Source organism: Paenibacillus sp. J31R98, from assembly GCF_056269245.1.
The window spans coordinates 228,578-459,263 of the sequence record NZ_JBWDNO010000005.1; the positions used below are offsets into that span (position 1 = coordinate 228,578).

The following is a 230,686-nucleotide window of genomic DNA, read 5'->3' on the forward strand; positions in this document are numbered from 1 at the left end:
CGTACGCCATGCCCGATCCGCGATGCACCCAGGTTCTTCACCGCTTCATAGACGTTCTGAGCTCCGGCCGCCTCTCCGGCATGAATGGTCACCGGCAGGGAGCGCTTATGCGCCAGCGCGAACACCTCGCGGAACAGCTCCGGCGGGAACGACGCTTCATCGCCAGCCAAATCGGCGGCCACGAGCCCCTTCCCTTCAAACTTCGCAGCCGCTTCAATAACCTCCAGATTCTCCAGCTGTCCATGATGCCGCATGCAGATCGCAATCACGCGGCCGACAATGTCGAACTCCTGCTCGGCCCGCTTCATCCCCGCGATAACATGATGGATGGTCTCATCAAGCTGCAAGCCCCGGCGGCGATGCAGCTGCGGCGCGAAACGCACCTCGATGTACCGGCAGTTATGCGAAGCCGCCTGAGCCAGCGTCTCGTAAGCAACACGCTCGAGTGCTGCGGCAGACTGCATGAACTGGGTCGTAAAATCGAACTTGCTGAGGTATTCCGGCAAGCTGCGGCATTCGTCATCCACCTGCATATACGGAATCAATCCTGCCTCATCGCGGACAGGCAATTCGATGCCCTCAGCTGCGGCAATAGCTATCGCCGTGTCCGGACGCAAGCTCCCATCCAAATGAACATGCAGATCAACCTTCGGCAGCAGATGCCATCTATTCATAACAATCCTCTTCCTTTCGGTTTGGGCTATGTATTTCTATCATAATCGAATCGGACCAGCTCTATGTTGACCCTAATGCAATAATTTATCACTTCCATGGCAGTCAATTATACCGAACTTGGAAGGAATTTGTCGATTTATGCCGAATTGCTTGCTGTACTAGGAATGATTATTAAAGGGGCGATTACATTATGGATACGCTGCTACCCCAGCATGCCCCTCTGCGATATCGGACACCGCGCAGAATTTGGCTCCTTATCTTGCTTCTCACGGTCTTGCTTGGCAGCAGCTTCTACTGGGCGACAGCCGCCTACAGCCAGTGGATGCGCAAGGATCTCGATCATGATGCATCCGTCGAGCTGGCCGCCAATGCCTCCTCGCTCAAACTTGCGCTCGAGCGAAGAATGCTCCTTTCTGACGGGCTAAAGGCGTTTGTCGATACGTCGCTTATGAGCGGCAGTACGCTAAGCCACAGTCAATTCGAATCATTCGCCGCTAATTTTGTCCACAAGATGCAGGGCATCCGCAATTTATCCGTCTACCCCGGCGGCATCGCCGCATATGTCTATCCTCTTGCCAGCAATGAGAGCATCATCGGATTGAACCTCTTCACAGATGCGAATACCGCCATACGCGAGAATGCGCTGCGGACGATGCGAACTCAACAAAAAACGATTCTAGGCCCTTTCGAGCTGACGCAAGGCGGGCTAGGCATCCTGACAAGGCAGTCGGTTCTCGCGCATGACAAGTTCTGGGGCTTCGTCTCCGTTGTGCTTGACGTACCTCCCATTCTCGCTGAAGCCGGCTTGACGAAAGAGAATAAAGGCATTGAAATTGCGGTGCGAGCAAATGGGAACACGATATACGGAGACAACTCGCTGTTCGATCGCTCGCCGCAGCTCACGACCGTGACCCTGACTGAAGGCTCATGGCAGCTGGCAGCCGTGCCGATCGCGGTCAAATCAAACCTCATTGATACGAGAATTCGCATTCTGCGGCTGCTATGCTCGCTCGGCTGCGCTTTGCTCATCTATATTATTTACCTGCAGCTTACCCAGAAGCATAAGCTCCAAGCGATGGTGAAGGAACGGACAAGCAACCTGTTGATCGCAAATACGCAGCTGGCCGCCACCTTCGATAAGCTTAGCGCGGCGGAGGATGAGCTGCGCAAGCAGTACCTTATGCTCGAAGGAAGCGAGCGGAATTTGCGTAAGGTCGCGTTCCACGATACGGTGACAGGACTGCATAACCGGATGTTTTTTCAGGATCGCCTTGACTCCATCGTCATCTCCCATACAACGCGCGACGAGCGGTTCGCGCTGTTCTTCATTGACCTCGACCAATTCAAGCTGATTAATGATACGCTCGGCCATTCCTTTGGCGATCTGCTGCTGCAGGAAGTCGGTCAGCGTCTGAAGCAGCCGTTAATTGAAGGGGAGGCGCTGTCACGGATTGGCGGAGATGAGTTTACGATTATTTTGCCTATGCTAACCGATATGACGCAGGTGCATCAGCTCGCACAGAGGCTGATCAACCTGTTCTATGAACCGTTCGTCCTGCAGCAGGTTGAATATTTCGTCACGGCCAGCATCGGTATTACGATCTTCCCCGACCATAGCCAGGATGCCGATACGCTCATGAAATTCGCAGATGCGGCGATGTATCAGGCGAAGGAAGAAGGCAAGAACACCTATCGGATCTACGACGATACGCTGGGTGCCGATTTGCAGCAAAAGATCTACATCAAGAACAGTCTGCGACGTGCACTCGACCATCAGGAGTTCGAGGTGCATTATCAGCCGCAGATTGAGCTTGCCTCTGGGCGAATCGCGGGCCTTGAAGCGCTGCTGCGCTGGAATCACCCGAAGATCGGCCCTATCTCTCCGGCCGTCTTCATTCCGATCGCCGAAGAATCAGGGCTTATGATTCCGATCGGCGAATGGGTGCTGCGCACCGCCTGCGCGCAGAACAAAGCCTGGCAGGATGCGGGCTTGCCGCCAGTCACTATCGCGGTTAATCTGTCGGCGCGGCAGTTCTCGCCACGCTACGATCTGGCGGCGACAGTGAAAGCGATCCTCTCCGATACTGGGCTCGATCCCTCGTATCTGGAGCTAGAAATCACCGAGAACATGGCGATGCACGACAACAACGCCACCGTCTTGCAGGAACTGCGGAGCGATAATGTTCGCGTGTCCATCGATGACTTCGGCACGCATTATTCGTCGCTGAGCTACTTGAAACGTCTGCCCGTCGACAAGATCAAGATCGACCGTTCCTTCGTCATTGGGATTGGCAAGGAGCCGAAGGACGAGGCTATCATACTGGCGATGCTGCTGCTAGCCAAACATATGGAGCTGACGATCATCGCCGAAGGCGTCGAAACTAGCGAGCAGCTCGCCTTCTTGCAGAAAGGCGAGTGCCACGAGATTCAAGGCTATTACTATTATTCGCCGAAGTCGGCCGATAACGCGCGGCACATTCTTCGCAGTCATACAGAAGGGCTGACCAGCTAATGGTCAGCCCTTCTGTATTTCAACTCAATTTCATCTCTATTCCTCTACGACACGCTGACTGCACTGCCCGCCGATTCGATTCGGTTACGCCCTAGATGCTTCGCACGGTACAACGCCTCATCCGCACTGCGGAACAGCGCCTCGGCATCATGTGCCGAATCCGGGTATCTCGCCAAGCCGATGGACAGCGTGACCGGCCTGCCAACCGGGCTGTTCGTCTCCGCCATGAAGCGGCGCAGCTTATTCGCGCGGTGAACCGCCTCATCCTCATTCGTCTCCGGCAGCAGCACGACGAACTCTTCACCGCCATAGCGGCAGCAAATATGATTTTCCTCGAACAGCTCCCTCATGCTCGAAGCGAGAAACTTCAGCACCTCGTCGCCCTTCTCGTGACCATAATTGTCATTGACTTGCTTGAAATGATCCAGATCGAGCAGCAGGATCGTGAACGGGATTTCCCTTGCGAGCCAAGTCCCGATATACTTGTCCATCGTCCGGCGGTTGTTCAGTCCGGTTAGCGCATCGGTCTGCGCTTCCAGCGACAGGTGATCGAGCTGCATGCGAATCCGGCTGACTGCCATCACGAAGGCTCGATGCAGCGCGTTCGCCTCGCTGTTCCACGAGTGAATGCGAGGCACGTCCGCCCGCAGCGACTTCGTCGTTGAGAGCAGCGCAGCATATTGTGCGAGCTTCGCAAACGGCTGCGACATCTTGCCAATTAGCCAATAGATCGCGATCAAGATAACGAGCATGATGGATACGACGTAAGTTGCGATATGCATCATGGGACGCCTAGCTGCCTCAAGGACCACAGAGGTCGGAGTCTGAGAGACGATACCCCAGCCCGTTTCTTTGATATAGGTATAGCTGGCCAACATGTCGATGCCTTCACTATTCGTAATTCGTTTCGTGCCGCTGCGGCCTGCAGCCAGCTCGGAGAAGATCGGGTTGCTCAGAACATGCTCGCCAATCCTGCTCTTCTTTGGATGATAGAGCAGAGCTCCGGTTGAACTGACAACATAGGAATAGGAGCCGCTGCCTGCAGACGCATTCTCCTGCTCGCTAAGAATGGCATTGAGCAAATTCGATTCATGCAACCGAATCGTTCCGCCGATAAAGCCCAAATACTGACCGTTTGCGTCATAGACCGGATGGCTGATCATCACAATGAGTGAATTTGCCGCACTGATATAAGGCTCGGATAGGAGTGGCTTACGCTCCCTCAGCGCTTGCAGCGTACCTTGCGTATTTATCTTCTTACCCAACAGAGAAGGCGACATCGCTGGCGACATGCTTCGCAAGATACCGTTCTTAGTGATAATGACAATCGTATTAAACATCGGATTCGTGCGCTGGATATATGCAGCCTGCTCGTCCAAATCCGCCATATTCCAATGCTTGCTGATCTGCTCCGCATACACCTTCAAGCTGGCGTTCTGGGCGGTGAACAGTTCATTGACGGTAGCTGCGATTTTGCTCGTATACATGGCGTTCATCTGATAACTCATCGTAATGAGTGACTTCTTCTCGCTGCGATAGCTTGTTATAAGACTAATCACAACTGTAATGAAAACAGATAATACGACGATTCCGCTGACCATGAAGCGAGTTGATAAACCTTTTGTACGGATCATACTACCTGCCCCCTTCGAGCCGATAGTCATTTATTCGACAAAATCTGTCGGAATTCCTTCTTTTCTTCTACAGTTGGAATGTAAATTAAAGTAAAATCTCAATCTAGGAGAGATACTAGTTGGCTTCTTTGCGCTCATATGGAGCTGGGCAGCTCACTATAATGCACCTCACACTTTCAAGCCGTTTCGTGCATCCCATTACGTACTTTAGTACGTAATATGGTATACTGTTGCATAGATATAACAAAAGGAGTCGCGCTGTTGGAGCAGCACGACTCCCTGTACAACAGCCGCTTTTAAGGGCGGTCGGCAATTAAGGTGTTAACGGACAGAAATAGACCGCGACCTTTGGCGAGGGCGGTCTATTTCTTTTGGTTCTGGAGAAGTGCGTAGATCATCACAATCAGCGAAATAAGTGCGATAAGCATCGAACCGAATCCGATCATGAGGGTCAAAACGTCCTTAGTCTCCACAAGCATCACCTCCCTTCCGGGAGATTAGCCGACCGCCCTTGCAAGCCATTCTGTTGTCTGCCAATTATATCATATTTTTATAGAATAATTGATTCACAGAGACAAACCAAATAATAAGGGACCGCCTCCCTAGCAGCCCCCGTAATAACTGTCTCTCACCTATTTTAATGTGCCGGCTTGTCTTGGTGGACAAATCACCCACGCTTTCTCTCTCTTGTTTACATAAACTATTGTGTGCATGAATCTCTTTTCGGACCTTCTATAGAAGGTCTCTTTTTTTTGGGGATAGGAGCATAAATACAGCGTTCATCCCCATAGCCTCCTGCATTGCCTACTTCGGTCTAACCATCGACTTCACATGCACGATATTGAGCAGTGTGCTGTTGCCGTCTGCATCGACAACGTCAATGATGCCACCGGTTACTCGCTTGATGACGCCGATCCTCTCGGATGCGCCGCTCAGATTAATGACTGCCACTTTGCCTTCCTCTTTTTTCAGCGTATCCTCGAACGTCTTGGCGAGATTCTGCTGTGCCTGCCCCATCGTTGCAGTGCTTGTACTCCTTGAATAAGGAACATGCGACATTGGATAAGGTATTAACCACTTCATATGGTTCAGAGCTACATAGACCGTACCGTATATAGGCGAGTAGAGTGTAAAATAATCGTTCATGACACCGTTTAAATAACCGTGTATTGACTTGCTTCCGCTGATGTAAATCTCGACGAATAGCCCTTTGGCTTCCTGCAATATTTTCGCAACAGTCAACTCTTCCACTTGCAGTCCGATCGATGGCGCGCCAGACTGGTCGCCGCTCTCACTTCCTTCCCCAGACAAGCCGTCTGCCTTCAGATTGTGTACATGCATAAACGGAATGTAGAGATACCGCTGCTGATGCAGCAAGACAACGATGTCGGAACCGACGTCGATTAACTTTCCAGACAGCCGACGCTTACCTGAAACCTCGATAACCACCTTCTCACCCACTAACAACTTGAACTCGTTCAAATCAACACCTCCCCTCCATTGTTAAATAATTAAAATAACCAGATCACCCAGTAGTTCAACAGCACGAGCGTAAACAGCACCGTAATCGGAATAACCAATATCGTTACTTTCAAATATTGGCCCCAGGTAAACTTGATGCCGCCTTTCTTAATAATGTGCATCCACATAATGGTAGCCAGTGTGCCAATCGGCAGAAGGAGCGAGCCGACGTCGCTTCCGATTACGCTTGCAAGATAGGAGATCTTCAGCGTGAGCGGGTCAAGTCCCATATTCGTTAAGGTGAGCGTTCCGACCATTAACGCCGGATGATTATTAAACATATTGGACATTACACTGAGCAGTCCGCCCATCAATACGCTCGCATGCAGCATGCTTCCGGAAACAAGCGGCTGCAGGAAGTGGATGAGCCATTCGGTCAAGCCGATATTTTTCAATCCATAGATGATGACATACATACCGAAAGCGAAGATCAGAATATACCACGGCGTCTTCTTCAGCATATCGCCTGGCGACACTTTGAAGTAAATCCAGCGCCAGGTGAGCAGGAAAGCAGAGCCAATGACAGCCATTAGGGATACTGGAAAATGCAAGTACGAAGCGACAAACAAGCTAACTCGAACACAGAAAACAAAGATAAGAATGTTACGCATGAGTTTCGGACGGTTCTCTTGTATCCGCGGTGCCTCCCCTTTAAGCGGGTGGCCTCCGGGCGTTAGCTTCCATGCAGGTATTTCAGGTAGCTTCTTCGGCAAGGTGCGGTAAAAGATGGCGAATAGCAGAAAGGCGAGCAGCAGCAGCCCGAGCGATGCCGGAATGAACATCATAGCCGCTTGCATATAGAGGCTCATGTGGACGATCTTGAGCGCGATGAGGTTAACGATGTTGCTGACGCCGATTGGTGCGCTGGATGCGGTGGCGATTAATGCGCCTGAGAGCAGATAAGGAATTTTTTGATGATTTTTGAGACCCATGTTCTTCAGAATCATGAGCAGAATCGGTGTGGTGATGAGGATGCTGCCGTCGTTGTTGACGAAGAGTGTCATCAGAAAACAAAACAGGTTCGTCAGCCAAAACAAGCGAATGCCGGAGCCCCGCGCCTGGCGGGTCAGAATCTCAGCCGACCAGTGAAAGAAGCCGAAGCTTTCCAGGACGATCGCCATGACGATGGTCGCCATAATGGTGATGGCGGCACCGCCGATGGTCTCTGTAATGGCCCCGAGGTCGGAGAGCGATACGGTGCCGGTCAGAAGCACCAGCGCGGCGCCTACGGTAGCTGGTATCGCCTCATTGATATTCGGTTTCCAGAAAATGAAGCCGATGGTCAGGAAGAATATGCATATGGTCAGAATCTCCATGATGTCGTGCATGTTTTACCCTCTTTTCAAGTTTCTCTACTTTTCTATTCTCCTTTCGGAACCTTCTTGATAACGCCCACCTCGGCTGTTTATTTTCATAGATTCCCTCCCCTCGCATGCCTGCTACGGCAGTTATGTACTGTATATATATGTGCATGGCAGATGGCTCGTACTGGTCAATATCCTAAACTCTATGAAAACCATCTCCTATCAATTATTGATGTATATCTCTGATTGATAGTTGTCCGGTGCAGACAAACGCCTGGCGCCTATTTGGTGTGTGGGGGGATGGGTAGAGAGTAGCGAGTAAACTCTGTGCGATTGGGGCGAGATGGCGGGTGCGAAGCAGCTGTGCGATAGGGCACGGCGAGGGGAGACGCGAGGCAGTTGTGTAATAGGGCATGGTGAGGTGATGGGGACGAGTGCAGCTGTGCGAGGGCACGGCGAGGGATAGGGACGAATGGAGTTGGCCGGTGGCTCACACGATTCTGACGCAAAGAGAGGCTTTTCACTCTCTTTGCGGGGTTTTTACGATTTTGGACCGCTGAGAGAGGATTTTCACTCTCTCGAGGCAGAGTGCCTCTCTTCCACAGCCGTTTTGGCTCTTGAGAGAGACTTTTTCCTCTCTTTGTGGGGGTTTTTACGCTTTTGACTCTCTGAGAGAGGTTTTTCCCTCTCTCGGGACTGGCTACCTCCCTTCAGAACTTTGATTAGTTTGTTAGGCTCCGGCAGCGAGAGAACGTATTTGTGCTCTCAGCCAACTTTCCGCGCTTTTTGGTTGCTGAGAGCACGTATGTGTTCTCTCAGCTTCAGAAGGTTGGTTAGTTTGCTCAATTCCGGCGGTGAGAGCACATATATGTGCTCTCGGCCAACTTTCCGCGCTTTTTGGTTGCTGAGAGCACGTATGTGTTCTCTCAGCATCAGAAGGTTGATTAGTTTGCTCAATTCCGGCAGTGAGAGAACGTATTTGTGCTCTCACCCAACTTTCGAAGCGTTTTGGTTGCTGAGAACACGTATGTGTTCTCCCAGCCAGCCTGGACTCCAGCGTGCCATACAGCACAAAAAAACGGAAGAGCTCCTGCTCTACCGCCGCTTGCTACTCACTGATAGGCGCGTGAGACTAATCGCCCCGTTCACCAGTCCATCAGCCTGGATAGAAATTGCCTCGTCCGCTCCTGTGTTGGACTGCCGAACAGCTGATCAGGTCGGCCTTCCTCTACGATGACGCCTTCATCAATAAGAATAATCCGGTCCGCCACCTCGCGGGCGAACTTCATCTCATGCGTGACGATCATCATCGTCCGCCCCTCCTTGGCGAGCTCGCGGATGACCTTCAGCACCTCCCGCACAAGCTCGGGATCAAGAGCCGAGGTCGGCTCGTCAAACAAGAGCAGCTGCGGGTCAATTGACATGGCCCGCGCAATGCCCACCCGCTGCTGCTGCCCACCGGATAATTGATGCGGGTAGGAGTCTGCTTTTTCCCGAAGCCCAACCTTCGTGAGCAGCGCCATCGCCCGCTCTCTCGCATCCGCCTTCGACCGACGCAGCGTCGTCACTTGACCTTCCATCACATTCTGCACCGCTGTCAGATGAGGAAAGAGGTGATAAGCTTGGAACACCATCCCCGACTGCCGCCGCAGCGTAAGCAGATCGGCCTGCTTCATCTTAACGCCTCTCGCGAACGAGATGTTCGCATCGCCGATCGCAATTGTTCCTGCACAGGGCGTCTCCAGCACATTCAGGCAGCGCAGCAGCGTCGACTTGCCAGAGCCGGACGGGCCGATAATGACGAGCACACTCCCCCGCTCAAGCGTCAAATCGATGCCTTTCAGCACAGTCTGCTCACCGAAAGCTTTGGTCAGGCCGCGTACCTCTATCATCGCCATTGCTTACCACCACCCGCTCCCTTTTACCGCGTCTCGAACCGTTCATAATATCGCTCAAGCCTGCGCTGCAGCACAGACAGCACCGTACAGAGCATGAGATAGATGAGCGCGACCTCACAATAAATAAGCAACGGCTCGTACACCGCCGCCGTAATTTGTTGCCCCTTCCCGAATAGCTCGATGAATGTCACCGTTGTCGCCAGTGAGGTATCCTTCACCAAACTAATGAACGAATTCGATAGCGGCGGCACCGACACCCGAGCAGCCTGCGGCAAAATGATTCGGCGCAAAGCCTGCACCCTTGTCTGCCCTAGCGAGAACGCTGCTTCCCACTGCCCTGGCGAAATCGAAATAATCGCCGCACGAATGATTTCCGAGCCATACGCGCCGACACTCAGCGTGAAGCCGATAATCGCTGCCGGGAACGGATCAATAACAATGCCTAAGCTCGGTAGTCCGTAGAAAATAATAAACAACTGCACCAGCAGCGGCGTACAACGAATAATCCACACATAGAAGCGCGCGATCGCAGTCAGCACGGGAATATCGGATATGCGTACCAGCGCAGTCACCAGCGCAAGCAGCAGGCCGAGCGCGAACGAAATTAATGTCAATGGTACGGTATAAGCAACCGCCGCATGCAGAAGAGGCAGAAACGAATCGACGAAGATATGCCATAGCCGCTCTCGATCACCCATAAAGACTAACCGCCTTCATTATTTCGATACATCCTCGCCAAAATATTTTGACGATATCTCTAGGTACTTCCCGTCCGCCTTCATATCCGACAACGCTTTGTTCACCGCACTCACAAGCTCCGGATTACCCTTATGGAACAACAGCCCGCTCTGAGAAGCATTGTTCGTCTCATCGACCACTTTGATCGGCACATCCGGCTTCTGCTTCTTCAGATCGAGGAAGCTCAGCTTATCGTTAATTGTCGCGTCAATCCGTCCCGATACTAGAAGGTCAATCGCTTGGTTAAAGCCGTCGATCGGCACGATTTCGGCACCGTTGCCCTTGGCAATATCGCCGAGGTCGCTCGTAAGCGACTGCCCCGATTTCTTGCCCTTCAAATCAGCCAGCTTCTTAATATCCGTGTTGCTGTCCTTCACAATGAGGACGGCCTTCGAAACGATATACGGGTCGGAGAAATCATACTTCTCCTGACGGTCCTCCCGAATCGTCACCTCATTAGCAACCATATCGAACCGCTTCGCATCAAGCCCCGCCAGCATGCCGTCCCATTTGGTCTCGATAAAATTCGGCTTAACGCCGATCCGCTTCGCCACTTCCTCCGCAATTTCAACATCGAAGCCGGTCAGCTTCCCGTCCTTATCATGAAACGTAAAGGGCGCATAGGTCCCTTCCGTCCCGATCTTGATCTCGCCGCTCCCCTTAATGGACTCGAGCAGATTCTTGCCAGGAGCTTCCGCTACATTGTTGCCCGACTCATTATTCTTGCCGCAAGCCGTGAATGACAGCAGCAAGACTGCCGCGAGCCCTGTATTGCGCATAGATCGCCAATGCCAATTGATCATAACAATGCCTCCCTTTGCTAATCAGGGATAGTATGCCAGCTTCCCACTTGGTTCATTCCTCCTGTGCTCCCAACGTTTCCACACCTATTCACTACCGCCTCCATGCATTCGTTGACAGCCTCTAGGGGCAGTTCTATAATGGTCTTCGTCCTGTAATCGGCCTGCCCGCAAGGGTATTACTCCACACAAGTAAAGAAAGGAATTATTCGTTCTATGATAAACGATCAACCGACCGGCTTATCCGCTGCCATGCCCCGCTCCCGGCGGCTATGGACCGCAGCGGTGCTTGGCTCGCTCAGCGCATTCGGCCCGCTCTCGCTCGATATGTACTTGCCTGCGCTGCCGAAGCTCGCTGACGATCTGCATACGAGCACCTCGCTCGCGCAGCTCAGCTTAACGGCCTGTCTCATCGGACTTGCAATCGGCCAGCTCTTCGCCGGCCCGATCAGCGATGTGCGCGGCAGAAGAGGCCCGCTGCTGACCGGCCTCATCCTATACGCCGTGTCCTCGCTGCTTTGCGCCATTGCGCCGTCGATTGGCACTTTCATCGTGCTGCGCTTCATTCAAGGGCTCGCCGGCTCGGCGGGTATTGTCATCGCACGCGCAATCGTGCGCGACTTGTACGCCGGTCCCGAGCTGACCAAATTCTTCTCGCTGCTCATGCTCGTTAACGGCATTGCGCCGATCGCCGCGCCGATTGTTGGCGGGCAGCTGCTGCACTTCACGACCTGGCAGGGCGTGTTCATCGTGCTTGCCGCCATCGGGCTTGTCATGTTCCTCGCCGTGCTGCTCGGCTTGCCGGAGACGCTGCCGCGCGAACGCCGGGCGAAGGGCGGCATCTGGAACACGGTCATTACGTTCCGCCGCTTGCTGACCGACCGCGTGTTCATGGGCTACGCGCTTGCGCAGGGCTTCGTCATGGCGGCCATGTTCGCTTACATCTCCGGCTCGCCGTTCGTGCTGCAGGATATTTACGGCATATCGCCGCAAATGTTCAGCGTCTGCTTCGCCATCAACGGGCTCGGCATTATTCTCGCCAGCCAAGTGGCTGGTCGACTCGCAGGCCGCTTCAATGAAGCGAAACTGCTCGTCAGTGGCCTTGGCATCGCTGCAATCGGCGGCGTCGCCCTGCTCGCGATGCTGCTCGCTCATGCCAGCCTCGTGCTCGTGCTTATCCCGCTCTTCTTCGTCGTTGCAAGCGTCGGGTTGGTCACGACGATGGGCTTCTCGCTTGCGATGCGGAATCAAGGGCAAGCAGCCGGCAGCGCATCAGCGCTCCAAGGACTCATGTCCTTCATGTTCGGCTCAATCGTTGCTCCATTCGTCGGCATCGCCGGCAGCGGGACGGCAATCCCGATGGGACTGATCATTGCCGCGCTGGATGTTAGCGCGCTCTTGCTCTACTTCCTGCTCGTAAGAAGAGCTCAGCCAAGAGCGGCTTAACTTCATACACCACCGCACCCGAATCGTACCTGAATCTCTTCTCTATGAAGGGATTTTTTTATATCTGACACATTTCCCTCGCTCCCACTCCAGATCTGTCATCTCCAGCAAACAGATTCTATACAGCTAATCCCGTTATGCGTTACAGTAGATAGGACATCGTACTCGGAGGTGAACCGCGTTTGCTTAGGGACTTAATACTTAATTTCGCTATTTTGTCGGTCTATATATTCTTCGTCTCCCCCTTCCTCATTCGCGATGAACGCAGTCCGAAACCAACATGGAAATATAAGCTGACCGCAGGCGCAGTGTTCGGCGTTCTGGGCATCATCTTGCTGTTCTTCAGCATCACCTTTAACAGTGGAACGCCGCTTAACATGAGAGGTATCGCCTTGATGATGGCCGCGTACTTCGGCGGACCGCTTGGAGCGGTTGCAGAGCTTATCGTCGTTTATATCGGACGCTTTTTGAAGGAAGGGTCTATTAACCCGCTGCTGCTGACACTTGGTTTCTCGGCTGCTCTCGGCACCGGCTATCTATTCCAACGCTTCAAGAATTACTGGGTAAAATGGGTCATCGGTGCTTTATTCCTTCTCAACTACTACTACTTTGCGTTATGGCTAATGAAACAGATTACCTTAGAGGACTTCTTGACCTACATCATCAGCCAAACCTGCTACACCCTCTTTATTGCAGCCTTTCTTTATTACTTAATCCACAACCACCACAACAAGAGACGTATCGCACAAGTGGAGCAAGATATGATCAGCATGCTGCGTATGCAGCCCGGGCTTACATTCCGTTTCCAGCGCAAGCACGGCACCTACTATTACAATCTTGCGGAAGGGCAGCTGCTGAAGCATCTCGGTCTCCTTCCTTCCATGCTGTTCAATAAATCTTTTGCCGAGACGAGCCTATTCCAGGATGACTTCGCTAATTTTCTAGACAGGAACTATGACAGGTTCTCCAATAACGAGACCATCTCGTATGAAACGACAATGGCCGGAATCTCCGTACACGTCACCTTGCAGCCAGTCATTCAGAACGGGCAGCTAATCGACATCATCGGAAACGCCGTTGACATTACCGATCTGCAGAAACGGAAGGTAGCCGATGCATCCAACCGCGCCAAAAGCCAGTTTCTCGCGCAGATGAGCCATGAAATCCGTACACCAATTAACGCAATCGTCGGTTTGAATTATATTTTGCAGCAGTCCCGGCTCGACAGTCAGCAGCGCAGCTACATTGACAAGATCATTACAGCAGCGAAGAGCTTGCTCGCCATCGTCAACGACATTCTGGATTTCTCCAAGATCGAAGCAGGCAAAGTCGTTCTGGAGAAGGTCGAATTCGACCTGTACGAGGTGCTGCATAACGTATCGAATATGATCAGCTTCAAAGCGAATGAGAAAGGGCTGCGATTCCACTTTTTCGTGCATCCCGATGTGCCCCAGATGCTCGTAGGCGATCCTTTCCGCGTGCTGCAAATCGTGCTGAATCTGGCTAATAATGCGGTCAAGTTTACTTCGCAGGGGCAGATTACGATCTCCGTCAATCGAATTCTGGAGAGAGATCAGATGGCGGTTATCTCCTTTACCATTCGCGACACCGGCATTGGAATGAACGAAGAGCAGCTTGGCAGCTTATTTAAAGAGTTTACACAGGCGGATATGACAACGACACGCAAATTCGGAGGAACCGGACTCGGACTAATCATTAGCAAAAATCTCGCGGAGCTGATGGGGGGGAAGATTGAGGTAGAGAGCAAGGTTGGTATTGGGAGCAGCTTCACGTTTAAGGCACCATTCACAATAGCTTCAGCTCCCGCTATGGCAGCACAAGAACTCAGTCCGCAGCTGACGTTTCTGCGCGTCCTTATTATCTGTGATGACTGCCAGATGCAGAAAGTCCTGCGGAGTCAGCTCGAGCAGTTCCAGTTCATCGTCAGTACGATGGAAAGCGTGGAAGAAGCTTTGCAGAACATTGCACGCGGAGCAATGTACGATCTAATCTTCCTCGATTGGAGGCTGGATGGCGCAAATGTGCTCGAGCTAGCCGATACGATCCATGAGACGTTCACATCGCCGAGCCAATCAATCGTCTTAATTAGCGCCTATCACGAGTCCGAGCTGCAGATGGCGGCACGGTCCGAATCTGTTGCCAAGGCGCTGCTTCATCCGATTAGCCAGTCCCAGCTCTATAACGAGATTATCACACTGTTCCGGCCGCACTTCTCCACGAAGCGATCGACTTCCGATTATTCGATCCAGTTCGCATCGCTGAAGGATGCCACCTTGCTGCTCGTCGAGGACAACGAGATTAATCAGCTCGTTGCCAAAGAACTGCTGCGCGAAGTCGGCATTGGGGTCGACGTTGCGAGCAATGGAGAAATTGCTGTTCGCTATGCGGCAGAGAAGCGGTATGACGCGATACTGATGGATTTGCAAATGCCGGTCATGGATGGCTACGAAGCGACCAAGGCGATTCGCCAATCACCTCAGGGTAAAACAATTCCGATTATCGCGATGACCGCGGATGCCATGAAAGGCGTGGAGGAACAAGTATTATCAGTGGGGATGGACGGTTATTTAACCAAGCCGTTCGACCCGATCGACCTGTACAGCATGCTCCAGCGCCTCTTGAAGCGAACGCGGGAGCAGGAGCTGGCAGCCGGGGCGGCAGAAGCGGCTGCTGCGGCTGCCAAGATAGGGCCTCATCTTGACCAAGCCACTGCAGTCGCACGGCTTGGCGGCAACAGCGCCTTGTACAGCCAGATTATTGGGCTGTTCGTGAACAAGCACGCGTTCAGCCTGCACGAGGCGCGCGAAGCTTTCGTGGCAGGCGACTTGAAGTCGGCGGTGCTGAAAGTGCATACGCTGAAGGGCGTCGCCTCCAACATCGGAGCCGATCAGCTCAGCGCATTAATGGGCCAGCTGCAAGCCGCGCTGCAGGCTGACGAGCGCGCGGAAACGAGCGCTCTCCTGCTGGAAGCAGAACTGGAGCTGCAAGCGGTGCTGCTTGAGGCTAGCTTGATAGATTGAATAAAAAGGCGGTCCCTGATTAGATCGGGGACCGACTTTTTTATTACCTTCTTTCTACTAACCGCCAAACACACGCTTAACCGCCTCTAAATAAGCCATGCCATGCTTCGTATCCGGCTCCAAGTAGCTGCCTTCGGTCCACTCATTCCAAGCGTTAATCGTGAATGCCTTGAAGCCATTGATGTCACGGTCCAGAAAAGCTCTCATCTGCTGGAGCGACTGTTGGAACCGCTCCGGCGTGTTGCCTGACAACATGGCCATATGCGGATAGCCGAGATTCTCATAGACGTCGGACTGTATCGTGCGCGGCGAGGAATCCCAGCCCATCGTTACATTCGGGAGGTACGGCACGCCGTAGGCAGCGCTGAATTTCTCCCAGTCGCCCGCCGACTTCTCTGCAATCTCGGCATAAGGCGTCTCAGGAAATACTGGCAGCTCCTGATGGTGAATCCAGACGTACGAGGATACGCTGTCAATGCCGAGCGCCGTAATCATCTCGGCCGGATTCGAGATCCGCTCCTCGCCGGGAAGAATTTGCACGCCCCATACGACTGCGTTCAGATGGAGTTCGCCAAGACCTGCTGCGCGCACGCGATCGCGGAAATCATCCAGCGCTTCCTTCGTCTTATCGATGCCGTCAAGCCCTTTGACGAGGCTCATCATTTCATACACCGAGAAGTACAGCTTGCCGTCCACGCGCCAGTAGTTCGAGCGGCCGAAATACGTCCGAATCATATGATCCGTCGCCTGCGTGAACGCCGCCCTGCTAACAATGCCTTCAGCCAGCACATTAAGCGGCTTGCTCCGCTGTGCCGGATGAATGTCAATCCAATCATGGTTCGCCCACATGAGCGAGAACTTCAAGCGATCACTGTTCGATGCCTCAAGAAACCCCTTCTCAAGCGCGCGATCCAAATACGGACCATCCTCATACCAATACCAGTCAAATATGAAAGCGTCGATGCCGTGGTCAGCGGCTGCATCTATTTTGCGAGCCATAACAGCAGGATCAGCTTCATCCTCATAGCCCCATAACGGCACCTTTGGCTGCTCATGTCCCTCGAACCGCGGCGTTGCAAGCTTCGTCAGCTCCCACTCCGTCCATGCTTTGCCGTGCCAAGCTTCGTTCCTCGGATCAACGTGATAATTCGGAAAATAATAAACCGCCGCTTCATACCTCTTGCTCATCGGCTGATAACCTCCCAGCGAATTGTCGTTTCGTTCCACTAGGTTCATCCTACATCAGGCAGGCTGGCGGTGTATTTGGAGCATAGGCGCATCTTTTTGCACAAATGGCGAAAAGATCTACAGCGGAGTGCCGCGCAGCGAGTCGCCGTAAGCCCTCGGTGGCATCCCCTCAAGCTTCTTGAAGAGGCGGCTGAAGTAGTGGAGGTCGTCATAACCGCACTCGGCGGCCACCTCGGCGATAGACAATCCGCCAAGGCGCAGCAGCTCCTTCGCCCGCTCCATCCGAAGCGTTGCCTGATAACGTGCCAAAGACAGCCCCGTCGCTTGTTTAAACAGCGTCCGTGCATACTTGGTCGTCATGCCATAGCTGCGGGCGATGCCTTCGATATCAATCTCGGCGGTTTGGTCACCGTCTACACCACCGCCACCGCCACCGCTACCGCTGCCTCCACCGTGCCGCATGAGCCCGATCATCTCCGCAATCATCGCTTTATGAGGGCTATCCTGTTTGATCCCTTCTGCCGTATGCGTCTCTTCGAGCAGCAGACCGATAATATCGAGCAGGCAGGCGCGCATTCTCGCCTGGTAGCCGAACGGCCTCTCACTGAACAGGGCGAGCAAGTCAGCGAATCGCCCAGCAACACGATGCGCCGCGCTGCAATGTACGTATGGCGGCAGCTCGAAGTCGGTGAAGCGCAGCACCGGCCGCTCCAGCAGTTCTTCCTGCACCGGCACTTCGGGTAGGTTCGCGTAGTCGACGCCGACATAGATTTCGTCGGAGAAATCCTGCTCCTCGCCCATATAGAGCGGATCGAAGTGGCAGGCGTAATAGGAGAATGAGCCACCCTGCGGCACCCGGCATGCATTCACTGTGAACGGAGGGATAACATGCAGATCGCCTGCCCGCAGCAGAAACTCCTCATCGCCAAGCGTGAAGAGCGCACTGCCGCGAGTGATATATATAAATTCATAGTCATAAATCACTCGGCGCGGTACGCGGTAGTGCTCGTAGCCCTCGTTGTAGTGCACATAGCGCACATACGGCGCCAATTGCAGCAAGCTTACACCGATTGTAGAAGCCATGAAGCGCAAGCCTCCTGTCACAAGAGAAATAGATAAGGTCTACCCCAAGTCAGCTATGTAATAATCATGCGGCAAGCAAAGAAGAGCAGTGCGACGCACATGATCCGCACGAGGAGCACGCTGCCGATCCTTCGCGAAATAATCGCGCCGAGCCAGCCGCCCGCGAGCGCGCCGGGTGCTAGCGACAGGACGAGCATCCAGTCCCACTCTCCGCGGTACAGATGGACGGCGCTGCCAAGCAGTGCCGAGATGAAGATCACCGCCATCGAGGTCGCTGTCGCAATATGCGGCGGGAAGCTGAATAGCAGCAGCATTGCTGGAATGAGCAGCACGCCTCCTCCGATGCCGAGCAAGCCGGCAACGAGGCCGACCACGCCGCCAATCAGCAGCGCAGGCAGTGCGTTATAGCCGTAATGCTGAGTCGCCCCGCTCGCGTCTGTGTAAGTGCGGATATAGCGCCATTGCCCCCGATACGGCTTGATCCGGCTACGCAGCAGCAGAAGTACGACCATCAGCAGCATAAATACGCCGAATGCCCTGCGGAAGGTGTCTGGATTGAAGAGCGACGTCAAGCTCGCCCCCACCATCGACATTGGCCCGCTAGAGATGGCGAAGAACAGCGCACTGCGCAGGTCCGTCTTGCCCTCTCGCATGAAGGTCAGCGTTGACGACAATGACGTGAACACAAGCACGCCAAGGGAGACGCCGACCGCGAGCGTCGTATCGACGTCCATACCAAGCATGGACGGACCGAGAAGCAGCAGCGCCGGGACAATAATAACGCCGCCGCCAAGTCCGACGATTGCGCCGAAGGTGGATGCGACTAAGCCAAGCGCGAACAGGACGAGCATCGTGGGCAAGTCCCATATGAAGGAGTCTGGATGCACGGAGAGTGAACCTCTTTTCTATTAGGCAAGTTCAAGTTCATGTTTGATTTCAAGTTCAATTTCAAGTGAACAGCTACTTGTATTATACCTTAACTGCAGCCGGATCAACTGCTCGAAGCTGCATGTTTGCCGCTAGCAGGGGCACACTAACAAGCGCTAATAGCGAAGGAGGGACAGCCGCTTGGATCAAACGAGTGATTTTGTAAACAAGCTGAATGAGACGCAGTCGAAGGCAGAGCATAATAAGAAAGCCAAAGCCCCGGCGAAACAGCTCTCGAATAAGCAGCACAGTACGAACAAATAGAAAAAGAAGGCGTCAGCACGATCTTAAGAAGATCGGCTGGCGCCTTTTATAATCCGCTCCGCAGCCTGCTCGCCGCTCTCGACCGCTCCGTTCATATACCCCTGATAGACCACCGACGTATGCTCTCCGGCAAAATGGCAATTCCCTCTCTGGCCCTCGGACTCCCCTTCGATGCCGGCGAATTTCGTAAACTGTCCGATCTTGCGATACGAATAGGAACCGAGCGAGAACGGATTATGCACCCAATAATCGCGTGTTGCCTTCCCGTTCCACTGTGCGGTAATGCCCGGCAGCAAGGGCTCGAGCTGCTGAAGAAACCGCTGCGCCCGCTCCATCGGCGAGCCCAGATTCGTCCCTTCCGCAATATGACCTCCCGTATATTGGACAAGAATGCCCGAATTGCCAAGCTGGCCCCTTGTCACATCGAATGTATTTTGATATCCGGTATCCGAAATTGTATCCCCATTATTGCCGAGCTTTTCCCAATACCGCTCCTTGAATTGCAGATGCAGCTTGCTGTTTGCCCCCATGCCAAGCTCTTCAATCGCAGCCGTCTTCAATAGTCGAAAGCCCGCCTTGCTATAGTCAACCGAGCTGCGCAGAATAGAGAACGGCAGTGTCAGTACGACCTCATCCGCCTCGATTGCATACGCTCCTCCCCGATCTTGAAAGGTAAGCTGATAGGTCCCATTCGGCTGCTCCGCAATCGCGATTAGCCGAGTGCCTCTGCGGATATTGCCGGGTGCAAGCCTGTCCACCAGCCGGTGCACAATCTGGTCATTCCCGCCTTTGACCTGATACCGCTCATCCGATATGCCGAAGATCGAGAATTTATCGTCCTCGCCCATTTGCTCGTGCAAGTATATGAAGTTCAGCGCGCTCTGCTCTTCAGACTCGGCTCCATATTCCGTGTTGCAGGCAATATCAATCAGCTTCCCAAGCTTCGACTTCATGCCGCCAGGGACACTTTCTTCAATCCAGTCAATAACGGACATCCGGTCCAGCTCAAGCGCCCGCTGCGTATACTGGCTGTACATGGCCGGGAAGCCTGCTTGCTGCACATCCGCATTCAGCTTGGGAATAACTAGTTTGAAATCAGCGGCAGCTTCAGCTAGCGTATAAGGCTGTCCATCAAAATAATAAAAAGGCTCGGTGCCAGCCAACTCCGACGCAATGAGATCCGTAGTCTTCAAGCCGAGCTCATCAATTAGGTTACGCAGCGCGTAATGGCCCGTGTCGATCAGCATGCCGCCGCGTTCAATCACTTGCCCCTCGTCGAAGGCTCCTCTTCTCGAATCGCAGCGTCCGCTAATCCGCCGATGATCCGCTTCAAAGACCGTCGAGGCAATCCCCGCCTGTTTCAGCCGGTACGCGCAGGTGAGTCCTGCAAGACCTGCCCCGACGATGGCGATTCGCGGCGCATTGGATGCAGCGATGTTTGATGCAGGGTCCTCCCCGGATTGAGGTGCTGGTGCTCCTGGTCTCGAAGGCCGCGACGCAAGCGGATGCGGAGCCCGCCAGTGCCAATCCTCCCCACCTGCCGATTGCGCGGTAACGGCTTCTTTATATATCTCTTTGAACCATGTGGCTAACGCTGTATGCGGCATATTCAACACGTTCCTCCTCTAGCTTCTACGCTACGCTTCTCTAGCAATCTACTACTTCATGTATGTGCTTGCTGAGCGTTAAGAGGAACGGCATCCGTGCAACAGCGCGTAAAAAAAGAAGCTGCTCTTCGGCCTTCGAAGAGACATGCTTCTTTATGGTGTTCGAGCTATTAATCCGTGCTATTAATCCTCGTAGCCTGCGATACCCTTGTCCATCAGGTAATCCATCTCCGCATCGAGAATTCCCTCGACGGTCGGCTCGTCCAGCTTGAGGCCCGGACGGCTAAGGATGTAGTCGACGAGCTCGTCGCTGTCGATGCTCACTTCGCCGTTCTTATCTTCCGGCGCGTTGTTGATAAATGTCTGCTCATGCTTCAGCACTTGCTCGATGCTGGCCGGAGCAGCCTTCGTCTTGTCTGCGATGAACGCGACAAGCTCTTGCATGTTGATCTGTTCGCTCATTAAAACTCAACTCCAATGTACGTTTTGTAGGTTTTATTGTAGCACACTTACGGAATTAGCAAAATTTTGCCTGTGCTCGCCCGGCTCTCCAAGTAACGATGCGCCTCCGCCCCGCCCGCAAGCGGGAAAGTCTTAGGATTAGACAGCTTCAAACGACCCCCTTGCATGTCTGCAAAAAGCGAACCGGCGCGACGGCTCCGTTCCTCGGCGGTCGTCACATGGTTCCACAGATCGCCGCCGGTCAGCGTCTTGCTCGTATCCATCAGCATGCGAGGATCGACAGGCTGCGGATCACCGCCCGCCATGCCGAAGAAGACGACCGTGCCGCGGATGCGCACCGCCTTGAAGCTGTCCATCAGCGTTGAGCCTACGGAATCGTAGGCGACATCGACGCCTCCAGCCTGCTGCGACCATGCCAGGACGCTGCTCACCCAGTCGCTCTCGTAGAGGAACACTTCGTCGGCACCGACAGCCAGTGCCGCATCGCGCTTCGCCGGGCTTGATGTCAAGCCGATGACTCGAGCACCTTTGGCCTTGCACAGCTGAATGAGCAGCTGGCCTACGCCGCCCGCGGCGGCATGAACAAGCACCGTATCTCCTGCTTGCACCTTATAGCTATCGTTCACTAAGTAGTGCGCGGTTAAGCCTTGCAGCAGCACGGAAGCGGCAGCCTCATAGCTGATGCCCTCCGGCAGCTTAATGGCGCGGTCCGCCGGCACAATGACGAACTCGGCATTGGCATGCGGCACATCCGCGAAGCCGATCCGGTCGCCGACTTGGAAGTCCGATACATCTGGCGCAACCTCGACGATTTCGCCTGCGCCTTCGTATCCGAGTATGTATGGCGGCTGTCCTACCAGATGGTAATTGCCGCGGCGGCGGTAAATATCCGCGTAGTTCAGGCCGACTGCCCGAGTTCGCACCTTCACTGTGCCTGGCGCGAGCGGCGGATCTGGGATCTCTTGCAGAGCCAGCACCTCTGGACCGCCAAATGTATGGAAAACTAAAGCTTTCATTCTGTCACCTCATCATTATCATTACCCTCCTAGCTTACTCCTATGGGCGGCTCGGCTCAAGCGCGAGAGCCTTCATTTGAACTTGATAGGGGAGGGGAGTACAATAAAAGTAATTGTTTATGCTGGATTCGTTTGGACAAAGGAGGACAAGCAAGTGAGTGAGATAGAAACGCAAGAAGCAGCCGTGAATGGACGCGTGCTGATTGTGACCGCTGTCGATGCGGAGCGGGACGCCGTGCTGCGCGGCCTGCGAGGCGACGACCTGTTCGACGTCGTCGCCGCTGGCGTAGGCCCGGCGGCTGCCGCAGCGGGTACTGCGGCGAAGCTTGCTGCCGCGGCTGGAACTGGAACTGGACCGTATCGCCTCGTAATCAGCGCCGGCATCGCGGGCGGCTTCCCTGGTCGCGCGCCCATCGGGTCGCTCGTCGTCGCGACCGACATCATTGCCGCCGATCTCGGGGTCGAGACCCCGGATGGCTTTGCCAGCGTGGATGAGCTCGGCTTCGGCTCATCCCGGATTGCGGCCGACGGCCGCCTCGCGAGCGCGCTAGCGGCGAAGCTCGGCGGCGCAACCGGCCTGACCGTGAGCACGGGTCCTGTGCTCACGGTTACAACGGCGACGGGCACCGCCGCTACCGCCGCAGAGCATGAGCGGCGCGTGCCCGGCGCGACCGCCGAAGCGATGGAAGGCTTCGGCGTCGCCACAGCGGCGCAGCACGCGGGGCTTCCCGTGCTGGAGCTGCGCGCGATCTCGAACGCGGTCGGCCCGCGTGACCGCGACGCGTGGCGCATCGGCGATGCGCTGCGCGCACTCGAACAAGCTAGTACATTATTGACGGAGGTGCTCTCATCATGAATATTGCGTTCTCGCCTTGCCCGAATGATACATTCGTCTTCCACGCCCTGGTTCATGGGCTTATTCCAGGTGCGCCGGAGTTTGACGTCACCTATGCAGATATCGACATCACCAACAATCTCGCTGCGAACCGGACAGGCCCGGAAGTCATGAAGATTTCCTACGCCGCGCTCCCGTGGGTGCTCGACGATTACGCTCTGCTGCCATGCGGCGGCGCTCTCGGACGCGGCTGCGGTCCGCTCGTCTTAACGAAGGACGGAGCAGCTTCGGCCGCTTCTCTTGCTGGCAAACGCGTCGCTGTTCCAAGCGAGCGCTCGACTGCTTACCTGCTGTTCCGCCTCTGGGCGGCGCAGCAAGTGCCTGGCGGTCAGATGGAAATCATCGTCATGCCGTTCCACGAAATTATGCCTGCGGTCAAGGAAGGCTCCATTGACGCCGGACTTGTTATTCACGAGGCACGTTTCACCTACCAGAATTACGGCCTGACCATGCTCGCCGACCTCGGCAGCTGGTGGGAATCCGATACCGGCCTGCCGATTCCGCTCGGCGCCATCATCGCCCGCCGCTCGCTGGACATTGAGTCGCTCACGACCTGGATTCGCGAATCTGTCGAATACGCGTGGGAGCATCCTGAAGTGTCCAAAGGTTATGTCATGGATCACGCTCAAGAGATGTCGCCAGACGTGCAGAAGCAGCATATTGCGCTCTACGTGAACGAGTTCTCCGCGAACCTCGGCGAGAGCGGCTATGCAGCCGTCGAAGCGCTGCTCGGACGCGCCGCGAAGGAAGGGCTCGTCCCCGAATTCGACCTCGCCAAGCTGCGCCGATAAGAATATATAAAAAGCACAACCGACGCTGGACTCCAGTCCAATCGCGGTTGTGCTTTTTATATTAGTATCACCTATATACATGCCCATCCGGCTAACGGAACGTAAACACCTTATAGGGCCATATTTATCATTTTAAAAACTGTAACGGACTCCAGAAGCGTTATTCGCAACTTTTGCAGCCGGAAAGAGGTTGATTTCGTCGGAATAGCGCTACTGAGTACCGTTACACTCAAGAAATGAGCCATTTGAGCCAAATAAGGCATCTGTATTCCGTTAAAAGCATCCGCACGCGGCTCGCGAGAGTTGAGAGTTGAGAGCTACAAACCCTCTAAGCAGACTGTCCGTTCATCACCAGTATCGTAATCGTCACCACTACCGCGACCCAGAACAGTACAAACAACGTAATCTTCCACGGGCTTCGCGGCACGCGTCCAATGACTTCTCCGCTCTCTCCGTTCACCATATACCGATACGACTTGCCCTTGTACATATAGTTCGCATTCCACAGCGGCAGCAGAATATGCTTGTAAGTTTGGTTGGAATACGTCGTATCCACACTCAGATTGCGGACTTCGTCCCCGTGAATCTGACCTCGAATCTCGCCTCGCAACGCCGCCGACATCGCCTCATCCGCCTGCTCCCAGCCTTCTTTCAAGGAGACCGTGTACCTCTCCGCAATAAACCCGCTAAGATATTCCGGCTTATACGGCAGCAAATCACCGAGCTGAAAATCATTCATTTTCCGCAGAAGCTTGCTATCATACTGCCCCGAGGCAGGAATGAGCACATCATCGAATGCCTTGCTGTAATCGCCGCTGCTCCAGTGCCATACCGTGTACCGCACCTGCTCCGTGTACGTCTCCGTCTTGCCGTTCACCGTTCTTGTACGCGTCTCTGTCCGGTAGTGATGAGTGCCGATCTCTACCGTATAAGTGGAATAGGTATCTGAATCAAACGTCCAGTACGGCACATAGACCCCGCTCAGGTTCGAGCTCAAGGACGCCTTCTTGAATGCGCCAGGAATGAACCATCGCTTCTTCCGCCAGACGTTGAAAGCATCCTCTGCAACATCCTTCGTAATTTGAAAAGGAATAACCGACTCCGGACGGATACTGCCTTGCTCCCCTTGTGCCAGCACCTTAGGCGATCCGCAGAAAGCGCAGATGGCTGCCGTCTGATTGGCAGGCAGCAGCATTTCGCCGCTGCAATTGCCGCACTTAATAAGCTGCTGCTCCATGCCCCAATCCATCAAGGAGCGATTCTGCTCATCGTTGAAATCGAGAACATACTCAGCCGGCTCCTGCTGCGCATCACTGTTTATTTGCGCTTCACTGCCGCAATATACGCATTTTAACGATTGGCTGTCCACATCGAACTTCATCTGACCGCCGCACGAAGCGCATGGAAAGGTCGTCGATTGGTCATCTGCCTTCAAGGACTCATTGGTGGCCATGATCGAATCACCCTTTACATTTTAGTGCCGCAGCTGGTGCAGAACTTCGAGCCAGCCCGCTGAGCGGTGCCGCATTCCGAACAGAAGCTGCGCTCCGGACGAGCAGTGCCGCAGTCGGAGCAGAATTTGTCCTTCTCCCCCAGCGGATGGCCGCAACCTCCGCATGGCTCAGTTGGCTCAGTTGGCGCAGAACCTCCGCCTTGCTCCTGACCAGCAGGAACCGCTTCTTTTGCCGTATTTGCCGTTTGTGCCGCTTTTGCCGCCTGCTCCGTTGCTTTCGCTTCCGCTTCGCCGCCCGGCTGTGTCCCGCCAGCAATTGACTGGCTGAACAGCTGCCCCATCGCTAGCCCCGCTCCGAGTCCGACTCCCGCGCCAGCCAATCCGTCGCCTCCGTGCTGCGCAGCTTCACGAATCGCCTCGGCAGATTGAAACTTCACATATTGATCCAGATTGCCCGCAATGTTCATCGACGATCTGCGGTCAATCATCGTCTCTACTTCCGGAGGAAGCGAGATATTCTCGATGACGAGCGCTGTCAGCTCTAACCCGATCGCCGTGAAATTCGGCTGCAGCTTGGCAGCCGCTTGCGCGCTTAGCTCATCGTACTGTGCAGCCAGGTCAATAACGGACACGGATGATTCCGCTAGCAGATCGCTCACGCCCGATACGATCATCGTCTTGAAGAAGCCGCCGATTTGCTCCGGATGGAACTCCTGCTTCGCTCCGAAGATGCCTTTCATGAATACAGCAGGGTCCGTCACCCGGAACGAATAGTTGCCGAAGCCGCGGGCGCGAATAACGCCAATCTCTTTATCACGCATGATGATGGGGTTCGTCGTTCCCCATTTCTGATCGGTAATCGTCGTCGTATTCACAAAGTACACATCCGCTTTGAACGGAGAATTGAAGGCATGCTTCCATGCTTTGAGAGCCGTCAGTACGGGCATATTTTGCGTGCTCAGCTCGTATCTGCCCGGCCCGAACACGTCGCAAATTGTACCCTCATTCAAGAAGATGGCGGCCTGACCTTCGCGCACCGTCAGCTGTGCCCCCATCTTAATCGCGTTGTCGTAGGCAGGGAAACGATAAACAATCGAATCCGTATCTTCCACCCATTCAATAACTTCAATAAACTGGCCTTTCAAGAAGGAAAACAGTCCCACTCTTCCCGCCTCCTATCGCAATTCGCATATGGAAATATTGGTTAATTTTTTCAACTAAGATTATACGGTAAAAAATACGAGGGGGATAGCTCGTTGGTTTCGGCATGCAATAAAAAAGGTTGAGCAGAAGAGAAACCCTTCTACTCAACCTCTAAATCAACCAGCAATTAGTGACCCATCATCATAGCTGGATCGACTGACTCTGCACCCGGAGTTTCCTTCTGCGGCTTCGGCTTGCGAAGGAACAGACTGAACAGGATACCGAACAGAACCAGACTGAACGATAGCAAGAACGTGTCGCTGTACGCACTAACTGCAGCATCCAGCGGATTGCCGTTCGCGCCCAGCGTCGTCATATGATCAGCCGTACGTGTTGTCATGTAGCCAGTCAAGCCAGCTACTGCGAACGAAGTAACAACTTGCTGTGCCGCAGTCGTAAGCGGCGTAACGCGTGTCACAAGGTGACGCGGCGCTGAGTTCAATACGTGCGTATTCAAGGACATCATCGATAGACCCATACCACAGCCGATCATGAAGAGTGGGATAAGGATCATGATTAGCTTCGTATCCAAGCTGATGTTATGCAATAGGAACATTGCTCCGCCAACGAGCACCAAGCCGACAAGAGCCAGCGGACGCGCGCCGATCTTATCAAACAGGCGACCGCCGATAGGCATGAAGATCATCGATCCAATCGCTTGCGGAAGCATGATTATGCCTGTTTCCAGCGGCGTGTAGTGACGGATGCTTTGCAGGAAGACCGGCATCAGAATCATTGCGCCGAACAGGGCGATTTGAACGATCCATACAAGCAGCGTACCGCGTGTAAAGTCAGACGAACGGAATACGCGCAGCTCAAGCAGCGGTTGCTTGTGGCGCATCTCGACGATGATGAAGAGCAACAGCGCGATGCCGCCGCCAATTAGGGCCCACAGCGTGTTCGATTCTCCCCAGCCTACACGGCCGCCTTCGCTTACGCCGTAAGCGAGGGATGCGAATGCGATTGGCGCCAGGATCATCCCGATGATGTCCAGAGCAGGCGCTTTATTGGACTCCCAGTTTGGCAGATACTTCGAGCCTACGATTAGACCAACAATACCGATAGGAAGGTTGATCAAGAAAATCCAGTGCCATGATACGGCTTCAATAAGCCAGCCCGACAGAATCGGACCAAGCGCTGGTGCAAGCAGCATCGGTATGCCTAGCATACCCATAATTGAGCCACGCTTCTCCATAGGAGCAAGACGGAAAATAATTGCCATACCGATTGGCATAACCATACCGCCGCCAAGACCTTGGATGACGCGGAAGATAATAAGCTGTTCAACCGATTGTGCCGCTCCGCAAAGAACGGAACCGATCGTGAATAGCGCGATTGTAATAAGGAATATCCGTTTGGACCCGAACTTATCGGTCATCCAACCGGCCAGTGGGATTACCGCCGATAATGCGAGCGTGTAGCCTGTGAACGTCCATTGCACCGTGTTGATCGTCGCGTCGAACTCCGTTTGGAATTTCGCCAGCGCTACGTTAACGACTGTGCTGTCTAGAATAACCATAATCATACCGACAATAACGGCCAAGAGCGGAGCAATGATGCTCTTGATCGAGAACTCGGATGATGATGTCGCTGCTGCTTGTTGAGACATCTTTCTACCTTCTCTCCATGAAAATTCTTCTCTTTATTTCCATGACCGAAGGTTTTTATTGAAAACTCATCAGTCATGACATACAATATTCTCATCAAAAGATAGTCGGTTGTCAATCATTTTTTTGAAGAGGGGAACTACCATGAGCTTGCTCAAAGAGAAAATCATCGGATCGGCCATGCACATCTTCTCGCAAAAAGGCTACGCGGCCACTTCCATCCAAGATATCGCGAACGACTGTGGCATTGCCAAAGGGTCATTATATAAATTTTTTACTTCTAAAGAGGAATTGCTCGTTGAAGTGTATCGTCATCGCACGCAGGCGATGTTCGAGGAGTCTGAGCGGATAAGGTCGAATCCGACATTGTCGCCGAGAGAGAGATTCGTGCTGCAGACGCATCGGCAATTTGAATTTTTCCTGGAATTTAAGTACAGCATAAAAGACTTTTATGAACTGCCCATGAACGAGGATGGCGACTTCTCCAAATTTCTTCAACAGATGCGCTCGCAAATGCTCGTTAATTTTGCAGAGCTGATGATGACTGTATACGGACCGGAGATCGAGAAGAACAAGTGGGATCTCATCGCGCTGTACACCGGCATTCTCAAGGAATATATGATTATGACCACGCTCATCAGCAGCCCGTTCGATTATGACCGGATGGCGAATTTCGTCGTCGACCGCATGGACGAGATGGTCGCAGGCATTAGAAAGTCGGAGCACGTGCCGATTCTGGATGAAGAAATCATGTCGCAGTTCGTCGCAAGCGGCATGCGTGGCTGTCGTGTGCCGGCCGGCGAGCAGCTGCATGCGACGCTGACCAAGCTTATGACCAGCATTCAGGAGCTCCAAGTGACGAACGCCCGCAGAGCCGAGCTGCATGAAGCTGCCCATCTGCTGCAAGAGGAAGCTGCCGACGAGCGGCCGCGGATGGTTCTCGTCCGTGCCTTGATCGGCCTGCTGCAATCGCAGCATGAATTGGCCGCCATTGCCTCGCAGCTTGAGAGACTCTACGAGTCCAAACGCACGAAATTGCTTACATGACGCTATGCTCATCAAACAGCAGCAAGCCCAGGCTCGGGTCAGCCTGGGCTTGCTTGTTCCACTGACGATTAGGCATTCGTGTCATGCGCCAATGCCTCCTCGGTAATTCGCTTAATATCAATTGGCGACGTAATCTCATCGTTGATCATATCCGGCAGGATGCTGGTCAAGAAATAGTCGACGCAGTGCAGTTTGATATGTTTGATTTTGATCAGCGCATCGCGGTACATCTTCACAAACTCTTTCTCTGTGTTTCCCCGCTGAAGCTCGGCGAACGCCTCGTAAACTTGATCCATCTTATCAGCGACTTCAAGAATTAGACCCTCAATGGAATCATCCTTGCCCTCGCGCAGTTGATTGTGGAAGATCTGCTTGTATTCATCCGGGATATGCTCCTCAATAAACTTGTGAACCATCCCTTCCTCCACCTGCTGGATCAGCAGACGAAGCTGCGGCGAAGCGTGCTTGACCGGCGTCTTGATATCCCCAATGAAGATTTCGCCATAATCGTGGCTGCTCGTAATCTCGTATAGCTTCTTCCAATTGATGATTGCGCCGTTCTTCTCTTCAATATCCGCAAGCGTCTTCGCGTATTGGACAACCTTCCAAGAATGTGCGGCAACGCTATGTTCTTCAAACTTGAATTTGCCCGGGCAGCGAATGATTCGTTCCAGTTCGTTCAGTGATCGAAAATACATATGAATGCCCATGTTATTGCCTCCTCTAGTTGGATTCGTACGGCACATCTTTAGTGTACGGGCAACCTGTGAAGGCAGGATTAACTGTAATGCTGTGTTTCGTAAAAAGTGAAATGATAGTGAGCATATGAGAGAGGGTTTTTCCTCTCTCGGCACCAAAGTCATCCTAGCCCAGCACAAAACCAAGCTTCTTCGACTGTCCATCCGTCATCCACTCCCGGCTGCGGCCTTTGTCATAGTCCGACTTCATCTCGGCAATGAGCTGCTCGAGGTTCACCTCGTTCTCGTAATGCATCTGCAGAGCTGCGGAAGCATACAGCTCGCTCAGCTGGGCGAGCGTGAAGCCCTCCGTCCGGCGTGCCGTCTGCTCCAGCCCATCCTCTCCGATGAGGCGACCCATTCCTTTGTGCAGCATGTAATCAAGTCGCATCTGTTCGTTCGGCGACTTCACTTCATACGCACGGTCGAAGCGGCCGGCTCGGTTCATGAGTGCGGGGTCGATTTTGTCCGGATAGTTCGTCGTACCGATGAGGTAGATGCCTTCCTTCGACGTTGCCCCGTCGAGCGTGTTCAGGAAGTACGATCGGCATGATTCCGGCATGGAGTCGATATCCTCGATAACGAGCACCATCGGAGCCATCTGAACGGCAGCTGCGAATACCTCCTGAATGGAGCCGCTGCTCGTATACTCGGTAATTTGCCAGTATGCCACCGGAGCGCTTGTCGTCGACGAGATCGATTTGACCAGCGTCGTCTTGCCGTTGCCGGGCTTACCGTAGAGGAGAATGCCCCTTTTGTACGGAATGCCATACGTCTGGAAGAACGAGCGATCCTTGGAGAAGAACTCATCGACAGAGCGGTAAATCTGCGTCTTCAGCTCCTCCTCCATGAATACATCGCTCCGGCTGACAGACTTCGTGATGGACTCGCGCTCCTGCTCCAGCCCCTCCCTCGTATCGGTGAATATGGTCACCTTCGGATCGGACAGCTGCCTCTCCCGCATCTCCTGCAGGAAGGCGATCAGCCCCTCATCCGTCTGGCCAAAAATCAAATCCTCATATCCAAGCCCATGCTGCACCACCCGAGGCACTCTCGCGAACGCCACACGGTGCTTCGTATAGATGAACAAGTTGTTGCGAACGGCCGGTCTGATTGTATAGCCGCTCTTCTTCGGATCATTGTCCGCGCTATACTCGAACACGTTCGTTTCCACAAGGTCGAACAAGCATGCCGCATGCTCGACGCCTTCATAGCCGCGGCGCAGATCCTCCTCCAGTCCGTTCCACGCTTCATTGCCGTCATCCTGGTAATAGAGCCGTGCCTCGCTGCCGAAGCGTTCCGTGAGAAACGAAGTAATCGCGCGAATGACAGCAATATAGTTAAAATACTCATCTACCGCAAGCGCTCCTCCACCACTTACGATGAATGGCGGATCTGCTTTTTTTACTCTCATTATGGTCATCTTTACACCCCTTTGACTGCCGCTAATGGACGGCACTTCGCGACAACAGAAGCGAGCCGCGCCTCCACGACGCTATCGATAATTTGGTCTACATCCTTGTAAGCCTGCGGCGATTCGTCGATTAGCGACTCCAGCCCACGGTGGTTGAGCACCACCTCATCCTCCTGCCCAATACGCATGGAAGAGGCAAACTCGTCGACTGTGACGAGCTGCTTCGTCGCGTTCCGCGAACGGACTCGGCCAGCGCCGTGGCAGATGGAATGGTAATTGCGCGCTCCTTCCGGCGCACCGACCATGAGATACGATGCTGTCCCCATCGAGCCGGGAATAAGCGCCGGATGGCCTGTCGCTTGGTAAGGTGCCGGATTGTCAGGATGACCGGCGGGCAGCGCGCGCGTTGTTCCTTTGCGATGAATGAACAGCGCCTCTTCTTCTTCGCCGAATCTCTCTTCGCAGGCATAGTTGTGCATCAGGTCATACAGCGTGCTCATCTCTGCCACTGAGCCGAACGTTTCTTTGAACGCATCGCGTACGGCAAAAGCCATCAGATGCCTGTTCACCGTTGCATAGTTGAGCGCCGAGTACATCAAGTTCATGTACGACTGGCCTGCCTCGCTGCCGAGCGGTGCGTAGACCAGCTTCGGGTCAGCGGTTCCGAGCTTCAGCTTACTCATCGTCTTCGCCACTTGGGACGCGCAGTACTGGTTGACCGACCCGCCCCATGAGCGGGAGCCGGAGTGAATCATCACCGCCACTTGCCCGTCACGGATACCCCATTGGTCGGCGATGTGCCGATTATCCTCATGGATTTTCAAAGCTTGAATTTCAATAAAATGATTGCCGTTCCCAAGTGTGCCCAGCTGCCGATGAGCGCGATGAAAGACTTGCTCCGGCAGACGACCAAGCTCGCTCTCGTCGAAGCGGAAGCGGCTGCATTCCACGTGGGTGAGCGAGGTTGCCTTCTTCGGCGTGTACGAATCCGGCACATATTTGCCGGGGAGGCCGTGAAGCCCTTTGCGCACGACATCCTCGAGACGAATGTCGGAGAAGTAGCCTCGCGCGTGATTCTCGACCGGGATACGTTTCTCGATCGCCTTCACGAGCTTGCGGCGCAGCTTCACATCCCGGAGGTCCTCTTCCTGCAGGTTCGTCAGATGCACCCGCATGCCGCAGCCGATATCGCTGCCGACGATCGAAGGCGACACGAATCCGTCCTCCATGCCCCACACAGCCGTCGTGCCGATACAAGTGCCTACACCGACATGTGCGTCGGGAGTATAGCTCATATAGCGGATGTTCGGGATTTGCAGGTTGTTGTTCGCCATCTCGAGCACTTTGGCTCCCATGGCGTGAAATAAGTCATCATGGGCGAATACGTGCAGATCTCCCGCAGGCAGATCGATTCGCCGGTAATAAGAATGATTGTGATTGGTACTCATATAAGTGTTCGTTCTCCTTAAGTTAAAATGGATAATTTTTGAAATAAATGAAAACACAAAAAGACCGTAAGCCCATTCGCTTACGGTCTTCATGCAACGGTGAAAAATGAGGTTCCGCCCGTGCTTCCTGCTGCAGGCAGCCGGGATACATAATACGTGCGGTTATCCTTGTCTTTCCTTTGCTTGGGCCCGTAGAGGCCGATGGACAATGAACAGCTTATGAAGTTGGGACGCTTGAGTAATGTTATGGACCGTCATGTCGATTCGGCCTCCTTCCTGTTTAAGATAGTGTTTACTATAAGGGCTCCAGGGAATGAATGTCAATACAAAAAATAGAAAAAAGTTATCGCGTGGATTAAGGATAGTTATCACATGTGGCAGTGGCAACAATTAAAGACTACTCGCTGCCCTTCAGCTCACGCTCGAATAGCGTCTGGTTGCCGCGGTGGAACTTGCGCATATTGCGCGGGAATTTGCAGCCCTCGATCAATCCGTCAATTACTGCTTGATCATCCGCTAGGACCGCCGCGCGCATCGCCGCGATATAGGCAAAATCCGCCTGTTGTCTGCGTTTCATCTCGCCCTGGTCGGTAGTCGAATTGCCATGTCCCGGAATTAGACGCGTAATGGCGTGCTTCGCCAGTATCGTATCCAGCTTGCTGATGCTCGCCTCATAATGGGTGCTGCTGAAGTAGATGTATGGGAACTCGAGGTCCGACCAGTAGTCCCCGGCAAAAAGCAACCCGAGAGGTTCAATGATGGTATAGATGCCATCGTCGTTGTGTCCCGGAGAAAGGTAGAACGTCAGGCGCGTTCCCCCGCCGCCGCTGCCCCCTAGCTCCAGAACTTGCCCGTCCGCTTCCGCGAGGTGAGTGACAGCTGGATAGGCAATCTCATAGCCCCGCTCCAAGTAATACGCGTGCTCGAAGTCGCGAATTTGCTCAAGAATCGCCTCTTTGTCAGCCTCCGGCTTGTTCGCCAAGGCAGCCGAAGCAATGACTGTCGCGTCCGGAAAAGCCCCGTATCCGATGATGTGATCGTAATCGGAATGGGTGAAAAGCACATATTTCGGCCTTCCTCCAGCGAGTCCATCCGCATACTGCCGAATTTCCTCCACCTCTTGCGGCAACCAGCACGGGTCCACAATAATAACCGCATCAGCTGTCTCCACGACAGCGGACATTGTCTTATACAGCGCGCTCTCGAACAAGGTGAGCGGCCCGTCTTGCAGCTTCATCATATGGTGATTGATACCTCCTAATTCCATCGGATACTATACGTCCACTCGCCTGGCTAACGGAACTCAGCGGCGCTATTCACCGCTTTTCCAGCCCAAAGAGGCTCATATCATCGGAATAACGCATCTGAGTTCCGTTACACTCCAGGAACAAGCCATCTGTGCCAAATAGCGACTCTGGTGCACGTTAGCTCTTGAGCCAAATTCGCCGGATTTACGTCCAATTCTCCGCTTCGGAGACTGATACGCCCCAATATGGAAAATAATAATCCAGATTATTAACTCGACTTCGAGACTTCGACCTCAAAGGAGATTCATCATGCTCATGGACTGCATCATTATCGGCGGCGGCATTGCCGGGCTGCAGGCTGCCATTCAACTCGGACGCTATGCGTCGCATCGGGTACTCGTGATCGATGCAGGCGACGGCCGATCCGCGATATGCCGCAGCTATCGCAATCTGCTCGGCTATCCGGACGGCGTGTCCGGTACCGAGCTGCGCGAAGCCGGCATGCGGCAGCTCGCGGCATACGGCATCGACGTCGTCCGCGACACGATTACAGAAGCGACCCGCACAGCGAACGGGCACTTCCAGCTTCGCGGCGGCAACAGCAACAGCACCGACAACGACAGCCGTAACGCTCCCAGCACGTACACCGCGCGGACGCTGCTGATCGCCACAGGCGTCATGGACCGGTTCACGGACTATCCCGGTCTGCGCCCTTGCCTCGGGCTGACCGTCTACGTCTGCCCCGACTGCGACGGCTACGAAGTGAAAGACCGCCGCACGGTCGTGCTAGGCGCCGGCGATGTCGGCGCAAACATGGCGCTCACGCTGCGAGCATGGACCGAGCAGCTCGTCTACATCGATCAAGCCGATGACGATGCTGATCCCCCTGCCGAAGCGGAAGCCCCGGCCCGCCCGCGTCGGCAGCCCACGAGCGCCCGCCTGCGCGAGCAGCTTGAAGCCGCCGGCATCAGCCGCATCCAGGCGGCTGTCTCCGCCGTATCCGCCGACATCTCCACCGGCGGATTTCAAGGCGTTCAGCTCGCTGACGGCACCGCTATCGAAGCCGAGCGAGCCTTCCTTGCCTACGGCGGCAACGAGGTCCGCTCGCAGCTCGCCCGCCAGCTCGGCGCTAGCCTGCACGAGAACGGTCACATCTGGACCGATCCGCGCAGCAAAATGACGAGCGTGCCCGGCGTATGGGCGGCCGGGGACGTCGCTGTTCACGCCGAGCAGGTGTCCATCGCCATGGGCGAAGGCGCGCAGGCGGCGATCTGGATCCACAAGCTGCTGCTCGATCCGCAGGCGACGATTCCTACTTATTCGCCACATGCACCTTGAGGAGCTTGCCCTTAATCGTCGTCTGCTTCATCGCCCGCAGGACATGCTGCCCTTTGCCGTTCAGAATGTCGACGAAGGTGGCGCTATCTTCGATCGAGATAATGCCGATATCATCGGCGGTAACGCCCTCCAGCCTCGCGATCGTCCCGACGAAGTCCACGGCCCGCAGCTTCTTCTTCTTCCCGCCGCCAAAATACAGCTTCGTGATATCCTGGCTGAGCAAGTCCCGCCGATCCACACGCGGCGCCTCCTCCTTGCTTAGCTTCGCCTCGAACGCACGCTGCGCCTGAGTCTGCTCCTCCGCCGTCGGCATCTCCGCACGCGGCAGCTCAAAGCCGATATAGCGTTCGATTTCCTCGAGATACCGCTCCTCGCCCGGCATTACGGCGAACGTGATCGCTTCGCCGCTCATGCCGGCACGGCCTGTCCGGCCGATGCGGTGCACGAAGTTCTCTTTATCCATCGGCAGGTCATAGTTAACGACATGCGTAATGTTCTCAATATCAATGCCGCGCGCGGCGAGATCCGTCGCTACCAAGTAGCGGAACTCCCGCCTGCGGAATGCATGCATGACACTGAACCGGTCATCCTGCTCCATACCCCCGTGCAGCTTGTCGCACGGGTAGCCCCAGCGCTTCAACTGCCTCGCCACCTGATCGACTGTCTCCTGCATACGACAGAACACAATGCAGCTATCCGGATTGCGCGTAATTGTGACCGCTCGTAGCAGCTCCAGCTTCTCCTGCTCCCGCACGGTATAGAGCGTATGCGTAATCCGCTCGACCGTCACGCCTCCTTCCGCCTCGATCTCGATATCGACAGGGCTGTTCATGTACTCATGGCACAGCCGCTCCACGTCCGGCGGCATCGTAGCCGAGAACAGCAGCGTCAGCCTATCGCTAGGCAATTGCTCCATAATCGCTTCCACCTGCTCGATAAAGCCGCGGCTCAGCATCTCATCCGCTTCGTCGATGACGAGATAACGCAGCTTGTCCACCTGCAGCGTGCCGCGCTGAATATGGTCGAGCACCCGCCCTGGCGTTCCCGCGATGACATGGACCTTCTGCTTCAGCTCGAGCTTCTGCTGCGTGAACGGCTGCTTGCCGTAGATCGCTACCGCTTTTATCCGCTTGAACCGGCCAATATTGATAATATCCTCCTTAACCTGCCCGGCGAGTTCCCGCGTTGGCGTCAGAATAAGCGCTTGCGGCTTATTTTCCTCCCAAGCAACAAGCTCGCAGATCGGAATGCCGAAGGCCGCAGTCTTCCCGCTCCCGGTCTGCGCGCGAACCGTCAGATCCCGCTGCGCGAGCACCTGCGGAATCACCTCGCGCTGCACAGGCGTCGGCTCCGCGAATCCGAGACTGTCAATTGCCCGGACAATCTCCTCGCTTAGCGGATAGGTATGAAAGCTATTCGTGTTCGATGATGACATCTATAAAAACTCCCTTTTTCCCGAAAGTAACATCGTTGATTCCAGTATAGCGGTTCGAAGCCGCGGACAGCAATTTGACGCCGCATATCCACGCACAAATAACCCGTGAGACGAGCCCCCTGCAAAGGGAGCCGCCTTACGAGCTACTTGGCGTGCTATCGCATATACTGGACTATTTTCTAGAACGTTTCTTAACGGATTTCTTAGCGCGTTTGGCACTCGATACCCGAGCTTTGCCTCTGCTTCTAGCCATAACATCCTGCTCGGAGTACGTGTAACAGTGATTGTAAACAGGGCAGCAGTGATGCTGCTTCACAACGTTGACGGCATGAACGACATTGACCAGCTGCGGATGATAAACATCCTCGTACATCGTGACCGGTGGATCGTACATTGTTTGTGTAGGACAGTCTGGACAGAACTCGCCGCCAGTCTGTGCGCCAGCTACGTTGTTGCCAGGTCCCATTCCTGCGCCTGCTAATGCTTGATGGTAATTCACTAAGGAATCACTCCTTCCTCTTGTGGAGTACACCATATTCTATGCGCTACATATAGCGGCGGCCTGTACGCTTGACACGGAAGGCCATCGCCTCTTCTTCGCTGACGGGATTGGCGCTCGGACGAATGCCAGGGAACTGCAAGCGCCTACATACCTCTGCATAGAAAAAGACAGACATCCCGCTCCCTATCTGGAACGTAAGATGCCTGCCTTATTGAATAAGCCGTATTAGAACGCTTTGATTTCGAGCAGCTTGTACACAATGACGCCCATCGGAGCGTTGACGTTGATGGAAACCCCGATTTTTTTGCCGAGCAGCTCTTTGCCAAGCGGGCTTTCGTACGAAATTTTGTTCTCTGCCACGTCAGCTTCAGCCGGAGCGACGATTTGATACTCGATCTTCTCATCGAACTCAACATCGTGCAGAATGACCGTTGAACCTATCTGTACCCTGTCCATGTTCGGATCAGCTTCCACAACGCGCGCCGTTGCGAGCATTTTCTCCAAAATAATAATGCGAGTTTCCATGAACGACTGATCGTTCTTCGCGGAATGATACTCGCTATTCTCCTTCAAGTCGCCGTAGCTGATTGCCAGCTTAATACGAGCCGCGAGCTCCTTACGCTTCACGTATTTGAGGTCGTCGAGCTCCTCCTGCAGTTTATCATATCCGTCCTTGGTCAAGATCATTTCTTCTTTCGCCATCATTCCAGCCCCGTTCCTGTTGATCCTTCTATTTTAACCGATTTTGGTCTCGCTCGCTCACCTTTGTCATTGTTGACAAAAATCTGTTGCCCTATAAGAGGTTACCCAGCACGCTTTACGTCTTATTCCTCCCTTCCGGTATAAAAAAATCCCCTCCGGCCAACCGTGTTGACCATGAGGGGATATGACCTGCTAGAGGGCAGAATCTGCTTCAACTATTTACTTGAGCGGCACGTAAATTTGAAGCTCCGAGTCCGCCCGCCCCTCTTGGAAGTCGGGACCGTAGAACTCAAAATCAAAGCTGTGCGTGCCGTCCATCTCTCGCAGCGCCTCTCCGGAAGCTGGAAGCCACTCGCCATAGATATAACCGAATGTCTCGCCAAGCAGCTCCGTGGAACCGACATGCGTGAACACCGCGTATCTACCGCCCGGGACCGTATAACCGGAGACGCCCTGAGGCAAGGCGGACAGATCGGATACTTGCACGCCTGCCACGTAGGTGAACTGCCCGCTCCTCGCATCTGCTTGCGGCTCATAGAGCTCAAGCCCGTAGCACCGCTCCTCGCTTACTTTGCTTGGAATCTGCGGCCATAGCCGGCTGAGCGCCTTCCATGCCCCTGTAATATGACGGTCCTTCGACGTATCGGTCTGGCACACTACCCCTGCAACATGTGCAGCCGGAAGCACTTCAATCTTCGGCTCTCTCATTGTACACGCTCTCCTTCGGAATAATTGGGGAGGCTCACCGAATCGTTTCAGGAACGAGCGGATGAAGGACTCGTGGCTGCCGTAACCAATGTCGAACCCGATTCGCGTTCCGGATTCGTCCGTGCTTCTTAGCTGCTGCGCTGCATAAGCAAGCCGCCGCTCGCGGATATAATGGGACAGCGTCTCTCCCGTACAGGCGCAGAACAGCCGGTGAAAATGAAACGGAGAGTACCCCGCCAGCCGTGCCAGCTCCTCCAGTTGAAGCTCCTCCTGCAAGTGCTGTTCAATGAATTCAGCCACGCGGATAATGTTCGCGTACCGCTCTTCTTCATTCACCCGGATCACCTCCTCTTATCCTCATTGTAGAGTGGCGCCTCCTGCTGAACCTGACAATCCTTGCGGTCTTGCTTCATAAAAAAAGCGCATCCGAAGGTGAGAATCTCGGATGCGCTTCGTTCGTATGTCACTTTATACCGAAGCTTTGATCTGTTTGCTCCGCAGCTGTCCGCACGCGGCGTCAATATCAGTTCCGTGCTCAAGGCGCACGCTGACGCTGACGTTCTGCTTCTTCAATATATCGTAGAAGTCGCGGATCGAATCCTGCTCGCTGCGCTGGTATTGGCTGTGCTCATCGACCGGATTGTACGGGATCAGGTTCACATTGACCTGCTGGCGACGGTCGCCGACCAACTCGGCGAGCTCCAGCGCATGCTCCTTCTGATCGTTCACATCCCGCAGCAGAATATACTCCAGCGTCACGCGGCGCTTGTTCTTGCTAAGATAATAGTCGATCGATTCCATCAGTTGCTCGATCGGAATCGCCCGGTTGATCTTCATAATGCGCGTGCGCAGCTCATTGTTCGGCGCATGCAGCGATACGGCGAGGTTCACGCCGACATTCCGGTCGGTGAACTCGCGGATTTTGTTCGCGAGTCCGCTCGTCGATACCGTAATATGCCGCGCCCCAATTGCGAGACCCTTGTGGTCCTTAACCACATCGAGAAAATCAATCATATTCTCGAAGTTGTCGAACGGCTCGCCAATGCCCATCACTACGATATGGCTGACGCGCTCTTCATTACCCGCCGCATCAAGATGCAGCTGCACCTTCATAATTTGCCCGACGATCTCGCCCGCCGTCAGGTCGCGGCTCTTCGCGAGCAGACCGCTCGCGCAGAAGCTGCAGCCGATGTTACAGCCGACCTGAGTCGTCACACAGACGGACAAGCCGAACTTGTGGCGCATCAGCACCGTTTCGATCAAGTTGCCGTCCGGCAGCTTCAGCAGAAATTTAATCGTGCCGTCCGCTGATTCCTGCTTCGTATGCTCGCTCAGCGTTTGAATATCATAATGCTCCTCCAGCAGCGCGAGGCAGACCGGATTCACATCCGTCATCTCGCCGAAGCTCGTCACCCGCTTCCGATACAGCCAATCCCACACTTGAAGCGCGCGCGACTTCTTATGTCCGTGCTCCGCCAGCCAGTTCGTCAGCTGATCGAACGTGAATCCATAGATGGATGGTTTATGCATGATAGATCCTCTTTTCAACACCTTAACATAGTCGTCCCGGTGAACATTCTTTGCTTTGTATTGTCCCAAAATTTCAAGGCGAACACAAGCTCTATGCCCTTTACACGAATAAAAGCGTACCGAACTTGCCCGGCATATGGAACTGCACGGCTCCCGTAGGCTGCCATGCTTGATATTCGCGCACACCGTCTACGCTCTCGTCAATGCGGTAGAAGTTCACTTTCCAGCGAAGACCCGCTTCCAGCTGAGTCTCGAAATTGCTTGCCGGAATGCGGATTTCGTACAGCAGTTCGCCATCATCCAATCGGTTGACCGACGTTTGCAGCCCATCGAAATTCCAGCCGAGGTCAATATCGACCGCACGGTTATCAACATTGCCGATTCGCGCGTCAAAGACGACATTCCGCGGGCTCACTTCAAGCTCCAAGTAGCCGGTACCGACACCCCGCTCATCAATAAATACTTCCACGACATCCTGGTTGTACAGCGGTTCGTCCTTCTGCGTGTAGTCAGATACAATATGCGTATCTTCGCAGTGAAATTGTATCAGCAGCGCTTCAGCCGACCAGCCGCACCGCACGCGCGTCCGCTCCGCAGGCGCATTCCCGCTAACCGTATCTGTGAGCTCCACCCACTCATGCGAGTCCCAGCCCTCTTGCTCGCTCCATCCTTTGCATGCATAGACTCCCGCTGTACGATTATCCACTTCCGCCATCGTTCGATCCTCTCCCTTAGACAAAGCATTCTCTGTCTCTATCGTACCAGCTTTCGCACGCCTTGGAAGCAACAAAAAACTCCCTAAGGAGTTTTTTGAAGTTTGTTACATTTACGTAAACGTTAGATTACAATCAAATAAAATACCATTTAGTGCGCTTCCGCCTCATCAACATGTTTCAGATGCTTGCGGTTCAGCCAGATAAGAATGACTGCCAGTATGACGAAGCCGCCGCCAATGTAGAACGGTGCATGGAAGTCGAACCACTCTGCAAATTTGACTGCATAATACGGTGCAAGCGCGCCGCCAATGAAGCGAAGGAAGCTGTAAGCAGCCGATGCTGTCGAACGCTCCACCGGCGCAGCGTTCATCACTGCCGTTGTAATGAGCGTGTTGTTGTTGCCGAGAAAAGCACCAGCAAGGATGACCATCAGAATCAAGACAGTCTCATTCGTTGTCCAGTAGCCCATTGCGAACAACGTTGCTGCGAATAACAGCAGCTGCGTGCACATCGCTGTAATGGTTCCCAGTCTCTTCTGGAGCCTCGGAGCGGTAACGACCGAGGTGAAGGCAAGCATAAGACCCCAGCCCAGGAATACATAACCGAGACCATGTACGTCCAAGTGATGCAAGTGTCCAAGCACAAGCGCTGCGTATACAAGCAGTGTGAAGAAACCGAAGTTGTAGAAGGCAGCGGATAAGCCGAAAATGAATAGTGCACGGAATCTAAGCGCGCGGAACGGATCGAGCAGCGAAGCTTTCTTCTTCGGTGCTTTTGCCACGGCTGCTGTTGCCGTCGTTGGCGCCTTCGGCATCATAAACAAGATGAGACAGAACGCAAGCACCATCAATCCTGCAACGCCGTAGAACGGTGCGCGCCAAGAAACTGCGCCTAGCTCGCCGCCAAGCAGCGGACCTACAGAGATACCAAGACCGACCGCAACTTCGAATAAAATAATCGAAGCGGCGACGCCGACACGGGACAGCGAGACGATCGCGGACAACGCCGTTGCGACGAAGAAAGCATTGCCAAGGCCCCAGCCTGCACGAAGCCAAACGATATCCATGACTTGATCTACGCTTCCGGCAAGAGCGGAGAAGATTGCAATAAGAACGATACCGGTAAGCAGCATCCGCTTAATGCCAAGACGAGATGAGATGACGCCTGTGATGAGCATCGCAATCGCCATGACTGCGTTATAGCTTGTGAACAGCAGCGTGAGCTGGCTGTCCGTCGCGTGCAGCTGATCCTTCATCATCGGCAGAATCGGGTCGACGAGACCGAGTCCCATGAAGGCGATAATGCTGGCGAAGGCGATCGCCCAAACGGCGATTGGTTGGTTGAACATGCTTTGTTTTTGCGCGGGAGCGCCCTGGGTAGGCGCTGCCGCACGAACTTGCTGGCGTGCTGGTGAAGACATAGTGGCATTACTCTCCTTTGTTGTCTGGTGTAAGTTGGTTTAGGCCGTTAGCAACACGCACCTGAAGCTTCTCAATCTCTTTGCGGAACCCCTCGATCTTCTCAAGTTTCATGTCGATCATCGCCATCTGCTTATCGAGCATCTCCCCGACTTCAAGCAGCTTCTGGCGCTTCTGCTCAGCTTCCTCGATTTGATGGTAAGCGTCCCGATGTTGAATGATCTCTTCTCGAATGGATACGAAATCGACCAATTCTTGCAGCGAGAAACCTAGTACGTCACGCGCGTCGACGAGCTGCTTCAGCCGCTCGATATGCATCTGGGTATACAGCCTTGTACCGCCATCCGTCCGCTCAGGGGCAGGCAGCAGTCCGAGCTCCTCGTAATATCGAATCGTCCGTTTCGTTAGGCCGGACGCCTTCGCGACATCGTCAATTTTGAAGCGTTCCATGGAAAGTGGGCCCTCCTTTCTTCAACACACAAGATAATTTGATTTGTCGTTGATTTCATCTTACTCCTGTTATAACGTTAACGTCAACGTTAGATTTTGTGCACAAATAGTTCCATTGCTTAGCCAGCTTTAATTCTAGTGTGACCTAAGTGGGCAAAATGATGCAAAAAGAGCCCCATCCAGCCGATGTCAGCCGTAAACAGGACTCTGTTCTTGTTCGTTGTTCGTTGTTCGTTGCTCGATACCTTACCGTACAACGCGGCCGCTCCAAGCACTAATGCCGCCCTGCAAATGGTTAATATGGCGATAGCCATTGCGGCCCAGCATTCGCGCTGCCGTCTTGCTTCGCATGCCGCTGCGGCAGTACAGCAGAAGCTCGCGCTCCTTCGGAATTTCGCCGATCCGCTGACCAAGCTGCGACAATGGAATGTTCAGCGCGCCGGGAATGGCTCCGCTTGCGAACTCGCCAGGCTCGCGCACGTCAATGAGCATCGCATCCGGTGCCGTCTCAAGCTTGCTGCGGAAGTCGGCATCCTTCAGCGTACGCAGTCCTCTCGTCGGACCGAACCTTGTATAGCCAAACCAAACGATAAGTACGATAAACAATAGATTAATGACAGTTTCCACTCGTTTAGTGCACTCCTTTTCTTAACTAGTCCTGCACAAGCTCGCCTGTCCAGCTCATCAGGCCTCCAGTTAGGTTGATTACCTTATATCCACGCTCGCCCAGCAGCTCACAGGCTAGTCCGCTTCGGCCGCCGCCTTTGCACATGACGATAAGCTCGCGTTCCGAAGGCAGCTCATTCAACCGCTCCAGCAGCTGTCCCACCGGAATATGCACCGCTCCTGCCACATGTCCTGCCGCCCATTCATTCGGCTCGCGAACATCAAGCATGAACGGCTGCTCGCCTTGACTTAACTGCGCAGCCAGCTGCTGAGGCGAAAGTTCTCTTGCAACTTGAAATGCCATTGTGTCGTCCTCCTCTAGTTGTGACGTACAGCGGCCCGTCTCCCTCAATTAACGGCTCTTCACGAGCAGCTCAATTGCTTCCTTCACCAGCTTGTCCGTGTCCCGCCCCGCTGCCTGTTCATCCTTCATGCACCGCTGCAAATTCTCAGCGACGATCTGAGCAATCGCTTTGTCTGCAGCACCACGGACGGCAGACAGCTGGCTAACCACGTCCTTGCACGACTTGCCTTCCTCCATCAAGCGAAGCACGCCTCGTACTTGTCCTTCCATGCGCTTTAAACGCGCCTTCACTTCATCTGTATAGTGATCGTCCATTTGCTGTGGCCGCCTTTCGGAGCTTTTTGCACGCCGTACCTATACCCCTATGGGTATATTATCGAACGGAATAGACCCTGTCAACGCCGATTCGGCTAACAAAATAAGGCTGTCCGCCAGTCCGCGTTGCAACCGCAGACTACATCGGACAGCCTATACCAGTGTTTAAACCACTTCTGCCGGCTCCAGCTGCTTCACTTGGGGAGCAGCAACAGCCGCAATGCGCCTTCTTCCGCTGCCATGCGGAATGCACACCGGCGTTCCGTAGAGCGGGTCAGGGATAATGTCGCATTTCAGACGGAACACCTCTTCAATTAGCGCCTCATCAATGACTTCATCCGGTCGGCCCTGCGACTGGATACGCCCGTCGCGAATGGCGACGATATGATCCGCATAGCGGCATGCGAGGTTAATGTCATGCAGCACCATTACAACGGTCCGCTGCTCCCTGCGGTTCATATCATCGAGCAGATCAAGCACCTCGATCTGGTGCGTTAAGTCGAGATACGTCGTTGGCTCGTCGAGCAGAATAATCGGCGTCTCTTGCGCGATCGTCATCGCAATCCACGCCCGCTGCCGCTGACCGCCAGAGAGCGAGTCAACCGAACGCTCTGCCAGCTCCGTCATGCCTGTTGCTGCAAGCGCGGACTGCACGCTCGCTTCGTCTTCTTGCGACCACTGCTTCAACCACGACTGATACGGATATCTGCCCTGCTTCACGAGCTGCAGGACAGTCAGCCCTTCCGGCGTCGTTGGCCCTTGCGGCAGTATCGCCAGCTTGCGCGCGACCTCCTTCGTGGACATGCCCGCGATATCCGCGCCTTCCAGCACAACTGCTCCCCGCTGCGGCTTCAGGAGCCGCGCCATCGAGCGAAGCAGCGTCGACTTGCCGCAGCCATTGCTGCCAATGAACACGGTTACTTTGCCTTTCGGAATCGACAGATTCAGATCCTCAAATATATAGCTGCCGCCATAGGACAAGCCCAGTCCTCTAGCTTCTAATTGACTCATGGCTATACGCCTCCTTGCCTAGTTGCGGTTCCGGTTTCGATAGAGTAGAAACATAAAGAACGGCGCGCCGATTGCAGCCGTCAATACGCCAGCTGGCACATCGTTCGGCAGAAACGCCGTCCGCGCGATGACGTCCGAGACGAGCAGAATAAGCGCCCCGAGAAGTGCGCTGACCGGCACGACGCTGCCGAAGGACGAGCCGACCAGCTTGCGCGCGATATGCGGCGCCATCAGGCCGATGAAGGAGATCGCGCCGCCAATAGCGACGGCGGCTCCCGCAAGTCCTACGCTAAGCGCGATGAGCACCAGCCGCTGGCGCTGTACCTGTGCGCCGGCGCTGCTCGCGACATCGTCGCCAAGCGACTGGATGTTCACGTTCCTCGCCTGCAGCCACGTAACCGGCAGCAGGATGAGCACCCACGGCAGCAGCGTCATGACATCCTTATCCCAGGATGTCCCGTAAATGCTGCCTGTCATGAAAGTGAGCGACCGCTGGGCGAGTGCCATCGGTCCTGCAATAATGAGCATGTAAGAGACCGACTTGATCGCGGCAGAGACGCCGATGCCAACCAAGACGAGCCGCAGCGGCTGAACGCCGCGCTTCCAAGCGAGCACATACAAGAGCGCGGTCATGAGGAACGCGCCGGTAATCGAGAATAGCGGCAGCCAGTGTACCGATACCGCGCTGCCAAACATGAAGATAAACAGCACGGCGCCGAGCGACGCGCCTTCCGTAATGCCCGCAACATCCGGCGAGGCCAGCGGATTGCGGATAATCCCTTGCAGCACCGCGCCTGCGACCGCGAGCGATGCGCCGACGAGAATGCCGACGACGATGCGCGGCATGCGAAGCTTCTCGACGATGACTTGATCCATCGGCTTGCCGCCGCCGAAGAGCACTTTAATCACGTTCAGCGGCGAGATCGGCTGCCCGCCGATGCCTGCGCTTACAATTGCAGCAACCAAGCAAAGCGCGATCAGGAGCAGCGATATCCAGATCGTTCGTTTCTCGATGAGAAGCGAGACCTTCGAAGTGCGTAATGTTTGGTATTTACCCATGGCGCTGTCTGCCTTTCCTTGCGATATAGACGAAGAACGGAACGCCGATGATCGCCGTCATGACGCCGACGGGAACCTCTTTGGGCATCGCGATGTAGCGCGAGCCAAGATCAGCCGCCACGAGCAAGATTGCCCCGTATACCGCACTGTATGGCAAGATCCAGCGGTAATCGGTTCCGACCATGTAACGGACGATATGCGGGATGATGATGCCGATGAATGCGATTGGTCCCGCAGCGGCGACCGAGCCGCCCGCAAGCAGAATGATTGCAGCCGCGGCGAACACCTTGATGTGCGCCGTGCGCTGTCCAAGCCCTGCGGCGATATCATCGCCCATCGCGAGCACGTTCAAGTGGCTCGGCAGGAAGAGAGCGATGACCATGCCGACCGCCATATAAGGCCATACGGCGGCGAGCTGCGCCATATCGCGTCCTGCAACGGAGCCGACCAGCCACATGAGAATCTGGTCGAACATTTTGCCGTCCGTGAGCATGACGCCTTGCGTGAGCGAAGCGAAGAACGCAGCCATCGCGGCACCGCTCAGCGTGACCTTGACCGGCGTCATGCCATCCCGGCCGATGCTGCCGAGGACGAAGACGATGGTGCCGCTAATAGCCGCTCCGATCAGCGCCACTAGTGTGAAAGCTTGCATCCCGGATACGCCGAGCCATGCGCCCGCCACGATGATAAAGAACGTCGCGCCGGAGTTCACGCCTACCGTGCTCGGCGAGGCGATCGGATTGCGCGTAATGGCTTGCATCAGCGCTCCCGCAACGGCAAGACTTGCGCCAACAGCTCCCGCGATTAGCGCGCGCGGAACCCTTGTCGTGCGGATAATAAGCTGTTCATTGCTCGTGCCGCCGTGGATGATAGAGTCCCAGACGACGCGAAGCGGAATATCGGTAACGCCAAAAGCTATGCTGCAAACGAGTGCAATAACGAGTGCGACAAGTGACAACGACAGGTATAAGGCCAATCTCATAAGTGCGCATTCTTCCTATCTGGGCGAATCTCTTAACGTTAAAAGGCGCCCTTTTGTTCTCGTAAAATTTTAGAGGCATCCCCCCGAATTGTCAATGACACTGATAATCATTATCAAATTTTTGTTGACAATTCTTTTCCAAGAGGCGTATAGTTGGTACCTGTCACTGATAACGTTTCTCAACAAAGCTCGTCGTTTTGTTCAAAACGTATTACGCATTAGGGGGAATTATTCATGTTCGCACCACGCACTACATCCACACGCAAAGGCAGCCGAGCTGTCTTGTGGACCGTCATCACCATTATCCTGACCGTTATCGTCGCAGGCTGCGGGAACAGCTCGGGCAGCAACAACGCCGCCAATTCGAATTCCGGATCCACCAATACGACCAATGAAGCTGCAGCACCTTCTTCCGATACGGAAACACGCACGGTGAAGCACGCTATGGGTGAAACGCCGATTACAGGCACACCGAAGAAAATCGTCGTTCTGACAAACGAAGGTACAGAAGCGCTTCTTGCGCTTGGCATCAAGCCGGTCGGCGCCGTGAAATCTTGGACAGGCGATCCTTGGTACCCGCATATTAAAGACGAGATGGAAGGCGTCACCGTAGTCGGTGAAGAAAGCCAGCCGAACCTTGAGCTTATTGCCGGTCTTGAGCCGGATCTCATCATCGGCAACAAGATGCGCCAGGAGAAAGTATACGAGCAGCTGAAAGCTATTGCGCCTACCGTGATGGCAGAAGACCTGCGCGGCCTGTGGAAAGTAAACTTCAAGCTTTATGCTGAAGCTGTTGGCAAGACGGAAGAAGGCAACAAGCTGATCGCTGACTTCGATGCCCGCATTGAAGACTTCAAGGCGAAGGCTGGCGACAAGCTGAAGCAAACGGTATCCGTCGTTCGCTTCCTGGCTGGCAAAACACGCGTCTATCACACCAACACGTTCTCCGGCATTATTTTCGACCAAATCGGCCTTGCCCGCACGGAAATGACGAAGAACGCGAAGGACACGTTCGTCGATGAAATCACCAAGGAGCGTCTGCCGGAAGCCGATGCGGACCGGATCTTCTACTTCACGTATGAGACGGGCGACGGCAAAGCGAGCGACACCGAGAAGGAATGGACGAACGACCCGCTCTGGAAGAACCTGAAAGCGGTCAAGAATGGTCAAGCCTACAAAGTGGACGATGCGATCTGGAACACAGCCGGCGGTATTAAAGCGGCTAACCTGATGCTGACGGACCTTTACAAAATCTATGGTGTGAGCGAATAGCAGCAGCATGTAAGAGAGCGGCCCTTTGAAGTTGAAGGGTCGCTTTTTTATGTCATTGTGCGAAAGGCGCTGGCGAGTATGATTTCCTCTAGTTGGCAACAATACGCGTGGGTTTCCAATTATTCTTGAGAGGAGCTTAAAGCGCGTGAGCAATAACAAACAAGATGCTGGCGGAAGCGATACGGCGAATCAGACGCTGACGACCCGGCAAGGCCATCCCGTAACGGATAATCAGAACATTCGCACGGTCGGCAATCGCGGTCCGAGCACGCTGGAGAACTATCATTTTATCGAGAAAATCACCCATTTCGACCGGGAGCGCATCCCTGAGCGCGTCGTCCATGCACGTGGCGCAGGCGCCCACGGCGTCTTCGAGGCCTATGGCCAAGTAGGCGATAAGCCTGTAGCCCCATATACGCGGGCAAAGCTGTTCCAGGAGGCTGGGAAGCAGACGCCTGTTTTTGTGCGTTTCTCTACCGTTATCCATGGCGCTCACTCGCCGGAGACGCTGCGCGATCCGCGCGGTTTTGCCGTCAAATTCTATACGGAGGATGGCAACTGGGACCTCGTCGGCAACAATCTGAAGATCTTCTTCATCCGCGATCCACTGAAGTTTCCCGATATGGTGCACGCCTTTAAGCCTGATCCGCTAACGAATGTGCAGGATATGGAACGGTTCTTCGACTTCGTCTCCCTATCGCCGGAAGCGACGCATATGGTGACTTTCCTGCTCTCGCCTTGGGGGATTCCTGCGAACTATCGGCAGATGCAGGGCTCAGGCGTTAATACATATAAATGGGTCAATCAGTCCGGTGAAGCGATGCTCGTAAAGTACCACTGGGAGCCGCTGAAGCAGGGTATTAAGAACCTGCTCCAATCGGAAGCGAACGAGATTCAAGGGCTCAACTTCAACCACGCGACGCTCGATCTCTATCAGGCGATTGAGGCCGGGGACTATCCCGAATGGGAGCTGTGCGTTCAGCTGATGCCTGACGGCGAACACCCTGAACTGGACTTCGACCCGCTCGACCCGACGAAATTGTGGCCGCCAGAGCAGTTCCCCTTCCTCCCTGTCGGCAAAATGACGCTGAACCGCAACCCGGACGACTACTTCACTGAAGTGGAGCAGGCGGCTTTCGGCACAGGCGTGCTTGTAGACGGACTCGACTTCTCCGATGACAAGCTGCTGCAGGGACGCACCTTCTCGTACTCCGATACGCAGCGGCACCGCGTCGGCACGAACTACTTGCAGCTGCCGATAAATGCGCCGCAGACGCATGTGGCGACCAACCAAAGCGGCGGACAGATGCAGTTCCGTCCGGACCGTGCAGCGGGACAGAATCCGCATGTTAACTATGAGCCGTCCTCGATGGGAGGGTTGCAGGAAGCGGCTCGGCAGGGCAGCGACCACGAGCCGCACTATGATGCGAAGCTGACGCGCCAGAAGATCGACCGTACCAACGACTTCAAGCAGGCTGGCGATACGTTCCGCGCCTTCGATCGCGTGGAACAAGACGAGCTTATCAGCAACATGGTCGGCGCGCTGTTGGTGTGTAAGAACGATATCCGCGAGCGGATGATCGGCTACTTCACCGAAGCGGACGCCGAATACGGGCAGCGCGTGTCGGAAGGCCTGCGCCATGCGGACCAGAGCCGCATTGAGAGCGGGCAGTCAAAGCCAGAACAAGCGGTGGAGAAATCGAAGCAGCTCGGTCATGAGAGCGACGGGTATTGAACGCGTAGTCATACAACGAGTAAGGGCGACCCCGATGGGGGATCGCCTTTTTATCGTCTTGTTTTGTCTTGTCTCGTATCGTCTCTTGTCTCGTCGTGTCTTGTATCGTCTTATCTCGTCGTGTCTTGTATCGTCTTATCTCGTTTCGCCCTGTTTCGTCTCGTATCGCAGCGCCTCATCCCATCCCAGCTCACCCCGCCGGCCTCCTAACGAACCCCACAATCGCTATTCCGCGAAAATTCCAGCTTCTCACACGCTAACGAACTCAGGGAACGCTATTGCACCTCATCCTGCCCTATTACGCCGACAAAGTGGCATATAGCGCTGCTGAGGTTCGTTACATTTGCGAAGCAGCCATTATCGCGCCAATAAGCTCTCTACGATTCGTTAGCCGAGGTCGGACCGCCGAGAACAGCAAAAAAGCAGCGACCTCGAGTTCTCAATTCAACTCGGGGTCACTGCTTTCGTTATTTTCAAACCATTATTTCTCCGAACCAGCCGCCACAGGCCGATCTGCCGGATCCTTATCCGGCAGCTGCAACACATAGCTGTCTGACAGATTCAGCAGCTTGAGCGTTCGGTTGTATTGTCCGTTCGTAACGCCTCGTTCGCTGATGCTTCCATTCACCAGCGAATAGTTCGTACCGTCCTCGTATGCGATGCCTGGGAGGAACATATAATCATTCGTAATGAGCGAGCCCGAAGGCAGGAAGTGGCGCATCGGAAGCATATCGTTCGGCTGGTTCAAGAGATCCTGCCCGAAATGAATCTGCCCGTCAAGCGAGACTCCGGTCAAGTTCGCAACCGTCGGCAGAATGTCCACTTGGCCGCCAGTCTGCGAGATGACGTTCGGATACGTCACGCCAGGAGCATGAAGGATAAGCGGGATCTTGAACATATCCGGATAGCTGTATTCATGGCCCAGCATCTCTGCGGCCAGCTCTTTCTCCTTGCGGTCGAGCGAGTAGAGCGACAGCCCTTGATGGTCACCGTAGAACAGAATGACGCTGTCATCCCATAGTCCGCTTTCTTTCAGCCCTGCGATGAACTGGCCGAGCGCGTAATCGGCGTAGTTCTGCGCGCGGATATAGTTGCCTACAAGCGTACCCTCATACCGCTCCGGCAGCTGCATTTTGTACTTCGACTCCGGAATATCGAACGGATGATGCGAGCTCATGGAGATGACTTGCGCGTAGAATGGCTGATCGCTCTCGTCCATCTTCTTCAGTTCCGGGATCGTCTTCGCAAACAGCACCTCATCCGAGGAGCCGAAAGCGACATGATCATCATCGCCGAAGAACGACTGATCGTAATATTTATCCCAGCCGATCGCGCTATACAGCTCGGTCCGGTTCCAGAATTCCACGGCATTCGTATGGAACGTAGCCGTCGCATAGCCGTTCGCACTCATCAGCTTCGGCAAGCTCGGCAGCGCCTTGGCGACGTTCTGATCTGTAGCCGCCTCATGCTTCGGCACGTAGAGCGACGTATTCACCACATATTCGGCATCCGAGGTCGTGCCCTGACCGACCATCGTATAGAAGCGGTTGAAGTGGAAGTTCTCCGCTGCCAGCTTGTTCATGTTTGGCGTAATCTCTTGACCGTCGATCTTGAGGCCAATGAGGAAATCCTGGAACGATTCCATCTGCAGAATGATCACGTTCTTGCCCTTGTCTGCTCCGAAGTACTTCGGCTGCAGCGGTTGCTCCACACCCTTGAGCCTATTGATCTCGTCTTGCGTAATCTGATCCATTGGCACGATATCATCATCTGCCCTCGTATCTGCGAAGATCGTGTATACCTCGTAGTTGAGAATGCCCATCTCTTCCGCCTGCTTGTTCTCGTTCATGCTGGCACGGTTCGGCCAGATGTTCAGCAAGCAGAGCATGAGCGATACCACGAACAGCGCGATAATGCCCCTCTTCTTCGCCAATGGGCGGCTGCTAACCGCCTGCTGATACGAAATGTTCTTCGGCCGCCATAGAATGAACGTAAGCACGACAATATCGACAAAAATAAATAAATAATACGGGTCCAGCAAAGAATACGTACTATTACCGACCTGCGTTACTTTATCGGCTTGTTTGAGCGCATGGTAAGTGACGATAATGCCATAATACTTGTAATACATGAGGACGGTAAAATATAACAGCGTGAATAATAAATTCACGATCATGTAATAGAGCATCTTGCGTTTGCTTGCCAGCCATTCAATCAAGCAGAAGACGACCCAGAAGAACGGAATTTCCGTCACAAGGGTCATCCAGGATGGCCCTTCAGCAAAGACGACCGACCAAGCGAGAACTCCTTTGAACAATAATATTAATGTAAAATATACGAATCTGCGATTAAGCAGCCTTCTTATGAAAGGCACCTCACATCAGCTCCCTCTAGACGTTGTTGCTTTCGCTATGCACTTCCTCCGACGACATGAGCCAGCTCGCACAAATGAAGCTGCGGCGGCTTTGGCAGAACGCCGAGCACCGTAGCCATTATGCCGAGCGGATATCCCTTGGCAAACGAACCGAGCACTTCCCTCTTGCACATGCTCGCCCGAAAATGCCTGTTTGTATGAAACTGTCCAATATTGACTGCAAGCGGCTGATCGACACTCAGAAGCAAGCTTGTTGATACATAACCCGGTTGTTTGCGCATATAGGGGATTGTATGCTCGAAGTGAGCAATCAGTTCTTCCCGCTTCTCCGGAGCAAACTGAACGATATTCACGAAATGAGATAATTTCGACCCCTGTTCAATTGCCGTGTAGCCTTGATCCGACCTGTGATCGCTAATTTCAACCGTATACCGATTCGGCGCCGCCGATTCCTCATCTGTTGCGTTGACATGCGCGAGAGAAATAACATGCTTGCCTCTGGTCGCACGCAAAATAGCGCCGCTCTGCACCGAGCCGTCATGCCAGACCCGGTCAATGGCGCTTATCGCTTGGCGTACCTCGTCCTTCTGTTTGTGCCGATATGGCGCAGGAAGCACCTTCAAGCGGACAAGCTGTCCGACGCCCTGCCTTAATTGCAGTACCGAATTTAATTCGCCTTCCATCTGTAAATCACCCCGCATAGAATCGGTCTTTAGAATAATGCGTTGATTGTCCGCTCAATTAGTTGTAAGATACAACTATCTTTATGATTGTATTATACAAGTTTTCGAGCTGTCAATTACAGTTCAGAAGTTGACAAAAATGTGAATAAGTGGTGAACAAAGATGGATGCAGATAACAACGCCCTTCAGTTGCTTCAGCAAGAGATGGCGATCTTCATACGCCGAGCGGAAGCTGCCCGAATTGCCTATTTGAGCGAGCATGACTGCGATCGCTCTACCTATCTATTGCTACAGCATCTGAAGAAGAATGGGCCTGTCGGCATCAAAGCGCTTTCAACTTCGCTGCAGCTTGATATTTCCACTGCGAGCCGCCAGATTACGGGACTAGAGGCGAAGGGCTTCGTCGAACGCACCTCCGACCCGAAGGATGCGAGAGTGAGCCTTCTTCAATTATCCGAAACCGGCAGCAGCTTCCTGTTGCGCGCGAAGCAGCTCCGTCATCAGTTCTTTACGCATTTGCTGGAGGATTGGTCGCAAGCGGAATGTGAACAATTCGGCCAATTGCTTCAGAAGTTCAACCATACTGTCGAGCAATTTCGACAAAATAAGATATCCCTGTTAAAGGAAAATGAAGAATAATGTCGAATAAATTCATTACCAGAATCGGCCTGCAATAGGCAGAATGGAGTCCTGTGTAATGAATACCATTCGTGATTTAATTATTAATCTTTCCATATTATCCGTATTTATTGTTATCGCTGGACAATTGTTCTACCACAAAGAGGGGCTTACTGCCCGCACTTGGCGTTATAAGCTGGCCGTTGGCGTTGTCCACGGCCTTTTTGGCATTGTGCTAATCCTCTTCGGCGCCTCGCTCGATGACCGTCACGTCATAGATTCCCGATTTCTGGCGATCCTCATGTCTGCTTACTTTGGCGGTCCAATCTCTTCGGTCATTACCGCTAGCATCATTATTATATTCCGAACGCTGCAAGAGCCCTCTCTCTTCTTGACCCTCCTCAGCGCCAGCATGATTATTGCGCTCGGTTGTGGATTCATCTCCATTAAGCTGCGCTCGCATACACGCAAGTGGCTCTATATGCTGCTTTTTTTATCCACCGTGCTTGTTGTCGATTACGTCTTTATCTTCAAGTTCCCGCTTCAGCCTTATCTTGCCGAGCACCTTGCCATTAATCTCATTGGCGGAGCGTCGACAGCGGTGCTCTGGCAGTTCTTCAGGCGTAACCGCGAGCTGACCAGTCAGATGGAGCTGCTGAATAACGAAAACCATGAAGTGCTTCGGCTGCAGCCTGGCCTCATCTATAGAGTGGCGGTGCAGTCAACCCGTTATAAATGTACGATGGTTACCGGACAGCTCATGGAATCGCTTGGACTGAAATCGTCTGATTTCGTCGGATTGTATTGCGATGATATTCAATCGATGCCCAAAGAAATCCTTACGCTGCTGCAGAGCCACTACGACAAGGTACTCCATACCGGAGAGAAGTCCGGGTTCGAAATCAACATCGCAGGAGTTGACTTGCTCGTTGCTATACAGCCGATATACCGAGACGGGCAAGTGAAAGAACTCATCGTCTTCTTCACTGACATTACCGAGCGCCTTAAGCGGATTCTCGCTGATGAAGCGAATCAGGCGAAGAGCCAGTTCCTTGCGACGATGAGCCATGAGATCCGTACGCCGCTCAGCGGCATTATTGGCTTAACGCAGATTCTAATGAATACGTCGCTCTCCAGCGTGCAGCGCGAATATCTCTCCAAGATTAATTCGGCTTCGAACGCCCTGCATTCAATTATTAACGATATTCTGGACTTCTCTAAGATCGAGGCTGGCAAAATCGAGCTTGAGCATGTGCCCATTCCGCTTGACGACTTCTTCGGCAAGCTCTCGGACGTGACCGGGCTGCTGATTGACAATAAGCCGATCGAAGTGTTGTTCGACATCACGGACAACTGCCCGAGCGCCTTCATGGGCGACCCGCTCAGGCTTGAACAGATTCTGCTCAATCTGTGCGGCAATGCGATTAAATTTACGGAAACCGGATCGATACATATTAAATGTGATGTGATCAACGATGCGAATGGACGCATGATTCGCTTCAGCGTGCAAGATACCGGCATTGGCATATCACCAGAGCAATTGAATCATCTGTTCCGCCCGTTCTCGCAAGCCGACAGCTCAACCACGCGCAAATACGGGGGAACCGGGCTTGGCCTCATTATTTGCAAGCACTTAGTTGAAAGGATGGGCGGCACGATAGATGTTGCCAGCGAGAGAGAACAAGGCAGCTTATTCTCCTTCCAGCTGCCGCTCGAGCCCGCGTCTGAATGGCCTGCGACTGCTAAGTTTAAGGAGCTCGCAGGACGCCGCGCGCTGCTGCTTGGAAGTCCATCCCTATCGCTGTCCCATGTACGGCAGCAGCTGCTGTCGATGGGCGTTGAAGTACTCGTCTCCGAAACGTGGCCGATTCAGCAGCCAGACGCGGATGTCGTGCTCATTGATGCCTCGCAGCCTTCGCTCACAACCGGCTTATGGATGGGTTTGACGCAGGAAGCGCGCCGCCGGCGTATACCGAGCGTTACGATGGCAACGGCAAATATTCGCAATGCGCTGCTGCACACCGCAATCGAAGAGCTCTCCAGCTGCATCCTGCTGAAGCCGATCAGCCGTATTCGGCTATACCAGCGGTTGGTGGCATTGCCGGAGCAGTCAGCGATGTTAGCGGAGCCAATCGACAGCAATACGGTTGCCGCGCTAGCTGCAAGCCGCAGCGAGCTGAGGGTCATTCTCGCCGAGGACAACGAGATCAACCAAATTATCGGACTGGAAATTCTGCAAAGCAGCGGGTACTACGTGGAAGTCGCGAACAACGGCTATGAGGTGCTTCAATTACTGGAGCAATCCGAGTGGGATGCTGTACTCATGGATATTCATATGCCGGAGATGGATGGATGCGAGGCGACGAGACGGATTCGCGCCGACAGACGATTCAGCTATTTGCCGATTATCGCTTTGACGGCAGATGCGTTCACGCAGAATCACGACCTCTACTATGAAGCTGGCATTACCGACATCGTCACGAAGCCGATTGAGAAAAGCGATCTGATGCGAATGCTGCACAAGTACTGCGGCGCAGCGGGGGCTGTAGACTAGCTGAAGAAAAGGAAGGCCATCCCCTTAGAGGATGGCCTTCTGTATGTCAATCCAGCGACAGCTGCCAGGTCACGCCGAACTGATCCTGCACCCAGCTGAACCTACGGCTGAACGGATACTCCCCAAGCGGCATCAGCACTGATCCGCCCTTCGACAGCATCTCATGCGCACGGTCAATCTCCGCTTCCGCCTTACATATCACAAAGATGGAGATGGATGGCGTAAACGTAAACGCATGCTTCACAAAACTATCGCTGCACATGAACAATTGCTCACCAAGCTTGAACGACGCCTTCATGACGCTGCCCTCCGGTCCCGGTCCGCCTGCTTCATACTTCTGCATGCTTACAATCTCCGAGTTGTCGAAGACAGAGATGTAATAGTTCATCGCTTCCTCAGCCTTGCCTTCAAACATAAGAAAAGCCATAAATTTCTGTTGCTTGGCTTCCACACTCGCCATCTCCTTTTTTGGGGCAATCTAGGACAAGTATACCTTATTGCACACCATGCTCACAGCGCGATTACAGTCCTTAACATTTCGCATCACACTGCACTTGTAGTACTATTAAAGCTGTACAATAAGAACGGATAGGATGTGTTCATGATGACGAATATTCAAGCGGAATTGGAGCGTCTGCTGAAACAAGAGCAGGATCTGCAATTTACCTCTTTTACGAACGAGACGGCTTTTGAGATTGGTACGCGCATCATTCAGAAGGCTCAGCAGGAGCAGAAGGCGATTGCAGTTACAATCGTGCGTAACGGTGAGCTTCTCTTCCATACGAAGATGAACGGCACAACTGCGGATAACGATCTGTGGATCAAGCGCAAACAAGCTGTTGTGCACCACTTCGGTCACAGCTCTTACTACATGCACGTGAAATTCAAAGCTGAAGGCGGCTCGGTCGAAGGTGCTTGCCTCGATCCGAAGCAATACGCAGCAGAAGGCGGTTCGTTCCCGCTGCTTATTAAGAACGTCGGCGTTGTTGGCACGATCTCTGCTTCCGGACTGCCCGGCGATCAAGACCATCAGATGATCACATCCGTGCTGGAAGAATACCTCGGCACACAATAAGACTTATGGATTGAAGGAGTCAATGCCATCATGAAAACACTTGTCGTACTCGCCCATCCGAAGCTGCATGAATCGCGCGTGAACCGGATGTGGAAAGAGAGATTGCAGCAGGAGCCGTCCATTACGGTGCATGATCTGTATGAGACGTACCCGAACGAAGTGATTGATGTGGAGAAAGAGCAGCAGCTCCTTCTGCAGCACGACCGGATCGTCTTCCAATTCCCTTTCTACTGGTACAGCACCCCCTCCCTTCTGAAAAAGTGGCAGGATGAAGTGTACACGTATGGCTTCGGGTATGGCACAGGCAATCAGCTGAAAGGCAAAGAGTACATGCTAGCCATTTCCGTAGGACGCGCTAAAGACTCGTACCACCCGGACGGCGAAAGCCTCTACACGCTCGATCAGCTGCTTCTGCCGCTGAAAGCGACCGTTCTGCTGACCGAGATGCGGTATGTGGAGCCGTTCGTCGTCTACCACGCGCCGCGTCTGACGGATGAAGAGCTCAAGGCGAGCGCGGATCGACTGGCCGTATATCTAACTTCTCCGGCTGACGCACTTATAGCTAGATCATAAAGAAAGCCCAGTACCTGCGTGAGCGGTACTGGGCTTTAGCTTTCTTGCTTTTTCTTGCTTTTTTTTCTTGCTTTTTCTTGCGCTTGCTTACTCCATTTGCTTCGGCGCCGAGAGCATAATCGTCGTCCCCTCGCCAAGCGTCGAGTGAATAACGAGCTTTCCGCCAATGCCGCGCGCACGCTCCTCCATGCTGAACAGCCCTACGCCTTTGCGCTCCACTTCACGTACGAAGCCTCGCCCGTTGTCAACGATACGCGCGTGGACGAAGTCTCCTTCCTCCCGTAGCTCCACAACAGCTTCGGACGCCTCCGCATACTTGCCGATATTCGTCAGCGCCTCCTGGATAATGCGGTAGAGCGCCGTTTCCACGCGCGGATCGAGCCGCTTGCGAAGCTCGCAATGAAGCAGCACGCGAAGCCCGTAGTGCCGCTTGAAATTGTCGATATACGTGCGGATTGCCGGTACAACGCCAAGATCGTCAAGCACGGACGGGCGCAGATCCCATGCCAGACTGCGCACCTCCTCGACGATGTACGTCACTGTCCCCCGTATCGCAGACAGCTCTGCCTTCTCGCTGCCTCCTTCACCGATCAGCCGATCCAGCTGAATGACAAGCCCGAACAAGCTCTGACCAATACCGTCATGCAGCTCCAGCGAGAATCGCTTGCGCTCCTCCTCCTGAATTTGCATCACCTGCATCATCATCCTCTTCAGCTCTTCCTCTGCCAGCTTCAACTGTGTCACTTCGCTGCGAATCGCCAAATACTGATACGGCTGCCCGGTCTCATCAAGAAACGGCATGATCGTCGTATGCACCCAGTAGTAGGAGCCGTCCTTCGCCCGATTCTTGATCTCGCCGCGCCATACGGAGCCTGCACTGATCGTCGCCCACAGCTTACTGAAGAATGCACTGTCATGATGACCCGAATTAATAATGCGGTGATCCTGCCCAAGGAGCTCGTCGCGGCTGTACTTGGAGATTGCGCAGAACCGGTCGTTCACGTACTGAATAACCCCTTGGCGGTTCGTCACGACAACGATGGATGACTCGTCGAGCGCCAGCTTCACGTCTGTCAGCTGCTGCAGCATATGCTTCAAGTCTTCGCGGAACGCCGAATCATGAATATGGTCATCCAGAGCGTGCAGCAGCGCATTGACCTTATGTCCGATCACTTCCGGATACGCACGCTCGCTATTCAAAGTTCAGCAGCCCCTTCTTCAGCGCATAGCGGACCAGGTCAGGTCTTGTGCGAAGGCCGAGCTTGTCCATGAGATGGCTTTTGTGCGACTCGACGGTCTTGACGCTCAGCATCAGGTTCTCCGCGATTTCCTTGTTGGCATACCCCTTCGCAATCCAGACGAGCACTTCCCGCTCGCGTTCGGACAACGTCTCGTACGAGTCGGTGCTTTCCCCATGCTTCACCTTCTCGAGATAATCGAGCATCAGCCGCTTCGTCGCCGTTGGATAGAGGTAGGCGTCCCCTGCCGCAACCGACTGAATCGCATTAATCAATTCCTCGTGAGGCGCACTCTTCAAAATATAACCGGAAGCGCCCGCATGGATCGCCCGGAATAAATATTCATCATCATCATGCATCGTCAGGATGAGCACATTCGTGCCCGGCAGCAGCTTCTTCAGCTCCTGCGTCGCAGACATGCCATCCCGGCCGTTCGGCATGCTAAGGTCCATCAGCACCACATCAGGCGTTAGCTCCTGAGCCAGCCGAATCGCTTCATTCCCATCTGCGGCGTCGCCGACGATATGTATGCCGTATTTCTCATCAAGCAGCAGCTTCAGACCAGAACGCACAACGGCGTGATCGTCCACGATTAATATACGTATCATTGCATTATCCCCCTAGGGACTACCGACTTCTAAATCAGTGTTTTTTCCCCTATATATTCAGTGAATTCCCTAATATCCCTCTGCGTGCTCTTCAGGTACGATTATAAGAACACCTACAAGAGGAGCGACTGCAAGCCATGATTAATGTAAATGAAACCCGGCGAAAACAGCTGGATTACATAGGAATTACTCCGGATACGCTCGCTTTCCTGAAGTCCCACGAGCAAACGTTCAAGCAAATTACACAGCAGGTCGTGGACGAGCTGTACGAACGTATCCAGAAGCAGCCCGAGCTGGCTGCTTTAATTACCGCGCACAGCACCCTTGAGCGGCTGAAATCGACGCAAATCTGGTATTTCCAAACGATGACCGACGGATTAATTGATGAAGCCTTCATTGAGAAACGCCTCTTCATCGGCACCTTGCACTCGCGCATCGGGCTCACGACGGACTGGTACCTCGGCACCTATATGTTATATCTCGACATCGCGACTCAATATTTGTTGAGCGCTGTGCCGGATCAGTGGCTCCAAATTATACAAGCCTTGTCCAAAATGTTCAATCTCGACTCCCAGCTCGTCCTCGAAGCGTACGAGAAGGAAGAGAAAGCGTATGTCCAGAAGATGGCCGACGATCGCCAGCAGATGATTACGACGATCAGCTCCGCCGTTCAGGAGCTCGCAGCGATGATGGTCGAGCTAACGACCAGCACGCAGACGGTAGCGGAGACTGCGACGCATACTGCGCAGCTACAAGAGGACTCGCACGATAAGGTCGAGCATCTGAGCGCGCAGATGAAGGAAATTCAGCTGATGGGCGGCGTCATTCAGGAAGTTGCCGACCAGACGAATCTCCTCGGCCTCAACGCAGCGATTGAAGCGGCGCGTGCCGGCGAGAGCGGGTACGGCTTCGAGATTGTCGCGCGGGAAATCCGCAAGCTGGCACAGAGCTCCAAGCAATCGTCCAAGACGATTCATGAGAAGCTGCGCGATATGAATGCCATTATCGGCGAAGTGAAGCAGCGCAACGACGAGACCGTGAAGCTTGCTCGTTCGCAAGCCGAGAGCTCGAAGGAGCTCGCGAACTTCGTGAATATGATCGAGATGATAACAGATGAGCTGAGCAAACTAGCTTAGTTGTAACGAAAGAGAGCCTAGCCGCAAGCAGGCTCTCTTGTTCGTTCGTATGTAGCTGTTAAACCAAATGGTGAATCTGCAGGTCCTTCTTGTATTCCCTTAAGTACTCCGCAAGCAGCCTCCGGTGGCACTGATGCGGCTTATGCTCGCTGCACATGAGACAGATCGTCTCGCCTTCCCCGAACAGCTCCTCTATCTTCTTCTCGATCTGGCGCTTTGCGATAAGGTCGATGAATAGCTTCTCGAACTCCTCCCACGACACCTGCTTCTGCTTAATCGCTTCAAGCAACTCCTTCGTAGGGGCAAGATCAAGGTCATGGGTATACCCGATATTGACGAGCTCCAGCACATAGCTGAGGTCGTCCTTCTTGGCATATCCCGCAAGCTGCGATACGTTGTTCAGCCGCGTATCAACCACCTTCGTCACTTGGTGCTCGCGCAGATGGGTGACAAAGGTACGTAATGATTTTTGGGCAAATCCGATCGTGTAGAGCGGCTTACCTTGCATTGTGCAGCGCCTCCAGCGCGGTCTGCTCATCCGGCAGGAAGAAGAACTGCTTGCCTTGATTGCTCTCATAGATGAAATCTTTCAAGCTCTTGCTGCTATATCCGCTAAAGTCGCCGACAATCGCAAGATTCACTTTGTAGTTCGTAAACTTCTGCAAAATATCACCGGCGAGCTTCGTGCTCAGGTCGAAGAATGGCTCGGCTACGGCTGACTTATGAATGAGCAGCTTGTAGCAGCCGTCATAGTTATATTGGATTGAGGCCATCAAATCAAGCGCATCCTGCACGCTGCTGATGACGATCTCTTCACTTTCAATTACGGCTACGCTGGAGCTGCCCTTGTGATTCAATGTAATATTCATTGCATTTACCCTCCCGATTGCATGCTATTGTTCTCTATCCATTATAGCCGTTTGTGATGCCGAAGCGGAATGAGTAAACTAGAGTCTATATGGACTTGCACTTATAAGGAGGATTTACGATGAACGAGGCAACACCTGCAATGGAAATTGGAATCAGTACGTTTCTGGAGACGACGCCAGACACGGCGACGGGCCACACTATGAGCCACGCCGAGCGACTTCGCAACGCGGTGGAGGAAATGGTGCTTGCCGATCAGGTCGGCCTCGATGTATACGGCATCGGAGAGCATCACCGCCCGGACTATGCGGGTACAGCGCCGGCAGTCGTGCTTGCCGCAGGCGCGGCGGTGACGAAACGCATCCGCCTTACAAGCGCCGTAACGGTGCTGTCCTCGGATGATCCGGTGCGCGTCTATCAAGCGTTCTCGACGCTGGACGGCATCTCGAACGGACGCGCGGAAATTATGGCGGGCCGCGGCTCGTTCATTGAATCGTTCCCGCTGTTTGGCTACAGCCTCGACGACTATAACGAGCTGTTCGAAGAGAAGCTCGAGCTGCTGCTTGCCATTCGCGCCTCGGAGAAAGTGAGCTGGCGCGGAGGTCATCGCCCAGCCATTGAGAACCTCGGCGTCTATCCGCGCTCCGTGCAAGACCCGCTCCCGGTCTGGATCGCCAGCGGCGGAAATGCCGAATCAGCCGTTCGCGCAGGAATGCTCGGACTGCCGATCGCATTCGCGATTATCGGCGGCATGCCGGAGCAATTCGCACCGCTGGTCGACCTCTACAAGCGTGCCGCTGTGTCAGCCGGACACGATCCGTCGAAGCTGCAAATCGCGACGCATTCGCACGGCTTCGTCGGCGATGACAATGACCGCACGGCGGATCTGTTCTTCACGCCGACCGCAGCGCAGATGAACGTCATCGGACGCGAGCGCGGCTGGGGCGGGGAGTATACGCGAGCAACGTACGATGCAGCCCGCAGCCTGCGAGGCGCTCTCTATGTCGGCGACCCGGAAACCGTCGCCGAGAAGATCGTGCTGCTGCGCAAGAACCTCGGCGTTACGCGGTTCTTCCTGCACGTGAACGTCGGCACGATGCCGCATAAGGAAGTGCTGCGCGCCATTGAATTGCTCGGCACGAAGGTTGCGCCGCTCGTGCGTCAAGCATTGGGCCAATAAGAGGAGGTTTCACCATGTCCACAGGAATAGCTTCGATCGCTACCTATCGCCCGCATCCCGGCAAAGAAGCGCAGCTATTAGAGATTGTGCGGCGGCACTTGCCGACGCTTCGCGCCGAAGGGTTCATAACGGAGATGACGCCGATTCATCTGCAAGCGGAGGATGGTTCAATCTTGGAAATCTTCGAATGGGCGTCCGCCGAAGCGAAGGACGCCGCCCATCAGTCGCCCGCAGTACGTGAAGTATGGAGCGTCATGATGGAAGTGGCGGAGATGGCATCGCTGGCGAGCCTCGCGGAGGCTGCTCAGCCGTTCTCGAACTTCCGCAGGCTGGAGCTGTAAAGCGGCCTGCGGCCGCTAGAATTCCAGCAGCAGCAGCAAATACACCATAAGCGCCGCCCCCATGAAGGCGGCGAATTTATAGTTCGGCCGCGCCAGCTCGAATACGGTTCGCTTGAACAGCCCGGACAGCAGATTGTTCACTGCCGACGCCGGCGAAACCGTGTTCGAGACGGCCCAGCTGCCGAGCAGCAGCACTGCCATATAGATCGGCGTAGCACCTACGCTGTACGGATCGACGCCGTTCGCGAAGACGCTGACGAGCACGATCGGATGCAGGCCGATGATGGATGTGCCTGCGATCAGCACGATCGCGAGGAGCGAGAACGCGACCGCAATCGGCAGCGGAATATACGCCAGCATCTTCGGCACGAACGCGCCGAAGCCGACTGCGCCAACAGCTCCGCTGAAAAAGCCTGCGGCGAGAAACAGCGTAATCTCTTTTTTCAGCGCAGGAAGCGTCACGGTCAGATGATTGGTCAGCCCTTGGCGATAAGTCGCCATCGCGCCTTTGGCGAAACACCAGATCAGAGGGAAGAAGACAGCGGACATGCATGTAATGATCACCATAGGCACGTCGATGAGCGGCTCCAGCAGCAGAATGACGCCAATAGCGCAGATCAGATAGACCGCAAGCCCGACTGGAAAAGCAGCCTTTTTCTTTTCACCCGGAAGCCCCTTCACACTCTCCGTCTCATCCGTTTGTTCCTCTCCTACTTGCTTCAACTTTGTGTAATCCATAAGGAAACTGACAACAAGCGTAAGCAAGGACAGCACGATCAGATAGGGAAGCAGCGCAGACCAGTTCAGCTTCAGCGCCGTCGTCACAATCGCCATTGCAGCGAAATAAGGAGACCAACAGATCGCCCCCGCAAACCCTCGATTCAGCGCGCCGGCAAGCAGTCCCTCCATCTTCGGACGCGGCTTGACGAAGGCGAGATGGTATACAACCGGGATCGAGCCCACGTTAATGAACGCGCCCATAACCTGCGTCAGCAGCTGCGTGCCGATGAACATGACGCTGCCGCTCCTGAGGCTCGTATCATAGAACTTTCTTAGTGCCTCGACATAAGCCGGAATACGCACCGGAATGCCGAATAGCGGCGCGAAGACGAACAGCGTCACCAGCGTCGCATTAATACCCGCCGATTCAAACCAGACACGGGCGCTCGCCTGTTGGACGATCAAGAGCACCGCGCCGCCCGCGATGAAAGCAGAAGTGAGCCAGAGCGTCATTCCCCGCAGCTGTGGCAGGAGCACAGCCATGGCAATGAAAACAAGCCCGCCTAGTGCCCAGACGAGCCAATCTGCGCCTGTTAGCTGCGAAGCGATGAAGACGGCGGCGAGTGCGAATATGAGTATACGGTCGATTTTGAACATTTTGAACATAATGATCTCAGTCCCTTACTAAAACTCCAATTATTGTCCTATCATAACCCCATCTTAGGGCGCAAGCATAGCAGAAGAAGCCAGCCATGGCGGCCGGCCTCTGCTCATTCCTGTTATAGAGAGCCCCAATACAGCCGAGTCTCGTAATCGAAGTTCACGTAGCCATCTTCATTGCAACGGTCATATAGCGCCTTCAGTGCAGTCATCATCGCATCATAATTCGGATGTCCCGGCACCGGAACGAAGGACGAGGAAGCAAGGCGGCCGCACAGGCCTTCATAATCGAACCGCTGCTGATTCTCAAACTGAACCTCCTGCATATCTCCAGACTGGAAGAAAGCAGTAAGCGCTTCGGGCGTAATATTCTTCTGATTGACGGTCTTGTAGTCTGTGCCATACGTTTGCAGCAAGTGCTCGTATCCTTCCCGAAACGGCGTGCCTTCGGTAAGCGGCGTATTCCAGATCAGTACGACCTTGCCGTCATCCGGGAGGCGCAAGATTCGCTTGAACTCTGCTCCCGCAAGAGCGCGGTCAAACCAATGAAACGATTGAGCGCAGACGATAAAATCAACCGATTGGTCCGCGAGTCCCGTTGCTTCAGCCGAACCATCCACAGCCCGAAAGCCGCTCTCGGCGCCAAGCCGCGCAACTGCTGCCTCACGCATCGGCCCGTTAGGCTCAACGGCAACGACCTTGCTCCCGCGATTCAGCAGAAGCTCGGAGAAAATGCCTGTTCCCGCGCCAACATCGGCAACTAAGCTATGAGGCGTAAAACCAACCGCATCGTACAAATAATCGACTGCATCTTGCGGATAGGTCGGACGATATTTCACATAGGCGTCCACCTTGCCCGAGAACCGATCTTTGCTGTCCATTGCAGCATCACCCTCCTGATATTACGATATTAGTCGAACTGCCAGCAGCTCAGGCTGAGGCTGCCTAACTGATAGCTGCGGTGAAGGAGCGTCGCCTTGCGGTTCGCGTCCCCTGCACCCATCGCGAGGAACAATGGAATGAAATGCTCTGTCGTCGGCACCGAGTCAACTGCGTAAGGCGCCTGCTCGCGGTAGCGGAATAGCGCTTCCGTGTCCCAGCTCGTAAGCTTGCTCTCCAGCCACTGATCGAACTCGACCGCCCAAGCATCTGCCTCTGCCGCCCGCCAGTTCAATCGGCGCAAATTATGAACCGTGCCGCCGCTGCCAATAATAAGAACGTCCTGCTCCCGCAGCGCACCTAATGCTACGCCGATCTGATACTGCTGCTCGTTCGTGAGCATCAGGTTAACGGACAGCGCGATGACCGGAATGTCCGCATCCGGATAAATCAATTTCAACACTGCCCATGCGCCGTGGTCAAGCCCTCTCGTCTCATCAAGCTCGCTTGGAATACCATGCTGCGCGAATAACGATTGAATCTGCTCGCTTAAAGCGCGGTTGCCGCTCGCCGGATACGTTACCTGGTATAGCTCATCCTGGAAGCCTGAGAAATCATAGATCGTGCTGTACGTGCCGACTGCGCTAACCTGCTGAACAGGCCGTTCCCAGTGGGCGGAGAAGAGTACAATCGCCTTGGGGCGTGGTCTTGTGGAAGCGAAATTTTTCAGAAAATCACTGTAAGCATGCTGTTCCAAAACAAGTGAAGGCGCACCGTGCGCGAAGAAATAAGCCGGCATCATCATCGTTTCTCTCCCTTATGTGTGTTTCAATTTATATTAGTATAAACAATTTATTTTCTATATGACTAATATTATTCCTGAAATGCTGGCAAGTCAACTTGTAAATTGTTAATATCAACTTATATTTTGTATGACAAATATTTCAGTTAGGGTGAACATAAGCATGGATATCGGCTCTTCGATTCGAGCGATCCGAAAGCGCAAGCATATAACGATTGCCCAAATTTGCGAGGAAACCGGCTTGTCGCAAGGGTTTCTTAGTCAAGTGGAGACGAATAAGACGTCCCCTTCCATCTCCACGCTGGAGAGCATCGCCAAGGCTCTGAAGGTACCGCTTGCTTACCTGCTGCTGCAAAAGGAAGACCGGATGAAGATCGTGCGCAAGGGTGAGCGGCGCGTTACGTCCAGCAGCAGCGAGCAGTTTAAGGTGGAGCATCTTAGCGCCACGGATAAGGTACGCATCGTCATTGTCGAGCTGCCGCCTGGCGCGTCGACAGGAACGGAGCCGCACGCCCATGAGGGCGAAGAAGTGCATGTGGTCATTAAAGGAAGTATTTACGCAGAGCAAGGCGAAGATGCGGCAGAGTTTCACGAGGGCGATTCGTTCAGCTGGAACGCCTGCATCCCCCATCTCGTTCGCAATATCGGCGAGGAGACGGCAGTCGTACTCATCTCTATCTATACGGAGACGGATTATCAGCCGGATCGGCTATAGTTTCGCGGATTGAAGGCGTGGATTATAGCAAATGCTAAAGTCCTGTAAAGGAACCTCCTAAGCGCTTGCTTACGCATGAAGCAAACGGTATCATTACGAAGTTAGAGCATATTTTTATAGAAAAATGAGGGATTATGGATATGGTACAGCCGAAAATCATTATCGACGCCGATACGGGAATTGACGACGCACTCGCGATTCTATACGGAGTCAAATCCGGTAAGGCGGATATTATAGGCATCACGTCGGTCTTCGGCAACATTCCTGTCGAGCTTGCGACCGAGAACGCGCTCAAGGTGTTGAAGCTTGCCGGATTGGAAGGTCAAATTCCCGTCAGCCAAGGCGCTGCACAGCCGCTCGTCCGCAAGGTAGACATCTTCCCTACATTTGTCCATGGCACGAACGGCATTGGCGATGTAGAAATTCCACGCACCGCACAGCTTCCGGTGGAGGAAGCGGCAGCCGATTTCATTGTTCGCCAAGCGAGTGAACTTCGTGGCGAGCTTGTCATCGTTGCGCTCGGACGCCTTACGAATCTGGCACATGCGCTTCAGAAGGATCCTGAGCTTCCTTCGAAAATCAAACAGGTCTATATTATGGGCGGCGCTGTTCGCGTACCAGGTAACATTACGCCAACCGCCGAAGCGAATATATGGGGCGACCCAGAGGCGGCAAGCTTGGTCATCGAGTCAGGCCTGCCGATTACGCTGATCGGACTTGATGTCACCTTGCAAACGATGCTGCATCAGTCGCATCTCGATGCGCTCAAAGCTTCCTGCAAGCCAGAGAACCGCGACGTAGTCAACTTCTTGAACGATTCGATGCAGTTCTACTTCAACTTCTACCATGAATCGAACGGCTACAATCAATGCGCGCCGATGCATGATCCGCTAACGGTGCTTGCAGCAATCGAGCCTGGCATCGTGCAGACAGAGCAGCTGCTGCTGTCGGTGGAATGTCAGGGCGAGCACAGCCTCGGGATGACGGTCGCCGACTTGCGGCCGAAGCCGCTCGTCGGTGCGCCGGTTAACGTTGGCGTGAAGGTGGACGCTGAACGGGCGGTTGAGCTGCTGCTTGGCGTGTTTTAAAAGAAAGAAGACGGAGCGGCCCGATGTGGGCTGCTCCGTCTTTGTTTGTTTTGTTCGTTAGCCGATATGCTGCCCGTTCACCACGAGCTTCACTTCGATGTTGCCGCGGGTCGCTCGGGAGTATGGGCATACGCCATGCGCCGCCTTGACTAGCTCCTCCGCTATTTGCTGCTCTACGCCATCCACGTTCACATGCAGCTGCGCCGCCAGCTCGAAGCCGCCGTCTCCCGCTTTGCCAATGCTGACATGAGCGGTTACGTCAGTGCCTTCATGCTGCACTTTCTTCATGCGCGCCACCAGGTTCAGAGCGCTATCGAAGCAAGCTGCATAACCCGCCGCGAACAGCTGCTCCGGATTGGTTCCCGTTTCGCCATTGCCGCCAAGCGCCTTCGGCATCCGGACTTGGAGCTCCAGCACCCCGTCTGACGATGTAATAACCCCATTACGTCCGCCTTCTGCTGTTGCGATAGCTGTGTATAATGTGTCCATTTGAATGATCGCTCCTCATTTATATTTTATACAATTTAATTTGATACAATTAAATTAACACGACTAACGCCAGACGTCAATGACAAAAATCAGCAAGGTCTCTTTCGGCGTCTTTGCAAAAGATTAACATGATCTCGTGACGGGCTGTGGTAGGATGTGCATAACTATGCTGCTCCGAGCAGCTCACAAACAGCAGAGGAGAGGATCGCGATCACGATAAATACTAGCCAACCAAGAGGTAAAGCGAGAACGCTCCTCGAATTGTTGCTCGTGTCGACGAAGCTTGGGCTTACCTCGTTCGGCGGTCCAATCGCTCACCTTGGCTATTTCCACAACGAATATATACGCCGCCGCAAGTGGCTGGATGAGCGCAGCTATGCGGATCTTGTCGCCCTCTGCCAGTTCCTCCCCGGACCGGCAAGCAGCCAAGTCGGCATCGGCATTGGATTGATGCGTGCCGGACTGCTCGGCGGTCTCGTGGCGTGGATCGGCTTCACGCTGCCTTCCGTTCTTGCGCTCGTCGCGTTCGCGATTGTGTTGCAGGGCAGCGGTCTTGCGAATGCGGATTGGATTCACGGCTTGAAGATCGTTGCCGTTGCCATCGTCGCCCATGCCATACTCGGCATGGGCCAGAAGCTGGCGCCTGACCGCATTCGCGCTACCATAGCCATTGCAGCCGCAGTCTTCTCGCTCTTATGGCCTTCCGCTTGGAGTCAAGTGCTGCTCATTGTTTGCGCAGGGCTGCTTGGATTGCGGCTCTATCATCACCGCCAGGATGCGTCCGCAGATGCAGCGCCGATGAAAGTGCCGGTAAGCCGCCGGTTCGGAGCGTTCTGCCTCGCGCTCTTCTTGGCATTGCTGATTGCGCTGCCGCTGCTTCGAGAGTGGACTGGCTCTTCCGCTGGAGGTCTCGCTTTATTCGACAGCTTCTACCGCTCAGGCTCGCTCGTCTTCGGTGGCGGTCATGTCGTGCTGCCGCTGCTGGAGCGTGAGGTCGTGCCGACCGGTTGGGTTAGCCCCGAGCAGTTTCTTGCCGGCTATGGGGCTGCGCAAGCGGTGCCCGGTCCGCTGTTCACCTTCGCTTCCTATCTCGGCATGATGGCTGAAGGGGTGATCGGAGCTGTCATTGCGACAGCTGCGATCTTCCTCCCTGCCTTCCTGCTTATCGTCGGTGCACTGCCGTTCTGGAGCTCGCTGCGCACGAGCCCGAAAGTGCAAGGCGCCCTTACCGGCGTGAACGCTGCGGTGGTCGGCATTCTGCTCGCCGCGCTCTATAATCCGCTATGGACGACGGCGATCCTTGTACCAGCGGACTTCGCGCTGGCCGCTATCTTGTTCGGCATGCTTGCCTTCTGGAAGCTGCCACCTTGGATTGTCGTCCTCACCGGAGCAGTCGGCTGCATGCTGCTGGGCAGCTTATAAACAAAACAACCCGCCAAGCGTGAACTTGGCGGGTTGTTTTGTTGCCATGGGCATGGTAGCCAGTCGTTTGGCTAACGGTACGCAGCGACCTTATTGAGTTAAAATTAGCCTATCTGAATATGTAACGGAACTCAGCGTCGCTATTGGCCGATTTTTCGATGTCATGAGACTCTTTTGCTCAGAATAACGCATCCTGGTTCCGTTAGCGCTCACGGCGTGCTCTTTTTCACCGAATAACGATTGTGAGTTCCGTTAGCTCCGCCATGCGGCTGCCTAACTCAGCAACCAACCGGCTCGCACGTGACTAGCTCCACGATCTATGCCTTCTCGCCCAACCCCGCAAGCGCCCCTTGATATCGCTCGAACCAATGCTTCCACTGATCCTTGCGGGATTCTATCGTTCTGCCGTCCAGCAGAGCACCGACTACGTCCAGGCAAACATGCCAACCGGCGAGGTCCCTCGGTGTATGGTCTGTCAGCTTGCTCAGCTTCTCGAGCAGCACCAGTCTGCAACCGTTAGGCTCCGGATACAGCTCGAATCGGACAACATCCTCGCCCCACGTGTACTCGAGAACGGACTGCGGCTTCATCTCCAGAATCGGCATGTCGATCACATCGCCGCCTGGCATATGAAACTTCATGCTGCCCCCTTCTCGCAACTCTGAGACGCGCAGCTCGGAGAACCACGTTGGCAGAAGATCGTTGTCGGTCAAATACGCCCAAACTTGCTGAACCGAATGGTTATATGAGCGCTCGAAACGAGCCGTATACCCCTCATTAACTTGTTCCACGACTGCTAGCATTGATGCACCTTCCTCCCCATCAGCTCTATAACTCCCATTATGACATATTTCCGAGCTGGATTTGACGCTGGAAGCGCTGAATGAACATTTTGGACACCTGCGTCCCTTTATTCGTCTCCGCCCGCGCCCATCCAAGCTGAATGGGAGGCTGCTCGACGCCTTCAATATCTAGCTTGGTAAGCCCGCTGTTCAGCGACACCGATCTGTCGATGAAGGAGAAATCATACCCGATCGTACCAGCCAGATTCTCGCGAAGAACAGTGACGAGGGCGTACGGGTTGTTGCTCGTAAACATGATGGAGAGGGGACCGTGCGCTTGGGTGAACTCTTCCACAAAATCATGCACATGCGGTTCATCATATAGCACATAAGGCAGCTTCTTCATCTCTTCCGGCGTAATTCGCTTCCTCCCTGCAAGCGGCGAGTTATTCCACACGCCGATGACCATCCTCCCTTGCCAGATCGGTTCAAATACAAGCCCCGTCCCGATCGGCGCCGCATTGCCTCTTATGCCGATAAGCCCGATATCGACCTTGTTATGCCTGATTTCATCCAAGATGCGGTCTGATTTCTCTTCCACGATTCGAAAAGCAACATTCGGATAATCCTGCTTGAAGCTCGACACCGTCTTAACCAAGGACGCCATCACACCTGGAATGGCAGCTATCCGCAACTCCGCATGCATCAGCTCTGACATTCGGGACGCACCGTCCTTCATCTCCTGCAGCTTGCTGACCACCTCGAGCGCTTTCTGGATGATGTCGGTTCCTTCCTTCGTCGGCGTCGTGCCTGATCGCGAACGGACAAATATCTGGATATCAAGCTCTGCCTCCAGGCTAGCAATGGATTGACTGATGGCAGATTGCGTCACATGCATATTGCTTGCAGCGAGCGATAAAGATTTGGTCTTCGCCACTTCAATAATGTAATACAGCTGATCCAAGTTCACTGCGCGCAGCCTCCATTTTGCATTAGTTTATCTAATACTAGAATTATAAATGTTAATTATTCTTATTCAAAGCTGCGCGTTATACTGGACTCGTTTGAACAGACAGAAGCAGAAGGAACATCATTCCATTTATGTAGATATCCCATATACAAAGGAGAAATGTCAGATGAGACTACAAGGTAAAACAGCGATTGTCACCGGCGGCGCAAGCGGGATCGGCAAAGCGACGGTAAAGAAATTTCTGCAGCAAGGCGCGAGTGTCGTGTTTACGGATATTCACGAGGGGACCGGCTTGCAAACACTGGAGGAAATGAAGCAGCTATCGGAAAATGTTGTGTTCGTCCAGCATGACGTACAGAAGGAAGAGGATTGGAGCCTCGTTGCCGCTACTGCGCTCGAGAGCTTCGGTCGTATTGATATTTTGTTCAATAATGCCGGTATTTACAGCACGAAGCCGGTAACGGATTATACCGTGGAAGAATGGAATCGTCTGCTCGGCATTAACGTCGTCGGCGTGTTCCTCGGCATGAAGCATGTCGTGCCAGCAATGGTAGAACAGCGCAGCGGCTCAATTATTAATGCCTCTTCAGTTGCCGGTATTAAAGGCGGTCCTAACCTCACGCTATATGGCGCAAGCAAAGGCGCTGTGCGCACGATGTCGAAGGATCTCGCGAAGGAAGTCGCGGCGCATCAGGTTCGCGTCAACTCCATCCACCCCGGCATTATCCAAACATCGATGGGCGATGCGGTCGCTTCAGGTTTTAACGCGACAACCGAGCATATTGCAGCCGGAATCCCGATGAAGCGCTGCGGCACGCCGGAGGAAGTTGCGGATTTGGTCGTCTTCCTTGCTTCGGATGAATCCAGCTTTATTACAGGCACTGAAATGGTTATCGACGGTGGACAAACCGCTTAATCGCGTGACCGATACAAATAAGAAATACTACAGGAGGTAACAATAGATGCGATTTGAGAAAAAAGTAGCTGTCATTACTGGCGGCGGCAGCGGGATCGGCCGGGACGTTTGCATTAAGTTTGCGCGTGAAAGCGCGAAGGTCGTCGTTGCGGATTTCAACGAAGCTACAGGTCACGAAACGGTGGAGCTTATTAAAGCGGAGGGCTTCGAGGCGGCGTTCTTCAAGTGCGATGTTGGCGAATTCGAGCAGGTTGAAGCGCTCGCTCAGTTTGCGGAAGCGACCTATGGCCGGCTTGATGTGATGTTCAACAATGCCGGTATTGCTATCGGTGCGCCTATGCTCGAGCATACCCCTGAGCTGTACCATCGCGTCATTCGCATTAACCAGGATGGCGTCTATTATGGCATTCTCGCTGCCGGCCGTGTCATGCAGAAGCTTGGTAACGGCGGCGTTATCATTAATACGGCGTCCGTTATGGGCTTCCTTGCGCAGCAGAATACGTTCAGCTATAATGCGTCAAAAGCAGCCGTCGTGATGATGTCGCAAGTTGCCGCGCTTGATCTGGCTCCTTACAACATCCGTGTCGTCGGCGTCGCACCAGGCTTCGCGCACACGAATATCATCAATCCGCTCAAAGAGCGCGGATTGGACAATTCGATCGCGAAGAAGCATATGCACGGGGAGCTGCTTCACCCGCACCAAATCACTGAAACCGTCTTGTTCCTCGCATCCGATGCGGCAAGCGGCATTAACGGCACGACCGTTAAAGTCGATGACGGCTATACTGCATTTAAATAATTGTGTAAATAAAAGAAGACGCCTTCCTGAGAAGGCGATCAGCTTGTGGAGAAACCTGCCGTTTTGTATGACACGGCGGGTTTTTCTTTTTAGTATACAGCTCACTATCAGGCTGCCGCAGAAAGTCGGCTGAGATCGGCTCACACCCACTTCACTTCAATGACATCGCCGGCCTCAACTGGCCGCGTGTAGGAAGCCTGCTCGCCGTTATGCGTCATATGCAAGCTACCCTGCCGCTTGCTTCTGTCAAAGTCTACGTAGTCGAACAGGTTCACAAAAGCGAGTCCTCTCGGCAGCGTTAGCGGGGAACCGTTGTACATAATGACGACGGTAGGATCTTCGACAGCACTGGCGCCGAGCTCAGCCGCCGCAATGGTTTCCAGCGGCTCGGCATTCCTGCCCGCTCCTGCACTGCCCGTTTCCTCAGCTGCGCCAAAATCATCGCCACGCTCACCTACTACCTCGACGGCCTCTAGTCCGACAGCAGCTTCACCCCACGCTGGAGCTACTTGACCAACTACCTGAGCAACCACCTCTCTGTCGCCCTCAGCGAATACTTCAACAGCCATTTCCACGGTGATCACATCGTCATGCTCCGCGATCCGATAGCCGTCCTCTGCGACCTCGCCGTTCACGTACACAACAGCATCCGCGTTAATCCCCCGCACCCTGCGCAGGTCCGCAACAGTCTCAAGCTGCTCATATGCAATGACATCCTGATCGGAGAGCAGCAGGTCGCTTTCTGCGGCTTGTCCGTTCACCCGCAAGTTCGTAATCGCACTCACCCACTCGCCGTTGACCTTAACGCCTGCGTGCACATGGACGAGCCTGCCGAGCGTCATCTCCCGCTTCTCACCATGCTTCGCAGGAACAATAACAATCCGGTCCTGCGGCTTAATCGGCGAGCTAATGTTGGACGGCTCCCCGTTCACGTAGATTTCGCCAGCCTCGCCCGCTTCGCCGAACACCGTCTTTCTCCGTCCGTTCACATATACCTCGAACGACTTGCCCGCCTTCGCAATAAGCTGCTGCGGATTGAAGCCCACGATCATGAGCGCATCAATGACTTTCAGCGTCTTCGTATTAATAAGCTTCACGCTATCACCGTTCAAGAATACCTCGACGAAGTCGCGACCCAGGTGCGACACCGCCTTCGCTAGTATTCCAATCGGCGTCACGACCTCTGGTCCGCTCAAATTGAAGTTGCTTACGCTAAGATTCGGAATATTGGACATATCCCGGGTCGCCACCCGCTCCACGGGCATCCCCAAGTTCTGCGCGATCCTCTGATTGAGCCGCGGAATCTGGCTGCCGCCTCCGGTCAAGAACACTGCACTCGGCGCTTTGCCGTTCTTATCGAGCACATTGTCCGCGATGTTCTTCGCAACGAGGTCGATGACCTCAGACAGCTGGTCCAATATGTCCTCGGTCGACTTCTCATACTCGATCCCGATGATATCCTTATACTGCTGCACCGGCTGCTCGCGCAGCTTGCATTTCAGCTCTTCCGCGCTGTCGAAATCCATCAGGTAGGCTTGCGCGAGCGCCTCCGTAATCTCATCTCCAGCGGTTGCGGTCATCGCATATGCCACAACAGTGCCATCCTTCGTAATGGCAATGTCGCTCGTTCCCGCGCCAATGTCGACAAGCGCGATGTTGAGCAATCGAATATTTGCAGGAACGGCTGCTTCGATTGCCGCAATCGGCTCTAATGTCAGGTAGCTGACATCAAGCCCGATCCGACTCACTGCCGCATAGAGGCTGTCCACCACGGTACGCGGCAGGAATGTAGCAATCAAGTCGACTTCAATCGTCCGACCTTTGTGGCCAAGGAGGCTCAGCATTGTTTTCTCATTCAAATAGTAATGAACGACCGTGTGTCCAATGCAGAAATAATCCTGCATTTCCTGCGACTCTTCCAGCAGCTCCGCATATACCTTCTGCAAACCTTCCATCTCAAGCGAGTCGATGACATGCTTCTCAATCGGCTTGGTCTCGTCGATTGGCTGCGACAGCCTCGCTCTTCCCGTAATAAGCGACCGCCCGGCAGCGGCGATTGCGACTTCCGTAAACGTCTGCCCGCTCGCTTCCTCCAGCTTCGCCTTGATGACACGAATCGACTCCGTAACCCCGTCTATATCATGAATTTGCCCGTCGATCATCACACGGTCCTTATGATATTCCACTTCGCCGTATTCGACGACAAGCTTCCCGTTCTCGTAGTAGCCAACAAGGCCGATAACGCTCCTTGTCCCAATATCAACTGCAAATACACGCTGCTTGTAGTGAAATTCTGCTATTTGCGATGACATGTTCAAAACCCCTTTGGATTGGCCATTTATGTTAATAAAGTATAGCATAAGGCACCATAATCCGCCCGTTGTCAGGTAATCTAACATTGCGTTATGATGATTCCATATTCCTATTAACGACTCTAGCTAGCGAAATCGTGTATAATAGTCTAGTTTCTAGCATGTTTGCGCTTACATAATAAACGAGGCGGGTGTATGACGTTGTATAAAGTGATGATCGTCGACGACGAGGCGGTCGTACGAGGAGGCCTCAAGAATACAATTCGCTGGGAAGAACATGGCTTCCAGCTCATTGGCGACTATGCCAATGGCCGCGATGCCTGGCATGAGATCGAACGAGAGCAGCCCGATCTGGTGATTTCCGATATTAGCATGCCGTATATGGACGGGCTTGAGCTCGCAGGCCTTATAACCTCCAATTATCCCGATATAAAAGTCATTATATTAACCGGCTATGACGAGTTCGAATATGCCCAGCAGGCCGTTCGCCTGAAAGTGTCCGATTTCCTGCTCAAGCCGATTACAGCGATGGAAATCCGTACGCTGTTGAATAAAGTGCGTGCCGAGATGGACGAAGAGATGAAGATCCGCGAAGATCTCAGCATGCTGCAAAGCCAGCTGCGCCAAAGCATGCCGCTACTCCGGGAGCGTCTGCTTGAGCGGCTAGTCGTGCTTGGCGTCGGCAAGCCAGAGATTGAAGTACGCTTCGGCTACTTCGACATTCCGAAGCTGACGCCTCCTTACCTCGTCATTGTCGCGGATATTGACGACTTCGGCGACCGTGAACGACTGGAGAGCGTGCATGACGAGGAGTTTCTCCGTTTTGCCGCGTTCAATGTGTTCGAGGAGATTACCGCTCAGAAGAATGCCTTGTCCTTCCGTACACGCGAAGAGCGGATGGCTGCGGTTATCACCGGCGTACCGTCCGAGATAGATATCTACGAACATGCCTACGAGCTTGCGGAAGAGATTCGCCGGCAGGTTGAGCGGTATCTCAAGCTGACCGTGACGGTCGGCGTCGGTCGAAGCTGTAACTCTGCCGATCAATTGCCGCTGTCCTATAAGAGCGCGCTCTCCGCGCTCGATTATCGGTTCCTGCACGGCAAGAATCGAGTACTTAGCATTGTCGATATGGAAGGCGCTCCGGCATCCACAACCGTGCCGACGCCGGATTGGGACCGCAAGCTGGCTACCGTCGTCAAGACCGGGTCCGCTGAGGACGCCAAGCTGCTCATTAAGCAGATTGTGGACGAGCTCAAGGGGTTGCGCCTGCCGATCGAGAGCTGTTATCTGCAGCTTCAGAAGCTGACGCTTTCGCTCATGAATACGATCCAGGAGCTTGGCATTGGGGAGAAGGAGCTCGCCAGCCCGCAGCAGAGCTGGCTGACGGACATTTATGGCTTCAAGACGCTGGATGAGCTGGAGCAATGGCTTCAAGCTATCGTCTCGGATCTCATAACCGCGGTCTCCGCCAATCGGAGCCACTACACCAACACGCAGATGGTTCGGGCAACGGAATATATCGAGGCGCGTTATGCAGATGAGCAGATTTCGCTGCAGGATCTATGCCGCCACGTTCTCATGAGCACGAGCTACTTTAGCCTTGTTTTTAAGCAGTATACCGGTGAGACGTTTATTGAATATTTGACCCGCGTACGCGTAGAGAAAGCGAAGATGTTGTTATCGACGACCTCGCTCAAGCTCTACGAGATTGCCGAGAAGGTCGGCTATGCCGATCCGAACTACTTCAGCCTGCTATTCAAGAAGCATGCTGGTCGAACGCCCAGAGAATATCGCGATACCCGGAGCGGAGGCTGATCGATGACGAACCGCAAGCCTTTCGCGCCTTTGCTGCCATTCAAGAGCATTCAGTCGAGCATCTCTTTCGCCTTCTCCTGCCTCATTCTTGTGACGATTACAATAACGAGCCTTGCCAGTTATCAGCTTGCGGTGTACTCCGTGGAGCGGAACTCCGAAGGATACATCGAAGAAATTATGAAGCAGGTGAACACGAACATTCAGTCCTACGTGGACAACATGGAGAACATCTCGCTGCTCGCGATGACGAGCAAGGACGTTAACTATTACATTTCGAGCAACAACTTTATTGGCAATGAGGACCGCCGTGCGTACGAGAAACGAATCTCTGACCTATTCCAGGCGATTCTCTACACGCGCAAGGACATCGCTTCTCTCATGGTATTCGGCTACAACGGCCGCGTCGTCTCCGATCGGCGCATTACGAGCCTCAACCCGTACGCCGTGCTCTCCGATCAAGCTTGGTACCGAAACGCCAAGACGGCAGGAGGCAAATCCGTCCTATCCGCACCGCACGTTCAGAATATTATTCAGAATGAGTATCGCTGGGTCGTCTCGCTAAGCCGGGAGCTGAAGAACTCCGACGGCATTACGGGGGAAGGAATCTTCCTCGTCGATCTGAACCTGAGCGTCATTACCGATCTGTGCAGCCAGATTAACCTCGGCAAGAAGGGCTATATGTTCATCGTCGATAATGATGGCAACATCGTCTATCATCCGAAGCAGCAGCTCATCTACAGCAACCTGCGCACCGAGCAGATTGACCGGGTGAAGGAAGCAGCAAGCGGTACGGTGTTCGCAGTGAATGACAAGGAAGGCAAGCGGAGCTACACGGTGCAGGACACGAATTTTGGCTGGAAAATCGTCGGGGTCGCTTATGCCAATGACCTGATCAGCAATAAAGGCGATATCCGCAAGACCTTCCTGCTGTACGCGAGCGCCGGACTGATCGTCAGCCTGCTGCTATCCATTGCCATCTCGCACCGGCTGTCTCGTCCGATTCGCACGTTGCAGCGCGATATGAAGGCGGTGGAACGGGGTAACTTTGACACGCAGACAGTAGTACGCGAGCAGAACGAAATCGGCCAGCTTGGATATACGTTCAACATGATGGTCGGGCAGATTAAGCGGCTCATGCAAGAGATCATTCATACGCAGGAGAATAAGCGCAAGAGCGAGCTGCAGCTGCTCCAGTCGCAGATTAATCCGCATTTTCTATACAATACGCTCGATTCCATCGTATGGATGGCCGAACAGAAGCAGCATGAGCAGGTCGTCTTAATGACTTCCGCGCTCGCCAAGCTGTTCCGGGCAAGCATTGCCAAGGATACGGAGCTTGTCTCCATCCGTGTCGATGCCGAGCATATTACGAACTACCTGCTCATTCAGAAGATGCGCTATGAGAGCCAGCTGGAATATCAGATTGATTTTGACCGGGACATCTTACCCTACAAAACGCTCAAGATCCTGCTTCAGCCGTTCGTCGAGAATGCGATTTACCACGGTCTGCGGAATAAACCGGACAAAGGAACGGTCACGGTTCGCGGTTATGAGGCTGGTGGCAGCATCGTCTTCGAGGTCGAGGACGACGGGCTTGGCATGACAGAAGAGCAGCTCGAGCGGATATGGAAGCCTGCGCCTGTTCCAGCCGATGAGATATTGACCATTAGTCCAAAAGGAATTGGCATTCATAATGTCGATGAGCGAATCAAGCTGTATTTTGGGCCCGAGTACGGAATTCGAATTCACAGCGAGCTTGATGTAGGGACATGCGTTACCATTACGATTCCCAAAGTGAAATAAGGAAGGACCTAAGCTTATGCGATTGCACCGTATGACCTTCATTCTCGTTCCGCTGCTCGTTGCGCTGCTTGTTTTTGGCGTGCTGAACTATAAGCTTGGCGATGTGTCTCCTCCGAAGGCACGGTCGATCGCTTTCGTGCTGAAGACGAGCAACGCAAGGAGCGACTTCTGGCAGGCGGTCAGCGCGGGCGCTCAAGCGGCGGCGAAGGAATCGGAAGCCGGACTCACGGTAGAAGGCCCGCTTCAGGACATGGATGCAGACGCCCAGATCCGCATGATTCAAGAGGCCGCTGATCGAGGTCCCGATGCGCTGATTGTTGCGCCCGTCCACGATCCTCGCTTTAACGATATTCTTCACGGCATCCGTGAACGCGGCATTAAGCTCGTTGTGGTCGATACGCCGCTTGCGCTCGATGCGCCGCCGTATTACGTCGCGAACAATCATAAGGAAGCCGGACGCCAGGCTGGCAGAACCGCTGTGGAGGCAACGATAGGCAAGCTGAGCGCCGCCATCATTAGCGACTTCCCGAATTCGGGCGTGCAGAGCGAACGGGAAATCGGTGTAAAAGAAGCGCTAGACGCCCATGCCGATGAGTACGATGAGACCTTCTATGCCGATAATTCCGAGACGAATGCATACGCCTATACGAGATCGCTGCTCCTCCGTAATCCCGGCATCAATACGATCATCGCGCTTAGCGAACCGGCCGTGCTGGGGTCAGCTAAGGCAATGAAGGAGCTGAACCTCGCAGGCAAAGTGAAGCTGATCGGCTTCGACAGCTCCGTCTATGAGATTAAGCTGCTGGAGGAAGGCGTTCTCCATGCCACGATTGTGCAGAAGCCGTTCAATATGGGGTATTTAAGCGTGAAGACGGCACTTGCACTGGTGGAAGGAAAGCGGACGGACCAGACGACGTATATCGATTCCGTTGTCGTGACCAAGTCCAATATGTATACGCCGGAGAATCAGAAGCTGTTGTTCCCGTTCATTCAAAAATAATGCTGTCAGGGGGCGAGATAACGCGATGACCAACACAGGGAAGCGACTACTAACTAGGGCTAGGCCGTTTGCTATAGCCGCAAACGTGCTGCTGCTGGCCACCGGCTGCTCCCCGTCCGAGCCGGCGCCAATTATCGAAACGACGGAGCAGCCCTCCCTTATCCGCTTCGTCGCAGCCGAGTACAGCTCCGAGACGAAGCCGCTGCTGGAGGAGATCGTCCGGCAGTTCGAGATCCAGTATCCGACCATTCAGGTCGAGCTGCAGGTCGCGAACTGGGATATTCTTAGCGGTATCTACACCGCGATGATTAGCAAGAACCAGCCGCCCGATCTGCTGAATATGAACGCGTACGCGCAGTTCGCGAGCGATGGGCTGCTGAACGATATGGGAGACATCATGTCCCCGGAGCTGAAACAGAAGATCTATCCGAATCTGCTGGAGAAGGACCGTATGGGCGGTATTCAGTACGCGGTCCCTTATGTCGCTTCGGTACGCAATATGTACTACAATCAGGATTTGTTCGAGGAAGCAGGCATACACGGCCCTCCGAAGACATGGTCGGAGCTGAAGACGGCCGCCAGCAAGATCGTCAAGACCGGCAAAGCGACCGGCTTCGGCGTCGATCTGACCGATAATGAGACGCAGGCGTATTTGTCCTACTTCTTCTTCGGCTCCGGCGGCGGCTGGATCAAAGACGGCAAATGGACGATCAACTCGCCGGAGAATGTACAAGGGCTCGCGTTCTTGAAGGGGCTCTATGACTCGAAGCTGACCGATCCCGAGCCGACTGTCACAACACGGGATGAGAAGCAGCGAGTGCTTGGCGACGGGAAGCTCGGCATGCTCATCTCCGGCAACTACTTCACATCCGTCGTGCCGCGCGAATTCCCGAATCTGCGCTGGGGCGTCGGCCCGATTCCGGTGAAGGACGGCAAGGCGCCGATATCGTTCGGCGTGCAGGATATGCTCATTTCGTTCAAGAACGAGCATACGGACACGGCGGCGTTATCCAAGTTTCTGGACTTCCTATACGACGATGGACGCTATGAGGAGATTACGAAGCGCGAAGGCTTATTGCCGGTTACGTCTACGGTCGGCCAGAAGCTGGCGACGAACAATCCGGTCATGAAGAGCGAGCTGGCCTCGCTTGAGAAAGCGGAATTCTATCCGATTCAGGAGCCTGCTTGGCAATCGATCATGGACACGGCGCGCAAGCTTGGCGATGCGGTGCTGTTCGGCCGGATGTCGCCGAAAGAGGCTCTTGATGAGCTGCAGCATTTTGCCGAAGCCCACAATACGAAATAAAAGAAAAAGAAAATACTAAAGATTTCACGGAAGATATTCCATAGTGAGTTGCCCCCCTCCCCCTCTATCATAAGGATAGAACTTAGCAAACCAAATTTGGGAGGGTGTGCAACACATGATACTAAAGAAAAAGTTAGCTACTCTAAGCCTTGCAACCGTAATGGCTGTCGTTCCTCTGACAGGCTGCGGTTCCTCTAACGACTCCGGCAACAATTCATCCAACCAAACGACCAATGCACAGGCGGACACATCTACGAATACATCAACGAATACGTCAACCGATGCGACAACGAACAACTCCTCATCTACGGATACGGCGGCTAGCGGCACGAAGCTGACAGGCGACTTCGAGATCCAATACTTCGTCGGTGGTTACGGCGACAAGTGGTGGAAGAAAGTTATCGCCGACTTCAAAGCGGCTAATCCCGATCTCAACATTAAGGAACTCGCTGGCCCGAAAATCAACGAACAAACCAAACCCCGCTGGATCGGCGGCAACCCGCCAGATTTCGTCTACATTGACGGTCCTGGCCTGAATGACCGCCAAATGGTTGATGACGGTCAGCTCGAAGACTTGACTGCCTGGCTGAAAGACGCGAAGAACGTCGATGGCGACCTCATTACGGATCTGCTCGCTCAGCCTGCACAGCAATTCGATGGCAAGACGTACAACATTCCGCTCGTTCTGAACTCCTGGGGCGTGTTCTGGGATAAGGCGCTCTTCAAGGAAAAAGGCTGGACAGAGCCGCAAGACTTCGATCAATTCCTGCAAGTCAGCGACCAAATTAAAACGGCCGGCATTACGCCATTCATCCATACCGGTAAATACCCGTACTACATCAACGGCGCGATCCTGCTGCCAGCGATCGTATCGGAGAACAACAACGATACAAGTATCCTGAAAGATATGGGCGACTCCAAGGTTGAAGCGTTCCAGAAGCCAGCTGTACTTGCCGCGCTGAACAAGATCGTAGCGCTGCGCGATAAAGGCTTCATCGACAAAGCGTCGATTCAAATCAACCATACCGATTCGCAAATGCTCTTCCTGCAGCATAAGGACGCGTTCATCCCGAACGGCCTGTGGCTGCCGAACGAAATGTCCAAAGACATCCCTGGCGGCTTCGACTTCGGCTTCATCCCGTCCGTGACGCAAGGTGCAGGCGGCAAAGTCGTAGCGAACACTTCGACTGCAACCGTTGCAATCGCGAAGAACGCGAAGAACAAAGACGCAGCGAAAGCGTTCATGCAGTTCATCTTCTCGAAAGCTCAAGCATCGCAATGGGCAGAGCTTAGCGGCGCGCCTTCCAACATCAAAGGCGACATCAGCAACTCCAATGCGCCAAGCTTCGTTAAAGACGCAGCGAAGTACCTGACGGATGCGAACACAGTCGTTATCCCGACAATTACGTTCAATGCTGACGTAGACAAAGCGATGCAAGATGCGACAGACGCTCTTACAATCGGCAAAATCACGCCAGAAGAATGGGTGAAGCGCGTCTCCGACGTAGCAGCTAAAGTGAAGAAATAATCGCGGTCTGTTTCGACCCCGCACATAATGAACAACTAACGGGTGATGATCAGGGCTCGCTCCAGAGGCTCTGATCATCATTCACACTTAGACTTTAGGAAGGACGGTGGGCCAAGGTGAATTCGGGCTCGTCCAAGCTGCAGCGTACTATTTTTATCGCCTCATTCATAATTCCGACGTTCGTGTTCTACTGTCTCTTTACCGTTTATCCGGTTATCCAAGGTCTGTACTATTCGATGTTCGATTGGTCCGGCATGTCGCAGAATAAAGAATTTGTTGGCCTGCGCAATTTCAAAGACCTGTTTCACGATCCGATCGTATGGAAAGCGATTGGCAACGACTACTTTCTTGTTGTGGGCAAAGTGATCGGCATTATGGTAATCGCTACTTTCTTCGCGGTCGCGCTGACACGGTTCCGTTTCAAGCTGGCCGGCTTCTTCCGCTCGGTCTTTTTTATCCCGAACATTCTTTCAGTCGTCGTAATTGGTGTCCTCTGGAATTTCATATATAACCCGCAGATCGGCTTCTTGAATGGGTTTCTGTCGCTGTTCACGAAGGAGAAGGTCAGCATTACGTGGCTCGGCTTCACCAACCATACGATCTGGATGCTCCTTCCACCGGCGATTTGGGCGGGTATCGGCTTCTATATGATCCTCCTCATCGCGGCTATTCAGAACATTCCGGACTCCCTCTATGAGGCATCCGAGCTGGAAGGCGCGAATCAGTGGCAGCAGTTCCGCAAAATTACGATTCCGCTCGTCTGGGAGCAGATGAAGGTGTCCATTCTCAACATCATGATGACGACGCTGAACGGCTCCTTCGTTATCGTCTGGATTATGACGCAGGGCGGTCCGGACAATTCCACGCAGGTTATGGGTTCTTATTTGTACCAAATGGCATTCCAGCAATATCACTTCGGTTACGGAGCGTCGATCGGCGTACTGATTCTTGTCTTGTCGCTGATTACGACGGTTGCTCTGCAGCGTCTGCTCCGTCACGAAACCGTGGAATTGGGCTGAGGAGGATAAATCAATGAACGTAGGCATCCGAAACCCTGTGGCGAAAGGCTTCTTCTACATCCTGCTGCTGCTCTGGGCTGTGTCGGTGATTTACCCGTTAATATGGACGTTGCTGGACTCGCTGAAGGATAACGAACAGTTCTTCATTCACGCGCCGTGGTCGCTTCCTAAGTTCCCGCTGCTCTGGTCGAACTTCAGCTATGTGTGGAGCAAATATAATTTCAACACGTATTTCGTCAATTCACTTGTCGTCACGGCTGGCTCCACAGTGCTCGGCCTGCTGCTCTCCGCGATGACCGCTTACGTGCTTGCGCGGTATAAGTTCAGAGGCAGCAACTTCCTCTACCTGCTGTACATCGCTTCGATGATGATTCCATTCATTCTGGCGCTCATCCCGCTGTTCTTCCTAATGAATTCGATGCATCTCGTCAATACGAAGCTCGGCCTTATCCTCGTCTATGCGTCCAGCTTGCTGGCGTTCGGCATCTTCGTGCTCACCGGCTTCTTCAAGTCGCTGCCGAAGGAGCTGGAAGAATCGGCGCATATTGACGGCGCATCGCATTTCGGAACGTTCTTCCGCATTATGCTGCCGCTGTCTCAGCCCGGTCTCATTACGGTCGCGATTATCAACGTGCTGAACATCTGGAACGAGTACGTTGTCGGTACGATTATCGTGAATGACCCAACCCAATACACGCTTCCGATTGAGATCGCGGTTATGCAGCAGGAGATGCAATACCGCACGGAGTGGGGGCCGCTGTTCGCAGCGCTGCTCGTCACCATCGTGCCGGTGCTCATCATGTACATCTTGTTCCAACGCAAAATCGCTAGTGGTATTACGGCTGGTGCCGTGAAGTAAACGAACAGGAACTATGGTACCCCTTGATTGCTACAGCCCCGAGCTGCAACAGTCGAGGGGTTTTTCGTATTGTTCACACTCCGTTCATCGTTGTTCATATTCGGTTCATGACCTCGTGGCAAGATAAGCGCATTGAGAACAAGAACGCATGATATAACACACAAGGAGCTGACTCATATGTTAAACAATACAACGAAGAAACAACCGCGTATTGCGATTATTGGAGGTGGACCAGGGGGACTTACGCTGGCGCTTATTCTGCAAAAGCATGGGCTCGCGTCCACCATCTATGAGCGCGAAGCGGCGGATGCGAACGCGCAGCGGGGCGGTTCGCTGGACATTCATGAGGATTCCGGGCAGTGGGCGCTGAAGGAAGCTGGCCTGCTTGAGCAGTTCCAAGCGCTGGCGCGTTATGAGGGCGAAGACTTCCGGCTGCTTGATAAGCATGGAAAGGTCTATATGGATGATGTCGCAGATACGGAAGCGACCTCGGGCGGCCGCCCGGAGATCGACCGCGGCACGTTATGCGATCTACTGCTCGGTGCGCTGGACCCATCGACGATGCGGTATGGACATAAGCTCGTAGAGGCTGCCCCGCTGGCGAACGGGCGGCATGAGCTGCACTTCGAGAACGGCTTTACCGACACTGTCGATCTGGTCATCGGAGCAGACGGCGCCTTCTCCCGCATTCGACCGCTGCTCAAAGACGCTGCCGCAGCTTATAGCGGGCTCACGATGATTGAGCTGAGCGTCGATACAGTGGAACATCCCGAGCTCGCTGCCTTCAACTCCCGTGGCAAAATGTTCGCTCTCGACGATTACAAGGCCATTCTCGGCCAGCTGAACGGAGACGGCCGTATCAAGGTATATGCTTCTTTCCAAGCGGAACGCGACTGGCTCGATACCTGCGGCATACCGTTCGACCAGCCGGCGGAGGCGAAGCGGCAGCTGCTTGAGCTGTTCCATGATTGGGATGAGCAGCTGAAGGATTACATCCGCTACGCCGGCGATGTTGTGCTGCCAAGGCGCATCTATATGCTGCCTGTCGGGCTGCAATGGGCAAGCAAGCCAGGCGTGACGCTCATTGGCGACGCTGCACATTTGATGTCTCCTTTTGCAGGGGAGGGTGTGAATCTGGCGATGAAGGATGCCGCGACATTGGCGCTCGCGATCGTGCGCAGAGGCAATAGTGGAGATTGTGGCGAGCTAGCTGAAGCAATCCGGGAATATGAGTCCGAAATGTACGCGTACTCGTCCTTCTCCGCGAAGATGTCCGATGATAATCTGAAGCTTATGTTCTCCGAAAATGCCGCGATTAACCTGAAAAACCTGTTTGACCAGTTTCATCTGCAGCTTGCAGAGCAGCAATAAGGATATGAAAACAACCTTAGCCGGCGGACAGAGATTTAGCTATATCCGCACTTGCTAAGGTTGTTCTTTATTTCAGCTTATGAGAGCTTGCTTACGACTTGCTTCAGCGCTTCTTGGATTGGCGTTAGTGGGCGACCAAGCAGCTTCTCGAAGTCATTGCTCTCCACTTCAAGCGAGCCCGCGCGAATGCCTTGCTGAATGCCGACTACAATCGGAATTGCAAAGTCTGGCACGCCTACGTTCTTCATAATGCCTGCATACGTCTCATCATCAACCTGCTGGACAGCGACTTCCTTGCCTAGGGCCGCGCCAAGCGCCGCTGCGAATTCTTCCTGTGTCAACAGTGTGCCGGACAATTCATATGTCTTGTTCTCGTGCCCTTCGCCTGCGAGCACTGCCGCTGCTGCTTGCGCATACTCGTGATGCAGCGCCCAGCCAACCTTGGCGGAGCCTGCGGACGTTATCCAAGGCGCTCCTGCGATAACCCCTTGAATGCTTCCAACCTCATTCTCCAAGTACCAGTTGTTGCGCAGCAAGGCATATGGGACGCCGCTCTCGCGAAGTGCTTGCTCTGCCGCCTGATGCGGCGGTGCGAACAAGATCTTGCTGTCAGTCGCACCTGCCAAGCTCGTGTATGCGATGAATCCGACTTTCGCCCGGGCAGCGGCTTCAATGGCATTCACATGCTGGCGAATCCGCGTCTCTGTGTCGCCGTCGGTCGAAATAATCAAGATGCGGTCAATGCCTTGGAATGCCGCATCGAGCGTCTCCGGACGGTCGAAGTCGCCGTGGCGAACGTCGATTCCTTGTTCACGCAGCCCTTCTGCCTTCTCCGGATTACGTACGCTTACCGCGATCTGGCTTGCCGGCACCGTCTTCAGCAATTCTGCTACCACTTCTGCCCCAAGCTTTCCTGTTGCACCTGTCACTAACAATTTCATCGTTTTCTTCCTCCTTAAGTTTGTTGTATCTAGTATTGTTATAACTATTATAGTTACAACATGTGTATTAAAAAAGGTTCTTAGGCAACAACGAAATTCGCGAATCAAGCCGGCGAATCTGATTGCACCTTTGCAGAAATGGAATGAATGAGTTAATCCATTGCTGCACCAGAACCTTTACTTAAACTTCTCAAGCAGCTGCGCAATCGTTGTCTGCGCGAGCTTCTGCTCCATGAGCGCCTGCGCCTCCGCAAGCTCCTCTTGAAGCACCTGCTCAATATTTCGTCCAACGGAGCATTCGATCTTCGAGTGCTCATGAATGCGAAACAGCTGGTTATTCTCCGTCACGCCCACGGCGCGATACACATCAAACAATGTGATATCGGAAGGGTCTTTCAGCAAGACCGCACCGCCTACACCCGGCCTAACCTCAACCAGACCGGCTTTCTTGAGCATCCCCATGATCCGCCGAATGACGACCGGATTCGTGTTGACGCTGCCTGCGATATAGTCGCCTGTGCTATCTGGCGCAACGGCGATAAGAGAAAGTGTATGAACCGCAATTGAGAAACGCGTACTAATCTGCTTCACTTTAACCACCACCGTTGTAACCATTGTAGTTACTTCTCATCCGACTGTCAATATTACAACAAATAATGATACTATCCGGTCTGCTCTTGCGCCGCCCATTGATTGTGAACGAGACCCGCGTAGAAGCCGTTCATCCGGATCAGCTCCTCATGTGAGCCCGCTTCGATAATTTCCCCGCCGCTCACAACCAGTATGCGATCCGCTTCCCTGATTGTACTGAGCCTATGGGCAATGACGAAGCTCGTTCTTCCTTTCATCAGCGACTTCATTGCCTCTTGAATATGAAGCTCTGTCCGCGTATCGACGCTGCTCGTTGCCTCATCCAGAATAAGAATGGCGGGATTCGCCAGCACTGCGCGCGCGATTGTGAGCAGCTGCTTCTGCCCTTGGCTCAAGTTGCCGCCATCTGCGCTCAATTCCGTATCGTATCCTTGCGAGAGCCTTCGAATGAACGTATCTGCATTCGCGTGTCTAGCAGCTGCCTCCACTTCCTGATCGGTAGCATCAAGGCGTCCATACCGAATATTGTCGCGGATTGTCCCGGAGAATACGTATGCGTCCTGCAGCACAAGCCCGATTTGCTCCCGCAACTCTTGCTTGCTGAAGCGCTGAATATCCTCGCCGTCAATCAAGATACGACCCGACCCGATCTCATAGAAGCGTGTCAGCAGATTGATGACTGTCGTTTTGCCCGCGCCTGTCGGACCGACCAAGGCAATCATCTGGCCAGGCTCAGCATGCAGTGACAGCTGCTTCAGCACGGGCACTTCCGGCTTATAGCCGAAGCTGACGCGATCGAACACAACTTCGCCGCGTATCGGACTCGTGCTCTGGCTCGGGCGTTCACCGCTCCGTGTGCCCTCGCCATCCTCCTGCATCTCAGGCTCCAGATCAAGCACCTCAAACACCCGCTCCGCTCCTGCCACCGCGGATTGGAACAAGTTATATTGATTCGCGAGCTGGTTGATCGGCTGGCTGAATTGCGTGGAGTAATTCAGAAAGCTGACGATAACGCCGATTGTAATCATGCCATGATAAGCAAACAAGCCGCCGCATACGGCAATGATAACGAAGGTCAAATTGCGCATCGTGTTCATCATCGGCCCCATTGAGCCAGAGAGGCTCTGCGCCTTGATGCTGACCTTCCGTAGCTTTTCATTAATGTCCCGGAACTGCTCCGTTGAGGTCTCTTCGCGCCCGAATACTTTGACCACCTTCAGGCCGGAGATCATCTCTTGCACGAAGCCGTTCACCTCGCCAAGATGCTTCTGCTGCTGCGTAAAATAATGCCGCGTATACTTCGTTATTTTCTTCGTTATATAAGCAATCAACGGTACGGTCAGAATCGTAATCAACGTCATCCAGCCGCTTAACACGAACATCATGATGATACTGCCGACGAGCATCAGAACACCTGAAATCAGCTGAACGACTGTTTGATTCAGCGTATTGGAGACGTTGGCGATATCGTTGGTCGCTCGGCTCATTAGCTCGCCATGCGTCTTCTGATCGAAGAACGGAACTGGCAGCCGCTGATAGTGCGCCATTATATCTCCGCGCATGTCGCGAACCGTATTTTGCGATAGACTCGATGCGGAATACTGTTGAAACCACGTAAACGCCGCCCCAAGCAAATAGACGCCTAACAAAAGCATGCCCATTCGTAGAAATCCGTCATAGTCGCGTGGAACAACGTAGTTATCGACCATTTTGCCGATCATATAGGGTCCGAGCAGAGAAAGTCCAGAGGTAATGACCGTCGTCAGCACAACGATGAATAACGCTCCGCGTTGCCGCGCCAAATACCCGCCGATCCGCCGCAGCGTGCCTGCCGTATCCTTCGACCGCACCTTCTGAGGACCGCCGAGCTGCAGCCCAAAGCCTTGACGAAAGCCCATCTGATCGAAATTTGCCGCCGAAGCCGGTGCTTGCGCTTGGTTCGCGTTAGCCGGACGGGATGGATTGGTGCTGTTCGACATATGCCGCTACCTCCTCCTTACCGAATTGGGACCGATAGATATCTTGATACACTTCGCAAGATGCGAGCAGCTCCTCGTGGGTGCCGCTGCCTGCGATCATGCCATCGTCGAGCACAATAATTCGATGCGCCTGAGCAACTGACGTAATGCGCTGCGCGATAATGAACGTAACCGTGTCTCGGGTAATATTCATTAGTGCCCCGCGAAGCTTCCGCTCGGTACCCAGGTCAAGCGCACTCGCGCTGTCATCCATGATGATGATTGGCGGTTTAATGAGCAATGCGCGGGCAATGGAGATCCGCTGTTTCTGGCCACCGGACAAATTAACGCCTTTCTGACCCAGCTTCGTCTCATAGCCATCTGGCAGATTGACGATGAACTCATGCGCTTGCGCAATCCGCGCTGCCGATTCAATATCCGTTTGCGACGCGTCTGGCTTGCCGAAAGCAATGTTGTCTCTAATCGTACCCGTGAACAGGAACGACTCCTGCAGCATCATCCCGATACTGCGCCGAAGCTTGGTAAGCGGCAGCTTCCTAATATCCTCGCCATCGATCTGAATGGAGCCGGATGTGACATCGTACAGACGCGGAATCAGCTGAACAAGCGTTGATTTGCCTGAACCTGTAGCGCCAATAATAGCGATGGTCTCGCCGCGCCTTGCTTCCAGATCAATGTCGCGCAGGACAAGTTCGTTCGAAGAAGTCGATCCGCTATAGGAGAAAGCAACTCCTCTCAGCTTCACATTTTGAACAGGCAGCATGGTGTTATCCTCTTGATGATGCTTCGCACCCTCAATGTTCGGCTTCGTCGCCAACACCTCTTGGATGCGCTTCGCCGATACATTCGCCTGCGAAACGTTCATAAGCAGCCCGCTGACCATCAGTAAGGAAGAGAGCACCTGAATGACATAGTTGATAAAAGCGACAAGCTCCCCCACCTGAATGGACCCTTGCGTAACCAGATTATTGCCGCCATATAGCAGAATCGCTACGAGACAGGCATTCATGATGAAAGTAACGATCGGAGCGTTCAGTGCGATGAAGCGAGCTGCTTGAATGGAGACTTGCGTGTAGTCGCGATTAACCGCCTCGAAGCGCCCGGTTTCGTAACGGGATCTGACGAAGGCTTTGATAACCCGGATGCCTGCGACATTTTCCTGAATGCGCGTATTTACAGCATCGAGCCGCGTCTGAACAGCTGAGAACAGCTTGGATGAGAATCGAATAAGGAGGATAAGGACGAGACTGAGCGCAATCAGCGTTCCTAGCAAAATAAGACCGAGCTGCACATTCATAAGCAGTGCCATTACAACACTGCCAATCAGCAAGCCCGGTGCCCTTACAAGACCCTGCAGCGCCATCTGAACCAAGTTCTGCACCTGCACGACATCGCTGGTCATCCGCGTAATCAGCGAACCGGACTTCAACTGATCCACATTGTCGAAGGAGAACGTCTGCACCTTCTTGAACAGCGCTTCGCGGATATCAGCGCCGAAGTTCTGCGAAGCCCGGCTTGCGAACAGGTTGCAGGCTACGCCCGTGATAAGCGACAGCAACGCCACTACAGCCATGAATATTCCTGTCTTCTGAATGACGGAGAAATCGCGTTCGACGACGCCGAAATTGACAATATGGGCTGCCAGCCGAGGCTGAAGCAGATCGAAAAAGACTTCCAAGAGCATAAAAGCAGGGCCGAGCAGAACGAACTTCCAATACGGCTTAATATAAGCTCTTAACTCCCACATGCGTTAGCTGTCCCCTTCTTTGTTCTCGTCTGTCTCTGGGGCTTCGGCTGGGTCTGAGTCTGCGCCTGATGGTGGTTCTGGGTCCGAAGCTGCGGCTCCGGCTGCATCCGACTCCAGCTCATGAATGTCGAAATGCTGGGTGTATTCGTCAATGATGGCTTCGACCGCTTTCAGCTCGCCGAGCACAGTTGATCTGATGTCCTGAAACTCTGCAGCATCGAGCTGCCGCAGCAAGGTTGCGCGTTTCACTTTGAGCCGCAGCAGAAATTCAAGCGCCCGTCCTCTGCGGAAGGTTTGTGCGCCGTGATGATGGTGGTGATGCTTGCCATGCCCATGACCGTGTCCTCCATGACCATGTCCGTGTCCTTGTCCTTGTCTCATAGGTTCACGTCCTTTCTTGTGTGCATACATTTGTATACACCCTCTTCTACAACTACTGTATACAATTGTATGCGCAGTGTCAATTCAAATAAATTTTGTAGTAACTGTCACAAATCAGGCCGCTTAATTGTCTTAGATATCGAAGTTCGAAAGAAGGGCTATTTTATTCAACTCAACCAATGGAGGTATATTAGAATGAAACTAAGAATGAACCATATGAATGCAAACCGCGCTGGCTTTCAAGCGATGCTGACCCTTGAGGAAGCGTCGAAGAAGATGGGCCTTGACCCTCTCCTGTATGAGCTTATTAAGATTAGAGCTTCCCAAATTAACGGCTGCTCCTTCTGCCTCGACATGCACGTGACGGACACTCGCAAAATGGGCGAATCCGAGCAGCGCCTCGCCTTGATCTCCGTATGGCGGGAAACGCCGTTCTTCACTGAACGTGAGCGTGCGGCGCTTGCGCTGACTGAGGCAGTTACCGTTATTTCCGCTCAAGGTGTGCCGCAAGAGCTGTTCGACGAAGTTCGGGAACTCTACAGCGAGAGCGAAGTTGTAGCGCTAGTCATGGCAATCAACGCAATCAACTGCTGGAATCGCATGGCGATTACGACTGGTATGTTCCCAGGCTGCTACGAAGTATAATGTCCATCAGCATCTAATAAAGCCACCCTGCACTAGGGTGGCTTTATTAGATGCTGATGGATAGAATGATAGTCAAATAGGTCAGAAGCCTGCGAAAGGACGGATCCGCCGTGATGATGAACGATGCTACGCCTCTGGCTCAGCCTGCTCAGATCGAACAGCTTTATCGCGAATACAAGCCTTTGCTTGCATCCGTCGCATACCGGATGCTCGGTTCGATGAGCGAGGCCGAGGATGCGGTGCAGGATGTGTTTGTCGCTGTCAGCAAGCAGGATAGCGGTACCGTGGTGCAGCATCCGAAGGCGTATCTCGTGAAGCTAGTCACGAATCGTGCGCTGAACATGATGAAGGCCGCGCCACGCAAGCGGGAGAGCTATCCAGGACTATGGCTGCCAGAGCCAGTCATTGAGCTGGATGCTGGAGAAGCGCCGCTGGATCGGCTCGTTCGCAACGAGCAGCTCGGCTACGCCTTGCTCGTGCTGCTGCAGACCTGCACGCCGCCGGAACGCGCGGTGTTCGTGCTGCGGGAATCATTCGGCTACGATTACGCCGACATCGCCGCCATGCTGGATAAGACCGAGGCCGCCTGCCGCAAAATCTATAGCCGAGCTGCCGCCAAGCTCGGCCATCGACCGGCGGCAGAAGGCGACACAGCTACCGCGCTCGACGCCTCCATCAAGCGGTTCGTCCAATCGTTCACGCAAGCGATCAACACCGGCAAGCTCGACAGCTTCATTCATCTGCTCACGGAGGACGCCGTCATGCTCAGTGACGGCGGAGGCATTGTCCGCGCGGCAATCAATCCTATCGAGGGCCGACATCGCATTATCGCCTTTTTTGCAGGCATCGCTGGCAAAGGCTCGCTCGAAGGGGAATTCCGCGAGGTCACGATCAGCGGGCAGCGAGGCTTGCTTCTGCTACGCGAGGACCGACCTCCGTTCGCGTTTATTTTCGAGCCCGATGCGGATGGTGGGGCCATTCGGGCGATCTATCTGGTGAGCAATCCAGAGAAGCTTCGGCGAATTACTTAGTTTATCGAGGTTGATCTCTGCTTCTGTTGTGAGGGGTACCTGGTACCCCTCTTTGCGTTTTTTTCTAGCTAATTCCGCTGATGAAGGGTAGCTGCTACCCTGCTTGTGCGATTTTCGCTCGTTTTGCGCCAATGTAGGGTACTGGGTACCCCTCTAGAAATCTAGATTGCCGGATAATCAGCACATTGAGCTAAGGAGTGTGCTCTAGGGTCACACATCAGTGGAAAACCAACTAAACGAACCAATGTGTGTACTCCAGGGTTACACATTTGCGGAAATCCAGCCAAACAAACCAATGTGTGTACTCCAGGGATACACATATGCGAAAAACCAGCATTTTAAGCTAAAGAGTGTACTCTAGGTATCTACACGAGCAGCAAACCAGCATATCTAGCCAATGTGAGTACTCTAGGTATCTACATGAGCTGTAAATCAGCAGATCTAACAATTGTGAGTACTCCTAGTATCTACACGCGAGGAACTCCACTCGAGTTGAGCTAATGTAGCTGGTTTGGTGGACCTCTTTGATACAAATCTGGTGCATTGAGCGAATGTAGCTGGTTTGGTGGACCTATTTGCTGGAATTCCGGCGAATTGAGCTAATGTAGCTGGTCTGGTGGACTTCTTTGACGGAAATCCGGCGCATTGGGCGAATGTAGCTGGTTTGGTGGACCTCTTTGACACAAATCCAACGAAATGAGCCAATGCAGCTGGTCTGATGAGCTTCTTTGCAGGATACCTGGCCCGCCTGTCCGACCACACCTACAACCACGCCCACACGAGCGCCCCTCTCCGCTCCCCGCCACCTAACAAAAAAGGCTCCACCGGGTTGCAGCGTGCAACCGGGGCGCCTTCCTTTTTCATACCCAACAAAACTTTATTTCCAAGCCAGCTCCGGCAGAATCTCCTTCTGCACCTCGCACATTTCGTCGATCATTGCGCACGCTTGGTAGTACGTTGGCGCTTGGGGATCGAGCAGAATCGCTTGCAGCAGCTTCTTCTTCGAGCCTTCCAAGTAGGCTTCAATCAGCAGCTTGTGAATCATCCCTTGAATGTGGATCGTGCCGATAACTGCTGTCGGCAGCTCGATGCTCATCGGCTTCAACTCGATGCCTTGGCCATTAACGATCGCTTGCGTTTCCACGACCATATCGTCTGGAAGGCCTTTGATCGCGCCTTTGTTTGGCAGGTTCGCGGAGTTGATCTCGATCTCGTCGTCGAAGAAGATCGCCTCGATGATTGGAATCGCATACTCCTGGCTCGGACATACCTTGTCCTTGCTGAACTTGTACGCTTCCTCTGCCCAAGCCTCTTGCGTCGTTACGTTGTCGAACAGACCTTTATCGAGGCTATGACCGCCCGCACAGTATACGAACTCAGGCGTTCTGGAGCCTTCCTTCCACAGCTGCTCGCGGATCGGATCGTAACGGTATTGCAGCGTCAATCCTGCGTAGAAGTCGGACGCATACGATACATACTCGCCGCAGTGGTTCGTGCCTGGGTACGGATACATGCCGTAAATTTGGTACATCGTGCGAGACAATCCGATATGATCCCATTCTGCGAGACGGTTCGCTTTGCGCTCTTTCTCATCGAACAGTGGGTACAGGTCTTTGCCTGTCGCCTTCTCCCAAATCTTCGTGAAGAAGCCAAAGTGGTTCAAGCCGCCTGCTTCGAAGCCAATCTCATCTTTCTTCATTTCGAGGAACTGGCTGATTTGGTCAACACCCATGTCGAGACCGTGGCAAAGGCCCACAATCTTAATCGTTGTCAGCTTCGAGATCGCTTCAACCAACTTCGCCTCTGGATTCGTGTAGTTCAGGAACCAAGCGTTCGGACAAACCTTCTCCATCATGCGAGCGATATCCAGCATCGGTCCCAGGTTGCGAAGCGTGTGGAACATGGAGCCCGGTCCACCGTTCTCGCCATAAAGCTGCTTGCTGCCGTAGCGACGCGGAATGTGGAAGTCTTGCGACCAGTAGTGGTAACGGTTCACTTCAATCGCCACAATCGCAAAATCCGCATTCGTGAGCGCTTCTTCCAAATTCGTCGTATGCCAAATTTTCGCTGGATGCTCGAAGGAATCGAACATTTCTCTTGCATATTTATAAGTGCGAGCCACGTTGTCCGCGCTAATATCCATCAGGGCAATATCGAGGTCTACTTGCGACTTGAGACGTTCCGACAATACGATATCATTGAGTGCGCCGAGCGCGAACGAGACGCTGCCCGCTCCGATAAGTGCAACTTTCATTTGCTTTTTCATAGATCATCCAGCTCCTTTTATCTTGATCGTTTCCATGCCGTATATGCAGCGCCGATGACGCCAGCGTCAGAACCAAATACAGGCGCCGCAATACGAATCCGGTCGCGCAAATGGTCAAAAACCTTGCCCTTCGTACTCTCCACGACCAGCTCAATCAACCACGGATTGTGCTCGATAACCGAGCCGCCGATAACGAACATGCCCGGGTCAAGCGTCTGCATCAGAGAGGCAATCCCTCTACTAAAATACTCCACCCATTGCGCGATAACTTCCTCTGCTTGCTTGTCCTTGCTCACGTACTTATCGAACAGAAGCTTCGCCGTTGCATCGCTGCCGTACAGCTTCTTGCTCTCGACCTCCAAGGCGGTTCCGCTGCAAAGCGATTCCAGCGTGCCTGCGTACAGAGAGTCATGCCCGTTGTCCCGATCCGAGACAATCATGCTGCCAATCTCGCCGGCATAGCCGTTGGCGCCGTGAAGAACCTCGCCCCGCACAACAATGCCGCTGCCAATGCCCGTGCTCACTGTGATATACATGGAGATGACACTGCCCTGCGAAGCTCCCCGCTCGCCCTCCAGTAGAGCAATCACGTTCACATCGTTGTCCAAATACAGCTCATGCTCCGGAAAATACGACCTTACTGCATCCACCGGCACGCCCTCCAAGCAAGGAACATTGCCCGCATCGACAATGAACTCGGTCCCTTCTCGCCAAGGCACGGGAACCGCCATGCCGATCTTGCTTGCTCTGTGTTCGCTGTCGACGGTATCAACCAGACGCCGAACGCCTGCAAACAGCTCTTCCACGCTGCCGAAGCTGCCGGTCAGGACCGTTTCTTTGCCCACAACCTCCAGCTGCTCATTTACCAGCCCGACCCGAATGTTCGTACCTCCAATGTCTACCCCGATGACGTACTCGCTCATCCTGCTTGCTCCCCACTGATGTCTAGATACTTCGCTGCCTGCGAATCCAAGAAGAAATCGATATGATCGAAGCCGAGCAGCGCTTGAGCCGGCAGCTTCGCATCCGGATTGCAGAAGATCTCCCGTACGATCTCGGCTTTGCGCTCGCCGGTAATCACCGTGATGACCCGCGCGCTGCGAATCACTTGCCCAAGACCAAGCGTAATCCCCTCCGAGAGAACCGTGCGCTCATGAAAATACTTCTGAGCCACTTCCTTCGTTGTCGCCGACAGATCAACGACACTGCTATAATCGAGCACAGAACTCCCTGGCTCATTAAGCCCGATATGTCCGTTCATGCCCACGCCCATCAAGCTGAACGTAATCGGATGCTGTTCGATGTACCGGTCAATTCGCGAGCACTCCTGCGCCAGATCCGCCGCTGTACCATCGAAGAATTCAATCTGATCACTCTCAAGCGGGATCAGCGAGAACAAGTCTTGGTTCAGCATCTGATAGCAGCTGCCCTCTGAGCTGCGCTCAATCCCGACCCACTCGTCGAGACTGACGATGCGAAGGTCCTTCACTCTGCCGCCGCGATCGATATCGCGCGCGAACAGCGCGTAGCTCTTCTGCGGCGTACTGCCGGAAGCCAGGCAGAATACCGGCTGCTCGCCTTGCAATCGCTGCTGCATCTCATTCGCGATTTCGCGCGCCACCTCTTCTTCACTGTCAAAAATCCGAATCATGCGCCTCGCACTCCCTTCTAAGCTGATAACACCCGTATCATTTCCTGCTGCAAAATGAGGCTCGCTGCGCCGACCGCCGCCTGATGCGCGGCTTCGCTCACCGTAATCGTCGGCGTCCATTCGGTGTACTGTTGCAGGTACGCCGCGGTGCTGCTTTGCACAAGCTCCGGGAACAGCGCCACCGTCTTGCCGCTGATAATGATCCGATCAATGTCCAGGATGCTGATCATATTGGCGATGACAAGAGCGAGATGTCGGGAGACATAATCAGCGCAAGCTTCACGCTCCTGTTCCTTCGTCAAGTCATAGGTGCGAAGCAGCGTCTCAAGCCCCAGCTTGCTCTCGAGCCAGCCGACCGAGGACTTCTTCTTCCGATACTCCGGGTCGAAGCACATATATTCAAGCTCGCCCGCGCTTGCGTTGAACCCGCGGTGCAGCTCTTTGCCAAGGATGATACCCGCACCGACACCATCGCCGGCCGAGATGAGAATGAGGTCGGTCGGCGCTTCTTCCGTGCTTTCCAGCCCGCGAAACTCCGCGATAATCGAGGCATTGACGTCATTCTCCAACAGAATCGGCAGCTGTACACGCTCCTTCAATCTCGCTAGAAGAGGCTCATACTCATAATCCTCTTCGAGATTGTCATGCGTCATAATCCGAATCGTGCGCCTGCGGATATTGATAGCGCCATCGACGCCGATTCCTATGCCGAGAATGACACTGCCCATTGCCTCTGCTTTGCCCCGCATCCGTGACACGATATCAACGAACACGCTCTCAAACTGCTCGCTATAGAACGGTATCGGCGTGTCGATTGCCTGTATATCAATGATCTGTCCGTATAAATTAACGAGCAGCGCCGTCGTCCTCTTACCGATCGTTTGAATACCGATGGTGACGTAGCTGTTGGCGTTGAAGCGATACACGGTACGTTTCCTGCCAAGTCCGCCGGACCCTTCACGGCTCTCGCCTGTTGCTGTTAGCAGGCCGATCTGTTCGAAGAAGCTGACGATCTTGCTGACCGTAACGAAGCTCATCGAGGTTTTCTCCGTAATTTCAACCTTGGCTAGCTCCGGGTGCTGGAGTAGGATATCGAAGATGATTTTGCGGTTCTCATCCTTGATGTTATTGGGTAGAAATGACTTCATCTACGAACCTCCTTTCTTTATTTAAGTTTATTATTTAATAAAGTTTAATAATTATTTAAAATGAATCGGGCACTTTATGGCCCGTTCATTCTAATCATATCCAAAGGCAGCTCATGCTGTCAATGTTATTGTTACTGTGATTGTTACAAGGTGAAACGGCTGTCTCCGTGCTTTGACGGCGCGACGCGTTTCATCCCTCATATAGCGCCCGATCCAGCTGCTGCATATACGGCGCTGCATCTCCTACCGTATACAACCGAAGCCGATGCATCGCACGCGTACAGACGGTATAGAAGAGCTTGCGCTCGCTCTCCCTGCTGTAAGTCTGAGCGGAAGCGTCATAGACCAGCACCGCGTCGAACTCGACGCCCTTCGCGAGATACGCCGGGATGATCGCTACGCCTTTCTCGAAGGTGAGCGTCTCCTTGGTAATGAGCCGCAAGCCTTCGCACCCGGCGCCGTCTAGCGCATCATTCGCAACGCGAGCCTCTGCTGCCGTCTTCGTGATGACGGCGATAGAGTCAAAGCCCTCTGCTCGCAGCTCCGCCAGGTCGCCGGCGATACGCGCCGCCCGCTCCTCGCGGCTAGCGAGCCGCACGAGCTGCGGCTTGCCGCCATATCGCTCGAACGGCACAATGTCCTTGCCGTCCGGCAGCATCGCCTTCGTGAACTCCACGATCTCCTTTGTGGAGCGGTAGCTGCGGACAAGACGAATCAGCCTCGTCTCGTCTGGCCCATAAATACGTGCAAGCGGCGAACTAGCCTCATGCAGAATCGTCGACTGCACGAAGATTGCCTGGCCGAAGTCGCCCAGCACTGTCATACGCGCGCGCGGGAAGAGCCGCTTCAAGAAGGCATACTGGAACGGCGAATAGTCCTGGCCTTCATCGACGAAGACATGCCGAACGTCCGTATTCATCCGTACGCCTTCCACCAGCTCCTTGAGATACAGGTACGGCGTCGCATCTTCATAGAACAACTCGGAGGCGCTTAGCTTTTCTCTCGTCTGCGCGCAGATTTCCGCCCATTTCTCCGGCAGCTCGGCCTCGCCTGTCATCTCCAGATACTGAGCTTCCCTACTGAACAACTGCGCATACAATTGAATAAAATCAATGAACTTATACCGAGCTACATCACGACGCAGCGGCGCGAAGCTCTCCTTCACAATCATCCGGCGGAGAAGGTCCTCTTCCTGATCGGCGAAGTCAAACACATTCCCTTCACCCTGCTCGGTCCCCTGGAAATCTCCATACTGATCGATATACGACTGCGTAAAATCAAACACGGCCTCATCGCGCTCGTACTTCTTCAGCACCGCTTTATGAGCTTCTTCATATTGCTCGATATCGAGGTAATCGAGCTCATCCTTCACCCATTCCGCCGCGCGCTCCTTGCGCTCAATGGTTGCCAGCTGCTGAAGCAGCCACTCCCGCAGCAGCAAAGCGCGATTCGCCAGCCGGATGGAGCTGTCGTAGCTGTAGAACTGCGCGGCCATCTGATCCGCAGTGATCACTTCGCGATCTCTGAACCGGATGCCGCTGAACTGCATGCCCTCCTTGCAGATCCATGCCGCATACTGCTGCAAAGCGCCAAGGAACTTCTCCGACGCTTTATACTGAATGCCCTGTAGTCTCGCTTCATAAGCTGAATCGCTGTCTCCAGCCGCGGTCAACACATATTCAATCTGATCAAACGGATCCTCCAGCTTCATCTGATTACCAAGCCAGTACGCCAGATACTCCTGGAACGTCGTTTGCTGCATATTCTCCTCACCTAGCTCAGGGAGAACCGTCGACACGTAGCTGTTAAACATCGGATTCGGCGAGAACAAGACGATCTGGTCCGCCCGCAGTCGGTCGCGGTGTTTATAGAGCAAGTAAGCCGCCCTCTGCAAAGCTGCAGACGTCTTCCCGCTTCCAGCTGCCCCCTGCACAATAAGCATCTGGTTCTTATCGTCGCGGATAATCGCATTCTGCTCCTTCTGGATCGTCGCGACGATGCTCTTCATCTGCGCATCCGCGCCTTTGCCGAGCGCCTGCTGCAGCAGCTCATCACCGATTGTAACGCTCGTGTCGAAGACGCTGCGCAGCTCGCCGGCCTTAATTTGATACTGCCGCTTCAGCAGCATCGTTCCATCGATCTGTCCGCCAGGCGTCGCATAAGCAGCCGGGCCCGGGGAATGATCGTAATACATGCTCGCGATAGGCGTGCGCCAGTCGTAGACAAGGAACCCTAGCCCATCCTCATCGACAAGTGAGGATACGCCAATATAGATTTGCTCGCTGAGGCCGAGCCCCTTCTCTTCGTAGTCAATACGCCCGAAGTAAGGTGACGGCAGCATGCGCTGCATATTGTTCCATCGCCGCAGCCGCTGCTTGTGGCTCCGTTCCCGCTCATTCAGCAGCGCTTCTTGCTGCCTGATGCTATACAAGGTCTCTTCGAAATCATCAAAGGTGCTGGTGTTGACCGTTACGTCTTCCCAGAACTTTTTGGCAAAGTCCGTCACCTGATTGCGCAGCCCCGACACCTCTGGCGCAAGCTCCGCGATCTTCGTCTGCAGCGTCTCAGTTACCTGCTTTAACCTTGCCTGCTCCTGCTTCCAATCGTTCTCGCTTATCATTCTCGGACACGCTCCTTCGTAAGTGATGACAGCCCTCCGCAATACCTGTTGACAGCGGGCGGACTATCATGGTATTATTAGAGTATAGATAAGATGTTCTTACTCTGTCTTAATAAACAAACTGCATGACAGGTTTTCCTAGCATACCATACGAGAGCTTGATTTGTAAATCCTTTATAAACATAACAAAACCGGCAGATTCTGCCGGTTTTTCTTATTGTTATCACATGCATTGGTTTATGCTTATGCCGTATACACGGGCTCCATGCTACTGTTCTGCTGCCTGCTGAGGATTCTGATTATGCTTCAATTCTGCCAGTGATGTTTCGATCTCTGCCGTCAGCGTTGGATCGAGATACTGCGGCGCGGAGCGCTTCGCCGGCGCTGTGAAGTGCTGCATTGCCTCTAGCTCCGCTTCAATTCTCAGCACTCTCTCCTCCGCGCGAGCGAAGCCTCTGACGATGCCGTCCGTCTGAAACGATACGACGCTCTGGTTCAGCTCCTTCAGGGAGCTTGCTACATTTACCCGGGACTCAAGCAGCAGCCGGCGATGATTGTATTCTTCCGATTGCACCTGAAGCTGGGCGATGCGCTCCTCCAGCACCGTCGTTTGCTCCTGAATCGTCCTGTACTGATCGCGATAGACGGCCAGCTTCTTCTCCTGCAGCAGCTTCTCCTGCAGCGCAAGCTTCGCGATCTGATCCTCACCCTGCGCAACCGCAAGCCTCGCTTGGCGGTCACGTTTCTCTACCGCTGCTTCGGCATCTGCGATCAGCACCGCCTGCCGCTTCTCAATAAAGAGCTGATGCGCTAGCGCACGCTGACCTTTCTCCAGCTCAACATTAAATTCTCGCATATATTGATTCACCATATTGAGCGGCTTCTCGCATTTATCGATTAGCCCGTTCGTCTCGGCTAGAAACACATCTTTGACACGTTTGAAGATACCCATATTACTTCGACTCCTTTGATTGATTTTGCTGAATTTCCCATTGATCTAGGAAGTCCGATGCGCTAGGAATGCCAGCAAGCACATTTGCCCCCTCCACGCTTCCAGGCCGCTTGCCGCGGCGCAGCAGCAGGATGAGCAATCCGGCGATCAGAATCAGTACGCCTATCGTAGCGATTCCCTTGCCGAAACCATGCTCACGATGTGGCAATCCCATGCGCATGCCGCCCTCGCCGAGCTGCACCCTCACAGGACCGTCTTCACCACGGAGCGCTGGCTCAGGAGGCGCTGGCAACGCTGCGTCTACTCCGTCTTTTATTGAAATCTTCATGTCGCCTGCAGGTCTGCCATGAAACTCCTGACTTACTCTCACAACTTTCGTTACATCACGCCCGTGCCCAGCCACCAGACTTAATCCCGCTCCGACAGCTACGATGATGACGGATACTAGCAGCGCTTTTTTCACCCAAGGTCTAATGCGTCTCACGCTTTAATCATCCTTTCATAACAGTGTTCTTGTCTCTACATTACCCACTATATCGAGCAATGGTAAAAGTACGGTAAAGGCAATAAAAAATCCCTTCCTCTTAATCTTCCAAGAGAAAGGGATTCTCGCCAACAGTGCTTCACAGAAATGCTATACAGGAAACTCAATCGAAAATGTACTTCCTTTGCCAGGCGCGCTTTCAAGCACAACCGAGGCAAGGTGGGCGATGGCGATCTGCTTCGCAATTGCGAGCCCAAGCCCCGCGCTGCCTTCCTCACGTGAACGGTGCTTCTCCACCCGGTAGAACCGGTCGAAGATGCGCGGCTGATCCGCTTCGGCAATGCCGATGCCGCTGTCCCGGACAATGATTCGCCACTGCCTCGGATTAGGGTCAAGCCCAACGTCCACCTTGCCCGCCTCGGGCGTGTACTTGATTGCATTATCGAGCAGAATATAAACCAGCTGCTTCAGCCGCTCCGGATCGCCCTTCACGGTCAGCGTCTCCGGCAGCATCGTCCGCAGCGTAATTGCCTTCTTCTGAGCAACACCTTCAAAGGCAAGCACCCACTGACGGAGCTTCGGCACAATGTCGAACATGCCCATCTCGAACTCGTCAGATCCTACATCGGACCGGGCAAGCATCAGCAGATGCTGCACCATGCGGCTCATTCGGCCGATCTCTTCCTTCATATCCGACACAACTTCCTTCGAATATGGCGTTATAGTATCCTCGTTCTCCAGCTCGATAACATCGAGAGACGTGTTCATAATGCTAAGCGGCGTCCTCAGCTCATGAGAAGCATCCGCCAGAAATTGCTGCTGCTGCCTGAACGTTTGCTGTATTGGAATCATCGCTTTTTTGGACATGGAGGAGCTGAGCTTTACGGCTGCAATAATGAAAATAATAAGAATACATAGGAAGACAATGAGCAGGGTGCGGAGAATATCCCAGTAGTAGGTGACATCCTTGGCGACATAGATCGTGGCCGGTCCATTCGTCGTCATAATCGGATGCGCGCCTACGAAGAGCAGCCGATCCGGTGAAATAAGCGTAACCGCGCCGTCCCGCTTATGGATCTCAGGCATCCAGCGCAACCGATATTCATCTTCATCCGGCTGCCAGTGCTTATACTTCTCCAGGTTGAAGCCGCTCAGCTGCGGAAAAGCATCACTTTGCGCAAGCACCTGCCCTTGATTGTCCAGCACATAGAAGAAGTATAGCTCATCGCCACGGCTATTCTCCAAATCCGGCACCACTACGCGGCCGTCATCAGTCGCATTCATGGTCGTTCGGAGCGAATTGCTCTGCTCCCGGTAGGCCATGAAGAGGAAGAAGACCGCAACGATGATCGAGAATAACGCCAGAAACAGAATGATGAGCCATGTATAGGTGATCGTCAGCTTCCTCTGCGTGTATTGGAATAAGTCGCGCTTCTTCCCTCGTTTAAGCGTCCATTTCAAACCGATAGCCTACCCCCCTGATGCTATGTATGACCGGTTCCCCCTCGGAATCGTCCAGCTTGTCCCGGAGCATCTTCACGGTAACATCGACATTCTTGTAGGAGACATCGCTGCCAAGCCCCCAGATCCGATTGAGAATCGCCTCTCTCGTCAGCACATTGCCGGTATTCTGTAGGAAGAAATCAAGCAGCTGATACTCCCTTGGGCTAAGCTGAATCTCGACTCCGTCTCGCGATAATTGATGGGAGGAGCGATTGAGCTTGTACCTCCGCCCAAACGTCACAATATCCGACTGCCTCGGGGCAAAATTACGCCGTGCCAGCACCCGAAGACGAGCGAGCAGCTCATCCATCTCGAAAGGCTTCGTCAGATAGTCGTCGGCTCCTGCATCAAGGCCGAAGATTTTGTCCTGCAGCGAATCCTTGGCCGTCAAGAGGACGATGGCTTGTCCATAATTGTCGCCCCGCAGCCGCTTGCAGACGTCAACCCCATCCATGAGCGGCATCATCCAATCCAGAATGAGCACATCATAAGACGATCCCCTTGCATAATCGAGCGCATCCTCGCCGTTCTCCACCCAATCGACGTGATAGCCGCCCTTCTTCTCCAGCATGTATTTCACAAGCTTGCCGAGCTTCTTATCATCTTCCGCCAGCAAAATGTTCATCTTCACGTTCACCGCCGCGTTCATTCGAAATAATAGGTTAGTATACCAAACAAACGGTAAAAGTACGGTAAAAAAATAACCCTACTCGCTGGATTGGCGAATAGGGGTTGTTAAGCTTATGGGGAATTTACGATTCCAAGGCCGCTTGCTTCGCGCGGCGGCGATTCGTAGTCAGCGCTGCCTGCAACGCGATTAATACGACGAACAGCGCCATACAACCTGCGGAGTATCGGTACATAATCCCGTAATTCGAAGCGGCGGATATTGCGCCGAGAAGGATCGCGCCTATCGCGACGCCGAAATCCGTCGAGTTGTAGAACATGCTGTTCACTGTTCCGTACTGCTCCGGCGTGGAGGAGCGCAGCATCCACGCTTGAATCGTCGGCTGAATGGCACCGAAGCCGAGACCGTATAGCAGCGCCGATACGATCAGCATCGGCATCGCATGGGTGCTGGACAGCAGCAGCATGCTTGCGGTAACGCATAAGCCGGCTGGTATGAGCACCGCCATGTGGCCTTTGCGATCGAAGATACGGCCGGAGAATGGCCGAATCAGGATGATCGTAATCGCATTGAACAGGAAGAACAGGCCGACCTGTTCAATATGCACATAATCGCCGAACAAGGCGAGAAAACTAAGCAAACCGCTGTAAGTGATAGACAGCAGCGTGTTCAGCAGTACCGGGAACAACAGCTTGCGGTTGAAACCGGATCGCGCCGGGACAGCTGTGTTTCGCGCCGTTGGCGCTGCTGTTGCTGTTGCTTGTGGCGCTGCGTCGCTGTGCTTCGAACGTGACAGCCACAACACCGGGAAGATCAGCACCGATGCGATAAGTCCGAGCATCGTGAGCTCCGAGAAGCCCGCGTGCTTCATGACGTTCAGCCCGATCGACGGGCCGATGGACATCGCGAGGCTCGTCGATAAGCCGAAATAGCCGATCCCCTCGCCCATCCGGCGAACCGGGATGATGCGGGAGACGAGCGTCGGCAATATCGTGCTCGCCATGCCGAAGCCTATGCCGTAAGCAATCCGCAGCACGAGCAGCGAGCCGTACGAGCCGGCCGTCGTGTACAGCCCTGTTGCTGCCGCTGCGATGAGCAGCCCGATAAGGAGCAGCGCCGTGCGGGATACGCGGCGCATGAGAGCAGCCGTCGCGAATCGCGCTGCGATGGCGGCGAGCGCGAATACCGAGGTAACGAGGCTGACCTGCACGTTGCCTGCGTCGAACTCTCCCTTCACATAAGCCGGGAAGGAAGAGAGCAGCATTTGCAAACCGAGGAATAGAAGAAAGAAACAGGCCGTGAGCGCGATAAAAGGTCTTGTCCACAGAGCTGCCGGCTGTTCTCGCTCTTGTTGTTGCTCTGTTGTCATAAGTCACCTCTCCTTGTGGTTGTTATTCATGACTGCTGCCGAACTTTGCTGTTATATGATTCTGAACACGCATCAGCAGCTCAAGCAGCGTGCCATATTCTTGATCCGATAAGCAGCTCTTCACGTCTGCCGTTACGGTCTCTTCAATCGGCGTCGTCTCGCGAATAAGCGCTTTGCCCGCTTCCGTGCTGTATACGAGGAACGCTCTGCGGTCCTGCTCGCCCGGCTTCTTATAGATCAGACCCTTCTTCTCCAGGTGGTCGAGAATTCGGGTTGTGGAAGGCTTATCCTTGCTCGTCCGCTCTGCAATTTCTTTCTGGATGAGCCCTTGCGCCCGATCAATCTGATTCAGCGCCGACCATTGCTCGGTCGTAATGCCATAAGGCGCGAGCCGCTGCTGAAACTGCGCCGCAACCTTGCGATAGGTTGTGCCAAGAACAAAGCCAACCGGCAATTGATTAGTTATGTTCTGGTTCTGGTTATCTGTTGTCATCGATAGGAAACCTCTTATCTTTGAATAGTTGTTTAAACAACTATATGACAGACAACTCATTCTGTCAACGATCTGAATATAGCAAAAACCCTGCTCACCACTATGGGAGAGCAGGGTTAACGTGTGGCGTTTTACGCCGATTCCGTATGCGCGACTTCTACCGTTCTCACTTTCACCTTGCGGAAGATGGATGCCAGCTTAACGACCAGACTGCCAGCCGCGATGCACCACAGCAGCGTCATATTGGATGGAGATGAGTCAGGAACATTGACGTAATACATCGAGTTTCTAAGCTCTGCCGCCACGAATCGGAACGGCGTCCAGACATAGAGCCAGTCATGCGTCGTCTTCGGCAGAAACTCCGGCGCCATGTTGACGACAGGCAGCGAGAAGAACATGAGCAGAACGAGGATAGGCATTGCCGGCATGCCAAGCCAGCTAAACAGCGCAGACTGAAGCAGGAAGAACGTTGCTCCTGCGAGCATGAGCGTGAGCCACGTTCCGGATACGTCCACGAGCGACATGCCGTACCATGCTTTGGACATCCATACGAGGAAGCCCGACGCTAATACGACAAATACAAGGCCCGTAACCGCTTGGGTAAGCACCACACCGATGCGACGCCTACCGGATGCCTGCGCTTTCTGCGCAGCGAACATCAGCATGAGGCTGACTACAAGACTACCCAGCCACATAATTTGCGTCAGCATGCCGGGCGCGTTGCCGCTCGCATTGTTAGCGCCGATCGGATGAACCGTCTGCTCCTCGATCTGGAAGGGAACCAGCAGCGCTTTAGCCGATCCCAAGGAGATTACATTGGCATCCGAACGCTGGCTCATCATACCGAGAACCTGCTGCGACAATTCGCTGCTGATTCCTCGTGCAACTTGACCGAGCACCTGCTTCACAGCGGTGGATGCTTGCACGCTCATGCCCTCATTGGCCACAATGCGGACCGTTGCCGGCTTCGGAGAATCCGTCATTAGGGAGACCACTCCAGCGCTCAGATCGGCCGGAAGTACGAATGCGCCGTAATACTTCTGCTCATCAAGTCCTTGCTGTGCCTCCGCCTCAGTGGCAACAACATGCCACGCGATGGGCAGATCAACATTGGCAAGGAGCTTCTCCTGCACCATAGCTCCTACATGAAGCGAGGTTCCATTAGGCAGCGAGACCGCCTTATCCTCTACGACTAGAGCAACGGGCAGATCCTTCGGTTTCGCTCCGAGCACCGACCCCATCATTGCAACTCCAAATACAGCTAATACGATAAAAACGGCGACCAGGCCGATCCATACTGTTTTTTGCTTGAGTAATGCCATATACGTCATTTCCCTTCTTGATGTCATTTTAATGGACATTATGTTGATTATCGTTCACTTCGTTTATTATAATGGGTTCATTGGGGATTACAATCGTCAATGTGCTGCTGAAATGTCAACTAATCAGCAGATGCATAATCAGTTGTTCATTAATGACTGTGAAAATTTGATTCGTATATGGAGGTTGCTAGGCGCGTGACAGACAAAATGGACCGCAGACAAGCGAAGACCAAGCAGGCGCTGCGTAAGGCGCTTATGGAACTCATTGAGGAGAAAGGCATGGAGGGACTGTCTGTTACGAATATTTCCGCGCGGGCGGATGTTAATCGGGGCACCTTCTACCTGCATTATCGGGATGTACAGGACATGGTAAGCCAGATCAAGACCGAAATTCTCGAAGCAGTTGATCAGCTTATGCAACAAGTCGATATCTATGAACTGCGGAAGTGCGCCGTACAGGAAATTCCTTATCCGGGGATGGTAAACATGATTGAGGAATTGGCGCGCAATGGCGATTTTCTGAAGATCATTCTCGGTCCGAAGGGCGATCCCGCATTCCCAATCACCTTGAAAGCGATGATTACCAAGCATATATGGGGTAGGATGATATCCCACCAAGCGATGAAGGAGCTTCTGGTGCCCGCGGAATATTTGCTCGCTTACACCACATCCGCAAATTTCAGCATCTTGACGCACTGGATTGAGTCCGGCATGAAACAAACGCCCACGGAAGTGGCCCACATCTTGATGCGGATCATCTATCATGGGCCCATGCATGCGCTTAATTTGGATTAGTTGGTCTCGCGTACTATGCCAATTGCCTGTGTGTTATACTGAGGGAACCCTATCTACTATTATTCGGAGTGAAACGGCATGAACCATGAACCTTCTCATCCTCAGGATGATCTATCCATCATTGATAGCCTGGCACAGCTATCCCATCTCATCCACGGCATCCTTGGCCAGGTGGGCGCTCAGCATGACCTGTCTATCATCCAAATCCGGCTGCTCGCTATTCTCCGCGACCGGGAGCCAAGCATGCTGCAGCTCGCTCAGCATTTGAACCTCGACAAGTCAAGCATTACCGGCCTCGTTGACCGTGCTGCCAAGCGAGGGCTAGTCGAGCGTATCCCTTCCCCGACCGACAAGCGCGGCTTCCTGGTCCGGGTCACGGACGCTGGGCGGCAGCTCATCGACGAGGGCGGCAGCGAAATCATCAGCCAGCTGAACGCAGCGGTCGCCGCTGCGGGTATCTCCGAGGCCGAGCAGGTTCAGTTCGCTGCACTTGCCACCCGAATCATCCGCGCGAATAGCAGCTTGTAAAGTTTGCACCAAACATGAAGGGCCGCCCACTGCTGGGCGGCCTTTACCTTTTTCCTAGGCCAATACACCGAACCAAGGCCGCGCACATAAACTGCCTATATCAGGCTCAAATACTAACTGGAATGAGGCGAAAGCAGAGAATGTCCGCTTATATCGATTACACGTCACCTTCTGTGCAGTACACATTTGACGTAAATAAGAGCCCTTTGTTCAAGAAGGATGCCAATAATTATATTAACGTGCTCGGCGTTCAGCAGCTGAACTCGCTCGAGAACTCGTCGCTCCTCGACATCTTCCTCAGCTCGGGCAATGTCGTCGAACCGCATTATCATCAGAACGCTGCTGAGCTGGTCTATTGTATTTCCGGTGCTGCAACGGTATCCATTCTGAACCCGTTCACGAAGCAGCTGCTTAACTTCCCCATCACCCCGGGGCAAGTTGCGAATATTCCGCAAGGCTGGTGGCACTATGAAATTGCGACATCGGATCACACGCATCTGCTAGCCATCTTCGACGCTCCTCAGCCGGAAGTCATTCTCGGCTCCGATATTCTGAAATTCACGCCTGCCAACGTCATGTCGCATACCTATTGCATCAATGAGGAGACTTGGAAGAAGGCGGTCGAGCCGGTGAAGCCGTCCACCTATATCGGACCTTACGCCGACTGCAACAGCCCTAAAGTCAACATGGCCGGACAGCATCAAATGCACCATCCATATCCACAGCAACAGCAGCAGGCTGTGCCTTATCAGCAGCCGCACCAGTATCAGCAGTATCCGTACCACCCACAGCACAGAACCTATTGGGGATATTACTAGGTTATTGCGCCGCAAGACTTCAGCAGCAGAGCATCAGAATAACAGAACAAGGGCCATCCTCGTCGGATGGCCCTTGTTCTTGTTACTTATGGAGGATATCGTCCTTCAACGAAGCAACGTGCGTCAAAACATCATCAATATCCGATTCACCTACACCAAAATGCGCAAGCGCATCATGCAGGTGTTTGACGATTGCATTAAAGTGCTCCTCCTGCAAATTCATGCCTGCATGCGCCTTCGCCATGGAATGCCCCGTATATTGATTGGGACCGCCCAAAGCGAAGCTGATGAACTTCGTTTGATGCTTGCGCTGCTTCTCCATGTCCGTGTTCTTGAAGAAATGATTGACCGTATTATCAGCGAGTACGAGCTCATAGAAGTAGTCGACCACTTTGCTAATCGTTTCTTCCCCGCCGAATTTGTCGTAAAGAGATTGGTTCATATGCAGTCCTCCTTCCCATACGCTTCTTCTGCATCGCATGTTAGGTTATCCGGCTACTCAACTTTCCATTCTCTTCCTTGTTAGCTCGCGTCAGTTTGGATGAGCCGCCCGCCACACATCCAGCTGCTTCTGTACTTCTGCTCGCACCTCGTCAAGGCCCGCCTGCCTGAGCTCCTCATTAAACTTCGGAAGCTCGGTATCTACATCCACACTGCCGGTCATCAGGCTCGGAAAATATTTCTCCCATACCATTTGGATGTTCTGTATCAGCCCAGACATCATGTACAAGTCCGGCGTAAAGCCTACGGTGCTAGAGCTAACCGCTTCCTTGTTAGCCTTACGGAACTCGTCCCACTTGTCGAGCGGATCAGGGAACTCACCGCCCAGTGTCTTCAGAATGAACCAGTTCCCTTGGGTATACTGTACGCCGCTATATGTTGGGGACGCATCCGGAATCAGCTTACCATCCTTGTCCTTAGGCGCCTTCGGCACCACCTGACCATTCCGATCCAGCGTATAGTGCACGCCTTCGATGCCGAAGTTGAACAGGTTGCGCACTTCTGGATCGGTGTTGAGCAGATTGAGGAACTCGACGCTCTCGACCGGATGCTTCGAATTCGCGCTCACCGCCATAATCGCGCCGCGAACCGACTCCGTCGTTATGAGAGCCGGAGTGACTGGATAGGCGACCACCTTGTAGCCGCGGTCCTTGCTCCAGCTGCTCTCCGACAGCGGTCCGCCGCCTGCTTCTTTCCAGAAGACGTGCTCGCCCCGCTTCAGTCCTTGGCTATCGCGCAATGCCGCATCCTCATTAATGTAGCCCAGCACATAGTAGCGCCGGAGAATGTCGAGCACCTTACGGGCTTCTTCCGTTTCGAATATGTTCACGACAGGCGACTTGGGATCGAGCGACCGTAACATAAGCGGCAGATACTTGTCCGTCACATACTGATAGCCATCTATTGCGAAGAAGTTCTGGGAGTCCTTATCCAGCTCCATTGGCTGATAAGCAGGCTCCTTCTCCTTGATCATCTTGAGCAGCGGCTCCAGCGAAGCGAGCGTCTTGTACTTCGTGATATCAATGTTGTACTTCTTCACCAGCGCATCCGGGTACATCCACTGATCGCGCACCGCCAGCTCCTTGTTGGTCGGCACCCCATAGATGCCGCCGTCATCCAGCTGCACGCCCTTCCAGAAGATCGGGTCGATAGCGTCATACATGCCCTTGCCGATATTGGGCAAGTAATCGTTCAGCTTCAGCCATGCACCTCGCTGCGCGAAATTGGCGTACTCAGGTGCAAAAGCGATGTCAAACGGGGTTCCCGTCGACACCAACGTATTCAACCGGTCCTCGTACTCCTGCCAGCCCACTTTGATATACGTAATGGTCACGCCGATCTTCTTTGCCAGCACCTCGTTGATCCTGTCGTTGACCATCTTCAGATCCTTGTCAGGATCGCCGATTGTGTAGTAAATCAAATTCACCGTATCGCCGGTCTGGGCAGCCTTCCCACCGTTGCCGGATGAAGAGAAGCAGCCTGTAAGCGTCAGGATGAGCATGACAGCAAGCAAGAGATTGACCTTGAAACGTCTCATTCTCTGCAGCAGCACTAGCCCTAACCCTAGCCGATCCCGAAGCCGTTGTCGTTGTCGCATGGCGAACTATTCCTTTCTCCGCAAATCGGATGGAGACTTGTCGAAGTACGTATGGAAATGAGAGTAGAAGTAGTTCAAGTTCGGATAGCCGACGGAAAGCGCGATGCTGACGATCTTCTCATCGGTCGATTGAATTCGTTCCTTCGCGCGAAGCATCCGGTAAGCCATCAGATACTCCGAGAATTTGATCTGGGTTTCCTTCAGAAACAGCTGACCCAAATAGGTACCGTTCATCCGAAACCGCTCTGCAACCGATTTCAAGTTGATGTTCTGTGCATATTCCGCCTTGACCATCAGCAGAATGCGATTGGTCAGCTTGGACAGGCTATCATAACGCACGCCGAGCACGGGGTCCTTGTCCAAATCATCCAGCTCTGCACCCTCTATCGTTCCGTGCAAATCTTCGACGATGATTTTCTCCACGATATATTGCAGCTTCGAGCGATCTACAGGCTTGAGAAGATAATCCTTGGCGCCGCAGCGAAGCGCCTCCAGCGCATACTGAAATTCGCCATAGCCGCTCATGATAATATAGTTCGATTGAAGGCGAAGCTCGTTCAGCTTGTTAATGGCGTCATAACCGCGCTGCTTGCCAATGCATACGTCGAAGATGGCGAGATCCGGCATAAAATCTACCGCTTTCGCAATCGCTCCTTCGTACGTTTCACTCGTCTCTATACGGTCAAAGCCGTATTTGGCCCAGTCCAGCGTACGCTTCATGCCCTCCAAAATTTGCGGCTCATCATCTACAATTAGCAGCTTATACATCTCAAGCAGCCTCCTTTGGCAGGATTACGGTAATCTTGATGCCAGCTTCTTCGTTATTGCCGATATGCATGGAGAAGCCTTCCCCATAGAAGAAGTGAAGTCGGGTATACACATTTCGCAGCCCGATGCTGCCTGTTGCGGCATCGTCGCCTCTAGCCATATTGTTCCTAACCTCGACCAGACGCTCTTGTGAAATCCAGTTGCCGTTATCCACGATCTCGAGCACGAACCGGCTCTCTTCCTCCCAGCCGTTCACGACCAGCAGATTGAACTCGTTCTCCGGATTAAAGCCATGAACGAAGAAATTCTCCGCCAGCGGCTGCATCCAGAACTTCACAGTAGGCAGTGTAAGCAAAGCCTCGTCTACGTTGTATTGATAGTAGAATCGGTCCGGATATTTAAATTCCATGATCTTCAGATACTTCTGGAGCAAGTCAAGCTCGCTGCCCAGCGAAATAATATTCTCGTATTTTACAATATCGCGGTACAGTGCGCCTAATGTTGCAATCGCATCGGACGTACCTTCATCACGGCTGCCAAGTGCAAACGACCTGATTACTTCAAGCGTATTATACAAAAAATGCGGATTGATCTGGTGCTGAAGCGCCTTCATTTCGGTCTCCTGCTGCTTCAGCTTCAGCAGGTAGTTCGTACGGATGTGCTTGTCCAGCTGATGAATCATATCATCCAGCTCTCTGGCAATCATCCCGTATTCGTTTCTCCGGTAACGAGCCGGACTAATAGGTGTGAAATCCGCGGTCTTCGCGCGACCGATGGAGTTAATGATCCTCCGCAAGAAATTCGCATCCTCGCGCAGATTGTACACGATAAGCAGCAGAACGCTAATCATCGATGCCAGCACAATGAGGAATACGATGAGCAATACGCTTGCTTTCTGACGGACAAGCGCTGCCATATCTATAATACTGACGAACTTATAATCGAGTTGGGTCGATTGAAAAGTGACAAAATAGGCACGATCCAGCAACCCCGTCCTTAGGAAGCCATGGTTGCGTTCATCTGCTGCCGCCCGCCCAATTAGCTCCTCCGTCTTGTCGTTGCTGCCGGCAATCAGATACACCTCGCCCGATGGACTGACGGCACCAGCATCGCTCAGCCGGTAATTCTGCAGCGTCTTGAAGATGCGGTCACTGCTGACCAGAAAGCGAAACTCGCCTAGCTGACGAGAAATTTGGTTCGGATCCGACAGCTTCTTGCGATAGACGAAGCCTTCCCGGATGGTCTCCTCGAAGGTTCTGCTCGAATTAGGCAGATTGAATAGAAACTTCGTATTGCCGTTGCTGTCGAAGCGCACCACATTGCCCTTGAGAGCGGTATGCAGGCTGACCTGCGTAATATCTCCATGCCCGCCGTTGCTGAGGAAGGACTTCATGTCCTCGGGAAAAGAAACTAGCGGCCGGTTATAGTGGCTATCATGAAGCCTGCTTGTCAGGTAACCTTCAGCATTGTTGCCAAGGAAGTAGCGCACATCCGCGATGAGCCCGCTATTCGAATAGACTCGCTGCATGAACGCTTCGATCCGGTCGGCATCGTTCTGGAGGGTGTTCTCCGCGCGGGTGAACGCGCTGCTTGCGTCGTTGCGGGCATTCTGCACCCACTGATCCAGCAGCACCGCACAAGTAATTGCACCGAGAGCAAGACCAATGCATACGACGAATACCGCGTAGGCAATGAATTTACCGCGATAGATTTTGATTTGCAGAAATGAGCGCATGCGGCTTCTCCTTGTCTTGGTATCTTGTGCCCTCGGGCAGGTCACGATCAATCCTGCAATTAGTGTCAGAAAACCCGAACGGTCTACACCGTTCGGGTTCTGTCTACCTATCATATGCTTATTTGAAGTAGTTGTCGATTTGCTCTTGAGCCGCTTTCATGATTGTGTCCATACCAGCAGCTTTCATCTCGGAAATGATCTTCGGAACTGTTTTCTCCGGATCGGAAGCGCCTGTCAACAGCTCATAGCGGTATTTGTCCCATACTGCCTTTGTGTTGGCTACTTCCGTGCCCAGCTTGCTGATGTCGAGAGCAAAGCCAAGGTTTGTGGAAGAAATCGCTTGGTCGTTCAGCTTGCGAACTTGATCCCACTGATCAACCGGTGCGCCTTTGGTAACAGCCATGTCGAAGAATGTACCTTGCGTGTAAGCAGCCAGCGGCCAAGTATCCGTTGTACGCTCAACCACTTTCTCGCCGTCTACATTGTTGAAGTCGACGCCTGGCTCACCGAATGCAAGCATGTTGCGAAGCTTCGGATCTGTGTTAACCAGTTGCAGGTATTTCAAAGCTTCTGTCTTGTACTTCGAGTTCGCCGAGATTGCGTTCAAGGAACCTTGGATTGTGCTTGTTGTGTAGATTGGTCCGAAGATCTGGAACATATCGTACTTCGCTACGCCTTCGTTGATCTGCCAGCTTGCTTCAGCACCTGGGAATGCTTGCGCTGCGAAGAATGGACGTGCTTTGTCCGCTTCTGTCTTCGTAGGTGCATCCGGGTTGATGATGCCGTCTTGGTACCATTTGTGCAGCAGCTTCAGATCGTTCATCACTTCAGGGCTCTCCAGTGTGGATACCACTTTGCGGGAAGCGTCATCCACTTTCACGCCGATTGGAGCCAGACCAAGCGTCATATCATCATAGTTGTTGAAGAAGCCGTTAAAGCCATCGCCTTGTGTAAGGGAAAGCGGATAGAAGCTCTTGCCTTCGCCTGCTTTCATATCATGGAACGGCTTGTCGAGATCTTGCAGCGATTTGATGCTTGCTGTATCAATCTTGTACTTCTGTACGTATTTGTCGTCAAACACCCAGTACTGCGTCAAAGAAGAGTCTTTGTACGTAGGCACGGAATAGATTTTGCCGCCTACTTTCGTACCATCCCATACTTTCTGAGGGATCAGCTTGTACAGATCAGGGGAATCGCTTTGTACCATATCGGTAATGTCGGCGAAAGCGCCCATGTTGACTTGTTGGTTATACTTCCCGTTATTCGTAAACATAATGTCGAATGGTTCGCCTGTGTTCACGATTGTATTGATCTTCGTGTCCCAGTCGCCCCAGCTTGCAACCTTAATGTCTACCTTCACGCCGATTTTCTCGGCTGTGTAGTCATTCATAGCTGCGATGGCTTTATCGAAGTTCGCCGGAACTTGTCCACCGATCGTCCACCATACCAGTGTAGGGATATCGCCCGAGCCAGCTGGCTTATTCGCGTTCGAACCTGCGTTCGCTTGGTTCGACGTTTCGTTCGTTGTTGCCGTGTTATTCGAATTCGAGGAATTCGAACTCGAGCCGCAGCCCGCAAGTGCAGTAGTCAGGAGTGCTGCTGTACTGAGTACAAGCAGGTGTTTCATTGTCTTTTTCATCTGTATGAACCTCCCTATTTCGTGTGTTTATCATAAACCGGGACAATGCCCGGCTTATTTCGTTGTGATAAAGCGAGAGCAGTGGTTACCCTTTAACAGCGCCTACCGTCAGACCAGAGATAAAATATTTCTGGAAGAACGGATAAGCTGTGGCAACCGGCAGAACGATAATGATCGCCACGGCCATACGAGCGGATTCCTTCGGCATTGTCGCGACCAGAGCCGCATAACTGATGCCCATGCTCGAAGCATTCTTCGCCATTGCATCTACGTTGCTCATCAAGCTGTTGAGCAGCGCCTGCAGCGAGTACAGGTTCTGATCATTGATGTAGAGCATCGATTGGAACCAGTCGTTCCAGTACGAGAAGCACAGGAACAGGCCAATTGTTGCGATTAGCGGCAAAGATATCGGAAGAATGATGGAGAAGAAGATCCGCAGCTGGCTCGCGCCGTCAATCTCCGCGGATTCGATCAATCCATCCGGAATGGTGCTTCTGAAGAACGTTTTGCAAATAATAATGTTGAAGGATGACACCGCAAGCGGCAGAATAAGTGCCCAGATCGTATCTTTCAAGCCGAGCAGATTCGAGTTGATGTAGTAGCTGGATACCAACCCGCCGTTGAACACCATCGGGATGAAGACGATCCATGTCAGCAGTCCGTTCAACTTATAACTAGGCCGGGAAATGACATAACCCATAGAAGTTGTAAGCAGGATGCCCAGCACCGTGCCGACGACCGTAACGAATACGGATACGCCGAGGGCTCGCGAGATCATCGTGCCTTGCTGTGCGATGAAATGGTACGACTCGCCCGAAAACGCTGTCGGAATGAGGTGGTACCCGGTTTGACGGATCGAGTCCTCGCTGGAGAACGAGATCGACAGTACCACGACGACAGGCACCAAGCAGACTAGCGCTAACAGGATAAAAACTGTATGGAACAAGATATTGGTGGCATTGCTGACCCGGTTGAACTTATCGAGTCCAGATTCGTATTTCGCTTTTGTTGCCATTTCTTTAAGCTCCCCCTTACATCATCGCGCTGTCCGGATCTACCTTACGGACGACCCAGTTGGCGATCAGAATCGTTACGCATCCGAGTACGGATTGTACGAAAGCGGAAGCGGAGGCCATGCCTACCGTTGCGGTCTTGAGCTGCTTGTAGACGAGCACGTCGACCGTCGTCGTCACATTAAACAGCGAGTTGGAATCCCGCGGTACTTGGAAGAACAGCCCGAAGTCAGTGTAGAAGATGCGGCCGACCGCCAGGATGAACATCATCACGATAACCAGCTTCATGAGCGGCAGCGTGATGTATTTGGTCTGCTGCCATTTCGAAGCGCCGTCAATAACAGCCGCCTCGTAATAGGTGTTGTCGATGCCAGTAATGGTCGCCAGGTAGACTACCATGCCATAGCCGAGGCCTTTCCACAGGTTCATGAATACCAGGAAGTACGGCCAGTATTTCTCTTCCATGTACCAGTTGATCGGATCATGGCCGAGATCAGCCAGAAACTGATTGGCGATCCCTTTATCGAAGCTGAGGAACGCCCAGATTACCGCGGATACGACAACCCACGATAAGAAATAAGGCAGGAACATCATCGTTTGATACACTTTGCCGGCCTTGCGGCTGTGCAGCTGGCCGACCATTAGCGCTAAAGTGACAGGCACCAGAATGCCGAGAAGAATAAAGATAAAGTTGTAGCCCAGCGTGTTGCGGACAACGACCCAGGCATCATTCGACTTGAACAGGAACTCGAAGTTCTTGAAGCCGGACCAGTCGCTGTGAATGACGTTGCTTATGAAGCCTCCGTATATTTTGAAATCCTTGAAGGCTATAATGAGACCGAACATCGGCAAGAAACAGAACAGGATGTACCAGATCGTTGTCGGCAAAGCCAACAGCGTCAACTCGGTATCCTGAGTACGCCAGCGCGTTCGCAAGCGTTTACGCTCGCTCTTTGAATCCATGTGTGCCACTCCTTCCGTGTGTACGCGCTTACAGGTAACGCTTACAATACCTTCTAACAGTAGTAATTGTAATGAAAATAGCGCCCTCCATTCCAGACAACAAACATAAGACCTTAGTCAACAAACGTTAGATTTTGATGAAAAAAGTAAAGTTACCTTCGTTGATAAAGTGCTTCTGCGTGCTAAGCAAGGTTGTCCGCGTGATCTCTCCCGCTTCGCTTTGTTGGCGCTAACGGAACACAGATGCGTTATTCGGGCCAATTCAGCGACTCCGAAAATGTAACGGAACACAGCGGCCTTATTACCAGCAATTGAGCCAATTAAAGCGCAATATAGGGGTAATAAGTTCTCTGTGTTCCGTTAGAGCGACATATACGTGAAAAAACGGCGAATAAGCCCTGTACGATCCGTTAGGTCGGCAGCCAGGGCCAGGATTTCTTCCTGAACGCACAAAACAAGGGCACCCTAATGAAAGGTGCCCTTGCTGACATTTCCGCATATCTCTTATTTCTGCGGAGCCATATTGTTGTAGATGCGATCTGCATGAACCTTACCTGTGCTTACATCTTCCGAAGTGAAGCCAGATACGAAGTTGCCGACTTTATATTCCTTCTGCAGCAGTTCCTCGGATGGTGCAGCAGCGTTAGGGCCGTCGATGCCCAGCTTCGTGTCAGCTGTTACAGTAACCCACAGATCGCCAACCTTGAAGCTTTTGCCGTCTGCGCTTACTTCAGTGATTTCGCCGTTAATGTTGGATGCCATCTTGCCGCCTTTAGTAGGCGCGTTCGTGCCGCTGTCCGCAGCCGGCAGCATATTGTTATAGATAACGTCTGCTGTCACTTTGCCCGTGCTGACATCTTGGGATGTGAATCCCGATACGATGTTGCCGACTTTAAACTCCTTCTGCAGCAATTCCTCGGATGGCGGAGTTGCTGTCGGTTCAGTGCTGCCAAGCTTCGTTTGATCCGTTACCGTTACCCACAGATCGCCCACTTTGAAGCTCTTGCCGTCTGCGCTTACTTCGGAGATGACGCCATCAATATTGACCGCTACTTTACCATGAATTGGCGGTTTCGTTGACTGTTCCGTTGGCGGCGGTGACATCTTAGCTGGAGTCGTCGTATCATTACTATTCATCGCGAAGATACCGATAGACAGTACCGCGCATGCTGCAACACCTGATGCCCATAGAGTTAGTTTTCTTTTATTTGTTTGTGCCATAATTAATCTCTCCTTTGATGGTTGTTGTGATTGTTGTTGAAGCATCTTTCGATACGTATCTTCTTTGAAGTTTTCACTTGTCTTCACATTTGACATTGCCGATTTATAAACAGACTTCTTCATCATCCAGGCCTCCGATCTTCTCTTTTAAGAGCTGGCGTCCTCTGGCAAGCCACGTTCCGACCGTTGCGGGCTTAGCCTGCAAAATAACCGCAATCTCCTGGATCGAGTATCCTTCGTAGTAGTGCAGATGGATCGGAATTCGATATTTCTTATCCAAGGCGAGCACGGTCTGCAGAACCTCGCTCTCTTCCTTGGGGAGGTAGCTCAGGTCTTCGGGAACCGGGTTTCTGCTTCTGAACCATCCGGTTTTCAGCATATTTTTGCTTTTATTAATAGCCGTTCGGATCAGCCACGCTTTCTCATGCTCGCGGTTTTGGAAGACAGGCCGCTTCTGCAAGTAGGTGAGAAACACATCTTGCGCGACTTCTTCCGCATCCGCCGTATTCTTCAAATAGGCAAAAGCGACTTTAATCAAGCTTTGCGAATGTTCATCCAATGCCCGTCGCACGGATTCATTGAGCTCATATGAATCGTACACCCTAGCACCTCCTTTCACTTGTAATACAACTGAGTAGGCTTCTATTTTTCATTGCGGCTAATTTTTTTTGAAAATGAGGCTGTAAATGATTAAGCCCTACATCTCTCTAGACGGGTGGATCCCCTGGAATGACTGCAAATATGCAGCATGTAAATTCGTCCAAATAGACCAACAACAAAAAAGAGGCGAACTCCCTCCCTGCAGAACAGGACCGGAAATATGCCTCTTTCTCATTCGTAAGCTTACGTTTATTCAGCCACAGCGTCCTTCTTCAGCCACTGCACAAAGTCTCGCTGATTCTCCTCCGTGACGGAATGGTCGGTTGGATAAAGCTTGAAGGTCAATTGCGGCGTTAATGGTTCAAAGTATTGGGCTGTCTCATGCCCGATCCGAACCGGGAATACACCATCGAACTGTCCATGTGAAATAAACACGGATACATTCGCGACGCTCTTCAGCGGATACTCGGTCTTCACAAACTCAGGTACGTAGCCATTCAGCGCAACGATTCCCTTCAGTTGATCCCCCATCGTAAGCGCAAGCGTCATCGACAGAATCGCGCCTTGGCTGAAGCCAAGCAAGTACCGCCGAGCCGAATCAATCGGGTATTTCACCGTCGCATATTCAATAAACTGTTGCAATTGCTCGATCGCCTGGTCGAACATCTCCCGAATCGGATTGCCGAGACTGCGAAGCTCATAATATTGGAAACCTGCGCCGAGCGTCAGATTACCTCGAATGCCGATAATAATAAATTCGCTTGCAAGCGGCTCCACCAGACCGAACATATTGCGCTCATTGGACCCTTTGCCATGCAGCGTGAAGATTACCGGGTATCGTTTATTCTCATCCATGTTGGCAGGAAGATGAATGTCATATTCGTAAGCTGGACTTTGCATACGTACACCTCAATCGTTATATTAGTTATAGAGATTATTAATTATTATAGCTAATATAATGCGCACGAGTAACGCTGTCAACAACAAAACAGGACACATCCTCTAGGAGGCGTGCCCTGTCTTCCCTGTCTTCTCGATTTCCCAATATAGCATGCCATTCTCGGTTCCTGTCTGAATCATCCCAAGCTTCTCTAGTACTCGAATGGATGGATAGTTATCTGCAAGGCACTCGGCTGCGATTCGACTCACCTTGCCTGTAGAGAAGGCCCACTTCATAATGGCGTCGACCGCCTCTGTCGCGATTCCTTTGTTATGCATTTCCGGAATAATGCCATACCCTACCTCTACCTTCCCCTTAGGATCAGGCTTGCCTTTGAAACCGATATCGCCGATCACTTGCCCGCTGTCAGCCAGCGTGACATACCAGACGCCCCAGCCCAGTAAATCAGGATCTTCCTTCAGTCTGCCCAAGTAGCCCTCAATATGTTTGCCGATTCGATACGATTCCGCGACCTTCTCGCGATTATTATGGTCAAATGCGGTAATGAGGAGTCTTTCCGTTATAACCTGCAACTGTATAGCCCCCTTCTGAAAAACCAAGTTTTATTATAGCGGTTTTATCCCGTTCAGCTTCCATGATACGGTATTATAATGACACCATGTCTAGTGAAAAGGAAGTGACGGACCATGATTACAATTACTACTGAGCTTGTGCGCCGATTAATAAACGAGCAATTCCCCGAGTGGAAGTACCTGGAGATACGGCCCGTTGACAAGAGCGGTCACGATAATCGTACGTATCACTTGGGCAGCGAGATGACCGTTCGGTTGCCGAGCCATGAGCGATACGCTTCAGCCGTAGAGAAGGAGCTCACTTGGCTGCCTCCGTTCCAATCTAAACTTTCTTTGCCTATTCCGTCACCGATTGCCAAGGGGGAGCCGACGGAAGAATACCCGCTTCCGTGGTCAGTCAACCATTGGATTGCGGGTGAGACAGTTACAGACTCAAATATACGGGATATGAACGAGTTCGCTCAAGATCTGGCGAATTTCCTAAAAGAGCTTGAGGCGATTGATGCAACAGGCGGCGTACCTGCAGGCGTGCAGAACTTCCATCGCGGCGGCGATCTTGCCGTCTATGATGCGGATACAAGGTCCGTCATTGAGCAGGTTTCTGGCTCGGGCGTTTACAGGGCAAGCCTATTAACGGAAATTTGGGAGCGTGCTCTCGCAACCAAGCACGAATCATCTCCGCTCTGGCTTCATGGCGATGTCGCTGTCGGCAACTTGCTCGTTCGGGATGGAAGACTTTCCGGGGTCATTGATTTTGGCACGATGGGTGTGGGCGATCCTTCAAGCGATTTGGTGATGGCGTGGAATTTTTTTGACGCGGCTAGCCGCAGATTCTTTCTCGGCAGCATGAACCTAGGCGATGATACGGTCGACCGTGCACGCGGGTGGGCGCTCTGGAAGGCGCTGATCACCTACCATGGGAACGACAAACAATCGGAAGCAGCCCATTGGTCAACCCGCGCGATTGACCGTATTATCGAAGAATATACGGCTCGCTAGGAGAGAGGCTATTAAGAAGCTGCCCATTTCCGCAGCTTGGCAGAGCTGAGAGTGCAGAATTCGCACTCTCAGCATATAATTCGGCCGTTTGCTCCTCTGAGAGTTCAGTTTCTGTACTCTCAGGCTGCCGATCCTTTCTCAGGCAGCCTGTAAGGCTCACTAAGCATTCACCTGTATCGCTTAGCTTTTATTCAAAAGGCGGGATGGCTTCTTCATACGATTCCCCAGGCTTCCCGCTCGTGTAATCGATTATCCGCTCTTTCATGTTCACTTCGTAGTACTGCACGCCGGCATCCGCCATATCTCGAATGAAATCGGTGAACGGCGTCCGGTGCTGCTGATGGTGCAGAAGTCCGCGTCTGACCGCATCTCCTTGGAACTGTTCAGCCACCTCTAGGCTTGCAGCTGCCGCGCCATTCGGTTCCTCGTACTGATTGTCTTCACCCATGAACACGGTCTGGTTGTTCGCGATACTTGTCCGGTAGGAGACGACTCCCGCAGCGAGCAGCTCCTGGAACGTTCTTGGATAAGGCCATTTCTCAAGCTTCGACACCTTGCTGATTCGTTTCACTTCTTCAATATTCATCCACGATCTCTCCCCTCATTGTTAGGGTTAGTATAACCGTGATTGGATGCGGTTAATTGTACAAATGCGACATCTGCCCCGGCGTTACCCCAGTCCGTTTGCGAAACTCCCTAATCATATGGGATTGATCATAGTAATCCGCATCTATCGCCAGCTGCTCAAGCACGCTTGGGATGACAACATCTGCGGTATGCAAGAGACCGTTAACCCGTTCGAGCATATGCGTTCTGCCGCCTGAGATAAAAGCTTGTATGAACCGCTGCCCGTCCAGCGTTCGAACGGTTGCGCCGGTCTTCTCCATCCGCTCGCGGAAAGCTTCGACACAGAAGTACACGACCTCTTCCCCGCGCGAGATCAGCTCCTGCACGACGCCAATCGTTGGATTGATATGCCCCTCTGAGCCAGCATTGATAAATAGGACACGTGCCATGTTCGCCACTCCTTAAGCACAATTGAATTGGCATTGCTTTCACCATTCTATCATACAGACAACACGAAAAAACCGAACCGCTCTATGGCGATTCGGCTTCCCTGTTCTCGTCTATTCGAATGAACCAGCGTCTCTACTCCCAGCCTATCGCATTTCCTTCGACCTAACGAGCAAGTAGAGAAAATACGGCGCTCCAAGGACAGCCACAACAATCCCTGTCGGAATCTCCACCGGCTGCAAAACCCACCTTGCCAGCATATCTGCTGCAATAACGAGCAGCGCTCCCACAAGCGCAGATACAGGCAGAGCCGCTTGATGGCGCGAGCCCACGAGGCGGCGTGCCAGATGCGGCGCGATCAAGCCGACGAAACCGATGCTGCCGCTAACCGCGACGCATGAACCGGCCAGCCCGACTGCAGCCGCGAGCAGGATCAGCTGCTCTCTCGATACGCGCGCGCCAAGCCCCTTCGCCATCGAGTCGCCGAGATTAAGAACGTTCAGCGTTTGCGATTTATACACGACGTACGGCGCCAGAACGACGATAAACGGCAGCACCGCGCCAACGAATGACCAGTCCTTGCCCCAGATTGATCCCGCCATCCAAGTCGCGACAAACTGGTACTTCTCCGGCGTAATCCGCAGCGTCAGCACAAGCGTCGCAGACGAGATGCCCGCCGCTACCGCGATGCCAGTCAGAAGCAAACGGTTCGGCGACACCCCCGAGTGACGGCGATAAGATAGCGTAAAGACAAGCAGTGCCGTCAGGCCCGCGCCAGCCCATGCGAGCAATGGCAGTAGGAAGACGGGAGCACCGGCTGTCGAAGGGTACAGCGCAACATAAGCCAGAACCGCAAGGCCCGCCCCGGAGTTGATGCCGAGGATGCCTGGATCGGCAAGCGCATTGCGGGATATCCCCTGTATGACCGCGCCGGATAAGGCAAGTCCCGCCCCTATGAGGATGGAAAGCACGATACGAGGCAGACGGAAATCAAACAGAATGAGATGCTGCTGATCCGTTCCTCCTCCGAACAACGTGCTAAAGACATCGAGCGGAGCCAATCGGATGAATCCGGTATTCATACTAAACAGGAAAACAATAAGGATTAACGCCACAAGCGTCATACAGACGAAAAAGCTCTTTTTGCGTCTGCGTTCTTGCTCAGGTGATAGTTGCAAAGTAGTCATCGCTTACAGCTCCCTTCTTTCTTTTTGCGCAAGATACAAGAAGAAGGGAACGCCGATTAGTGCAATCAAGGCGCCGATTGGCGTCTCATACGGGGGATTAACCATCCGCGCCGCAAGATCGGCGAAGACGACGAGCAGTGCGCCAAGCAGCGCCGAGCACGGAATAATCCAGCGGTAATCGACGCCGACCAGCTTGCGCGTTACATGCGGAACAAGAAGGCCGACGAAGCCGACGGCTCCGACTGAGGAGACTGCCGCTCCGGCGAGAATAATAATGACGATCGTTGCCACAAATTTAATAAGACCGGTGCGAAGTCCGAGTCCCCTTGCGACATCTTCTCCAAGGCTGAGCATCGTAATGGACCTCGATAGCACAAAGGCCACCAGCAGGGCAGCAAGTGTCCACGGAAACATAATCTTAAGCTGCTCCCAGCGAAGACCCGCAACGCCGCCCGCGTACCAGAACGCGAGATCTTGCCCGATCCGGTAATAGAGCGCGATCCCTTCGCTGAGCGCCGTCAGCATGGCCGACAGCGTCGCGCCGGCAAGCACGAGCCGAACAGGCGTCAGCCCGCCACGCGCCGCCGCTCCGATGACGAACACAAGCACCGAGCCAAGCGCCGCTCCGACAAACGAGTACAGAATCAAATACATATAAGGCAGCCCCGGGAAGAACGCGAAACATATCGCGAGCGCAAACCCCGCACCAGAATTCAATCCGAGCAGCCCTGAATCGGCCAGCGGATTACGCGTCATCCCCTGCATCATTGCGCCTGCGACTGCGAAGCATGCCCCTACCAGCGCGCCGCCTAGGACGCGCGGCAGCCGAATATCCAGGATGATCTGGTGCTGCGTCAGGCTATCCTTATATTGAAATATAGCCTCCCATACGGTAGCGAACTTAATGTCCGCTGCCCCGAAGGAGACAGAAATGCCGACAGAAACAAGTAGTAGTACAATACCGCCTAGAAGAATAAGCGCGCCTGTCCAAGGCTTTGAGTAAATGCGTCCGAGCGCATCCTCTGCCTGTGACTCTGCCGAATCGGCGCTTGTTACAGCCTTGCTGTACGATAACATAATATTTTCCCCAGTCTCTACGAATGTTAGCCTATCCGCTCTTCAACCTCTATCGATTTCGATTGTAGGTACAGTTCGTTCAGGCGTCAATGATCGAAGCAACATTTATAGCGATAATGCGGTCCATCGCCAAAAGATAGCACGATCGGTTATTCCAAATTTCATATATCCCTATTATACTTTGGGGAGAATGATAATCAATATCAATGATAGGGGTTAAAGAGATGAATTTACTCAAACGTATATCCTGTTTCACGTTAATCATCACGCTTATCGCCGTTCTGGCCGCTTGCGGCAACTCGGCTTCGAACGACAGTGCCAACGATTTCCGGACGCTGACCGATGCTATGGGCCACGAAGTGAAGGTGCCTACCCATCCGAAGCGCATCATTGCTCCATTCCTAGAAGATCCGCTGTCCGCTCTTGGCGTCAAGCCAGTCGCTCAGTGGGGTGCTGGGTGCGTTCCGCAGCATTACTTGCAGGACCAGTTGAAGGATGTTCCGGTGCTAGACATGAACGGCGGCCTGAAGGCGGAAGAGGCGCTGTCCTATAAGCCTGACCTGATTGTGTTCCTCGCTCCTACTTATATTCCGGATGGAAACTATGATCAATTCGCGAAGATCGCGCCGACCTTCGTGCTATCCAAAGACGAGGCCGACTGGAAGGGCAATCTGGAGAAGCTCGGCAAGCTGCTCAATGAAGATGATGCAGCGAAGAAAGCCACTGAGGACTACGACAAGAGCCTTGCCGATGCAAAAGAACAGCTTGGCACGCTTCCTTCGGAGAAGACAGCCGTTGTCCTGCAAGCGGACGAAGAGAAAGGCTTCGCGCTGTTCGGTCCAACCTTCTACGGTGGAGCGACGATCTACGGGGCGCTTGGATTTAAGCAGCCGCCTGTGGTTAAAGGCGAATACGACCAGTTCTCGATCGAAGCGCTCGCACAATTGCAAGACGTCGATTACATCTTCCTCATCTCCGGTGAAGGCAGAGGCAAGCCGCCTGTCAACAACCCGCTCTGGAAAGGACTGTCGGCAGTCAAGGCGGGCCACGTCTACGAGGCGGATTCCGGTCACTGGTTCAACGCCAATCCGATCGCGAACAAGCTGATCATTGCTGACGTCTTGAAGGACGTCCATGAATAATAGGTTCAATCTCGACCCACGGCCGCAGGCCGCGGGTCTTCTGCGTTATCGGCTGCTGGACGTTCAGACGCTTCGCTCGATGCCGCAGACCATGTCGAGGGAGCGGCACTTCCTCGAGCCCCGCGCAGCGCATCGGCTACTCCTCTCCGCCCTGCACGGAGAGCTCGTCATTGATGGGCGGCTGTGCGTGCTGCGCCCCGGATCGTTGTTCGTCTGCGGCCCGGATCAGCTCATCGAGCTGACGAACTTCTCCGGCGACTACTTCGAGGCGCTGTTGCTCGACTTTGAAGTATCCGAGTCGGGAACTGCTGCTGGCGCAGGTGTTGGTGCCCTGCTTCTGCCCGAGTCTGAGCCTATCTCGGCTTCGGAGCCCATGCCCGACGCGGCAGCGCCCTTGTTCCCTTATCTCGGCGAAGCCTACATTCCGTCAACGGCCGTCACCGCCCATCTGTACGATACGGTGCGCTCGAATTGGTTCCGCCCGGGCGGCGTGTCCGCCCATCTGCGCTGCGAGGCTGCACTGCTTGAGCTGCTCAGCCTTGTGTTCGCGCAGCAGGAACAGCAGGCCGAGTTCGCGCTGGAGAGCGCCCGCCTCGAGCTCGAGCGCCGGTACAAGGATGAGGTGTCGGTCGATTCGCTCGCCCGAATCGCAGGGCTCAGCCGGTACCATTTTATGCGTATGTTCAAGGATCGCTATGGCAAGAGCGTGACCGAATACCGGACCGAGCTGCGCCTGACCGAAGCCAAACGGCTCATGATGGCGGAGAAGCCCGATTCCATCGACCGAATCGTCTATGAAGTCGGCTTCAAGAACGAGACCTACTTCGGCCAGCTGTTCAAGAAAGAGACTGGCGTCGCCCCCGCCGTCTATCAGCGCAATCAGCAGCGCAGAGTCGCCGCATACAGCTGGATCAACTTCGGCCAGATCCTCGCGCTGCAGACGATCCCATACGCTGCTCCCATGGATCAATATTGGACGGACGAGTACAGAAGCAAGTTCACGTACGAAGTCAAAGTGCCGCTCAGCCATCGGTATGATTATAACTACGCCGCGTTAGAGCGCGCGAAGCCCGACTTCATCGTCGGCATGGCGGAGCTCATTCCGGCGGAAGAGCAGCTGAAGCTCGCTTCGATTGCGCCAGTTCTATTCCTAAGCTCGGAGGACGACTGGCGGCAGCATTTGAAGCAGACAGCCGCCTTCCTAGGTGAGCCGCAAGAAGCCGGCAAGTGGCTGACCCGTTACGACCGCAAGGCAGAGAAGCTGCGGCAGCAATTGCAGCCCCTCTACGGCGGCGATGCTCTGCTCGTGCTGCTCATCAGCCGCGATGGGCTGCAAGTGTGCGGGCGTCGGACCTGCACCGTCCTGTACGAGGATCTCGGCTTTCCCATCCCCGAAGGCATCGCTGAGCTCGAGTGGCTGGACCCGATCGAGCCGCATGAGCTAGCGGGGTTAGGCGCTGCGCGGATTATGGTCCATGTGGACGATAACGAGCTCGCGCACGCCCGGTGGATGAGCCTCGCGCGCTCGGAACACTGGATTAAACTAGCTTGCGTTCAAGCATCGAGCAAGCAGAGCAAGGTCCACCTCTCCATCGGCGGCTCTTACTTTCGATCGCCGTGGAACGATTACAGCGCCTATGCAATTGACGCTCTGCTGGATGATATTCCAGGCATGTTCGCGCTTGATGCTTCAGCGTCTTCGTAAGCTTCACAGAGTGCTACCGGGGCTGGAGCAAGCCGATCGGCGATTGGGATTAGATTAGATTAGAAAACACAACAATTAAAGGGCACCCCTGCGGAGTGCCCTTTGTAACGGTTGCCATAGCGCTTATTTGCGTAAAAACAGCCTGCTCTAACATTTAGCGGTTGTCAGAGCGCTTAATGGGCTTAAATCGCTTGATTTCGATGCCAATATCGCCAAATAGCCGTTCTGGCAACCGTTAGCTTTTCAAATGGATCATCTGAGGCAAAATAGCGCTCTTGACAACCGTTAGCGTAGCCGAAGAGTTTGGACAGTCTGAGGCACCATCCGGGGTGTTACTGTTGCTGCTCGATCACATCCTTAACATCGGCACGACTCTTCAACGCCTGCTCAACCCGCTTATCCGGTACAAACCAGATCACGGCGACCAGCACGAAGAAGAAGCCGGAAATCCATGCGCTTACGTAAGCAGTCAGAATCGCGATTAAGTACAGGATAGGCGACAGCTTGCCTTTCAAGTCCTTCCCTAGCGCTACAACGAAATGAGATTCACTCGCATGCTGCTTCATAATCGCGCTCTGCAGCAGCCAGTAGGATAACGCCGCCAGCATGAGAATAATGCCGTACAGCGCCGTCGGAGTGCTTGCAAAATGGCTCTCCCCCATCCAAGCTGTCGTGAACGGAACTAGCGATAGCCAGAACAGAAGCAGAAGATTAAGCCACATGAGTCGCCCGCTCATCGTGCGCACCATGTGCAGCAGATGGTGATGATTATTCCAGTAAATGCCGACGTACACGAAGCTGAAGATATAACTGAGGATCTTCGGTCCAAGCTCGACTAATGCATGCCAATCATGCTCCTCCGGCACTTTGAATTCCAGCACCATAATGGTGATGATGATCGCCAGTACGCCGTCACTGAAGGCTTCCATCCGATTCGCTTTCAGTTTGCCCCACCTCCTGGTTGATTCTCTGATTGATTCACTGCATGTTCCGCCCCATATAACGCATCCATATGCTGAGCGTGAGCCGCTCCCCAATCATTCAATGCCTGCAAGACCGTACTTAGACCCTTGCCATACTCGGAGATCGAGTATTCGACCCGCGGCGGAATTTCGTTGTACACCTCTCGGTGCACGATGTCGTGATGCTCCAGCTCTCTTAGCTGCTGGGTAAGCATCCTCTTGTTTATATCCGGAATGGCCTTCTGCAACTCGCTGAACCGCATCGCGCCGCCCGCCATGAGCTGAAGCAGAATAACAGGCTTCCATTTGCCTGTAAGAATGTTCAGCGCCGATTCGAATTTACAGTACTGTTTCATTGTGCCTCCGCCTCCTCTCACTGATAGGTATGGTAACTTTTTATTTACCGAGTCTAGAAAAAGTGCCTACTTCCGTCATACGCATCCTACACCTATTATACCTGTAGAGGATCGTGAAAAAGTAGTCAGGAGGCTTGCAGCAAATATGAATATTACATTGTGGATCGTTCAAGGACTTGCCGCTCTAGCTTTTGCCTATGGGGGCTGGCTGAAGGCCGTGCAGTATGAGAAGGCGCGAGCAGAATGGGGATGGGTAAGCAGCGTTCCCCGGGCATTCGTTGTGTTCATCGGGTTAGCTGAATTACTCGGTGTTATTGGGCTCATTGTTCCGCAAGCGACGGGGATCGCGCCGATATGGACGCCTATTGCCGCAACGGCACTTGCCCTTGTCGTGCTCCTCGGCGCTTTGCTGCACCTCTCACGTAAAGAATACCGGGAGGTCGGCGTGAACGTTGTGTTCATCGTGCTGGCTGTAATCGTAGCGATAGGCCGATTCTGAGCTACCTATGGAAATGGAAAGGGACATCCGCCTTGGATGTCCCTTTATGTTTTCATTATGAATTGCGACTAGCCTGCTCTTCCCATGCTCTTAGAAGTGCCTTCGCATTGCTCTTGCCCGCATCTAAGATGCTGTCGCTCTGAATAGGATCATTGACGGAACGCGCCATCATTATGGTCCCAATCAAAAGACTTAGCAGTGCCGTGCCGTTCGACTTCTCAATATTACCGATCGCACAGATAAAAGCAACGATTCTAGCTACCTCATCCGTAAAATGCTTACGGACCTCATCCGAGAGCCTCGGCATCTCCCCCGTAAACGCTGGCAGAATGCAGCCTAACTCCGTGTTGTCTCGATGCTCCGCACTTAAATAATAATCAATAATTGCGTTAATCTTCGGTTCATGGTTTCCCTCATCTAATGCCTTCTGCAGCAGCTGAAGCGTATCTTCTACCGCATAACTGCAAGCCTCACAGACAAGCTGATCCTTGTTCTCAAAGTGCGAATAGAAGCCTCCGTGCGTTAAGCCGGCCCCTTTCATAATGACCGGAACGCTGATGTCGCGAATACCGCTCGAACGAAAAGCTTTGGCCGCACTTTCTATGATACGCCCGCGGACTTTTAATTTATGACCTGCCGGATAAGGCATAGCACTCATTCCTTCATGTAGATTCCTCTGCTTTCAAAATATTTTAAGCATCATATTATATCTTGTCAATTTGTATGAATGGAAAACAGCAGCGATTGACAAACTACAATATGATGACCATAATATATTACAGGCATCATATTTTGAACCATAAAGGAGACATTCATCATGAATATATCGAATCAAGTTGCACTTGTTACAGGCGCTAACCGCGGTTTTGGAAAGAACTTGGCTGCCGAGCTGCTGGCAAGAGGGGCTAAAGTCTACGCTGCGGCACGTAATATAAATTCCATCGATTTGCCTGGCGCAATTCCGCTTCAGCTCGATATTACGGACCCGGCGTCTGTAGCTGCTGCCGCAGAGACTGCAAGTGATGTCACCTTGTTGATCAACAATGCTGGCGTTTCGACAGGCGCTTCTCTTCTTACCGGAGCTATGGAAGATATTCATCTGGAGTTCAATACGCATGTTTTCGGTACCTTGGCTATGGCACGTGCCTTCGCCCCGGTCATCGAGAAGAATAACGGCGGCACCATTCTGAATATCCTCTCTGTCCTTTCCTGGCTCAGCGTGGATTCCTTGGGCGCGTATTCTGCAGCTAAGTCCGCAGCATGGGGCATGACTAACTCATTACGTCTCAGCCTTGCTCCGCATCATGTGAGAGTAGCCGGTCTGCACGTTGGCTATATGGATACAGACATGACAGAGGGCGTAACCGCACCGAAATCCGATCCTAAGGACATTGCTCGCATTGCGATTGATGGCATTGAAGCGGACCTGTATGAGATTGTTGCCGATGATCTTAGCCGCAACGTCCAACAAGGTCTCTCCGGCGGAGTAGCAGCCCTTTACCCTAATTTGTCCGTAAAATAAGGATCTTAACAATAAAGAAAGCTCCCTTCGGAATTCGAAGGGAGCTTATTTTATTACCTCACTTGGTCACGCCAGACGCCACCTTGTGGCCTCGCACGCCTTAATAATCCACCGTAATACTTCGTAATGCTTTGCATCACTTGGCGTTACTAAGTAATACCGAGTGTTACCAAGTATTCCGTCGTGTTACTAAGCATTACCGTGTCATGCTAACTCCAAGATTCAATATCTTCGTCGTCTACTTCGTCCATCATGGGCGCTTCGTGGGCGGCTAACTCATCCTCTTGGGCGACAGCTTCTGCCGTTTCCTCGGCCGCAGCAGCAGCCGTTGACTCTCGTCCAATCCCAGCTAAGATGGCCTCGTAGTCACTCCCTTGCTTAGGCTGCATCGAGCCCTGAACACCTGTACCTGCCCGTTCCACAGGTACGAACATCTGCAAATTGCGGACGCCATGCTGCATAATTTCGTTCTCCACCAAATAACGCAGAGAATCCATCAGGTTCGTCTGCGCGTTCAGCCACGCCATGACAAGCGGATCCTCCGTCTTCCTCGTCTTCAGGCTAATATTATCGCCAGCTAGCTTGGTCTTCTTCACCCTCGATCACCTGCCTACTCCGCTCTCATTATGCGGGCTGCTCCGCTTTATTTTTCAGCGCCTCATAAATTTTGCCGCGTACGAAAGCATCCAGTCCAGTCGCGTTCAGCTCGACCGCGTATTCGGACGGAATATAGAACAGCTTGATTTCGCGGATATCGCAAAGCTCCTTCAAGTACGGATACAGAATTGTCCGCATGAGAATGCTGCCTCCGCCATATACGCAGATCAGGTCGATCTCATTACGCGCTTTCGTCAGCTGCTTCTTCACGTGCTGCACGATCTGCTTGACCTGGCTTTCCAGCGGTCGACGCAGAGTCTTGAGCGCTCTCGCATGGTACTTATGCTTCGGATTCTTAAGCACGTCGCTGAAGAACTGCCTTGGGCTGTCCGGCAGATGAATCAGACGGTTGAACTCCTGCAGCGCTTCCTCGATGGCATAGCCCGCCCCGTGATGGCTGCCATGCACGAACTGCCTCAAGAATCGATTCCCCTCCGTGATCGGATACTCCGTCGAGCCGTCGCCGATATCGACATGGAGAATTCGCTTATCCTTGAAGAAGCTGCCGTTGAACTTCTTCTCCATCCCGTACGATGCGGCAAAATCCGTAAAGATCTCGCCCTCCCGCCAATTGCCCGCAGCATCCTTCTGCAAGGTGAAGATGACCGGCGTCGCCTCCGGCACGACTTTCACGAAAGGAAAAACAATGTTGACCGACACTCGGAGAGTCCCCAAGTGAACCGTCACATGATGCCTGCCCGACATGAAGCGCTTCTCGAACTTCGCGGATGTCTCGTCCGTATGCTGCGTAACCGGCAGCGCTGTCGCCATATCGACTTCGATGTCGAGCTGTGGCGGAATTCTCTTCTCTTCTTCATAGGCCTTCTGTACCGCGACTGCGGCGATTTGCGACAATGTGTTAATGATAGGCAAATCCATCTCGCTCTTGGAATCAATGCCGATCTGAATATTGTCGATAATTTCGCCACTCTCGAGCGCAAACTTCCCGATATAGTACATCCCCGGCAGCGCCGAGGGCGAATCGATGGTAACGACTAACTGATCCTGCAAATGCTTAATGAAGCTCTCCGGTACTTGCTCCTCCCGCCATGGAAGCTCGTCCACTCTGCAATTGACGTTAGGTTGCTGAACTAATCGACCGTCAATCATCAAATCATGCTCGCTGTTCCCATTATCGTTACCGACAAAGAAGTGAAAGTTCATCCCTACATCCTCCTATCGTTATCGTAAGGTTTACATGCCTTAGTAATACTTTGCCATACCAAGTGTTAGCAAGCATCATGCCAGAGTCCCACGATACATTAGGTTTCTCTCATTGGAATTTGTCGAACGCACAGCGCCGAATGATACAAAAAAAGATGCGCCGATTACGACGCATCTTAAACAAGATTATTGACTAATACGGCAACCGAATCGTAAACCGCGTCCCCTGATTAAGACGGCTCTCCACCTCAATTGTGCCCTGGTGGGAAAGGACGAATTGTTTAGCGATCGCAAGACCTAAGCCAGTTCCCCCACCGTCTCTTGTCCGCGCTTCATCGGCGCGATAGAAACGGTCGAAAAGATGCGGAAGATGCTCCGGCGCGATACCCAAACCTGAATCTTGCACGACAATCCTGAGCGTATGCGAGACATCATCGTACCGCAGCTGTATCTGGATCGTCCCATGATTTGGCGTGTAATGAATGGCGTTCGTGAGCAAATTAAACAAAACTTGTTTCATTCGGTTAGCATCTACTGCAATGATCGCCGGGTCAGCGCTCACTTCGCAGCGAATGGAAATCTCCTTCTCATCCGCGAGTGGTTCTATGGCTAAACGAACTTGATTGACCAGCTCCGCGATGTCGGTTTCTACTTTGTTTAACAGCAACTTACCCGCCTCTGCTAAAGACAACGTTCGTAAATCTTCGACTAATCGGTTCAACCGGATAAGCTCGTCCTGAATCGGCAGCAGCGTCTCCGGCGGGATCGGCTGTCCCTGCTGCTGCAGAACATCCAGCCTGCCTCCCACAATAGTTAGAGGGGTTCTTAGTTCATGTGCGATATCTGCGGTTAGGTTTCGACGTACTTCCTCCGCCTTCTTCAATTCCGAGGACATCTGATTAAACGCTTTTGCTATTTCGCCGTATTCATCCTTCACACTAACTTCAGCTTCCACGCCGAGTTCTCCTCGTCCTAACCGTTCAATCGGTGCAAGGAGCATCTTAAGCGGTGCAGCAAGCCATTTCGACAACTGATACGCGATAATCAAAGCAATTAAGATAAGAATTACGCCGCTTCCAATCAAAGCAATGAGGACCGATATCGGAATACCGATCAGAATCTTATTGTAACTCGCGACCTCAGGGTCGTAATAATAGTAATGCCCTACCGTTATTTGATTCACGATGATATCGTTCTTAACACCCAAGCGGGTGATTAACTTTAAAGGCGCGTCCCCTTGCTTAAAGATCTCTTGTTTGTCGTTGTCCCTAACAAGAATGCTCGGTTTTTCCCGATCAATACCCTTTAAGAGATCGATGGATTGAACGGCATTCCATGACTGATGATGGGCAATATAATAGTCACTCAGCTCGGATGTAATTAATGAAGCCTCTTTTTTTCTCGCTTCGTTGATGCCCGCCTCAATAGAGCTTTTCACAATAAAATGGGTAAGCGTCGTAAAAACCATGCTGATTCCGATAATCGTCAATGCCAGCGTTAAGAACAGCTTTCGATGAAACCTCACGATTGCCCCCCGAAGCGGTAACCAAACCCATACACGGTTTGAATATATTTTGGCACCGATATATCATCCTCAATTTTTTTGCGCAAGCGACTAATGTGGGCGTCTACCGTACGCTCAACGTTCAGGAAGTCATCATCAAGCGCAGCTTTCAGCAGCTGAAGACGGCTATAGACAATTCCCGGCTTAATGGCAAGCGTGTATAGAAGCTTGAATTCTGTCGGTGTCATGCTGATCTCTACCCCTTGCCTCCAGACGCGGCACTGCGAGCTCGAGATGACTAGATCGTCTCGAACCAGTTGGTCCTCCTCCGCAGCCGGATTTGCTTGCAATCTTCGGAGTACGGACCGAATGCGAGCTAACAATTCCCTTAACGAGAACGGCTTCGTAATGTAGTCGTCAGCTCCGACTTCTAGCCCGATAATCTTATCCATCTCGTCCGATTTGGCCGTGACCATAATAATCCCTATATTGCTCTTCTTCCGTAATTCGCGGCAAACATCGAGCCCATTCATGTTCGGCATCATCCAGTCCAGAACCACTAACGCCGGACTGAAGGTTTCCACTTGTGCGAGAGCGTCCCTCCCTGTCACGGCCATAGCAACCTGAAAGCCTTCGTCTATTAGAAAGGCACTCATAAATTCAAGTACCTTCTCTTCATCATCCACCAACAATATACGTTCGGGCATGAAGGCAACCTCTCCTTTGAACATTCTGCTGTCATTATATCCGAAAATTGCACCGTTTTTTTAATCGTACAACAATCGCAAAGTATCGTCATAAGTTCACAACATTTGTTTGTTAAAGTAAGTCCTAGCTCGCAATGATTACAAATTTGGAGGGTTATACAATGGCTTATAGACTTAGTCTGCAGAAAAAACAATTCCTAATCAGCTTACATGTCATTTCCGTTGCTTCGTGGATTGGCGGGACAATTGGGATGATTCTATTAGCTGTCTATTTGAAAAGCGCAGCGAATGGAGAACAGCTCGCTTATACGTTGTCCAGCATGGAGGTAATCGACGAGAACCTGCTGAAATATCCGGCACTGCTGACATTACTGACCGGCGTCCTGTTGTCTATTTGGACCCAATGGGGGCTGGTTAAGCATTATTGGGTGACGATTAAATTTGTTCTTACCTTAGTTACAATTCTGATGGGCATCTTCTTTCTGGATAATTGGACAGCATCCCTCGCGGACATGATTGGGAATATGGGGTTCGGGGCGCTGCAGAACCAGCAATTCAGGGCGACATGGTCGTCTATCATCGTTATGGCAAGCTTTAATCTGGCTTGTCTACTGCTCATGGTTTTCATTACTTACTTTAAACCGTTCGGGAAGATAAAGAAGAGAAGGGGAGAATAACACGAAATGGGTACAAAACAGATTGTAAAAGAACATCTACCACTTATTCTGGGGCTAGGCGCATTAGCGTTGATTAGGCCCGTTATGAAGATGACCGGAGCCATGGACTTAATTGGCCACCCATTCGGAAGCATTCTAATGACGATTCTTATTTCCTTGGCTTGGCTCATTATCGTGCTGGTGAAAAAGCTCCCACGGCCGGTTGTCGTTCTTGTTTACGCTGGACTGAGTTACGCCTTATTCGCAATCATCCTCAGCGGCCTTGCATCTCCGATTCTCGACGGGAAGCTGCAAGGCCCTTTAACGAATCCACTTGCGGTCGTGAGTGTCTTCGCAACAAACGCAATCTGGGGTCTCATTGTTGGCGCGGTAGCGACCGTGCTAAGGCGCAAATAATATAGAAAAGGTGCGCCAAAAACGGCGCACCTTTTCTAGTCCTGCTATTCCTCTGCCTCTGACTGCTTACCCCGTCACGCTAGACTGCGACTTCCCCGATTCCTTGCGCTGCGACGGCAGCAAGCCGACAACGAGCACGACCGCGATCGATATCGCAAAAATAGTTGTAAAGACGATATGCATGCCATGAGCAACCTGCTTCACATCGAGCCCTGCGGCCGCGTTATTGAATAACGTGCCGAACAACGCTACGCCAACGGTCTGCCCAAGCGCGTTCATGAGCGAGTTCGTCGAGGTCGCTACTCCCCGCTCGGTCCAATCGACGGCGTTCTGGATCAAGACCAGAATCGGCGTCGTCAATAAGCCCATTCCGAAGCCGATAACGATCAGGATGCCGACCAAGTATGCGTATGGCGAGTCGGAATTAATCAGCATGAGCCATAGGCTGCCTGCTGCAACGATGACTGCACCTGAAACAATGAAGATCCGTGGTCCGTATTTGAACATCAGCCTCCCCGTCATTGTCGCCGCGAAAGGCCAAGCCAGGCACATCGGCATCAACGTAAACCCGGAACTCGTCGCGCTGTGCCCAAGGACAACTTGAATCCATTGAGGCGCATACACCATCACGCCAGCCGTGATCGCAAAGCCTAGAAAGCTAAGCAGGTAGATGACGCGAATCTCTCTTGTTTTGAACAGTCCTAGTGGTATCATCGGCTCCTTCACCCGCGCCTCGACGAACAGGAACAGTGAGATGAAGACGGCAGCGATGCACAGCAGGCCAATTATCAGAGCGGAATCCCATGCATACCTCTCGCCGCCATTCAGCAGCGCGTACAGAAGCGCTGTTAGACCAATCGTGAATAGGCTGGCGCCAACGAAGTCGATCTTCTTCGCTTTCCTCTCGAACTTCTCATGCAGAAACATGACGACGAGGATGAAGGCAATCACGAACACAGGCACATTCATGTAAAAGATCCAGCGCCAAGAGATATAGTCGACGAATGTCCCTCCGACAAGTGGACCCAATAAGCCTGCCACCGACCATACAGATGCGAAAATCCCTTGAACCTTCGCCCGTTGCTCGCCTGGGTATAAGTCACCGACGATCGTGAACGTGACCGGCGTAAGCGCGCCCGCTCCAAGTCCTTGTATAGCACGAAACCAGATCAAGGCGGTCATGCTCGTCGCCGCTCCGCATAGGATCGACCCGAGCGCGAAGATAAGCAGACCCGCAGTAAATACCGATCTTCTTCCGTACAAGTCCGCCAGCTTGCCGAAGATAGGCGTCGCGACGCACATCGTCAGCGTATAAATCGAGAATACCCAACTGATTAAGCTGAACCCGCTTAATTCCTTCGTAATATGCGGCATCGCTGTACTTACGACTGTTGCATCTAACGCACCGATGAACAATGCAGCCAGCAGGCCGATCGTTACGACTTTTCGATTCGTCGTTTGCTGTACCAACTCTGCATGCGCCTCCCAGATTTTACTTTTTAATCAGATATCCTCAAATCTATTCGTCTTCGCCGAAACAATTCCTCTAGCTCCCTCTCTGGCATTCACATATATTGACAATTGATGTATCGTGCGGTAATATATCGTCATAAGATATATCGTTAATCGATATAATTGAAGGAGGGATAAGGATGCGGGATCCGAAGGAGATGCTGCCGCTGACGGAAGCTTTTTACTATATATTGATTGCGCTGCATGCCGAGCCAACACATGGATACGGCATCATGCAGGATGCGGAGCGCATGAGCAGCGGACGGGTAAAGATCGGCGCGGGCACCTTGTATACGGCGCTGAACACGTTACTTACTAAGGGACTTATCGAGCAGTATCCTGGCCCGGAAGGAACGGACAGCAGGCGCAAAATGTATGCCATCACCCCATATGGGCAAGCCGTCACGACGGCGGAGATCAACAGGCTGGAAGAGCTTCTGCAGGCGGGTCATCGAGTTCTTAATATAGGGAAGGAGTGAGGGCGAATGACAATACTGATGGAGAAAAGATATCGGCTGTCGATGAGCTGGAACTATGAGAAGGACGAAGCATGGCTGTCGGAGCTGTCCAGACAAGGGCTGCAGCTTAAGAAGGTGGGCATATTCAGTTATACCTTCACGCGCGATGAATCGATGCGTTATGCGTATGCGCTTGATTTTCAGAATGGGCTAGGACGAGGAAAGAAGCTTGATGCCTATCTGGAGTTGTATCGCGATGCGGGCTGGGAGCATGTCAGCTCCTACGGAGGAATGTGGCACTACTTCCGCAGAGAATGGCAGGCTGAAGAGATTCCTCGGCTGTATACGGACCGCGAGTCGCTTGTGACGCATTATCAGAAGATCAAGGGCGTCCTGCGCGTCTTGCTGTTTGCAAACCTCGCGATTATGATCATCAACATGGTTAATCTGTTAGCACGGTATGACGACCGGCCTTGGGGCATTATTGTGCCGGTGCTCGCTATCTACGCTTGCATATTTATAATGCTGGGGTATGGCATGTCCGCCTTTGGGAAGAAGATTCAGAAGCTTCAACAATAACAGCTTTGATAAGTTTCAAAGGCCAGGAGCTCGCCTTGAGAGCGGTGTCCTGGCCTTTCTGTTCCTAATCGCTTCAGCTTCAGTCAAGGTTACTCTTTGCGTGCGGTCACAATTGGCTGGTAATAGCCTGAGTTCTCGGGGAGATGCCACTCGATATCCGTGAATCCCGCCTTGCTCAATAGCTGGTTCATCTCTTCCCGCAGCAGCGCCCTGTACTCCGTCCAATAATGCTTTGTTGTCCATTCTTCATTCATTTCCTGCAAAATAAACTGGTTTACCGTGTACGTCCTTCCGTCCTTCGCCCAATCCCAAACCTGAAAAACAATCCTCCTGCCCCCATCAAATATGCGAGGTTGCGTAGATGGCAGCTTCTCAATCATTAACTCGTCGTAATCCCTTATGGTGATAACTAACAGGCCATTCCGGTTAAGCTTTGTATGAAAATGTGCAAAAGTGATGTCTAAATCTTCGTCTGTCAGCAGATGCGGAATCGCATTATCCGCCGACAGCACAATATCGAAGCTTCCTGATACGTCTTGATCCAGCGTACGGAAATCTGCTACGCCAAAGTTGATTTTCACACCATGAGCTACAGCTTCTTCTTCAGCTCTCTTAACGGAGGCCGAGCTGATATCTGTCGCGGTTACGGTATACCCTTGCTTCGCCAATCCGATTGCTTGCGTACCGATGCCGCACGAACAATCCAGGAGTGCAGTGCCTGCCGTGATAGGTAATTTCGATTGGATGACTCTGCTCAGAATCTCACCTTGTCGCGAGATGGCCTCCGTCCAATCGTGAAAGATGAGGTGGTAGTCTTCTGCAAAGTCATCATAGAACTTTAGAACGGAATCGCTCATTACCTATCACTCCAGTCCAATCGGTATAGGGTTCTACTCTCTCGACTTAAAATAATGAATCGGACGAATCTCAATGCCCCATCCAAACTGCTCGCCCGCACCGATCTGTACCGCAGGATGCAAGGAAGCAATCCGAATCGCCTCATCCATGTCCTCTGCTTCAATAAGGAATGCGCTGCCGATCATCTCTTTCGTCTCGATAAAAGGTCCATCCACAACCTTTACTTTCCCATTCTCCCGTCGCAAGCATTTCGATTCGGAAGCGAGTCCTGCATCGACAATCACTTGCCCGCTACTGTAGAAATTCTGCAGGTGAGGCGGGCATTCACTCATCACAGCCTCAATCTCATCCTTTGGGCGTGCGTCCATCTTAGCTGCTTCCAGGTAACCCAAACATAGGAATTGCATATTCATGTCTCCTTCTGACGTTAGATTGAAGCACATCTGCTTGCCTCTACTTCATCAACGAACGGCAGGCAACGAAATCGACATCCACTCGAAAAAGAATTTTCGGTTAAGCATCAGTTGCCCTCCGAGCATTCGGCAGCCCGCCTTAACAGCAGCTCTTGCTCACGGGTGTTGCCGGCAAGCGTTGCAGCGCGCGTGAACTCCAGCCTGGCTTCCTCGAGCCGTCCTAATTTCATCAAGAAATCGCCACGGACACTCGGCAATAAATGATAGCTTCTCAGCGCTGGCTCAGACTGCAGCTTATCCACGAGCTCGAGTCCCGCTTCCGGTCCGTATGCCATCGATAAGGCTACCGCACGATTCAGCTCAATAACAGGCGACGGCGTCAATTGATAGAGCTCATTATAAAGTTCGGATATCCGTATCCAATCGGTCTCCGTAGCGGTTCGAGCCCGCGCGTGACACGCAGCAATCGCCGCTTGAAGTGTATATGAGCCAAGCTCGCCCGCGCCGAGTTGCTCAGCGCGATCAAGCATAGCGAGCCCGCTTCTAATTAGAGTGTCATCCCAGAGCGTCCGATCCTGATCCAGCAGCAGAATGGGCTCACCCGCCTGATCGACCCGCGCTTTAAACCTCGCCGCTTGGAATTGCATAAGCGCAACAAGCCCGAAGACTTCAGGCTCGTTATCTATCATTTCGATCAGTATGCGACCTAGCCGCAGAGCTTCTTCGCAAAGTACAGGCCGCAGCCACTCATCGCCGGAAGACGCGGAGTATCCCTCGTTAAATATGAGATAGATGACTTGGAGAACCGAAGACAGCCTCGCGGTGAGTCCCTCTTTCGGCGGAAGCTCGAACAGAACACGCTGCTCCGAGAACATTCGCTTAGCCCGCGTTATTCTCGCCGCAACCGTCGGTTCCGGAATGAGATAGGCTTTGGCAATCTCCTCGGTCGTCAGTCCGCCAAGCAGCCGCAGCGTAAGTGCTGCTCGTGCCTCTGCCGACAGCATCGGATGGCAGGTCATGAATATGAGGCGGAGCAGATCATCTCCAACGTGATCATCGAGAGCAGCATCAAGGTCCGGCTCTTCCTGCGTGTTCAGCTCATAGCCGATCTCCTCGTATTTGCGGTCCCTGAGTTTATTTCTACGCAGCAGATCTAACGCCCGGCGCTTGGCGGTTGTCATCAGCCATGCACCAGGATTAGCAGGAATGCCTGCCTGCGGCCAGCGCTCGAGGGCGATAAGGAGCGCATCCTGCGCAAGGTCTTCGGCAAGCCCGACATCTCGCATGATCCGCGTGAGGACGGCTATAATCTTCGCCGACTCGCTGCGCCATATTGCATCAATGGAACGATTGATATCTATGTCCGTCAAGGGCAGTCCCTCCCTGATACGCAAATTGCATAAGAACAATCACTGCTACTTTTCGTGATGGATGGGTTAATTCCTTTTTCGCAAAGAAAAAGAGCATCAATCCCCTCCTCTACAGGAAGTTTGATGCCCTTGTTCCGTATATTAATCTTGGTAACTAGTCAGTACTCCATCGTCGAAATAGAGATATGTTGCACCGTCTAACACGTCGCCATATACCCATTGTGAAAAGGTTCCGGTCCGGGTAGTCGTATTGTTCTTCCGATCTGGGCTACCCCAAGCCAATAACACCTGTGTATCCGTCATACCGATAAAGACTTGTTCATTCTTGATTGCATTCCAAACTTTCGTACTCCATTTGAACGTTTTTTGAGGATCAGCATCAAAATAGTTATTGTAGACTAAGTTATTTGATGCTTTATGATGAACGCCTTTATAGATAACGTCGATTGTGTACGGATCAATTTGGTTAACGACTTTTATTTGCGAGAATCTCGGGTAGACAGTACCGTCCTTCTCCACTATCTTTTGATTGATCCAAACGGTTCTGCCTACTGACTTCCCTACAATAGTTGAATCTTGTAGAGAAATGAACTGCAAATCGATGTCTTGACCAATGTTAGAACGAAGAAAGTCATCGAAGTTACCGATGTAAAAGGAGCGTTTCCCCTTAGAACGGGCTGCTTGGTACACGTCTTGCAAATGTTTGCTTGAAACGGCGGCGCTTTTACCTATTACAGAGATTTTTCCGTTTGCAGCAGTTACCGCATAGCCAAGCTGTGCAGCCATCCATTTAAGAGACACATAATAAACGCCACCCTGGTTTGTCAGAGGTATTCCCATATTTACATATTTGGCTCCGAATTTATAATCCGCAACATTCTCAGAATACTCGGTATGGTAATACTGATAGTTTGCAGAAGTGATATCGATTATTCCTGTCAGCTTACTTTCCGGCATTAAAATGAGGTATTTCGAGTAGGAATTAATGCGGAAACCTTTGTACTCTTGATTCCAGATGACTTCTGCGCCGAGGCGCGTCGCCAAGTCTTTGAGCGGAACTGCAGTAGTTCCGTTAATTGTTTTAATTGGTCCGGCAGCCTTGAATTTCTCCCCGTTAATCCAGACCGTTGTAGTCGCGCTTTTGATTTCTGGTGCGGCAGCCGCGATACTTGATAGGTTAAGACATAACAGGAAAGCAATAAGAGTAAGTAGAACTTTTTTCAATTTTAACCCATCCCCTTTTTTATTTGTGCTGCGCTGGTATAATCACAGCAATCTATCAATTGTACCATATTTTATAAGATTTACAGGCGATTCGCCCCAAACTACAAGAAAGAGGACACCTGTTTGGGTGTCCTCGTCTTTAATTCTACTTTGCTCCATCCGGACCACCGGGGAACCCGCCGCCGCCCGGTCCGCCTTTGCCGTCTCCCATGCCGCCCTGAGTGCCGAGCGCCTTCATGTCTACAGACGAAGCGTCAATAAGCTTGCTGGAGTCAGCTTTCTGAGCTTCCGTCGTCGATGGGATCGTGCCGTCGAGCTGACCTTGAATGCTCTTCGAGCGAAGTGCTCCCAGCTCCTTCAGCTCCACGATTGCTGCTTGGAATTTATCGTAGTCGTAGAACGCCGATGGATCGTTCTTCACATAATCGGAAATCATAGTGCTTAATTTATCAACCGTCTGCTCGAATTTACCATCTGCAAAATAACCGTTAACGATGTCTTGCAAATACTCATGATACTTCTCTTTGTATTCGGGTACTTCAAGCAGCTTGCCTAGCAGCGGACGTTCTTCCAAGGTCACGCCTGAGACAGGCGTATCGATTGGGAAGTTCACGACATCCGAAGCGCTGCCCGACTGGAAGCCGCCAAACGCAAGGTTGTAATCCCAAGGAAGAATGCTAAGCTGCCCTTCGTTCTCATACAGGTAGTAGTTGTGCCCCATATTGGAGACATAGTTGTCGAGATTGACGACCACAGCATTGGCTGCGAAGTATCTGAGCACGGCGTCGACATCAACTGTCTTCTCCAGATCTTTGCCTTCGCTGAGGTTCTTCAAAGCTTCAACGACGCGCTTCTCATCTGCTTCATCTGTTTTGGTTGCTGCGTTGTCGAAGATGGCAGAGTAGCTGCTGATCTTATCATCGGTATATTGAAGAGATACACCGTTATTGGCCATGCCCTTCATTCCTCCGCCGCGGCCCTGCATCCCTTGACGAGGGTTCTGCCCTTGCTTCGTCTTACTCTCATCCGTAGTCGTTGCTGCCGCTACTTCAGCTGTATCTTCAGTTGCTGCTGCATCCTTAGGAGGCGCGGTTTGCTGTCCATCTTTTGCACCGTTAGCACCATTAGCACCGCCAGCTCCACCAGGAAACCCTCCGCCGCCCATGCCCATTTCCGTTTCAGGCTTATATAGCTCGCCCTCATCGTCATGCGTACGCTCAAGATAGCTGCTATCGATATCTTCGACAGCTAGATAGAAGCCCCACTTCTGGCCGTTAAGCGAAATATCTGCAAAAGAGTACAGAGGTGCATCGACGCCAACGTAAGACATAATGTCATACGACAGGTATTCCTTCAGGCTTGTTGCATCGGAGAAGTTGTTGTTAAGGACGAGTTTGTCCAACCCCTCCCACGTTTGCCCTTCGACATACTCGTCAAACTTGATCTTGAAGCTGTAGCGGTCTGTATCCTCGTCCCGGACAATTGCAGAGAGACTAGAGTTACCCTTCGGGCGGATACCGACATTCTTGATTGTTGTGCCGTTAATCGTTACGTCTGCCGAAATGTATTCTTCATCAGCCGCATTGTCCAGCATCTCCTGCCATTTGGCTTGATCTACCGTGATTGCAAACGTCATAATCTTGTTCTTATCCATCTCATTCGCATATTCAAGCGATGCCGTCTTCGCTGCTTCGCTCTGCGTATTCGTACTCGCACTCGCACTCGTATTGGACCCAGAATTGGACGATGTAGCCGCCTCACAACCCGTCAGAGCAGTAATCGCTATCGCTAATGATAAACCTATTACAAGTGTATTTTTTCTAAACACTATTCTCAGCACCTTTCATTCGTTCTTTATTGGGGATTGCCTCGCCAGCACCTTCGCTTTACGGTTCCTATCTTAGGCCGCGAACCTTTAATGGATCTTAAATGAATCAGGAAAAAAAAAAAGAAGCGGCAATTGTACATTGCCGCTTCTTGCTTATCTCTTAGCCTATATCGAGCTTGTGATGGGGTAACTCATAATAATCCATCGTCGAGGTCTCTGCGAAGCCGCAGGATTGATACAGCCGGAGTGCATTCGCGTTCTCTACGGCCACTTGCAGCATAATGTCTCTCGCGTTCGCTTCCTTAAGCTTCTCGATTGCCTTCAAGAGAGTTGCTCTACCATATCCCTTGCCGCGATACTCAGGCAGAACACCTAGGCCATATATGCCCCCAACTCCGCTAGACAGCTGGATATGGACCTTCCCGACGACCTGCAGATCAGCTTCTGCGAGGTAAATAGTCATGCCTCTCTTCTCTTCTTCCTCAGGCAGAATCATCCGTACCTTCGAATCCTCTGCCCCCTCTTCCACTAATTCATCGTCAAAATATATCGTGTTCTGCCGCTGAATCTCCCGCGCATCAGCATTCGTCGCCTTCCGAAATGTAATGCTTTCCGAGTTGTTATTTTCCCCCGCCCAGCCTTCTTGAAGATACATCTCATGCTCCGTATGATGATACTTCGCTCCGGTTCCTTCGATGAACGCTAGTCCCGCTTCCGACTTCCGATCGCTTAGGAGCAGCATGCTTCTAGAAGCTCTGCGCCCCCACTCTGCCATAACCAGCTTGCACAATGTCGCAAAAATACCTTGCCGCCTGTATTCCGGATGCACCATGCCGTTCACTTCAAAAGGTGTACCTGCCCCGCCGAAGTCGCTAATTCCCATATAGCCAATTAACTCATGTCCATCGAAGTACATGAATTCATTGATTTCACAGATCCCGCCTCTGTCTGTGCTTGTATGAACGCCGAGTTTGTAGTCCAGTTCAAGCTTTAACGATGTCTGATCTGAGCGGATGCAGCTCTCCTGCAGTCTGTTGATCAAATCATAATCCTCTTTGCCCATTCCTTCTCTGAGCTTTAACCACGGGTTGTGGATCGTCTTCATGCAACACCTCTTTATATTGTAGGTCCTGTTCTAGCATCCTGCCCCATCAACGGTGAGCGCTCCAGCAACTTCTTGATAATCCAGCCGTCGTCGTAACTGCCTTCCTTCAAGTGCTTGCAAGCAAGCTCAATGAGTCCCGCCCACCACACTGGCGTTAATAGCTCCCACTCCTCGGGCTCCAGAGGCGATACTTCATCATAGCCGTAAACCACCTCGTCGTACTTCCCCCGCCACGAGAGAGCAAATTCCCCGACTCGATGATCCCAATGGGCTAACTCAAAGTCGAGAATGCCGGAGAGCTTGCCTTCTTGGAATCGTAAATTCCATGTAGCAAAATCCCCATGAACCACAGTACCAGGGCGGGAGTGAAGCTTCAGCCCCTCCACCCGCTTCCGAGCTCGATCCAGATGCCAACGAAGGATTCGTATTTCCTCCGGCCTGTTCTTTTCATTAAGAGAGAGCAATACGTCAATCTCCTCGTCTTGGAGAATTTCTTCGCATCGCCGCCAATCCTTGCGTTGTCCAATTCCGCTCAGCTTCCTAAGATCTGCGTGGAACTGAGCCATCAGGCGTCCCCTGGCACGCTGTTCGGCTGCCGGATTCTCCACGGAAGGCGGTTCACCCGGAAGATAAGGGAACAACCCCCACACCTGATCCCCAATCTCAATCGGTTCATCAATGACAGCTGCAACCGGCCATCCAAGTGCTGCAACGCTTCGAAGCAGATTAACTTCATACTGGATATTCTCTTTGTGCGTTGCAATCGACCAGAGGCGTAACACAAGGCGTTCGTTCTTAGAACTCACCATCCAATGCTGATTGAGTCTCCCTCCCAGCGGGGCGACCGCATTGATTTGCAGCCTATCTAGAATTTCGTTGCTGGGGAGCATCGCATCTGAACTATTTTGCACCATTCATCCCCCTCTCCCTCGCGCATCTATATTTGACTTATTCGAATTGAGCACTCACCCTGAACCGCAGGGGCAATGGATCTCAGCCCAATCCGATACAAGTGATCACCCCATGCGTCCTGCATGATTTCGTCCTCTAGTGAAATTTGCTCTGAAGTGACTGCATACAGCTCATTGTTATACTGGATTCTTACCCTATTGCCATGCTTGTCCTGCAAAATCATACTTCCGCCCTCTTCAAGCTGAGGCTCGTGTGGTGTCATTACGTGCCATGCAATCTCATCTGTGGCTTGCTCTAGGTGGTATTCATCCTTGATTGCGATAAAAGCAGATGCATCACGGACAAGCTGTACGGTCCTCATCCAGCTTCTAATCTGGGCGGACTCCGGATAGGCTTCCGCAATATTCATGGATAACGATGCAGCTCGATCATCGAATTGATACTTCACATCAGTCGCTCTATACTCTCTGCCATTCATTTGGCCAATTCCATTGACAGCTGGAACATTGTGATAGGCGGATTGCATCGCCCAGATTGTATAACGTTCAGAGAAGAATGACTTGGACGTATAGGTCAATACGCCAGGGTCAATAATCATCGGGGAGCCGTTGCAATATACGATGAATTGCCCAATATCATTGTGATTATGGCTTTCATCGTTATGTCCACCTTTGGCTGCAAGATATAACCCTCTGCTGGAGTCCTGCTGCTCTCTTGCTACCATCAGCTGAATTCCGTCCAGCCATGCGTCTCTGATGTAAGGAGACTCCCCCGTATACTGCTCGATTTCCGCATAATGAAACAAAGCCGGAAGCACGCGGAACATAGCAGGAAACTCGAACTGAGTTGTTTCCTCGCGCCGTTTCTTCAGCTCCAATGCACCTATTTCGGATAACCGGTCATCTCGGGTACGGCGCCCGAAGCGGTACGCCAGCTCCGCGGGGATTTGTACCTTCGGCGTACTGTCTGCAAAATTGACATAATAGGACTCGTCAATAAAAGCCCGATAAATATACTGGCCAATCTGCTCAATCTTAGGCTCATCGTATAGATTAATCTTCCCGTCCGAGGCGCTGTAGAGCAGTTCAAGACAGTCGAATAGCGTTCCGCCGCCGTAGATCCAATACTTCGGTCCTTCCTCGCAGCCGCCATCTGAATGAAGTCTGTCGAGATAATGATCCAAGCTTCGCATCGCCTTGATGACCGCTGCTTCTCTGCGTTCAGGGTCATCCTCCAAGAGCAAGAATACCGATAAACAATTCGAATTACACCACGGCGTCCAATTGTTGAGCATTCGTTCCTGATTGAACCCGAGCCACCAGAAGTCGTTGCGGTTCAGGAATGGATCCAGGATTCTCTTCCTCACTTCAAGCTGTATGCGCTCGCCGACCATCACACTAATGGTATTCAACTTGGTTTGGAGTAGATAGTACGTCCAGGCAAGCAGCGACGCTGTCTCCGCCGAGAACAATTCAATGACTTGATCGGTTACATCCGGCAGCGGGTCCTGCCTCTTCATCATGTAGTTATGACCCGGGATGCCCCAAAAGGTTTCTTCGCATATGCACCAAACCCCGTTGACGATATCATCCATAAACCGTCCTTGGTTCTCGATACATTCTGCGATGACGAGCGATGCCAGAGCCCGTCTTCTCGCCCACGATGCATTGTCGTACTTATTACGATTGCCTGTTCGGCTATATTCCATATAGGCAGTGGCAGTCAGAGCTCCCCAGGAGTGATTGAGTTCTTGAACGCCTTTACTGACCCAGAATTCTCTCAAATTGGGCGGAAGCTCATCCCATGGTCCGCGCTCTTCAATTGTCGGATATGGCTTGTAATGATCCCGAGATTGCAAGATATCTCTGAGGGTTCCATTCGCATATTTCTCTGCTAACATTGGAGTATCGACCTCTTATCCGCGTGTAGTGTGGTTCACGTCCTCGATTATATTTCGCTTTATTTCCAGTAAAATCCTTCCTTGGTTGACATATTAGAGAGCACCAAGCACCGTCAAATGCAAAAAAACGCTCATCCGATAACCGGACGAGCGTTCGTTAACATCCTACTTCTCCTGCTCCTTAATCACCTGCTCGATTCCCAGCAGGATCAGCTTCAAACCGAACTCGAACGATCCATCGGTCCCCATCACCTCGAACATCCCGCTCTTGAACATCCTACGGAACAGTCCCGCATCCGTCTCGCTCATGGACTCCAGAAGGCGAAGCATCTCCCCGCTCGGAAGCTCTCCCTGCTCCTTAAGGATCGCAGCTACATTGCGCTGATGCTCGTAATCGTCCAGAACAAAGTAGAAGACATAGTTCGTAAGCGTGAGAACCGCTTGTAATTGATGCTCTTGCTCAAGCGGCGTCGATTCCATGCAGAGCAGCATCCTGTTGGTAAACCGAATGATGTCTGCCTCATGAGGAAGCGTCAGCATCATGAGCTGCGTGGAACACGGATGACGGCGGAGAACATCCCGCACTGTAACCGCAAAGCTCGATAGCTGCTCCTTCCAGTCCCCCTCGGAGTGGAACTCCTCCAGAACGATCTTCGCTACCTGGTTGGCCAAGCGCTGGTAAAGCTCTTGCTTGCTCTTGAAGTACCAATACAGCGAGGGAGCTTGAATCCCAAGCCGGTCGGCCAATCGTCTCATGCTGAATTTCTCGATGCCCTCTTGCCCTAGAAGTTCCCATGAGACCTCCAGAATCCTATCCTCCGAAATCTGAGGCTGCTCTTTTTTCATCGATATCCGCCCTTTTTATCTAACAGTGTAAGTTTGTTGTTTACAGGTTCTTAGGTTCATGATATCATCTAACACTGTAAGGTTCAATCTAACACTGTTAGTCAAACAAAATAAAGAAAGAAGTGATCCGCATGGATGCACAAAACCTCCATTACTTTGAGAAAGCACCGGTTGCTAAAGCCGTCGCTCACTTTGCTGTTCCGATGATGCTCGGCACGTCAATGAGTGTCATCTATTCCATCTTGAATGCCTATTTCCTAGGGACGCTAGGCAATACGTCCATGTTAACCGCGCTCGCGCTAACGCTGCCGTTGTTCGCAATCATTATGGCGCTAGGCAACTTGATTGGCATGGGCAGCGGTACATTCATCTCTCGTTTGCTGGGAGAGAAACAATATGATGCGGTCAAGCACGTCTCCTCATTCGCCTTTTACAGCAGTTTAGTTCTCGGTCTTATCGTGATGGCCGTGGGTATCCCGTTGATCGATTCCATCGTACATGGCCTAGGTGCAACGCCTGATTCCTTCGGATTCACCAAGGACTATGTCACGGTTATGCTTATCGGGTCACCATTCGTCGTCTTATTCTTCACGATGGAGAATATTGTACGCTCTGAAGGTGCGGCAATTACGTCGATGACCGGTATGATTCTAAGTGTTGTCGTTAATATTATTCTCGATGCGCTCGTCATCTTCGTCTTCCACTGGGGCGTGATCGGCGTTGCGTCTGCTACGGTTATTTCCAACTTGGTTGCAAGTGCATTTTACGCGTTCCATATCGGAGCTAAGAGTCAATTCTTAACCATCTCTGCAAAATGGTTCAAGGCTAACAAGGACATTCTGAGCAATGTATTCAAAATTGGCGTGCCCGTCTTTGTCATGAGCATCTTCCTCGGTGCAATGTCGCTTATCTTGAACCATTACCTTGTGGAATATGGGGATCAGGCTGCAGCGGCTTTCGGTATATCATCGCGTTTATTGCAATTTCCTGAGTTTATTCTGATGGGGTTGTGCGAGGGCGTCGTTCCCCTTATTGCGTTCTCTTTCACTGCAAACAAATTACGCATGAAGCAAACCATTGGATTCACGATCAAAGCGATCGTAGCCATGGCTGCCGTGTTCGGCGTCATTGTCTATCTGATATCTGACCACTTGATCGGCTTATTCACGAATGACCCGCAATTAATTGAAATGGGCAGCTACATTCTGCACGTGACGTTCTTATCCTTGTTCATTACAGGCATGACCACGTTGTTCACGGGGATCTTTCAAGCAACCGCGCAAGGAACCGCCGCTTTTATTATGTCAATTATTCAAGGCATTACTCTGATTCCTGTTCTCTATATCGCCAATCGACTGAATGGCTTCCATGGTGTGGTCTGGTCACTCGTCATGGCGGATGCCGTCGCGTTCCTTGTCGGCGCCACGATGCTGTATGTACTGCGAAACAAATTGCAGCCGGATTTGGAGAGCTTGGCGCAGTAAGTATAAAAGGCCACCTTTGCGGGTGGCCTTTGACTGTCGATAAACCCTCTATCAGCGGATTGGCGAAGCTGAGAGTGTATTTTTCGAACTCTCAGATACCCCTCGTTTCGACCTCAATCATAGATGTACTTGTATTATTAAGACAATGATGTACGGATCGGGATCTTTTATTGTGCTGTTCGGCGGACCATCAATTCCCGTCGTACGAAGTCGTACTTCTCATAAAGCCCATGCGCGTCTCGAGTACCGAGATAAATAGGTGTATGGCGAATGCGAGGATGATCGACCAGAACAGCCATCATCCATTTGCCAATTCCTTTACCGCGATGATCAGTCTCTACAATTACGTCGCATAGCCAGGAAAAGGTCGCTCCATCCGTTACAACCCGCATAAAACCTACTTGTTTCCCGGCAGTGCTATAAACACCGAGACAAAGTGATTCCCTCCAGCTATTCCTAATCGTTACTTCCGACCGTTCCGCAGCCCAATAACTACCCTTCAATAATGCAAGGATGACATCCGACTGCAGCGCTTCAACACTGTCACTAATCTTGTAAGGCAGGCAATCATGAATCCACTCCATCTGTATACCTCCTATTGTTCATGTACGTTAATGTGTTTATTATAGTGGTGACAGATGGAAGAGAATAATAATTTATAAAGCAACTATACCCATACAGATGGGGGTGAAAACCATGAAATACGAGAGTGTGAAGGACAATCTGAAACAACAGATTAACACTGGGGCGATCAAGCCCGGTGGTAAATTACCGTCTATCCGAGAGCTTAGTATACAGTGGAAGTGCAGCAAAAACACCGTGATCCGCGCCATCGATGAATTAGAGAAAGAACACCTGATTTACTCGGTGCCTAAGAGTGGCTACTATGTGATTGTTCGTTCATCCAAGTCTGACGATCCGCCGGAAGGACAGATTGATTTTGCCATGGCTTCTCCGGACCCTGGCATTATCCCCTATGAAGAAATTGAGCATGGATTAAACCGGGCTGTACAGCTATACGGCGATCGTCTCTTTATATATGGAGATCCACTCGGATTTCCATCTCTACGCGAGGCCATATCCCGGCACTTGGCAGTCTCGCAAATTTTCGCTGAACCGAAACGAATCTGCATCGTCTCTGGCTCCCAACAAGCCCTTCACTTGCTTGCCTCCATGCCGTTCCCAAATGGAAAATCGACGATCTTGGTCGAACAGCCCTGCTACTCCGGAATGTTGAGAATAATCAACCTCCTCGGGGTGACCTCCATTGGAATTGCTCGAACGGAATCAGGACTTGACCTTGATGAACTGGAACGGCATTTTCGGAACAATGCCATTAAGTTTTTTTATACGGTCCCAAGGTACCACAATCCGCTCGGAAGCAGCTTGTCACGTCAGGAGAAAGAAGCCATTGCATTACTGGCAGAGAAGTATGATGTGTATATCGTGGAGGACGACTATCTCGCAGACTTGGAGACGGACAGCAAAGCTGATCCAATCTGCAGCTATGATTATGCGGGACGCGTCATCTACATTCGAAGCTTCTCCAAAATCATGCTGCCCGGCCTGCGCCTAGGTGCCGCTGTACTTCCGGAGTCACTAATCACCTTATTCCGAATGTACAAATCTTCGAGCGATTTAAGCACTTCCGCCCTTTCACAAGCTGCCTTGGAGATTCATCTGGGCAGCGGATTGTTCCAACGCCATGCCGCCAAAATGAGGGAACGTTATGGCATTCGAATGAAGGCGCTACAGGAGGCATGCAGCCAGTATCTAAACGATGGTTTTCATTTAAGCAAATCAGCCGGCGGTATATTCGCTGAGCTCCGGCTGCCTAACCATCTGGAGGCAGAGGAACTGGCCGCAGCCCTTCGTCAGAAGGAGGTCTATGTGTTTCCTACGAATCAATGCTACCTTCCTAGCGTGGAAAGCGCGAACAGCTGGCGCCTCAGCATTATTCGCACGAATGAACAAGAGATTGAGGACGGCATCCGAAAGATTCGTCAGACGGCCGACGAGCTCATGAACCAACGAAGCGCAAACAAATTCACCCGATCAGCCATTACATGGATTTAGAAGCGGTAGCTAAAGAGGAACCAACACAAATAACTTGAGGAGCAACTAACAATGAAATTTGCCATGATGTACAGCTGCGGTAAGGACAGTAGCTTGGCGCTTTACCGAATGATTCACGAGGGTCATACGCCAGTGGCCTTAGTTACGACATTCAATGAAGAGCAAGGCCGCTCGTGGTTTCACGGAGTCACGGAGGAGCTTTTAACTGCAGTGTCAGAAAGCTTGGAGATTCCTCTTATCATCTGTCGCTCCACACCTGAAACGTATAGCGAAGCCGTTGAAGACGGCCTACGAAAAGCCCTTCAACTCGGCGCGGAGAGCTGTGCCTTTGGCGATATTGATATCGAAGGTCATCGAGAGTGGAATGAGCAGCGCTGCCGGAATGCCGGCTTGAGCTGTGTGCTTCCGTTATGGCAAGAAGACAGAAAGGCTTTGACGGAAGAGATCATTGACCTTGGATTCAAGGCGGCTATCAAGATCGTCCAAAGCGATATATTGGATGCTAGCTTTCTCGGGCAAACGCTAACAACAGATCTCGTGGAGAAAATAACAGCGGCAGGTTCTGACCCATGCGGAGAGAACGGCGAGTATCATACCTTCGTGTACGATGGACCCCTATTCCGCAATCCGATACCCATTGAATTCGGTAGGACGGTAGATTTTAAGACACATGTGGCGATTGATATTAGATGCGAGAAATAACCACTCCCGATAATGGAGTGGTTACTTATTTAAGCTAGCGGACGTGAGTTGGCTGCGGGCTAACTAGCGCGGTTTCTAAAGTTGTTCTATGCTGTGGGGTTCATGCTTAACAAACTATTTATGGAAAAACGGGAAGCTTTGCTCCATTGTTTGCTGTACATCCTTGAACAGATCCGATACTTCTTGATCGGTTGCCTTAGTTGCATCGAAGTCAGTCAGTTGGTCCTTAAGCTGACCAAACGTAGATGAATTGTTGCTATCATCGTTGTCATTTGAGCTAAACGAATCATCTGAATCCGAATCCAAACGGCTTTGAATATTGGCCAGGATGTTTTTCATCTGATCCGTTGTCAGCGTATTTTCAAAATCAGCATCGGTATCCGACAAGTCGCTGCCGCTCTGCTGAGATTCGCTTGAATCGTTGATGTTCCAAGCGAACGGAGGCATGATTCCGCCCATGGCTTTCATCATCGGAGGCACACCTTCTCCTGCGACTGTTCGCCGTAAATTGCCGCCCGAACGAGAGCTTTCCAGTGTCTTTGTAACTTCGTCGAATAGATCCGAGACCTGCTGATCCGTCGACGTAGACGAGTCGAAACCGGACAATTCATCCTTAATTGTACTTAGAACCGTTGCCCTTTTGCCAGCCGTATCATTAGCCGCTTGTGACAGGTCAACGGAATTAAGCCTTGATTGCATGTCTGCCAAGACCGTCTTCTTCTGATCTACCGACATCGGATAATCACTGGAGTCGGAGCCATAGTTGCCGGTCGAGACTGGAGCCTGGTTTTGGCTTCCAGCCAAAAACTGCATGAGTTCTGGACTCATTTGTACGGAATCACTAGATTTCCCTTGATTTTTGGCGGAACTATCTCCTGAAGCACGATGATGATGATGATGTGAATGTTGTCTGGTGACCGTATTCGAGCTATCGGATTGTGTCTTCGAATAGGCAGAAGTATTGCTGTTGGCATTGATTGCAATAGACAAAGTTGTGTCTCCTCCCAGTTATAACCGCTTAGCAGTAAGCCCGCATTGAATGTATCGACATCAAGTATGAAGACAAACTGAGTATAGGCTGAAAGGAAGGTTAAATTTACCTGGTAAATTGCATCATTCATTAATACCCTTCATCAATATTGCATAGGTTATGGGAGCATAATGAGGGGGGATTTTCCATGCCACAACGCCTACAAAATCTTGATCGTCTCATTCGCGCAGCGGTAGATCATAAACAGATCTTCGGGGCAGTTCTGCAAGTGGAATCAGGAGATAGGCAACTTTCTTGGAGTGGTGCAGCCGGTAATATGAACGCTGACAGCCGGTTCTTTATTGCGAGCACAACGAAGCTATACATAACCGCTATCTTATTGAAACTATTCGCTCTGAACAAACTCAAGTGGGCCGATAAGGTCGCTCTCTATCTGGATCAGAGCATTCTCTCTGGCCTTCATTATTACCAAGGCACGGAATACGCCAGCGATATTACAATTGAGCAATTAATGGCGCACACTTCTGGCCTCCCGGATTACTTCCAGCAGAAGAGAAAGAGCGGCAGAAGTCTCGTCGATGAAATCATGTCCGGGCAAGACCAAGCATGGTCGCTCGACAACGTAATCGCTGATGTGAAACTTATGAAGCCGCACTTTGCTCCAGGAACGAAGGGTAAAGCTTTATATTCAGATACCAACTATCAGCTGCTTGGAAGAATCATCGAGACCGTGACGAATCAAACGTTGAATGCCGTATTTACGCAATATATCTACGAGCCATTGTCTTTGTCGGGCACATACCTGTATACGAATCCTCAAGACCACACGCCTAGTCCTCTTTATTATAAGAGGTCCCCCCTACACATTCCCCATGCCATGGCTTCCTTCGGTCCCGACGGGGGCATCGTGTCAACAGCAGAGGACTTAATGCGGTTTCTAAGAGCTTTCTTTGGTGGAACTCTGTTCCCCAAGCCGTATTTAAGCGAGCTATATGCTTGGAACAGAATCTTCTTCCCGCTGCAGTACGGCAAAGGCATCGCAAAATTCAAGCTCCCACGAGTGTTCTCACCGTTCAAGCCGCTTCCGGAATTGATCGGACATTCCGGTTTATCCGGTGCCTTTGCCTATTATTCGCCTGCGAAGGATGTGTACCTATGCGGTACCGTCAACCAAATCTCCCCGCCAAGTTTGTCTTATAAGCTGATGCTTCGAATCTTGAATACACTTTAAGGATTGATTGCCCAGGTTAGTCCTTTTTGTACTTTTCCTTCAGAATGCCGGTACCAATCCCACCAGCAAGCATTAGAGTTAACGGGGCAATGTTCCAGAACAAATTTCTTCTAAATCCTGTAATCTCAAGCGAAGTGAAGTTATTCAGAAGAATGACGCCTATCTTGATCACGAACAGGATGAAACCGATGACGAATAAGACATCAAACATAAATTTTAATTTCGGGTAAGCGAGCTGTTTGCTTTCTTTGATCACCTGCTTGGTCAACTCTTCATCACTCCTTAATAACTCATCAATGGTTACACCAAGCAAATCACTTATTTTAATAATAATTTCAATGCTCGGGTAGTTCTGACCATTCTCCCATTTGGAAACAGACTGACGACTAACGTACAGCTTCTCGGCTAGTTCTTCTTGTGTCCAGCCTTGCTTGCTTCTCTCCGATTTCAACTTCTCGCCAAAGACCATAAGCGGCACAACCCTCCTGCAATATATAAGTCCATATTAGTTATACGTTATGGAATTGAAAAGAACGCATTCGTTACATCGCTCCGCAACCCCAGGTTGCGCCTGACTTTAGGCGTGGAATCAGCTCTTACAGCATGTTAAAAAGGCCATCCATTGCGGATGGCCTTCTCCAGCTTTCACATCTCGAATTGTCGAATCAATTCCAATGCTTCTTTATGATCAGGCTCAAGCTTAATTAATTCTCTCGTGTAATCCAATGCCTCTTCGATGAGATTCATCTCAAAACAACAGATAGCCAGACAGTAAAATACCGTAGGCACGATCTCATCTTCATCTTGATGGATCGATATTTCTAGATACCGCTTGGAGTCTTCGTACATCTCCATCTCGAACAGCAACAACCCTGCATCCAGCGCGAGGTCATACCGCTGCTCCATCACATAGTACGAAGACCACATTATTGCTATGCCCCTCAGAATATCCTGCATTTCTTCGTCAGTTGCATCTTGTAACAGCTGAGAAATCTGCTTCGCGCTCTGAATGAAGAACTCCGCGTCATGCCCTCCCAGACGCCAGAAGCTTAATATCTGCTGAAGCTCCATGTGATCTAGATTGCGATCGACCCATAGCTTCATGCTGTAGAATTCATCTGGACCGAAGCGTTCAATGAATCGCCGATAGGCTAATCTTGTCTGAAAGTAATCCATCGGCATATCCGTATGGATCATACAACCGACATTTATATTCGAATAATGTTGAGGTGGAAATAACGCGACGGCCCCTTTGTGTTCCCAAGCATGCCGAATCGCATGGTAGTTTGCCGTAAAAGAGAAATTTCCATTTCCATGCACAACCAACTCCGGTGGCTCTTCATATTGCAAGTTGTCGAGCAGATGCTCACCTTTGTCTGCCGTTATTAGCAGCGCTCCCGCCTGGGACAACTGATTCAATCGAGTTAAACAATCTAATCCGATGGCTGGAAATAATAGATAGGCATCTTCCACTTGGTCCTGATAAAGGGCTATGACTTCTTTGTAAGGATACGTTTCCTCTTCATACTCTGCCGCCCGCCGATGCTCGTAGTGCAAAGAGATTTGCTTCAATACGTCCGATGGATTAAGGGTTTCCATATGATCGGGATATTCAATGAAGACATCCGCTTCATGAATTTGACCTTTATCAATGTAAAGCAGTTCTTGCGGAATACTATCGAAGAAGTAGTTCGCTACGATGACTAGTGGTTGCTTTAAATCCCCTTTAGCAATCGTTTGTCCCGACACGATCAGATTCAGAGCCGTATCATGAACAGCATCGAATCGTGCAAAATCAAGCACGCCCTCTGCAATAAATGATTGTAGAGCGGGGTGCTCCTTCCATGCCAAAACACTGCTCATCGCCAAATCCGTCATAATATAGCGAAACGGAGGTAAATTACCACCCGCAAACGCTCTCAGCTGGCATAGCTCGTACAACAAATGGTAAGCAAGTCGTCCCGCTCCTGCTCCAAGCTCTACAATGTATACAGGCTCCGGACTAACATCCTTATTCGCACGATCTTGAAGAAACCCGAAGATCATTTCTGCATATGCCGTACCGATCATCGGATTGCTCGTAATATATTGAGGAGTTTGATCATTGGTCCAAGCCTTTAATCCTCTATCTTCATAATATTTCCGCTGAATATCCCATACAGGTGCTTCACTAAAGCGGTAACGTTGTTTTTTATTATCCATATGTTCAACTTATCCTGCTCTCTGGAAGTTATTCAACCTCTAAACCGCATCTTACTTCTCCGGATACAACGCCTGCACGTAAGCCATCGAATGCTGAATCAAAGCCCGAAGTACATCCTCGTCGATGTCCTCCAGTTTGTTCACGTACACGCATGACTTGGCTTCTGTATGCTTACCGAGCTTTGCGAGCAGCGACGCCCGCTCCGGATCATCAGGTGCGAAGTAAAGGCTGATCTTGGCCTTGCGCGGGGAAAATGCTGCAAGCGGAGCATCCCCTTCGTGCCCCGACGCGTACTTGTAATGATAGGACCCGAAACCGATGATGCTTGGCCCCCACATTCTCGCCGGATATCCCGTCGTCTCCGTAAACACATCCAGCAACCGGTACGCATCCATGCGCTTTTTGACATTGTCCATCAGCTCGATGAACTCAAATACGCTGTTGTCGGTTTGTTTCGTTTTCTGCTCGTACATCATGACTTCCCCCTCATCCACTATATTACCTTACCTATCACCATTAAGACGAAAGTTCATTCACTCGGGGCGCTAGATGGACAGAAACACTTACTTTACGACTTGTGGAATCATACATTAACCATACAGCATGAATGACTTGGAAGGGAATGGTGAGATGTTAGATTGCACAAGAACTTCTGCCGTTACGATACTAGGAAGCAGCGGAGGTGTTGCAAGAGCAGTTTTAGCCATTCTAAATCAATCCGTTCAGGATAAGAATGACCCTATACATCTCATTATAAGCCATTCACAACTTCACCTCATTGATATCAACCAAAAGGATAGAGCCTATTATGACCGACTATTCCCCCACCTTTCTCATCAAATCATGCTCCACCAGCTGGATCTTAAGAATCTAAGCGATTTTCGTGATCACCTTATTAAGACAAAAACAAAAGTCGTTATTGATGTATCATGGGCCGATACCATTGAGATGCTGCATTGCTGCAACGAATTAGGCGTATCGTACGTGAATTCAGCCCTTGAGAATACGGCGGTCGATGAGGACGAGAGTCTATACGGTTACCCCCTTGCAGAGCGATATATGAGATATGAAGCGATTAAGAGCGAATTCACGCATACAACGGCTATTATAGGCTCGGGGATGAATCCGGGCGTCGTGCAGTGGATGGCTCTGAAACTATTGCAAGAACATCCTGATCAACAACCATTAGCCTGCTACATTGTCGAGCATGATACTTCCTTTTATAAAGACAAGGCTTTAATTGAACCTCATACGATCTATACTTCTTGGTCGGTAGAATGCTTCTTGGATGAAGCTATCCTAAGCTATCCGATGTTTGTCCATCATCATTTGCCGCATTATTTCTATGAAGAAGTCTATGCTATGGAATATAAAGTAAGGTTAGGAGATAAGCAATTTTACGGTTGTCTGATGCCTCATGAAGAAGTGCTTTCACTAGGTAAGCTGTTCGATATACAGCTCGGTTTTATCTATCGCGTCAGTGAATATACAACGGAATTAATCCGAAGCCACTTAGCTCATGTAAGCGATCTATGGGATTGGAATCAGCGCTTAATTGATCCGGAAGTAGACGAGGTTGAAGGCGAAGACCTTGTTGGGGTTCTCTTGGTTTACGAAGATATGGAAAGATATATGTGCAATTCGATGAAAAGCAGTGTCACTTATCCAAAGTACAAAACAAGCGCCACATACTTTCAAGTCGCATGCGGCATTTATGCAGGCTTGGCCAGTCTAGTCCTCGATGATATCCCTAAAGGTACTTATTATGTGGATGAGCTTCTGCTCAAATCTGAGAGCAAGTACGGAGAATATCTAACGTACCATATGACTGACTTTATCACGGGCGAAAATAAAGAATCTGATGGGTTACTGCATCGAAGATTGAGATGGACGAAATAAAGGCAGCCCCTAAAGTTACTTCCGATGACTTTAGGGGCTGCCTTTATTTATTTATGCTTGGTCATCACGACCCATCTACGAATAGAGTAAGAATGGATGGTAACGGTAGATGACCCGCGGCTACTGCTTTTACTTGTTCTGCATATTCCTCTTTGATTAAATATTTCAGCGGTTGTTCCACACTATTGAAAGACTGAAACGCATCCCTCGCCATATCGTCCCACTCCTGAGAGAAGTACAAATAATCATCGGCTCTCACTCTTGTTCGGTTCGTTCCTTCCTCAGGCACGCATTCAAAATCCTCGTCGTCTCCAACAATTCCATAATCGCATGTCAGTTGTTCCCCAGGATGTATATCTCTAACAGCTAAATTAAATTCAAATACCGTATCGATACAGGTTGGGTGGAAGCTATGATTCATGTATCTTGCGTGGTCCCAATGCAAAATATGAGAATCACCATCGTCACTTAAATAAGCGTACTTATCCACCACTCTCCGCCGAGCTTCATCAAGCGATTCAATAAAATCATTCTTTAATGTCATATCTAAATGATCCGAAATCCAAACAATGGTTCCTTTAGGGATTAATTTCGTGGCAACAACGCCTACACCTATCACATCGTTGATAAAGCGGAGTTCTGTATCCGGATGCATCATGATTGTGAGTTTAACCTCCTCTTCAAGACTGAAATATCATATTCAATCTTTATTTGGAGGGTCTTGGCGAAGTGAAATATGGACGTATTTGAAACCACGAGGCAGGAGGCTTCCTGTCTTCTTGTTGTTATCCTTTCGTATCCTTGCTTTTAATCTGCTGTACCGCTGTCCTCAAATCTCGGGTCACTGTTTCCAAATTCTCAGCTTCTGCGCGCAATCGATGGAATTTCTCAGACGTTTGTTTTGCATTGTCCACGATAGCAACCGTGAATTCAGCATTATTGCTAGCGATCGAGTTCGTCTCAATCATGCTGGCGGAGATTTCCTCTGATCCAGCCAATAGCTGCTCCGATGCCGCACTGATTTCCTCGATCTGTCCGGATACCCGCCTAACTCCCCCGACAATGGCAAAGAACATTTTATTGGCTTCGCTAGTATAGATCCCTCCTGCTTGAACCTGTGCACTAACGCTGTCCATCGCTTCAACGGCCGAGGTAACTGAAGCTTGAATGCTGTGAATCAAATCGACGATCAGCTGGACCGAATCAGCAGTCTGCCCGGAAAGCTTACGAATCTCGCCCGCCACGACGGAAAACCCTCTTCCATGCTCGCCTGCCCTTGCTGCTTCTATAGAAGCGTTTAACGCAAGAAGATTGACCTGACCTGATATCCCGCTGATCGTTTGAACAATCTGATTGATCTGAGTCATTGAATCATTCAACGTTGTGACCGCCGCTGTCGACTGCTCTGTCGATGCTTCGATCTGGTTCATCTGGTTCGTCATGCTGCTCATGGCCGAAATGCCCGTCTCCGCTGTTCGCGAAGATTGCTCAGTAATCCCGAGAATCTCCGACGAGAAATCCGATATGCGCTGAATGCTTTGCACCATCTCTTGAACGGAAAGAGACGTTTTCTGCGTACTGAGCATTTGCCTTTCTGCCCCGCCGGACACTTCAGATAGATGCTCAATCGTCGTTTCACTTGATTTCAAGGATTCTTCAAAGGCTTGCTTAAAGCCCTCGGCCGTTAGCATCAGATTGTTGGTTACATGACCAACGTTGATATTAATTTGTTCCAACAGGCTCAGCAGATTCGATCTCATCTGATCAAAGGAACGGCCCAGTTGACCAACTTCATCCCTTCGATTCTTGATCCGATCCGGCACGCCTGCTTGCAGACTCGTATTCTCCGATTCATGAATGAAATGGGTCAGCCTTACTATAGGTCTAATGACACCAAAATGAATCTGCATAATATAAACAATTAACATAAGAAGCATAACGCCGATAATGATCAATATAAATTTTTGCAGACTGACTTTTACACTATTGTTATCAGTAACGTCCTGATCCAGCATGAGGACCGCGGCCGCTTTCCCCTGAATGTCATTTAGCTCTGAGTAGAAATAGGAACGATTCTCCTTCTTGTCTGTCTCGAATACCTGAAGTGGAGCGCTGTCTTTCCCCAGCTTACCGGCGACTGGCTTGAATTTCGCCGCATCCCATTTATCATCGGACGAGATCACGTTGCCGCTCAAGTCCTGAAGTCCAACCTTAACTTGAAAGATCTGGCTTATTTGCTGTAGAATGCTTCCCTTTACATAAGTACCGAAAACCAGATATCCGACTGACGATTGTACGGGCATGTCGCTGGTCTTCAGAATATTGACGGCAGCGAACAGAACCACTCCCTTCGCAGTAAACATGATTCCGTCGATACCTGTCTTTTCTTTGAGCTCAGCGGATATGTACGGCGACTGAAATTCCGGATGCTCTTCCGTAGAGGAGACGAGCTCTCCCGCAGCATCATAGAGCAGAGTAAACTGAACGTTATCTCCGAGATCCTTAACCGTGTTCACATTTTCTTCAACGAACGTTTTGTCTTTATGGCCGACAGCTGTATAGAGGGATTCCCAGATTGCGTACGACTTTGTGAAATTAAGCATTTGATTGGACTTCTCTTCCAAATACTTGTCTATCGACCTTTTGGTATCCAGCATATGCTGCCGCTCAATCTCATCAATTTGTCCTGAAGTTTGATGGAATGATACGTACTGCGCCAACAAGATCGGTATTGCAAGACAAATCACAGACAACAAGGCGATTCTTTTCATAAGCGACCACCGCAACCATATCTGCAAACTATTTTTCACCAGTCTTCAGTCCACCTTTCTACTTGCTTGGAATCATCATAATTGGTGGAAAATGTTGTGTCCAGTCATATTTTGTCGAATGGAGGAAGCGTGGTGCGCACCTCATTCAACATGTCCATATATAGACAAAAACAAGAAATCCCAGCAGCGGCTATAGCTCGTTGCGTGGGTTTCTGGTTTACATCGAGTATTCTCAGATTAAAGACCTACCCTGGAGGGGTAGGTCTTCTTCTTTAATATATGTGTAGGTTGTTAGGCTTAATAAGGACCGAATCCCGGGTAGTAGTAGATGGTATCATCATACTGATCGTAATCGTACACCCTGCCACCCCAGGCGATGACGAGGATTTTGTCCCTGTCCATCTCTGCTTCAAGAGACTCGGCATATTCTTTGGAAATCCCGAGAGACCTCATCTTGGCACGAAGCTCATCACCGGTCGAGCGGAACACATTGGCAATCGCCGTGCCGACACCTTCAATGAATACGTCAATCTGCTCGGCATCCGTGTTCTTGGCGATTCTCTCCGTCCTGTCCTTATCATGGGTCAGTACGAAGATGTTGTTCGAATCGTAGCCTTCGCTGCGGAAGCGATTAACTTCTCGTTGAACCTCGTTCAAGTTGCCCACCGTGTGCACCTTCGTCGTCATCGTTTGGATTGTCATTGTAATTCCTCCTCTTTTCTAATAAATGTTTAGCATTCGTTGAAGCTTGAAACGAACAGCTTGTACCTATACTCGTCGTCTTCCGAATACCAATGAAAGCAAGAACATAACCAGGAAGACGACGAATAAGATCTTCGCGATGCCGGCTAACGTGGATGCGATACCCAGAAAGCCGAATATGCCAGCGATGATTGCGAAGATGAAAAACATCAGTGCCCATCCTAACATATGAATCACCTCTTCTTCCAAAGTAACTTGTTTGCCTTGCTTGAAATTGGATTAACCCCGATTGACTAGGGTTGAAACAACAGAATCTGGAAATCCCTCTCCATTTCACGTGTTCTACTCAGCTATTAATGAAGGGTTATTTCGGGCAAGTTTCTCATCAAAATGAGCCTGTTTCATATCTGCCCAAGCTGCGTTAAGAATGCACACGGTTGCAACACAATTCGAGAAGGTGGTGTTGTTCGATGAATAAACATAGGGTTCATGTTAACGGCATCGACATGGTATATGAAGAGTGCGGTCACAACAACGATAGAACGATCGTACTGCTACATGACTTCTGCGGCTCTTCTCTTTATTGGCATAAGGTTTGTCCACAGCTCAGCAAGCATTATCGGGTCATCATGCCGAATCTAAGGGGCCACGGAGGAACCGAGGTTCCGGACGGAATCTATACGATGGAGACGATGGCTAACGACATTCACGGCTTGATCGATCTATTGGGTCTGGAGAAAACGGTGATCTTCGGTCACTCGATGGGCGGCTATGTCACCCTCGCCTTCGCGGACAAGTATTCGCATCGGTTGTCGGGCTTCGGCTTGATCCACTCCACGGCGCTTCCCGATTCCGACGAAGTGAAGACCAAGCGTCTTCAAGATATCGAGGCCATCAGACGGGATGGGATCCATGAATACGTGGAGAAGATGACCGAGCAGTTATTCGCCCAATCCGCACATGAGGAAATTCCGGATGAGGTTCATCGAATTAAATCCGTGGGGAAGGTCATGAATCCGAAAGGCGCCATTCACGCGCTTGAGGGGATGCGAGTACGCAAGGACCGCAGCGCGGTGCTCTACGAGGCAAACTTCCCGGTGCTGCTCGTCGCCGGTGCGGAGGATGACGTCATTTCTCCGGATGAGGCCTTCGGCGTGAATGAAGGAACAGCACCCAGGTCGACCTACAGCTACCCTCATATTTCCGAGAATACGTTCGAGGGCGTCGCCCACATGAGTCTCGTCGAGGTGCCGGAGCAGCTTGCCCTCATGATGGCGAACTATTTGAGAACCCTCTACGAGAGGGAGACTTTGCGAAGTATATAATCTCTATAGAGCAAAAATAAACGGGGGCCGCATTGGCCCCCGTTTAAGTTTATACTTTTGGATAAGAAGAGTTCAAAACCTCAATTCCCGCCGGAAGCCTTCGTTGCTGCTTCTTATGCATAACCGATATACCTACAAAGATAAAACAGGAAATAAGAGCTAATACTGCGCCTGTTGTATATAACACATTGAAGTCATAATGATCGAGAATCCAGCCGCCGCTACTGCTAGCAATAAGGCTCGCCAGACTGCCAGCAATAATGGCAAAGATGGTTTGGCCTGTTGCTTTTAAGCCCCCAGGGCTCGTTTCATAAATAAAATTGACCGCCGCTGCTGTGTACAAACCGAAAGTAATTCCATGCAGCATCTGGCTCATGAACAATAGCTGAAACGTCGGCTCTGAGGAAAGCACGAACCACCGAAGGGTTGCAGCGCCCGCACAAAAAGCCAGTACATTGAAATAACCGAACCGTCGCAGCAAGTACGCAGAAAAGATAAACAGAGGTAACTCACTTAACGCTGAAACCGTGCTGAGCACACCGAGCTCCTGCGCTACTTCTCCGCCTAATTTATTGACCAGTAACGGGAAGAACACCATATTGAAGCCATTAGCAAGCCCGATCAGAAAAGCTGACAGTAGAAATACGACAAAATAGCGATTGGTTGCTAACTGACGAAATCCGTCAGCCATGGCATTTGTTTTTGATTTCTTTCCCTCAGAAGACGTTTTTACCTGCAACAACGCTAAGAGTGCAACTAAACTCGTAACGAGATACGTTACAAATATCATATTAATGCCGAAATGATTGTACATAATGCCAAGCGGAGTCACTGTGAGCGCAAAGCTAATTGAACCTAATACACGGATGCCCCCATAGCTTTGATTATTTGCCCTGGCATGGCTGACCGTAATTTCTTCCATATTCGGCCTCACGGCCAAAGACAGAAAGAAGTATACCGCAGACACAATGATATACATGTAAAACCGCTCTTTCCCTAGCAAGTATCCGAAAGTAACGACCGGCGTCAATATTAAGCTCACCATTAACAATCGCTTTCCAATTCCATAACGATCGCTAAGATAACCCCAGACACTCTGGGCTGCGAGTCCGATTAACGGTCCCAGTGAGTATAGAAAACCGATCTGTTGGTTGCTTAGCCCATTCTGGGAGAACCAGTAACTTAAGAATGGAACGAACGAAGCATTCGATATGTAGAACACAAACATAAACACATGCATCGAATATTTGTTGATTGATGGGTTCATAAACTCTGCTCGCTCACTCCCGTTACCGGATCGAAGGTCAGCATCTTAGTTCCAATCTTATCAATGAAGAAGCGATCATGGCTTACCGTAATGACAGCGCCGGGGAAGTGGATCAGAGCTTGCTCCATGACCTGAATGCTCATGAGATCCAGATGATTGGTCGGCTCGTCCAAGATGATAACCGCCGCACCGGATAGAAGACACTTGGCTAGCGCCACACGAGCCTTCTGGCCGCCGGACAGATGGCTAATCATCTTGCTGAGATCCGCCTCCGAGAATTGCAGCATGGATAGAAACTTATTCACCTTTTTGCGTGGAGCATCCAGTCCCAATCCGTACGTATTCACCGCATGGCTGACGGTATCCTTCGGATTAAGCTCCTCCCACATTCGGTTGAAATAAGCGTAACTAACGCCCTTCTCCCAGATCACCTCTCCGGACTCCGGGTTCTCCTGCCCGGTAAGCGCCTTAATGAGCGTTGATTTCCCGCTTCCGTTCGGTCCCACGATGACCAAGCGGTCTTCCTTCTGAATATCGAAGCTCACGTTCTCGAAGATCTGTCGCCCCTCGTAGGTTTGCCCGATCTGCTTCACTTCGCATAGCTTGTCCGGGAAGCGCAGCTTCTCGTAGATATCGGTAATCAGCACGTTAACGGGATGAGGCTCGATCCGCTTCTTATTATCTGCCAGCTTGCGCGAGAGACGGTCCTTGGAACCGGACTTCCTGCTCGCACGGTCGTCGATCGCCTCGGATTCCATAAGAAGCAGTTCTTCTTCCCACTCGAACTGGCGATCCAGCTCCTTCTTGCGCATTTTCTTCTTACGGATGTAGTCGGTGTAGTTGCCATCGTATTCTTGAAAATGATAGTTCTCAATCTCGATCGTGCGCGTGACAACTTTGTCGATAAATTGCCGGTCATGCGACACCAGAATCATGGCTCCCTTGAATCGGTACAGCCACTGCTCCAGCCACGCGATTCCTTCCATATCTAAGTAATTCGTCGGCTCGTCGAGCAGAACGACATCGGGCAGCTCGATTAACATCTTCGCGAGCGCCGCGCGGTTACGCCATCCTCCGGACAACTCATCGATCGGCTGATTACGAGACCGGTCGTTAAACCCAAGCTTCGTCAGCACCGTATTAATCTCGACGGACACGTTCCATCCATCAAGATGATCCATTTGCTCGAATAGCTCCGCCTGCCTCGCCAGCAGCCCGTCCATTTCACTATCGTCCGTAACCATCCCCAGCTTGTCCCCGACCTCTTGCAGCTCACGTTCAATAAGGGACACCTGCTCGAAGCAGGCCTCCAGTTCTTGCTGCACGGACAGGGTTCCTGTCAGCTCCGAGAACTGCGAGAAATACCCGAGCTTCACGTTCGGATCGATCTCCACCTTGCCGGACGTCGGCTCTTCTTGGCCCAAGATAAGCTTAAATACCGTCGACTTGCCTGCACCATTCCGCCCAATCAGGCCGATGCGTTCCCCTTGGATAACGCGAAAATAAATATCTCGAAAGATCATGGACTCTTCATACTTCTTCGTAACGTTCTCCAAACGTATTACACTCACGGCAATCACCCCTCTGGTCTCAACGCTCTAGCGTGATTATACCATCCCCGCCTTACGAATTCTTCTCGAGTAAGATCTCCATTATAGAACTTGCACTTTAGACCGAACTGCTGTAGTATTAGAGACCTGAGCAAGACTCAGACCAATATGCTTCGTTTTTCTATCGCGGGGTGGAGCAGCTCGGTAGCTCGTCGGGCTCATAACCCGAAGGCCGCAGGTTCAAATCCTGCCCCCGCAACCAATTTACAATCAACTCGTTCTTATATAGAAATGCCTTTAATCCGCTGAATAAGGATTAAAGGCATTTTTCTTCGTTAAACGTTAAAGTAGCTTAATCAGCCCTTCTAGCTCATCGATCATTCCTCTTGCACGTTCAAAATCTTCATCTTTTAAAGCCAATTCTATTTTGGTTTCAACTGCTTTTTTCTTTTGTTCCGTTTCTAGATAGTCTTTATCAAAATGTCTAGCATAAATCATCTGCTTGAATTTTTTCAAAGTCATTTTTCTAATCGACTTACCGTCAATAATTAATACATAATCCATACCGTTTACAACCGAATAGAAATCATGAGAAATCATGAGAATGGCACCTTTAAATTCTTCAATGGCTTTCTCCAGTGCTATTTGCGTGTAGGTATCCAAATGGCTTGTCGGTTCATCAAGAAGTAATACGTCTGCTTTACTGGCAGCTACTTTAGCCAATTGAAGGATGTTTTTTTCTCCACCGGATAATGATTCTATCTTTTGACTAACGATTTCTCCTTCAAAGCCATAGTTAGCAAGATGCAATCTGGCCTCATCATAAGTCGTAAACCCGGCATCGATGAATTCTTCTAGTATCGTATTAGAGTCCTTTAGCATTTCGCCTTGAAGCTGAGATAGATAAGCCACTTTAACATCAGGATTTATTTCAATGGAAGCATGATTATTTTTAAAGATATCTCGGAGTAAGGTCGTTTTCCCTGTACCGTTTGCACCGATAATGGCTACTTTATCCGATGATTTTATCTCAAAGTTAACATTGTCTAGGAGCAGTTCATCGAAGGCAACACTATAATTATTGACCTTTACAACAGTAGTGTCTTCATTTTCAATTTCGTGATCCATACCAAAACTGATATTCGGCTGCTTAATAGCAACGAAAGGCGCTTTAATTCTACGCGCTTCCAATCTTTCTTGAAATCTAACTCTGGCTTTTAACGCTCTGCCTCTTGATGCTTCTGAATTATAAGTTGCGATAACTCTAAGATTATTGATGATGTTCTCGTTTCTCTCAATTTCTTCATGCTCAGCGACTGCGATTTCTTGCAACTCGATCTTTGTCTGAAGCAATGAGAAGTTATACTCCATATATCGCCCATCAAACTCTTGGAGCTCCATGTTCTCAAGGTGGATGATTTTGTTGAAGCAATGGTTCAAGAGATATCGGTTGTGCGTAACAACGAGCAGCATGCCTTTGTAACCATTAATAAGCTTTTTGAGCGCATTGAGGTTTTCGAAGTCTAGAAACACATCCGGTTCGTCCATAATCATCAAGTCGGGGCGATTAAGCATTTCCTTCATCACTTGAATAAGTTTGAATTCCCCACCGCTCAGATCGGCTACCTTAGTATCTCTTCGCTTCATAAGGTCTGCTAAATTGAGCTGCTTATGAATGTTACTTTCAAAATCCTCCCCACCTATTGCATCAAATGCGTCTAAAGCGAATTGATACTTTTCCAGTAACGGTTCTATATCTAATGAAGTTTCCATTTCCGTGCAAATCGATTCAATTTCGTTTTGAATCTTAATAAATTGTTCTCCGATGTATTCAAAGACGGTTGTTTCTTTCGTGTTGTCTAGTTCTGAGAACTGACTTACGAATCCAATCGTGCAATCGGGGTCCATCTCTAATTTGCCATCGTATAGATATCTTTCTGGGTCCATCAGTATATCTATTAATGTACTTTTCCCACTGCCACTTGTTCCGATAAAAGCGCAATGTTGTGCTTCTTCTAACGTAAATGAGATGTTGTTATATAGTTCTTTTTGCGGAAATGAGAAGGATAACTGTTCAACTTTTATCATCGTATTACCTTTCTTTATAACTAAATTGTGTTCATTACTAGATGCATTTGGAAAAGTTAGATTTTATGTTTACCGTTGTTAGAGTAACACTGTTTACAACCAACTACAATCCATTTGTATCCCCTCTAATTATGGAATTTCCCTGCCCATAAATTCGCGTCATCTGTTATTATTTTTCAATCAGACGACCGTTATCCAAATAAAGCACACGATCACACAGCGGCAGAACCCGTTCGTCGTGTGTAACCATAATTGTGCTCTTGCCCCGTTCCTTCGCCTCCCCGGCAATCATCCGTACGACGTCCATTCCTCTTGCAGCATCTAGACTCGCCGTCGGCTCGTCCGCGAGCAGCACAGCTGGATCGTTCATGAGTGCTCTTGCGATTGCGACACGCTGACGCTCACCACCTGACAACTTGTCGGGATAAGCACTTCTGCGGTGGTCCAAGCCTAGCTTATGAAGCAGCTTTCCGATGCGTTCATTCGCCTTCCCTTTGTTCATATCCCCCAACTTTGCGATCAGCATCAACTGTTCTTCCACCTTCAAGTATGGAATCAAGTTGGCACTTTGAAAAATAAATCCGATCTTGTTCAGCCGCATGTCGGGCAAAGAATGCTTCTGTTTACCGGTGATCGATTCTCCGTCCAGCAATACTCCGCCGCTCGTAGGCTCAAGGAGCGCACCAGCAATCGATAAGAACGTGCTCTTGCCGGATCCAGAAGGCCCCATAACGGCGACAAATTCCCCTTCCGACACTTGCAAGCTTAGGTGATCGAGCACCGTTCGCTGCATGCCGCCATCCTCGAAGGTATGCGTAATATTGTCCAAGATAAGTCTGTGTCTCATGCTGCACTCCTCCCTATTGCATCCAAGGCATCTATTCTGGTTACTTTCCAAACGGAAAGCATCGATCCGACAAGCGACATCAGAATAAAAGCACCGCTCGTATAGGCCAGTGTGGAGAAATGAAGCAGAAACGGCATTCCGTCAGGCAATACGGCTTCAATTACTTGGATAAGCAGCATGCTGGTAATAAGACTCCCTGTCGATAAGAGCAGCACTTGAAGGGTGACGCTTCGTACAAGGTAAGCCGTTCGTGTGCCAATTGCCTTCAAAATACCAAATTGACTGCTCTTCTGGATCGTGATGACATAGAAGAACACGGCTAGGACAAAGGAAGAAATGATAAACAAGAAAATGATCATCATCCATAATGATCCTTGCTCCTCCTTGTAGCCCGGGATTGCCGAAACAGCATCTGATTTAGTAACGATCTCTGCGTCCGGGAAGACTGCAACAAGCTGCTCCACTTGGTGCTTATCCGCCTTTACGGCAACTGCATTATAGGCCTTGCCGTCTTGTGCACTTCCTGTTCCCGGTCGCGCAACTGTATCTGAGTGGATCTTCTTCCAGTCATTCTCATTCAGAAATACCGCCGGCGAATGGCTGTACGATTCATGACTGACAAAACCGTTAACTACTAATTTCAAGCCTGATGCCTGATCGACCATTATCGTACCGAGGTCAATCCCCGCATCCTTCAGCTTACGATCTACAAGTATTCGTCCAGACCCATTGGATGTGATCGATTCACCTTCGGACACCTTGGGCATCAACCAGCCCTCCGGATTCATTCCAAGAAGCGTCACGTCCAGCTTATTCGTTGTTCCCTCTGCTGTCATGGTGGTCATCTTGATGCCAAGCGGCTGCACGTTCTCTTGTCCAGCGATTGAACTTGCTTGTTTCAATACTTGTTCGCTGAGTTGCGAACGGGTGAAGCGATGATTCGAATCCTTCTCCATAATAAAATGCGTAGCGTCCATGTTCTGAATCGATGCCGCATTATCATAGGCGAGCCCATTCGCAAGCCCGGTAACGAACATAACCAGGAAAGCGATAAGCAGCATAATAATTGCAATGAGCGAGTAACGGACTTTAGCGAACCTCATTTCTCGAATAGCCAGATACATTTAGCGAACCTCCTCTTGGATGTCTCCAGTTTAGGCAGCGAATATAAATGGCGCATAAATAACACATTACAATTTGGGAATCGTCACCGTCATACAGGTGCCTACCCCTTGCGTGCTGCTCACTTCGATAGTTCCCTCGTGCAGCTGCATAATCTTCTTCACGATGGCCAGTCCCAATCCCGTTCGGCCCGTAGCACGTTCCCGTGCGCGATCGACACGATAGAAACGATCGAATAGAAAAGGCAAATGCTCGGGAGCAATCCCTTCCCCAGTATCCGAAATCATAATGCGGGTGTGAAGCTGCATGTCCTCTGCCCGTATGTCGATGCTTCGGCCCGATGGAATATGATTTGCCGCATTGCTCAGCAAATTTGTCCATACTTGTATCAGAAGCACTTCATCGCCATAAACGGAAATGGATTCTGGAACGGATAGTTTTAGTAAAAGATCCTTCTCATCCAGCTGCCATTGCAGTACTTGCACGGCTTGACGAATATGACCCCGTAAGGAAAAGTGCTTCTTGTTCAGCGCCTCTTCTCCTTGTTCTAGCGTAGAGAGCAGCAACAATTGTTTGCTCAGCATGGAGAGATGGCGACTTTCAGCTTCAACAATCGAGGCATATTGCAAGCGATCTTCTTGCGGCAAATCTCCTTGCGCTAATACTTTAGCAAATCCTTGGATGGAGGTAAGTGGCGACCCAATTTCATGCGATACATTCGATACAAATTGCTGGCGTGCCAGATCGACTCGCTCCAGCTCCCGGCTCATCGTCATAAAATGCTCGGCTAGCTGACCGATTTCATCACTTCTCCCCGTCACTAGGCGAAGATTATAGTTCCCTTGTGCGAGGCGTTTGGTCGCTTCGGATAACCTCGTAATTGGCTTGACTATATAGCGAGTGCTCACCAAGAAGAATAAAATGCTGATGAGGATGGTCAACAATCCGATCAATGCAAAGAAGGTTCGAAGCTCCCCGAACTGCAGCAATACATCCGGGCGCATGAACAAGGCGTACGTCTTTCCAGATGCTTGGATGGGTACACCTACCGTATTGCTTAATCGGTTCTCGAAGAATCCTGTGATGAAAGCCTTATTTGGAAACTGCGCCACACCGTGGTAGGTGCCTCCTCCAAGAACGATTCTGACTTCTTGCTCGTCTAGATCCTGCTCACGGAAGCTCCTCCCATAGAAGTGCGATTCTTCATGCCCATCCGTCACATAGATTTCGTACCCTAAAGCAGCCGCATTGCCTAGATATCGCTCCATATCCGCGGGATCAAATTCAATGAATTTCTTCATATTCTCCGCAATCGATACAAGCTTCTCATCGTTGACCGGTTTGAGCTTCATATGGTAATAACTATTAGAAGCGAGGAACCCCAGCACACTGCTGGCGAAGATGACGGCTAAGGTGATTAGTATCACACGATAGTACAGACTTTTCATTTTTCCCTCACTACCATTTTGTAGCCGATGCCTCGAACGGTCTGAATAACAAAGTCATCCGCATAATCGACAAAGCGCTGGCGCAGTCTGTTGATATGTACATTAACTGTATTGTCGTCTCCTTCATAATCTTGCCCCCAAACGAGACGGATCAACTCGTCGCGGGAAAATAGACGCCCTGGGTACTGTGCCAGCTGGGCTAGCAACTCAAATTCCTTCATTGGCAGTAAAATAATAGATTGGCCGTCGTTCACTTCAACGTTTTTGCGATCAATGGTCATATGATGAATCCGAATGATGTCATTCGCCGCCCGGTTATAGCGGCGGAACAGCGCTTTGACCCGGAAGAGCAGCTCTTCCGGCTCGAAAGGCTTGGTCACATAGTCATCCGTTCCTTTTAGATAGCCTTGTTCCTTATCGGACAGCTGATCCTTGGCCGTGAGCAATATAATCGGGATGTCGTAATGCTGCCGAATATGCTCACACAATTCAAACCCGTCCATATGCGGCATCATCACATCAATGATAGCGATATCTATCGACGACCGTTCCATAACCTTTACCGCCTCGGCCCCGTCGCGAGCTTCATGCACGCTATACCCTTCACGGGTCATAACATAACGCACCAGCGCTCTAATATTGGGATCATCGTCTGCCAGTAGCAGATGGTTCAGCTTAAAAACCCCCAGTCTCTGTCTATGTCGACTACGCATTTGTATCCAACATTGCTGGAATGTTTATTTCTTTTACACAAGAGGCTCTAGAGAGGTTCATTACGCATTTAACTAAAGAAACAATATCTTGAAGCGGAATCTGTGTGCCCTTGTATGCGGACAAGACTTTCTCAATTCCATCTTCCAATGGAATCTGGGTTGCAATTTCACCAGGATTGATAACAGTCACACCGATCCCATACTTCTTTACATGCTCCCTTATCGAATTTCCAATACCACGCAACCCGAACTTAGAAGCTGCGAAAGTAACTTGCGTGAAATCATTATTTTCAAGGCCTGCCGTGGAGCCGATTAAGAAAATTTTGGCGTTAGCTGACTGTTTCAGACTCGGTAGAAGCTTCTGTATGCAGGTAATAGCAGAAGTAACATTGATGTTAATGATGCCCGCGATCTCAGCTGGATCATCTTGCTCAAAATCATAGTCATCTCTGAACCCCTTGCTCTCCCATATCCCGACATTATATATTAATACGTCTATCGTAACGTCCTTTAATGTATTCGCAATTAGATTGCTTGCATCGGATTTCGCCAAATTAGCCTCAATCCAATATTTCTGGACACCATCTTCAAGCTCTACGCTGTTAGGATAAGTTCTGGAAACCACCCAAACACGATCACCTTGCTCTGGCAATCCTTTGACGAATGCCTCGCCCAATCCTTTACTTGCTCCGAAGATAATAAAATTTTTCATGAAGCATCCTCATATATATTGAATTTTTAAGTTTGCGGCAACCATATGATGAAGGTTGTCCCTTTTCCATGCTCGCTTTCTGCTTTTATTCTTCCTTTATGCAATTCAATCATACGATAGCTCATCGATAATCCTAGGCCTAGTCCGTATTTTTTCGTTGAATGGAAAGGAGTAGAGAGCTTCTCTAACGTATCTTTATCCATGCCACATCCATCATCACTGATCACGATTTCAGTCCCATTATTAAGCTCGCTCTGCCGGATAACGACAGATATGTGCCCATCTAAGTCGATTGCATCAAAGGCATTTTGCAACATATTTAGAATGACTTGTTTGATTTTGTCCTTATCTATATAAATCTTGTCTGTAAATAAGGGTTGATAATGAACCTTAATATTTTTACTATGAAAGTCATTCTCCATTAACGCTAAGATATCTTCAATAAGTTCATGTAAGCCTACTCTAGTTATTACGATTTCTTTTTGATCTGGCTTAGCCATCATTACTAATTGCTGAACAAGCGCTTTAATTCGTTCTAATTCACTGAAGATAATTCTAAAATAATCCTTTTGCTTATGGTCAGCTGTTTTGAAATGTTCTTTGAGGAGCGCTAATAATCCTATGATTGACGTAAGCGGATTTCGAATCTCATGCGCAAGTCCAGCACCAATTTTACCTATAGCCGACAATTTCTCGCTTAGCATGAGTTGTCTTTCTAGTACAAGTCTCTCTGTAATATCTCTAAACTGACCAAATACGCCGATAATTTGGCCCAATTCATCATAGATTGGGAATGAGTCGAATAAAAACGTTTTATTCGATATCGATATCTCTATATCCTCATACTTTTTGCCGCCGCTCAGAACACAGCCCATGTATTCTCCGATAACCGCTACTTCCGTAATAGGACGGTTGCGTAGTTCACCTTTATTGCTAGATAAAACTTTCTCCGCATAAGGATTGATTTCAACTACCTGCCCGTCCTCATCGGTCAAAATAACCCCGTTTCGACTGTTTTCCATGAGCACTTGATTCAAGACTAATAATTTCTTATTCTGCTTCTTTCCAATTACCTCTCGTTCTATTGAATCTACAGCAGACTGGAGCAAGCCCACATGGTATGGACTTATATGATGAGCGGCCATCATCATCGAGATGGTTCCGCCTATCTTGCCTGAAGAACGAAATGGTACAGAGATACAAGCACTTTCATGTAAACAACGGAAGAAATGGTCTGATCCAATAAGCTTGGCGGGTTGTTCCATTCTTAATGCCATTTCAATACTATTCGTTCCAACCTTCTCTTCCTCTAATCGGATTCCGGGGGTTAAACCTAATGATTCAATCTGCCACTTAATCATTTCATCGCCGTACAATTCTAGGATGTACCCTTCATGATCAGTGATACAGATCAAAACAGCCGTCCCGTCTAAATCAGATATTAACCTCGTCATAAATTGCCTTGCTACAGAGATGGTATCATCAAGTACCCTCTTCTTGTGCTCCAACACACTATCCGGCAATTTCTCTTTAGGAGCTGGCAGATCATCAGGATTTAATTTATTATCCAAACACTTTTCGTGTGAGTTAGATATATATGTAGCTCTTGATTCTATCTTCATAATAGTCACCAACCTTATCGATTCTGCAGAATCTTTATCGCCAGTCCCTCTGTCAGAACATCAAGACCGAACTTGAACTCCTTCGCCCAATCGGAATTTGTCGTGTACGACGCCAAACGGATTACCGTAGGGAACTCCCCTGAAGGTAGTTGACTATAATATTGGTTATAGCGTTCACTTAGCTCCATATTCGAGATGGAACCCTGCTCAGTATTCAATCGCAGCCTTACCTCTTCTCCTACAAATCCAAGCACATAATTTTTCAAAATCGAAGCTACCCAAGGCACCTGCTCGTCCGGGAAACCGACAGATGACAATAACGCGTATAGCTTCTCTACCTGCTTAAGACGATCATAGCCTATGGCTATACTGGAATTGAACAGTTCCACCGTATCCCGGTGCGAGAGAAGGATCTTACGGAAAGCTTCCCCCCAGAGCCCAAGTTGCTCCCTCCAAGGAAGAGATGAATCCGGCCACTCCATGGTACTGCTTATTCGATCGGCCAGCAGTCCCATGAGCTCACCCTTGTCTTGGATATGATAATATAGCGACGCAGTCTTCACCTGTAGCCTGTTCGCGATTTTGTTCATGCTCAATTCCTTAAGACCGATTTCTTCCAGCAATTGCAACGCTGTCTGAATAATTCTGGTCTGGTCCAGCGGAGTATTGGTTGTACGAGTTTTCCTAGCCAACGGGTTCACCCTTTCACTTGACAAGTATAGCATAGAAGAAATATTCTAATACCATTAGATTAATCTAAAGGCATTAGAATAGTAAAGGAGCAATAGAAATGAAGCTAAACCACCTCAATTTGTGCGTACACAATATGTCGGAAGCAGTTATCTTTTTCGCTGATATATTCGGTTTTGAGCTTACGGATCGGAAAGGTGATGCCATTGTAGTTATGAAAGACGAGGCGGGGTTTACGCTCGTCTTAAGTCGATTGGTAGAAGGCGAGATTCCGACTTACCCCGATGGCTTCCATGTCGGATTCTACGTGGACACGAAAGAAGAGGTAGATCAATTCTGCCTTAGGCTTATAGCTGCGGGGCTGACTAGCAAGGAAAGTAGTCCGAAGTCGATGCGTGGCGGTTACACGCTTTACTTCAAGGCTCTTGATGGCATTCTGTTCGAGGTTACCTCGTTTGCTATCTAAACAAGAGCTTTAAGAGCAAGTTTAAAGGCCATCCTTTGCGGGATGGCCTTTACTACTAATTAACGACGAGATTCGGCGAAATAGCCGTCCCATTCGTCACAACATAGGAATCCGTGATGGAATGCATTTGACCATTTGAATCGTTGTAAGTCACTGAATAAGTACCGTCAGGAAGGATGATTGCATACTTTCCATTGCTAAAATCAACAGTTGCAATACCCGCAGTGGCATGATTAGGGTCGCTGTTTAAGGAGAAAAACAATATTCCTCCTTTCATTGGCGCCCCTTCACTAGATTGAAGGACGCCTTGGACCTTACTGCCGAGAATGTCGCTGACAACAGTCATGGATGCCTTAGTGTCCGTGACTTCAAACTTCTTGCTAACCTGAACATGCAGGTTCGAGCCATAGGTCCAATAATCAATCCACTCATAAGACCCTTGCGGCAAATACAGAGCAACTTCTCCATTCACCAGTTTGTAGTCGTATAGGCCATTCCCAGCAGACTGTGGGTCGCTCAGCATGATAGAGCCTTCCATTTTCAGAGAAACGCCGTTCTGCTTTACCTGCAACCGCACATTCACTGGATGAACGGTAACGTCCACTATAGCATGTCCTAGTTCCGGATCAGCTTCATAAATGGCATATACGTCCCATTGCTGGTTATTTACATGATCGATTGTGATGCTATCGAAGAAGAGCTGCTCCTTTTCCTCTACGTAGTAGTCCGCTTGGCCTTGATAAATTGAAACCTTTGCTTCTCCACCGTTCGTATGCACCGCGAGAGTACCCGATTCTACTTTCTTCCCATCCTCATAGTGTACGTTTATCGTCAAATCTGGCTGAGGCTGTGATACCCGCAGAAATACGCGTTTCTCTTTTTTGACAGTAACGGTGTAGCCCGAAAGATTGACTGTCAAAGCGGGCGCATTGTCCTTTTGCAGTACCTCTGCTGAATATGTACCTTCAGGTACGCCGACACGATAGTAACCATTTGTAATCTTGGCTGTATATCTGGTAGACGAGGCATCTTGGCTCAAGAACGTAATAGATCCTTGCTGCACAGGCTGCCCATTCTTATCATCTGCGTATCCATATATAATTGCTTCTTTGAACTTAGTTGTAAGGATAATTCTCTTATCTGCTGCGTGGTATACAGCATTGATTCCGAACACACTGCCGATTGCTTTGAATGGCAAGTAGAGCTTGCCTTTAATCGTTATAGGCACCTGAGGCAGGAGAATTCCATCCCCGTTAATCGTAGCCTTCTTGGAACCAATCGTCAGGGTAACGATCGTCTCGCCCCATTGCACACTCGTCTTTCCATTCGCACCCTTCACTTTACCGCCAAGTGCTGTTGCAATCGGAGCTACAGGTACCCATGTTGTCCCATTGATTTCATATGACAGTTCCATCGTAAGTCGATTATCGACAACTAGCTTCAATGCTGTTGTCGCATTGTTGCCGCTATTTCCTTTAGGAGCGGCCTGCGCCTGCGTACTGCCTTCGAACACTAGAACTAGCAGCAGTACTACCACTCCAATAAACAATCGTTGTAGCTTCATATAATCAGTCCCCCAAGTCAGCTGTCTTCGTTCATCCACCCAAACTAATCCATATTTTTCTGTATTATATAACATTACAGGTTGATTATTATATAGTTTTTGGTAATGAAACATAAAAAAGAATAGGATATTTCCTAATTTCACTCCTGGTACTATCCGTTATGGTAGACTGTGAAAAGACTCGCATGAATATTACTAAATCTGCTATGGAGGTGCTCGCTAGTTGATCTCTATTATTCGTTTATTCTTTATTGTATCGCTGGCGATTGTCGTGCTCATCGGCTGTAAAGAAACACCATCACCACATGCCCAGCATTCCACTCCTATGCAATCGGAGAATTATGTGGTTGAGGATAATCCTCCTGCCACGAATGTACGATGGACAGTCAACGACATTCAATGGGTTACCATGTCACCACCAACGCCGTCCCCGAAAGTCAGTCAGCCTTTATTTCCGGATACGGATAAAGATCGAATAGATCAGTTGCTGCAATGGATCAATCAGGCGACTCCTGAATTGAATTCCAAGCTTAGTGAACCGAAAATGAGTTTTGCTCTTCATGTCAGCTTGAAATCAGGTAGAGAGATACAGATATCTCCTGCGTGGGTATGTGATCAACTGAATGGATATTCCAGAAATAGTTGCGCACCGGAGAAAGATAAAGTATCCATCCATATGTCCGAAGGCAATCATAGCAACAATTATTTTGCTCATTCTCCAGCATTGTTTGAATTTCTTATTGATAGGCATAAAGAATGGATGCCAGAACGCTCTTTGTTAAACTATCCGGAGATGATTGAACTAGGAAAACCGTTCGAAGTGTCAGGTAATGGCTGGGTAGGTGATTACGTTACACTGGAAATCCAGGATAACAGCAAGATCATTTGGACAAAAAAAGTTGCAACCGATCATGGCTCATTTCGTTTACAGCAAATCTTGCTTGAACCCGATACTGTTTCGGGAAAAGACCTTATGCTGAATATTAACAACACTACAGGCGGTACTTTTATTGTTTCGATAAAAATAAAACCTTAAAGTACGATCAGTGAACCGTACCACTCATCTTATTATCCTGTGCTACTTGCAGTCGTAAACCGATCGGTCTATACTATAACAAATGGAAATGAAGGTGAGGAGATTTAAATGAGTATTCTCGTTCCCCCATTCACACGCGAATCCGCAATTAATAAAGTCCGGATGGCTGAAGATAGTTGGAACAGTCGAGACCCGCATCGGGTCTCACTTGTCTATACAGAGGACGGCCGTTGGAGGAACCGCACTGAATTTCCGGTCGGTCGAACAGAAATTGTCTCGTTACTCGCAAGAAAATGGGCTAAGGAGCTGGACTACCGGCTCATAAAGGAGCTTTGGTCATTCACCGATGACCGGATCGCAGTGCGCTTTGCATACGAGTGGCATGACGATAGCGGAAATTGGTTCCGATCATACGGGAACGAGAACTGGGAGTTTGCTGCCGATGGCTTGATGAAGCGCAGGTTTGCATCGATTAATGATATGCCGATTAGTGAATCCGAACGAAAATTTCATTGGCCACTCGGACGGCGCCCCGATGACCATCCCGGTTTAACCGATCTAGGCCTATGACCCGTACCGTATTCGAAAAGGCAGATGTCATTCCGATGGTTGCTGAGGTTTTTCGCGAGCTCGGTTACGAAGGTGCATCCTTGAGCAAGATCACGGCCCGTACACGACTTTCCAAAGGAAGTCTTTACTATTTCTTCCCTGGAGGGAAAGAGGAAATGGCCGCCGAGATTCTCGCACACATAGATAAATGGTTCATAAGTAACGTATTTGAGCCGCTCGAACGGGACGAACCCCTTGCGGCTATTCAAACCATGTGGCGCGAAGTCGATTCGTATTTTCAATCGGGTCAACGGATATGTCTTGTCGGTGCTTTTGCTCTTGACGAGACGCGGGATCGGTTCGCTTCGATGATTCGACAGTATTTTAAAAGGTGGATCGATGCATTATGTGCCGCACTTGTTCGAGCAGGAGCATCCATTGAAACCGCTGCTGAAATTTCAGAGGAGGCGGTTGCCGGGATTCAGGGAGGATTAATTCTCAGTAGAGCGCTCAATGATGAGACCACTTTCGAACGTACCCTGGCAAGTCTCGCCGAGCGAGTGACGAAATCCCTCAGGGCGGCTCCACATTAGGGAATTTCCCACTCTGAGATGGCTGATGCTAGGCATGGAGCTTGCCCATCCGCTACCAAAAAAACTTGCCGTTATTTAGGGTACGGCAATAAAAATAAAGCTGCCGAGAATCGGCAGCTTTATTAATAAACGAGCTAATTAATTCATAGGAGGACTCATTGAATTAGTATGGATAAGCTCATTCTGATTAAAGAGCTGCTCCTCGACAAGTACTCCGAATTCATCAAGACAGTAACAGCCAATAATACATCAGGCGAAAATAAGTCTCTTCTACTCTGAGAGATTTAAGTTCTATCCAAGTCTTCGCGTTTCACTGGAGTGACGCGGCCGATCCAGTTATCCCTATTCATTAATTTCACTGTATTTATGCGAGATGAAATATTGTCCTTTGTTAGCCCGGATGGCTCTACTCCCGAGCTCCCTGTGGTATTACCACTCGGATTATCAGGGCTCTTATTTTCTTTACGAGGAGGTAGGCCTCTACCGTTGTGTTTACCTCTGTTCCATACTTTACCTTTACTCATTTCACATCTCCATCTATTTTAGGATACATTGTTTATTAAGTTGTCTAACAAGTATACGTCATCCGCCCAATTTGCGGTATCTCGCGGTTAATATCATTACTAAATAAAAATAGCATTGGGATATGTGTGGAAAATAGGCAATGAACCGCTTAACTTGATTTTACATCGCAAAAAACCTGATATTAAGGTTAGTGTGATACAAGGTGCTTGGTATATGGTTCTAGCAAATACATAAGTTGCTCAACAGCTTCCTCCACATTGCAGGGCATGGAGTTATTGATCCACCATTCCAATACCCCAATAAACCCGGAAGTCAAAAAATGAGTGGTCATTTCATTTGAAAATGCGCTGTTTTCTGACTTTATACCGACAACCTCGGTTACTGTTTGCGCAATGATGGCATATAAGCGGTTGCGGAAAAATCCAACTCCCTCATTGCTAAGAAGCAACTTGTATATTGTAAAATTTTTCTCCAAATATTCAAATACGCTTTGAAATGCGCTTGCGCTTAGATTGGTGTCAGCACTATTGGCACAGTGATGTAACAGCAACTCAACATATGTTTCAATGCACTTGTCAAGCAAGTCGAATTTATCTACGTAATGTAGATAAACAGTCCCTCGGTTTATGTTTGCACGCTCGGCAATGTCATTAATGGTTATTTTCTCAAACCCTTTTTCAGCCAAAAGGTCGATGAAAGTATTCATAATCGAGTGCCTTGTTTTTTGTATTCTTCTATCCACAAAACTCTCCTCCAACTATTCAACAAATTAGCGCAATGTGTTGAGTTCTCAACAGTTGAAACAAATGCAACTATTGAATCTCCCTCCACAAATCAATATGCTAAAAATATCAAACATTTGTTGAAAATTCAACAAATGTTTAGTGGGGGGGGAAGATTTATGAAAATACTATTTTTCGGTCGCGGTGCTGTAGGAACACAGTACGCTTGGGCGTTTGAAAATGCAGGCCATACCGTTGAGTTTTATGTTCGCGAAGGTCGGAAGGCGGACTATGGCCCACATGTAAACTTAGAAATATGGGATGCAAGGCGGAGTAAAAAAGAACGGCTAGTCAAAGAAAAATGGCCTATTGTAACACATGAAGAAATAAAGGAATATCACGATTATGACCTTATTTTCATGAGTGTCAACCCCGAGCAAGTATCAAGTGCGGTGAAGTACCTTGCGCCACGAGTTGGAAATGCAACCGTTCTGTTTTTCAATAACTTTTGGCAGGATCCTCAATCCGCTGTTCAGCCGATTCCGCTCAGTCAAATTGTTTTCGGCTTCCCCGGCGGCGGCGGTGGATTTGAAGGAAACACTCTCTACGGCGGTGTTTACAAGACAGTTCAGTTTGGAACATTTGAATCCGAGCCTACTCAAAGAGATTTAGAGGTTCGCAAGCTTTTTGCTGAGACAGGCTTCAAGATAATGGTTCAAAAGGATCCTCGAAGCTGGTTCTGGAACCACTTCGCATTCAACGTTGCAATGGAAGTCGAAGTATTAAAGAGCGGCAGTTTTAAAAACGTAGTTTCTTCACCCGAAGCGCTCGTTGGAATTGGTCGTAATATGAAAGAAATGATCCCTGTTTTGAAGGCAAAAGGCTCAAAACCTGATGTTATGACAAGAGTGGTAGGCGCCCTACCACCAAGAGTTGTTGGATTTCTTTTGAGAGTTATTTTTTCACCTAAAGGCATGGCCTATGCACTTGTCGGGCATAACCACTTTAAGGTTGGTTACGCCGTACAGGAAGTTATATCGGAAGCTCGAAAGCACGGCATAAAGGCACCGCGACTTTACGCTGTAGAACACCTAATTACAAAATAGGGATACCCGTGGTATAGGTAGAATGAAGCCCAGCTTCAAGGATTATTCGCCTTACTTGTGATACGGTTCCCCCCGGTTAATCTTCACCGCCCGGTACACCTGCTCCAGCAGCACCAGCCGCATAAGCTGATGCGGCAAGGTCATGCGCCCGAAGCTCAGCTTCTGCTGGGCGCGCTTCATGACGGCGGGCGCGAGGCCGTTGCTCCCGCCAATGACAAAAGCCACGTGGCTCCGCCCATACGTGGCTAAATGATCGAGCTGCCCGGCGAGGTCCTCGCTCGACCACAGCTCACCGTCCAGCGCCAGCGCGACGACATGCGCGTCCGGCTTTATCGTCGCGAGCAGCCGCTCACCCTCGCGCTCGCGAACAATGGCTTCCTCGGCGGCGCTCATCGTCTCGGGCGCACGCTCGTCCGGTACCTCCGTGAGCGTAAGCTTCACGTACGGGCCAAGACGCTTCGCGTATTCGGCGATGCCGAGCACGAGATATTTCTCCTTCAGCTTCCCAACTGCTGCTATCTGAATATGCATCGCCTACACCACCAAATACTCGGCTATGCTCTGACACATGTCGCAAGTGGCCGGTGCTTCCCATTCCGTGAATTTCGTCTTCACCAGATCGACGATATCCGGCGCATCCTCATACTCGTCCACAAACTTATCAATCGCTAGCTCCACATGCTCTTTGCATACACAATACATCTGTCTAAATCCCCCAGCTCTCTTCGATTCATTTCATTTCATTTCGTTTCCATCCACGCAAAGAGATCAGCCCGTCATACGCAGGCCCTAATCAGGAACTGCACGAGCTGATCCGCTTCTTCATGACTATACCGCTAGTCTTCCGTCTTCTCCTCAAGCTTAAACGTCGTTGTCTGCTTCTCGCCGTCTCTGTAGTAAGTAACCTTGATCTCGTCCCCAATGGACTTCTCGCCGTACAGATACTTGCGCAGATCCATCGTGCTGCTAATCGGGTGATTGTCCAGCTTCACAATAACATCGCTGTACTTCAGACCCGCTTTCTCAGCTGGACCAACAGCTTGCAGCACGATAACGCCATCATGGACAGTATCCGGCAGCTTTAGCTCCTCTTGAGGCGCGATCACACCGTCACTGCCATCGCCCGGTGCAAAGCCGCCTTCATCACCAGCACCTGCATCGCCATCCGAGCCATCTGCATTAGCGGAGCCATCCACGCCAGCAGAGCCGTCCGGACCCGCTTCCTCTCCTTGAACGCTACCGTCATCTTGCGCTCCCTGCGCAGCCGCAGCTGCTGCCGCTTGCTGCTCCAAGTACCGCGACAGATCCATCGTGTACACGCCTAGGTATGGACGCAGTACCTTGCCATGCTCCAGCAAGCTCTGTACGATCGGTAGCGCAGAATGCGAAGGAATCGCAAAGCCTACGCCCTCAACGCCATAATCGGCGATCTTCATGCTGTTGATGCCGACCACATGTCCGTCCAAGTCGATGAGCGGACCGCCGCTGTTGCCTTGGTTGATAGACGCGTCAATCTGAATGACTTCCTGCTCCCAGTCATAGTTGCCGTCCTGGCTGAGCGACACCGGAATAATCCGTTTCGTCTTGCTCACAATGCCCATCGACAGCGAATCGCTAAGACCGAGCGGATTGCCGATCGCCATCACCCATTGACCCGCGCGCAGATCCTCGGACTCGCCGAACTGCGCTACCGTATCAATGCCCTTCGCGTCAATCTCCAGCACAGCTAGATCTGTAATCTCGTCCCTGCCGATAATCTTCGCATCACGTGTCTCGCCATCGTTCAGCACCGCTTTTACAGCGACTGCATCCTCAATAACGTGATTGTTCGTAATGATATGCGCCTTGCCGTCCACCTTTTCAAAAATAAACCCAGAACCAAGTGCAGCCTGCTGCAGATGATCCTTTGAACCGTCACCAGACGCCTCGCCGCTGCCATCCGCACCAGAGCCCGATCCAACTCCGCCCTGACCAGCCGGCATCGCCTGCTCATTAATGATGCTCACGACAGCCGGACGTACCTTCGCCGCCGCCGAGATCGTCTTCTCCAGCGGATCGTTCATCGACACATTCGTAATGCCCGCTACCGCTTTAACCGCTTCACTCCCCCGGTCAAACCCGGTATACAATCCGAATATGAGAGCCACCGCCGCTGCGCTAATCAGCGAAGAGGTCAGCGCAATACGCATTGCCGAACGGCCGCCGCTGCGACGCGTGCCAGCTGCGCGGTTCTTCTCCCAAAGCGTACGCCGAGACACGCGCGTCGAATAGAAATCATCATCGAATAAGCTCATCTATAATCGCTCCTCTCGATGCCTAACTCTCGTATGTACGAACGAGCGGCAATCAGAGATTATTATTTTTCGAATCTAGGAATGATATCGGTAGAATAGACTACAATAATAATATGAACTTCCTAATTTATCCCAAGCCGCCGCCAGCAAAGGCGATCAAAGGAGCGAATCCATATGCCGCGCAAAGCTTTGCCAGCCACTTCCTCGTCCGCAGCATCAGCACTCGATCATCTGAATCTCGTAGCCAAGCTCGCTGATCTCAAAGAGGATCACTATCGCACCCTCCTCACGCTCAGTGCCGTAACCGAGCTGCTCATCGACAAAGGATTGATCTCCCCGGAGGAGCTGGAACGCAGAATCAACACGCTCGACACGGAATTGGACGAGCTTATCGTCGCCTCACTTCATCCCATGCCGTAGGGCGGTCGTGATACGTCTCCCGCAGCGGATGCTCATCTCTTTTGAAGAAGAAGCCGTTGTTCTCGAGAATTTCGTTCACCGTCATTCGTGCAAGGTCCATCATGTTATGATCGAGACTCAGATGCGCCAGATAGACCCGCTTCGTGCGGTCCGTCATCAGCTGACATAAAGCTTCACCAGCCGCCTCATTCGACAAATGCCCGATATCGCTCAAGATACGCCGCTTAATATTCCACGGGTAACGCCCCATCCGCAGCATATTAACGTCATGATTCGACTCTAGCACAAGCACATCCGAATCCTCAATCATACGCCTTACTTTATCGCTTACATAGCCAAGGTCTGTCGCCAGACTCAGCTTTACATTGTCATCCTCAAACACATAACCGACCGGCTCAGCCGCATCATGCGAGATCGCATATGACGTCGTTCGCATCGAACCGAAGTTCGCTGTCTCGCCTGTCTCCATAATGACCCGCTGCTCCGGCGTTATCTGTCCCACATGCCGCTCCAGCGCACCCCAAGTCGCCTCGTTCGCGTAGATTGGCACATTATGCTTCCTTGCGAAAGCACCAAGTCCTTTAATATGATCGGAATGCTCATGGGTCACAAGAATCGCATTAATCTCGTGCCCCGCCACGCCCTGCATCCGCATAAGCTCATCCAAACGTTTCGCACTCAAGCCGGCATCGATGAGCACTGTCGAATCCTCACACTGCACAATCGTTGCATTACCGGTCGAGCCGCTCCCAAGTACCGTAAACCGAATTCCCATCCCCTGTTCGAACCTGCCCTTTCCCCAAAAACACCTTTATTCCGTCACAACTTCCCCGCTGATCGCATTCATGTAGTACTGCCCGCCATCTTCCAGCAGCACGCGCCACGTCGGCGCCGATACCTGCGTATCCGAGTTGAAGATTTGCCCGTGATAGCCGAGCTTAATCTCCTCAATGACCGCGCCGTTCTTCAGCTGGTTCTCAATCAGGCTCGTCAATACTTTCGTCGCAGACAGCACCGTCTGCGCTTGCGCCTTCTCCGAAGGAAGCAGCTCGATCAAATCCTGCTTATAGGCGGTAATCTTCTGGTTGCTGTAGAACAGCTCCAGCTTCACATCGTACATTGGACGACCCTCTGCCATCCGGTAGAGAATGAATTCATTCTCTAAGCGTGGACCGAGCGTATATTCATCAAGCTCCGGAATGATGCCCCCCAGGCTTGCCTGCAAATCCTTATCGACAAACACGACTTTGCTATCGACCGGCGTCTTCAGCTCATGCCGCTCGCCCTTGCCGAGACCGACCTTCACCTTATACGTGAGGTCGCGCAGCTCAGGCGTCTCCGAAGGAATGCTCGCCCCGAGCTTAATCTTCTTCTCTTCCATGAGCGCTTGCGTCTCAGGAGACAGATCGCTCACGTTCGCGCTCGTGCGAAGCCCTTCCCGAATATTGGACCAGAGCTGGTACCCAAGCACGAGATTCAGCAGCAGAAACGCAAAAATCAACACACTCTTCGCCCTGCCCCAGTCCATCCGTTCATCTCCTTCTAAGGCCATGCCACCTGAAAATACAACCGTGTCCCTTACCTGCCATTGCCAGCATCGCTCAAAGCCGTGGACGTCCCATCTACTGTGGAGCCCTCTTTCGCGCCGCCGCTTCCATTAGCGGCGCTCTCCGCATTCCCGCTGCCTGCGCCCGAACTGCCAGGCAGGATGCCGTGCCCATCGGTCAGGCCAATAGTGCCGCCACTGCCGGCACCGCCATTAATTGGAGGTGTCTGATTCACGAGCGGCGCACCGCCCGGCTCGCCTGGCTGCGGTTTATAGCCGCCTGAGATGGCCTGCAGCAGCACAGCCTGCGTCCCGTCGAGCAGCCGCACCGCCCATACCGGCGATAGCAGCATCGTGGTCTTGTCCGCCGGCGAAGCGAGCAGAGCCGGGTAGAGCGCGGTCACTTCCAGCCTGCGCCCGTAACGCTCCAGCGCACCTTCAAGCATATCGCCGCCTGGCAGCCAGCGAATATCACGGCTCTTCGGCTTCTTCTCCAAGGTCAGAAGCGACCGCTCAAATTCCGAGACGACGCCCTGCAGCATCCGCAGCCTCATGCTTCCGAACAGGAACGGGTCCAGCGGAATGATTGGATTCGAGCCATAATACTGCTGGAATCGCAGCACTTGTACGCTCTGCTCGAAAGAGCCTGCTTGCACGAACCTGTGCATGCCGTCCCAGCCGCCGTGCTGGTTAATGAACTGAATGGCGGTGTACACATTCTGGCTCTCATTGTCTTCTTGGCCTTGCCCGACAACCGGGTCGGTATAGCTGATCCATCGCCCGTTCTGCTCAACCTGCAGGCCGCGCTTGCCATCTGTATAGATCTGCGAGCCGCCGCGGTCGCTAATGACCCGCGTAACACCAGGATCAATGAAGAAGTAGCGCTGCACCTGCTCTGCCGAATAATTATCGAATCCGACCATCGACTGCATCGACTCGATCGGTCCGTCCGGAATATAGATATCATCGCCGACTTTGCGATAGCCCACTTGGTACTCGCCATAGCCGACATACATTTGCACGTCTTGAGCGGTCAAATCCGCTTTCACAGATTCATATACCGTTAGATTGTCCGTGCTGAAGAAGTACGTCCTTACCTCATCACGGTCACTGCTTTTATAAATCCAAATTCGATTGATGACGTCGCTCATGAAGCTTACGTCGCCTTCCAGCTTCAGCACTTTGCTGAGCAGCTCGACCGGCACGCCGCGACCGAATCGCAGCTCAAGCCCCTGATCGCGATCCCGCACATCGTCCCAATCAACCACTGCCGCAGGGCTCCGCTGGAATCCTTTGAACTCACGGCTTTTGATTTTGCCGAAGATTAGATTGTAGAAGTTGGACGCCGGATACAGCACCGTGTGCTTCCCTTTGCCAAGATGCAGCACCATATCCTCTGGGAAAATAACGTTCTCAACTTTCTCCTCTTGCCCCAGCGGTTCCGATTGCACATAGGGCTGCTGCGGAGAATTCGTGACTCCGAGGCCAGGCATGCTGTAAGCGAGCAAATAACTTTGAATCAAGCTCATAATTACAAGCGTTGTAAGCACGATTGTCTTCAGCTTGTCCATTACGCCCGCTCACCTCCACTCAATTGTGATGGGAGAATGACCGTTACCGTTGTTCCCTCATTCAGCTCCGAATCGAGCGTAATGGTGCCGCCATGCGCCTTCACAATTTCCCGGGCAATTGACAGCCCGAGGCCTGTCCCGCCCATGTTACGCGAACGCGCCTTATCAACGCGGTAGAACCGATCGAAGATGCGGCCAAGATCCCGCTTCGGAATGCCGATGCCCGTATCCTTCACGCTAATCGCGATGGATGCAGGCTCCAGCTTGCGGGCGAAGATTTCGATGCGTCCGCCATCGAGCGTATATTTGATCGCATTGGATACGAGATTATCGAGCACCTGATCAATCTGATCCCGGTCGAGCAATGCTGACGTAATGGAATCTTCGACTCGTACCGACGCTCGAATCGCTTTCTTCCGCAGCTGGAAGGAGAAGCGGTCAGCAACCTCTTCCAGCATATCCGGCACATTCGTCTGCTGCCGGCGCAGCGGCGCCTGATTCGAATCCAGGCGCGACAGGTGCAGCAGATCCGTGACGAGACGAATCATCCGCTCAGTCTCGTTCCGGATGACGCCGACGAAGCGCTGTCCGAGCTCGCGCTCATCCATCGCACCGTCATCAAGCGCCTCCGCATAACTCTTAATCGTCGTCAGCGGCGTCCGCAGCTCATGCGATACGTTCGCAACGAACTCGCGGCGCGACTGCTCCAGCCGCTCTTGCTCCGTTACATCCTGCAGCACCGCAATCGTGCCGGAGATGCCTTGATCGCGGCGATGGATCGGCGTCATCGTCAGCCGCAGCAGCTCTTCTTCCTCTTCGCCCTCGGTCTGCACCTGATAGAGAACCGCAGATTGCTCGCCGCCTCGCAGCAGCGCCGTAATCTGCGACTCCTCCATGCTGAACAGATCGCTCAGGCGGATGCCTTCACAATCATCCCGGCGCAGCATCTCCTGCGCCCGCCGGTTCGTAATCATAACGACGCCGCGTTCATCTGCCGCAACGACGCCATCGCTCATGTTTGCGAGAATCGAGGATATCTTCTCCTTCTCCTCTTCATTGGCCGACAGCGCGTCGCGCAGGCGCATCGTCATATCGTTGAACACTTCGCTCAGGCGGCCAATCTCGTCATTGCCGAGAACCGGCACGCGCTGGTCGAATTGACCTTCCGCGACGGCCGCTGCCTGCCTGGTTAGTGCTTTTATCGGATTGGTTATTGTCGTAGCTAGCAGAATTCCAAGTACGCCTGTCAATCCAAGCGCAAGCAGCATCCCCGACATGAAGATCCGGTTAATCCGGTCTACCGTCGAATAGAGCTCCTTCATAGAAGCAACTAGGTAGACGGCTCCTACAATCTTGTCACTATAGACAATCGGCTTCGCGATGACCTTCTTGCGAATGCCGTCCTCATCAATAATCTCCTCTTCATTGTCGCGAATCCCTTGCAGCGCGCGGCTGACCACGAGCGACGTGTTCTTCTTGCCAATGTAGGATTGATGGGACTGCAGTGACGTCGCGCGCACTTTGCCGCTCGCATCAAGAATTTGAATCTCAGCTTCACTAATGCTGAACAAGTTGCTGACGAGTACGCCGAGGTACGCCTCCGTTGTTTGCTCGCCCGAATTGCCCGGCTGATCCGGCTGATTCGATAGCGTCTGGGCCGAGATTTGCGAGAGCAAATTCGCCTGCTCGTTCATATTGTTCGTGAATGTCGACGTCAGCGACGTCTTCATCGTACTGATGAAATAAACGCCGATCAGCTGCATTGCGATCAGAATGAGCAATACATAGATAATGATCAGCTTTACTTGAATCGTTCGGAAAAAGCGTATCCCGTTCATCCGTAGCCGAACCCGCCGGATTTTGGATTACGCATCAAATATCCAAGGCCGCGGCGGGTCAGGATATATTCCGGACGGCTCGGGTCGTCCTCGATCTTCTCGCGCAGACGCCGTATCGTCACATCGACGGTACGCACATCCCCGAAATATTCGAAGCCCCATACTGCCTGAAGCAAATGCTCGCGCGTCATAACCTTGCCGCAGTTACGCGCCAAGTAGTAGACAAGCTCGTATTCGCGGTGCGTCAGGTCCAATGGCTCATTGTCCTTGTAGACGACATACATGTCCGTATCTATAAACAGATTAAAGATGCCGAGGCCTTGCTTCTCCTCCACACCAGCTGCCGTTGTCGTACCTGCGCCGGAGGCAGCGCCGCTAATCGCAGCTGCTGCTGCAGCCGTTGCAGCATCGTTCTTCGTGCGGCGTAAATGCGCTTTCACCCGTGCGAGCAGCTCGCGCGTGCTGAATGGCTTGGTGACGTAATCGTCTGCCCCAAGCTCAAGGCCAAGCACTTTATCCAGCTCTGTATCTTTCGCTGTCAGCATGATGATCGGCGTCTGCAGACGCGTCCGCACTTCGCGGCATACGTCCATGCCATCCTTCACCGGCAGCATCAAATCAAGCAAAATCAAATCAGGCAGCTCTTCGAACGCGAGCCGCACCGCTTCTCCCCCATCGAAGGCGCAAATGACTTGATAGCCTTCCTTCTCGAGGTTGAATTTTATAATGTCCGCAATCGGTTGTTCATCATCAACTACTAATATTTTACCGTGCATCGCTACACCGCCTGTCGCTTATGCAATCTTTATCTATTTTAACATAGGTGGGACAGCAGTTCCCAATGAAAGTTCCCTCATATCAGGGGAGATTTGGTCGATTACACGAGAATGATGTCGCCAGGCTCTTGGCGAATCATTCTGCGTTACGCGAAAACAATCACGCAGGTTCTAGCGACAATGTTTTGCGTGGACACGAGAATGAGGTCGCCACAATGGTTTACCTTCATCCAAACAAAAAGACACCACCCGGTATTACCAGGTGGTGTCTCGTAATCTTGCTTATAGATACTTCAACGGATTCTGCAGAACGCCGTTCTTATGAACCTCAAAATGCAGATGCGTACCGAAGGAATGGCCCGTGTTGCCCATTACGCCAATGCTTTGGCCTTGCTCAACCGTCTGGCCCTTCTTGACCGTAATCTTGCTCAAGTGGCCGTAGTATGTCTCGTAGCCGTTGTTATGATTGATAATGATGCAGTTGCCCAGTCCCGGACGTGTCCCGGTGAACGTCACCGTTCCATTGTCTGCAGCCTTAATATTATGGTTACCGACCATGTCGACACCGCGGTGAAGCGCACCCCAGCGCTGACCGAAGTAGCTCGTCAGGCGATGACCGGATACCGGCCACGCGAAACGACCGCTGCCTTCATTCAGAACGACTTTCGTACCCTTCATGACGATAGCCGGTACGGAAGGCTCAAGCACGACCTCACTGATCAGCTCTTCGCTCATCAGATAGCCGTTCTGCTTCACGAGGCGATATACGAGCTGTTTCTTCCCGCTCTGCCCCTCGCGAATGACCTTCTGCTGACCTGCCTTCATGTTGCTGTTCTTCTGAATAACGGTTTGCGGATCGATAGATTCCGTCTCCGTTACGTTCTCTACCGTCTGAACAGTCACTTGCGGTTTAAGTACAGTCAGATCAAGCACGTCACCGACTTTGATGACATCATCTTTGATCCACTTGTTCCGCTCATAAATCACTTGAGGGGATATGTCGAACTTGTGTGCAATACAGCCGACACAGTCGCCATCTTGAACCGTATATTTCGTCGGCTTAACCGTTCCCTTAATAATCTGCAGGTACAGCTGCTCCGGATCGGCAATATCCGCCGGCTGCACGTCCTCTGCTTTCAAAGCGACGTTCTCGACAATTTTCACAGACTTTAGCGCCGTCTTGGACTTCACTGTACCGTCGTCAGAATACGACAACGCGGTGACTTCCGCTACCTTGCCCGTCTTCGTCTGCGGAGCATATTTGTTCTGCACGCGTGCTAGCAGCGCATTTGCTGTCGCTTTATCCTTCACGACACCGACGTTTTTGCCGTTAACAACGAGTGCAACGCCTTCAGCATGAGAGCCGAATAAACCTTCGAGCTTCTGCAGTGTAATCGCGGTGTCTGGCTCAGCCTTATAAGCGCTCTTAGCCCCGAATGTGATCTTACCCGTATCGAGGACCATCGTCATCTTAGCTTTGCTTGCCATCAAATCTTGCTTCTTGCGGCTAATGAGGTCTGCGACTTGCTCCTTCGACTTCACTTCGCCAATAAGCTTGCCATTATGATATACTTCAACAAAATCTACTGTATGAGCTTTCACATATTGTGTGCCGGTAAATCCGACAATTGCAAGTATTGCGATTCCACCGACAACAGCTAAGAGCGGCTTCTTGCGCAGCATCCGCTGCACCGTCTTGCCTTCACTTGGCGTATCAGCTTGTCCTTGCGTACTGACGGGTCTATCGCCCCGGATAGATTGAAGCAGCTTCCGGAATCGACCCTTATCATTAAAAAAGGCCATGTTCGTCTCCTTATTTCGCGATATGTTTCGTAAAATTGATCGTTTTCGACAACAAAATCGTTCATTGCCAGGCTACGAGTTATACTTTAACATAACGCAATATAGGGGTTCAACCAAACGGCCTTTTGGTAAAATTAATATTTGCTCAGAATTGACAGCATTTCGTCATACTCATTTCGGTCCAAATGCTGCGCCATCAGCTGCTGTACCTGTGTCATTTCGCTGTCTGTCAGCCCGTCCTCCATCAGCTTCGAGATCTTCTGCAACGTCTCCTGCGGCAGCTTCTGCATCATAATGCTGAACAACTTCTCCTTATCGGCATCGCTAATTTGCGACTTGGCCTCATTCAGCTGATCCGTCGTCATAGCTACTTCATCCTTGGAAGAATCTGCACTCTCTTGAGATTGCGATTGCGTTTGCGATCCGGCTTGATCGCTATCCGTTCCTGCCGCACTGCTATTTCCCTTCGGCCCCGTGCCTCCGCCAATATCGCTAAGCTCGCCTGATGGCTGCTGGCTGAATGCATCAACGGAATCGTTCTCATTCTTGCTGCCGTCCTGGTCCTTACTGGTCGTCGCTGCCGTCTTATCGGAATCGGAATCAGCCGTCGTGCTGCCGTTTGATTTTACCGCTGGATCTGATCCCCACAGCTCCCCCCATACGCCGCTAAGCGCGAAAGGCTTCTCTTCAAGCGGGATATGAAACTGCTTGAGCAGCGTTTCGACATAGCTATTCACGATATATCCGGTCGTCCAGATTGACAAGAAACTGATGAGAAGCGCCGCGGCAATCGTCTTCGCCAGCCATCCGCCTAATTTCGTTAGTTTCCACATTTCGTTCACCCTCCCCTGAAGGGGCATTTCGCCCGTACTTCTTAGTATTTCCCCCCTTTCCAGTAACCATTCATCTTTATGGCAAAAAGAAAAGGATAGCAGCCACTTGGCCGCTATCCACAATAATTCAAGTCATTATACGTAAATCGGTGTAACCGGATTCGTCTGCTCACGGTTACGTCCAACCGAGAAGATCGCAATCGGAATGCCTGTTAGCTCAGATACACGCTCAACATAACGGCGCGTATTCTCTGGCAAATCTGCCAGTGTCTTCGCATTCGAGATATCCTCGCTCCAACCTGGAAGCTCTTCATACACCGCTTCGCACTCGGAGATGAGCTTAAGGCTCGCCGGATAATGCTCTATGATTTCGCCGCGCAGCTTGTAGCCTGTGCAGATCTTAACTGTTTCAAGTCCAGACAGCACGTCGAGCGAATTCAGGGACAAGCCAGTAATACCGCTAACACGGCGTGCATGGCGGACAACAACCGTGTCGAACCAGCCTACACGGCGCGGACGTCCTGTTACTGTTCCGTACTCGTGACCTTTCTCACGAATCCAGTCGCCTGTTTCATTGCTCAGCTCTGTCGGGAATGGACCGTCGCCGACACGAGTCGTGTAAGCTTTCGCCACGCCGATAACTTGCTGAATCTTCGAAGGACCAACACCGGAGCCGATACATACGCCGCCAGCTGTCGGGTTCGACGATGTTACGTACGGGTACGTACCTTGGTCGATATCGAGCATAACGCCTTGAGCGCCTTCGAACAACACTTTCTGATTCGAGTCTATTGCATCGTTCAGAACAACCGAAGTGTCAGTTACGTATGGACGAAGAATCTCAGCTTGAGCAAGATATTGCTCCAAGATTTCATCTACATTCAGCTTCTCGCCGCCGTATACTTGCTCAATCACTTGGTTCTTCTCTTCCACAAGGCGGCGCAGCTTCGTTTCGAACTCTTCTGCATCGAGCAGGTCCGCGACGCGGATTCCGTTACGAGCAGCTTTGTCCATGTAGCAAGGGCCGATCCCTTTGCGAGTTGTACCGATCTTATTGTCGCCTTTGCGCTCTTCCTCAAGGCCGTCCAGCACGAGGTGATACGGCATAATCAGATGCGCGCGATCACTGATCTTCAGGTTCTCTGTGGAGAAACCATTCTCATGGATATAGTTAATTTCATCGATCAATGCAGCTGGATTGATGACCATGCCGTTGCCGATGACGCATACTTTATTTTCATTGAAGATTCCGGATGGAATCATTGTAAGCTTATATTTTTTATTGTTGATTATGATCGTATGGCCAGCGTTGTTACCACCTTGGTAACGCGCTACAACATCAGCGCCATCCGCCAGAAAGTCGGTAATTTTCCCTTTGCCTTCGTCTCCCCACTGGGTTCCGACTACTACTACCGTTGACATGGTTATACCCCCATTACAAGTTTTGCAAGTGCTCGACTAACATGACTAAAATGGCCACCAGTCTTTGGCAGCATGATAAGTGTAGCAGTCCACCCCTGTAAAGTCAACGAAATTCCGAACGATTGTGGTAAGCGTCACACAATCGTTCGGAATTTCTGTAAGGTGGCTGTCGACGCTAGAACGACGCTGGCAATAGCCTTAGGAAGCCTGTCCAGGCTCCTGGTGCGTACGGTCCAATCCGACAAACTTATTAAAGCTTTTAAGGAACGCCAGCTCGACCGTACCAACGGGTCCGTTACGCTGCTTAGCGATAATGATCTCGATAATGTTCTTCTTCTCGGATTCCTTATCGTAATAATCGTCCCGGTAGAGGAACGCTACGATGTCGGCATCTTGCTCGATGGAACCGGATTCCCGAAGGTCAGACATCATCGGACGCTTGTCCTGACGCTGCTCAACGCCCCGGCTCAGCTGCGACAGTGCGATAACCGGCACTTCAAGCTCACGCGCGATCTGCTTCAGCGTACGAGAAATCTCGGATACTTCCTGCTGACGGTTCTCGCCTGCTTTGCCGCGCCCTGATATGAGCTGCAAGTAGTCAATCAGAATCATGCCGAGTCCGCGCTCTTTCTTCAGTCGGCGGCACTTCGCACGAATATCCGCAACGGTAATACCCGGCGTATCATCGATATAGATCTGTGCTTCAGACAGTGAACCAATCGCCATCGTTAGCTTTTCCCAATCGTCGCCTTCCAAATACCCTGTACGCATACGTCCTGCATCGACATTCGATTCCGCACAGATCATACGTTGTACGAGCTGAGCTGCGGACATCTCGAGCGAGAAGATAGCGACGGTTTCTTTGGCACGAACGCCGACGTTCTGCGCCACGTTAAGAGCGAATGCCGTCTTACCTACGGAAGGACGTGCCGCGATAATAATCAAATCGCTTCGTTGAAAACCTGCCGTCATCTTATCGAGGTCGGTAAAGCCTGACGGAATGCCGCTTGAGCCGCCTTTGTTCGTGTACAGGAACTCAACTTTCTCAAACACTTCCATCAGTACATCGCGAATTGAGATGAAACCGCTGCTCGATCTGCGGTTGGAAATCTCCAGAATGCGCGACTCGGCTTCGCTCAGCATGCTTCCTACATCTTCCGCTGCGGCATAACCGTTCGAGACGATGTTCGTTGCTGTGCGGATCAGGCGGCGCAGCATCGACTTTTCTTCTACGATTTGTGCGTAGTAGTCAACATTCGCCGCAGTCGGTACGGAGTTGGCGAGCTTCGCCAAATAGCTGACTCCGCCAATCTCCTCCAGTTGCTGATGGTCCTGCAAATAAGCAGTCAGGGTGACCAAATCGATGGGTTGACTCGCTTCGCCGAGCTCAATCATCGCTTCGAAGATCAGCTGATGAGAAGGCAAATAGAAATCCTCGCTCTTCACCCGCTCCATCGACGTAATTAACGCTTCCGCCTGCAATAGAACTGCACCGAGTACCGCTTGCTCTGCTTCCATATTCTGCGGCGGCACACGATCAAACATCAGCTGCTCGTTACTCATCTGGTCGTTTGAATCCCCCTTGAATGGCTTATTATTCTTCTGTTGCATGGACACTCAGCTTCGCTTTAACTTCAGGATGCAGCTTCACAAGCACCTGTGTTACGCCAAGGGTGCGGATCGGCTCTTCCAGTTCAATCTTGCGTTTATCAATCTTCACGCCTTGCGCTTCAAGCGCCTCAGCGATTTGTTTGCTCGTAATGGCGCCGAATAGACGGCCGCCTTCGCCCGCTTTGGTCTTAATAACGACCTTAGCCGCTTCCAGACGTGAAGCAAGTGCCTGCGCATCTTCCTTCTCTTTGAGCTTCTTCTTGACCTCGGCAGCGTTCTGCAGGTCAAGCGTCTTCAAGTTCCCGTCGGAAGCTGGCTTAGCCAAGTTCTTCGGGAACAAGAAATTGCGGACATAACCTTCCGATACTTCTTTAACCTCACCCTTCTTGCCTTGCCCTTTTACATCTTGCAGAAAAATAACTCTCATTCGAATAACCCCTCTTCCTTATCAAGTTCATGCAGCACCTGTTTGAGACGCTGCGCTACTTCTATTACTGTGCCTTCCTGCTGTGCCGCGGCGTTCGTCAAATGCCCGCCGCCGCCCATGCGCTCCATGACAACCTGCACATTCATATGCCCTAGCGATCTCGCGCTAATGCCAATGAGACCATCAGGCCGTTCGCCAATGACGAACGAAGCAAGCACATCCGTCATATTAAGGAGCGTATCGGCCGTCTGCGCGATTAAGAGCTGCGTATACTGGCGGCCTTGCTCGGTGACGGCAATCGCTATATGGTCATAGACGATCTCGGCTTGCTTGATCATCTCTGCCTTCTTGAGGTACTCGGCAAGATCCTCTTTCATCATGCGCTGGATAAGCGCTGAATCCGCACCATGGCGGCGGAGGAACGATGCCGCTTCAAACGTTCTGGAGCCGGTACGGAGCGAGAAGCTCTTCGTATCGACCGTGATGCCCGCAAGCAGCGCCGTCGCCTCTCTGACGTCCAGCAGCACGCGGTCATGGATATATTGGAGCAGCTCTGTAATGAGCTCGCACGTTGAGGATGCGTAAGGCTCCATATAGACGAGAATGGCGCCTGTAATGAACTCTTCACCGCGGCGGTGATGGTCGACAACGACGATCTTCTCCGTCTGCGTGAGCAGCTTCGGCTCCTTCACCATCGACCCTTTGTGCGTATCAACGACAACGACAAGTGTGTTGCTGCCGATGAGCACCTGCGCCTGCTCCGGTGAAATGAACCGCTTCGCGATTCGTTCATCCTCGCGCAGCATCTCCATCATCTTCTGGATCGACGGGTTAACGCCCTCCAGCACGATGTACGCTTCCTTGTTGTACATCATTGCTGCCTTCAGCACCCCGATGGCTGCGCCGATCGCGTCCATATCGGGCATCTTGTGCCCCATGATGACGACACGATCGCTGTCGCGAATCAAGTCGCGCAGCGCATGCGCAACGACACGAGCACGGACGCGGGTCCGTTTCTCCACCGCATTGGACTTGCCGCCGTAGAACGACTGGCGCTGTCCAACCTTCACAGCCGCTTGGTCACCACCGCGACCAAGCGCATAATCGAGGCTCGTTTGCGCCCAGTGACCGAGCTCTACGATGCTCTCCGCGCCTGATGCGAATCCGATGCTCAGCGTCATCGGAATCTTATTCTCGGCGGTAATTTCCCGTACCTCATCCAGCAAGACAAACCGCGACAGCTCTAGCTGTTTCAGCGTCTTCTGATCCGTAATGACGAGGTATCGATCCGATGTAAGACGCTTCAAGTACACGTGGAACTTACTCGCCCACTCTGTAATTTCTGCCGTCGCCTTCGACATCAGCGAGCTCCGCTGCTGGTCGTCCATGCCTTGCGTAACCTCTTCGAGGTTATCCATCATGACAATGCCAAGCGCGAGCTTCTCATCGTCATAGCGTTTAGCCAGCTGCCAGCGCTGCGTAATATCACGGATATAGAGCAGCCGCTCATCGAAGCGGAACATGAGCTCATATACCGATTTTCCAATGACCGCCTCGACTGTTCCTTCCCGCTCCTTCGCCTGAGACAGCGTCGGGAACAGATCGTCTAGCGACTCGCCTACGACGGACTCCATGTCGAGCATGTGCGACACAAACCCGTTATGCCATTCGACCGTCTTATCTTCGTTATACAGAATAATGCCAAGCGGCAGATCGCTTATAACCTCTCTGCCCGCTTTCTTCACCCGGTACGACAACGTACCAAGGTACACTTTCAAATCCCGGCGAAACGCCCGCTCCGCCATGACCGAGTAGAAGCCGACCGCGCCTGATAGCACGAGCCCAATAATACCTAGCTTCCATTCGTATGTGGCGATCGTCACCGTTAATAGAATCATCAGCACGAATGCCCACAGATGGTGCATGCCGTGCCATCGTTTGATTAGAAACTTCGGCATCCTCTACACGCCCCTGTAGTTACGATTTCTTGAACGCTTTTCGAATGGGGAATGCGGCATCGAATACCCCAATTAAGCTAAGCGGATGGAGAAAAATCGCAACCAGCACGGATAAGAGCACCGGCACAGCCTTGTTCCACTTTCGCTCATGCGCAATGAAGAAGAAAAGTCCCATCGCTTGAATGGTGAAAGCGATTTGCATAAGCGGGACAAGGTTCAGCAGCACCACTGTCATAAACGATGTGCCTTTATCCGGCGTAACCATATCCGCCAGAAGAGCAATCAAGTAATAGAAGACGAAGATGCGCGGCAACCGCCACTCTCTTGCTGGCTGCAGCTTCGCAATCGTCAAGCCGGACTTGCGCAGCGCCGGAGCTGCAATCGCATGTGCAAGAACAGCAAGTACGAAAGATAACGTAATGAATGCCATCGGTATAGAATGAATCAAATACTGTACATACGTTTCTGTGACCTCTGAGGTCCAGTTGCCCGGCATTAAGCCGTCTGCTCGCAAGTTCTCCGTCGTCGATGTAATGACTTTGCGGATTTGATCCAGCAGTGAGAAATCAAACAGCACATCAACCAGCACAAGCTCGAGCAGGAGTTCAGCGAGCAAGGTTAGCACCGTTGCTGTCAGCACTTTGCGCGCAGGCGCGCCAGTGCGGTAATAATGCCCCATCACAATTGAAGGAACCAGGAAAAACAGCCCGACGATCAATGCAGGGAGCCCCAGTACAAGAACACCAATTCCATATACAGCAGTCATATGCAGTGTGAAGGCCCGTTTAGACAACATCGTGTAAAGAATAACAGTCGGAACCATCATGACTGCAGCCGCTAACGTGTTCAATCCGGGTACCGCAATGGAGAGCAGAAGCAGCAGCGCCGCAATGCTCCATAATATCGACTTTAAGCCGGTTTTCAAGCTGTTCACCTCTTGCCAAGTTACTAGTACGACCTCTAAGCTTTACTCCCCATTATAGCATAAAACCTTTGAGGCAACACAGGAGACGTTGTCCAGCCAGGGCATCCCACTTGACTTGAACGGCAGGAAGCAAAACGCCGCCCCCATGTGAAGAGGACGGCGATTTTCCATTAGCCAGCAGCCATTTCCTTATTCGATTGTACGGATGATTGAACGATGAGTGCTTCACAGTAATCAATAATGTCGCTTCGTCGCACGATGCCGATGAACCGGTTCATATCATCAACGACCGGCACGAAATTCTGTACCTTCGCAAGCGATACGAGATCCTCCATGTTCGCATCAATCTGCACCGCGCGATTGCTTAGCCGCATCTGCACTTCCGACAGCTTCACCTTGTTCGTCTGCTCGAACGTTACATGCGGGTTGTTCTTCATATACCAGAGGAGGTCGCCCTCCGTCAACGTGCCTGCATAGCCGCCCTTATTATCGAGAATGGGAACAGCCGTATAACGGTGATGCTCCATTCGCTCAAGTGTTTGCCTAAGTGTGGCATCCATCGTCAGCCATACAACTTCCTGCTTGGGCAATAGGAAAAATGCAATATTCATGTTCGACTACCAGTCCCTTCTTCTTCATTCCTTATTGCGCGAAGAGCTCTGGGCTGCTACTTGCCTTTACTTCTTCTCTGTTGTTCGTTTCGATTCCGCCTTGGACAGCGTCTGAACCGGTTTTTCTTCCTTTTGCTTATACTCTTCTGGAAGAGGCAGCGTTTCTTTCGTCTTCGCCGGATCTAGCCAATCTTTAATCAGAGCGTTCGTTTTAGCCAAATCCTCTTCATTCGCAAAATAGTACCAAGCGCCGTGCGTTACTTTACGTCGACCTTCACCTTTGAGCGTGTGGCTGTAGATCGTGCGCTGATCCGTTTGCAGCATGCTCTTGGTCAGATCGATCATGTGCTGCGGCGTTAGATCGGTGGAGAAGTTCTTGCCCATAATGTCAATAAAATCAGGAATCTTCGACCACTGACCAACCTTCGAAGCTTTGTTCATAATCGCATTTAGGAAGATCTGATGCCGGCCTGCGCGGCTCGTATCTCCGCCCGCATCTTCGCGGTAACGAACATAATTGAGCGCTTCTGTGCCGTTGTACAGCGGTTTGCCGGCCTTCACCACGAACTTCTCATGATCTGGATCATCATTGACGAGGTCCTCTGTAATCGGCAGCGAAATGCCGCCCATCGCATCAATGACTTCGCGGAAGCCGGTAAAATTAATTGTAGCATAATGATCGACCTTCGAGCCAAACAACTTCTCGACAGTTTCTACCGACATTTTCGCTCCGCCGAATGCATAGGCATGCGTGATTTTATCCTGCCACTGGTTGCCGGCTTTCGTTGTTTTACCCACGATGTCTACGTAGGTATCACGCGGTATAGATACCATTAGAATGGCACCATCCTTCGGCCTTACAACCGTATAAATCATCGTATCGGAGCGGCCGATCTCCTGATCCCGCTGGTCAACGCCGAGCAGCAGCATCGAGAACGGTTCTTCCTTCTTATAGGTCGTTTGCTCTGGCGTATGTCCTTCAAGCGGTTGGTACGAATTCTCCAGCTTCTTCTTTACGCTGTCTGACAAGAACAGATCGAATCCCCACATCGCCAGCGCGTTCCGGTTGTAATAACCGGCTGTTCCAGCCAGCACCAGAACGATAAGTATACCTGCCAACCATTTATACATGCGTGATTTTTTCGGCTTATTCATGTAACGCTCCCTTACCACTCATAATTAAACGCAAGCTTCCTTATCTTAAACGGATTTGTTCAAGTGAAAGTTACAGATGAGTAACAGCATTCCACTGTCAAAAGTGGTTCCTTCTAACAATTCGATTACACCCCGCATAGTTCGCTTATTAATGGAATACATACGTATTAAAGGGAAGGTGAGCATCCATATGCAATCGTTCGGACCTGATCCATCATCGACGGGGATCGATCCTAAAGTCGTTGGTCTGCTTTGTTACCTAGGCAGCTTCATTACGGGCATTCTGTTTCTTGTGCTCGAGAAGCGAAGCACGTTCGTGCGGTTTCACGCCATGCAGTCCATTCTTGTTTCGGTTGTTTTGATTGTCCTTAATATTTTGCTCGGCTTTATCCCGATTATCGGGTGGATCCTTGGAGTTTTGCTTACTCCGCTGTCAATAATATTATGGATTGCCTTAATGCTCCTCGCGCTGCAAGGCAAACGCTACAAACTTCCGTTCATCGGAGATTTTGCCGAGGAGCAGTCTAACCGGTTCTAAGCTTCACGATTGAGCGTGTAAGGACACAACAAAAAGAGGCAGCCCTTAAGGGCTGCCTCTTGTTTAAACGCTTTACGCGTTATTTAACCTATTCCGTAGTGTAAGGCAACAGCGCTACTTGACGGGAACGCTTGATAGCGACCGTCAGAAGACGTTGGTACTTTGCACTTGTACCAGTTACACGACGTGGCAAAATTTTGCCGCGCTCGCTGATAAATTTACGAAGCAAGTCCGTATCTTTATAGTCGATGTGTGTAATTTTGTTAGCTGTGAAGAAACATACTTTACGGCGTTTGTTACGGCCTTTACGACCGCCGAACTTGCGCTCTGGACGCTCGTCGCCACCATCTCTTTGCTTAAAGCTCATGTTTAATCCGTCCTTTCAGTTAGAATGGCAAATCATCTTCCGATATATCGATCGGGCGTCCGTCGTCTGAGAACGGATCACGATTGTCGTTGTTCCTTGGTGTGCCACCTGTACGGCCTCCACCTTGTGAATTACCTCCGCCGAAGCCGCCGCCTTGACCGCCGCCTCCGCTATAGTTGCCGCCTCCACCGCTGTAGCTTGGTGCGCCTTCTTCACGCGGGCCATTATCGCGGTTGCCGGATTCTAAGAAGCGAACGTTATCGGCAATAATTTCCGTCACGTAGACGCGCTTGCCTTCGTTGTTCTCATAATTCCGAACCTGGATACGACCTTCGACCGCTGTTAGACGGCCTTTGCGTAGATAGTTCGCACAAGTTTCAGCAAGCTGACGCCAAGTTACGATTGGGATGAAATCTGCTTCCCGCTCCCGCTCGCCGCCTTGACCACCGCTCTGGAACGGACGATCCACTGCAAGCGTAAATTGCGTTACCGCAACGCCTGCTGGTGTATAACGCATTTCAGGGTCCCTCGTTAATCTGCCAATGAGAATAACACGGTTCAACATTCGTAAATCGCCTCCAATCGAACATCACTTACGTACGTTTGACGAGCAATTAAGCTACGTCTCTTGTGATCAGGCAACGGATAACTTCATCCGTAATCTTCATGACGCGGTCAAGTTCAGCAACAACTTCATTAGTGCCGTTGAAGTTAACCAGTACGTAGATACCGTCACGAATCTTGTTGATCTCATACGCAAGGCGGCGTTTACCGATCACGTCGTGCTTGATGATCTCTCCACCGTTTCCGATGATCGCTTGGAACTTTTCAGTGATAGCTTGTACCGCTTCCTGTTCCACATCCGGACGAATGATGTACATCACTTCGTATTTGCGCATATGTTTCACCTCCTCTTGGACTATGCGGCCCCCACTAAAGGGAGCAAGGAGCGAGTTAGTTTCTCGCATACCTGAATACTATACCAAACTTCGTACCCCATTGACAAGTGCGGATTTAATAGCGATGACTGCCTCATTCTTCCGTTCATGAACTGTGCATGCAAGAAGCACACTATAAGTCAGGACATGCATGGCGTCCTCATTTATGTATCCTTCATGGAGGTGTGCTCGAAGTATGGGTGAATGGACGGAATTCCGAGAAGGCGATCGTGCTCCTAATGATGGCCTCTATATCGAGATCGGTGAAGCGTCATTCCATATGGGGGTCAATAAGCCGCAGAAGGTGCGGTTAGCCAAGGGCGATAAGTTCCCTGCCCTGTCGAATAAAGATCGCAAGTGGAAACGAATGAACTAAAAAGTTTGCAGCTAGCCGGTATAGGATGCAGGCTTACGGAGCATTATAGCTGTGACGGTGTTAAAGAGAGGTGTGGTTCCATTGTACGTCAATGTTAACGAACCTCAAGGAGCTTTTGTCCACTCAGCATAGAAGCGGAGGGATGTGCCAAAGACCAGTGTCTGTAACACACGCTCACCGATTAAATCCCGGTGAACCAAGGTTTCTTACGAAGCTTGTAGTGATGACTGTTTTCTAATTGATCACCGTCGGAAGGGGACTCGCGAGAGTCTCCTTTTCTTATTTGAAGTTTTTTTGTTTGAAGGCATAAAAAAAACGGCTCGCTATGAGCCGTTTGTTCGTTGTTCTAAAGGGAATGGCGGAGAGGGTGGGATTCGAACCCACGCACGCTTTGACACGCCTAACTGATTTCGAGTCAGCCCCCTTGGGCCTCTTGGGTACCTCTCCATGAATGTCAATCAGCAAAAACTATATTAGCATGGGGCTCGTCCAAATGCAAGCATTTTTCAAAAAAATGTTGCTTTATGTTAAAGACGCTCCGCCCTCTCCCTCTTTTTCACCCTCTGCCGCTTTCGAACGCAGCACTTTTTTCATGTTCTTCTCGAACTTTGCTCGCGGAATTAGCACACTGTGCTTGCAGCCCACACATTTGATGCGAATGTCCATCCCCATCCGAATGATCTCCATTTCATTCGTGCCGCACGGATGCTGCTTCTTCATCTGTACAATATCGCCCAGCTCAAACTGTTTTCTCTCCATAGCAGCTATCCTCTCCCTCTTTTTCTCACCGTATTTACCTACATCTCTACCGGCTCGTACCGGTCTTCAACCTGCAGGAAGATCCCTCTAATCTCGACCCTCTCTTGTACAATAACCTCTTTCACCACTACCAAATCAGCTTCGGGAAAATGGATTGAGAGTGCGCATCCGGCTGTTATTTGCTTCGGTGTCGGACAGATGTCTATTTCAATATCCGCATATTCTAATAGCATCTCCGCTCGGAGCGCTTGCTGTGTGGAGTCAAACGCGATAAGCATGCTCCCCCACCTCCTGATTGATTTTATTGACGTTTAGTCCTGCACTCCAAGTATAAAATGGTTGTCCTGACCATATACTAGTAACCAAGCGTAAACAGGCAGTTCACTACTAGTTTATATGTATTCTAGCAGATGGAAGCATGTTTATCTCGGTAATCATCGTTCATAGAGTTGGCGGGAGGGGAATCTATGAAATTGCCAGGAATGAAAGAAACACCACTCAAAGTACCGTATACGGAGCCTAACATTACAGCACTTCTTGTCAACCGCATTACATACCTTCTGGGCGGCATTCCTTCAGACCGCAGGATCGTTGTCGTCTGCGTAGGTACGGACCGTTCCACAGGGGATTCACTGGGGCCGCTAGTCGGCACTTCGCTAAGCAAATTCCGCAGTCCCTTCTTCGACCTCTACGGTACGCTGGAGGAACCCGTCCATGCCATGAATCTCGACGAAACGCTTCAGGACATCAACAAGTATATTCGGAAGCCGTTTGTGATCGGCATCGATGCTTGTTTGGGTCAGGCAGCAAGCGTCGGTTGTATTCAGGTTGGTCTAGGACCGGTTCGCCCAGGAGCCGGCGTGAACAAAGACTTGCCTCCGGTTGGCGATATTCACATCACAGGAATCGTGAATGTCGGTGGCTTCATGGAGTATTTCGTCCTGCAGAATACGCGTCTGCATCTTGTGATGCGGATGGCTGATATTATCTCGCACAGCCTCTTCTCATCCATCATGAAATGTGTACGGCCCGCTACGATCCCTGCCGCGACGCAAGACTGATGGCTTCGATCTCTTCCGGAGTGAGCGGATATTGGCTCTTGCCATCCTTCACAGGTTTGGCATATAGAAACGTCTGCTCACGACCGTGAATGCCGCTTAGCACCATGCCGTCTTCACCATCATTGACGACAGCGATAGAGAAGCTCAGATCGCTTCCTCTTTCCGCAAACGCATTGTAACGGTGAATACCGACGTTACCCTTCTTATTCTTCAGCGTTTCACTTAAAGACTGAACAGATTGCTTCAGCTTGCCATGACCCTCTTCTTGCGCATCCAAGCGCTGTTTGAGATTAATGATGACGCTCTCCAGCTCTTCAACACCTGTGCCTTGCATAAACTGCGTGTAACTTGCGCGCAGCCGTTTAAGCTTACTACTCAACATGAAGCTGCGGATAAGCAGAATGAGTACAAGAAGAAGCAGACCTGCTGTTACCCAGTCAGTCGGCTCTAGATTAATTTGATCCATATTACGTTAGCTCCCCCATAGATGCACATTAACTGTAATGCTGCTTAATTTCCTTTACCGCCGCAATGAACGTCTCTACCTCATCTTTCGTCGTGAAACACCCTACGCTCGCGCGAATCGCGCCTGTCTCCGTTGTGCCTGCCGTCCCATGTGCAAGTGGCGAGCAGTGGAAGCCTGTCCTTACCGCAATCTGATAATGCTGGTCCAGAATAAAGCCGATCTCCGATGGATCCGCACCATCGATGACGAAGGATACAATACCTGTACGCGGCTTTCCAAGTGCTGGTCCCAATAAGCGAAGACCATTCACAGAAAGCAGCCCCTCCATCATCTGTTGCGTTAGCGTCCATTCACTAGTATGGATCTTTTGCACCGTCTCATGCAGAATATGCTTGACGCCGGCGCGTAGCCCGCTTATGCCAACCGCATTCTGCGTTCCCGCTTCATAGCGATCCGGACGCACTGTAGGCTGTTCAATCGCTTCCGACTGACTGCCCGTACCGCCGTGCAGGAGCGGTTCCAGATCCACTTCTGGATGAATGTATAGGCCACCCGTCCCTTGCGGCCCTAACAGCCCTTTATGGCCCGGAAACGCGAGCAAATCAATCCCCATCTGCTCTACATCGATTTCCAACAGTCCTGCAGTCTGAGCAGCATCGACTAATAGCTTGATTCCTCTTCTGCGTGTTATTTCACCGATGTCACTAACGGGCAAGATTGATCCGAGCAAATTCGAGCTGTGATTCACAACCACTAGCTTCGTGTTTTCTGTAATCGCATCTTCAACCTGCTTCGCATCGAGCTCGCCGGCTGCATTCGGCTCTACATACCTCACTTGGATGCCGATGGTTTTCTTCAAGTATTCCAGTGGCCGCCGAACCGAGTTATGCTCCACAGCTGTTGCTATGACATGGTCCCCTGGCGCAAGCAATCCTTTAATCGCTGTATTGAGAGCCATTGTTGTATTAAGTGCGAATGCAATATCATTCGGGTTTTTAACCCTGAATAGTTTCGCCAATACTTTCCTCGTATCAAACAGAATACGGCTGGCACGCACGGCCATCGCATGGCTGCCTCGCCCTGGATTCGCACCGTCGCGCTGCATCGCTTCCATAACTGCTTCGAGCACCTCGGGAGGCTTCGGCCACGACGTCGCAGCATGATCCAGATAAATCAATTGTCCCTGCTGCCGTCCCTGTCCTTGCTCATGCAACTGCATATGCACACCCCTTCCTATTACCACGTTCACTTGCGCTAATGCTAATAATAGCATACTTGATTGGTACCTACCTGAGCAGCAGTTACCAATCGAGTATGCTATTTAAGTTATACCTATGAGAAGAAATTATGAGGACAATTGTTGCAGCAATTCGAGCAGACGCTCTAAGTCCTGCTTGTTGTAATACAGAAGCTCAATGCGCCCTTTATCCTTCTGCTGTTTAATCTTCACCGTCGTTTTAAACCGATCGCGTAGCGATTCTTCAACTTCAGCTATAAAAGGGTCCTGCTTCTTCGAAGGGAGCGGTTTTACTTTTGCAGCAGCCGGCTGGTCAAGGTTCTTAATTGCTTCCTCGAGCTGGCGCACGCTCCACTCATTTGTCATTGTCAGTTCGGCGAGTTCTTTTTTGCGAGCTTCCTCTTTTACGCCGACAATCGCTCTGGCATGTCCCATAGATAATGTTCCACGTGAAACATTTTCTTTGATCTGCTCCGGAAGTGTCAACAGCCGCAGGAAGTTGGCAATGTGAGATCTCGACTTGCCGACTTTCATAGAGAGCTCTTCTTGCGTAAGGTTGAACTTGTCCATCAACGCTTGATAGGCAACCGACAGCTCGATCGCATTCAGATCCTCACGCTGCAAGTTCTCAATAAGTGCAATCTCCATAACCTGTTGATCGGAGAAGTTACGTACAACTGCAGGAATCGTTGCGTTGCCGCAGAGCTGAGATGCACGGAAACGTCTTTCCCCCGCAATTATCTCATACCCTTTAAGTACAGTACGAACGATAATCGGCTGGATGACGCCATGCTGCTTAATGGATTCAGCGAGTTCCTTAATCGCATCATCATCAAACGTTTTACGAGGTTGGTACGGATTCGCTCTTAGCTGGGAAAGCGATACTTCAACAACTTTATCATCCTCGCTTACAGAGAGCGATGGGATAAGCGCATCAAGTCCTCTACCTAGCCGCTTGCTCATACATAATCACTTCCTTCGCGAGTTCAAGGTATACCTCTGCCCCTTTGGATCTCGGATCATATGTGATGATGGACTGCCCATGCGAAGGAGCCTCGCTCAAGCGGACATTCCTCGGAATGATCGTTTGGTAAACCTTTTGTTGAAAATACTTCTTCACTTCTTCAATTACTTGAATGCCAAGATTCGTCCGTGCATCAAACATTGTCAGCAGCACGCCTTCGATTTGAAGCGTAGTGTTCAGATGCTTCTGAACAAGACGAACTGTATTTAGCAGCTGGCTGAGTCCTTCCAGTGCGTAATATTCACATTGAATAGGGATAATAAGCGAGTCAGAAGCCGTCAATGAGTTAATCGTAAGAATGCCAAGCGATGGCGGGCAATCGATTAGAATATAATCATATTGTTTCTTCACCAATGCTAGAGACTTCTTTAGCCGTTGTTCGCGCGAGATCGTCTGAACAAGCTCAATCTCCGCACCAGCAAGCTGAATCGTAGCCGGAATAATATAAAGTCCTTCAATATTAGTAGGACAAGTAGCATCACTCGGGTGTACATCATTAATAAGCACATCGTAGATACAATGAGCGACATCTGCTTTCTCAATACCGATTCCGCTTGTCGTATTGCCTTGCGGGTCAATATCGACGAGCAGCACCTTTTTCCCCAGCGACGCTAAACACGCACCCAAATTCACGGACGTGGTCGTTTTGCCGACACCGCCCTTCTGGTTCGTTATTGCAATCGTTTTAGACAAACCGTTCACCTCTATGCTGATTACTTGAATATTGCTATGAAACGTCCGTTCAGCGGGCAATTAAATGTTGTTACTACAAATGACGATGCCGTCCCTGTAATGGACGGCTGTCGAAACTTCTATTAGCGCTTAGGAATTCGGATCACAATCTCATAATGATCCTCATGATCCTGTTCTTTCGTCTTGATCTCTAAGCCAGATCCGGACACCATATCAATGGACTGTCTAATCGTGTTCAGCGCAAGCCGTACATCCTTCGTGAAAGAGATGCGCTTCGGCTTCTTCGTTTCCTTCGCAGCTTCTTTATAGAAAGCCACTCGAGCTTCCGTCTGTTTTACATTAAGCTCTTTAGCAATAATATCGTCTAGCACCTTAAGCTGCAACTCTTCGCTATCAAGTGATAGTAGAGCCCTTGCATGACGCTCCGTAATTTTACGTTCCATCAGCGCGTTTTTAATCGTATCCCCAAGCCCAAGCAACCTAATCTTGTTTGCAATAGTCGACTGGCTCTTACCAAGACGCTGTGCCAAGCTTTCCTGCGTGAGGTTATGTAGGTCAATGAGCTTCTGATAAGCAACAGCTTCTTCAATTGATGTAAGTCCTTCACGCTGAAGATTCTCAATGAGTGCAATCGATGCAGCTTGAGAGTCATTGAATTCACGAATGATAGCAGGAATCGTCTCAAGCCCAAGCTTCTTCACCGCACGGAAACGCCGTTCCCCTGCGATAATCTCATATTTCCCATTACGCACCCGCACGACGATAGGCTGAATAACGCCATGTGTGCGAATTGTCTGGCTGAGTTCTTCAATTCGGTCATCATCAAATACAGTACGCGGTTGATATGGACTCGTATCCACTTCAGCAACCGGTAGCTGCTTCACTTCGTCTTGATTCGTGCTTTTCGAATCCGTTAATCCGAACAAACGCGAGAACTGTTCTTTCATAGCGTCAACTACCACCCGATTTCAAAGTGCCGAGTTATTGTTATTCCCAAGTGCAAACGGCTATCGCCTTCCTTTAAAGACGATAGCTGACGTTTCACGGAGATCACACAGAAACGAATAAAGATATCCCTATATAGTATGTGTAATTACTCTAATTCGTCGGCTGTAAGTTGATTTCCTGCTTGACAGTAATATTTCTAGCACAAATATAAGCAATCGTTTCGCCACACGACTGCTTCGATACAATTTGTGGACTAAACCGACTTGCCGGGTTAAAAAATGTTCCACGTGGAACAAGTATTAGGCTGTAGTCATTATATAATAGGCTGCTTTAAAGGCAAACCCGCTTTTCTTGGATATTTAGCTGGCGTTGCGCCCAGCTTCTCAATCCTAATAATATGACGGTCAGATTGCTCAAACGGAAGCTTCATGTGATGCGTTTGCAGAAGCTTCGCCTTCAGCTCGATCAAGCTGCGTTTAGCTTCGGCTGTTTCCTCCGCAGGATCTGCACCCTTCATCGCAGCAAACTTGCCGCCCTGCTTTACAAAAGGCAGGCAAAGCTCGTTCAATCCGCTGAGCCTAGCAACAGCTCTTGCCGTCACGACATCATACGCATCGCGATGTGCGGCTAAACGGCCGATATCCTCTGCTCGCCCATGCACACAACTGACGTCCGTAAGGCCCAGTGCCTCCACAACGTGTTGGAGAAATTGAATTCGCTTGTTGAGTGAGTCAACAATCGTCACCTTCAGATGCGGGAAACAAATTTTTAGCGGAATACTCGGAAACCCTGCTCCTGACCCAATATCTGCAAGAGACTTCACTTTATCCATATCCATAAAGAAAGAGAGGGTCACGGAATCATAGAAATGTTTCTCATACACCGCTTCCCTCTCTGTAATGCCCGTTAAATTCATTTTTTCGTTCCATGAGACGAGCAGCTCATAATACGTCTCGAACTGCTGAAGCTGAAGCGGCGATAACGCCACTCCCCGCTCCTGCAGCAATTGAACAAACCATGTTTCTGTAGCATTCATAGCTTCATTACCCCCGTGCAGCAATAACCTTATTGTAATGCTCAAGATACACAAGAAGAATCGAGATGTCAGCCGGAGTAACGCCACCGATCCGCGATGCTTGCCCAATAGACAATGGACGGATGTTCGATAGGTTCGTCTTCGCTTCCTTCGACAGATTCGTTACAACCATGTAATCGATATCATCCGGGATCCGCTTCTTCTCCATCTTTGCTAGCCGTTCTACTTGAAGCTGCTGTTTCTCGATATATCCGGCATACTTGATTTGAATCTCGACTTGCTCCTTCATATCGTCTGTCAACGGTTCCTCTGCCGGAGAGATGCGATCAACCAGTGCATACGAAACTTCCGGACGGCGAAGCAGCGAGAGTGCGTCAGTGGTTTGCTGGATCGGTGCTGTATTGATTTCTAGGAGCATCTGAAGCACTTCTTCATCTGGACGCACTTTGACCGTTTTCAGACGCTCGATCTCTTGCTCTACCATCAGTTTCTTATGCGTGAATTTCGCGAAGCGCGTTTCCGAGATCAAACCGATCTCATATCCTGTCGGAGTTAGACGCAAATCAGCATTGTCATGACGCAGTAGCAGACGGTATTCCGCACGAGATGTAAGCAGACGATACGGTTCTGTTGTCCCCTTCGTAACCAGATCATCGATAAGAACGCCGATATATCCTTGTGAACGATCTACGATGATTGGCGATTGCTCCTTCACTTTACGTGCAGCATTGATGCCCGCCATAATGCCTTGTCCAGCTGCTTCCTCATATCCGGATGTACCGTTGATTTGTCCAGCTGTGAATAGCCCTGGTACCTGTTTCGTCTCAAGCGATGGCCACAGCTGCGTCGGTACGACAGCATCATACTCAATTGCGTAGCCTGTACGCATCATCTCGACCTTCTCCAGACCAGGAATCGAACGGAGAATGCTTAGCTGCACATCCTCAGGCATACTTGTCGAGAGACCTTGCACATAATACTCCGACGTATTTTTGCCTTCCGGCTCCAAGAAGATCTGATGCTTCGGCTTATCGGCAAAACGAACGATTTTATCCTCAATGGATGGGCAATACCGCGGACCTGTACCTTCGATCGCCCCCGAGAACATCGGCGCACGGTGAAGATTATCATTAATGATCTTATGTGTCTCCTCCGACGTATACGTCAGCCAGCAAGGCAGCTGCTCATTGTCAGAATACTCTGTTTCATAAGAGAAGAATTTCGGCTTCTCGTCGCCTGGTTGAATTTCCGTTTTGCTAAAATCAATCGTATCCCCATGCACCCGCGGCGGCGTACCCGTCTTAAAACGAACGAGCTGCAAGCCAAGCGAGCGCAGGCTCTCGGACAGCTTTACTGAAGGCTGCTGATTGTTAGGGCCGCTCTCGTACATCAGTTCGCCCATAATCACTTTACCGCGCAAGTAGGTGCCAGTTGTTACAACGACCGCTTTCGCGCGATATTCCGCTCCAGTCTTCGTCACGATGCCGACGCAGACTCCATCCTCAATAATAAGCTCCTCCGCCATTCCCTGGCGAAGCGTCAAATGGTCTGTCTCTTCGATCGTTTGCTTCATGAAATGTTGATACAGAAACTTGTCCGCTTGTGCACGCAGTGCATGAACAGCTGGACCTTTCCCCGTATTCAGCATCCTCATTTGAATGAACGTCTTATCAATGTTACGGCCCATTTCCCCACCGAGCGCATCAATCTCACGCACAACATGACCTTTTGCCGGTCCTCCTATAGATGGATTACACGGCATAAATGCGACCATATCGAGATTAATCGTTAACAGCAGCGTCTCGCACCCCATCCGGGCAGCCGCCAATGCCGCCTCGCATCCCGCGTGGCCCGCACCTACTACAATGACATCAAAATCCCCTGCATGATATCCCATTTTGCTATCCCTCCCTGCCTCTTTTGCCATTATTATTTACCTAAACAGAACTGAGAGAAAATTTGATCAATAAGCGAGTCAGCTACCGAATCGCCTATCAATTCCCCTAATTGCTCCCAAGCTGTACGCACATCAATTTGCACAATATCAATCGGAATGCCGATATCTGTCGCTTCCATCGCATCAATCAGCGATTGCTTAGCGTGATTCAGCAGCGTAATATGACGAACGTTGCTGACATATGTCATATCCGCAGATTCTAGCTCTCCGCTGAAGAACATGCGGCTAATGACACCCTCTAGTTCCTCCAGACCATGCTCATGCAGGACCGACAGCCTTACAATCGCATCTGCCGGGAATATCGCTTCGACAGAAGATGTGTCGAGCACAGCCGGCAAGTCCGTCTTGTTCAGCAGCACAACAACGGGTCTGCCCCGCAGCTTCTCCATCAGCTCTTGATCATCGGGATGCAGCGGCTCATTCACATTGAGCACGAACAGAATCAGATCCGCTTCCTCAAGCGCCGTACGGGATCGCTCAACACCAATTCTCTCCACTACATCAGCCGTTTCGCGTATGCCAGCTGTATCGAGCAGGCGCAGTGGAATACCGCCCAGCGTGATATATTCCTCGATGACATCACGTGTCGTCCCTGGAATGTCGGTTACGATCGCCTTATTCTCCTGCACGAGCGCATTAAGTAGCGACGACTTGCCGACATTCGGGCGGCCAACAATCGCCGTCACAATGCCTTCTCTTAATATTTTGCCTTCCGCGGCTGTTTTTAACAACCGGTTAATTTCGTCACAAGCTTCCCCGCAGCGCTCGTGAATATACGCACTCGTCATCGAAGCGACATCGTGCTCTGGATAATCGATATTCACTTCAATATGAGCGAGCAACTCAATAAGGCCGTGTCGAAGCGCTTTGACCTTCTTCGACAGCATCCCCTCCGATTGCTTCATCGCAATCGAGAAAGCTCGATCCGACTTGGAACGGATCAGGTCAATAACGGCCTCCGCCTGAGTCAGATCGATTCTTCCGTTCAAGAATGCCCGCTTCGTAAATTCACCAGGCTCTGCAAGCCGCACATCACCTGTGCGCAACAGCAGCTCCAGTACCCGCTTCACAGCGACAACGCCGCCGTGCGTGCTCAGTTCAACAACATCCTCGGCCGTGAACGAGCGAGGCCCCCGCATAACCGTAAGCAGGATTTCCTCCACCGTTTCACCGCTTACAGAGTCTACAATATGACCGTAATGGACGGTATGCGACGCCGCTTCAGCAACATCCGTCTTGGAACGGAATATCTTCGCGGATTCGCTTACTGCATTAGGTCCACTGACCCTTATAATGGCAATGCCGCCTTCTCCGACAGCTGTCGAAATGGCGGCAATCGTATCTTGTATCATCATTGTTCTTCCCTCATTAACTCGTGATTAAAAAAACGAGCAATGACCGCAAAGAGTCATTGCCCGAGCACTTATTTAAGCGTAATGACTACGCGGCGATTCGGTTCATCGCCTTTACTGAATGTTTTAACCTTGGCATGGTTCTGCAGCTGTGAATGGATAATCTTCCGCTCATGCGGCGACATCGGCTCAAGCACCACTTCTTTGCGCGTGCGCACGACATGTCCCGCCAGGCGGTCCGATAAATCCTCAAGCGTCTTCCGGCGACGCTCACGAAAATCTTCCGCATCAAGCACAATGCGCAGATGGCTGTTGGAATAACGATTGGCCACAATGTTGACCAAGTACTGCAAAGCGTCAAGCGTTTGACCTCGGCGTCCAATTAACATGCCAAGATCACCGCCGCCCGATATCGCGAGCGTTTGCTCATCTTTCGAATCGTTACGAACAATCGCAATGTCAAGTCCCATCGTTCTTGCCACTTCGGTAATGAATCGTTCCGCCTCAAGTAGCGGATCCTTAGGAGCCGCCACTGCAGAAACCATTACCTTCTCTTGCTCAGGTACGAGCACAGGTACGAGTACAAGCTCGACTTTAGCAGCTCTCGCTCCAATTAAGCCGAACAAGCCTTTCGACGGCTTCTCCAGAACGGTCACATTGACGCGATCCGCAGACACTTGCAATTCCGTTAATCCGTTTTGTACAGCATCTTCGATCGTTTTGCCCGATGCTACGATTTTCTTCATTTTGCAGGCACACTCTCCTTGCCCTTAGATGAGTTGCGTACATATAGGAAATAGTTTTGCACAATCGTATATGTGTTACTGAAGATCCAGTACAGCGGAAGCGCCGCCGGGAAGTTCAGTGCCATAACGAAGATCAGCACTGGGAAGATCATCATGATCCCTTGCATAGCTGGCATTGCTTTCTGCTGGGACTGCATCATTTTCGACTGAATAAAGGTCGTAATCGCTGCGATAATCGGGAGCACGTAAGTGTGGTCCTTCTCGCCGAGCTGCAGCCATAGGAACGTATGCTCACGAATGTTCTCATTCATATAGATCGAGTTGTAAAGAGCGATAAAGATCGGCATCTGCACGAGAAGCGGCAAACAACCGGCCAGTGGATTTACTTTATGCTGCTGGAACAGCTTCATTGTTTCTTCTTGCTGTTTCTGCGGGTTATCCTTGTGCTTCTCTTTCAGCTTCGCGAGCTCCGGCTGAAGCGCCTGCATTGCTTTCGAGCTGCGGTACTGTTTAATCGTAAGCGGAAGAATAATCGTTCTAACGATAATAACCATAAGCAGAATGGCAATACCGTACTCGCCTCTAAACCATTTTGCGAACTCTTCAAGAGCAAGCGAGAAATAGTAAACAACGTTACGCTGCCAGAAGTTGCCGTGCTCCAGGGCATCCATTGAAACCGGATGAGTCGTTGAGGAACATCCGCTCAAAAAAAGCATTACGGCAATGAGCGAAGCTGCCGTTAACCATGTTCGTTTCGAAATACGGGACAACATGTAAATCTCCTCTCTGTGCACCAGGGGCATAATCGCCCTTCATTAAAGAAATTACAGCAATTTCATTCACGTAAACTATATCACATTTATTGGCACAAAGAAACAAGCCTCCAGCGCCAAACTAAAACGGTTTCACCGCGCTAACAAGGCGATTTCGTTCCTGCGCGAAGACCATTCAAAGTATGACCGGATTCTACAATAAAGCTTAATTATACGCTCTGCTTCGAACCCTTCAGAAGACCTGCACGTTTCAGCACATGAAGCATGCTCTTCTCAAGCTCTTTCATCTCAAGTCCGACCGCCGGCTTCCGCACAATGACGATCAGATCGAGCTGCCCGTTCATTCGGTCAAGCTGGTGACGGACAATCTCCTTCACTAGCCGCCTCATACGATTCCGAACGACGGCATTGCCAATCTTCTTGCTGGCCGACACGCCAAGACGAATTGGATCCGCCTGCATCTGGCGCGACCAGTAAACAACAAATTGGCTATTGGCGAACGATTTGCCGTTTCTATATATACGGCTGAAATCTTCGCGTTTACGCAATCGCAGCTTTCTTTGCACGGCGCATCTTCACCGAACCTTTATCCCTTATTATTACCGTAAAAATGAAAAAAAGACCACGTGACGTGGTCTTAAGCTTACGCGCTTAGTACTTTTCTTCCCCGTTGACGGCGGGCGCTCAGCACTTTACGTCCATTTGCCGAAGCCATACGCTTACGGAAACCATGAACCTTCTTACGCTTGCTAACGTTCGGTTTAAATGTCGGTCTCATTTCTATGCACCTCCTATACCTAATTAAATCGTACCTGCGTATCCTATTTCTTATCGTTTGCACGATTAGCGATCGTCTGTTTGTTTAAGCGGAAACAGCTGCGCAGTTCCTGAACCTCAAACCACGAGCGTTCCTCGCCAAAAAACGCCTTTTTCAATTAAACCATGCAAGAGCCCAAAAGTCAACCGGAACCGGAAGCGGTAAGAGTCGCCAAAACTTCATTTGAAACTCCTCTGTGGATAAATGTATAAAACCATCAGTGTGGACGGCAAATTAATAACATGTGGATGAATTTATCGGGATTTCGCAGGTTTTGTCGAAATGATAACAAGATATAAACAATATCTAGTGTTGTCGATAACTATTATACACAACCTATAGAATTTGTGGATAAAAACGCTGGAATCGTTGAATATCAAGGGTTATTTTGCTATGATGAATATGTTTTCTGTGTGTATGACTTCAACTTCCCCTCAACATTATTAACAGCCTGTGGATAACAATGTGCACAACATTCATCCCCTTTTGATAATATTTCTGTGCATTCCCTTAATAATGTGGATGAACGAATACAGATTACACGATGTTTCGACATCTGATGCAGTACTGCGCCCTCAGTGGCGAATTGGATAAGGAGTGACAATCTGTGGATAGCCATACGCACGAAATGTGGCACCAGGTGCTGTCCATCATTCAAACGAAGCTCAGCAAGCCAAGTTTCGACACTTGGTTTAAAGCGACTAAGGCTTCGTTTAGTGGTGATTCAACCGTAATTGTGACAGCTCCAACGACTTTTGCGGCCGAATGGCTCGAAAGCCGGTATACAAAGCTTGTGCGGACGACGCTGCAGGAATTTTTGGGGCGCCAATATGACATTAAATTTGTCATTGAAGAGAATAAGCCTCCGGAGCCCGCAGAACACCAGCCGGTCATATTGCCAGCTGTTCAGAACGAACCGAACGAGCCATATACGCATATGCTTAACCCTAAATATATGTTCGATACGTTCGTCATCGGTGTAAATAACCGTTTTGCCCACGCGGCGTCACTGGCCGTAGCCGAAGCGCCTGCCAAAGCTTACAACCCGCTGTTTCTATATGGCGGCGTAGGACTTGGCAAGACGCATCTTATGCATGCGATCGGGCATTATATCTTGGAACATAACCCGAATACACGCGTGCTCTACCTTTCTTCGGAGAAGTTTACGAACGAATTCATTAATGCGATCCGCGACAACAAAGGCGAGAGCTTCCGCAATAAATACCGGAATATCGACGTGCTTCTTATCGATGATATTCAGTTTTTGGCGGGCAAGGAGCAGACGCAGGAGGAATTCTTCCATACGTTCAACGCGCTGCATGAAGAGCGCAAGCAGATCGTTATCTCCAGTGACCGGCCTCCTAAGGAAATTCCGACACTAGAAGAACGACTTCGTTCCCGCTTCGAGTGGGGACTGATGATCGACATCCAGCCTCCGGATCTGGAGACACGGATTGCAATTCTTCGGAAGAAGGCAAGGGCTGAGAATCTTGATATTCCGAACGAAGCCATGGTCTACATCGCGAACCAGATCGACACCAACATCCGTGAGCTCGAAGGCGCATTAATCAGGGTTGTAGCGTATTCCTCGCTTATTAATCAAGACATTACGTCACACCTGGCAGCCGAGGCGCTTAAAGATATTATTCCATCCAGCCGTCCAAAAATGATTACGATGCATGATATCCAGCAAAAAGTCGGAGAGCTGTACGGACTGAAGCTCGAAGAATTCAAAGCGCGGAAACGGACGAAGGCTGTCGCTTACCCAAGGCAAATTGCGATGTACTTGTCACGTGAATTGACGGACTACTCGCTGCCGAAGATCGGTGAAGCGTTCGGCGGAAGAGATCATACAACCGTCATTCACGCTCATGAGAAGATTACGCAACAGCTAAAGGTTGATGGGGAGCTATATAAGATTATTCAGACGCTAAGTGATAAGATTCGCAACCACACCTAAATACGAAGAAGCGATATAACGAGATTCGACCAAAAAGTTATGCACTTTCTTCAACATTTAATCAGCAAGCCTATGCACACGCTATACACATGTGGATAGGCTTGCTTTATCCGTGTTTGATACACTTATCCACATATTCAGTGCCCCTACTACGACTTCTACTAATAACTTTAAAAAAACATCATCAAAATATAGGTGAAACGAGAGTCCTTTCAGAACCCTCTCCTCGCCCGCTTACTTTAGGAGTGAAATTATGAAATTAACGATTCGCAAAGATCAATTGAATGACGCTATTCAACAAGTTTCCAAAGCTACTTCTTCCAGACCGGCAATTCCGATTCTCGGTGGTATCAAAATCGACGTTACTCACCAAGGGGTTACATTAACCGCCAGCGATACCGATATTTCTATCCAAAGCTTTATTCCTGTTGAGAACGGCGAATTCGTTATTGCGAAGGTCGAGAAACCAGGCAGCGTTGTGCTTCCAGCCAAGTTTTTCGTTGAAATTGTAAAGAAGCTGCCGTCGGATGAACTCGAAATCGAAGTAAAAGAGCAGCACCAGACAATGATCCGCTCCGGTTCGACCGATATTCAGATGGTTGGCCTGGATCCAGAAGAATTCCCTATCCTTCCAACAGTCGAGCAAAGCGAAATAATCTCTGTTCCTGGCGATCTATTGAAATCCATGATTCGTCAAACGGTATTTGCCGCTTCGACAAGTGAACAAACACCGATATTGACAGGCGCATTGTGGAATTTGTCTGAAGGACAGCTGAAATTCGTAGCAACTGACCGCCATCGTCTTGCAAGCCGTGCAGCTGGTGTTGAAACACCGGAAGGCTACCGTTTCTCCAATGTGGTTATCTCCGGCAAGACGCTGGGTGAGTTGTCGAAAATCGTTCCGGACGATCATACACATGTGGATATCGTTGTCGCGGACAATCAAGTGCTGTTTAAAATCGGCCACGTGCTGTTCTATTCAAGAATCTTGGACGGGACTTATCCGGACACTTCCAAGATTATTCCGCAGCAGTTCAAAACAGAACTAGTGCTGCATACAAAAAAATTGATGGATGCGATCGACCGCGCGTATTTGATGTCGCGTGAGGAGAAGACGAACATCGTTCGCCTTGTTACGCAAGAGGACGGCACCATTGAAATTTCTTCGAGCTCGACTGAGCTTGGACGCGTAACGGAGCTGCTTGAAGTGAACGAGATGAAGGGCGAACAGCTACGTATCGCTTTTAACTCCAAATATATGCTCGACGCACTGAAAGTTATCGACAGCGAACATCTGTTCATTGGCTTTACAGGAGCAATGAGCCCGATCATTATTAAGCCGACCGATCACCAGCACAGTTTGTATCTCATCTTGCCGTATCGGACAACAGGCTAACGACTAGGAGAAAACCCATGAAGGAAATTGGAGTTTCGACAGAATATATTGCGCTCGGTCAGTTTCTGAAGCTGTCCGAATGCATTGACTCCGGCGGTGCAGCGAAGTTTTTTCTGCAGGAGTACGAAGTGCTCATTAACGGAGAGCCTGACAACCGTCGTGGACGGAAGCTGTATGTAGGCGATAAGGTTGATGTAAAAGGATTTGGCGTCTTTACCGTCGTTAAGCGATAGTAGTGGGCGGCTGAGCAGTAACCGGGAGGCATCAATCAACGTGCGTTTAAATTCTATCCAACTGCAGCATTATCGGAATTACGAGCATATTGAGCTTGCGACCGACAGCCAGGTGAACCTGTTTGTCGGCCGCAACGCGCAAGGCAAGACGAATTTGCTGGAAGCGATCTATGTGCTCGCACTAACGAAGTCCCATCGGACGAGCAAGGATAAGGAGCTCATCGGTTGGCAATCCAACGAAGCACGCATTCGCGGCGCAGTTGACAAACGTTATGGTCCGGTCACTCTGGACTTATCGTTGTCTTCACAGGGGAAGAAAGCGAAGATTAACGGACTTGAGCAGCGCAAGCTAAGCGAGTTTGTGGGCACGCTCAATGTCGTCATGTTTGCTCCTGAAGATCTGGAGATAGTGAAAGGTACACCGGGCATACGCCGACGATTTCTCGATATGGAGATCGGCCAGGTACAGCCCGGTTATTTGCATGCGCTCGGCCAATACAGCAAAGTGCTGCAGCAGCGCAACAATTACTTGAAATCATCGGCCCCTGGCAGCAGTAATCAGGCGATGATGGAAGTGTGGAACATGCAGCTTGCCGAGTATGGTGTTAAAATTGTGAAAAAAAGGCAAAACTTCATACAGAAGCTTCAAAAGTGGGCACAGCAGATCCATTCTGGTATAACAGGGGGTACTGAACAGCTCACAATCGTATACCGGCCCTCGTTCGAGAGCGACCCTGCCGAAGATGAATCTATATTATTTAATCAATTTATGTTAAAGTTAACAGATGTAAAAGATCAGGAACAACGCCGTGGAATGACACTTGTTGGTCCTCATCGAGACGATATGGCCTTTTATATTAACGGCAAAGAGGCATCGGTTTATGGCTCCCAGGGTCAGCAGAGAACGACAGCGCTCTCTTTGAAATTAGCCGAGATTGAACTTATCCATGAAGAGATCGGCGAGTATCCGCTGCTGTTGCTTGACGATGTGCTGTCCGAGCTTGACCAGCACCGGCAGACGCAGCTTATTGAGACATTCCAGAGCAAAGTACAGACGTTTATTACGACAACCGGTCTAGAGAGCGTCAATATTAGCAAGCTCCATGACTCCCGCGTGTATCAAGTGAAGGATGGTCATGTCGAGCAGTAACACCGTTAATGGCGTGAAGACGAAGGGGTGGGAAAACTTATGTACATTCACTTGGGTGGAGAGAAGATTATACGCGCTGCGGAACTCGTAGCTATTTTTGATATTTCGATCGAGCAGTCCTCTAAGTTGTCCAAGCAATTTGTCGCTCAAGCAAGAAAGCGCAAAGACGTAGAAGTTATCGGAGAAGAAGAAGCCAAGTCCATCGTTGTAACAGCGAACAAAGTCTACTATTCCCCCATTTCATCCTCTACGCTGAAGAAGCGCTCGCACCATTTTGCAACCACTTAGGTGGCTTGTTCGAAGCTCATATAGTTTAGTGGCAAGAGTAGTTGAGAGGAGCAGTGAAATCCAGTATGTCGTCGAATCAGCATACGTATGATGAAAGTCAGATACAGGTTCTAGAGGGGCTTGAGGCGGTACGCAAACGCCCCGGGATGTACATCGGTTCCACTAGCAGCAAAGGGCTTCACCATCTCGTGTGGGAAGTCGTTGATAATAGTATTGACGAAGCGCTTGCAGGTTTCTGTACGCGTATTGTAGTGACTATTCATGAAGATAACAGCGTTACCGTCATCGACAACGGACGGGGTATTCCTGTCGGCGAGAACGCGAAGCTGAAGAAGTCGACGCTCGAGGTCGTTATGACCGTCCTGCACGCAGGCGGCAAATTCGGTGGCGAAGGTTATAAAGTATCCGGCGGTCTTCATGGTGTCGGTATTTCCGTCGTTAACGCCTTGTCGGAGCACGTGGAAGTTACCGTTAAACTTAAAGGCAAGGTCCATAGACAAGAGTATCGCCGCGGCGTGCCGCAGTATGATATTCAAGTCATCGGCGATTCGGACGAAACGGGAACAACAGTACGTTTCAAGCCGGACCCGGAGATCTTCACTGAGACGACTGTGTACGAATACGAAATTCTACAATCGCGTATTCGTGAGCTTGCTTTCTTGAACAAAGGGATCGAGATTGAGCTGAGCGATGAGCGTACAGGCGCTAGCAACACGTACAAGTACGAAGGCGGTATTATCGAGTTCGTCAAATACTTGAACCGCAGTCGTGATGCGCTGCACGAAGATCCAATCTACGTTGAAGGCGCGAAGGACAATATCCATGTTGAGGTTGCCCTGCAGTACAACGACAGCTACACTGAGAACATTTATTCGTTCGCGAATAATATAAATACGCATGAGGGCGGTACGCATGAATCCGGCTTTAAGAGCGCGCTCACTCGGATCGTTAACGAATATGCCCGCAAATCGAACTCGATTAAAGAGAGCGACAACAATCTCTCCGGTGACGACGTTCGTGAAGGCTTAACCGCGATTATTTCGGTCAAGATTCCGGAGCCTCAGTTCGAAGGCCAGACGAAGACGAAGCTTGGCAACAGTGAAGTGCGCGGTATCGTCGAATCGTTCTTCGCGGAGAAGTTCCAGGAGTTCCTTGACGAGAATCCATCCGTCTCCAAGAAGATTGTCGAGAAAGGTCTTCAGGCTGCTCGTGCTCGCGAAGCTGCGCGTAAAGCCCGTGAGCTGACGCGCCGTAAGAGTGCGCTAGAAGTAAGTGCCCTTCCAGGTAAGCTGGCGGACTGCTCCTCCAAGGATGCATCCATCAGTGAAATCTACATCGTAGAAGGTGACTCCGCAGGCGGATCGGCGAAACAAGGCCGTGACCGTCATTTCCAAGCGATCTTGCCGCTGCGGGGTAAGATTCTGAACGTAGAGCGTGCACGTCTTGATCGAATTCTGTCGAATACCGAGATCCGTGCGATTATTACCGCTCTTGGTACTAGCATTGCCGATGACTTTGACATTTCGAAAGCGCGTTACCACAAAGTCATCATCATGACGGATGCGGACGTCGACGGCGCACATATTCGCACGCTGCTGCTCACGTTCTTCTTCCGCTACATGCGCAAGATCATCGAGGCTGGCTATATCTACATTGCACAGCCGCCGCTCTTCAAGATCGAGCGCAACAAAGTAGTTCGTTATGCGCAAAGCGAGAAGGAACGCGATGCGATTATCGCAGAATTCGGCGAAGGCGCGAAAGTAAACGTACAGCGTTACAAAGGTCTCGGAGAGATGAACGCTTCCCAGCTATGGGAGACGACGATGGATCCAGAGAGCCGCACCATGCTGCAGGTTAAGATCGAGGATGCCATTGCAGCAGATAATATCTTTGAAACACTTATGGGTGATAATGTCGAACCGCGACGTGAATTCATTCAAGAGTTTGCGAAATTCGTTAAAAACTTGGATATCTAAACAAGCAGCAAGCCGTCCGTTGAACCGGGCGGCTTGTTTTTACTTGGTACGGCGTTTGAATCTTCCATAACCGACACAATTCCGGTATATTCGGCGAAATACCGATTTGTCGCTAAGCTTGCGGAAGATGAACGGATCAGGCAATGTGTTCACTTCCAGAATCCATGGCTGGAAGGACTCGTCGATGGCGAGATCAATTCCGATTTCTTTCAAGCGGGGATAGCTGGTTTGCAGCTGTCGTGCGGTTGCAACCCCTAGCTCGGCGAGCCACGAATTGTAACCGTTAATTTGCGTTTGCAACAGATGTGGGCTCATGAGTTCGTCGATAGACATCGGTGTGCCGCCGCTATGATAGTTCGTCACAATCTTGGCAGGATGGCTGAGCCGGCCAATAATGCCGGTCGTCTCCCATGCCTTCTGCGAATTGTGCTGAACCATGACGCGGACGTCGAAGCGGCGCCCTTCATACCTCAGCAGCTGAATCCCTTGCTGAATCAAGTAACGCCGGCTGCCGATAAGCCTCTGAAGCGAACGGTATAGTGTCTCGAATGAGGAGAACTGCATAATCTTTGTATCGTGCTGATAGGAGTAGGAGCTGTCGGCTTGCTTTTCGACCCGGATCACGCCAAGGCCGAAGGTGCCTTGATCTGGCTTCACATAGACCATTCCGAACTCTTGCAGCAGCTGCTCAAGCGAGGAAGGCCCCCACACTTTTGTAACTGGAATACGGGCTCTCAGCTGTTCGGAATTCATCAGCACTTTCGTTTTGGCCCATTTGCTTTTGACACGTTGAATGGCCAAGCGGGGCTCCGCCTTTCGTCAGTGGAAGTAGAAGCGAATGCTAACAAGCCTTAAGGAGACAGGGTTTGAAAACGATGCTATAATAGGCATAATGCCTATTTTTTGCTTTCATCGCGATAGATGCCAATCCTGATTACATAATCATTGTTACATTATGGCGGATGAGAGCACATGGAGTGGGCGTTTGACCTAACTGGATAAAGTTAAGTTTATGACCGATAAACGTTTAAGGACAGCTCATTTTAGAAAAAACTATATCTATTACGCTGTTATACGATTATCTCTGCCTCTAACGGTGGATGCAGTCGCTGCAGCCGTTTGTTAGACGCTTATTGTTATACGCAATCCCTAGGAGGTTTACGATGGCAGAAGAGAACAATCTGCAAGTGCGAGATCGCGATATCGGTGTCGAGATGCGCGAGTCGTTTATGGACTATGCAATGAGTATCATCGTGAGCCGTGCGCTTCCAGACGTTCGTGACGGACTGAAGCCGGTTCATCGCCGTATTCTGTTTGCAATGTCTGAACTCGGAATGTCTCCGGACAAGCCTTATAAGAAATCTGCGAGAATCGTCGGCGAAGTAATCGGTAAGTACCATCCGCATGGTGACTCTGCCGTATACGAGACGATGGTTCGTATGGCGCAAGACTTTTCACTTCGTTATATGCTGATCGACGGTCACGGCAACTTCGGTTCCATTGACGGCGATATGGCGGCGGCGATGCGTTACACAGAAGCAAGGTTATCGAAGATCGCGATGGAGATGCTTCGCGATATCAATAAAGAGACGATTGATTATGCGCCTAACTATGACGGCGAAGAGCATGAGCCAACTGTTCTGCCGGCTCGTTTTCCTAACTTGCTCGTTAACGGTTTGACGGGAATCGCCGTAGGTATGGCGACGAACATTCCGCCGCATAACTTGACGGAAGTCATTAACGGTGTACAAGCGCTTATCAGTAACCCGGATATTACTCCGATTGAGCTGATGGATTACATCAAGGGTCCAGACTTCCCAACAGCCGGCTTCGTTATGGGCCGCGAGGGTATGCGTCAGGCCTATACGACTGGCCGCGGCTCCGTGACCATGCGTGCACGTGCAACGATCGAGGAGAATGGCGGCAAAGCACGGATTATCGTGCACGAGCTTCCGTACCAAGTCGTCAAAGCACGTCTCGTTGAGAAGATCGCTGAGCTCGTTCGTGAGAAGAAGATTGATGGCATTACCGACCTGCGCGATGAGTCTGACCGCAACGGTATGCGTGTCGTTATTGAGCTTCGCCGCGATGTAACGCCAACCGTCGTGCTCAACAACCTGTATAAGCAAACCCAGATGCAGATGAACTTCGGCTTCAACATGCTGGCTCTCGTTAAAGGCGAGCCGCGCACGCTGAATCTTCGTGACATTCTGTATTACTATCTGGAGCATCAAATCGAAGTCATTCGCCGTCGTACGGAGTTTGACCTGAAGAAAGCGGAAGCTCGCGCCCATATTCTAGAAGGCTTGCGCATCGCGCTTGACCATCTGGATGAGGTCATTGCGTTAATCCGTGCTTCTCAGACGACAGAAGAAGCGCGCGAAGGCTTGATTACTCGCTTCAGCCTGAGCCATGATCAAGCGCAAGCGATTCTCGACATGCGTTTGCAGCGCTTGACAGGTCTCGAACGCGACAAAATCGAAGCCGAGTATGCGGAACTTCTTCGTAAGATTGCCGAATACAAAGCGATCCTCGCTGATGAGCAGCTCGTTCTGCAAATTATTAGCGAAGAGCTCGAAGAAGTGAAAGAGAAGTTTGGCGATGAGCGCCGCACGGAGATTATGGCGAGCGAAGATGAAATATTGGATGAGGATCTCATTCCTCGTGAAGATGTTGTCATCTCGGTAACGCACACCGGCTACGTGAAGCGTCTGCCGGTTACGACTTACCGCAGCCAGAAGCGGGGCGGTAAAGGGGTCATCGGCATGGATACGAAGGACACCGACTTTGTCGAGCATCTATTCGTATCGAATACGCATCACTTCCTGCTCTTCTTTACGAATAAAGGGAAGGTCTACCGCTTGAAAGCTTACGAGATTCCAGAGCTAAGCCGTACAGCGCGTGGAACGCCGATCATTAACCTGCTGCAGATTGAGCAAGGCGAGATCGTCAACGCGGTCATTCCGGTTGAATCGTTCGAGCCGAATCAATTCCTGTTCTTTGCGACGAAGCAAGGTATCGTGAAGAAGACGCCGCTTGATGATTATTCGAACATTCGGAAGGTCGGCCTCATAGCGATCAACCTGCGCGATGACGATGATCTTATTGGCGTGAAGCTGACTGATGGCAACCAGGAGATTATCATGGGTACGAGCCAAGGTATGTCTATCCGATTCCCTGAGCAAGATGTACGGCCAATGGGACGCTCAGCGACAGGGGTTAAAGGTATCAATACCGACGATGACGATCTCGTTATCAGTATGGATGTTGTTGTACCTGAGAATGACGTGCTTATCGTGACAGCGAACGGTTACGGCAAGCGGACGCCTATCAGCGAATACCGGAGCCAGAGCCGTGGCGGTAAAGGTATTAAGACACTCAACGTTACCGAGCGTAACGGAGCAATCGTCAGCCTCAGAGTCGTTCAGAACGATGAGGATCTCATGATCATGACTTCTACGGGGACAATGATCCGTATGAGCATGGATGGCATCTCTTCCATGGGACGTAACACGCAAGGCGTGAGACTGATTAACATTCGTGAGGATGATTCCGTTGCAACAGTAACGCGAGTCGCCCGCAATGAAGAATCGGATCTTAACGACGATGAAGTGGATGGTCAAGAGCCAGAGAATAACTCTACTGACGAAGAATAAGGTATTTTAACGCAGGCAGGGTGGAGGAGAGTATATGGCGACAGTAGCAGTTTCGCAAGTAAAGCTTGGGGACAAGATTGCACAGGACGTTCTCACCCCCCTCGGCAGCGTGCTTTTTCATAAAGGTAAAGTCATCATGCAGCGTGAGCAAGAAATCTTGCATGCGTTTATGGTGGCGCAGGTCACGATAGAATCACCTGGCGAGAAGAAGGATGCCGAGGAATCAGCAGCTGATAAGACGCAAGAGGCTTCGAAGGATGGAGCACCTTCTACCAAATCAGCACTGATGGAGCAGTATGACAACACCGTTGCTCTGCTCAAGAAAGTGTACAACCAGATGGCGAGCGGTGGAGTGGCATTCCCGATTCTAGAAATCCGTAATCAGCTTGAAGCTTTGCTTCAATATAGCCATGAATACAAAATGCTCACTTTCGCAGCGCAAAATGTCCCGACAGAGGATTACATCTATCATAAGAGTGTAATGTCGGCGCTTTGCTGCTACATGATGGCTCAGTGGAATGGGCTGCCTAAGAAAGACTGGGTGCAGTCGGCGCTTGCCGGCTTGCTCCATGATATTGGTAATGCAAAGGTCGATAGCAATATTCTGAGTAAGCCGACCAAGCTGACATCGGCTGAAGTGGAAGAGATGAAACGCCACACCGTTCTTGGCTACCAGTTGCTCAAGAATGTAACAGCAATCAACGAGGGCGTTAAGCTTGCAGCACTTCAGCATCATGAGCGATACGACGGAAGCGGGTATCCGCTTGGAATCGGCTCAGAGAAGATTCATCCCTATGCGAAGTTTGTCGCGATATCGGATATCTTTAATGCGATGACGATGAAGCGGGCATATCGCAGCGCAGCTTCTCCATATCTTGTGCTGGAGCAGCTTCAACAGGACTCCTTTGGCAAGCTGGATGCCGCATATGTTCGAACGTTTATTGAGAGAGCGACGCAGTTCCATAACGGAACGATCGTCCGTCTGAACGATGATAGGGTTGGGGAGATTGTATTCTCCGACCGTAATCACCCGACAAGGCCGTGGGTTTCCATTGGTGGAACGATCGTGAACCTCGCGAACGAGAGGCAGTATTACATCGAAGAGGTACTTTCCAAAGCTAACGCACATTAAATTGAATATGAGGGTTGACCTCACTAAGATGA

At 51.4% G+C, this 230,686-nt stretch carries 220 protein-coding genes, 2 tRNA genes and 2 pseudogenes (1 of these 224 only partly in view); 68 read left to right on the top strand and 156 right to left on the bottom strand.

What is annotated here, in order from left to right:
• Positions 1–674: the 5' portion of an adenosine deaminase gene (add, locus tag AC0YNX_RS19780; RefSeq protein ID WP_475817423.1), read on the bottom strand. The gene continues 352 nt to the left of window position 1, outside the view; only the first 674 of its 1,026 coding nucleotides appear in the window; the start codon lies at positions 672–674; its stop codon lies beyond the left edge, outside the window.
• Between the two features lie 191 nt (positions 675–865).
• On the opposite strand from add, the gene AC0YNX_RS19785 reads away from it, so the two are divergent.
• Positions 866–3,187 (top strand): bifunctional diguanylate cyclase/phosphodiesterase, encoded by a 2,322-nt coding sequence (locus AC0YNX_RS19785; protein WP_475817424.1) that lies wholly within the window; start codon positions 866–868, stop codon positions 3,185–3,187.
• A gap of 44 nt (positions 3,188–3,231) precedes the next feature.
• Here the strand turns inward: AC0YNX_RS19785 and AC0YNX_RS19790 are convergent, their stop codons facing one another.
• From AC0YNX_RS19790 to AC0YNX_RS19820, 7 genes are all read right to left on the bottom strand, one after another.
• On the bottom strand, positions 3,232–4,821 hold the full coding sequence (locus AC0YNX_RS19790; RefSeq protein ID WP_475817425.1) for a sensor domain-containing diguanylate cyclase: 1,590 nt from the start codon (positions 4,819–4,821) through the stop codon (positions 3,232–3,234).
• 362 nt (positions 4,822–5,183) lie between these two features.
• A complete protein-coding gene (locus AC0YNX_RS19795) occupies positions 5,184–5,294 on the bottom strand; it encodes a putative holin-like toxin (protein ID WP_475817426.1) in 111 nt (36 codons plus the stop codon).
• A gap of 331 nt (positions 5,295–5,625) precedes the next feature.
• Positions 5,626–6,303 (bottom strand): hypothetical protein, encoded by a 678-nt coding sequence (locus AC0YNX_RS19800; protein ID WP_475817427.1) that lies wholly within the window; start codon positions 6,301–6,303, stop codon positions 5,626–5,628.
• A gap of 29 nt (positions 6,304–6,332) precedes the next feature.
• Complete coding sequence (locus tag AC0YNX_RS19805) at positions 6,333–7,670, bottom strand: arsenic transporter (RefSeq protein WP_475817428.1); 1,338 nt, start codon at positions 7,668–7,670, stop codon at positions 6,333–6,335.
• Between the two features lie 1,121 nt (positions 7,671–8,791).
• On the bottom strand, positions 8,792–9,538 hold the full coding sequence (locus AC0YNX_RS19810) for an amino acid ABC transporter ATP-binding protein (RefSeq protein ID WP_475817632.1): 747 nt from the start codon (positions 9,536–9,538) through the stop codon (positions 8,792–8,794).
• 29 nt (positions 9,539–9,567) lie between these two features.
• Positions 9,568–10,242, bottom strand: a complete 675-nt coding sequence (locus tag AC0YNX_RS19815) for an amino acid ABC transporter permease (RefSeq protein ID WP_475817429.1) — start codon at positions 10,240–10,242, stop codon at positions 9,568–9,570.
• An 18-nt stretch (positions 10,243–10,260) separates the two neighbouring features.
• Positions 10,261–11,085, bottom strand: coding sequence for an amino acid ABC transporter substrate-binding protein (locus tag AC0YNX_RS19820; RefSeq protein WP_475817430.1), 825 nt, complete (start codon positions 11,083–11,085; stop codon positions 10,261–10,263).
• Between the two features lie 213 nt (positions 11,086–11,298).
• Here AC0YNX_RS19820 and AC0YNX_RS19825 point away from each other — a divergent pair, with 213 nt between their 5' ends.
• The gene (locus AC0YNX_RS19825; RefSeq protein ID WP_475817431.1) at positions 11,299–12,528 is read left to right on the top strand and encodes a multidrug effflux MFS transporter; all 1,230 of its coding nucleotides are present in this window, start codon (positions 11,299–11,301) and stop codon (positions 12,526–12,528) included.
• 182 nt (positions 12,529–12,710) lie between these two features.
• Complete coding sequence (locus AC0YNX_RS19830; protein WP_475817432.1) at positions 12,711–15,569, top strand: response regulator; 2,859 nt, start codon at positions 12,711–12,713, stop codon at positions 15,567–15,569.
• A 57-nt stretch (positions 15,570–15,626) separates the two neighbouring features.
• On the opposite strand, the gene AC0YNX_RS19835 is transcribed toward AC0YNX_RS19830, so the two are convergent.
• The 3 genes from AC0YNX_RS19835 to AC0YNX_RS19845 form a co-directional block, all read right to left on the bottom strand.
• On the bottom strand, positions 15,627–16,757 hold the full coding sequence (locus AC0YNX_RS19835) for a glycosyltransferase WbsX family protein (RefSeq protein ID WP_475817433.1): 1,131 nt from the start codon (positions 16,755–16,757) through the stop codon (positions 15,627–15,629).
• Positions 16,758–16,874: 117 nt separating this feature from the next.
• Entirely contained in the window at positions 16,875–17,840 is a 966-nt protein-coding gene (locus AC0YNX_RS19840) for a helix-turn-helix domain-containing protein (RefSeq protein WP_475817434.1), read from the bottom strand.
• A gap of 53 nt (positions 17,841–17,893) precedes the next feature.
• The gene (locus AC0YNX_RS19845; protein WP_475817435.1) at positions 17,894–18,727 is read right to left on the bottom strand and encodes a sulfite exporter TauE/SafE family protein; all 834 of its coding nucleotides are present in this window, start codon (positions 18,725–18,727) and stop codon (positions 17,894–17,896) included.
• Between the two features lie 181 nt (positions 18,728–18,908).
• On the opposite strand from AC0YNX_RS19845, the gene AC0YNX_RS19850 reads away from it, so the two are divergent.
• Positions 18,909–19,031, top strand: a complete 123-nt coding sequence (locus tag AC0YNX_RS19850) for a DUF4023 family protein (RefSeq protein WP_475817436.1) — start codon at positions 18,909–18,911, stop codon at positions 19,029–19,031.
• A 23-nt stretch (positions 19,032–19,054) separates the two neighbouring features.
• Here the strand turns inward: AC0YNX_RS19850 and AC0YNX_RS19855 are convergent, their stop codons facing one another.
• The 3 genes from AC0YNX_RS19855 to AC0YNX_RS19865 all read right to left on the bottom strand — a co-directional run bounded on the left by AC0YNX_RS19855 (position 19,055) and on the right by AC0YNX_RS19865 (position 22,116).
• A complete protein-coding gene (locus AC0YNX_RS19855) occupies positions 19,055–20,638 on the bottom strand; it encodes a flavin monoamine oxidase family protein (RefSeq protein WP_475817437.1) in 1,584 nt (527 codons plus the stop codon).
• Positions 20,639–20,821: 183 nt separating this feature from the next.
• Complete coding sequence (locus tag AC0YNX_RS19860) at positions 20,822–21,100, bottom strand: hypothetical protein (protein WP_475817438.1); 279 nt, start codon at positions 21,098–21,100, stop codon at positions 20,822–20,824.
• 47 nt (positions 21,101–21,147) lie between these two features.
• Positions 21,148–22,116 carry a quinone oxidoreductase family protein gene (locus AC0YNX_RS19865; RefSeq protein ID WP_475817439.1) on the bottom strand — a complete coding sequence of 323 codons (969 nt, stop codon included), beginning with the start codon at positions 22,114–22,116 and terminating at the stop codon, positions 21,148–21,150.
• Positions 22,117–22,270: 154 nt separating this feature from the next.
• Here AC0YNX_RS19865 and AC0YNX_RS19870 point away from each other — a divergent pair, with 154 nt between their 5' ends.
• Both AC0YNX_RS19870 and AC0YNX_RS19875 read left to right on the top strand, forming a co-directional pair.
• Entirely contained in the window at positions 22,271–22,972 is a 702-nt protein-coding gene (locus AC0YNX_RS19870) for a futalosine hydrolase (RefSeq protein ID WP_475817440.1), read from the top strand.
• On the top strand, positions 22,969–23,802 hold the full coding sequence (locus AC0YNX_RS19875) for a 1,4-dihydroxy-6-naphthoate synthase (protein ID WP_475817441.1): 834 nt from the start codon (positions 22,969–22,971) through the stop codon (positions 23,800–23,802). The genes AC0YNX_RS19870 and AC0YNX_RS19875 overlap by 4 nt, the downstream gene beginning before the upstream one ends.
• A gap of 328 nt (positions 23,803–24,130) precedes the next feature.
• Here AC0YNX_RS19875 and AC0YNX_RS19880 read toward each other — a convergent pair whose 3' ends face one another.
• The 3 genes from AC0YNX_RS19880 to AC0YNX_RS19890 all read right to left on the bottom strand — a co-directional run bounded on the left by AC0YNX_RS19880 (position 24,131) and on the right by AC0YNX_RS19890 (position 28,067).
• Entirely contained in the window at positions 24,131–25,255 is a 1,125-nt protein-coding gene (locus AC0YNX_RS19880) for a TFIIB-type zinc ribbon-containing protein (RefSeq protein ID WP_475817442.1), read from the bottom strand.
• A gap of 14 nt (positions 25,256–25,269) precedes the next feature.
• Positions 25,270–26,418: an SPFH domain-containing protein gene (locus tag AC0YNX_RS19885; protein ID WP_475817443.1), complete on the bottom strand. Its 1,149-nt coding sequence runs from the start codon at positions 26,416–26,418 to the stop codon at positions 25,270–25,272.
• A gap of 167 nt (positions 26,419–26,585) precedes the next feature.
• Positions 26,586–28,067: a DHA2 family efflux MFS transporter permease subunit gene (locus AC0YNX_RS19890; RefSeq protein WP_475817444.1), complete on the bottom strand. Its 1,482-nt coding sequence runs from the start codon at positions 28,065–28,067 to the stop codon at positions 26,586–26,588.
• A gap of 142 nt (positions 28,068–28,209) precedes the next feature.
• On the opposite strand from AC0YNX_RS19890, the gene AC0YNX_RS19895 reads away from it, so the two are divergent.
• On the top strand, positions 28,210–29,112 hold the full coding sequence (locus AC0YNX_RS19895) for a TetR/AcrR family transcriptional regulator (RefSeq protein ID WP_475817445.1): 903 nt from the start codon (positions 28,210–28,212) through the stop codon (positions 29,110–29,112).
• A 68-nt stretch (positions 29,113–29,180) separates the two neighbouring features.
• Here AC0YNX_RS19895 and AC0YNX_RS19900 read toward each other — a convergent pair whose 3' ends face one another.
• The 4 genes from AC0YNX_RS19900 to AC0YNX_RS19915 all read right to left on the bottom strand — a co-directional run bounded on the left by AC0YNX_RS19900 (position 29,181) and on the right by AC0YNX_RS19915 (position 33,951).
• Positions 29,181–29,822 carry a YfbR-like 5'-deoxynucleotidase gene (locus tag AC0YNX_RS19900; RefSeq protein ID WP_475817446.1) on the bottom strand — a complete coding sequence of 214 codons (642 nt, stop codon included), beginning with the start codon at positions 29,820–29,822 and terminating at the stop codon, positions 29,181–29,183.
• A gap of 154 nt (positions 29,823–29,976) precedes the next feature.
• Complete coding sequence (locus AC0YNX_RS19905; RefSeq protein ID WP_475817447.1) at positions 29,977–31,263, bottom strand: AAA family ATPase; 1,287 nt, start codon at positions 31,261–31,263, stop codon at positions 29,977–29,979.
• Between the two features lie 11 nt (positions 31,264–31,274).
• Positions 31,275–32,711: an RtcB family protein gene (locus AC0YNX_RS19910; RefSeq protein WP_475817448.1), complete on the bottom strand. Its 1,437-nt coding sequence runs from the start codon at positions 32,709–32,711 to the stop codon at positions 31,275–31,277.
• A 397-nt stretch (positions 32,712–33,108) separates the two neighbouring features.
• Positions 33,109–33,951 carry an MBL fold metallo-hydrolase gene (locus AC0YNX_RS19915; RefSeq protein ID WP_475817449.1) on the bottom strand — a complete coding sequence of 281 codons (843 nt, stop codon included), beginning with the start codon at positions 33,949–33,951 and terminating at the stop codon, positions 33,109–33,111.
• Positions 33,952–34,267: 316 nt separating this feature from the next.
• Between AC0YNX_RS19915 and AC0YNX_RS19920 the strand changes: the two genes are divergently transcribed.
• Positions 34,268–35,296, top strand: coding sequence for an NAD(P)/FAD-dependent oxidoreductase (locus AC0YNX_RS19920; protein WP_475817450.1), 1,029 nt, complete (start codon positions 34,268–34,270; stop codon positions 35,294–35,296).
• Here the strand turns inward: AC0YNX_RS19920 and AC0YNX_RS19925 are convergent.
• The 15 genes from AC0YNX_RS19925 to AC0YNX_RS19995 form a co-directional block, all read right to left on the bottom strand.
• The gene (locus tag AC0YNX_RS19925) at positions 35,271–36,731 is read right to left on the bottom strand and encodes a DEAD/DEAH box helicase (RefSeq protein WP_475817451.1); all 1,461 of its coding nucleotides are present in this window, start codon (positions 36,729–36,731) and stop codon (positions 35,271–35,273) included. The genes AC0YNX_RS19920 and AC0YNX_RS19925 overlap by 26 nt on opposite strands.
• A gap of 172 nt (positions 36,732–36,903) precedes the next feature.
• Positions 36,904–37,230, bottom strand: coding sequence for a hypothetical protein (locus AC0YNX_RS19930; protein ID WP_475817452.1), 327 nt, complete (start codon positions 37,228–37,230; stop codon positions 36,904–36,906).
• A 46-nt stretch (positions 37,231–37,276) separates the two neighbouring features.
• Positions 37,277–37,408 (bottom strand): hypothetical protein, encoded by a 132-nt coding sequence (locus AC0YNX_RS19935; protein WP_475817453.1) that lies wholly within the window; start codon positions 37,406–37,408, stop codon positions 37,277–37,279.
• A 50-nt stretch (positions 37,409–37,458) separates the two neighbouring features.
• Positions 37,459–37,935 (bottom strand): transcription elongation factor GreA, encoded by a 477-nt coding sequence (gene greA, locus AC0YNX_RS19940; RefSeq protein WP_475817633.1) that lies wholly within the window; start codon positions 37,933–37,935, stop codon positions 37,459–37,461.
• Between the two features lie 219 nt (positions 37,936–38,154).
• Positions 38,155–38,979 (bottom strand): AraC family transcriptional regulator, encoded by an 825-nt coding sequence (locus AC0YNX_RS19945; protein ID WP_475817454.1) that lies wholly within the window; start codon positions 38,977–38,979, stop codon positions 38,155–38,157.
• Positions 38,980–39,111: 132 nt separating this feature from the next.
• The gene (gene rlmN / locus AC0YNX_RS19950) at positions 39,112–40,173 is read right to left on the bottom strand and encodes a dual-specificity RNA methyltransferase RlmN (protein ID WP_475817455.1); all 1,062 of its coding nucleotides are present in this window, start codon (positions 40,171–40,173) and stop codon (positions 39,112–39,114) included.
• A gap of 100 nt (positions 40,174–40,273) precedes the next feature.
• Entirely contained in the window at positions 40,274–40,888 is a 615-nt protein-coding gene (locus tag AC0YNX_RS19955; protein WP_475817456.1) for a carbohydrate-binding family 9-like protein, read from the bottom strand.
• Positions 40,889–41,037: 149 nt separating this feature from the next.
• Positions 41,038–42,309, bottom strand: a complete 1,272-nt coding sequence (locus AC0YNX_RS19960) for an MFS transporter (protein ID WP_475817457.1) — start codon at positions 42,307–42,309, stop codon at positions 41,038–41,040.
• Positions 42,310–42,316: 7 nt separating this feature from the next.
• Positions 42,317–42,757, bottom strand: coding sequence for a MerR family transcriptional regulator (locus AC0YNX_RS19965; RefSeq protein ID WP_475817458.1), 441 nt, complete (start codon positions 42,755–42,757; stop codon positions 42,317–42,319).
• 246 nt (positions 42,758–43,003) lie between these two features.
• Entirely contained in the window at positions 43,004–43,384 is a 381-nt protein-coding gene (locus AC0YNX_RS19970) for a rhodanese-like domain-containing protein (RefSeq protein ID WP_475817459.1), read from the bottom strand.
• Positions 43,385–43,409: 25 nt separating this feature from the next.
• Positions 43,410–43,727: a rhodanese-like domain-containing protein gene (locus AC0YNX_RS19975; RefSeq protein ID WP_475817460.1), complete on the bottom strand. Its 318-nt coding sequence runs from the start codon at positions 43,725–43,727 to the stop codon at positions 43,410–43,412.
• Positions 43,728–43,775: 48 nt separating this feature from the next.
• Entirely contained in the window at positions 43,776–44,042 is a 267-nt protein-coding gene (locus AC0YNX_RS19980; protein WP_475817461.1) for a metal-sensitive transcriptional regulator, read from the bottom strand.
• A gap of 165 nt (positions 44,043–44,207) precedes the next feature.
• Positions 44,208–45,053 carry an ABC transporter ATP-binding protein gene (locus tag AC0YNX_RS19985; protein WP_475817462.1) on the bottom strand — a complete coding sequence of 282 codons (846 nt, stop codon included), beginning with the start codon at positions 45,051–45,053 and terminating at the stop codon, positions 44,208–44,210.
• Between the two features lie 18 nt (positions 45,054–45,071).
• Positions 45,072–46,112 carry a FecCD family ABC transporter permease gene (locus tag AC0YNX_RS19990; RefSeq protein ID WP_475817463.1) on the bottom strand — a complete coding sequence of 347 codons (1,041 nt, stop codon included), beginning with the start codon at positions 46,110–46,112 and terminating at the stop codon, positions 45,072–45,074.
• Positions 46,105–47,094, bottom strand: coding sequence for a FecCD family ABC transporter permease (locus AC0YNX_RS19995; protein ID WP_475817464.1), 990 nt, complete (start codon positions 47,092–47,094; stop codon positions 46,105–46,107). The genes AC0YNX_RS19990 and AC0YNX_RS19995 overlap by 8 nt, the downstream gene beginning before the upstream one ends.
• Positions 47,095–47,328: 234 nt before the next feature.
• Between AC0YNX_RS19995 and AC0YNX_RS20000 the strand changes: the two genes are divergently transcribed.
• Together AC0YNX_RS20000 and AC0YNX_RS20005 are read left to right on the top strand one after the other, a co-directional pair.
• Complete coding sequence (locus AC0YNX_RS20000) at positions 47,329–48,366, top strand: ABC transporter substrate-binding protein (protein WP_475817465.1); 1,038 nt, start codon at positions 47,329–47,331, stop codon at positions 48,364–48,366.
• A 190-nt stretch (positions 48,367–48,556) separates the two neighbouring features.
• Positions 48,557–50,101 (top strand): annotated as a pseudogene (locus tag AC0YNX_RS20005) (catalase); the annotation flags it as partial.
• A gap of 481 nt (positions 50,102–50,582) precedes the next feature.
• On the opposite strand, the gene AC0YNX_RS20010 reads toward AC0YNX_RS20005, so the two are convergent.
• Both AC0YNX_RS20010 and AC0YNX_RS20015 read right to left on the bottom strand, forming a co-directional pair.
• Positions 50,583–52,475 (bottom strand): LTA synthase family protein, encoded by a 1,893-nt coding sequence (locus tag AC0YNX_RS20010; protein ID WP_475817466.1) that lies wholly within the window; start codon positions 52,473–52,475, stop codon positions 50,583–50,585.
• Between the two features lie 35 nt (positions 52,476–52,510).
• Positions 52,511–53,158: an antibiotic biosynthesis monooxygenase family protein gene (locus AC0YNX_RS20015; protein ID WP_475817467.1), complete on the bottom strand. Its 648-nt coding sequence runs from the start codon at positions 53,156–53,158 to the stop codon at positions 52,511–52,513.
• Positions 53,159–53,320: 162 nt separating this feature from the next.
• On the opposite strand from AC0YNX_RS20015, the gene AC0YNX_RS20020 reads away from it, so the two are divergent.
• Together AC0YNX_RS20020 and AC0YNX_RS20025 are read left to right on the top strand one after the other, a co-directional pair.
• Complete coding sequence (locus tag AC0YNX_RS20020) at positions 53,321–53,797, top strand: MarR family winged helix-turn-helix transcriptional regulator (protein ID WP_475817468.1); 477 nt, start codon at positions 53,321–53,323, stop codon at positions 53,795–53,797.
• Positions 53,798–53,855: 58 nt separating this feature from the next.
• Positions 53,856–56,330 carry a hybrid sensor histidine kinase/response regulator gene (locus tag AC0YNX_RS20025; protein WP_475817469.1) on the top strand — a complete coding sequence of 825 codons (2,475 nt, stop codon included), beginning with the start codon at positions 53,856–53,858 and terminating at the stop codon, positions 56,328–56,330.
• Between the two features lie 46 nt (positions 56,331–56,376).
• On the opposite strand, the gene AC0YNX_RS20030 is transcribed toward AC0YNX_RS20025, so the two are convergent.
• Positions 56,377–56,781, bottom strand: a complete 405-nt coding sequence (locus AC0YNX_RS20030; protein ID WP_475817470.1) for a VOC family protein — start codon at positions 56,779–56,781, stop codon at positions 56,377–56,379.
• A gap of 150 nt (positions 56,782–56,931) precedes the next feature.
• On the opposite strand from AC0YNX_RS20030, the gene AC0YNX_RS20035 reads away from it, so the two are divergent.
• On the top strand, positions 56,932–57,405 hold the full coding sequence (locus AC0YNX_RS20035) for a heme-degrading domain-containing protein (protein WP_475817471.1): 474 nt from the start codon (positions 56,932–56,934) through the stop codon (positions 57,403–57,405).
• A 30-nt stretch (positions 57,406–57,435) separates the two neighbouring features.
• A complete protein-coding gene (locus tag AC0YNX_RS20040; protein WP_475817472.1) occupies positions 57,436–57,978 on the top strand; it encodes an NAD(P)H-dependent oxidoreductase in 543 nt (180 codons plus the stop codon).
• 87 nt (positions 57,979–58,065) lie between these two features.
• Here the strand turns inward: AC0YNX_RS20040 and AC0YNX_RS20045 are convergent, their stop codons facing one another.
• Positions 58,066–59,178, bottom strand: a complete 1,113-nt coding sequence (locus AC0YNX_RS20045) for a PAS domain-containing sensor histidine kinase (protein ID WP_475817473.1) — start codon at positions 59,176–59,178, stop codon at positions 58,066–58,068.
• Positions 59,171–59,824 (bottom strand): response regulator transcription factor, encoded by a 654-nt coding sequence (locus tag AC0YNX_RS20050; RefSeq protein ID WP_475817474.1) that lies wholly within the window; start codon positions 59,822–59,824, stop codon positions 59,171–59,173. The genes AC0YNX_RS20045 and AC0YNX_RS20050 overlap by 8 nt, the downstream gene beginning before the upstream one ends.
• Positions 59,825–59,961: 137 nt before the next feature.
• On the opposite strand from AC0YNX_RS20050, the gene AC0YNX_RS20055 reads away from it, so the two are divergent.
• Entirely contained in the window at positions 59,962–60,960 is a 999-nt protein-coding gene (locus tag AC0YNX_RS20055; protein ID WP_475817475.1) for a protoglobin domain-containing protein, read from the top strand.
• Between the two features lie 58 nt (positions 60,961–61,018).
• Here the strand turns inward: AC0YNX_RS20055 and AC0YNX_RS20060 are convergent, their stop codons facing one another.
• Positions 61,019–61,468 (bottom strand): DUF488 domain-containing protein, encoded by a 450-nt coding sequence (locus AC0YNX_RS20060; RefSeq protein WP_475817476.1) that lies wholly within the window; start codon positions 61,466–61,468, stop codon positions 61,019–61,021.
• Positions 61,458–61,829: a DUF4180 domain-containing protein gene (locus AC0YNX_RS20065; protein WP_475817477.1), complete on the bottom strand. Its 372-nt coding sequence runs from the start codon at positions 61,827–61,829 to the stop codon at positions 61,458–61,460. Before AC0YNX_RS20065 ends, AC0YNX_RS20060 begins: the two co-directional genes overlap by 11 nt.
• 140 nt (positions 61,830–61,969) lie before the next feature.
• Here AC0YNX_RS20065 and AC0YNX_RS20070 point away from each other — a divergent pair, with 140 nt between their 5' ends.
• Together AC0YNX_RS20070 and AC0YNX_RS20075 are read left to right on the top strand one after the other, a co-directional pair.
• Positions 61,970–63,007 carry an LLM class flavin-dependent oxidoreductase gene (locus AC0YNX_RS20070; RefSeq protein ID WP_475817634.1) on the top strand — a complete coding sequence of 346 codons (1,038 nt, stop codon included), beginning with the start codon at positions 61,970–61,972 and terminating at the stop codon, positions 63,005–63,007.
• 14 nt (positions 63,008–63,021) lie between these two features.
• On the top strand, positions 63,022–63,348 hold the full coding sequence (locus tag AC0YNX_RS20075; protein ID WP_475817478.1) for a putative quinol monooxygenase: 327 nt from the start codon (positions 63,022–63,024) through the stop codon (positions 63,346–63,348).
• A 15-nt stretch (positions 63,349–63,363) separates the two neighbouring features.
• Here AC0YNX_RS20075 and AC0YNX_RS20080 read toward each other — a convergent pair whose 3' ends face one another.
• The 3 genes from AC0YNX_RS20080 to AC0YNX_RS20090 all read right to left on the bottom strand — a co-directional run bounded on the left by AC0YNX_RS20080 (position 63,364) and on the right by AC0YNX_RS20090 (position 66,409).
• Positions 63,364–64,734, bottom strand: a complete 1,371-nt coding sequence (locus AC0YNX_RS20080; protein ID WP_475817479.1) for a hypothetical protein — start codon at positions 64,732–64,734, stop codon at positions 63,364–63,366.
• A gap of 113 nt (positions 64,735–64,847) precedes the next feature.
• Positions 64,848–65,609, bottom strand: coding sequence for a class I SAM-dependent methyltransferase (locus AC0YNX_RS20085; RefSeq protein WP_475817480.1), 762 nt, complete (start codon positions 65,607–65,609; stop codon positions 64,848–64,850).
• Between the two features lie 29 nt (positions 65,610–65,638).
• Positions 65,639–66,409, bottom strand: coding sequence for a DODA-type extradiol aromatic ring-opening family dioxygenase (locus AC0YNX_RS20090; RefSeq protein WP_475817635.1), 771 nt, complete (start codon positions 66,407–66,409; stop codon positions 65,639–65,641).
• Between the two features lie 163 nt (positions 66,410–66,572).
• Here AC0YNX_RS20090 and AC0YNX_RS20095 point away from each other — a divergent pair, with 163 nt between their 5' ends.
• Together AC0YNX_RS20095 and AC0YNX_RS20100 are read left to right on the top strand one after the other, a co-directional pair.
• The gene (locus AC0YNX_RS20095; protein ID WP_475817481.1) at positions 66,573–67,124 is read left to right on the top strand and encodes a helix-turn-helix domain-containing protein; all 552 of its coding nucleotides are present in this window, start codon (positions 66,573–66,575) and stop codon (positions 67,122–67,124) included.
• Positions 67,125–67,264: 140 nt separating this feature from the next.
• The gene (locus AC0YNX_RS20100) at positions 67,265–68,212 is read left to right on the top strand and encodes a nucleoside hydrolase (RefSeq protein WP_475817482.1); all 948 of its coding nucleotides are present in this window, start codon (positions 67,265–67,267) and stop codon (positions 68,210–68,212) included.
• A gap of 57 nt (positions 68,213–68,269) precedes the next feature.
• On the opposite strand, the gene AC0YNX_RS20105 is transcribed toward AC0YNX_RS20100, so the two are convergent.
• Positions 68,270–68,701, bottom strand: coding sequence for an organic hydroperoxide resistance protein (locus AC0YNX_RS20105; RefSeq protein WP_475817483.1), 432 nt, complete (start codon positions 68,699–68,701; stop codon positions 68,270–68,272).
• A gap of 216 nt (positions 68,702–68,917) precedes the next feature.
• Between AC0YNX_RS20105 and AC0YNX_RS20110 the strand changes: the two genes are divergently transcribed.
• A complete protein-coding gene (locus AC0YNX_RS20110) occupies positions 68,918–70,123 on the top strand; it encodes a chromate transporter (RefSeq protein ID WP_475817636.1) in 1,206 nt (401 codons plus the stop codon).
• Between the two features lie 317 nt (positions 70,124–70,440).
• Here the strand turns inward: AC0YNX_RS20110 and AC0YNX_RS20115 are convergent, their stop codons facing one another.
• A complete protein-coding gene (locus AC0YNX_RS20115) occupies positions 70,441–70,926 on the bottom strand; it encodes an SRPBCC family protein (protein ID WP_475817484.1) in 486 nt (161 codons plus the stop codon).
• 37 nt (positions 70,927–70,963) lie between these two features.
• Positions 70,964–71,875, bottom strand: coding sequence for a LysR family transcriptional regulator (locus AC0YNX_RS20120; protein ID WP_475817485.1), 912 nt, complete (start codon positions 71,873–71,875; stop codon positions 70,964–70,966).
• A gap of 166 nt (positions 71,876–72,041) precedes the next feature.
• Here AC0YNX_RS20120 and AC0YNX_RS20125 point away from each other — a divergent pair, with 166 nt between their 5' ends.
• Both AC0YNX_RS20125 and AC0YNX_RS20130 read left to right on the top strand, forming a co-directional pair.
• Entirely contained in the window at positions 72,042–72,791 is a 750-nt protein-coding gene (locus AC0YNX_RS20125) for an SDR family NAD(P)-dependent oxidoreductase (protein ID WP_475817486.1), read from the top strand.
• A 46-nt stretch (positions 72,792–72,837) separates the two neighbouring features.
• On the top strand, positions 72,838–73,590 hold the full coding sequence (locus tag AC0YNX_RS20130) for an SDR family NAD(P)-dependent oxidoreductase (RefSeq protein ID WP_475817487.1): 753 nt from the start codon (positions 72,838–72,840) through the stop codon (positions 73,588–73,590).
• 140 nt (positions 73,591–73,730) lie between these two features.
• On the opposite strand, the gene AC0YNX_RS20135 is transcribed toward AC0YNX_RS20130, so the two are convergent.
• Positions 73,731–75,902, bottom strand: coding sequence for a cell division protein FtsA (locus AC0YNX_RS20135; RefSeq protein ID WP_475817488.1), 2,172 nt, complete (start codon positions 75,900–75,902; stop codon positions 73,731–73,733).
• Positions 75,903–76,097: 195 nt separating this feature from the next.
• On the opposite strand from AC0YNX_RS20135, the gene AC0YNX_RS20140 reads away from it, so the two are divergent.
• The 8 genes from AC0YNX_RS20140 (at position 76,098) to AC0YNX_RS20175 (ending at position 86,606) form a co-directional block, all read left to right on the top strand.
• Positions 76,098–77,720: a response regulator gene (locus tag AC0YNX_RS20140; RefSeq protein ID WP_475817489.1), complete on the top strand. Its 1,623-nt coding sequence runs from the start codon at positions 76,098–76,100 to the stop codon at positions 77,718–77,720.
• A gap of 3 nt (positions 77,721–77,723) precedes the next feature.
• A complete protein-coding gene (locus AC0YNX_RS20145; RefSeq protein WP_475817490.1) occupies positions 77,724–79,523 on the top strand; it encodes a cache domain-containing sensor histidine kinase in 1,800 nt (599 codons plus the stop codon).
• Between the two features lie 16 nt (positions 79,524–79,539).
• Positions 79,540–80,523: a substrate-binding domain-containing protein gene (locus AC0YNX_RS20150; RefSeq protein ID WP_475817491.1), complete on the top strand. Its 984-nt coding sequence runs from the start codon at positions 79,540–79,542 to the stop codon at positions 80,521–80,523.
• 25 nt (positions 80,524–80,548) lie between these two features.
• Positions 80,549–81,829: an extracellular solute-binding protein gene (locus AC0YNX_RS20155; protein WP_475817492.1), complete on the top strand. Its 1,281-nt coding sequence runs from the start codon at positions 80,549–80,551 to the stop codon at positions 81,827–81,829.
• A gap of 115 nt (positions 81,830–81,944) precedes the next feature.
• Positions 81,945–83,357 carry an ABC transporter substrate-binding protein gene (locus AC0YNX_RS20160; protein WP_475817493.1) on the top strand — a complete coding sequence of 471 codons (1,413 nt, stop codon included), beginning with the start codon at positions 81,945–81,947 and terminating at the stop codon, positions 83,355–83,357.
• Positions 83,358–83,473: 116 nt separating this feature from the next.
• Positions 83,474–84,376, top strand: coding sequence for a carbohydrate ABC transporter permease (locus AC0YNX_RS20165; RefSeq protein WP_475817494.1), 903 nt, complete (start codon positions 83,474–83,476; stop codon positions 84,374–84,376).
• 13 nt (positions 84,377–84,389) lie between these two features.
• Complete coding sequence (locus tag AC0YNX_RS20170) at positions 84,390–85,235, top strand: carbohydrate ABC transporter permease (protein WP_475817495.1); 846 nt, start codon at positions 84,390–84,392, stop codon at positions 85,233–85,235.
• Positions 85,236–85,412: 177 nt separating this feature from the next.
• Positions 85,413–86,606 carry an FAD-dependent oxidoreductase gene (locus tag AC0YNX_RS20175; protein ID WP_475817496.1) on the top strand — a complete coding sequence of 398 codons (1,194 nt, stop codon included), beginning with the start codon at positions 85,413–85,415 and terminating at the stop codon, positions 86,604–86,606.
• Positions 86,607–86,683: 77 nt separating this feature from the next.
• On the opposite strand, the gene AC0YNX_RS20180 is transcribed toward AC0YNX_RS20175, so the two are convergent.
• The 5 genes from AC0YNX_RS20180 to AC0YNX_RS20200 all read right to left on the bottom strand — a co-directional run bounded on the left by AC0YNX_RS20180 (position 86,684) and on the right by AC0YNX_RS20200 (position 92,245).
• Positions 86,684–87,547, bottom strand: a complete 864-nt coding sequence (locus AC0YNX_RS20180; RefSeq protein ID WP_475817497.1) for an SDR family oxidoreductase — start codon at positions 87,545–87,547, stop codon at positions 86,684–86,686.
• Between the two features lie 177 nt (positions 87,548–87,724).
• The gene (locus tag AC0YNX_RS20185) at positions 87,725–88,138 is read right to left on the bottom strand and encodes an Rrf2 family transcriptional regulator (RefSeq protein WP_475817637.1); all 414 of its coding nucleotides are present in this window, start codon (positions 88,136–88,138) and stop codon (positions 87,725–87,727) included.
• Positions 88,139–88,209: 71 nt separating this feature from the next.
• Positions 88,210–90,117: an ABC transporter ATP-binding protein gene (locus tag AC0YNX_RS20190; RefSeq protein WP_475817498.1), complete on the bottom strand. Its 1,908-nt coding sequence runs from the start codon at positions 90,115–90,117 to the stop codon at positions 88,210–88,212.
• Positions 90,083–91,864, bottom strand: a complete 1,782-nt coding sequence (locus AC0YNX_RS20195; RefSeq protein WP_475817499.1) for an ABC transporter ATP-binding protein — start codon at positions 91,862–91,864, stop codon at positions 90,083–90,085. Before AC0YNX_RS20195 ends, AC0YNX_RS20190 begins: the two co-directional genes overlap by 35 nt.
• A gap of 3 nt (positions 91,865–91,867) precedes the next feature.
• Entirely contained in the window at positions 91,868–92,245 is a 378-nt protein-coding gene (locus tag AC0YNX_RS20200) for a hypothetical protein (protein WP_475817500.1), read from the bottom strand.
• Positions 92,246–92,440: 195 nt separating this feature from the next.
• Between AC0YNX_RS20200 and AC0YNX_RS20205 the strand changes: the two genes are divergently transcribed.
• Both AC0YNX_RS20205 and AC0YNX_RS20210 read left to right on the top strand, forming a co-directional pair.
• Positions 92,441–92,890 (top strand): carboxymuconolactone decarboxylase family protein, encoded by a 450-nt coding sequence (locus tag AC0YNX_RS20205; RefSeq protein WP_475817501.1) that lies wholly within the window; start codon positions 92,441–92,443, stop codon positions 92,888–92,890.
• Positions 92,891–93,003: 113 nt separating this feature from the next.
• Positions 93,004–93,921 carry a sigma-70 family RNA polymerase sigma factor gene (locus AC0YNX_RS20210; protein ID WP_475817639.1) on the top strand — a complete coding sequence of 306 codons (918 nt, stop codon included), beginning with the start codon at positions 93,004–93,006 and terminating at the stop codon, positions 93,919–93,921.
• 877 nt (positions 93,922–94,798) lie between these two features.
• On the opposite strand, the gene AC0YNX_RS20215 is transcribed toward AC0YNX_RS20210, so the two are convergent.
• The 12 genes from AC0YNX_RS20215 to AC0YNX_RS20270 form a co-directional block, all read right to left on the bottom strand.
• On the bottom strand, positions 94,799–96,187 hold the full coding sequence (locus tag AC0YNX_RS20215) for a family 4 glycosyl hydrolase (protein ID WP_475817502.1): 1,389 nt from the start codon (positions 96,185–96,187) through the stop codon (positions 94,799–94,801).
• A gap of 17 nt (positions 96,188–96,204) precedes the next feature.
• Complete coding sequence (locus AC0YNX_RS20220) at positions 96,205–97,110, bottom strand: ROK family protein (protein WP_475817503.1); 906 nt, start codon at positions 97,108–97,110, stop codon at positions 96,205–96,207.
• A complete protein-coding gene (locus AC0YNX_RS20225; RefSeq protein ID WP_475817504.1) occupies positions 97,107–97,838 on the bottom strand; it encodes a 6-phosphogluconolactonase in 732 nt (243 codons plus the stop codon). The genes AC0YNX_RS20220 and AC0YNX_RS20225 overlap by 4 nt, the downstream gene beginning before the upstream one ends.
• Positions 97,839–97,855: 17 nt before the next feature.
• Complete coding sequence (locus tag AC0YNX_RS20230; protein ID WP_475817505.1) at positions 97,856–98,986, bottom strand: ROK family protein; 1,131 nt, start codon at positions 98,984–98,986, stop codon at positions 97,856–97,858.
• Positions 98,987–99,176: 190 nt separating this feature from the next.
• Complete coding sequence (gene helD, locus AC0YNX_RS20235; protein WP_475817506.1) at positions 99,177–101,606, bottom strand: RNA polymerase recycling motor HelD; 2,430 nt, start codon at positions 101,604–101,606, stop codon at positions 99,177–99,179.
• A 268-nt stretch (positions 101,607–101,874) separates the two neighbouring features.
• On the bottom strand, positions 101,875–102,558 hold the full coding sequence (locus AC0YNX_RS20240) for a PspA/IM30 family protein (RefSeq protein ID WP_475817507.1): 684 nt from the start codon (positions 102,556–102,558) through the stop codon (positions 101,875–101,877).
• Position 102,559: 1 nt separating this feature from the next.
• On the bottom strand, positions 102,560–103,042 hold the full coding sequence (locus tag AC0YNX_RS20245; RefSeq protein WP_475817508.1) for a hypothetical protein: 483 nt from the start codon (positions 103,040–103,042) through the stop codon (positions 102,560–102,562).
• Between the two features lie 150 nt (positions 103,043–103,192).
• On the bottom strand, positions 103,193–104,503 hold the full coding sequence (locus AC0YNX_RS20250) for a sensor histidine kinase (RefSeq protein ID WP_475817509.1): 1,311 nt from the start codon (positions 104,501–104,503) through the stop codon (positions 103,193–103,195).
• The gene (locus tag AC0YNX_RS20255; protein ID WP_475817510.1) at positions 104,487–105,170 is read right to left on the bottom strand and encodes a response regulator transcription factor; all 684 of its coding nucleotides are present in this window, start codon (positions 105,168–105,170) and stop codon (positions 104,487–104,489) included. The genes AC0YNX_RS20250 and AC0YNX_RS20255 overlap by 17 nt, the downstream gene beginning before the upstream one ends.
• A 127-nt stretch (positions 105,171–105,297) precedes the next feature.
• A complete protein-coding gene (locus AC0YNX_RS20260; protein ID WP_475817511.1) occupies positions 105,298–106,542 on the bottom strand; it encodes an MFS transporter in 1,245 nt (414 codons plus the stop codon).
• Between the two features lie 22 nt (positions 106,543–106,564).
• On the bottom strand, positions 106,565–107,035 hold the full coding sequence (locus tag AC0YNX_RS20265) for a MarR family winged helix-turn-helix transcriptional regulator (protein ID WP_475817512.1): 471 nt from the start codon (positions 107,033–107,035) through the stop codon (positions 106,565–106,567).
• 131 nt (positions 107,036–107,166) lie between these two features.
• Entirely contained in the window at positions 107,167–108,357 is a 1,191-nt protein-coding gene (locus AC0YNX_RS20270; RefSeq protein WP_475817513.1) for a YhgE/Pip domain-containing protein, read from the bottom strand.
• A gap of 195 nt (positions 108,358–108,552) precedes the next feature.
• On the opposite strand from AC0YNX_RS20270, the gene AC0YNX_RS20275 reads away from it, so the two are divergent.
• From AC0YNX_RS20275 to AC0YNX_RS20285, 3 genes are all read left to right on the top strand, one after another.
• A complete protein-coding gene (locus tag AC0YNX_RS20275) occupies positions 108,553–109,152 on the top strand; it encodes a TetR/AcrR family transcriptional regulator (RefSeq protein WP_475817514.1) in 600 nt (199 codons plus the stop codon).
• Between the two features lie 78 nt (positions 109,153–109,230).
• Entirely contained in the window at positions 109,231–109,680 is a 450-nt protein-coding gene (locus AC0YNX_RS20280) for a MarR family winged helix-turn-helix transcriptional regulator (RefSeq protein ID WP_475817515.1), read from the top strand.
• 140 nt (positions 109,681–109,820) lie between these two features.
• Positions 109,821–110,498, top strand: coding sequence for a cupin domain-containing protein (locus AC0YNX_RS20285; RefSeq protein WP_475817516.1), 678 nt, complete (start codon positions 109,821–109,823; stop codon positions 110,496–110,498).
• An 82-nt stretch (positions 110,499–110,580) separates the two neighbouring features.
• On the opposite strand, the gene AC0YNX_RS20290 is transcribed toward AC0YNX_RS20285, so the two are convergent.
• The 11 genes from AC0YNX_RS20290 to AC0YNX_RS20340 all read right to left on the bottom strand — a co-directional run bounded on the left by AC0YNX_RS20290 (position 110,581) and on the right by AC0YNX_RS20340 (position 122,008).
• Positions 110,581–110,940, bottom strand: coding sequence for a group I truncated hemoglobin (locus tag AC0YNX_RS20290; protein WP_475817517.1), 360 nt, complete (start codon positions 110,938–110,940; stop codon positions 110,581–110,583).
• Positions 110,941–111,030: 90 nt separating this feature from the next.
• Positions 111,031–112,596, bottom strand: coding sequence for an ABC transporter substrate-binding protein (locus tag AC0YNX_RS20295; RefSeq protein ID WP_475817518.1), 1,566 nt, complete (start codon positions 112,594–112,596; stop codon positions 111,031–111,033).
• Between the two features lie 6 nt (positions 112,597–112,602).
• Positions 112,603–113,364, bottom strand: coding sequence for a response regulator transcription factor (locus tag AC0YNX_RS20300; RefSeq protein WP_475817519.1), 762 nt, complete (start codon positions 113,362–113,364; stop codon positions 112,603–112,605).
• Position 113,365: 1 nt separating this feature from the next.
• Positions 113,366–115,213 carry a sensor histidine kinase gene (locus AC0YNX_RS20305; protein WP_475817520.1) on the bottom strand — a complete coding sequence of 616 codons (1,848 nt, stop codon included), beginning with the start codon at positions 115,211–115,213 and terminating at the stop codon, positions 113,366–113,368.
• A gap of 4 nt (positions 115,214–115,217) precedes the next feature.
• Positions 115,218–116,738: an ABC transporter substrate-binding protein gene (locus tag AC0YNX_RS20310; protein WP_475817521.1), complete on the bottom strand. Its 1,521-nt coding sequence runs from the start codon at positions 116,736–116,738 to the stop codon at positions 115,218–115,220.
• An 85-nt stretch (positions 116,739–116,823) separates the two neighbouring features.
• Positions 116,824–117,753, bottom strand: a complete 930-nt coding sequence (locus AC0YNX_RS20315) for a carbohydrate ABC transporter permease (protein ID WP_475817522.1) — start codon at positions 117,751–117,753, stop codon at positions 116,824–116,826.
• A gap of 16 nt (positions 117,754–117,769) precedes the next feature.
• A complete protein-coding gene (locus tag AC0YNX_RS20320; protein WP_475817523.1) occupies positions 117,770–118,714 on the bottom strand; it encodes an ABC transporter permease in 945 nt (314 codons plus the stop codon).
• 504 nt (positions 118,715–119,218) lie between these two features.
• A complete protein-coding gene (locus AC0YNX_RS20325) occupies positions 119,219–119,935 on the bottom strand; it encodes a DUF5666 domain-containing protein (protein WP_475817524.1) in 717 nt (238 codons plus the stop codon).
• Between the two features lie 103 nt (positions 119,936–120,038).
• Positions 120,039–120,536 (bottom strand): RNA polymerase sigma factor, encoded by a 498-nt coding sequence (locus AC0YNX_RS20330; RefSeq protein ID WP_475817525.1) that lies wholly within the window; start codon positions 120,534–120,536, stop codon positions 120,039–120,041.
• Positions 120,537–120,784: 248 nt separating this feature from the next.
• Positions 120,785–121,435, bottom strand: coding sequence for an alpha/beta hydrolase (locus AC0YNX_RS20335; RefSeq protein WP_475817526.1), 651 nt, complete (start codon positions 121,433–121,435; stop codon positions 120,785–120,787).
• Between the two features lie 102 nt (positions 121,436–121,537).
• Entirely contained in the window at positions 121,538–122,008 is a 471-nt protein-coding gene (locus tag AC0YNX_RS20340; RefSeq protein WP_475817527.1) for a GNAT family N-acetyltransferase, read from the bottom strand.
• 114 nt (positions 122,009–122,122) lie between these two features.
• On the opposite strand from AC0YNX_RS20340, the gene AC0YNX_RS20345 reads away from it, so the two are divergent.
• A complete protein-coding gene (locus AC0YNX_RS20345; protein WP_475817528.1) occupies positions 122,123–123,007 on the top strand; it encodes an aminoglycoside phosphotransferase family protein in 885 nt (294 codons plus the stop codon).
• A gap of 187 nt (positions 123,008–123,194) precedes the next feature.
• Here the strand turns inward: AC0YNX_RS20345 and AC0YNX_RS20350 are convergent, their stop codons facing one another.
• The 4 genes and pseudogenes from AC0YNX_RS20350 to AC0YNX_RS20365 all read right to left on the bottom strand — a co-directional run bounded on the left by AC0YNX_RS20350 (position 123,195) and on the right by AC0YNX_RS20365 (position 126,285).
• The gene (locus AC0YNX_RS20350; protein WP_475817529.1) at positions 123,195–123,593 is read right to left on the bottom strand and encodes a DUF1398 family protein; all 399 of its coding nucleotides are present in this window, start codon (positions 123,591–123,593) and stop codon (positions 123,195–123,197) included.
• A 127-nt stretch (positions 123,594–123,720) separates the two neighbouring features.
• Positions 123,721–124,023 (bottom strand): annotated as a pseudogene (locus tag AC0YNX_RS20355) (glycosyltransferase); the annotation flags it as partial.
• Positions 124,024–124,167: 144 nt separating this feature from the next.
• The gene (locus tag AC0YNX_RS20360; RefSeq protein ID WP_475817640.1) at positions 124,168–125,145 is read right to left on the bottom strand and encodes a FecCD family ABC transporter permease; all 978 of its coding nucleotides are present in this window, start codon (positions 125,143–125,145) and stop codon (positions 124,168–124,170) included.
• A gap of 66 nt (positions 125,146–125,211) precedes the next feature.
• Complete coding sequence (locus AC0YNX_RS20365; RefSeq protein WP_475817530.1) at positions 125,212–126,285, bottom strand: FecCD family ABC transporter permease; 1,074 nt, start codon at positions 126,283–126,285, stop codon at positions 125,212–125,214.
• Between the two features lie 224 nt (positions 126,286–126,509).
• Here AC0YNX_RS20365 and AC0YNX_RS20370 point away from each other — a divergent pair, with 224 nt between their 5' ends.
• Both AC0YNX_RS20370 and AC0YNX_RS20375 read left to right on the top strand, forming a co-directional pair.
• Complete coding sequence (locus AC0YNX_RS20370) at positions 126,510–127,427, top strand: ABC transporter substrate-binding protein (RefSeq protein ID WP_475817531.1); 918 nt, start codon at positions 126,510–126,512, stop codon at positions 127,425–127,427.
• On the top strand, positions 127,420–129,132 hold the full coding sequence (locus tag AC0YNX_RS20375; protein WP_475817532.1) for an AraC family transcriptional regulator: 1,713 nt from the start codon (positions 127,420–127,422) through the stop codon (positions 129,130–129,132). The genes AC0YNX_RS20370 and AC0YNX_RS20375 overlap by 8 nt, the downstream gene beginning before the upstream one ends.
• Positions 129,133–129,464: 332 nt before the next feature.
• On the opposite strand, the gene AC0YNX_RS20380 is transcribed toward AC0YNX_RS20375, so the two are convergent.
• A complete protein-coding gene (locus tag AC0YNX_RS20380) occupies positions 129,465–130,076 on the bottom strand; it encodes a TMEM175 family protein (RefSeq protein WP_475817641.1) in 612 nt (203 codons plus the stop codon).
• Entirely contained in the window at positions 130,073–130,450 is a 378-nt protein-coding gene (locus AC0YNX_RS20385) for a winged helix-turn-helix transcriptional regulator (protein WP_475817533.1), read from the bottom strand. The genes AC0YNX_RS20380 and AC0YNX_RS20385 overlap by 4 nt, the downstream gene beginning before the upstream one ends.
• A gap of 145 nt (positions 130,451–130,595) precedes the next feature.
• Here AC0YNX_RS20385 and AC0YNX_RS20390 point away from each other — a divergent pair, with 145 nt between their 5' ends.
• A complete protein-coding gene (locus tag AC0YNX_RS20390) occupies positions 130,596–130,949 on the top strand; it encodes a DoxX family protein (protein WP_475817534.1) in 354 nt (117 codons plus the stop codon).
• Positions 130,950–131,004: 55 nt separating this feature from the next.
• Here the strand turns inward: AC0YNX_RS20390 and AC0YNX_RS20395 are convergent, their stop codons facing one another.
• Positions 131,005–131,598 (bottom strand): TetR/AcrR family transcriptional regulator, encoded by a 594-nt coding sequence (locus AC0YNX_RS20395; RefSeq protein WP_475817642.1) that lies wholly within the window; start codon positions 131,596–131,598, stop codon positions 131,005–131,007.
• A 168-nt stretch (positions 131,599–131,766) separates the two neighbouring features.
• On the opposite strand from AC0YNX_RS20395, the gene AC0YNX_RS20400 reads away from it, so the two are divergent.
• Entirely contained in the window at positions 131,767–132,471 is a 705-nt protein-coding gene (locus tag AC0YNX_RS20400; protein ID WP_475817535.1) for an SDR family oxidoreductase, read from the top strand.
• Positions 132,472–132,680: 209 nt separating this feature from the next.
• Here the strand turns inward: AC0YNX_RS20400 and AC0YNX_RS20405 are convergent, their stop codons facing one another.
• From AC0YNX_RS20405 to AC0YNX_RS20420, 4 genes are all read right to left on the bottom strand, one after another.
• Entirely contained in the window at positions 132,681–133,067 is a 387-nt protein-coding gene (locus tag AC0YNX_RS20405; RefSeq protein ID WP_475817536.1) for a hypothetical protein, read from the bottom strand.
• A 28-nt stretch (positions 133,068–133,095) separates the two neighbouring features.
• The gene (locus AC0YNX_RS20410) at positions 133,096–134,292 is read right to left on the bottom strand and encodes a ParM/StbA family protein (RefSeq protein ID WP_475817537.1); all 1,197 of its coding nucleotides are present in this window, start codon (positions 134,290–134,292) and stop codon (positions 133,096–133,098) included.
• Between the two features lie 193 nt (positions 134,293–134,485).
• Complete coding sequence (locus tag AC0YNX_RS20415) at positions 134,486–135,817, bottom strand: sensor histidine kinase (protein WP_475817538.1); 1,332 nt, start codon at positions 135,815–135,817, stop codon at positions 134,486–134,488.
• On the bottom strand, positions 135,814–136,503 hold the full coding sequence (locus AC0YNX_RS20420; RefSeq protein ID WP_475817539.1) for a response regulator transcription factor: 690 nt from the start codon (positions 136,501–136,503) through the stop codon (positions 135,814–135,816). The genes AC0YNX_RS20415 and AC0YNX_RS20420 overlap by 4 nt, the downstream gene beginning before the upstream one ends.
• Before the next feature lie 161 nt (positions 136,504–136,664).
• On the opposite strand from AC0YNX_RS20420, the gene AC0YNX_RS20425 reads away from it, so the two are divergent.
• Positions 136,665–137,180: a hypothetical protein gene (locus AC0YNX_RS20425; protein WP_475817540.1), complete on the top strand. Its 516-nt coding sequence runs from the start codon at positions 136,665–136,667 to the stop codon at positions 137,178–137,180.
• A gap of 6 nt (positions 137,181–137,186) precedes the next feature.
• Positions 137,187–137,576 carry a hypothetical protein gene (locus AC0YNX_RS20430; protein ID WP_475817541.1) on the top strand — a complete coding sequence of 130 codons (390 nt, stop codon included), beginning with the start codon at positions 137,187–137,189 and terminating at the stop codon, positions 137,574–137,576.
• A gap of 66 nt (positions 137,577–137,642) precedes the next feature.
• On the opposite strand, the gene AC0YNX_RS20435 is transcribed toward AC0YNX_RS20430, so the two are convergent.
• Positions 137,643–139,046: an MDR family MFS transporter gene (locus AC0YNX_RS20435; protein WP_475817542.1), complete on the bottom strand. Its 1,404-nt coding sequence runs from the start codon at positions 139,044–139,046 to the stop codon at positions 137,643–137,645.
• Positions 139,047–139,228: 182 nt separating this feature from the next.
• Here AC0YNX_RS20435 and AC0YNX_RS20440 point away from each other — a divergent pair, with 182 nt between their 5' ends.
• Together AC0YNX_RS20440 and AC0YNX_RS20445 are read left to right on the top strand one after the other, a co-directional pair.
• Positions 139,229–139,567: a PadR family transcriptional regulator gene (locus tag AC0YNX_RS20440; protein WP_475817543.1), complete on the top strand. Its 339-nt coding sequence runs from the start codon at positions 139,229–139,231 to the stop codon at positions 139,565–139,567.
• Positions 139,568–139,573: 6 nt separating this feature from the next.
• Positions 139,574–140,125: a DUF2812 domain-containing protein gene (locus tag AC0YNX_RS20445; protein WP_475817544.1), complete on the top strand. Its 552-nt coding sequence runs from the start codon at positions 139,574–139,576 to the stop codon at positions 140,123–140,125.
• A gap of 89 nt (positions 140,126–140,214) precedes the next feature.
• Here AC0YNX_RS20445 and AC0YNX_RS20450 read toward each other — a convergent pair whose 3' ends face one another.
• The 9 genes from AC0YNX_RS20450 to AC0YNX_RS20490 all read right to left on the bottom strand — a co-directional run bounded on the left by AC0YNX_RS20450 (position 140,215) and on the right by AC0YNX_RS20490 (position 150,581).
• On the bottom strand, positions 140,215–140,982 hold the full coding sequence (locus tag AC0YNX_RS20450) for a class I SAM-dependent DNA methyltransferase (protein WP_475817545.1): 768 nt from the start codon (positions 140,980–140,982) through the stop codon (positions 140,215–140,217).
• 33 nt (positions 140,983–141,015) lie between these two features.
• On the bottom strand, positions 141,016–141,396 hold the full coding sequence (locus tag AC0YNX_RS20455) for a YciI family protein (protein WP_475817546.1): 381 nt from the start codon (positions 141,394–141,396) through the stop codon (positions 141,016–141,018).
• A gap of 107 nt (positions 141,397–141,503) precedes the next feature.
• Positions 141,504–142,766 (bottom strand): RNA polymerase sigma factor, encoded by a 1,263-nt coding sequence (locus tag AC0YNX_RS20460; protein ID WP_475817547.1) that lies wholly within the window; start codon positions 142,764–142,766, stop codon positions 141,504–141,506.
• Between the two features lie 141 nt (positions 142,767–142,907).
• Entirely contained in the window at positions 142,908–143,990 is a 1,083-nt protein-coding gene (locus AC0YNX_RS20465) for a stalk domain-containing protein (RefSeq protein ID WP_475817548.1), read from the bottom strand.
• Between the two features lie 145 nt (positions 143,991–144,135).
• Positions 144,136–145,818, bottom strand: a complete 1,683-nt coding sequence (locus AC0YNX_RS20470; RefSeq protein WP_475817549.1) for a CotH kinase family protein — start codon at positions 145,816–145,818, stop codon at positions 144,136–144,138.
• A 160-nt stretch (positions 145,819–145,978) separates the two neighbouring features.
• Positions 145,979–146,923: a GNAT family N-acetyltransferase gene (locus tag AC0YNX_RS20475; RefSeq protein WP_475817550.1), complete on the bottom strand. Its 945-nt coding sequence runs from the start codon at positions 146,921–146,923 to the stop codon at positions 145,979–145,981.
• A gap of 11 nt (positions 146,924–146,934) precedes the next feature.
• Positions 146,935–147,837: a phosphotransferase enzyme family protein gene (locus AC0YNX_RS20480; protein WP_475817551.1), complete on the bottom strand. Its 903-nt coding sequence runs from the start codon at positions 147,835–147,837 to the stop codon at positions 146,935–146,937.
• Positions 147,838–147,860: 23 nt separating this feature from the next.
• On the bottom strand, positions 147,861–149,735 hold the full coding sequence (locus AC0YNX_RS20485; protein ID WP_475817552.1) for a heparinase II/III domain-containing protein: 1,875 nt from the start codon (positions 149,733–149,735) through the stop codon (positions 147,861–147,863).
• A 165-nt stretch (positions 149,736–149,900) separates the two neighbouring features.
• Positions 149,901–150,581 carry a TetR/AcrR family transcriptional regulator gene (locus AC0YNX_RS20490; protein ID WP_475817553.1) on the bottom strand — a complete coding sequence of 227 codons (681 nt, stop codon included), beginning with the start codon at positions 150,579–150,581 and terminating at the stop codon, positions 149,901–149,903.
• A 131-nt stretch (positions 150,582–150,712) separates the two neighbouring features.
• Here AC0YNX_RS20490 and AC0YNX_RS20495 point away from each other — a divergent pair, with 131 nt between their 5' ends.
• Positions 150,713–152,065: an MATE family efflux transporter gene (locus AC0YNX_RS20495; protein ID WP_475817554.1), complete on the top strand. Its 1,353-nt coding sequence runs from the start codon at positions 150,713–150,715 to the stop codon at positions 152,063–152,065.
• Positions 152,066–152,232: 167 nt separating this feature from the next.
• Here AC0YNX_RS20495 and AC0YNX_RS20500 read toward each other — a convergent pair whose 3' ends face one another.
• Complete coding sequence (locus AC0YNX_RS20500) at positions 152,233–152,649, bottom strand: GNAT family N-acetyltransferase (RefSeq protein WP_475817555.1); 417 nt, start codon at positions 152,647–152,649, stop codon at positions 152,233–152,235.
• A gap of 112 nt (positions 152,650–152,761) precedes the next feature.
• On the opposite strand from AC0YNX_RS20500, the gene AC0YNX_RS20505 reads away from it, so the two are divergent.
• Both AC0YNX_RS20505 and AC0YNX_RS20510 read left to right on the top strand, forming a co-directional pair.
• Entirely contained in the window at positions 152,762–154,141 is a 1,380-nt protein-coding gene (locus AC0YNX_RS20505) for an aminotransferase-like domain-containing protein (RefSeq protein ID WP_475817556.1), read from the top strand.
• Between the two features lie 51 nt (positions 154,142–154,192).
• Positions 154,193–154,843, top strand: coding sequence for a Dph6-related ATP pyrophosphatase (locus AC0YNX_RS20510; protein ID WP_475817557.1), 651 nt, complete (start codon positions 154,193–154,195; stop codon positions 154,841–154,843).
• Positions 154,844–154,957: 114 nt separating this feature from the next.
• On the opposite strand, the gene AC0YNX_RS20515 is transcribed toward AC0YNX_RS20510, so the two are convergent.
• Entirely contained in the window at positions 154,958–155,833 is an 876-nt protein-coding gene (locus AC0YNX_RS20515; RefSeq protein ID WP_475817558.1) for a hypothetical protein, read from the bottom strand.
• Positions 155,834–156,021: 188 nt separating this feature from the next.
• On the opposite strand from AC0YNX_RS20515, the gene AC0YNX_RS20520 reads away from it, so the two are divergent.
• Entirely contained in the window at positions 156,022–157,065 is a 1,044-nt protein-coding gene (locus AC0YNX_RS20520; protein ID WP_475817559.1) for a serine hydrolase domain-containing protein, read from the top strand.
• 16 nt (positions 157,066–157,081) lie between these two features.
• On the opposite strand, the gene AC0YNX_RS20525 is transcribed toward AC0YNX_RS20520, so the two are convergent.
• The 3 genes from AC0YNX_RS20525 to AC0YNX_RS20535 all read right to left on the bottom strand — a co-directional run bounded on the left by AC0YNX_RS20525 (position 157,082) and on the right by AC0YNX_RS20535 (position 159,741).
• A complete protein-coding gene (locus AC0YNX_RS20525; RefSeq protein ID WP_475817560.1) occupies positions 157,082–157,534 on the bottom strand; it encodes a helix-turn-helix domain-containing protein in 453 nt (150 codons plus the stop codon).
• A gap of 176 nt (positions 157,535–157,710) precedes the next feature.
• Positions 157,711–159,267, bottom strand: a complete 1,557-nt coding sequence (locus tag AC0YNX_RS20530; RefSeq protein ID WP_475817561.1) for an SAM-dependent methyltransferase — start codon at positions 159,265–159,267, stop codon at positions 157,711–157,713.
• Positions 159,268–159,318: 51 nt separating this feature from the next.
• Complete coding sequence (locus AC0YNX_RS20535) at positions 159,319–159,741, bottom strand: DUF1801 domain-containing protein (protein WP_475817643.1); 423 nt, start codon at positions 159,739–159,741, stop codon at positions 159,319–159,321.
• A gap of 157 nt (positions 159,742–159,898) precedes the next feature.
• Between AC0YNX_RS20535 and AC0YNX_RS20540 the strand changes: the two genes are divergently transcribed.
• A complete protein-coding gene (locus AC0YNX_RS20540; protein ID WP_475817644.1) occupies positions 159,899–161,167 on the top strand; it encodes a saccharopine dehydrogenase NADP-binding domain-containing protein in 1,269 nt (422 codons plus the stop codon).
• Positions 161,168–161,231: 64 nt separating this feature from the next.
• Here AC0YNX_RS20540 and AC0YNX_RS20545 read toward each other — a convergent pair whose 3' ends face one another.
• The 4 genes from AC0YNX_RS20545 to AC0YNX_RS20560 all read right to left on the bottom strand — a co-directional run bounded on the left by AC0YNX_RS20545 (position 161,232) and on the right by AC0YNX_RS20560 (position 164,868).
• Positions 161,232–161,825: an SET domain-containing protein gene (locus AC0YNX_RS20545; RefSeq protein ID WP_475817562.1), complete on the bottom strand. Its 594-nt coding sequence runs from the start codon at positions 161,823–161,825 to the stop codon at positions 161,232–161,234.
• Positions 161,826–161,952: 127 nt separating this feature from the next.
• Entirely contained in the window at positions 161,953–163,938 is a 1,986-nt protein-coding gene (locus tag AC0YNX_RS20550) for a methyl-accepting chemotaxis protein (protein WP_475817563.1), read from the bottom strand.
• A 297-nt stretch (positions 163,939–164,235) separates the two neighbouring features.
• Positions 164,236–164,640 carry a YflT domain-containing protein gene (locus AC0YNX_RS20555; protein ID WP_475817564.1) on the bottom strand — a complete coding sequence of 135 codons (405 nt, stop codon included), beginning with the start codon at positions 164,638–164,640 and terminating at the stop codon, positions 164,236–164,238.
• 66 nt (positions 164,641–164,706) lie between these two features.
• The gene (locus AC0YNX_RS20560; RefSeq protein WP_475817565.1) at positions 164,707–164,868 is read right to left on the bottom strand and encodes a DUF1328 domain-containing protein; all 162 of its coding nucleotides are present in this window, start codon (positions 164,866–164,868) and stop codon (positions 164,707–164,709) included.
• A 242-nt stretch (positions 164,869–165,110) separates the two neighbouring features.
• On the opposite strand from AC0YNX_RS20560, the gene AC0YNX_RS20565 reads away from it, so the two are divergent.
• Entirely contained in the window at positions 165,111–165,965 is an 855-nt protein-coding gene (locus tag AC0YNX_RS20565; protein WP_475817566.1) for an alpha/beta fold hydrolase, read from the top strand.
• Positions 165,966–166,014: 49 nt separating this feature from the next.
• Here the strand turns inward: AC0YNX_RS20565 and AC0YNX_RS20570 are convergent, their stop codons facing one another.
• Positions 166,015–167,232 (bottom strand): MFS transporter, encoded by a 1,218-nt coding sequence (locus AC0YNX_RS20570; protein ID WP_475817567.1) that lies wholly within the window; start codon positions 167,230–167,232, stop codon positions 166,015–166,017.
• Positions 167,229–168,803, bottom strand: a complete 1,575-nt coding sequence (locus tag AC0YNX_RS20575; protein WP_475817568.1) for an ABC-F family ATP-binding cassette domain-containing protein — start codon at positions 168,801–168,803, stop codon at positions 167,229–167,231. Before AC0YNX_RS20575 ends, AC0YNX_RS20570 begins: the two co-directional genes overlap by 4 nt.
• 164 nt (positions 168,804–168,967) lie before the next feature.
• Here AC0YNX_RS20575 and AC0YNX_RS20580 point away from each other — a divergent pair.
• Positions 168,968–169,044: transfer RNA gene (locus AC0YNX_RS20580), tRNA-Met, on the top strand.
• 80 nt (positions 169,045–169,124) lie between these two features.
• Here the strand turns inward: AC0YNX_RS20580 and AC0YNX_RS20585 are convergent.
• The 8 genes from AC0YNX_RS20585 to AC0YNX_RS20620 all read right to left on the bottom strand — a co-directional run bounded on the left by AC0YNX_RS20585 (position 169,125) and on the right by AC0YNX_RS20620 (position 178,026).
• A complete protein-coding gene (locus AC0YNX_RS20585; RefSeq protein WP_475817569.1) occupies positions 169,125–170,870 on the bottom strand; it encodes an ABC-F family ATP-binding cassette domain-containing protein in 1,746 nt (581 codons plus the stop codon).
• 169 nt (positions 170,871–171,039) lie between these two features.
• The gene (locus tag AC0YNX_RS20590; protein WP_475817570.1) at positions 171,040–171,717 is read right to left on the bottom strand and encodes an ABC transporter ATP-binding protein; all 678 of its coding nucleotides are present in this window, start codon (positions 171,715–171,717) and stop codon (positions 171,040–171,042) included.
• Positions 171,714–172,841, bottom strand: a complete 1,128-nt coding sequence (locus AC0YNX_RS20595; protein WP_475817571.1) for an ABC transporter permease — start codon at positions 172,839–172,841, stop codon at positions 171,714–171,716. Before AC0YNX_RS20595 ends, AC0YNX_RS20590 begins: the two co-directional genes overlap by 4 nt.
• Before the next feature lie 66 nt (positions 172,842–172,907).
• Positions 172,908–174,287 (bottom strand): sensor histidine kinase, encoded by a 1,380-nt coding sequence (locus tag AC0YNX_RS20600; RefSeq protein WP_475817572.1) that lies wholly within the window; start codon positions 174,285–174,287, stop codon positions 172,908–172,910.
• Positions 174,284–175,000 carry a response regulator transcription factor gene (locus tag AC0YNX_RS20605; RefSeq protein WP_475817573.1) on the bottom strand — a complete coding sequence of 239 codons (717 nt, stop codon included), beginning with the start codon at positions 174,998–175,000 and terminating at the stop codon, positions 174,284–174,286. Before AC0YNX_RS20605 ends, AC0YNX_RS20600 begins: the two co-directional genes overlap by 4 nt.
• Positions 174,993–175,712, bottom strand: a complete 720-nt coding sequence (locus AC0YNX_RS20610; RefSeq protein ID WP_475817574.1) for an SDR family NAD(P)-dependent oxidoreductase — start codon at positions 175,710–175,712, stop codon at positions 174,993–174,995. The genes AC0YNX_RS20605 and AC0YNX_RS20610 overlap by 8 nt, the downstream gene beginning before the upstream one ends.
• A gap of 26 nt (positions 175,713–175,738) precedes the next feature.
• The gene (locus AC0YNX_RS20615) at positions 175,739–177,283 is read right to left on the bottom strand and encodes an ATP-binding protein (protein ID WP_475817575.1); all 1,545 of its coding nucleotides are present in this window, start codon (positions 177,281–177,283) and stop codon (positions 175,739–175,741) included.
• Positions 177,284–177,348: 65 nt separating this feature from the next.
• Entirely contained in the window at positions 177,349–178,026 is a 678-nt protein-coding gene (locus tag AC0YNX_RS20620; protein WP_475817576.1) for a TetR/AcrR family transcriptional regulator C-terminal domain-containing protein, read from the bottom strand.
• Between the two features lie 98 nt (positions 178,027–178,124).
• Here AC0YNX_RS20620 and AC0YNX_RS20625 point away from each other — a divergent pair, with 98 nt between their 5' ends.
• Positions 178,125–178,490, top strand: a complete 366-nt coding sequence (locus AC0YNX_RS20625; RefSeq protein ID WP_475817577.1) for a VOC family protein — start codon at positions 178,125–178,127, stop codon at positions 178,488–178,490.
• Between the two features lie 55 nt (positions 178,491–178,545).
• On the opposite strand, the gene AC0YNX_RS20630 is transcribed toward AC0YNX_RS20625, so the two are convergent.
• Complete coding sequence (locus AC0YNX_RS20630; RefSeq protein WP_475817578.1) at positions 178,546–180,054, bottom strand: copper amine oxidase N-terminal domain-containing protein; 1,509 nt, start codon at positions 180,052–180,054, stop codon at positions 178,546–178,548.
• Between the two features lie 223 nt (positions 180,055–180,277).
• Between AC0YNX_RS20630 and AC0YNX_RS20635 the strand changes: the two genes are divergently transcribed.
• The 3 genes from AC0YNX_RS20635 to AC0YNX_RS20645 all read left to right on the top strand — a co-directional run bounded on the left by AC0YNX_RS20635 (position 180,278) and on the right by AC0YNX_RS20645 (position 182,232).
• Positions 180,278–181,090, top strand: coding sequence for a hypothetical protein (locus AC0YNX_RS20635; protein WP_475817579.1), 813 nt, complete (start codon positions 180,278–180,280; stop codon positions 181,088–181,090).
• Between the two features lie 108 nt (positions 181,091–181,198).
• Positions 181,199–181,660 carry a nuclear transport factor 2 family protein gene (locus AC0YNX_RS20640; RefSeq protein WP_475817580.1) on the top strand — a complete coding sequence of 154 codons (462 nt, stop codon included), beginning with the start codon at positions 181,199–181,201 and terminating at the stop codon, positions 181,658–181,660.
• On the top strand, positions 181,657–182,232 hold the full coding sequence (locus AC0YNX_RS20645) for a TetR/AcrR family transcriptional regulator (RefSeq protein WP_475817581.1): 576 nt from the start codon (positions 181,657–181,659) through the stop codon (positions 182,230–182,232). Before AC0YNX_RS20640 ends, AC0YNX_RS20645 begins: the two co-directional genes overlap by 4 nt.
• A gap of 712 nt (positions 182,233–182,944) precedes the next feature.
• Here the strand turns inward: AC0YNX_RS20645 and AC0YNX_RS20650 are convergent.
• A complete protein-coding gene (locus AC0YNX_RS20650; protein WP_475817582.1) occupies positions 182,945–183,499 on the bottom strand; it encodes a TetR/AcrR family transcriptional regulator in 555 nt (184 codons plus the stop codon).
• Positions 183,500–183,658: 159 nt separating this feature from the next.
• On the opposite strand from AC0YNX_RS20650, the gene AC0YNX_RS20655 reads away from it, so the two are divergent.
• Positions 183,659–184,585, top strand: coding sequence for a ketopantoate reductase family protein (locus AC0YNX_RS20655; protein WP_475817583.1), 927 nt, complete (start codon positions 183,659–183,661; stop codon positions 184,583–184,585).
• 51 nt (positions 184,586–184,636) lie between these two features.
• Here AC0YNX_RS20655 and rlmH read toward each other — a convergent pair whose 3' ends face one another.
• From rlmH to AC0YNX_RS20670, 3 genes are all read right to left on the bottom strand, one after another.
• Positions 184,637–185,116 (bottom strand): 23S rRNA (pseudouridine(1915)-N(3))-methyltransferase RlmH, encoded by a 480-nt coding sequence (gene rlmH, locus AC0YNX_RS20660; protein WP_475817584.1) that lies wholly within the window; start codon positions 185,114–185,116, stop codon positions 184,637–184,639.
• 3 nt (positions 185,117–185,119) lie between these two features.
• Entirely contained in the window at positions 185,120–185,287 is a 168-nt protein-coding gene (locus AC0YNX_RS20665; protein WP_132487297.1) for a CxxH/CxxC protein, read from the bottom strand.
• A gap of 134 nt (positions 185,288–185,421) precedes the next feature.
• Positions 185,422–186,879, bottom strand: a complete 1,458-nt coding sequence (locus tag AC0YNX_RS20670; RefSeq protein WP_475817585.1) for a S1C family serine protease — start codon at positions 186,877–186,879, stop codon at positions 185,422–185,424.
• Positions 186,880–187,053: 174 nt separating this feature from the next.
• Here AC0YNX_RS20670 and AC0YNX_RS20675 point away from each other — a divergent pair, with 174 nt between their 5' ends.
• A complete protein-coding gene (locus AC0YNX_RS20675) occupies positions 187,054–187,299 on the top strand; it encodes a hypothetical protein (protein WP_475817586.1) in 246 nt (81 codons plus the stop codon).
• Here the strand turns inward: AC0YNX_RS20675 and AC0YNX_RS20680 are convergent.
• The 14 genes from AC0YNX_RS20680 to AC0YNX_RS20745 form a co-directional block, all read right to left on the bottom strand.
• Positions 187,268–188,074 carry an MBL fold metallo-hydrolase gene (locus AC0YNX_RS20680; protein ID WP_475817587.1) on the bottom strand — a complete coding sequence of 269 codons (807 nt, stop codon included), beginning with the start codon at positions 188,072–188,074 and terminating at the stop codon, positions 187,268–187,270. The two genes, AC0YNX_RS20675 and AC0YNX_RS20680, sit on opposite strands and share 32 nt — an antisense overlap.
• Before the next feature lie 36 nt (positions 188,075–188,110).
• Positions 188,111–188,851 (bottom strand): two-component system regulatory protein YycI, encoded by a 741-nt coding sequence (gene yycI / locus AC0YNX_RS20685; protein WP_475817588.1) that lies wholly within the window; start codon positions 188,849–188,851, stop codon positions 188,111–188,113.
• Positions 188,852–188,877: 26 nt separating this feature from the next.
• Entirely contained in the window at positions 188,878–190,416 is a 1,539-nt protein-coding gene (locus tag AC0YNX_RS20690) for a YycH family regulatory protein (protein WP_475817589.1), read from the bottom strand.
• The gene (gene walK / locus AC0YNX_RS20695) at positions 190,416–192,254 is read right to left on the bottom strand and encodes a cell wall metabolism sensor histidine kinase WalK (RefSeq protein ID WP_475817590.1); all 1,839 of its coding nucleotides are present in this window, start codon (positions 192,252–192,254) and stop codon (positions 190,416–190,418) included. Before walK ends, AC0YNX_RS20690 begins: the two co-directional genes overlap by 1 nt.
• Complete coding sequence (locus AC0YNX_RS20700; protein ID WP_475817591.1) at positions 192,251–193,030, bottom strand: response regulator; 780 nt, start codon at positions 193,028–193,030, stop codon at positions 192,251–192,253. Before AC0YNX_RS20700 ends, walK begins: the two co-directional genes overlap by 4 nt.
• A 282-nt stretch (positions 193,031–193,312) precedes the next feature.
• The gene (locus AC0YNX_RS20705; protein WP_475817592.1) at positions 193,313–194,833 is read right to left on the bottom strand and encodes a peptidoglycan DD-metalloendopeptidase family protein; all 1,521 of its coding nucleotides are present in this window, start codon (positions 194,831–194,833) and stop codon (positions 193,313–193,315) included.
• Positions 194,834–194,967: 134 nt separating this feature from the next.
• Entirely contained in the window at positions 194,968–195,666 is a 699-nt protein-coding gene (locus AC0YNX_RS20710; protein ID WP_475817593.1) for a hypothetical protein, read from the bottom strand.
• 135 nt (positions 195,667–195,801) lie between these two features.
• A complete protein-coding gene (locus AC0YNX_RS20715) occupies positions 195,802–197,088 on the bottom strand; it encodes an adenylosuccinate synthase (protein WP_475817594.1) in 1,287 nt (428 codons plus the stop codon).
• Positions 197,089–197,286: 198 nt separating this feature from the next.
• Positions 197,287–198,651 carry a replicative DNA helicase gene (gene dnaB, locus AC0YNX_RS20720; RefSeq protein WP_475817645.1) on the bottom strand — a complete coding sequence of 455 codons (1,365 nt, stop codon included), beginning with the start codon at positions 198,649–198,651 and terminating at the stop codon, positions 197,287–197,289.
• Between the two features lie 31 nt (positions 198,652–198,682).
• The gene (rplI, locus tag AC0YNX_RS20725; protein ID WP_475817595.1) at positions 198,683–199,126 is read right to left on the bottom strand and encodes a 50S ribosomal protein L9; all 444 of its coding nucleotides are present in this window, start codon (positions 199,124–199,126) and stop codon (positions 198,683–198,685) included.
• Positions 199,123–201,084 carry a DHH family phosphoesterase gene (locus AC0YNX_RS20730; protein WP_475817596.1) on the bottom strand — a complete coding sequence of 654 codons (1,962 nt, stop codon included), beginning with the start codon at positions 201,082–201,084 and terminating at the stop codon, positions 199,123–199,125. The genes rplI and AC0YNX_RS20730 overlap by 4 nt, the downstream gene beginning before the upstream one ends.
• A gap of 19 nt (positions 201,085–201,103) precedes the next feature.
• The gene (locus tag AC0YNX_RS20735) at positions 201,104–202,009 is read right to left on the bottom strand and encodes a DUF2232 domain-containing protein (protein ID WP_475817597.1); all 906 of its coding nucleotides are present in this window, start codon (positions 202,007–202,009) and stop codon (positions 201,104–201,106) included.
• Positions 202,010–202,179: 170 nt separating this feature from the next.
• Complete coding sequence (locus AC0YNX_RS20740) at positions 202,180–202,620, bottom strand: CBS domain-containing protein (protein WP_475817598.1); 441 nt, start codon at positions 202,618–202,620, stop codon at positions 202,180–202,182.
• A 66-nt stretch (positions 202,621–202,686) separates the two neighbouring features.
• Positions 202,687–203,775, bottom strand: coding sequence for an LCP family protein (locus AC0YNX_RS20745; RefSeq protein ID WP_475817599.1), 1,089 nt, complete (start codon positions 203,773–203,775; stop codon positions 202,687–202,689).
• A 151-nt stretch (positions 203,776–203,926) separates the two neighbouring features.
• Here AC0YNX_RS20745 and AC0YNX_RS20750 point away from each other — a divergent pair, with 151 nt between their 5' ends.
• On the top strand, positions 203,927–204,313 hold the full coding sequence (locus AC0YNX_RS20750; RefSeq protein ID WP_475817600.1) for a DUF4870 domain-containing protein: 387 nt from the start codon (positions 203,927–203,929) through the stop codon (positions 204,311–204,313).
• Between the two features lie 88 nt (positions 204,314–204,401).
• On the opposite strand, the gene rpsR is transcribed toward AC0YNX_RS20750, so the two are convergent.
• The 3 genes from rpsR to rpsF are packed head-to-tail and all read right to left on the bottom strand — an operon-like array spanning position 204,402 to position 205,579.
• Entirely contained in the window at positions 204,402–204,680 is a 279-nt protein-coding gene (gene rpsR / locus AC0YNX_RS20755; protein WP_090574546.1) for a 30S ribosomal protein S18, read from the bottom strand.
• Between the two features lie 19 nt (positions 204,681–204,699).
• On the bottom strand, positions 204,700–205,245 hold the full coding sequence (locus AC0YNX_RS20760; protein WP_475817601.1) for a single-stranded DNA-binding protein: 546 nt from the start codon (positions 205,243–205,245) through the stop codon (positions 204,700–204,702).
• Positions 205,246–205,294: 49 nt separating this feature from the next.
• Entirely contained in the window at positions 205,295–205,579 is a 285-nt protein-coding gene (rpsF, locus tag AC0YNX_RS20765) for a 30S ribosomal protein S6 (RefSeq protein ID WP_116192601.1), read from the bottom strand.
• 235 nt (positions 205,580–205,814) lie between these two features.
• Between rpsF and AC0YNX_RS20770 the strand changes: the two genes are divergently transcribed.
• Entirely contained in the window at positions 205,815–205,994 is a 180-nt protein-coding gene (locus AC0YNX_RS20770; protein WP_475817602.1) for a YjzC family protein, read from the top strand.
• A 356-nt stretch (positions 205,995–206,350) separates the two neighbouring features.
• Here AC0YNX_RS20770 and AC0YNX_RS20775 read toward each other — a convergent pair.
• The 3 genes from AC0YNX_RS20775 to AC0YNX_RS20785 all read right to left on the bottom strand — a co-directional run bounded on the left by AC0YNX_RS20775 (position 206,351) and on the right by AC0YNX_RS20785 (position 207,031).
• A tRNA-Ser gene (locus AC0YNX_RS20775) sits at positions 206,351–206,441 on the bottom strand.
• A 75-nt stretch (positions 206,442–206,516) separates the two neighbouring features.
• The gene (locus AC0YNX_RS20780) at positions 206,517–206,753 is read right to left on the bottom strand and encodes a DUF951 domain-containing protein (RefSeq protein ID WP_475817603.1); all 237 of its coding nucleotides are present in this window, start codon (positions 206,751–206,753) and stop codon (positions 206,517–206,519) included.
• Between the two features lie 38 nt (positions 206,754–206,791).
• Positions 206,792–207,031 carry a putative Se/S carrier protein gene (locus AC0YNX_RS20785; RefSeq protein WP_475817604.1) on the bottom strand — a complete coding sequence of 80 codons (240 nt, stop codon included), beginning with the start codon at positions 207,029–207,031 and terminating at the stop codon, positions 206,792–206,794.
• Between the two features lie 189 nt (positions 207,032–207,220).
• On the opposite strand from AC0YNX_RS20785, the gene yyaC reads away from it, so the two are divergent.
• The gene (gene yyaC / locus AC0YNX_RS20790) at positions 207,221–207,814 is read left to right on the top strand and encodes a spore protease YyaC (RefSeq protein ID WP_475817605.1); all 594 of its coding nucleotides are present in this window, start codon (positions 207,221–207,223) and stop codon (positions 207,812–207,814) included.
• Here yyaC and AC0YNX_RS20795 read toward each other — a convergent pair.
• The 12 genes from AC0YNX_RS20795 to rpmH form a co-directional block, all read right to left on the bottom strand.
• Positions 207,786–208,280 carry a DUF4446 family protein gene (locus tag AC0YNX_RS20795; RefSeq protein ID WP_475817606.1) on the bottom strand — a complete coding sequence of 165 codons (495 nt, stop codon included), beginning with the start codon at positions 208,278–208,280 and terminating at the stop codon, positions 207,786–207,788. The two genes, yyaC and AC0YNX_RS20795, sit on opposite strands and share 29 nt — an antisense overlap.
• Before the next feature lie 28 nt (positions 208,281–208,308).
• On the bottom strand, positions 208,309–209,499 hold the full coding sequence (locus AC0YNX_RS20800) for an aminotransferase class V-fold PLP-dependent enzyme (protein ID WP_475817607.1): 1,191 nt from the start codon (positions 209,497–209,499) through the stop codon (positions 208,309–208,311).
• Between the two features lie 126 nt (positions 209,500–209,625).
• Positions 209,626–210,480 (bottom strand): ParB/RepB/Spo0J family partition protein, encoded by an 855-nt coding sequence (locus tag AC0YNX_RS20805; protein WP_475817608.1) that lies wholly within the window; start codon positions 210,478–210,480, stop codon positions 209,626–209,628.
• Positions 210,461–211,234, bottom strand: a complete 774-nt coding sequence (locus tag AC0YNX_RS20810) for a ParA family protein (RefSeq protein ID WP_475817609.1) — start codon at positions 211,232–211,234, stop codon at positions 210,461–210,463. Before AC0YNX_RS20810 ends, AC0YNX_RS20805 begins: the two co-directional genes overlap by 20 nt.
• A gap of 122 nt (positions 211,235–211,356) precedes the next feature.
• On the bottom strand, positions 211,357–212,181 hold the full coding sequence (gene noc / locus AC0YNX_RS20815; protein WP_475817610.1) for a nucleoid occlusion protein: 825 nt from the start codon (positions 212,179–212,181) through the stop codon (positions 211,357–211,359).
• Positions 212,182–212,495: 314 nt separating this feature from the next.
• Positions 212,496–213,218 (bottom strand): 16S rRNA (guanine(527)-N(7))-methyltransferase RsmG, encoded by a 723-nt coding sequence (gene rsmG / locus AC0YNX_RS20820; RefSeq protein WP_475817611.1) that lies wholly within the window; start codon positions 213,216–213,218, stop codon positions 212,496–212,498.
• 7 nt (positions 213,219–213,225) lie between these two features.
• Positions 213,226–215,115: a tRNA uridine-5-carboxymethylaminomethyl(34) synthesis enzyme MnmG gene (mnmG, locus tag AC0YNX_RS20825; protein ID WP_475817612.1), complete on the bottom strand. Its 1,890-nt coding sequence runs from the start codon at positions 215,113–215,115 to the stop codon at positions 213,226–213,228.
• A gap of 32 nt (positions 215,116–215,147) precedes the next feature.
• A complete protein-coding gene (mnmE, locus tag AC0YNX_RS20830) occupies positions 215,148–216,527 on the bottom strand; it encodes a tRNA uridine-5-carboxymethylaminomethyl(34) synthesis GTPase MnmE (protein ID WP_475817646.1) in 1,380 nt (459 codons plus the stop codon).
• A gap of 71 nt (positions 216,528–216,598) precedes the next feature.
• The gene (gene jag / locus AC0YNX_RS20835; protein ID WP_475817613.1) at positions 216,599–217,273 is read right to left on the bottom strand and encodes an RNA-binding cell elongation regulator Jag/EloR; all 675 of its coding nucleotides are present in this window, start codon (positions 217,271–217,273) and stop codon (positions 216,599–216,601) included.
• The gene (locus tag AC0YNX_RS20840) at positions 217,270–218,046 is read right to left on the bottom strand and encodes a YidC/Oxa1 family membrane protein insertase (RefSeq protein WP_475817614.1); all 777 of its coding nucleotides are present in this window, start codon (positions 218,044–218,046) and stop codon (positions 217,270–217,272) included. The genes jag and AC0YNX_RS20840 overlap by 4 nt, the downstream gene beginning before the upstream one ends.
• A 209-nt stretch (positions 218,047–218,255) precedes the next feature.
• Positions 218,256–218,612 (bottom strand): ribonuclease P protein component, encoded by a 357-nt coding sequence (rnpA, locus tag AC0YNX_RS20845; RefSeq protein WP_475817615.1) that lies wholly within the window; start codon positions 218,610–218,612, stop codon positions 218,256–218,258.
• A 77-nt stretch (positions 218,613–218,689) separates the two neighbouring features.
• Positions 218,690–218,824 (bottom strand): 50S ribosomal protein L34, encoded by a 135-nt coding sequence (gene rpmH / locus AC0YNX_RS20850; protein ID WP_475817616.1) that lies wholly within the window; start codon positions 218,822–218,824, stop codon positions 218,690–218,692.
• Positions 218,825–219,470: 646 nt separating this feature from the next.
• Between rpmH and dnaA the strand changes: the two genes are divergently transcribed.
• The 6 genes from dnaA (at position 219,471) to gyrB (ending at position 225,866) form a co-directional block, all read left to right on the top strand.
• Positions 219,471–220,823 carry a chromosomal replication initiator protein DnaA gene (gene dnaA / locus AC0YNX_RS20855; RefSeq protein WP_475817617.1) on the top strand — a complete coding sequence of 451 codons (1,353 nt, stop codon included), beginning with the start codon at positions 219,471–219,473 and terminating at the stop codon, positions 220,821–220,823.
• A 253-nt stretch (positions 220,824–221,076) separates the two neighbouring features.
• The gene (dnaN, locus tag AC0YNX_RS20860) at positions 221,077–222,219 is read left to right on the top strand and encodes a DNA polymerase III subunit beta (protein WP_475817618.1); all 1,143 of its coding nucleotides are present in this window, start codon (positions 221,077–221,079) and stop codon (positions 222,217–222,219) included.
• Between the two features lie 17 nt (positions 222,220–222,236).
• Positions 222,237–222,452, top strand: coding sequence for a S4 domain-containing protein YaaA (yaaA, locus tag AC0YNX_RS20865; RefSeq protein ID WP_475817619.1), 216 nt, complete (start codon positions 222,237–222,239; stop codon positions 222,450–222,452).
• A gap of 40 nt (positions 222,453–222,492) precedes the next feature.
• On the top strand, positions 222,493–223,602 hold the full coding sequence (gene recF, locus AC0YNX_RS20870) for a DNA replication/repair protein RecF (RefSeq protein WP_475817620.1): 1,110 nt from the start codon (positions 222,493–222,495) through the stop codon (positions 223,600–223,602).
• Between the two features lie 39 nt (positions 223,603–223,641).
• The gene (remB, locus tag AC0YNX_RS20875; protein ID WP_126012516.1) at positions 223,642–223,890 is read left to right on the top strand and encodes an extracellular matrix regulator RemB; all 249 of its coding nucleotides are present in this window, start codon (positions 223,642–223,644) and stop codon (positions 223,888–223,890) included.
• A gap of 65 nt (positions 223,891–223,955) precedes the next feature.
• On the top strand, positions 223,956–225,866 hold the full coding sequence (gene gyrB / locus AC0YNX_RS20880; protein ID WP_475817621.1) for a DNA topoisomerase (ATP-hydrolyzing) subunit B: 1,911 nt from the start codon (positions 223,956–223,958) through the stop codon (positions 225,864–225,866).
• 39 nt (positions 225,867–225,905) lie between these two features.
• Here gyrB and AC0YNX_RS20885 read toward each other — a convergent pair whose 3' ends face one another.
• Positions 225,906–226,667 (bottom strand): YheC/YheD family protein, encoded by a 762-nt coding sequence (locus AC0YNX_RS20885; RefSeq protein WP_475817622.1) that lies wholly within the window; start codon positions 226,665–226,667, stop codon positions 225,906–225,908.
• Positions 226,668–227,029: 362 nt separating this feature from the next.
• Here AC0YNX_RS20885 and gyrA point away from each other — a divergent pair, with 362 nt between their 5' ends.
• Both gyrA and AC0YNX_RS20895 read left to right on the top strand, forming a co-directional pair.
• A complete protein-coding gene (gene gyrA / locus AC0YNX_RS20890; protein ID WP_475817623.1) occupies positions 227,030–229,522 on the top strand; it encodes a DNA gyrase subunit A in 2,493 nt (830 codons plus the stop codon).
• 34 nt (positions 229,523–229,556) lie between these two features.
• Positions 229,557–230,654, top strand: a complete 1,098-nt coding sequence (locus tag AC0YNX_RS20895; RefSeq protein ID WP_475817624.1) for an HD-GYP domain-containing protein — start codon at positions 229,557–229,559, stop codon at positions 230,652–230,654.
• The last annotated feature ends 32 nt before the right edge of the window (positions 230,655–230,686 follow it).

Excerpts from the sequence above, each read along its gene's own strand:
- AC0YNX_RS20280 (WP_475817515.1), top strand. The coding sequence starts at position 109,231 with ATGAACCATGAACCTTCTCATCCTCAGGATGATCTATCCATCATTGAT.
- AC0YNX_RS20240 (WP_475817507.1), bottom strand. The coding sequence starts at position 102,558 with ATGGGTATCTTCAAACGTGTCAAAGATGTGTTTCTAGCCGAGACGAAC.
- greA (WP_475817633.1), bottom strand. The coding sequence starts at position 37,935 with ATGGCGAAAGAAGAAATGATCTTGACCAAGGACGGATATGATAAACTG.
- AC0YNX_RS19895 (WP_475817445.1), top strand. The coding sequence starts at position 28,210 with ATGAGCTTGCTCAAAGAGAAAATCATCGGATCGGCCATGCACATCTTC.
- AC0YNX_RS20700 (WP_475817591.1), bottom strand. The coding sequence starts at position 193,030 with ATGCACGGTAAAATATTAGTAGTTGATGATGAACAACCGATTGCGGAC.
- AC0YNX_RS20760 (WP_475817601.1), bottom strand. The coding sequence starts at position 205,245 with ATGTTGAACCGTGTTATTCTCATTGGCAGATTAACGAGGGACCCTGAA.
- rlmH (WP_475817584.1), bottom strand. The coding sequence starts at position 185,116 with ATGCATATTCAGATAGCAGCAGTTGGGAAGCTGAAGGAGAAATATCTC.
- AC0YNX_RS20075 (WP_475817478.1), top strand. The coding sequence starts at position 63,022 with ATGTCCACAGGAATAGCTTCGATCGCTACCTATCGCCCGCATCCCGGC.
- AC0YNX_RS20225 (WP_475817504.1), bottom strand. The coding sequence starts at position 97,838 with ATGATTCGGATTTTTGACAGTGAAGAAGAGGTGGCGCGCGAAATCGCG.
- AC0YNX_RS19925 (WP_475817451.1), bottom strand. The coding sequence starts at position 36,731 with ATGTCATCATCGAACACGAATAGCTTTCATACCTATCCGCTAAGCGAG.
- AC0YNX_RS20095 (WP_475817481.1), top strand. The coding sequence starts at position 66,573 with ATGGATATCGGCTCTTCGATTCGAGCGATCCGAAAGCGCAAGCATATA.
- AC0YNX_RS20525 (WP_475817560.1), bottom strand. The coding sequence starts at position 157,534 with ATGGTCTTTGGCGAGAAGTTGAAATCGGAGAGAAGCAAGCAAGGCTGG.
- AC0YNX_RS20135 (WP_475817488.1), bottom strand. The coding sequence starts at position 75,902 with ATGTCATCGCAAATAGCAGAATTTCACTACAAGCAGCGTGTATTTGCA.
- AC0YNX_RS19980 (WP_475817461.1), bottom strand. The coding sequence starts at position 44,042 with ATGGACGATCACTATACAGATGAAGTGAAGGCGCGTTTAAAGCGCATG.
- AC0YNX_RS19835 (WP_475817433.1), bottom strand. The coding sequence starts at position 16,757 with ATGAGCAAGAGGTATGAAGCGGCGGTTTATTATTTTCCGAATTATCAC.
- AC0YNX_RS20410 (WP_475817537.1), bottom strand. The coding sequence starts at position 134,292 with ATGAACTTTCACTTCTTTGTCGGTAACGATAATGGGAACAGCGAGCAT.
- AC0YNX_RS20640 (WP_475817580.1), top strand. The coding sequence starts at position 181,199 with ATGAGTATTCTCGTTCCCCCATTCACACGCGAATCCGCAATTAATAAA.
- AC0YNX_RS20180 (WP_475817497.1), bottom strand. The coding sequence starts at position 87,547 with ATGAAATTGTTAGTGACAGGTGCAACAGGAAAGCTTGGGGCAGAAGTG.
- AC0YNX_RS19995 (WP_475817464.1), bottom strand. The coding sequence starts at position 47,094 with ATGAGATTGGCCTTATACCTGTCGTTGTCACTTGTCGCACTCGTTATT.
- rlmN (WP_475817455.1), bottom strand. The coding sequence starts at position 40,173 with ATGCATAAACCATCCATCTATGGATTCACGTTCGATCAGCTGACGAAC.
- AC0YNX_RS19985 (WP_475817462.1), bottom strand. The coding sequence starts at position 45,053 with ATGAGTCAATTAGAAGCTAGAGGACTGGGCTTGTCCTATGGCGGCAGC.
- AC0YNX_RS20375 (WP_475817532.1), top strand. The coding sequence starts at position 127,420 with ATGAATAATAGGTTCAATCTCGACCCACGGCCGCAGGCCGCGGGTCTT.
- AC0YNX_RS20455 (WP_475817546.1), bottom strand. The coding sequence starts at position 141,396 with ATGAATATGCAATTCCTATGTTTGGGTTACCTGGAAGCAGCTAAGATG.
- AC0YNX_RS19860 (WP_475817438.1), bottom strand. The coding sequence starts at position 21,100 with ATGAGCGAACAGATCAACATGCAAGAGCTTGTCGCGTTCATCGCAGAC.
- AC0YNX_RS20155 (WP_475817492.1), top strand. The coding sequence starts at position 80,549 with ATGACCAACACAGGGAAGCGACTACTAACTAGGGCTAGGCCGTTTGCT.
- AC0YNX_RS20365 (WP_475817530.1), bottom strand. The coding sequence starts at position 126,285 with ATGTTATCGTACAGCAAGGCTGTAACAAGCGCCGATTCGGCAGAGTCA.
- gyrA (WP_475817623.1), top strand. The coding sequence starts at position 227,030 with ATGGCAGAAGAGAACAATCTGCAAGTGCGAGATCGCGATATCGGTGTC.
- AC0YNX_RS19960 (WP_475817457.1), bottom strand. The coding sequence starts at position 42,309 with ATGTCTTCACCAGCACGCCAGCAAGTTCGTGCGGCAGCGCCTACCCAG.
- AC0YNX_RS20440 (WP_475817543.1), top strand. The coding sequence starts at position 139,229 with ATGCGGGATCCGAAGGAGATGCTGCCGCTGACGGAAGCTTTTTACTAT.
- AC0YNX_RS19990 (WP_475817463.1), bottom strand. The coding sequence starts at position 46,112 with ATGGGTAAATACCAAACATTACGCACTTCGAAGGTCTCGCTTCTCATC.
- AC0YNX_RS20745 (WP_475817599.1), bottom strand. The coding sequence starts at position 203,775 with ATGAATAAGCCGAAAAAATCACGCATGTATAAATGGTTGGCAGGTATA.
- AC0YNX_RS20230 (WP_475817505.1), bottom strand. The coding sequence starts at position 98,986 with ATGAAGTCATTTCTACCCAATAACATCAAGGATGAGAACCGCAAAATC.
- AC0YNX_RS20805 (WP_475817608.1), bottom strand. The coding sequence starts at position 210,480 with ATGAGCAAGCGGCTAGGTAGAGGACTTGATGCGCTTATCCCATCGCTC.
- AC0YNX_RS19890 (WP_475817444.1), bottom strand. The coding sequence starts at position 28,067 with ATGTCTCAACAAGCAGCAGCGACATCATCATCCGAGTTCTCGATCAAG.
- AC0YNX_RS19935 (WP_475817453.1), bottom strand. The coding sequence starts at position 37,408 with ATGTCTGTCTTTTTCTATGCAGAGGTATGTAGGCGCTTGCAGTTCCCT.
- AC0YNX_RS20125 (WP_475817486.1), top strand. The coding sequence starts at position 72,042 with ATGAGACTACAAGGTAAAACAGCGATTGTCACCGGCGGCGCAAGCGGG.
- dnaN (WP_475817618.1), top strand. The coding sequence starts at position 221,077 with ATGAAATTAACGATTCGCAAAGATCAATTGAATGACGCTATTCAACAA.
- AC0YNX_RS20690 (WP_475817589.1), bottom strand. The coding sequence starts at position 190,416 with ATGGACAAGCTGAAGACAATCGTGCTTACAACGCTTGTAATTATGAGC.
- AC0YNX_RS20040 (WP_475817472.1), top strand. The coding sequence starts at position 57,436 with ATGAAAACACTTGTCGTACTCGCCCATCCGAAGCTGCATGAATCGCGC.
- AC0YNX_RS20130 (WP_475817487.1), top strand. The coding sequence starts at position 72,838 with ATGCGATTTGAGAAAAAAGTAGCTGTCATTACTGGCGGCGGCAGCGGG.
- AC0YNX_RS20570 (WP_475817567.1), bottom strand. The coding sequence starts at position 167,232 with ATGAACCCATCAATCAACAAATATTCGATGCATGTGTTTATGTTTGTG.
- AC0YNX_RS20595 (WP_475817571.1), bottom strand. The coding sequence starts at position 172,841 with ATGTATCTGGCTATTCGAGAAATGAGGTTCGCTAAAGTCCGTTACTCG.
- AC0YNX_RS20395 (WP_475817642.1), bottom strand. The coding sequence starts at position 131,598 with ATGCCTTATCCGGCAGGTCATAAATTAAAAGTCCGCGGGCGTATCATA.
- noc (WP_475817610.1), bottom strand. The coding sequence starts at position 212,181 with ATGAAAGAACAGTTCTCGCGTTTGTTCGGATTAACGGATTCGAAAAGC.
- AC0YNX_RS19805 (WP_475817428.1), bottom strand. The coding sequence starts at position 7,670 with ATGCACGACATCATGGAGATTCTGACCATATGCATATTCTTCCTGACC.
- yycI (WP_475817588.1), bottom strand. The coding sequence starts at position 188,851 with ATGGCCTTAGAAGGAGATGAACGGATGGACTGGGGCAGGGCGAAGAGT.
- AC0YNX_RS20590 (WP_475817570.1), bottom strand. The coding sequence starts at position 171,717 with ATGAGACACAGACTTATCTTGGACAATATTACGCATACCTTCGAGGAT.
- AC0YNX_RS20585 (WP_475817569.1), bottom strand. The coding sequence starts at position 170,870 with ATGATAAAAGTTGAACAGTTATCCTTCTCATTTCCGCAAAAAGAACTA.
- AC0YNX_RS20345 (WP_475817528.1), top strand. The coding sequence starts at position 122,123 with ATGATTACAATTACTACTGAGCTTGTGCGCCGATTAATAAACGAGCAA.
- AC0YNX_RS20780 (WP_475817603.1), bottom strand. The coding sequence starts at position 206,753 with ATGGAGAGAAAACAGTTTGAGCTGGGCGATATTGTACAGATGAAGAAG.
- AC0YNX_RS20060 (WP_475817476.1), bottom strand. The coding sequence starts at position 61,468 with ATGCAAGGTAAGCCGCTCTACACGATCGGATTTGCCCAAAAATCATTA.
- AC0YNX_RS20420 (WP_475817539.1), bottom strand. The coding sequence starts at position 136,503 with ATGCCCGAACGTATATTGTTGGTGGATGATGAAGAGAAGGTACTTGAA.
- AC0YNX_RS19790 (WP_475817425.1), bottom strand. The coding sequence starts at position 4,821 with ATGATCCGTACAAAAGGTTTATCAACTCGCTTCATGGTCAGCGGAATC.
- AC0YNX_RS20015 (WP_475817467.1), bottom strand. The coding sequence starts at position 53,158 with ATGGAAGGCGAATTAAATTCGGTACTGCAATTAAGGCAGGGCGTCGGA.
- AC0YNX_RS20750 (WP_475817600.1), top strand. The coding sequence starts at position 203,927 with ATGGAATACATACGTATTAAAGGGAAGGTGAGCATCCATATGCAATCG.
- AC0YNX_RS20310 (WP_475817521.1), bottom strand. The coding sequence starts at position 116,738 with ATGAAAAAGACAATGAAACACCTGCTTGTACTCAGTACAGCAGCACTC.
- AC0YNX_RS20020 (WP_475817468.1), top strand. The coding sequence starts at position 53,321 with ATGGATGCAGATAACAACGCCCTTCAGTTGCTTCAGCAAGAGATGGCG.
- yyaC (WP_475817605.1), top strand. The coding sequence starts at position 207,221 with ATGAAATTGCCAGGAATGAAAGAAACACCACTCAAAGTACCGTATACG.
- AC0YNX_RS20520 (WP_475817559.1), top strand. The coding sequence starts at position 156,022 with ATGCCACAACGCCTACAAAATCTTGATCGTCTCATTCGCGCAGCGGTA.
- AC0YNX_RS20270 (WP_475817513.1), bottom strand. The coding sequence starts at position 108,357 with ATGGCATTACTCAAGCAAAAAACAGTATGGATCGGCCTGGTCGCCGTT.
- AC0YNX_RS20000 (WP_475817465.1), top strand. The coding sequence starts at position 47,329 with ATGTTCGCACCACGCACTACATCCACACGCAAAGGCAGCCGAGCTGTC.
- helD (WP_475817506.1), bottom strand. The coding sequence starts at position 101,606 with ATGATAAGCGAGAACGATTGGAAGCAGGAGCAGGCAAGGTTAAAGCAG.
- AC0YNX_RS20335 (WP_475817526.1), bottom strand. The coding sequence starts at position 121,435 with ATGCAAAGTCCAGCTTACGAATATGACATTCATCTTCCTGCCAACATG.
- AC0YNX_RS20610 (WP_475817574.1), bottom strand. The coding sequence starts at position 175,712 with ATGAAAAATTTTATTATCTTCGGAGCAAGTAAAGGATTGGGCGAGGCA.
- AC0YNX_RS20485 (WP_475817552.1), bottom strand. The coding sequence starts at position 149,735 with ATGTTAGCAGAGAAATATGCGAATGGAACCCTCAGAGATATCTTGCAA.
- AC0YNX_RS20545 (WP_475817562.1), bottom strand. The coding sequence starts at position 161,825 with ATGATGCATCCGGATACAGAACTCCGCTTTATCAACGATGTGATAGGT.
- AC0YNX_RS20535 (WP_475817643.1), bottom strand. The coding sequence starts at position 159,741 with ATGTACGAGCAGAAAACGAAACAAACCGACAACAGCGTATTTGAGTTC.
- AC0YNX_RS19855 (WP_475817437.1), bottom strand. The coding sequence starts at position 20,638 with ATGCCGCATACAGCGTTAGCCACATGGTTCAAAGAGATATATAAAGAA.
- AC0YNX_RS20500 (WP_475817555.1), bottom strand. The coding sequence starts at position 152,649 with ATGGAGTGGATTCATGATTGCCTGCCTTACAAGATTAGTGACAGTGTT.
- AC0YNX_RS20170 (WP_475817495.1), top strand. The coding sequence starts at position 84,390 with ATGAACGTAGGCATCCGAAACCCTGTGGCGAAAGGCTTCTTCTACATC.
- AC0YNX_RS20100 (WP_475817482.1), top strand. The coding sequence starts at position 67,265 with ATGGTACAGCCGAAAATCATTATCGACGCCGATACGGGAATTGACGAC.
- AC0YNX_RS20370 (WP_475817531.1), top strand. The coding sequence starts at position 126,510 with ATGAATTTACTCAAACGTATATCCTGTTTCACGTTAATCATCACGCTT.
- AC0YNX_RS20035 (WP_475817471.1), top strand. The coding sequence starts at position 56,932 with ATGATGACGAATATTCAAGCGGAATTGGAGCGTCTGCTGAAACAAGAG.
- AC0YNX_RS20740 (WP_475817598.1), bottom strand. The coding sequence starts at position 202,620 with ATGAATATTGCATTTTTCCTATTGCCCAAGCAGGAAGTTGTATGGCTG.
- AC0YNX_RS20605 (WP_475817573.1), bottom strand. The coding sequence starts at position 175,000 with ATGCGTAGTCGACATAGACAGAGACTGGGGGTTTTTAAGCTGAACCAT.
- AC0YNX_RS19910 (WP_475817448.1), bottom strand. The coding sequence starts at position 32,711 with ATGAGTACCAATCACAATCATTCTTATTACCGGCGAATCGATCTGCCT.
- AC0YNX_RS20200 (WP_475817500.1), bottom strand. The coding sequence starts at position 92,245 with ATGAGACAAGGACAAGGACACGGACATGGTCATGGAGGACACGGTCAT.
- AC0YNX_RS20320 (WP_475817523.1), bottom strand. The coding sequence starts at position 118,714 with ATGGATTCAAAGAGCGAGCGTAAACGCTTGCGAACGCGCTGGCGTACT.
- AC0YNX_RS20195 (WP_475817499.1), bottom strand. The coding sequence starts at position 91,864 with ATGTGGGAGTTAAGAGCTTATATTAAGCCGTATTGGAAGTTCGTTCTG.
- AC0YNX_RS19880 (WP_475817442.1), bottom strand. The coding sequence starts at position 25,255 with ATGGCCACCAATGAGTCCTTGAAGGCAGATGACCAATCGACGACCTTT.
- AC0YNX_RS20770 (WP_475817602.1), top strand. The coding sequence starts at position 205,815 with ATGGGTGAATGGACGGAATTCCGAGAAGGCGATCGTGCTCCTAATGAT.
- AC0YNX_RS20555 (WP_475817564.1), bottom strand. The coding sequence starts at position 164,640 with ATGACAATCCAAACGATGACGACGAAGGTGCACACGGTGGGCAACTTG.
- rplI (WP_475817595.1), bottom strand. The coding sequence starts at position 199,126 with ATGAGAGTTATTTTTCTGCAAGATGTAAAAGGGCAAGGCAAGAAGGGT.
- AC0YNX_RS20205 (WP_475817501.1), top strand. The coding sequence starts at position 92,441 with ATGAAACTAAGAATGAACCATATGAATGCAAACCGCGCTGGCTTTCAA.
- AC0YNX_RS20360 (WP_475817640.1), bottom strand. The coding sequence starts at position 125,145 with ATGACGCTTGTGGCGTTAATCCTTATTGTTTTCCTGTTTAGTATGAAT.
- AC0YNX_RS20480 (WP_475817551.1), bottom strand. The coding sequence starts at position 147,837 with ATGGTGCAAAATAGTTCAGATGCGATGCTCCCCAGCAACGAAATTCTA.
- AC0YNX_RS20425 (WP_475817540.1), top strand. The coding sequence starts at position 136,665 with ATGGCTTATAGACTTAGTCTGCAGAAAAAACAATTCCTAATCAGCTTA.
- AC0YNX_RS20050 (WP_475817474.1), bottom strand. The coding sequence starts at position 59,824 with ATGATACGTATATTAATCGTGGACGATCACGCCGTTGTGCGTTCTGGT.
- AC0YNX_RS19955 (WP_475817456.1), bottom strand. The coding sequence starts at position 40,888 with ATGGCGGAAGTGGATAATCGTACAGCGGGAGTCTATGCATGCAAAGGA.
- AC0YNX_RS20070 (WP_475817634.1), top strand. The coding sequence starts at position 61,970 with ATGGAAATTGGAATCAGTACGTTTCTGGAGACGACGCCAGACACGGCG.
- AC0YNX_RS20490 (WP_475817553.1), bottom strand. The coding sequence starts at position 150,581 with ATGAAAAAAGAGCAGCCTCAGATTTCGGAGGATAGGATTCTGGAGGTC.
- AC0YNX_RS20495 (WP_475817554.1), top strand. The coding sequence starts at position 150,713 with ATGGATGCACAAAACCTCCATTACTTTGAGAAAGCACCGGTTGCTAAA.
- AC0YNX_RS20795 (WP_475817606.1), bottom strand. The coding sequence starts at position 208,280 with ATGGATCAAATTAATCTAGAGCCGACTGACTGGGTAACAGCAGGTCTG.
- AC0YNX_RS20140 (WP_475817489.1), top strand. The coding sequence starts at position 76,098 with ATGACGTTGTATAAAGTGATGATCGTCGACGACGAGGCGGTCGTACGA.
- remB (WP_126012516.1), top strand. The coding sequence starts at position 223,642 with ATGTACATTCACTTGGGTGGAGAGAAGATTATACGCGCTGCGGAACTC.
- AC0YNX_RS20670 (WP_475817585.1), bottom strand. The coding sequence starts at position 186,879 with ATGAGCTTATTCGATGATGATTTCTATTCGACGCGCGTGTCTCGGCGT.
- AC0YNX_RS20730 (WP_475817596.1), bottom strand. The coding sequence starts at position 201,084 with ATGCCGAAGTTTCTAATCAAACGATGGCACGGCATGCACCATCTGTGG.
- AC0YNX_RS20710 (WP_475817593.1), bottom strand. The coding sequence starts at position 195,666 with ATGTGGAAACTAACGAAATTAGGCGGATGGCTGGCGAAGACGATTGCC.
- AC0YNX_RS20255 (WP_475817510.1), bottom strand. The coding sequence starts at position 105,170 with ATGAACATTTTGCTGGCGGAAGATGATAAGAAGCTCGGCAAGCTTGTG.
- AC0YNX_RS20295 (WP_475817518.1), bottom strand. The coding sequence starts at position 112,596 with ATGCGACAACGACAACGGCTTCGGGATCGGCTAGGGTTAGGGCTAGTG.
- AC0YNX_RS20565 (WP_475817566.1), top strand. The coding sequence starts at position 165,111 with ATGAATAAACATAGGGTTCATGTTAACGGCATCGACATGGTATATGAA.
- AC0YNX_RS20325 (WP_475817524.1), bottom strand. The coding sequence starts at position 119,935 with ATGGCACAAACAAATAAAAGAAAACTAACTCTATGGGCATCAGGTGTT.
- AC0YNX_RS20260 (WP_475817511.1), bottom strand. The coding sequence starts at position 106,542 with ATGACAACAGAGCAACAACAAGAGCGAGAACAGCCGGCAGCTCTGTGG.
- AC0YNX_RS20080 (WP_475817479.1), bottom strand. The coding sequence starts at position 64,734 with ATGTTCAAAATGTTCAAAATCGACCGTATACTCATATTCGCACTCGCC.
- AC0YNX_RS20630 (WP_475817578.1), bottom strand. The coding sequence starts at position 180,054 with ATGAAGCTACAACGATTGTTTATTGGAGTGGTAGTACTGCTGCTAGTT.
- AC0YNX_RS20530 (WP_475817561.1), bottom strand. The coding sequence starts at position 159,267 with ATGGATAATAAAAAACAACGTTACCGCTTTAGTGAAGCACCTGTATGG.
- AC0YNX_RS20105 (WP_475817483.1), bottom strand. The coding sequence starts at position 68,701 with ATGGACACATTATACACAGCTATCGCAACAGCAGAAGGCGGACGTAAT.
- AC0YNX_RS20430 (WP_475817541.1), top strand. The coding sequence starts at position 137,187 with ATGGGTACAAAACAGATTGTAAAAGAACATCTACCACTTATTCTGGGG.
- AC0YNX_RS19920 (WP_475817450.1), top strand. The coding sequence starts at position 34,268 with ATGCTCATGGACTGCATCATTATCGGCGGCGGCATTGCCGGGCTGCAG.
- AC0YNX_RS20160 (WP_475817493.1), top strand. The coding sequence starts at position 81,945 with ATGATACTAAAGAAAAAGTTAGCTACTCTAAGCCTTGCAACCGTAATG.
- AC0YNX_RS20090 (WP_475817635.1), bottom strand. The coding sequence starts at position 66,409 with ATGATGCCGGCTTATTTCTTCGCGCACGGTGCGCCTTCACTTGTTTTG.
- AC0YNX_RS20705 (WP_475817592.1), bottom strand. The coding sequence starts at position 194,833 with ATGGCCTTTTTTAATGATAAGGGTCGATTCCGGAAGCTGCTTCAATCT.
- AC0YNX_RS20190 (WP_475817498.1), bottom strand. The coding sequence starts at position 90,117 with ATGTCGAACAGCACCAATCCATCCCGTCCGGCTAACGCGAACCAAGCG.
- AC0YNX_RS20600 (WP_475817572.1), bottom strand. The coding sequence starts at position 174,287 with ATGAAAAGTCTGTACTATCGTGTGATACTAATCACCTTAGCCGTCATC.
- AC0YNX_RS20065 (WP_475817477.1), bottom strand. The coding sequence starts at position 61,829 with ATGAATATTACATTGAATCACAAGGGCAGCTCCAGCGTAGCCGTAATT.
- AC0YNX_RS20115 (WP_475817484.1), bottom strand. The coding sequence starts at position 70,926 with ATGCTAGCAGTCGTGGAACAAGTTAATGAGGGGTATACGGCTCGTTTC.
- AC0YNX_RS20680 (WP_475817587.1), bottom strand. The coding sequence starts at position 188,074 with ATGGGAATTCGGTTTACGGTACTTGGGAGCGGCTCGACCGGTAATGCA.
- AC0YNX_RS20400 (WP_475817535.1), top strand. The coding sequence starts at position 131,767 with ATGAATATATCGAATCAAGTTGCACTTGTTACAGGCGCTAACCGCGGT.
- AC0YNX_RS20305 (WP_475817520.1), bottom strand. The coding sequence starts at position 115,213 with ATGATAGGTAGACAGAACCCGAACGGTGTAGACCGTTCGGGTTTTCTG.
- AC0YNX_RS19820 (WP_475817430.1), bottom strand. The coding sequence starts at position 11,085 with ATGATCAATTGGCATTGGCGATCTATGCGCAATACAGGGCTCGCGGCA.
- AC0YNX_RS20150 (WP_475817491.1), top strand. The coding sequence starts at position 79,540 with ATGCGATTGCACCGTATGACCTTCATTCTCGTTCCGCTGCTCGTTGCG.
- walK (WP_475817590.1), bottom strand. The coding sequence starts at position 192,254 with ATGAACGGGATACGCTTTTTCCGAACGATTCAAGTAAAGCTGATCATT.
- AC0YNX_RS19810 (WP_475817632.1), bottom strand. The coding sequence starts at position 9,538 with ATGATAGAGGTACGCGGCCTGACCAAAGCTTTCGGTGAGCAGACTGTG.
- AC0YNX_RS20300 (WP_475817519.1), bottom strand. The coding sequence starts at position 113,364 with ATGTATAAGCTGCTAATTGTAGATGATGAGCCGCAAATTTTGGAGGGC.
- rpsF (WP_116192601.1), bottom strand. The coding sequence starts at position 205,579 with ATGCGCAAATACGAAGTGATGTACATCATTCGTCCGGATGTGGAACAG.
- AC0YNX_RS20655 (WP_475817583.1), top strand. The coding sequence starts at position 183,659 with ATGAAAATACTATTTTTCGGTCGCGGTGCTGTAGGAACACAGTACGCT.
- AC0YNX_RS20175 (WP_475817496.1), top strand. The coding sequence starts at position 85,413 with ATGTTAAACAATACAACGAAGAAACAACCGCGTATTGCGATTATTGGA.
- AC0YNX_RS20145 (WP_475817490.1), top strand. The coding sequence starts at position 77,724 with ATGACGAACCGCAAGCCTTTCGCGCCTTTGCTGCCATTCAAGAGCATT.
- AC0YNX_RS20210 (WP_475817639.1), top strand. The coding sequence starts at position 93,004 with ATGATGAACGATGCTACGCCTCTGGCTCAGCCTGCTCAGATCGAACAG.
- AC0YNX_RS19825 (WP_475817431.1), top strand. The coding sequence starts at position 11,299 with ATGATAAACGATCAACCGACCGGCTTATCCGCTGCCATGCCCCGCTCC.
- AC0YNX_RS19815 (WP_475817429.1), bottom strand. The coding sequence starts at position 10,242 with ATGGGTGATCGAGAGCGGCTATGGCATATCTTCGTCGATTCGTTTCTG.
- rpsR (WP_090574546.1), bottom strand. The coding sequence starts at position 204,680 with ATGAGCTTTAAGCAAAGAGATGGTGGCGACGAGCGTCCAGAGCGCAAG.
- AC0YNX_RS20215 (WP_475817502.1), bottom strand. The coding sequence starts at position 96,187 with ATGAAAAAGCAAATGAAAGTTGCACTTATCGGAGCGGGCAGCGTCTCG.
- AC0YNX_RS20510 (WP_475817557.1), top strand. The coding sequence starts at position 154,193 with ATGAAATTTGCCATGATGTACAGCTGCGGTAAGGACAGTAGCTTGGCG.
- AC0YNX_RS20290 (WP_475817517.1), bottom strand. The coding sequence starts at position 110,940 with ATGAACCAATCTCTTTACGACAAATTCGGCGGGGAAGAAACGATTAGC.
- AC0YNX_RS20220 (WP_475817503.1), bottom strand. The coding sequence starts at position 97,110 with ATGAGCGAGTACGTCATCGGGGTAGACATTGGAGGTACGAACATTCGG.
- AC0YNX_RS20715 (WP_475817594.1), bottom strand. The coding sequence starts at position 197,088 with ATGTCAACGGTAGTAGTAGTCGGAACCCAGTGGGGAGACGAAGGCAAA.
- AC0YNX_RS20055 (WP_475817475.1), top strand. The coding sequence starts at position 59,962 with ATGATTAATGTAAATGAAACCCGGCGAAAACAGCTGGATTACATAGGA.
- AC0YNX_RS19905 (WP_475817447.1), bottom strand. The coding sequence starts at position 31,263 with ATGAGAGTAAAAAAAGCAGATCCGCCATTCATCGTAAGTGGTGGAGGA.
- AC0YNX_RS20315 (WP_475817522.1), bottom strand. The coding sequence starts at position 117,753 with ATGGCAACAAAAGCGAAATACGAATCTGGACTCGATAAGTTCAACCGG.
- AC0YNX_RS20800 (WP_475817607.1), bottom strand. The coding sequence starts at position 209,499 with ATGCAGTTGCATGAGCAAGGACAGGGACGGCAGCAGGGACAATTGATT.
- AC0YNX_RS20450 (WP_475817545.1), bottom strand. The coding sequence starts at position 140,982 with ATGAGCGATTCCGTTCTAAAGTTCTATGATGACTTTGCAGAAGACTAC.
- rsmG (WP_475817611.1), bottom strand. The coding sequence starts at position 213,218 with ATGAATGCTACAGAAACATGGTTTGTTCAATTGCTGCAGGAGCGGGGA.
- AC0YNX_RS20540 (WP_475817644.1), top strand. The coding sequence starts at position 159,899 with ATGTTAGATTGCACAAGAACTTCTGCCGTTACGATACTAGGAAGCAGC.
- gyrB (WP_475817621.1), top strand. The coding sequence starts at position 223,956 with ATGTCGTCGAATCAGCATACGTATGATGAAAGTCAGATACAGGTTCTA.
- AC0YNX_RS20265 (WP_475817512.1), bottom strand. The coding sequence starts at position 107,035 with ATGACAACAGATAACCAGAACCAGAACATAACTAATCAATTGCCGGTT.
- AC0YNX_RS20785 (WP_475817604.1), bottom strand. The coding sequence starts at position 207,031 with ATGCTTATCGCGTTTGACTCCACACAGCAAGCGCTCCGAGCGGAGATG.
- AC0YNX_RS20840 (WP_475817614.1), bottom strand. The coding sequence starts at position 218,046 with ATGTTGTCCCGTATTTCGAAACGAACATGGTTAACGGCAGCTTCGCTC.
- AC0YNX_RS20350 (WP_475817529.1), bottom strand. The coding sequence starts at position 123,593 with ATGAATATTGAAGAAGTGAAACGAATCAGCAAGGTGTCGAAGCTTGAG.
- AC0YNX_RS19915 (WP_475817449.1), bottom strand. The coding sequence starts at position 33,951 with ATGATGAAGCTGCAAGACGGGCCGCTCACCTTGTTCGAGAGCGCGCTG.
- AC0YNX_RS19975 (WP_475817460.1), bottom strand. The coding sequence starts at position 43,727 with ATGGCATTTCAAGTTGCAAGAGAACTTTCGCCTCAGCAGCTGGCTGCG.
- AC0YNX_RS20560 (WP_475817565.1), bottom strand. The coding sequence starts at position 164,868 with ATGTTAGGATGGGCACTGATGTTTTTCATCTTCGCAATCATCGCTGGC.
- AC0YNX_RS19875 (WP_475817441.1), top strand. The coding sequence starts at position 22,969 with ATGAATATTGCGTTCTCGCCTTGCCCGAATGATACATTCGTCTTCCAC.
- AC0YNX_RS20645 (WP_475817581.1), top strand. The coding sequence starts at position 181,657 with ATGACCCGTACCGTATTCGAAAAGGCAGATGTCATTCCGATGGTTGCT.
- AC0YNX_RS20285 (WP_475817516.1), top strand. The coding sequence starts at position 109,821 with ATGTCCGCTTATATCGATTACACGTCACCTTCTGTGCAGTACACATTT.
- rpmH (WP_475817616.1), bottom strand. The coding sequence starts at position 218,824 with ATGAGACCGACATTTAAACCGAACGTTAGCAAGCGTAAGAAGGTTCAT.
- AC0YNX_RS19865 (WP_475817439.1), bottom strand. The coding sequence starts at position 22,116 with ATGAAAGCTTTAGTTTTCCATACATTTGGCGGTCCAGAGGTGCTGGCT.
- dnaB (WP_475817645.1), bottom strand. The coding sequence starts at position 198,651 with ATGAGTAACGAGCAGCTGATGTTTGATCGTGTGCCGCCGCAGAATATG.
- AC0YNX_RS20025 (WP_475817469.1), top strand. The coding sequence starts at position 53,856 with ATGAATACCATTCGTGATTTAATTATTAATCTTTCCATATTATCCGTA.
- AC0YNX_RS19965 (WP_475817458.1), bottom strand. The coding sequence starts at position 42,757 with ATGGAACGCTTCAAAATTGACGATGTCGCGAAGGCGTCCGGCCTAACG.
- mnmE (WP_475817646.1), bottom strand. The coding sequence starts at position 216,527 with ATGATACAAGATACGATTGCCGCCATTTCGACAGCTGTCGGAGAAGGC.
- AC0YNX_RS20550 (WP_475817563.1), bottom strand. The coding sequence starts at position 163,938 with ATGAAAAGAATCGCCTTGTTGTCTGTGATTTGTCTTGCAATACCGATC.
- AC0YNX_RS19840 (WP_475817434.1), bottom strand. The coding sequence starts at position 17,840 with ATGGCTTCTACAATCGGTGTAAGCTTGCTGCAATTGGCGCCGTATGTG.
- AC0YNX_RS20505 (WP_475817556.1), top strand. The coding sequence starts at position 152,762 with ATGAAATACGAGAGTGTGAAGGACAATCTGAAACAACAGATTAACACT.
- AC0YNX_RS19785 (WP_475817424.1), top strand. The coding sequence starts at position 866 with ATGGATACGCTGCTACCCCAGCATGCCCCTCTGCGATATCGGACACCG.
- AC0YNX_RS20665 (WP_132487297.1), bottom strand. The coding sequence starts at position 185,287 with ATGTATTGTGTATGCAAAGAGCATGTGGAGCTAGCGATTGATAAGTTT.
- AC0YNX_RS20085 (WP_475817480.1), bottom strand. The coding sequence starts at position 65,609 with ATGGACAGCAAAGATCGGTTCTCGGGCAAGGTGGACGCCTATGTGAAA.
- AC0YNX_RS20895 (WP_475817624.1), top strand. The coding sequence starts at position 229,557 with ATGGCGACAGTAGCAGTTTCGCAAGTAAAGCTTGGGGACAAGATTGCA.
- AC0YNX_RS20385 (WP_475817533.1), bottom strand. The coding sequence starts at position 130,450 with ATGAAACAGTACTGTAAATTCGAATCGGCGCTGAACATTCTTACAGGC.
- mnmG (WP_475817612.1), bottom strand. The coding sequence starts at position 215,115 with ATGGGATATCATGCAGGGGATTTTGATGTCATTGTAGTAGGTGCGGGC.
- AC0YNX_RS20675 (WP_475817586.1), top strand. The coding sequence starts at position 187,054 with ATGCCGCGCAAAGCTTTGCCAGCCACTTCCTCGTCCGCAGCATCAGCA.
- AC0YNX_RS20625 (WP_475817577.1), top strand. The coding sequence starts at position 178,125 with ATGAAGCTAAACCACCTCAATTTGTGCGTACACAATATGTCGGAAGCA.
- yaaA (WP_475817619.1), top strand. The coding sequence starts at position 222,237 with ATGAAGGAAATTGGAGTTTCGACAGAATATATTGCGCTCGGTCAGTTT.
- jag (WP_475817613.1), bottom strand. The coding sequence starts at position 217,273 with ATGAAGAAAATCGTAGCATCGGGCAAAACGATCGAAGATGCTGTACAA.
- AC0YNX_RS20445 (WP_475817544.1), top strand. The coding sequence starts at position 139,574 with ATGACAATACTGATGGAGAAAAGATATCGGCTGTCGATGAGCTGGAAC.
- AC0YNX_RS20475 (WP_475817550.1), bottom strand. The coding sequence starts at position 146,923 with ATGAAGACGATCCACAACCCGTGGTTAAAGCTCAGAGAAGGAATGGGC.
- AC0YNX_RS19900 (WP_475817446.1), bottom strand. The coding sequence starts at position 29,822 with ATGGGCATTCATATGTATTTTCGATCACTGAACGAACTGGAACGAATC.
- AC0YNX_RS20390 (WP_475817534.1), top strand. The coding sequence starts at position 130,596 with ATGAATATTACATTGTGGATCGTTCAAGGACTTGCCGCTCTAGCTTTT.